We start from the raw sequence: 230,686 nt of genomic DNA on the forward strand, positions 1-230,686 counted from the left end.
ACCCACAGGTCAAGCTCGACGTGGTCTTGACCAACCAGCGACTCGACCTGCTCGACCACGGTTTCGACGTCGCCGTCCGCCTGGGTCCTGTCGATCCCAAGCTGATCGCCCGCTCCCTGGTGGACTACACCTTGACCATTTGCGCGTCCCCGGCTTACCTGGCACGGCGAGGCACGCCACGACAACCCGATGACCTGCAACAGCACGACTGCCTGTCGTTTGCCTATTCTGCCGCTGACGAATGGCGCTTCGCCCAGGACCTATGGCCTATCAACGGGCCAGAAGGCGAAATCAAGGTGCCGGTGACCGGGCCGATGCTGATCAACAGCTCCTCGGGCCTGCATCGCGCCGCCCTGGCCGGCATGGGTGTGGTGATGCTGCCGGACGCGCTGGTGGCGCAGGACCTGAAGGACGGGCACTTGGTGGCGCTGCTGCAGGATTATCAGCTGCCCCATCGGCCAATGAGCCTGGCGTACGCCCAGGATCGCTACCGTTTGCCGAAGCTGCGCAGTTTTGTCGAGTTTGCGCTGGAGAAGTGGGGCAAACCCTGATGGCCGCGCTCGATAAGTGTTAGATAAACCCCGTGGCGAGGGAGCTTGCTCCCGCTGGGGCGCGAAGCGGCCCTGCTTTGGGGCTGCTACGCCCGAAGCGTCGGACCGGCCCAGCGGGAGCAAGCTCCCTCGCCACAGTTCAGGCGTTCACCCGAAGCGCTACCCCGCTAGTGCCCCTCCGTCCCATCGGCTACTCTTCACCCTCGGAGAGCATTTTGATATCAGGGCTGATAGGGGAACAACGATGGACGACGCCTCGAAGATCGATTTGCTGCGGTTCGATTTGTCCGATCTGGACGAAAGCGTGCTCCACACCATCATGGAACTGGTGAGCGACGGCATCTGGGACTGGAACGCCAATACCGGGTTCGTTTATCGCAACCCCGGCTGGTACACCATGCTCGGCTACACGCCCCATTCACTGAGCAACACCGTGTTGACCTGGGAGAGCGTAATCCATCCGGACGATTATCCTCAGGTGATGGCGCTGTTCGATGACTACCTGGAACAACGGTCGCCAAAATACCAGGCCGAATACCGCTGTCGCACACATGACGGTTCCTATATCTGGATCGAAGACCGCGGCTACGTCATCGCCCGCAACCCAGACGGCAGCGTGGCCCGCATGATCGGCGCCCATCGCAGCATCGACGACAAGAAGCGTCTGTTCGAGCAACTGGAACAGCGCAACAAATCCCTCGAGGCAGTCATCGAAGAACGCACCCGCGAACTGTCGCGGGTCAACCATCAATTGCAAATCCAGCTCGACGAAAACCGTCGACTCGCCGAAACCGACGCCTTGACCCTGGTCGCCAACCGCTATCGCCTGGAGCAAGCCCTGCCATTGGCCTGCGAACGCGCCCAGCGCTTTCGCGAACCGTTGTCCCTGATCGCCATGGATGTCGATGATTTCAAGGACATCAATGATCGCTACGGCCATGCGTTCGGTGATGCGGCGCTGGTGCAGGTGGTGCAGGCGGTCAAACGTTGCGAACGCGACGGCGACCTGCTGGTGCGCTGGGGCGGCGATGAATTCATCATGATCTTGCCAAACACATCCTTGGCCGACGCGGTCCTGATGGCTGAAACCATTCGCCGAGGCCTGTCCGACCTGCTGCCGGTGGGCGACTTCCAGATCACCATGAGCTTTGGCGTGGTGCAGCGCCTCGAAGAAGAAACGCAGGAGTTGCTGATGGATCGGGCGGACCAGGCGCTGTATCGCTCCAAGATGGCCGGCAAGAACGTTATCTGCGACTGACTTGGGTTTGCAAAAAAGGAACCCTTGAGGCGTTTGTTGCGGTCATAACATTGTCCCCGCAATCAGGTCTCTCACGTTGGCGACTCGACTCCCCCACGCTTCGAACCTTTTCCTGGGCTGCGCCGGCTGGTCGTTGCCCAGGGCGCAATGGCCATCCTTTCCCGATGAAGGCACCCATCTGCAGCGCTACAGCGCACGCTTCACAGCGGTGGAGATCAACAGCTCGTTCTATCGCTCGCACCGTCCCGCCACCTACGCAAAATGGGCAGATAGCGTGGCACCAGAATTTCGCTTCTCGGTGAAGGTCCCCAAGCAGATCACCCACGAACGACGCTTGCTCGATTGCGAGGGGCTTGTGGATGAATTCCTCGGGCAGTGCTCGCAACTGGGGGAGAAACTCGGCTGCCTGTTGATTCAATTGCCGCCGTCGCTGGCCTTTGACAACGCGCAGGCCGAGGCTTTTTTCAGAGCATTGCGTGATCGTTACCCAGGCGATGCGGTGCTCGAACCTCGACACCCGAGCTGGCTCGCACCACACGCCATGGCGATGTTGCAGGCCGAGCGCATCGGCCGGGTTGCCGCCGATCCGTCGCCGCTGCCGGGCGGCGATCAACCGGCGGGTTGGCCCGGCATTCGTTATTACCGTTTGCACGGCTCGCCGAAGATTTACTACACGCCCTACGACGACGTCCGACTCAAGCAAATCGCCCAAGCCTTGCAAGCCGCCCCGGACACACCGACCTGGTGCATCTTCGACAACACGGCCAGCGGCGCCGCGACGCCGGACGCGTTGCGGTTGATGGAGCTGTTGCGCGACTCAAATGCGTACCGGCGACCGGTCCGACCGTGACAACACCGCCCGCGTCCAATAGATTAGGCGACCGGAAAAAAGCTCAATGCCTTTCTCGCCTTATCCCGCTAACAGAAGTAGTGAAATTTCAATGTCCGATTCCAATACCGCTGAATCCGTAGTCACCCTGTCGTCCAAAGCGGAATACGAAAACTCCATCAATCTTTCACAGCATCTGCCCCAGGCCAAAACCATCAGCGAGATGGTCCTCGATGCGTTCCAGTCGAACCGCGAAAGCGACCAGATCCGCGAACTGCGTACCGCTATTCGCCAGGCCCACGATGCGTTCGATGACGACAAGGCCTACGAACTGATGGGTCAGCTCAAGCAACTGAAGGATGCCGAAGCCGCAGACTTTGCCGCCCTGGAAGACCTGAGCAGCCGTTTCCCCATCAGCCGCATACTTTCCAGCTACAAGGATGATGCAGACTTCCAGGAGCTGGTCTATGGCCTGGCCCTGAAAGTGCTGAACCAGACCCACCAGGCCATCAGCAACCCAAGCGGCAGCAAGGGCAAGGCCTCGCGGCCCAAGAAGGAAGCCGAGGTCTTTGTGATCAGCAAGGACGGCATCAGCGTCACCCTGCCCCTGCGCACACCCCGCTCCAAGCCGAACGTCGACCGCGAAGCCTTCGAATTCCTGGGTTTCAACTTCATAGGCGAAGGCGACGACGCCGAACTGGAAAGCGAAACCTTCCTGGACAACGACGGCACCGAACAACCGGTCACCCGCAAAAGCATCGTCACCGCGCTGCAACAGCAGAAAGCGTTCGACGGCTACAGCATCGCCCAGCAATAAAGCCCGGGTTGAGCCTTCCTTTGTGGGAGCGGGCTTGAACGCGAATGCGCGCGGTCAGTCAACTTCAACTTAACCGACCCACCGCTTTCGCGAGCAAGCCCGCTCCCACAGGAACATCGTCAGCCGAAATAACGCCCAAGAAAAAGCCCCGCACTTCTCTCGAAGGCGGGGCTTTTTCATGGCTTTCGGCGGTTCAAACAGCACCAAGCCGCTCGACCATATCCGGAAACTTCTCAACCAATTTGATCAACAAAGCCGCCTGGGCGTTAGGCTTGGACTTTTCCTGCTCCCAGTTCCTCAGGGTGCCCGGACTGGTCCTGATGCTCTTGGCGAAAACGGCTTGGGACATATGGAGCCTGTCGCGCAGGGCCACGATTTCCTGGGCCGACACCTCGGGAACCGGCTTGTCTTCAATCGAAATCTGGCGAAGGGTAATCTTGCCCTCGCGGTGAGCGGCCATCTCCTCGACGCCTTGCATCATCTCGGCAAACAGATCACGCTTTTTCATAAGGTACCTCGTACTTTCAACTCAGCTTCTATGGCGCGCTTGAGCGTCTTCTCTTGCTCGGAGGTCAGGTTTTCCAGTTCGTCCTTGTCATAAATCGCAAACATCCAGAACTGACGATCATGCCTCAACCAATAATAAATGACCCGCAACCCACCTCGCTTCCCTTTGCCACGACGCTCATCGAACCAACGCAACTTGCGGAAACCACCGGTACGTGGCATGACGTCACCGACCTCTGGATGCTGCTGCATATAGAACTGAAGCAGGCGATATTCATCATCGGTCAGGTAATGGCCAACCGTGGCAGTGAACGTAGTCGTTTCAAAAAATAAGGTTCGCACGGCAGAAACTATAGGCAAATCGCGTATAGATCAACAAGCAACAATCTATTGCGATGAATGACAGCGGCTAGCCGTGGCCCATATCAAAAAAAGCCCCGCGCTTCTCTCGAAGGCGGGGCTTTTTTTGCAGCTCTGGCGCTTAAGGCGCGTAAGTCAGCAACAACTCACTCGGCACCTTGAAATCCAGGGACATCATGACGCTCAGGGCGGTGATGGTGAAGATCGAGAACACGAACAGCTTGCGTGCCCAGACCCTGTCATCCACTGCCTTGTAGCCGGTCCAGGCCATGTACAGCCAGTACATGCCCATGGCGGCGGCGACGGCGAGGTAGCTCATGCCGGCGTAGCCGCTGAAGGTCAGCATCAAGGTCGCGACGAGGAACGCCAGGATGTACAGCAGGATGTGCTTCTTGGCCACTTGGATACCGCGCTTGACCGGCAGCACCGGAATAGAGGCTGCCAGGTAGTCGTTGAAGCGGAAGATCGCGATGGCATAGGAATGCGGCATCTGCCACAGGCTGAACATCACCAGCAGCGTCAGCGCCGCCATGTCGAAGCTGTTGCTGACCGCGACATAACCGATCACCGGCGGCATCGCTCCCGACAGGCTGCCCACCAGCGTGCCATGGACCGACTTGCGCTTGAGGTACAGGCTGTATAGGCCGACGTAGATGACAAAACCGATCACCGCGAACAACGCCGCCAACGGATTGGCCACCCAGTACAGCAGCGCCACGCCGGCGACGCCCAGCACCGTGGCGAAGGCCAGGGCCAGTTGCACCGGAATCAGGCCTTGGACCAGCGCCCGGTTCCTGGTGCGTTCCATCTTGATGTCGATGTCGCGGTCGATGCAGTTGTTGAACACGCAACCGGACGCCACCACCAGGGAAGTGCCGATCATCGCCGCCAGGAAGATGGCCAGATCGACATGCCCTTTCGAGGCCAGGAAAAACCCGCCCGCCACAGAAAGCACGTTACCGAAAATGATCCCCGGCTTGGTGATTTGGATAAAGTGCTTCAGTGACATCCGGACTTTCCTCAGTGCGCCATCATGTTGGTGTGGATGCTGAACATGATCCACAACGACAGGCCGACCAGCAGGACAATCACGATCGCGGCAAACACAAACGCGACCACGTTGTTACGTTGGGCAGCGGAGCGGTCCAGGTGCAGGAAGTACACCAGGTGCACCAGTACCTGGACCACGGCGAAGATCAGGATGATCCACAGGGTCAGGGTCTTGGGCAGCGACGGGTACATCACCAGGCCGAACGGAATGACGGTCAGGATCACCGACAGGATGAAACCGATGGCGTAGGACTTGACGCTGCCGTGGCCGGCGTCATGGCCATCATGGGAATGTGCGTTAGCCATTTACAGGGTCCCCATCAGATAAACAACGGTGAATACGCAGATCCACACCACGTCCAGGAAGTGCCAGAACAGGCTCAGGCAGCTCAGGCGCGTCTTGTTGGTGGCAGTCAGGCCGTTTTTCTGGACCTGGTACATCATGATCGCCATCCAGATCAGGCCGCTGGTCACGTGCAGGCCGTGGGTGCCGACCAGGGTGAAGAACCCGGACAGGAAACCGCTGCGGTTAGGACCGAAGCCTTCGGAGATCAACATGTGGAACTCGTTGATTTCCATGCCGATGAAGCCGGCACCGAACAGGAAGGTCATGGCCAGCCAGCCCAGCACCTGGTTCTTCTTGCCCTTGAACAGCGCGAGCATGGCGAAGCCGTAGGTGATCGAGCTGAACAACAGCAGCGCGGTTTCACCCAGCACATACGGCAGTTCGAAGATGTCGTGGCCCGACGGGCCACCGGCGACGTTGTTGACCAGCACCGCGTAGGCCGCGAAGATCGACGCGAACAGAATGCAGTCGGTCATCAGGTAGAGCCAGAAACCGAATACGGTCATCTCGCCCGAGTCGTGGTGATGGTCATCATGCCCATGGTCATGACCATGGGCGTGTCCAACATTGGTCACTAAGTTCGACATGGTTTAAGCCTGTTCCAACGAGGTTTCAACACGGGTGGCGGTGGCAGGGACTTTCCCGGCCGCGACCAGGCGCTTGTGCTGCTCGGCTTCGATGCGTTCGATGACATCCACCGGCACCATGTAGCCCTGATCGTCACGGGCGGCATGGATGGCGAAATACACCACAGTGCCGACCAGGCTGGCGATGGCCAGCCACCAGATGTGCCAGATCATCGCGAAACCGAACACGGTCAACAGTCCGCCCATGACCACACCGGTCGCGGTGTTGTTGGGCATGTGGATCGGCGAATACTTGGCCGGAGTCTGGTACGCGGTACCGTTTTCCTTGGCTTCGGTGAACGGGTCGATCACGTCCGCTTTCGGCAGCACGGCGAAGTTGTAGAACGGTGGTGGCGAAGAAGTCGACCATTCCAGGGTATGGGCATTCCACGGGTCACCGTGTTCGCACATGTTTTCCGGCTTCTTGCGGTCACGCACGCTGACGTAAAGCTGGATTAGCTGGCAGGCGATACCGACAGCGATCATCACCGCACCGAACATGGCGACGTACAGGTACGGCACCCACTCAGGGTTGGTGGTGGTGTTCAGGCGACGAGTCATGCCCATGAAGCCCAGTACATAGAGCGGCATGAACGCGACGAAGAAGCCGGTGATCCAGAACCAGAACGCTGCCTTGCCCCAGCCTTCGTGCAGCTTGAAGCCGAACGCTTTCGGGAAGTAGAAGGCGAAGCCGGCGATGTAGCCGAACACCGCGCCGCCAATGATCACGTTGTGGAAGTGCGCAATCACGAACAGGCTGTTGTGCAGCACGAAGTCCGCGCCCGGAATGGCCAGCAGTACGCCGGTCATGCCGCCGATGGCGAAGGTCACCATGAAGCCCAGGGTCCACATCACGTGGCTGGTGAAGCGCAGGCGCCCCTGGTAGATGGTGAACAGCCAGTTGAACAGTTTCACCCCGGTCGGGATCGAAATCAGCATCGTCGCCAGGCCGAAGAAGGCGTTGACGCTGGCCCCCGAGCCCATGGTGAAGAAGTGGTGCAGCCAGACCATGAAGCCCAGTACCGAGATCGCGCCGGAAGCGTAGATCATCGAGTGGTGGCCAAACAGTTTCTTGCCGGAGAACGTCGAGATGACTTCGGAGAAAATACCGAACGCCGGCAGGATCAGGATGTACACCTCAGGGTGACCCCAGGCCCAGAACAGGTTCACGTACATCATCGGATTTCCACCCAGTTCATTGGTGAAGATGTGGAAATCCATGTAACGGTCAAGCGTCAGCAGTGCCAGGGTAGCGGTGAGGATCGGGAACGAAGCGACGATCAGCACGTTGGCCCAGGTGCAGGTCCAGGTGAAGATCGGCATGTCCATCAGCTTCATGCCAGGGGTACGCATCTTCAGCACGGTGGCCAGGAAGTTGACCCCCGTCAGCGTTGTCCCCAACCCGGATAGCTGTAGCGCCCAGATGTAGTAATCCACCCCCACGCCCGGACTGTATTGCAGCCCCGACAACGGCGGATAGGCAACCCAACCGGTCTTGGCGAATTCGCCGACACCCAGGGACAGGTTGATCAGCACCACGCCAGACACCAGCAGCCAGAAGCTCAGGGAGTTCAGGAACGGGAAGGCAACGTCACGGGCACCGATCTGCAGCGGCACTGCAAGGTTCATCAGGCCGGTGAAGAATGGCATCGCCATGAAGATGATCATGATCACACCGTGGGCGGTGAAGATCTGGTCATAGTGTTCAGGCGGCAGGTAGCCAGGCGAACCCTCGGTGGCCATGGCCAGCTGGGTACGCATCATGATCGCGTCGGCAAAACCGCGCAGCAGCATGACCATGGCGACGATGATGTACATCACGCCGATCTTCTTGTGATCGACCGAGGTCAGCCACTCAGTCCACAGATAGGTCCACTTCTTGAAATAAGTGATACCGGCGAACAACGCCAGACCACCGAGCGCGATGATGGCGAGGGTCACCATGACAATCGGCTCGTGGAACGGGATCGCTTCCCAACTTAATTTACCAAACATCGTTTACTCCTCTGCCCCGGCAGCTGAATGCGAGCTCATGTCCATCCCTTCCATGTTGTGAGCCACTTCCTTCTCGCCCTTCTCGTGATGCATCGGCTTGCCCGGATTCATCCCTTCATACTTGTCGATGATGGTCTGGAACAGGTTCGGCGTTACCGACGAGTAGAGTTCGACTGGGTTGTTCTGGCTCGGCTTGGAAAGGGCTTCGTATTCAGCTTTTTCAAGCTGTTTAGGTGCCTTCTTGACTTCGTTTACCCAGGCGTCGAATTCTTCCTGGGTGGTGGCGGTCGCCTTGAACTTCATGCCGGTAAAGCCCGCGCCGCTGTAGTTGGCGGAGATACCTTCGAGTTCGGTGTTCTGGTTGGCGATCAGGTGCAGCTTGGTCTGCATGCCGGCCATCGCGTAGATCTGGCCGCCCAGGCCCGGGATGAAGAACGAGTTCATCACGGTGTCAGAGGTGACCTTGAAGTTGATCGGCGTGTGGGCCGGGAACACGATCTTGTTGACCGTGGCGATGCCTTGTTCCGGATAGATGAACAGCCACTTCCAGTCCATCGACACCACTTCGATGGTGATCGGCTTGACGTCGGAATCCAGTGGACGATACGGGTCCAGGGCGTGGGTCGACTTGTAGGTGACATAACCCAAGGCAATGATGATCAGCACCGGGATGGTCCATACCGCCACTTCGATCTTGGTCGAATGCGACCATTTCGGCGTGTAGGTGGCCTGGGTGTTGGACGCGCGGTATTTCCAGGCGAACAGAAACGTCATGACGATAACCGGCACAACGACCAGCAACATCAGCAGCGTGGCGGTGATGATCAGGTTTCGTTCATCCAGGCCGACCTGGCCCTTGGGATCGAGCAGGGTCATGTTGCAGCCTCCCAGCAGCAACGTGCCGAGCAGCGGCAACAAGCCTAGTAATCGGGGGTACCTGTTTTTACTCATCTCACGACCTCTAAAGCAGCTTGCGCAATGCAGTTGGGTTTTGATCGCCAACACTTCACCCTGCCAAGGGTTGGCATTTTCTTGGATTGAATAAGGGCTGCCCGTCGAACGTCAGCGGCTGTTCGACACATCCTGGGCCAGCAGTGAGTTCTTATTCGTTGGTCAAAGGCCTAGTTCAAGCCCAATTCCATTTGGTGCGGATAGTTGGAGGCACCGACACCTGGGGTCGCATGGGGCGCTGGCGCCCTTCGACCACTCTCGTGCTCAAGCCTGAGCCGGGTCGGAAATTCGGTGCGGGCGATTGTAGTGAGGTGACGCGCTGTAGACCATGTCTCATCCCGAAATAATTTTTATCCGAACCGGCAACAATCTGTTGTCAATATCGCAACGGGCCAGCATCTTATCGAAATTCATTCTCAACAAGAACCCCAAAAAACGTAAGGCTACTACGCCCGATTTAGACAGCTCCAGGTCGCATGACTGAGCCTTGATAGCTTTCGGGCGCCCGTTTTTCGGGGCCTGGGCGGTGAAGCGCTTCGCTGTTAAAAATGCCTGCCCGAGATCACCTCTACGTACTCTGCAAAGTGCCAGCAGGCTGTTTTTTTATTACAGATCCAGGCGTCAATTCGCGTCTTGAAAGGAGCCCGGACGCAACATGTGTGACAACGTGTCGCACATTGCCGCAGGCTATTCTTGCCTCGGATCAAGGCTGATCCTTACCGGGCCTGAAACGAAAAACGCCCCGGTTCCTGGTAAGGAAACCGGGGCGTCGTCCTGCGTTGCCTCAGCGAATGGCCTTGCGGTTGCGCGACACCAGCAATGGCACCAACACGACGGTCAGTACGAACGCCACCAGCGCCCATTGCGCCAGCGACAATCCGAGGATCGGCGGATACGGGGTGGAGCAGAAACCATCGACCTGGAAGCCCAGCGGGAAGATTTTCGCCAGCGGCAGGTCATCGACAATCGGCTGCAGCACATCGATACCGCAGCTGACCGCCGGGAAGAACTGGGTGTATACGTGATGCCCTGCCACTCCCGCGCCGGCCAAGGCGCAAAGCACAACCAGGCCTTCAAAAATCGTCAGGCTGCGGCGGCTGCGCATCGCCGCGCCGATGAAGGCGAAGATCGCGATCAGCAACAACGCATAGCGTTGCAGGATGCACAGTGGGCAGGGAGCCTCACCGAGGACCACCTGCATATAGAGCGCGCCGCCGATCAGCGCCAGGCAGATAAGCCCCAGCAGCACGAGATAGCGCCGCTCACGGCCCAGCCGCATCATTTCCTCATTCATTGCGTTTCCCTTAAGTGCATGGATCGACGCGCAGCCTTGCGGCACGTGGCGCGTTATCGGATGGCCGAAGTCTACACGCAGAAGATGAACGAGCGGCAGTCGGCAGTATCGAGGGAATAAACAGGAAGGGGGTTAAGCGCGGATTAATTTCAGCGAGAGGGCAGCGCCGGTCATGCCGGCGCTTTCGCGAGCAAGCTCGCTCCCACAGGGATTGGGGGTACGCCAACAGAATGGCCCCCGAAAAACTGTGGGAGCGAGCTTGCTCGCGATGAAGGCAACCCGGTCTCCCAGGTCGCCCGCAGCCTTTATTCCAACGCAGCCGCCGGCCCGAAGAACTCGTAGCGACTTTGCTCCGCCGGCACGCCCAACGCCTTGAGATGCCGCTTGATCGCCGCCATGAAACCCTTCGGCCCAAGGAAATAGGCGTCCAGGTCGCGTTGCTCCGGCAACCACTGCGCCAGTTGGTCCTGGCTCAACAGCCCGACCTTGTCAGCCGCAGGGCCTGTGCCGTCATGCTCGTCGTAGCAATAGAAGCGCTTGAGTTGCGGATGCCGGCTGGCCAGGTCGTCGATCCAGTCGCGGAAGGCGTGTACTTGCCCATTGCGCGCGCAATGGATGAAGTGCACGGGACGCTCGGTCTGCAACGCCGCCTGCAACATCGCGAGGGTCGGAGTGATGCCGACGCCGCCACTGATCAGCACCAGCGGTTTGTCGCTGTCGGTGAGGTAGAAATCCCCGGATGGCGGGAACAATTGGATACTGCTGCCGACCTGGAACTCGTCGTGCAGGTAATTGGATACCCGGCCACCCGCCTCGCGCTTCACGCTGATGCGGTACTGCCCGTTGTCCGCCAGGGCCGACAGCGAATAATTGCGGCGCACTTCTTCACCGTCCAGGACCAACTTCATGCCGATGTATTGGCCAGGCTCGGCCTGCAAGATCGGGCCATTGTCGGCCGGTTCAAAGTAGAACGAAGTGATTTCCGCGCTCTCCGGCACCTTCGCGGTGAGGATGAATGCCCGCTCACCGCGCCAGCCACCCGGCGCCGCGGCCTTCTGGTCATACAGGCCGGTCTCGGCGCCGATCAGGATATCGGCCAGTTGGTTATAAGCCGCGCCCCATGCCTCGATCACTTCTGGCGTGGCGATTTCTTCGCCCAGCACTTCAGCGATTGCCCGCAGCAGGCAGGCACCAACGATCGGGTAATGTTCAGGCTGGATTTGCAAGGCCACGTGCTTGTTGACGATTTTCGCCACCAGGTCACCCAATTGGTCGAGCTGATCGATATGGCGCGCATACATCAGCACGCCATTGGCCAGCGCCCGGGGTTGGTCGCCGCTGGCCTGGTGAGCCTGGTTGAACAGCGGGCGCACTTGGGGATATTCGGACAACATCATGCGGTAGAAATGAGTGATCAGCGCTTCACCACCGCTCTCGAGCAATGGGACAGTGGAACGGATGATGGCGCGTTGTTCTCGACTCAGCATAGGTAACTCCTCGCGTGGAACAGATAACGGATACCCATGCTTATCAGTTTTCATGCCATAAAATTTATCGTTTAATTTCAATAGGTTAATAAATAGATAGTCATAAAGACACCGCAACCTTTATAGTCGTTATGACCAACTGGAGTCATTATGACCGCAACTTCCTTGCTCACCTCACTGCTGCCCCTGGTGGCGGATCTGTCCCGCGAACTGCCGGAAGGCGAGCGTTATCGGCGCTTGCTCGGCGCCTTGCGCGCCCTGCTGCCGTGCGACGCCGCCGCGCTGCTGCGCCTGGACGGGGATTGCCTCGTGCCGTTGGCCGTGGATGGCTTGAGCACCGACACATTGGGACGGCGATTTCGTATCAACGAACACCCGCGTTTCGAGGCGTTGCTGGCCAATTCGCAGCCAACCCGCTTCGCCACCGACAGTGACCTGCCCGATCCCTACGACGGGCTGGTCGAAGGCCTGGACGAACATCTGGAAGTCCACGACTGCATGGGTTGCCCGCTGTTCGTCGATGAGCGGCCCTGGGGGTTGCTGACCCTTGATTCATTGGATCCGGAACGCTTCGAACCGATCGACCTGAGCGCCTTGCAAGCCTTCGCCAGCCTCGCCGCCGCCACTGTCAGCGCCGCCGAACGGATCGAGCGGTTGGCTCTGAGGGCCGAGGATGAGCATCACCGCGCCGAGGTCTATCGCCAGGCGAGCGGCCAGCAGCATCGCGACATGGTTGGCCAGAGCAAGGCCCACAAACGCCTGGTGGAAGAAATCAAGTTGGTGGGCGGCAGCGACCTGACGGTGCTGATCACCGGCGAAACCGGCGTCGGCAAGGAACTGGTCGCCCAGGCGATACACGCAGCCTCCAACCGCGCCGACCAACCGCTGATCAGCCTCAACTGCGCCGCCCTGCCGGACACCCTGGTGGAAAGCGAGCTGTTCGGTCATGTGCGCGGCGCTTTCACCGGAGCCATGAACGACCGGCGCGGCAAATTCGAACTGGCCGATGGCGGAACCTTGTTCCTCGATGAGGTGGGCGAGCTGTCCCTGACCGTCCAGGCCAAGTTGCTGCGGGTCTTGCAGAGCGGTCAGTTGCAACGCCTGGGCTCGGACAAGGAACACCGCGTCGACGTACGCCTGATCGCGGCGACCAATCGCGACCTCGCCGACGAAGTGCGCAATGGCCGTTATCGGGCCGACTTCTACCATCGCTTGAGCGTGTACCCGCTGCAGGTGCCCGCACTGCGTGATCGCGGGCGTGATGTGTTGCTGCTCGCCGGTTTTTTCCTGGAACAGAACCGGTCGCGCATGGGCCTCGGGAGCCTGCGCTTGACCAGCGATGCCCAGGCCGCGCTGCTGGCCTACGATTGGCCGGGCAATGTGCGCGAACTGGAACATCTGATTGGCCGCAGCGCGTTGAAAGCGCTGGGCCATTGCAAGGTACGGCCGAAAATCCTCAGTTTGAGCGCCGAAGACCTGGACCTGCCCCGCGCAGCCTCGGACAACGCACCCATTGCTATCGCTGCACCAGCGCAGCCGGAAATCATGACCGGCGACCTGCGCCAGGCCATGGAAAACTATCAAAGGCAAATCATCAGCGCTTGCCTGGAACGTCACCAGCACAACTGGGCCAGCGCCGCCCGCGAGCTGGGCCTGGACCGGGCGAACCTGGGGCGGATGGCGAAACGGCTGGGCCTGAAATAGTGGCTTGTGGCAGCGATCCATGCGATCGACAAGCTTTCGCCCTAAAGCCTGCCCCCTACAAGTCGATAACCCGTTATCAAAAGCTGTCTTGGCGATCTACATCGCTCGCCCCACCTTTTTACACAGAAGGTTTTTATGTCTTCCAACAAAGCCCGCGCAGATTCACTTTCGCTTCTGCTGTTTACCTTGCGCAGCGGCAAGCTGATGGCAATCAACCTGCTCAAAGTCAGTGAAATCATTCCCTGCCCGCCGCTGACCAAACTGCCGGAGTCGCACCCGCACGTCAAAGGCATCGCCACGCTGCGCGGAACGTCACTGTCGGTGATCGACCTGAGCCGCGCCATTGGCGAGCGCCCGCTGGAAGATCCCGATGGCGGCTGCCTGATCGTCACCGACGTCAGCCGTTCCAAACAAGGCCTGCATGTCCAGGCCGTGAGCAAAATCGTCCATTGCCTGACCACCGACATCAAGCCACCGCCCTACGGCTCCGGCGGCGTGCGTGCGTTCATCACCGGTGTGACCTCGGTGGACGGCACGCTGGTGCAAGTGCTTGATATCGAAAAAGTCATCCATGGCATCGCCCCGGCACAGATCGAGACGGCGCCCACCGAGCTGAGCATGGAAGACGCCGAAGTGCTCGGCAACGCGCGGATCCTGGTGGTCGATGACAGCCAGGTCGCCCTGCAACAATCGGTGCATACCCTGCGCAACCTGGGCCTGCAATGCCACACGGCCCGCAGCGCCAAGGAAGCCATCGATTGCCTGCTGGAACTGCAAGGCACCGCGCAGGAGATCAACCTGATCGTCTCCGATATCGAGATGTCGGAGATGGACGGCTATGCACTTACCCGTACGCTGCGCGAGACGCCGGATTTCGCCCATCTCTACGTATTGCTGCACACCTCGCTCGACAGCGCCATGAACAGCGAAAAAGCACGATTGGCCGGCGCCAACGGCGTGCTGACCAAGTTCTCTTCGCCCGAACTGACCAAGTGCCTGATCACGGCGGCCAAGGCCGTGGCTGAACAAGGCCGCTGAGTTCGCTGAAAATCGATCGCAGCTTTCTTTGGCTCCAGCGCAACGAAAGCCGCGATCCATTCTCGTCACCCGCCCTTCGCCCTCGCCTCAGGCATACTCTTGTCCTGGTTTCCCAGAACAAGGACTTTCCTGATGAAAACCCCAGCCCTGATTCTCTTCACCCTGATCGCCCTGTCGTCGCAGGCCCACGCCTCCAGCTCCGACGCCTGGGCCACCTATGACAAGAAAGTACTCGCCAGTTGCGTCAAGGCCAGTGGCTTGAAAAACGCCGAACCGGTCGGCACCGCCGCGCAATTCGATGACCGCGTCGGCTACACCGCGCTGCTGCTGCAAGGCCAATACCCGCAAAAGCACATGAAAGGCGCGACCGGTACCGAACTGTGCCTCTACCGCAAGAAAACCAAGACCGCCTTCGTTACCGAATGGGACTCGATCCGTCCCGCCGGCACGTCCCAGTGAATGGCGCATAACTTGCTTCGCACTGATCATTACGGCGTTTTTCTGACGCCGCTTCCAGCCTATTTGCCTGCGGTCGATTAATGAATACAACGTTCTCCTGCGTAGGGTGCGGCAAGTGCTGCTCCGGTCATCACGTTCCCCTGACGCTCGACGAAGCCAGGATGTGGGCGAGTGACGGCGGTCAAGTGATCGTCCTGATCGAGGCCTTCCTGCCCAATGGCCTCGGCCTGCCCGTGGCGCAGCGCGAACATGCCGAACGGCGCTCTGCGGTGGTCCGCAGCGGCACGAGCGAAGCCTTGGTGGCAATCACTTTTGCCGCCTACAACGCCGGCCCCTGCCACAACCTGGATGCCGACAACCTGTGCAGCATCTATGAGCGCAGGCCTTTGGTGTGCCGCATCTATCCGATGGAAATCAATCCGCACATCCCGCTCAATACCGCCGCCAAGGACTGTCCACCGGAGTCGTGGGAAACGGGGCCGCAGTTGATCGTCGGCGGCAAGTTGGTGGATCAGGAACTGGCAGGATTGATCGAGCGCTCACGTCAGGCTGACCGTGAAGAAATCGGCATCAAGGAACGAATCTGCGCCTCCTTGGGCATTCATACCACGGCCCTGAAGGGCGACGGATTCACGGCGTACCTGCCGAACATGGAGGCGTTTGCCGCGGCCATCGACCTGGCCCGTTCGCAGCCACTGCAGCCGCAAGCCAGCGAATGGCAGTTCCATTTGTCGGGGGATGACATTGCCAGCCAGGTCATGGCCAGTGGCGCGCGGGTGGTCACGGAGGCCCCCGTCAATTACGCCTTTATTTCCCTGCGCGCGGCATGAATCTCTGAGAATCCCTGTGGGAGCGAGCTTGCTCGCGATAGCGATTCATGTGCCAGTCTGTCGTCGCCTGATACACCGCTATCGCGAGCAAGCTCGCTCCCACAAGAGACTGGTGGCCCTGCGATTACGCCGCCCCCTCTCGCCTAACTGCCGCCAAGAATGTTAGCGTGCTTGGTATTCCTTGCAGATGAGCCTTGCACGATGAAAAAAACCGTACTTGCCTTCAGCCGTATCACGCCACCGATGATCGAACGCCTGCAGCAGGACTTCGACGTGATCGTGCCCAACCCGTCGAAGGGCGACATCAACGCGCAGTTCAACGAAGCCTTGCCCCACGTCCATGGACTGATCGGCGTCGGCCGCAAGCTTGGCCGCGAGCAGCTGCAGCACGCCACCAAGCTTGAGGTGGTATCCAGTGTGTCGGTGGGCTATGACAACTACGACCTGGCGTACTTCAATGAACGCGGGATCATGCTCACCAACACCCCCGACGTGCTCACCGAAAGCACTGCCGACCTGGCGTTCGCCCTGCTGATGAGCAGCGCCCGTCGCGTCGCTGAGCTGGACGCCTGGACCAAGGCCGGAGAGTGGCAGGCAACCGTCGGGCCACAGTTGTTCGGCAGCGATGTGCATGGCAAGACCCTGGGCATCGTCGGCATGGGCAATATCGGAGCGGCGATTGCCCGACGCGGCCGGCTGGGGTTCAACATGCCCATCCTGTACAGCGGCAACAGTCGCAAGACAGCGCTGGAAAACGAGTTGGACGCGCAATTTCGCGAACTGGACCAGTTGCTGGCCGAAGCGGATTTCGTCTGCCTCGTGGTGCCCCTCAGCGAGAAGACCCGCCACCTGATCGGCCAGCGCGAACTGGGCCTGATGAAACCGAGCGCGATCCTCGTCAATATTTCCCGCGGTCCGGTGGTGGACGAGCCAGCACTGATCGAAGCCCTGCAGACCCAGCGCATCCGTGGCGCCGGGCTGGACGTCTACGAGAAAGAGCCGCTGGCCGAGTCGCCACTGTTCCAGTTGAAAAACGCCGTGACCTTGCCACACATCGGCTCGGCGACCCACGAAACCCGGGAAGCCATGGCCAATCTTGCCGTGGAAAACTTGCGCAGCGCATTGACCGGCGAACGACCGAAGAACCTGGTCAACCCGCAAGTCTGGAAATAAAACACACTGTGGCGAGGGAGCTTGCTCCCGCTGGGCCGGTCCGACGCCTCGGGCGCAGCAGCCCCTTGCGGTTATCTGATACACCGTGGCGACAGATACACCTTGGGGTCGCTTCGCAACCCAGCGGGAGCAAGCTCCCTCGCCACGGGATTATCGCCAGCCGTCATGCCTCAACGAGCCCCCAGTGCGACTTTCGCCTCCACTGGTCGTGGCTTGCGAAACACCAGCACGTTACCCAGCATTACCAACACCAGCCCTGCCAGCGCTGGCGCCGTCCATTGATAGCCTTCCGCGAACGCCGAAACGTTTAACGCCACCACCGGAAACAATACCGTGCAATACGCTGCGCGCTCCGGACCCATGCGGCCGACCAGCGTCAGGTAGGCAGTGAACCCGATCACCGAGCCTGGGATCACCAGGTACAGCAGCGAGCCGACGTAGCGAACGTTCCATTCCATGTCGAACGGGATGCCCTGGAACAGACACCACACCGACAACATCGCCGCCCCGTATGCCATGCCCCAGGCGTTGGTGGTCAGCGGCTTGAGGCCGGCTTTCTGTTGCAGGCTCGACAACATGTTGCCCGCCGAGAAACACAACGTCCCCAGCAACGCCAACGCCAACCCGAGCAAGGTTTGCGGGCTTGCGCGGTGACCAGCCAGTTCCGGCCAGAACAATAGCGCCAGCCCGAACAGTCCCAAGGCGCCGCCCAGCAACACGTTACGGGCGATGCGCTGGCCGAAGAACACCCGGGCGTTCATGGCATTCCAGAGGGTCGCGGTGGAGAACACCACCGCAACCAATCCGCTGGGAATCCACTGGCTTGCGGTGAGGAAACACATGAAGTTGATGCAGAACAGGCAAAGGCCCTGGGCGAGGCAGATCAAGTGGCCGCGCCGGTTCATCACTTGTAGACGCCGGCTGAGCACCAGCATCGCGAACAGGATCAGCGCGGCAAGACCGAAGCGATAGACAATCGACACGGGAATCGCGACGACGCCCAACTGCAGCTTCAAGGCGATCCAGGTGGTGCCCCAGATGAGTACGGTCAGCAGGTACAACGAGAGGTTCATGAGGGTGACTCCTGGCAATGGCCTCCAGTGTCACGTCGATGCATGTCCGGCGCTTGCGTAAACTTGCGGTTTTTATGCGGGTCAGGCTGGCACGGGGCGGATGACGGAGTAGGATGCAAGCGTTGGAGAAACGATCATGGCCAGTCTGCAAACCCTGCAAGTCTTCCAAGCCCTCAACAGCTCGCCCAATGCTCGCCTTGAGCACAGCGCCGAGCTCGGTGACGGCATGGCGGCCGCTTTGTGGAGCAATCATCACGACGCCCGCGACTACGAAGCGCCGACCCACCATACGCTGTCGTGCTATATCGCCGGCGGCACCGGTACGTTTCGCCGCGAGCGGCCTGATACCACCGGCGCGCCCGACAAACTCTGCGTCCTGCCGGCAGAGCATGAATCAGCATGGGTCATCAACGGCGACATCCGCCTGGCCCACCTGTATTTCAGCCCGGAGCAGTTTGCCGTTGGCTGTGTCACGCTACTCGACCGCGAACCCAGGCAAGTGCAGTTGCACGAAGCGACGTTTCTTGACGACCCGCAACAGGCGCAGCGCTTTCGCCAGTTGATCAACCTGAATTGGGACGAGCCCGCCGAGCGCCTGCTCACCACCAGCCTCGCCCATGACATGCTCAGCCACTTGCTGCTCAGCCAGGTCAGCCCACGCCAGGACCTTCGTCTCAAGGGCGGGCTCGCTCCTCACCAGCGGCGCATGCTGGTGGAGTACATCGACGCTCAACTGGCCGAGGCCATCAGTCTGGGACAACTGGCTGCGTTGTGCGCGCTCTCCGAATACCACTTTGCCCGGATGTTCCGTGAAAGCTTCGGATTGCCACCCCATCAGTATGTGCTGGCAAGACGCCTGTCCCAGGCGCGGCAGCTATTGCGCAGCACTTCGCAACCGCTGGGCGATGTAGCGCTGGCCTGTGGATTTGCCAGCGCCAGCCACTTCACCCACCGATTTCGCCAGGCCCTGGGCGCGACGCCTGGAGAGTATCGCCAGGCGTTCCTGCGCTAAACGCAAACGGGCCTGCATTAGCAGGCCCGTTTTCAGTCAGACTTAAGTTGGGACGGGGCGATCAACCGTTGAGCGCGGCCCGTTCGTTTTCCAGGAATTCTTCTTCCAGCATGGCATCGGCCAGCGCAATCGACTCGGTCGGCCCGTTGGTGGCAGCGCGCTTGCCGCGCAGTTTGCCGAACAGATGCTCCAACTTGTGTTCCAGTTTGCTGGCCGCGCCTTCGATGGCAAGCTCCAGCGATTCCGCCTTGTGCGTCACCGAAATTGGCTGGTGGCCTTTTGGCCGCGCCTCGAGCTGGCAACGCAAGTCATGGGGACCGGGCTTGTCGCCGTTCTCATCCCCCAAATGGACCTCGACCCGTGTCAGGTCTTCTTCGTAACGTTCGAGCGTGCTTTCAATGGTAGTACGTACCCACTCCTCCAGTCGGATGCTGCTTTGAATATGGTTATCGCTATTGACTTGGATTTGCATAGTTCATCCCTTATTTCGGCTAGCTCGCCAGGGGCCAATCGACGTTAGCGCAACGGCCCCTTGAGTACAGAGTCGGGCTGGCGGAAGAACAATTCAAGCCCTGGAAAAAGATAAATATTGATTTGCAAATAAAGCCGGACAACGGGCAAAAGCGCTGTTAATGTCGGGAGTTGCCTCACCCCACCCAAGCCCCTCCAAACACCTTCCCTTCTTGCACCGTCAGCGAACATCAACCGCTTCCTGCCCCGAAACGGGCTGCATGGAAAGCCGCATTCCAGAGCATTCGCTCGTCAGGCGCCGTGATCATTGTCCGACAGTTTTTCCGGCATGGCCCTTGCTAACTCCTCTATAGGAGCCTGCAGAAGCTACCGAACGCGGCGAGACGGCGATTCCTTGAGGCTGACGCCCTCCGCAACCTTTGGATGGACACGATCATGGAATGGCCGGTGGTCCGGTATTGCGAACTAATCCCGATCATGGCCGGTCAACAACTGCACGTTCAATCAGGCGGTGACGCATCATGGACAACCCTTTTCAGATCATTACGGACGCCTTCGCGCCGCAGTATCAAATCAACCTGAGCATTCAGGGCCTGGACGGAAGCATCATGCTGACCCTTTCCAAGGGCGGGCGCATCGTCGCCAAGCGCATGATCAGCGCCCAGCAACGCAACGATCCGGAACGGCTCAAACGCCTGGTGCAGAGCATCCAGTTCGGGATTGCCATCGAACAGGGCCACAGCGCCGTGGCCATCCTCGAAGCCATGACCGGCGGTGACAACATCAAGGTGCCGCCACCCCAAGCCCAAGGCCCGGCACCTTCTGCCGCCGGCCTCTAGATTTCGCCCTTCTCCACTTCGGTATGTTCACTGGAACCCGCACCGATCTTGCGGTGCGGATGTTCGATCTTCACCGAAGGGAACTGCGACGAGGCGTAGCGCACCACCAGGATCGCGAACGCCAATAGCAAGATGCCGCCGCACAGGTAGATGATCCCCAGATCAGGCGGGCTGTGGTGGGAGACGTTGGAAATCAGCAGCCGCGTCAGCGCCGTGATCGCCACGTAGATCAAAAACCGTACAGGCATGTGGTTGGTCTTGAAATAGATCCCGACCATCGCACCCAATTCGAGGTAGATGAACAGCAGCAGGATGTCATCGATCTTGATGTGTCCCGTTTCGATCATCTGCAGGAATTCCATTACCGCAGCCCATGCGGTCACCGCACCAATGGCGAACAGCGCCAGGTAGTGAAACGTCTCGACGAACAGGTTGCCCAGCGATTCGGCCAGTTGATGCACGTTCTGGCGCAGGTTCTCGGCCCAGTTGATTTTCACGATGTAGTTTCCTTAGGTCGACTCGACCGGATGATGCGGGTTGGACGTGACGGTTGTTCTGCATGCAGAAAAAAGGCCAGTGTCCTGGATGAGATGGCGATGGGCTGGTATTCGACACGTGTCACACGAAACGGCGGCGTCGCGAACAGGCACGGCTTACGCGACAAGACTCGAAACCGCCTACATTAAAAAGCCACTATCCAAAGGGAAGGGATTCGCTTATTCTTTCGCCTGTATATAAATACAGTAGTCGCACGATAACCAATGTGAAGGCATGTGAGGTGGTGAATGGCCGTCGAAGTGGTATACCGCAGCAGCCGAGATCTGGAGCGCTTGTTCATGGATAAAGCCGAAGCTGACCGTCATGACAAAATGCTGGAGCTCGCCGAATTGCTGGCCGAGGTGTTGCAAAAAGCCGTTCCATCGCTGAGCGAGCAACAGGTGGAAGAAGCCGGGATCTACATGGCGAAGAATCGCGATGTGTTCGCCAAGGCATTCAAGAGCCAGCCGGACGCCCTGTCCGAGTTGCTCAACCCGTCGGACGAATGACCAAAAGATCGCAGCCTTCGGCAGCACCTACACCGCGTAGGAGCTGCCGAAGGCTGCGATCTTTTTTTATCAATAGAAACGACGCGGGTCCGAATCGATCAGGCTGGCGAGCTTGGTCAGGGCGAAACGCAATTCGTCCTGGCTGGTGGGGGACATCAGCACCAGGCGCACGCACCGGCTGGCGGTGCCTGAACGTTCAGCCTGGAACTGGCTGCCGCTGAGTACCAATACGCCGTTGGCCCGGGCGAGCATGGTGAATTCATCGCTGGTCCATGGCTCGGGCAACGTCAACCAGACGTGATACGAGTAAGGCTGGGCCTTGAGCTCGAACCTGGCGAAGACTTCCTGGGCAATCGCTTGCCGTGCAGCCGCTTCGTTGCGCTGGATGCGAACCAGCTTCTTGTCCAGGCCCTCGGTGATTACGTTGCTGGCCAACTGCGCGGTCAACGGCGAGGGCATCCAGACACTGCTGCGCACCATTGAGGTCAGGCGCGACAGCAGTTTCGGCGGGCTATGGAGATAACCGATGCGAAGCGCCGGCATGATCGACTTGGACAGGCTGGTCAGGTACACCGAACGGTCCGGTGCAAAGGCGGCCAACGGCTTGGTCGAGGGATCGGTCGCGAGAAAACCGTAGATATCATCGTCCAGGATGATGAAATCGAACTCTTCGGCAAGCGCCGCAATCTGGGCCCGGCGTTGTTGCGACATGATTGCCGCCGTGGGGTTCTGGCACGTCGCCACGCAAATCAGCATGGCCGGTTTTTCCCGCAGGCACAGCTCGCGCAACGCCTCGGGAATGATGCCTTCGTCATCCATCGGCACGCCGCGCAGGCGACGTTCCAGGCCATGGGCAAGGGAAATGATGCCGGGATAGCAAAGCGCTTCGCACAGCACCAGGTCGCCAGCACGGGTCAAGGCGCTCATCGCTACCATCAAGCCATGCTGGGCACCCGACGTGATGACCACCTGTTGCCATTGAGCGTCGGGCAATGAATGGCGAAGCCATTGCGCCCCTGCCTCACGATGGGCCGGATGCCCACCGTCGGGGGCGTAATCCAGGGCGCGAGCGAAATCGGTGCTCCTGGCCATGCCCACCAGCGCACCGCGCAACCAATAATCCAACGTCTCGCTGTAGGGTTTGATGATCGACAGATCAAGTAATTCAGGCTGGCCAAGGTTGAGCGCCACGGCACTGTTGCTCGTCGGCAGTTCAAGTAACTGGCGGTTGAGCACATAAGTGCCGCGTCCCACTTCCCCGCGCACCAAATGACGCCGATGGGCTTCGCTGTATGCCCGGCTGATGGTGCCCGGCGTGACATCCAACGCACTGGCCAGCTCCCGCAGCGTCGGCAGCCGATCACCTTCATTCAACACTCCACTGTCGATATCGCGCGCCAGTGCATCGGCGATCGACAGGTACATCGGCTGGCTGGTGTCGCTTAGCTGGGGAACCCACATGAATGACGAATGCCCATCGTAGAAATGATCAGTGGCCGAGCATAGCACAAGGCGCCGTGCGGCTCATTCCGGCAAGCGGCGCAAATTGAGTTGATTGAATCGATTCACTGCTTTGCCAGAATGCCGAAGCACGAAAAGCCGTATAGCCAGATGCAATCGCCTACACAGCGATAAAACGTAGCGCCGTGAAAATATTTCAATGATTAATCACCGCGCCTATTGAATCGATTCAATCCGTTCAAATACACTCACGAAAATCGACTCAGTCAATTCCCCCAACCGCCAACATTCGGGTGCCCAGCGCGCCAAGCCGAGACCTCATGGACACAATCAGAAAGGATCTATCCCTCTCCGCGATCATCGCAGGCTTTATTGCCGTGATCATTTCCTACGCCGGCCCACTGATCATCGTGTTCCAGGCCGCCAAGGAAGCACAGCTGCCCAACGATGTGGTGTCGTCATGGATCTGGGCCATTTCCATTGGCAGTGGGGTGACAGGGCTGTTCCTGAGCTGGCGCCTGCGGGTTCCGGTGATCACGGCGTGGTCGACGCCGGGCGCGGCGTTGCTGGTGTCGATGCTGCCCACCGTTACCCTGCCCCAGGCCATCGGCGCCTACATTGTGGCTTCGGTAATCATCGCCGTGGTCGGCCTGTCCGGCGCGTTCGACAAACTGATGAGCCGCCTGCCCAAGGCCATTGCCGCCGCCATGCTCGCCGGCATCCTGTTCCGCTTCGGCGCCGGGCTGTTCACGTCCATTGAACTGCAACCGGTGTTGGTGTTGGCGATGATCGCGGCCTATCTGGCCTTCAAGCGCTTCTCGCCACGCTACGCGATCCTGTCGGTGCTGATCATCGGCTGCGCGGTGGCAGCTTCGTTCGGCGAACTCAACAGCGGCTCGATCGATGTTGCGGTGGCCCATCCGGTCTTCATCGCCCCGCAGTGGAGCTGGCACGCGATCATCAACATCGGCCTGCCGCTGGCGCTGGTCACCTTGACCGGTCAATACGTGCCGGGCATGGCCGTGCTGCGCACCGCCGGCTATGACACGCCGGCTCGCTCGATCATTTCCTTCACCGCCATCGGCTCGATCCTGATGGCTCCGTTCGGCTCCCATGGCTTGAACCTGGCCGCGATCACCGCAGCGATCTGCACCGGCCGCGAAGCCCATGAGGACCGCGACAAACGCTACATCGCCGGGATTGCCTGCGGGGTCTTCTACATCCTGATGGGCATTTTTGGCGCGACCTTGGCCTCGGTGTTTTCCGCGCTGCCGAAAGAATTGATCGCGTCCCTCGCCGGCCTGGCCTTGTTCGGCGCGATCAGTGCCGGGCTGACCGGTGCCATGGCCGACGACAAACAACGGGAAGCCGCGCTGATCACCTTCCTGGTGACAGCTTCGGGCATGAGCTTCCTCGGTTTGGCCGCCGCATTCTGGGGACTGATCTTTGGTCTCGTGGCGCATTTCGCATTGAACTACAGCCGCGAACGCCGGGCCGCCGTACTGGCCGAGGGCAGTCGCCCCTAGTACCTCGCGACGGCGTCATCGGTACAACAAACGCTCCGCCAACTCATCGGCCACCCGGGCTGGCGAGCGTTTTTCCGCCTGGGCGTGGGCGAAGACTTCCGTGAGCCGGGCGCCGATCTTCGACAGGTGCGCGGTGATGGTCGGCAACTCTTCGCCGCGATGCTTCAGGGCGACATAGATCAGGCCGCCGGAGTTGATCACGTAGTCCGGCGCATAGAGGATCCCGCGCCTCTCCAATTGATCAGCCACCTGCAAGTTGCTCAGTTGGTTATGAGCCGAGCCGGCGACCGCCGAGCAACGCAGTTGCGCCACGCTGTGGCTGTTGAGCACGCCGCCGAGCCCGCAAGGCGCCAGGATGTCACACGGTGTGCTGAGCAATGCATCGTTGGCGATGGGGTGGGCACCCAATTGCTCCATGGCCAACTGGACCTTGCCGGGGTCGATGTCGCTGACCAGCAGTTCCGCGCCCGCCGCGTGCAGTTGTTCGGCCAGGGCATAACCGACGTTGCCCAAGCCCTGGATCGCGACGCGCAGGCTCTCCAGGTTATCGCTGCCCAAACGGGCCATCGCCGTGGCGCGAATACCGGCGAAGACGCCCATCGCCGCGTGCGGCGCCGGGTCTCCCGAGGCGGTGGTGCTGGTGACGTGACGGGTCTGCTGGGCGATGCAGTCCATGTCCGCCACCGACGTCCCGCTGTCGATGGCGGTGATATAGCGACCATCCAGTTGCTCGATGCAACGGCCAAAGGCTTCGAACAGCGCGGCCCGGCTTTCGACATGCGCAGGGCGCATGATGACCGCCACTCCGCCCCCCACGGGCAAGCCGGCCAGGGCAGCCTTGTAGCTCATGCCCTGGGCCAGGCGCACGGCGTCGGCCACGGCACTTTCGTCGTCGGGGTAGGAAAGATAACGACAACCTCCCAGGGCAGGCCCCGGGCGGCTGCAATGAATGGCAATCACCGCCTTCAACCCGGTCACCGGGTCTACGCTTAAGTGCAGCGATTCAAGGCGGGAGCTTTGCATGAGAGCGAACATCGACAGGCTCCCGAATCACTTTTGTCTGTTTCGCCAGTATAGGCGTGCGCTCGAAAATTGCTGGAGTTCGCCGGAATAAGCATGAGTCGTTGCCTGTTATTTCGGCATAACCTGTTACTGCGTATTTGTGAGACTGGACGAAAACCCATGGCAGAGCTAAAACGAGGCATAGCCCGGAGATTGTGATGACGCCGCGCCAAGCCTTTTTTGATTGCCTGCACCGCTCCCCACCGGCGCTGTTCGAAGCAGCGCTATGGATCGCCGCTGAACATGATCGCGAGTTGGATGTACCGACGCTGTTGAAGGACTTCAAGGATCTGCAACGGCAGGTCAGCCACGGCCTGCCCATGTTGCCGGTCAGTGAATTGGGCCAGCCCTTGCTTCGACGCCTCAATGACCTGGGTTTCGCCCAGGATGATTCCACCCCGCTACGGCCCCGCGCGGCACTGCTGGACAAGGTCCTGGCGCACAAACGGGGTCAGCCCCTGGCCCTCGGCCTGATCGCCCTGGAGTTGGCCCGCGGCCTGGAAATCCCAATGGCCGGTGTCAATTTCCCCGGCCATTTCCTGCTACGCGTACCCGGTGCCGACCATCTGCTCGACCCGTGCGGCGGCCGACGGTTGTACCCCAATGATTGCCGGGAACTGCTGCAGCGTCAGTACGGCACGAACATGCCGCTCAAGGCCGAGCATATGTTCAATGCCGAGCCGATGCAGATGCTGCAACGGTTGTCGCGCAACCTGCGGCAATTGCACCTGGCGAACGATGACTACATCGCGGCGCTGATTGATGCCGAACGAGTGCTCGAAATGGGCAACGCCAACGCCGCCGACTACCTGGCGCGCGCCAGTCTTTACCAGCGCCTCGACTGCCCTAACGCTGAACGCTTCGACCTTGAGCACGCGCTGATGCTCAGTGAAGATCCGATCCAGCGGCTGCGCCTGACCGAGCGACTGGGGCATTTGCCGCCCAATTCGATTGTGCACTGAATGAGTACGGGCTTTGGATTTTTGTGGTGATTGCTGGATCGCCATCGCGAGCAAGCTCGCTCCCACAGAGAGCCTGGGTCTGGCGCCATCTGTGTGGGAGCGAGCTTGCTCGCGATGACGGTAAGCCGGCTTGCGCCAATTTCAAGCCGGGGTGTCAGGCTGATTCGCCGGATGCGCCTTCTGGAACGCCGCATGTCCGGTCGCCAACGCCGCAACCCGCCGGATTCGCGGATACGGTTGCAACGAGACATTGAACCGCTCGGCCGCGTACAGCTGCGGGATCAGGTACACATCCGCGATGCCTGGCAGCGCGCCGAAGCAATAGCCGTCATCGCCAATCAACTGCTCCACCGCCGTCAGCCCCTGGCTGATCCAACCCGCGATCCACTCCGCCACCTGCGCTTCGTCGTGTCCCCACTTGCGCAGCTTGTTGAGCACGCTGACGTTGTGCAGGGGATGAATATCGCAGCCAATCAACGCCGCGACACCCCGTTCGTGGGCGCGGGTCGCAAGGTCGTTGCTGAGCAGCGGCACCTGTGGATAACGCTCTTCCAGGTATTCGATGATCGCCGGCGATTGCACCAGCAGCGCGCCCTCATCAGTGCGCAGGGCCGGTACCCGCCCTTGCGGATTGATCGCCAGGTACGCCGGCTGGCGATGCTCGCCCCCCGGTGGGGCGATCAAGTTGACGGGCAGGGCCTGGTAATCCAGCCCCTTGAGCGCCAAGGCAATACGCACCCGATACGACGAAGTGGACCGGTAATAGGTATAGAGTTCCATGCCCCGCTCCTCACCGTGCCGGCAGGATCTTGCCGCGGCATTCGCCAAAGCCGATGGACGTCACGCCGTCACGACTGCAACGCGCGCGCAGGATGATTTCATCGCCATCCTCGAGGAATTTGCGAACTTCACCGGACGCCAATTCGATCGGCTTCTTGCCGCCCTCGGTGATTTCCAGCAGGCTGCCGAATTGACCGTTTTCCGGCCCCGACAACGTGCCCGAGCCAAACAGGTCACCTGCCTGTAACTGGCAGCCGTTGACGCTGTGGTGCGCCACCATCTGCGCCACGGTCCAATACATGTATCGGGTGTTGCTGAGGGTCAACCGATGGGCTGGCAGGTTTTGTTCGCGCATGGTTTCGGTCAGCAGCAGCACCTCCAACTCGATGTCGAATGCACCGCCGGCCTGGTCACGCTTGTCCAGCAGGTATGGCAGCGGCTGCGGATCGCCCTCGGGACGCGCCGGTTGGGAACGACGGAACGGTTCCAAGGCTTCAGCGGTGACCACCCAGGGCGAGACACTGGTCAGGAAACTTTTCGACAGGAACGGCCCCAGCGGCTGATATTCCCAGGCCTGGATATCCCGCGCCGACCAATCGTTGAGCAGACAGAAACCGGCAATGTGCTCGGCAGCATCGCCGATGGCGATGGGCTCGCCCAAGGCGTTGCCCTGGCCGATCCAGATGCCCAGTTCCAGCTCATAGTCCAGGCGCGCGCACGGGCCAAAGGTCGGCTCGGTCTGGCCAGCCGGCAAGGTCTGGCCCTTCGGGCGGCGCACATCGGTGCCGGAAGGGCGGACCGTCGAGGCGCGACCGTGGTAGCCGATGGGCACGTATTTGTAGTTGGGCAGCAGCGGATTGTCAGGCCGGAACAGCTTGCCGACATTTTGCGCGTGCTCGATGCCGACGTAGAAATCGGTGTAGTCGTTGATTTTTGCGGGCAGGTGCATCTGGCAATCCGCCGCACGGGGCAACAGGCTGTCACCCTGGGCTTCGATCTTGTCCCGCAGCGGACTGTCTTCGCGCAGCAGCTCCAGGAGCCGTTCACGCAGGGCGACCCGGGCGGTGCGGCCCAGGTCGAAGAAAGCGTTCAGTTGACCACCTTCCATGGCCGCGACCGCATCGCCTGCCGCGCCCTCGAACAGGCCTGCCTGCAACGCTGCCTGCAGATCGAAAATCCGCTCGCCAATGGCAACGCCGCTCCGCGGGGCGCCGCCAGCGATGCTGAAAATGCCCAGCGGCAGGTTCTGCAGCGGGAAGTCGGCATGACCGTTGGCGGAGGCGATCCAACTGCGGGTGGAGGAAACGTGTGTCATGGATTATCTCCGGGTCGGGTCGAACGTGACTGGCAACGAGGCCCAGCAGGCATCGTAGTCCGTTTGCAATTGAGGGCAATCCAGGGCGAAGCGGCTCGGGCGCAGCACTTGGCTGGTCTCGAACATGAACGCCATGGTGTTGTCGATTTTCGCCGGCTTGAGTTCGGCATTGATGGCCTTGGTGCACGTTTCGCCGTCGGGACCATGGGCACTCATGCAACTGTGCAACGATGCGCCTCCGGGCAGGAAACCTTCGGCCTTGGCATCGTACGCGCCCTGGATCAGGCCCATGAATTCATTCATCAGGTTGCGGTGGAACCACGGCGGACGGAAGGTGTTTTCCGCCACCATCCAGCGCGGCGGAAAGATCACGAAATCGAGGTTTGCCAAGCCGTGGACACTCGTGGGAGAAGTCAGCACGGTGAAGATCGACGGATCCGGGTGGTCGAAGCTGACCGTGCCGATGGTGTTGAATCGGCGCAGGTCATATTTGTACGGCACGTTATTGCCATGCCAGGCCACCACGTCGAACGGTGAATGATCCAGCTCGCACGCCCACAACTCACCCAGGAACTTCTGTACCAGCGTGGTCGGTTGCGCGAGGTTTTCGTAATGGGCGACGGGCGTCAGGAAATCCCGTGGATTGGCCAGGCCATTGCTGCCGATAGGCCCCAGGTCCGGCAATCTCAATGGCGCGCCATGGTTCTCGGCGATGTAGCCGCGGGCCTGCGGGTCGAGAAGCTCGACGCGCAACTTCAGCCCTCGCGGCAGCACGGCAATTTCCAGCGGCGCCAGCTCCAGCACACCCAATTCGGTGACGATCCGCAAGCGCCCGAGCTGCGGCACGACCAGCCATTCGCCATCGGCATTGAAGAACACCCGTTCCATGGAGCAGTTCGCGCGATAGTGATAGAGGCTGATGCCCGCCGGTTTGTCCGAACCGGCGTTGGCCGCCATACGCACCAGCCCGTCGATGAAATCGGTCGGCTGCGCAGGGATCTCCAGCGGGTTCCAGCGCAGGCGATTAGGCGTGACCTCACCCAGTGGACCACCCGCCAACTGACGATCAAGCCTGGCAAAGGCCGGATGATTGGCCGAGGGTCGGATGCGGTACATCCAGGTTCGCCGCGCTTCGCTGCGGGCCATGGTGAAAGCGGTGCCTGAAAACAGTTCGGCATACAGGCCGTACGCTGCTTTCTGCGGAGAATTCTGGCCAACCGGCAGGGCGCCAGGCAGCGCTTCGCTGGAAAACTCGTTACCGAAGCCAGACAGATAAGCCAGATCCGACGCCGTGGAATCGAGGTTCATGGAGCCTCCTGGGATGCGGCCCATCACATCGTGCAATGTTCGAGGCGCACCGGGTTATTTTTATCGTAATCCAATTACGCATAACGTAATTTGCTCGGCAGCGACCGTCAAGCTATAAAGACGCCCATTCGCCCTCCGGACCCGCACTTCCATGGAAAACCTGCCCAGCAACGGTAAACAGAAAGTCCGCTCGGCCGAGGTCGGCACCGACATCCTCAAGGCGCTGGCCGAACTCTCCCCCTCCACATCGTTGTCGCGCCTGGCCGAACACGTGCAGATGCCGGCGAGCAAGGTCCATCGCTATCTGCAGGCCTTGATCGCCAGCGGATTCGCCGAACAGAACACCGCCACCAACCACTACGGCCTGGGTCGCGAAGCCTTGCGCGTGGGGCTGGCGGCCTTGAACGGCATGGACGTGCTGCAAGTGGCCGCCCTGCCCTTGGCAGAGCTGCGCGACGACTTGAACGAAACCTGTTTCTTGGCAGTGTGGGGGAACCACGGCGCGACCGTGGTACGGATCGAACCGGCCGTGCGAGCCGTCACCGTGGTGACGCAACTGGGCTCGGTCTTGCCGTTGCTCAGTTCATCCACGGGCCTGGTTTTCAGCGCCTACTTGCCGGAGCGCGAAACCGTCGGACTGCGTGACGAGGAAGTCCGCGCCGCCCGCGCTCATCCGCTGGCAGATGACCAGGCCTACGCGGCGCTGTGCGAACAAATACGTCAACGCGGCCTGCATCATGTCCACGGTTTGCTGATGCCCGGGGTAGACGCGTTGTCCGCGCCGGTTTTCAACGCCATGGGCCACGTCACGGCGGTCATGACCATTGTCGGCCCGACGTCGCTGTTTCATGCCGATGAGAACGGCCCGGCGGCGCAACGCTTGTTGGCGGCGACCCGGGCCGTGAGCTGGCGGATGGGCTATGAGACCGATCCCGGATCAGATCAGGAAGCCCGGTAAGACTTTGATCAGCAGGTCGTTAAGGTATCCGGCGGTCAACTGTGGATGCCGATGCTCCTCCTTGCCACTGTAGGGGACCGAATAGACCGCGCCATCCCTTCCATGGCAGGGAATCTCATCATTGTCGAAGTACCCCAGCAGCTGATCTACCAGCTTTGCGGATGAGGTGATGATCCGATCGCCAAAGTCATCTGTGGCAAAATCGGTTACATAGATGCTATTCAGATCGACGCCAGGCAAATGAAACTTCAACGCCATCTCCACTTCCTCTACAGCCAGAGGCCTCAGGCGAGTGCGGGACAACGCCATCGACGGTTCGTCAGTCAGGCTCGAAACGATATCGGCGACGATCTTTTCAAAGGCAACAAGATTCAGCGCCTTGATCCGATCTTCATTGGCGAAGGAGTAGCGCTTGCTGAAAATCTCGCTGACGCCTTGCGTGTAGGTCGGGCTGGACTTTCTTTCGACACACGCCAGCGCTTCTTCAAACAAGGTGATCGAACGAGCAAACTCGGCGCTGGACGAGCTTTCCAAAATATTTAGATAGCTGTTGTGTGGATTGACGTTCAACCCATCCAACGCCTGCCCCAGCAAGATCTCCACGGCGAAATCGACGCGGGTTGCTTTCAAGGCAAGAAGCTTTTGCGAATATGAAGAAAATAATGGTGCGTACATAAACATCCTTGTTCGGTATTGGTTACGAACTTCATGTTCGTTCCGTTGATGGCGCCTGTTACGGCGACTTACTTTTTTATTGAAATCCGGGACTAACCAAACTCCCTTTTCAATGTAAGCCCGACACTTATACATCAAACGTTCTCCGTTACTTCCCAAACAAGTGTAAGTATGAGTAAAACGTCCCGAGCTTAATTCATGACGCCCATCACTTTCGCCTTGGCAACCGCTTGCGTACGCCGCTGTACACCCAACTTGCTGTGAATTCGACGCGAATGTGTTTTTACGGTGTGCAATGAAATGAACAACTGCTCGGCGATCTGTTGGTTTGAATAACCTTGCGCGATCAATTCCAGCACTTCCAACTCACGCTGGCTGAGCAGGGTCTCTTCGGTCTGCACGGTTGGCTGCTCGATGTGTCCGGCCGATTCAAACCAGCGCAACAGTTCAGGCTGACGCAAGCGCAGCTCGCGCAGGGCCTGTTGCGCTCGCCAACAGGCGACACGCTGCAGACCCTCCTGCAGAAGCGCGCGCGCCTGGGAGCGATCGCCGGTCAGCCAGGTCACCTCAGCCAGGGCGAGGTGCAACTCGGTTTCCAGACCGTGCATTTCACAGCGTTGCGCCTGGGTGATCATGTCCTTGAGCCGGGCCTGGGCATCCTGCGCCCGATGCAGATAGACCTCGGTCAGCACCAGCAGGTACTCAAGACGCGGGATCAGTTCCAGGGTGGCGGGCGGCGCCTGCTTGGCCTGCGGTCCGCAAAAATGCCGCAAGACGCGAGTCAGTACTTCATGGGCCAGTTCCGGGCGTCCCTGTTGCAGCCAGAACTGACAACTGGTTTGCAGCAATACGCCACGGTACACCGTGTCGGGAATGTGCCGCTGCTGCATGATGCGTTCGGCGTCGCGAAGCTGCATGAACGCCTCGCCATAATCGCCCTGGTTGGCGGCAAGGCAGGCCTTGCCAAGAAAGCCATAGAGCACCTGTTTGTCCTGGTTGCGCAGCCCCGTTTCCAGGCCCGCCTGAAAGTGCTCGTCGGCCTGCTCATCCAGGCCCATTCGCAAGGACAGTCGTCCACGACGCAGGGCGATTCTTCCCAGCAACGCGGAAAAATCCTGCCCAGGCTTATCAAGCAGTGCCTGGACTGCACCCAGCAGGTGATCGGCCCGGTGAGGAGCCCCCCGTTGCTCCAGGACCTGGGCATGATCCAGTTCGAGCAGGCCTTCAAATACCAGCGAGCCTTGCGCGCGCGCCAGGCACAGTGCCTGGCGATTGATCCATTGGGCGGACGCCAATTCACCTTTGAGCAACGCCTGCTGTGTCTGACCAATCAGGCACAACACCCGCAGCGCCCAGGCGTCGGGGCCCAGGCTGGCCTGGGCGTGGAGAAAATGCTCGCGGGCCTGTTCGCCGTCGCCTCGAAGGTGCAGCAACCATCCACGCAGGACCTGCCATCGGGCAATCAACTGTCGCTGTTGGCAAGCCAGGGGCTGGGGCATGAATTTGACCAACTGTTCGATGCAGGCCTCGGCCTGGTCGAAACGTCCGGCAAACATCAAGGCCGTGGTCACCAGGCCTACCGATTGCGCGGTCCCGAGCGACAGCGCTTCACCCTGCTGGTCGTGCAGGTTCAGCAAGAGCTGGACGTTGCTGCGTTGCAACACATGCTCGAAATTCAAATGCTGCAGGAAACTGACGGCGGCCTCGAACTCCCCGGCCTGCATGGCTTGCTCGAACGCCATGGGCCAATCCTGTTCGGCGGCGAACCATTGGCAGGCCCGTCGGTGCCAGGAACGCCCCTGGGGCCAAGGTTCATCGCGCACCAGCCGGGCCAGCGGCGGGAAAATCTGCAGCCAGTCCGAAGACGCCTCCCACGGTTCGATAAAACAGCCCAGGTCCCGCAACAGGGGAAGGCACTCAGCCCCCACGGTGTCACCGAACAGATGCTCACAGAGTCGGGCATTGAAGCGCGGCAGATGCGCCAGCACCCGCCAGGCCTGGGCCAGCTCGGGCGTGAGGGTGCCGAACAGTTCGTATTCCAGGTAATCGAGCAATGTACCGGGACGCCCCGGCGCGGCGTGACGACGCGCCCATTCACAACGTTCCAGCAATGAAATGCGTACCCCGGCGCACCAGCCACCGCTGCGCTGGATGACTTCGCGGGCGGTGCGGGCCGCCAGTGGGCCGGGCAGATGACGGAGGAATTGCTGGACATCCTCGACACCAAACGCCAGGGCTTTCGCGTCGAACTCGTACAGTTCGTCATCGAGCAACAGGCGCGGCCAGTTGCAGTGAGGGCGCCGGCGGCCATTGAGCCACAGGTGCAGCGCGGGACTGCTGGCGTTCAACAGACGGTCGAGCAATTGGTCCAGCTCAGGATTGGGCACCCGGCAATAATCGTCCAGGAACAGCCACGTGGGGGCCTGCAAACGGGCCAGATGGGCCGACAGGCTTGCCTCATCCGTGACGGGCAGGCCAAGGGCTTGCGCCAGGCATTCACACAGCTGCGCGGCATCGAGTGCCGCGCCTGCCAACGGCAGCCAGTGCAACCGGCATTCAGCCGGGGCCTGCAAGAAGCATTCGGCGAACAATGCGCTCTTGCCGCTGCCGGCCGGCGCGCAAAGCAGCTTGACTCGGGCCTCGGACGCCAGCAGGGGCTCGCTCAACGACCGGCGCGACACATGCGTCGAAGACAGGCGAGGCAACAGCCCAGGACGGTCCGGACACGGAGTCATGGCGGTCATTGTGCAAGGTCCCTTTTATTGTTGTTCCTTCACCCTAGACCTCTGTCGACCACCTTAGGAGAAGTATTCAGCGCGCTGATTGGCGGCCATAAAAAAAAAGACCGGCAGCTCGGCTGCCGGTCTTCGATTTGCGTATTTCTCCTAGGGGCGATTGGGGCCGCTGCGCGGCCCAGCGGGAGCAAGCTCCCTCGCCACAGTGCCAGCCGCTTTAGCGAACCCCACTCGACCGCAGCGCCGCCGGGGTGTAGTCGGCTGCACGAGCCTCGAAGCCATAGACGTACGCATGCTTCTCTTCGTTCTTCATCCCCAGGGCGATGTAGCGGCCAGCGATGATGTCGTAGAGCGCTTCAAGCGTGTAGCCCGGGTTCTGGTGGTCGTAGTAGAACTGGGCATGACCTTCGGCGACGCGCCACAACTGGCCGCGGCCGTCATAGTGGTCCACCAGCGCCGCCTGCCAGCTGTCCTCGTCGATGTACATGTGGCGCTTGGCGTAGATGTGCCGCTCGCTGGGCTTGACCGTACCGATCACTTCCCAGACACGGTGCAACTCATAGCGGGTCAGGTCCTGGTTGATGTGGCCGGCCTTGATCACGTCGTCATACTTGAGGCTCGGCGAATCGAGTTTGTAGCTGTTGTACGGGATGTACATTTCCTTCTTGCCAACCAGTTTCCAGTCGTAGCGATCCGGCGCACCGGAGAACAGGTCGAAGTTGTCCGACGTACGCAAGCCGTCGGCGGCGGTGCCCGGGCCGTCGTAGGCCACTTGCGGGGCGCGACGCACGCGGCGCTGGCCGGCGTTGTAGATCCACGCCAGGCGCGGTTCCTTCACTTGGTCCAGCGTTTCATGCACCAGCAGCACGTTGCCGGCCAGGCGCGCCGGGGCCGTGACCTCCTGCTTGAAATAGGTCAGCACGTTGCTGGCTTTTTCCGGGTCGGCGTCCTTGATCAGGAACGGCACGGCGATCTCTTCTTCAAAGCGGATCGGCGTGAAGCTGCCGTTGGTCTGCGGCGTGGCCTGGGTGATGACACGCCGCAGGTTGCCGCCGTGATAACGGGTGATGTGGTTCCACAGCACTTCAACGCCATTCTTCGGGATCGGGAACGCGTAGTAGCGGTTGCCGGTGAAATTGGCCAGGCCGTTGCCGTCGTTGATCGCGTTCACATTGAGCGCGCTGCGCTTGGCCGCCTCATAGACTTCCGGTGGCAGGCCGACGCTGCGATGGGTCGGGTAGACCGGGATCTTGTAGGTTTCCGGGTAGCGTTTGAACATCGCGACCTGGCCGTCGGACAGCTTGTCCTTGTACTTATCCACAGTCGCGGCGGTGATGGTGAACAGCGGTTTTTCATTGGCGAACGGGTCGGCCAGGAAGCCCTTGCTGTCCACGGCGCCGGCGTTCTTCGCAATGCCGCCGGTCCAGGCCGGGATCGAGCCATCGGCGTTACCGGCCTTCTCCGCCCCCAGTGGCGTCAGGCTGGTGCCCAGTTTGTTCGCTTCTTCCGGCGACACCGCCGCCATCACGTTCGCGGCCAGCAGGCTCAGGGCCAGGGCACCGCATTGCAGGATCATCTTGCGCATTGGGTTTTCCTTGTCAGCCAGATCAGAAGTTCACGCCGAAGCTAAGCGCGAGGAAGTCGCGGTCTTCGAGAACGTTGTAATCGCCGCCGAAGAAATCGGTGTAGCTCAGGCTGGCGGTATAGGTGTTGCGGTAATCGGCATCGACACCCACGCTGATGGCCTTGGCGCCTTCGTTGAACAGGCCGTTGGGGCCATAGCCGGCCACGTCATGGGACCAGGACACGTTGGGCTTGAAGTTCACCCCGCCGATGACGTTGGAATAGTCGAGGATCGCCCGGGCACGGTAGCCCCAGGACGTCGAGGTGACGAAACCGTCGGTGTCGCCGTTGAAGCCGTACTGGCCGTAGACCGAGTCGCGGCCATAACGCAGCTTGTCCTTCGATTCCAGGCCACCGACATGCACGACCGCCGCCTCGCCCACCACGGTCAGGCGATCGGCGCCCAGGACCTGGTCGAAGAAGTGCGTCAGGGTGCTCTGGACCTGGGTGACTTCCTTGCGGCGGTACCCGGTGTTGTCGGCTCCAGGCGAAGTGGCGATGGGGGATGCGGCGCCGCCGGCGATCGGGTTGAGGAGTGCCAGGGTCAGGTCGTTGGTATTGACCTGCACCGGTGCGTTGGGCCGATAGCTGATCTCGCCGGTCCACGCGGTACCGGTGGGCAGCGTGGTGGAGAAGCTTGCGCCGTACAGGCGAATGTCTTCAGGGTATTCGAGATAATAACCACCGCGACCAAGCATTACGCTTTGTGCCAGGGCACCACTGCTTCCTTGGGCAATAGTTTCTGCAATCGGAAGCATGCCCCCCGGAGTATTGTTCGCCAGCACAGCCAACGTAGAAAGGCCTGCCGTGGTGGTGCCCACGGTCGGCGTACGGCTGTGGTAGTTCATGAAGTACAAGCCGTACTCGGTGTCATCGCCGAGCCAACGCAACGCAGTGCCCCACTGGCCGGAATCCCGTGCATCGCGGTCACCGCCGCGAGGAATGACAACCCCTTCGCTGGTCACCTGGATGCCCTGCCCGAATGTCTCGGTCAACGGCACGAATGGCGCAATCAACGGGCTGGCAACCGTGTACCCACTGGTACACCCATCAGCCACCACATCGTTACCAAAGAACGTCCCGCAGTTGTCGACAACCGTCTGGTCCCATTCCAACTGGTAGAAACCTTCGATGGTGAGTTTGTCGGTCAGGCCCTGGGAGGCGAACAGCATGTTCACCGGGATCAAGCCTTCCTTGATCTCCGCGCCCGGGCGACGGAACGCGGAGACATCCACCGGGTTGATGCTGTTGATGGAGTTGCCGATGAAAGTACTTTCACCCCAACTGACCACCTGCTTGCCGGCGCGCACGGTGCCCGGCAAATCGGCGATGGAATAGTTGTGATAGACGAAGGCATCGAGAATCTGCGCGCCTGACGACTTGGCGCCCTCTTTGCGATTGCTGTCGCTGATGTCCTTGAACTCACGGTTTTCATCCTTGAGCTCGAAGTCGTACCAATACTTGCCACGCACGAACACACCGGTGTCGCCGTACTTGAGTTCCAGGTCGTGCAAGCCCTTGAAGATTTTCGAGAAGGTCTCGCCCTTCTTGAAGTTCAGTCGTCCATCGTCACCGGTGGAGGATTGCCCCGTCCCGCCGTTGACCGTACCGACCAGATCCTTGTCGGCATCGCGCATGCCCCAACTCGCGCCAACGGACAGCGAGGAGTCGAACTGGCCCTCGATTTCGCCAATGTTGAAAGAAACGGCCTGCGCCTGGGCACAGCAACCCAAGGCCACCGCGACGGCCAGCGCCTGCGGCTTGAAGATGGCGCGCATTGTTATTGTTGTCATGCGTCTTCCCCGGTGAGTGACAGAGCCTTCACCCTACTGCCGCACGTCATGGGCGATAAGCGCACCAAGGGGGTATTCGCGCTGTACCTAAAAAGGATTACAGCCTATGCGGGAGCGGCCTCTGAGCGGGACATGAACAGGCTGGATGATGGGTTATCAACGCCGCGCATGAGCAATGCCGACCGTCACGACTGTTGCGCGCACCGCAACAGTGCATGTCCGAAACCGGGCTGTTTCCCGCGGCGCCCGATCCCTATGCTGGCCGGGCTTGCAGGGCAACGGGCCTGCAAGCACAAGTCGTCCGGCGTCCCTCGCGCCTGGCGCACCGTCATTCGGATGGATTGCACATCGATCCATCATCCCCGTGTCCACTGACGTTGATTTGTAGCTCCTTTGCAACGTCACGTTTAGGCCGCTGCGTTTTTTGCAGCGGCCTTTTTTATTTAGGGTTATGTCGCGAGTTACCTGTTTCCTACAACTTCGTCGGAAATATCTATCCTCGTTGCCCTTATTCGAAACGTTGAGTTTGTCGTCACTTCCCACAACACAGCCAGAAAGCAACTACGCGCCCGGCAAAAATTCACTGTTACGCTGAAATCAATCGCAGTATTTCGCTTCGATTCATTAACGGTGAGTTATGGACATGTACATAAATAACCAAAGCTATCGTTCAAAAAAATCTTATAACAGCCGCATTCGCTTTCTGGTGTTTCATTACACGGCCGGCAACTTCGAGTCTTCGATCAACACGTTGACCGGCCCTTCCGTCAGCGCCCATTACCTCATACCCGACTTCGCCGATCCTGGTTATTTGAAAGCGGGCTTTGCCGCCCCCCAGGTTTTCAATCTGGTCGACGAAAACCAACGCGCCTGGCATGCCGGCGTGAGCAGCTGGGGTAATCGCAGCAACTTGAACGACACGTCGATCGGTGTGGAAGTCGTCAACCTGGCAACTGACAACCAAGGCCAATTTACCTTTCCGCCTTATAAGGCCCAGCAAATCGAGGCCATCGAATACCTGGCATCGGACATTCTCAAGCGATACCCGGACATCAGTCCGGTCAATGTGGTGGGACATTCGGACATCGCTGCGGGACGAAAGAGCGACCCCGGCCCGATGTTTCCGTGGCACGCGTTGTATCTCAAGGGCATCGGGGCCTGGTTCGATGACGCTACCCAGGATACGTTCATGCAGATGTACCAAGCCAATGGGATCCCCCTTCGGGAACAACTGGTCGGGCAGTTCAAGCGATATGGCTACGACACGTCGGCCGCCACCACGGTTGTAGGCTTCCAGCGACTGGTACGGGCTTTCCAACTGCACTTCCGTCCGGCGAAACATGACGGTGTAATGGACATCGAGACTGCCGCGAACCTGGCCGCCCTGGTGAAGAAGTACTTCCCCTGAACCGGTCGCCGCTGCCGACGACAACCGGCCCGGGCGACAAGCTTAAACGGCGTAGCGCTGCAGGTTAGCCATCATTTCTTTCAGGGCTTCGAGATTGTCGTTCGGGTGCACCGCGTCCTCGAAGTCGCAAATCTGTTGCCAATGGGCGGCGACATCCTCAGGTGAGAAACCTTTGCGCGGATCGAACCCGGCGCCGAGGCTGCGCTCCCAGCGCACCTTGCCCATCCAGCCGCCGCCCACTTCGAATAACCCGGAGGTTTCCTGGCAGGCTTCACTGGCCAGGTACACCACCAGCGGACTGACGAGTTCAGGCTTGAGTTGTTCGAACACCTGCGGCGGGATCAGGCCCTCAGTCATGCGAGTGCCACCGGTGGGAGCGATCGCATTGACGTGGATGTTGTTCTTGCGGCCTTCGATGGCCAGGGTGCGTGTCAGGCCGTAGAGACCGAGCTTGGCCATCCCGTAGTTGGACTGGCCGAAATTGCCGTAGATGCCAGACGTGGAGGCGGTGAAGATCACCCGGCCATAATTCTGCTCACGCATGTGCGGCCATGCGGCGCGAGTGACTTTATAAGCCCCTTCGACATGGACGCGGTAAACCAGGTCCCAGTCGGCGTCGTCCATTTTATGAAAGGTCTTGTCTCGCAGGATGCCAGCGTTATTGACGACGACGTCGACGCGACCAAACGCGTCGAGGGCATTTTGCACAAGCTTGTCGCCATCGGTGACTGAGTCATGATTGGCCTCGGCAATACCGCCGGCCTGGCGAATTTCGGCGACCACCCGGTCGGCCGCCGAAGCGTTGGCGCCCTCCCCTTGAGCCGAGCCACCCAGGTCGTTGACCAGCACTTTCGCACCTTGCCTTGCGAACAGCAGCGCATGGGCACGCCCCAGGCCACCACCGGCCCCTGTGACGATCACGACTTTATCTTCGAAGCGCACAGACTCATTCATGGGCAGAACTCCAGCAGGCCGTAGGACAATGAACGGAAGTGTCGGGTACAAGGCCGCTGGTCACAATCAACTGGGTTGAAAGTGAATGTTGGGCGATAAGGTGCGGGGATGATGCAGGCAACCCATCATGAACAGGCCATTCGCTTGTGGGGCGCGGCGATGGCCTCGCGAAATGCCAGGTAGTGATTGAGCACCTGCACCGGCGCTTCGGTGTGCGGGTAATGACCGATGTGAGGCAACGACACGGTGTCGGCATGGGGAATGAGCGCCTGGTAACGCGCCACCATATGCGCACCGGAAATCGGGTCGAATGCCCCGTCGATCAGCCGCAACGGCACCTCGCCGCTCTGCATCGCCCGGACCCAGCGATCACGCTGTACACGGCGCTCGGGAATATAGGCAATGAGCTTGTGCATGATTCGCGGTCCGCGGTGGGTCTCGACCAGGCTCCAGTAATCATCCAGCTCGCTTTCGGTGGGACCGGTCCAGGGACCGAAAATCTGCCGAAAGCTTTTCACCAGGCCGTCCCTGCAGAAAGCCCGGCCAACCAGCCAGCCCAAGGGGCTGAGCAGCAGTTTTTGCATCAACACCGGACGATGGGTTTCGGGAAACAGGCCACCGTTGAGGAAGACACAGCTGGCGAGGTCAATACGCGCCTCGCCATGCCGGGCAATCAGCTCCTGGGCCACACTGTCGCCGTAATCGTGGGCCAGTACGTGAACCCCTTGCGTCACGTTCAAATGAATCAGTAACGCCTGCTGCAGATCGGCCTGCTCCAGCAGGCTATAGACATGCTCCGTCGGCTTGGCGGAATCACCAAACCCGAGCATGTCGCAGGCGATGACTCGATAACGCTGTGCCAACGGCTGCCACAGGTAATGCCAGTCCCAACTGGCGGTCGGAAACCCATGAATCAGCAGCAACGGCTCGCCGTGCCCGGCCGTCCAATAGCGGATGGCGTGGCCGCGAAACATGAATGTCTGGCCGCGCTGACGCCAGATACGCAACGGGATTTGGACCATGGGCATCAACTTTTATAGCCTGGATCTTGCTGGTCGAGTTTGCGCAGCAGCGCTGGCCAGGCCAATGCGCCTCCCATGCCCTGGGCACTTTTGGTCACGCCGGCGACCATCGCCCGGGCGCCGGCCAATACCTGCGGCTCGATGGCAATCAATTCGGCTCCGCCCGTCTGGGCCATGACCTGGATGTCGCAGGCTCGCTGGAAAATGAACATCATCAGGAACGTATCGGCAATGGTCCCGCCACAAGTGAGCAGACCATGGTTGTGCAACATGAGGAAATTGCTCTCGCCCAGGTCGGCTTGCAGGCGGGCCTTTTCTTCCGGGTTCAGCGCGACCCCTTCATACGGGTGATAAGCCAGGCTCGACAGCACGAACAGCGATTGCTGGCTGATCGGCAACACGCCTTGCTTCTGCGCCGACACCGCGACGCCAGACGCAGTATGGGTATGCAGCACGCACGTCACATCGTGCCGCACCTCGTGCACCGCGCTGTGGATGGTGTAGCCGGCAGGGTTGATCTCGTAGGGACTGTCCATCAACTTGTTGCCGGCCTGATCGATCTTGACCAGGCTCGACGCGGTGATTTCGTGGAACATCAACCCGTATGGGTTGATCAGGAAATCTTCGGTGCCAGGGACCTTCGCGGAGATATGCGTGAAAATCAGGTCATCCCAGCCGTGCAGCGCGACCAACCGATAGCACGCAGCGAGATCGACTCGGGTTTGCCATTCGGCTGCGCTGACCTGATCCTTGATGCCGGGTGTCGATTGAATGGGCGCTACGCTCACGGCTATGACCTCTGGCTTTTTTTATGTATGAGGGAGACGGCCATGGTTTTCATGGACAAGAAACCAGTCTAGTCATCTCCCGCCAGGTCGGTAGTTGCGTTGGCAGCCAGCTTACTGGCCGAGCGAGTCAGCATCAGTGCTCGCCGCAGGTGGCTCAACCACGTAGCGCGACGATCAACTCGGCCAACCAGGGCTCGGCGTCGGTTTCCGGCGTGACGCTTTCGCTGGCATCCAGGCGCAACATGGGCAGCACTTCATTCACCCCCAGCTCGGCAAACAGTTCGCGCATCTGCTCGCCACCGCCGCAGAACGTGTCGCCGTAGCTGGCGTCCCCCAGGCCGATCACCGCGCCAGGCAGTCCACGAAATGAAGCGGGCAATTGATCACGGATCGTTGAATACAGCGGCATCAGGTTGTCCGGCAATTCGCCCATGCCGGTCGTCGACGTAACGGCGAGCAAGGCTTGCGGTCCGAACGCCTGGATGTCCGCCAGGGTTGCCCGTGGATTGAGGAATGTTTCGAAATCCGCGTCACCGAGCAATTGGGCGGCATGCCGGGCAACTTCTTCGGCCGTGCCGTAGACGGAGCCGGAAAGAATGGCGACTTTCATCGGTCTGATCCTGAAACTGAATAAATAGAGTGATCATGGTAACAGGCTGCGCGCTCAAGCTGCGATTGACTCTCAACAACCGATAACAGCCAGTGGACATCCCCTCGGGTTCTTCTAGAATGCAGCGCGTCAGGGAAGTCCAAGGCTGGAGCACTCATGATCAACGCCCATCTGATGCAATTGGTGATCAATGCATCGAACGACGGGATCGTCATTGCCGAAAAAGAAGGCGATGACAACATCCTGATTTATGTAAACCCGGCCTTCGAACGGCTGACCGGTTACAGCCGCGACGAAATCCTCTATCAGGATTGTCGCTTCCTGCAGTCAGGCGACCGGGACCAACCGTCCTTGGAGCCCATTCGCACCGCCTTGAAACAGGGCGGTGCGTGCCGACAAGTGCTGCGAAACTACCGCAAGGATGGCACCCCTTTCTGGAATGAATTGTCGCTGTCCACCGTAAAAAACGAGGCGGACGGCCATACTTATTTCGTGGGGGTGCAAAAAGACGTCACCGCTCAGGTGAAGGCCCAGCAGCGCGTTGCCCAGCTGGAGAAAGAATTGGCCGAAGCCCGGGAGATCATTGCTCGATTTAATTCGACGAGCGGTGAAAACAAAACGGCGAATTAATGGTCAGTCACTACAATCACCAGTGATAACGCAAATATTTTTCGAGCCATCTTTATGCAGCGCGACGCCCTCCTGACCCAGGATGAGCTTGATTTCATCCGGACCATGCAGCACAACCCGCAATTGAATGAGCGGGATGTCACGTCGAGCTTGCTGGTAAACGGTGGATCCCAGATCCGGGATTTGCTGACGCGCCTGGCGGCGAATGAGCAGGTCACGCTGCAGGCCAACTTTGAAAACCAGCAGATGACCTTCCCGTTGCATCTGGTCGAAGATGAATTCCATGCCATGCACCTTCGTCTGGGCGTGCCGAGCATCTACGAGGATGGGCCGAAGATTCGTCCATGGCGCCTGACCCTCGAAGAGCCCGTGGCGCTGGAAAACGTCAACGGCCAGCCGGGCCCGTTATGGGTGCATGAGGTTTCCTGCAAGGGCGTACTGCTGGAAATCCGCAACCGCACCAAACCACCGAAGCAGTTTTCCTTGTGGTTCAGCCCATCGGGCTATGAGCGGATATCACTGCGTGGCACGTTTGAAAGGGAAACTGCTCAAGGCCTGTACGCTTATCACCTGAGCCAGCACGACCAGGACGAAACCGAGCGGCTGCGCCAGTACATCCTTCAGCAGCACCGCCTGGCTCATCCGGCCATGCATTTGTAGCAAGCCCTTCAAGTGTCCAGGTTGCCCGCCAGAAACTGACGCAAACGCTGGCGAATCTCCGTTCCTTCGTTCCCCAGGCAACCAATCGACGAGCCGGCCAGGCTTTCCTGCGCCAGGTCTGAGGCGTCACCCGCCAGCATCACCGGGCAATCCAGGCTCATCGCCAATTTCTTCAAGCGCTTGGGTAGATCAACCGCCGGTGCGTGATTGGACACCAGAACCAATGCCAGGGGCTGGATCTTCTGGCAGACCAGGATCAGTTCGTCAAACGGTTGGCCGACAGTCATCAGCCTGACGCCCACGTCCGCCTTACACACGAACAGCGCCGTTACCAACAGCTCCAACTCTCGGCACTGGCCGCCAATGGCGCTGACCAACACTCGTTGGGATGAAACGTCGCGCTTGAGCAGTAGCCGCTGCATCACGCGCGAGCGCAGGAAAGCGTCGAAAAATAGCCACTCGCTGGTTTGCCCGAACTCATGCTGGCGTTGCAGCAACTCTCGCCAGAGCGGCATCAGGATGTCCTGGAATACCACCGGCACGGCATAACTGGAAAAAATCTGTCCGTAGACGCGGTCCAGTGCCAGGTCATCGAAATTACCAACCGCATCCGCCACTTGCTGCTGCCATCGGTTGTAATCGGCACGAACCAAGTCAGGGGAAATGAATTTGGAGACTGGCGGCACCGACTCGGTCCTCGCCAAAATCTTTCCCACCTTGCTCACGGCCACCCCGCGCTCGATCCAGGCGAGAATGCTCCTGACCTTTTCGATATCGCCCAGGGAATACAGGCGGTGCCCGCTTTCGGTGCGCGTGGGTTGGATCAAGCCATAGCGGCGCTCCCATGCACGCAAGGTCACCGGGTTAACTCCTGTCAACCGTGCCACTTCGCGAATGGGAAACAAATCTTCGCGCTTCAAGGCAGTTGATGCTGGAAACACGAAGTTATCTTCGGTGATTACGCTCATTCCGAGGGCTTTCCCGACACAAAATTGGATCCCATGGTACTCCCTCGCAACCCTGTCATGACAAGGACAAATTCGGTCAGCTTGCGGATTTGTTGTTTTTTGCTCGACAAGGAATAATCCTTGCTTTGCCTCTAGTGACCAGACGCAGCCCACTACCCTTGGGAGCGCCTCCCGCGAAGCTCCTATCCGGAGCGTTGCGCTCGTAACATGGAGATACAAAATGTCTACCTCACCCGTCACCTTGATGGTCGCGCGCCGCGTCGCCAACGGACGCTATCAGGACCTGATCGCCTGGTTGCGTGAAGGCGAACAACTGGCCACCGATTTTCCCGGCTACCTGGGCTCCGGTGTGCTCGCACCGCCACCCGAAGACGACGAATTCCAGATCATTTTCAGATTTGCCGACGAGCAGACCCTGCATGCGTGGGAGCATTCCGCCTCGCGCACGGCCTGGCTGGGACGCGGCAGCGATCTGTTTGCCGATCCCTCCGAACACCGGGTGCGAGGCATCGACGGCTGGTTCGGCGCGATCGGCCAACGCCCGCCACGCTGGAAACAGGCCGTGGCGATCTGGCTGGCGTTCTTCCCTGTTTCGTTATTGTTCAATTTCCTTTTGGGACCGTTACTCGGCGAACTGGGCCTGTTGAGCCGGGTTTTCATCAGTACGCTCATCCTGACGCCGCTGATGGTCTATCTGTTTATCCCGATGTCGACTCATTTATTGGCAAGTTGGCTGGCGGGAACGCCACAACGGCCCTTGCCGGCCGCGCAGAATCACTGACGCCATGGGAGCCAGCCAGGTCCGTGAGGGAAACCGAATCGGGCGCTGGATTTCCCTTGTCCATAGGACGTACCCGCCGTCGCTGTTATAGTTTTGCTTCCACCGCGAACCGAGCCGTCCCATGTCCAGCGCCACCGCTCCGATCCTGATCACCGGCGCAGCCCAACGCGTCGGCCTGCACTGTGCCCGACGCATGCTGGAGGACGGCCAACCGGTCATCGCCACGTACCGCACCGAACGCCCGGGCGTGCAAGCGCTACGGGACTTGGGGGCGAGGGTCCTGTTCGCCGATCTTTCCAGTGAGGCCGGGATCTTGGCCTTCATCGAACAGCTCAAGCAGCACACCGATCAACTGCGCGCCATCGTCCACAACGCCTCGGCCTGGCTCGCCGAAACCCCGGGCAACGAAGCCGCGGCCTTCAGCGCCATGTTCGGTGTCCATATGCTCGCGCCCTACCTGATCAACCTGCATTGCGCCGATTTGCTGCGGCGCTCGGTGCCGGCGGATATCGTGCACATCGGTGATGACGTGACGCGCAAGGGCAGCAGCAAGCACATCGCCTATTGCGCCACCAAGGCTGGCCTGGAAAGCCTCACGCTTTCTTTCGCGGCGAAATACGCACCGGCCATCAAGGTCAACGGCATCGCCCCGGCCCTGCTACTGTTCAATCCCGACGACGATGCGACCTACCGTGCCAAGGCCCTGGCCAAATCCGCGCTGGGCATCGAACCTGGCAGCGAAGTGATTTACCAGAGCCTGCGCTATCTGCTCGACAACCCTTATGTCACCGGCACGACCCTGACCCTCAACGGCGGGCGGCACATCAAATAGTCCTGTTCCGAGGAAACACCATGGCCCTATCGCCCCAGCATTACCGCGAGATCCTGATCGGCCTGGGCGAAGACCCGGAGCGCGAAGGCCTGCTGGACACGCCGGTGCGCGCCGCCAAGGCCATGGAGTACCTTTGCCATGGTTATGGGCAGAGCGTCGAGCAGATCGTCAACGGTGCCCTGTTTGCCTCCGACAGCGACGAAATGGTGATCGTTGCCAATATCGAGCTTTATTCGCTGTGCGAACATCACCTGCTGCCCTTCATCGGCAAGGCCCATGTGGCTTATATTCCTACGGGCAAGGTCCTGGGGCTGTCGAAGATCGCCCGGCTGGTGGACATGTTCGCCCGCCGCCTGCAAATCCAGGAAAACCTCACCCGGCAAATCGCCGACGCGGTGCAACAAGTCACCCAGGCCGCCGGCGTGGCGGTGGTGATCGAAGCCCAGCACATGTGCATGATGATGCGCGGTGTCGAGAAACAGAACTCGACCATGAATACTTCGGTGATGCTTGGCGCTTTTCGCGAGTCCAGCAACACCCGCCAGGAATTCCTGCAATTGATTCGACGGAGCCAATAAATGCCACAACTTCAGCCCGCCATGGCGCGCATCAAGGTCAAGGATCTGCGCCTGCGTACGTTCATCGGAATCAATGAAGACGAGATCCTCAACAAACAGGATGTGCTGATCAACCTGACCATCCTCTACGCGGCGCAAGAGGCCGTGCGCGACAACGACATCGACCATGCGCTGAACTACCGCACCATCACCAAGGCGATCATCGCCCATGTGGAAGGCAACCGCTTCGCCCTGCTCGAACGCCTGACCCAGGAGTTGCTGGACCTGGTCATGGCCAACGAGTCGGTGCTGTACGCCGAGGTCGAAGTCGACAAGCCGCACGCCTTGCGCTTCGCCGAGTCCGTGTCGATTACCCTCGCGGCAAGTCGGGCTACTTCGTAGCAGCTGCAAGCCTCAAGCTGTAAGCTTCAAGCCTGACCACCGCAAATCCACTCTTGCAGCTTGAAGCTTGCCCCTTGAAGCTGCCTCGCAGAGACTCCCATGAACGACCAACAACGCCTCGAACTCGAAGCCGCCGCTTTCCGTCGACTGGTGGCCCACCTGGACAGCCGCAAGGATGTGCAGAATATCGACCTGATGAACCTCGCCGGTTTCTGTCGCAACTGCCTGTCCAAGTGGTACAAGGCCGCCGCCGACGAGCGCCAGATCGAGGTCAGCCTCGACGATGCACGTGAAGTTGTCTACGGCATGCCCTATGCCGAATGGAAAGCCCAATACCAGAATGAGGCCAGCGCCGAACAGCAAGCGGCGTTCGCCAAAGGAAATCCCGATGCCTGACCTGAATACCTTTCGCGCCAGCCTCAAGAGCGGTGAACATGCTTTCGCTGACACCCTCGCTTTTATTGCCGAGGGCTACGAATACCAGCCCCAAGCCTTCCATAACGGTGGCGTCGAGAACGCGGCAGGGCAGAACGAAGGCTCCTGCAAGACGTTGGGCCTGGCCCTGCTTGAAGGCTTGAGCGACGAAGAGGCGCTCTTGGCATTCGGCGAACATTATCGCTCGGTGCTGAACACGCCCGAGGGGAGCGACCACGGCAATATCCGCGCGTTGATGGCCCACGGCTTGGCTGGCGTGAAGTTCGAAGCCCAGCCACTGCAACGCCGCTGACCCACCTGCTTTCGTGGCGAGGGAGCTTGCTCCCGCTTGAGTGCACAGCACTCACAAAAGTAGCTGCGCCGCAGCCCAATGCCAGCGCTTCGCACTGGAGCGGGAGCAAGCTCCCTCGCCACAAAAGCTTCGTCGTCACGCAAACAATCCTCGCAAGATCCGCACCTGTTCCACATCCCGACTTTTATGATTGACCCGGCAACTTTATTTCGTTTGCCGGGCGCTGCTGCTCGCGGCTTAGATAACGGACATTTTTTCTTCGTCCGAGCCGCCCCCCCATGAGCCGCGAAACCATCAGCCAATCGATTTCCTTCGTTCACCCTATCAGCCTCAGCCATGGAAAAAATGCCGAGGTCTGGGACACCGACGGCAAGCGCTACATCGACTTTGTCGGGGGCATCGGTGTGTTGAACCTCGGCCACTGTCATCCGCGCATCGTCGAGGCCATCCGCGAGCAAGCCACCCGATTGACTCATTACGCGTTCAACGCAGCCCCCCATACGCCTTATCTTGACTTGATGGAGCGCCTGGCAGCGTTTATCCCGGTGGATTACCCAGTGAGCGGCATGCTCACCAACAGCGGCGCCGAAGCGGCGGAAAATGCGCTCAAGATTGTGCGCGGCGCCACGGGTCGCACAGCCGTCATCGCCTTTGATGGCGGATTTCATGGTCGAACCCTGGCCACGCTCAATCTCAACGGCAAGGTCGCTCCCTACAAGCAGAAAGTCGGCGTACTGCCCGGGCCGGTCTACCACCTGCCCTACCCTAGCCAGGACAACGGCGTGACGTGCGCCGAGGCCTTGAAAGCCATGGACAGGTTGTTCAGCGTCGAGATCGATGTGAACGACGTGGCCTGCTTTATCGTCGAGCCGGTGCAGGGCGAAGCCGGTTTCCTGGCGATGGACGTGGATTTCGCCCAGGCGCTGCGACAGTTCTGCCACGACAAGGGCATCGTGCTGATCATCGATGAGATCCAGTCCGGTTTCGGTCGCACCGGCCAGCGCTTTGCATTTTCGCGACTGGGCATCGAGCCCGACCTGATCCTGCTGGGCAAAAGCATTGCTGGTGGTGTCCCGCTTGGGGCGGTGGTGGGACGCAAGTCGCTGATGGACAACCTGCCCAAGGGTGGTCTTGGCGGCACCTACTCCGGCAACCCCCTCGCCTGCACCGCCGCGCTGGCAACGCTGGACGAGATGACCGACGCCAACCTCCACGCGTGGGGCGCACAACAGGAAGAGGCGATCGTCAGCCGCTACGAATCCTGGCGCCGTCGCGGACTGAGCCATTACCTGGGCCGCCTGACCGGTGTCGGCGCCATGCGCGGGATCGAACTGGCCCACGCCGATGGCACTCCGGCCCCGGCGCAACTGACGCAATTACTGGCCTCGGCGCGGGAATCCGGTTTGCTGCTGATGCCCAGCGGGAAATCGCGGCATATCATCCGGCTGCTGGCGCCGTTGACGACCGAGCCGGCGGTGCTGGAAGAGGGGTTGGATATTTTGGAAGCGTGCTTGGCCGAACTGGCCTGACAACCGATCTTCGGACCAAACAGAGGACTTGTGGGAGCGGGCTTGCTCGCGAAGGCGGTGTGTCAGTAGCATCGATGTCGACTGGAACACCACCTTCGCGAGCAAGCCCGCTCCCACAGGGTTCACCGGCAGATGTCCGCGCACAAAAAAACCGGCCGAAGCCGGTTTTTTTTTATTGCCTGGTGAATCAGAACGAAGCGTTCTGCAAACCATCGAGGTAACGCTCGGTGTCCAAGGCCGCCATGCAACCGGCACCGGCCGAGGTGATCGCCTGGCGATAGACGTGGTCGGCCACGTCGCCGGCCGCGAAGATACCTTCGACGCTGGTGGCGGTGGCGTTGCCGTCACGGCCGCCCTTGACCACCAGGTAGCCGTCCTTGAGTTCCAACTGGCCCTCGAACAACGACGTGTTCGGCGTGTGGCCGATGGCGATGAACACGCCGTCAACCTTGATCTCGTCAAAGCTGCCGTCGTTGTTCTTCAGGCGAGCACCGGTCACGCCCATGTTGTCGCCCAATACTTCGTCCAGGGTGGCGTTGAGCTTGAGGATGATCTTGCCTTCAGCGACACGTGCATTGAGCTTGTCGATGAGGATCTTCTCGGCGCGGAAGGTTTCGCGACGGTGGATCAGGGTAACGGTACTGGCGATGTTGGCCAGGTACAGCGCCTCTTCGACCGCGGTATTGCCGCCACCGACCACAGCCACTGGCTTGTTGCGGTAGAAGAAACCGTCGCAAGTGGCGCAGGCGGAAACGCCTTTGCCCATGAACGTCTCTTCCGATGGCAAGCCCAGGTAGCGAGCGCTGGCGCCAGTGGCGATGATCAGGGCATCACAGGTGTAGGTCGCGCTGTCGCCGGTCAGGGTGTATGGCTTGGCGGCGAAATCCACGGCATTGATGTGGTCGAAGACGATCTCGGTCTCGAAGCGCTCGGCGTGTTCCTTCATGCGTTCCATCAAGGCCGGACCGGTCAGGCCGTGGACGTCGCCCGGCCAGTTGTCGACTTCGGTAGTGGTGGTCAATTGACCGCCGGCCTGCATGCCGGTGATCAGCAGCGGCTTGAGGTTGGCACGGGCTGCATAAACCGCAGCGCTGTAACCGGCAGGGCCGGAACCGAGAATAATCACACGCGAATGACGGACTTCAGACATGACCTGCTCCTGTTGACCGGACCTTGCGGGCCGGAACGCCGGGTGAGCGGCGCGAATAAAAAAGGACCGTTGACGCACTTGGGGAAGGCTTGGGTTCGACAGTCCTGAAAAAAGAATGGGTGCAGCGTATCGAGGGAGCGAAGATTAAGGAAATACGGTTTAACAATCCAGCTCATAGGTGAGCTCTATTCGCTGCGGCGTGCACGATAGCAACGAACCTTAAACCTTTGTTACACGCCGTGTCGTGGCTTTCCCGCATCGAGCAAAGCCGGTAAGGTCGGCGCGTCCACCTATCCTCGGAGCCACCTATGCCCGCCCCCGTCCTGTCCGGCCCGCAATACTTGCGAGAGGGCCTCAAACTGATCTTGAGCCCCGGCCTGCGGCTATTTGTGCTGCTGCCCCTGGCGATCAACCTGGTGCTGTTCGTCGGGTTGATCTACCTGGCTGGCCATCAGTTCAGCCTGTGGGTCGATACGTTGATGCCGTCGCTGCCGGATTGGCTGAGTTTCCTGAGCTATGTCCTATGGCCGTTGTTCGTCGTCCTTGTAGTGCTGATGGTGTTTTTCACCTTCACCATGCTCGCCAACATCATCGCTGCACCGTTCAACGGCTTTCTCGCCGAGAAAGTCGAAGTGGTGGTACGCGGTACGGATGATTTCCCGGCGTTCAGTTGGGGCGAACTGATCGCCATGATCCCCCGGACACTGGCCCGGGAAGCGCGCAAGCTCGGCTATTTCCTGCCACGGGCCCTGGGCCTGTTCGCACTGTCGTTCATTCCGGTGATCAATATCGTGGCCGCGCCGCTGTGGTTGCTGTTCGGCATCTGGATGATGGCGATCCAATACATCGACTACCCGGCGGACAACCACAAGTTGGGCTGGAACGAAATGCTCGCCTGGCTGCGGGAAAAACGCTGGCAGAGCCTGGGCTTTGGCGGCAGCGTGTACCTGGTGTTGCTGATCCCGGTGGTCAACGTCCTGATGATGCCGGCAGCGGTGGCCGGGGCGACGCTGTTCTGGGTGCGCGAACAGGGTGCCGAGACGGCATTGGCGCGACAGGGCTGAGCCGGTCACAAATCCATCATACGGGCGTCACAATGACGCAACGGCCCCGGTCGACACTGGGGTCATGACCACACACCTGCACGTTACCCTCGTTACCGAAACCTTTGCGCCGGAAATCAACGGCGTGGCCAACACCCTCGGCCGTCTCTACGAGGGCTTGCGTGCCCGCGGGCACCGGGTGGAGCTGATCCGCCCCCGTCAGGCCGGTGATCAAGGCCAGGTCAGCGACGACCAGTTATTGCTCTGTCGAGGTTGGCCGCTGCCGGGGTACCCGGGCTTGCAGTGGGGGCAAGCCTCGATGCACAAGCTGCTGCGCCGCTGGAAACGCCATCGCCCCGACGTGTTGTACATCGCGACCGAAGGACCACTGGGTTTGTCGGCCCTGCGGGCGGCGAGGCGCCTGGGCATTTCAGTGGTCAGCGGCTTCCACACCAACTTCCAGCAATACACCCAACAGTACGGGCTCGGATTGTTGAGCCGGGTGCTGACCCATTATTTGCGCTGGTTTCATAACCGCTCCCGCCTGACCCTCGTGCCGAGCCACAGTCAGCGCCTGGAGCTGGAGCGCCGGCATTTCGAGCGCGTGGCGATGTTGTCGCGCGGGGTCGACAGCCAGTTGTTTCATCCAGCCAAACGCTCGGCCACCCTGCGCGAAACCTGGGGGCTGGGCGATGACGACATTGCGGTCATCCACGTGGGACGCTTGGCGCCGGAGAAAAACCTGGGGCTGCTCAAGCGCAGTTTCGACACCCTGCGCAACGCTTTTCCGACGCGACGGATTCAATTGGTCGTCGTGGGCGACGGCCCGCAGCGGCTCGCCCTCGAACAGCAATTGCCCGAAGCCATTTTCTGTGGCGCGCAACGAGGCGAAGCGTTGGCGGCCCATTACGCATCGGGGGATATGTTCATTTTTCCGAGCCTGACCGAAACCTTCGGCAACGTCGTGCTGGAAGCCTTGGCCTCCGGGCTGGGCGTGGTGGCATACGATCAGGCGGCGGCGGCGCAACACATCCGCCATGGCTATAACGGCGTATTGGCAATGCCGGGGGATGAAGAAGCGTTCTGCGACGCCGCTCGTTGGCTGCTGGAAGAGCGCGAGGCCTTGCGATGCGTGCGGCTCAATGCACGGCAGCACGCCAGCCGCCAGGGCTGGGCGTCGGTGGTCGAGCAGTTCGAGGCGCAGTTGCGCGGCGTTTGCTTGGGCGAACATGGAATGCCTGCTGCGCCGACAGTGCTTTGATTATTCGGTGATGCTGAGGTCGCCATCGCGAGCAAGCTCGCTCCCACAATGAGTGCGCTGAAGATCAAATGTGGGAGCGAGCATGCTCGCGATAGCGGCGGATCAGGCGCCGCTTAAACCAAGGTCATCAACGCTTCGCGACTGAACGGCAAGATGTCCTGCTCACGCCCCTCACGTACTTTTTGCGCCCAGTCCGGATCCACCAGCAACGCACGCCCCACTGCGACCAGGTCGAATTCCTCCTTGTTCAGGCGCTCCAACAGTTTCTCCAGGCTGGCCGGTTGCGCAACCTTGTCGGTATTGACCATGAACTGCAGGAACTCGTCATCCAGGCCGACGCTGCCCACGGTGATCGTCGGCTTGCCGGTGAGTTTGCGGGTCCAGCCGGCCAGGTTCAGTTCGGAACCTTCGAATTCCGGTTCCCAGAAGCGACGTGTCGAGCAGTGGAAGATATCCACGCCAGCGTCGGCCAATGGCTTGAGGAATTCACCCAGCGCTTCTGGCGTCTGCACCAGGCGCGCGGTGTAGTCCTGCTGTTTCCATTGGGAGAAGCGGAAGATGATCGGGAAACCCTCGCCCACGGCCGCACGCACCGCACGGATCAATTCGATCGCGAAACGTGAGCGATTGGCGAGGCTGCCGCCGTAGCCATCCGTGCGCTGGTTGCTGCCTTCCCAGAAGAACTGGTCAACCAGATAACCGTGGGCGCCATGGATTTCCACGCCGTCCATGCCGATCTCCTGGGCGTCCTTGGCCGCTTGGGCGAAGGCGGCGATGACTTCGTCGATGTCCGCCTGGGTCATGCCGTGGACCACCACCTGGCCGTCCTTGAGTTTTTCACTCGGACCATAACCCGGCACGCTGGCGTCCGGTTCAGTCCCGATGCGACGCACGCTGCCCACATGCCACAACTGCGGGACGATCTTGCCACCTTCGGCGTGCACGGCATCGACCACGTCTTTCCAGCCCGCCAGCGCGGCATCGCCGTAGAAGTGCGGCACGTTCGGATAGCCGTTGGAAGCCTTGTGGCCGACCGTCGTGCCTTCAGTGATGATCAGCCCGACCCCGGCCGCTGCGCGACGACGGTAATACTCGATCACCTTGGCGTTCGGTACGCCACCCGGCGAAAAGGAACGGGTCATCGGCGCCATCACCACCCGGGTCGGCAGCTCGAGGGCGCCGAGGTGAAAGGGTTTGAACAGGGCTTGTACAGGCATCAGGCTCTCCAAGGAACGCGTCGCAGTTCAGATATGACGAGGATAATATGGAGCGTGCCCAGCGCTGGATAGCACTATTGATTGGAGTGATTAAGGGTTAGAAGGGAGTCGAGAGAACGCATCTGTTTTGAGGTGCGCAATCCGTGGCGAGGGGATTTATCCCCGCTGGGCTGCGAAGCAGCCCTAAAATCTGATGCCTCGGTGTGTCAGCCTGATTATGTCGCTTTTTCTTGGGGCTGCTACGCAGCCCAGCGGGGATAAATCCCCTCGCCACAACGGTTCAGCGTACGGATCAGGCCAGCGCTTTCTCGATCGCCTGGATCACGGCAGGATCATCCGGCGTAGTACGCGGCGAGAACCGTGCCAGCACCCGGCCGTCCTTGCCGAGCAGGAATTTTTCGAAATTCCAGGTGATGTCTCCTGGGAACTCGGCCCCTTCGCCCGCCAGCAGGCGGTACAGCTGATGACGGTCAGGACCGTTCACTTCCAGCTTGCTGGCCAACGGAAATGTCACGCCATAGTTGAGGCTGCAGAATTCCTGGATTTCCTGCTCGGTTCCCGGCTCCTGTCCGGCGAACTGATTGCAGGGCAGGCCCAGCACACTGAAGCCCCGGGCCTTATATTGCTGATAGAGATTTTCCAGTGCCGCGTACTGAGGCGTCAGGCCACATTTGGAGGCGACGTTGACCACCAGCACGACTTGTCCCTTGAACGGCGCCAGAGCAAGCTCCTGACCATCCAGGGTTTTCAATTTCAGGTCGTGGAAAGCACTCATGACGAACTCCAATTCGCAGATCTTTTCGAAACAGCCGTGGTTGATGCTAACAGCAAGTGACTAAAAAGGCGCCGTACGGCGCCTTTCCAGTTCACTGGTTACCTGAGCGTAGCGCAGAAATCAGTGGTGATGGCCGCCTTCGCCATGGACGTGACCATGGGCGATTTCTTCCTGGCTGGCATCACGGATGTCGACGATCTTGACCTGGAAGTTCAAGCGCTGGCCGGCCAGCGGGTGGTTGCCGTCAACGGTCACGTCGTCGCCGTCCAGGTCGCGGATGGTCACGATCTGCATCTGGCCATCGGGGGCGGAAGCGTGGAACTGCATGCCCACTTCCAGCTCATCCACACCTTCGAACATGCTGCGGCTCAAGGTGCTGACCAGTTCAGCGGAGTACTCGCCATAGGCGTCTTCCGGCTCGACAGCCACAGTCAGCTCGTCACCGGTGGTTTTGCCTTCCAGGGCTTTTTCCAGGCCCTGGATGATGTTGCCTGCACCATGCAGGTAGACCAGCGGAGCGCCGCCGGCAGAGCTGTCGATGACCTCACCAGCGTCGTTGGTCAGGGTATAGTCGATGGAGACAGCCTTATTGGCGGCGATCAGCATGGGGCGAGACCTTTTGCATAAGAATGAAGAACGGACAAGTCTAAACAAGGATTTGCCCGAAAGCGAACGGAACCCGGACAAACGGGCTAGCGCGAACAGACCGACGGTCACGGGCTTCCATCAGGATGAAGAGGGGCACTGGGTAGCCGAGCTGTCCTGCGGCCACACCCAGCATCTGCGCCACCAGCCACCGTGGCAGTCCCGGGCCTGGGTGCTGGACCCTGCGCAACGTATTGAAAAATTAGGCCAGCCCTTTGATTGCGGCTGGTGCGCTCAGGGCCCGGTTAGCGATAACCTTGGCGACTGAATTGTGGGTAGACGACCAGCCATAGGTCGCGCCCTGGTGTCCTGTTGCACAAATACAGGACACTCGTCATGCACCCTTAGAGAATCCGCATGCAAACTTTTTTTATCGCGCCCACCGATTTTGGTGTGGGTCTGACCTCCATCAGCCTCGGGCTGGTGCGTACCCTTGAACGGGCCGGGCTGAAAGTCGGCTTCTTCAAACCCATCGCCCAGCCTCACCCTGGCGATACCGGCCCGGAACGTTCCACCGAACTGGTGGCCCGCACCCATGGCCTCAAACCGCCACAGCCGCTGGGCCTGGCCCACGTGGAGCGCATGCTCGGCGATGGCCAGCTCGACGAACTGCTGGAAGAAATCATCACCCTGTACCAGCAGGCCGCCATCGGCAAGGACGTGCTGGTCGTCGAAGGCATGGTCCCGACCCGCAGCGCCAGCTATGCCGCACGGGTCAACCTGCACTTGGCCAAGAGCCTGGACGCCGAAGTCATCCTGGTGTCGGCGCCGGAAAACGAAGTGCTGACGGAGCTGTCCGGTCGCGTCGAGTTGCAGGCGCAGCTGTTTGGCGGGCCAAAGGACCCGAAAGTCCTCGGCGTGATCCTGAACAAGGTTCGCACCGACGAGAGCATGGAGGCGTTCACCGCCCGGCTCAAGGAGCACTCGCCGTTGCTGCGCAGCGGCGACTTCCGCCTGCTCGGCTGCATCCCCTTCCGCCCCGAACTCAACGCCCCGCGCACCCGCGACGTCGCGGACCTGATGGGCGCGCAGGTGCTTAACGCCGGCGACTACGAAACCCGACGCATGAGCAACGTCATCATTTGTGCCCGCACCATGCGCAACACGGTAGAACTGCTCAAGCCCGGCGTGCTGGTGGTAACCCCCGGGGATCGCGACGACATCATCCTGGCCGTGAGCCTGGCGGCGATCAATGGCGTGCCGCTGGCCGGCCTGTTGTTGACCAGCGACACCCTGCCCGATCCGCGCATCATGGAGCTGTGCCGTGGCGCCTTGCAGGCGGGCTTGCCTGTACTGTCGGTGAGTACCGGCTCCTATGACACCGCCAACCTGCTCCACGGCCTGAACAAGGAAATCCCGATCGATGACCGCGAGCGCGCGGAGATCATCACCGATTTCGTCGCCAGTCACCTGGACGCCAAATGGCTGCACCAGCGTTGCGGCACGCCACGGGAGATGCGCCTGTCACCTGCGGTGTTCCGCTATCAATTGATCCAGCGTGCCCAGTCCGCCAACAAACGGATCGTGTTGCCCGAAGGCAGCGAACCGCTGACCGTCCAGGCCGCTGCCATTTGCCAGGCCCGAGGCATCGCCCGCTGCGTATTGCTGGCGAAACCGGCCGACGTCGAGGCGGTGGCCCGCGCCCAAGGCATCGAACTGCCGCCGGGGTTGGAGATTCTCGACCCGGACGCGATTCGCGAACGTTACGTCGAGCCCATGGTGCGCCTGCGCAAGAGCAAGAGCCTGAACGCCCCCATGGCCGAGCAACAATTGGAAGACACCGTGGTCATCGGCACCATGATGCTGGCGCTGGATGAAGTGGACGGGCTGGTTTCGGGCGTCATTCATTCCACCGCCAACACCATCCGCCCGGCACTGCAACTGATCAAGACCGCGCCGGGCTGTTCGCTGGTGTCGTCGGTGTTTTTCATGCTGTTTCCCGAAGAAGTCCTGGTCTACGGCGACTGTGTGATGAACCCACACCCGAGCGCGGCGGAGCTGGCGGAAATCGCCTTGCAAAGCGCCGACTCGGCGGCGGCGTTCGGCATTACGCCGCGGGTGGCGATGCTCAGCTATTCCAGCGGCGAGTCGGCCAGTGGCGAAGAAGTGGAAAAAGTCCGCGAAGCCACCCTGCTCGCCCACGAGGCCCAACACGGTTTGTTGATCGACGGCCCGTTGCAATACGACGCCGCCGCCAACGAAACCGTGGCACGGCAACTGGCGCCCAACAGCCAGGTGGCGGGCCGGGCTACGGTGTTCATCTTCCCGGACCTGAACACCGGCAACACCACCCACAAAGCCGTACAACGCAGCGCCGATTGCGTCAGCCTCGGGCCAATGCTGCAAGGCCTGCGCAAACCGGTGAACGACTTGCCGCGCGGCGCCCAGGTCGACGACATCGTGTACACCATCGCCCTGACCGCGATCCAGGCCGCCAACCGACCCATGGATATTTGATCAATGCTGGATTTCCTGCCTGTCCCCTTGCGCGGCGTCATTGCCTCGCTGCTGTTGGCGCTCAATACCATCGCCTGCTGCACACCGCTGTTCATCGTGGCGATTTTCAAACTGCTGCTGCCCTTCCCCGCCGCCCAGCGCTTCACCGACTGGCTGATGAGCCATATCCACGAAGCCTGGATCAGCAACAACAAGGCGTGGATGAACCTGGTGCGCCCTACCCGCTGGCATCTAAGCGGCTTGGACGGCCTCGATTACCAGCATTCGTATCTGGTCACCAGCAATCACCAGAGCTGGGTCGACATCATGGTGTTGCAGTACGTGCTGAACCGACGCATCCGCCCGTTGAAATTTTTCCTCAAGCAAGAGTTGATCTGGGTGCCGGTGATCGGCCTGGCCTGGTGGGCGCTGGGCTTCCCGTTCATGAAGCGCTACTCCAAGGCTTACCTGGAAAAGCATCCGGAGAAGAAAGGCAAGGACCTGGAAACCACCCGCAAGACCTGTGCGAAGTTCCGCAACAACCCGGTGGGCATTTTCAATTTCGTCGAGGGCACGCGCTTTACCGAAGGCAAGCATGCCCAGCAACAGTCACCGTTTCGCTACCTGCTCAAGCCCAAGGCTGGCGGCATCGCGTTCGTGCTTGATGCGATGGGTGAACAACTGGAGTCGATCATCAACGTGACCATCCATTATCCGGGCGGTCGCCCGGGGTACTGGGATTTGCTCTGCGGCAACGTTGGCGAGGTGGTGGTGCATTTCCAGGAGTTGAAAATACCGCCGCAGTTCATCGGCAAAAGCTACGACCAGGACGGGGACTATCGCCTGGAGTTCCAGGGCTGGATCAACCAGTTGTGGCAGGACAAGGATGCGTTGCTGGAGCAGATGCATCGGGAGTACCCCGCCAAGTCCTGAGGGGGCTGCACTGGCCTCATCGTCGGATCGCCGCCCGGAGCAAGCTCGCTCCCACAATAGATCGTGGTGTTCATACATACCCTGTGGGAGCGAGCTTGCTCGCGATGGCGTCCTTCCAGATAACAAAAAGCCCGCCGATGATCACTCACCTGCGGGCTTTTACTTGCCGCTTGAAGCTAGAAGCTTGCAGCTGTTTCCCTTAGATCGCCCCACGCTTGCGCAGCAGATCCAGCACCTGCTTGACACTTTCTTCCAACGTCAGCGACTGCGTGTCGATCACCAGGTCGGCATCCAACGGCACGTCATACGGGAAGGACTCGCCCGGGATGTTATCCCCGGCAGCCGCGTACAGCCCTTGCGGATCACGCTGGGCGCATACCGCTGGCGAGGCCTGGACGTAGACCGTCAACAGCCGCTCGCGGCCGATCAGGTCCTTGGCCTGTTCACGCCCTTCGGCGCTTGGTGCAACGAACGCGGCCAGGGTCAGCAGGCCGGCTTCGTTGAACTGGCGGGCGACGTGGGCCGCACGGCGCCAATTTTCGGTACGCCCGCTGCGATCCTGCGGCAGGCCTTTGTTCAGGTCGTGACGCAGGTTCTGCCCGTCGAGCACGAACACTGCGCGGCCCATGTCGAACAGCTTGCGTTCCACCGCGTAGGCCAGCGTGCTCTTGCCCGCGCCCGACAGGCCGCTGAACAGCACCGTGGCCGGCTGTTGGCCGAAGCGTTGGGTACGTTCTTCCACCGACACATGGGCCAGCTTGCCGTGGTGGGTGCTGCTGCCATGGGCCAGCGGCTGGGCCACGATCATGCCCGCGCCGACGGTACCGTTGGTCAGGCGGTCGATGACGATGAACGCGCCGGTGGTGCGATTGCTCTCGTAACCGTCCAGGGCGATCGGCGCATCCAGGGCGATCTTCACCTTGCCGATTTCGTTGAGTTGCAACGCGCTGGCCGGACCTTCTTCCAAGGTATTCACATCGACCTTGTTGACGATGCTGGCGATCGAACCGGGTACGTAGCTGGTGGCGCGCTTGATGTCGTATTTCTTGCCTGGCAGCATCGGCTCTTCGGCCATCCACACCAGCATCGCTTCGAAGCTGTCGGTGACCGGCGGCACGTTGTCGGCATGCACCAACAGGTCGCCACGGGAGATGTCGATCTCGTCTTCCATGGTCAGCGTGACGGCTTGGCCCGGACCGGCATGTTCCAGCTCACCCTCGAAGGTGACGATGGATTTCACGCGGCTGCTCTTGCCCGACGGCAACACCACCACTTCGTCGCCCTTGTGCACGATGCCGCTGGCAAGGGTGCCGGCGAAACCGCGGAAGTTCAGGTTCGGACGGTTGACGTATTGCACCGGGAAACGCAGGTCGGTGAAGTTGCGGTCGCCCGCCACTTCCACGGTCTCGAGGATTTCCATCAGCGACTGGCCGGTGTACCACGGCGAACGCTCGGACTTGTTCACCACGTTGTCACCCTTGAGGGCCGACATCGGCACGAAGTGCATGCTGGTGGGCTTCATCTTCAAGCCTTCGGCGAACTTCAGGTAGTCGGCCTTGATCGACTCGAACACGCCCTGGTCGAAGTTCTTGAGGTCCATCTTGTTGATGGCCACGACAATGTGCTTGATGCCCAGCAACGAGGCGATGAAGCTGTGGCGACGGGTCTGGGTCTGCACGCCGTAGCGCGCGTCGACCAGGATGATCGCCAGGTCACAGGTAGAGGCACCGGTGGCCATGTTGCGGGTGTACTGCTCATGGCCGGGGGTGTCGGCGATGATGAATTTGCGCTTGGCGGTGGAGAAATAGCGGTACGCGACATCGATGGTGATGCCTTGCTCGCGCTCGGCCTGCAGGCCATCGACCAGCAGCGCCAGGTCGATATCGTCCCCGGTGGTGCCGACTTTCTTCGAATCGCGGGTAATGGCTTCCAGGTGATCTTCGTAGATCATCTTGGAGTCGTGCAGCAGGCGCCCGATCAGGGTGCTCTTGCCGTCGTCGACGTTACCGCAGGTCAGAAAGCGCAGCAGCTCTTTACGCTCGTGCTGGCCCAGGTAGGCGAGGATGTCCTCGCTGATCAAATCAGATTGATGGCTCATTGTGTTCAAGCTCCGAGCTGTAAGCTTCAAGCGGCAAGCTTGTCGGCGTACAGCTAGTCAGAAATTTTGTTGATCAAGCCGCAGAGCATTTTTGAGAGCTCGCGAGTTTCTGCAATCCAGTTATCAGCCAGCGGTTGGGCGATGTAAGCAATGTCGCTGCCTATGAGGATCTGTGTTCGTAACTCTCCACAAGAAGCCTTCGCGATCCAAAGAAAACGTACCTTTTCTTTGGCGCTGCGACGCTCCATCCCCTCAGCAATATTGGAGGGCACCGAAAGTGCTGAGCGGGTGACTTGATCCTTGAAACCAAGGTCCCTGCATGGGGCAAACTCCCGGTAGATTTCCACCGCCAGACACTTGCTTCTCTGCCAAACAACCAACTTTTCGAAATCCATTTACGAGTCACTCATTCGCGGCTCGCAACAACCGGCTGCAAGCACAAGCTGCAAATTACGCATACCGCCTTTAACTTGCAGCTTGCAGCTTGTAACTCGAAGCTTAAAAGTACCCCTGCCGTTTTTTATCTTCCATCGAGCCTGCGCCATCGTGGTCGATGACCCGGCCCTGGCGCTCGGAAGTTCGCGTCAGGAGCATTTCCTGGATGATGTCCGTCAGGCTCTCGGCCTCGGACTCCACCGCGCCCGTCAACGGGTAGCAGCCAAGGGTACGGAAACGCACTTTCTTCTTGACGATACGGGCCTTGTCTTCGTCGGACAGGTGCTCGAGGATGCGCTCGTCGTCGATCATGATCAGCGTGCCGTTCTTCTCGATCACTTCACGCTCGGCGGCGAAGTACAGCGGCACGATCGGGATGCCTTCGAGGTAGATGTACTGCCAGATGTCCAATTCGGTCCAGTTCGACAGCGGGAATACGCGGATCGACTCGCCTTTGTTGACCTTGCCGTTGTAGACGTTCCACAACTCTGGGCGCTGGTTCTTCGGGTCCCAGCGGTGCTTGCTGTCACGGAACGAGTAGACGCGCTCCTTGGCGCGGGATTTCTCTTCATCGCGACGGGCGCCACCGAAGGCTGCGTCGAAACCATGCTTGTCGAGCGCCTGTTTCAGGCCCTCGGTCTTCATGATGTCGGTGTGCTTGGCACTGCCGTGGGTGAACGGGTTGATGTTCTGCGCCACGCCGTCCGGGTTGATATGGGTGATCAAGTCCAGGCCAAGCTCTTCGACCATGCGGTCGCGGAACTTGTACATCTCCTGGAATTTCCAGCGGGTATCGACGTGCATCACCGGAAACGGCAGCTTGCCGGGGAAGAACGCCTTGCGTGCCAGGTGCAGCATCACGGCGGAGTCTTTACCGATGGAGTACAGCATCACCGGGTTATCGAACTCGGCGGCCACCTCGCGGATGATGTGGATGCTTTCCGCCTCCAGCTGTTTCAGATGCGTCAGTTTGTCGACCATGGCTACTCACGAAAGCTTTCTTATGAACGGCCAGCGGGCCGTGTTCGAGCGGGGAATCCTAGCACAGCGACCTCTTCTAATCAGGGCGCCAACTAGATCGAAACAGCATATGGATATGCCCGGCGGTTCGGGCGTTGCACACGCTTTTCTGTGGGAGCGAGCTTGCTCGCGATGACGGTGTGTCAGCCACATTAATGTCGACTGGTCCGCCGCTATCGCGAGCAAGCTCGCTCCCACAGGGGATATAACTCCCCACAGGGGTTATAAGCAGTCAGATCGGATTCGGGCAATCGATGAAGATGTGCTCCAGGGCAAAACGCCGCGCCAGGTAATCTCCCAGCGCTTGGACGCCGTAGCGCTCGGTCGCATGGTGCCCGGCGGCGATGAAGCTGATACCGTTTTCCCGCGCGCTGTGGAACGTCTGCTCCGATGCCTCGCCACTGAGATACAGATCAACCCCCGCCAGCACCGCCTGGTCGATGTAACCCTGGCCGCCACCCGTGCACCAGCCAACCCGGCGGATCATCTGCTCGCCTTCGATCAGCAACGGCTCGCGGCCCATGGCTTCCTGGACCCGGCGGGCAAAGTCCCGAGGCGTCATCGGTTCGGACAGGGAACCGACCAGGCCGACAACCTTGGGGTTATCCGGATCCAGCGGCCCTTCGACAGTGATGTCCAGCTGACGGGCCAACTGCACGTTGTTGCCGACCTCGGCGTGCAAGTCCAACGGCAAGTGATAGGCCAACAGGCTGATGTCGTGCTTGAGCAACGTCTTGAGCCGGCGCTGCTTCATCCCGGTGATACAGGGGTTTTCACCTTTCCAGAAATAACCGTGATGCACCAGTATCAGGTCGGCGTCGGCTTCGACGGCTGCATCGAGCAAGGCCTGGCTGGCCGTCACACCGCTGACGATACGCATGACTTGCGGGGCGCCTTCGACTTGCAGGCCGTTGGGGCAATAATCGGCAATCCGGCTGCTTGCCAGGTAACGGTCCGCTTCTTCGACCAGGGTGCTCAGGGCGACAGCCATGAAAAGAACTCCTAAATATCCCGTTCAGAGGCGCGCGCGGCCTCGTATAATGCGCGACATTATGGGCGGTCTCATACCGCCTGCAACCTTTGTAGGACGTGCTTAATGCTCAAGGCGCTGCGTTTTTCCGGCTGGCCGCTGTTGGCCGGCGTGCTTGTCGCTCTCCTGATTATCCAGCGCTACCCCGAATGGGTCGGGTTGCCAAGCCTTGACGTCAACCTGCAGCAAGCGCCGCAAACCAAAGCCGTGCAGCAGGGACCGGTGTCCTACGCCGACGCCGTGACCACCGCCGCACCGGCCGTGGTGAACCTGTACACCACCAAGGTCATCAACAAACCCAACCATCCGCTGTTCGAAGACCCGCAGTTCCGGCGTTTCTTCGGTGACAACTCGCCCAAGCAGAAGCGCATGGAGTCGAGCCTGGGTTCGGGTGTGATCATGAGTCCGGAAGGCTATATCCTGACCAACAACCACGTCACCAGCGGTGCCGACCAGATTGTCGTGGCGCTCAAGGATGGCCGTGAAACCCTGGCCAGGGTGATTGGCAGCGATCCGGAAACCGACCTCGCGGTGCTGAAGATCGATTTGAAGAACCTGCCGGCCATTACCATCGGCCGCTCCGACAGCATTCGCATCGGCGACGTGGCCCTGGCGATCGGCAACCCGTTTGGCGTCGGCCAGACCGTGACCATGGGCATCATCAGTGCCACCGGTCGCAACCAGCTGGGCCTGAACAACTACGAAGACTTCATCCAGACCGACGCCGCGATCAACCCCGGCAATTCCGGCGGCGCGCTGGTGGATGCCAATGGCAACCTCACCGGGATCAACACGGCGATCTTCTCCAAGTCCGGCGGCAGCCAGGGCATTGGCTTCGCCATTCCGGTGAAGCTGGCAATGGAGGTGATGAAATCCATCATTGAACACGGCCAGGTGATTCGTGGCTGGCTGGGCATTGAAGTACAACCGCTGACCCAGGAACTGGCGGAGTCATTCGGCTTGTCCGGGCGGCCCGGCATCGTGGTAGCCGGAATCTTCCGCGACGGCCCGGCACAGAAGGCCGGTCTGCAACTGGGCGACGTGATCCTGAGCATCGACGGAGAACCGGCGGGGGATGGCCGTCGCTCGATGAACCAGGTGGCCCGGATCAAACCCACCGACAAGGTGACGATCCAAGTCATGCGCAACGGCAAGGAGCTCAAGCTCACGGCTGAGATTGGTTTGCGACCGCCGCCAGCGCCGGTGGTGCTCAAGGAAGAACAGTAAAACTCCATCCCCTGTGGCGAGGGAGCTTGCTCCCGCTGGGTCGCGCAGCGGCCCTAAAACCTGTCACCTCAAAATATCAGACCGACCGCATCCGATCCTGTTGGGGCTGCTACGCCCGAAGCGTCGGACCGACCCAGCGGGAGCAAGCTCCCTCGCCACAAAAACGGCGTTCGACTCAATTTTTTCCTGAAAAATAGGAATAGCATAAATTCTCATTAGTAGTGTTATATTGTTTCAATTCTAGCAATTGGAACAACATAACATGTCATCCCTGAAACGGATTTCCGCTGCCAGTCTCGCGCTGGGGTTGCTCGGCGACCCCGCCTACGCCGAAGAAATCCAACCGCTGGAACTGGACGCCATCAACGTGACGTCCGACTACGAATCCCCCACCGGCCCCGTCTCGGGCTACCGGGCGACCCGTTCCGCCAGCGCCACCAAGACCGACACCGCTTTGCGCGACGTCCCGCAATCGATCAGCGTCATTCCCGCCAGCGTGCTCAAGGACCTCGGCACCACCCATGTCGAACGAGCGCTGGAATACGCCGGCGGCGTATCGAAGCAGAACAACTTCGGCGGCCTGACCCTCTACGAATACAGCGTGCGCGGCTTCACGACATCGGAATTCTACAAGGACGGTTTCAGCGCCAACCGCGGTTATCCGAGCACCCCGGATGCGGCCAACATCGAGCGCATCGAAGTACTAAAAGGCCCGGCGGCCAGCCTCTATGGCCGCGGTGATCCGGGCGGTACGGTAAACATCGTCACCAAGAAACCCCAACCGGAAGCCTTTACCACATTGCAAACCAGCGCCGGCAGTTGGGATCGCTACCGAACCGCCCTGGACGTCAATACGCCGCTGGACGCCGAAGGTAACGTGTTGTCACGGGTCAACCTGGCAGTGGAGGACAACAACAGTTTTCGCGACCATGTCGACAGCCAGCGCGTCTTCGTCGCGCCTTCCCTCAGTTGGCAACTGAACCCGGACACACGCTTGCTGGTGGAAAGCGAAATCGTTCGCCACAGTTCGACATTCGACCGAGGCGTTGTCGCCCCGAACAATCGCTGGAGCGGCGTGTCCCGCTCGACTTTTTTGGGCGAACCCAACGACGGCGACATCGACAACCACAACAACATGCTCCAGGCCGCTCTTGAACATCAGCTCAACGACGCCTGGCAATTGCGCCTGGCCAGCCATTACAAGCAGGGTGAACTCTGGGGATTCGCTTCGGAAGCGCGCCCGCTGAACGCTGACGGCCACACGGTGAACCGCCGCTACCGTGAGCGCGACAACAATTGGCACGACAGCATCACCCAACTTGAATTGCGCGGCCTCTTCGACCTCGGTCCCTGGCAGCACGAATTGTTGATCGGCACGGAATACGAGGATTACCGCAAGAACGAGCGCGTGACGACCATCGCTGGCGGCGCCTATCCGATCGACATCTACGACCCGATCTACGGCCAGCCCAAACCGAACGGCACGCGCTCCGGCACGGACTTCTTCGAGCATGTCGAAAGCAGGGCCGTAAACCTGCAGGACCAGATCGTCTTCACCGACGAACTGCGCGGCCTGCTCGGCGTGCGCTACGAACATTTCGAGCAAAGCATCGACAACCACGTCAACGACGTGACCAGCCGCCAACGCCATGACGCCCTGACGCAGCGGGCCGGCCTGTTGTATCAACTGACGCCAGAGGTCGGGCTGTTTACCAACATTTCCACTTCGTTCAAACCCAACAATGGCCTGGATGCCGATGGCAAGACTTTCAATCCGGAGGAAGGCGTTGGCTACGAAGCCGGAATCAAGAGCGAACTGTTCGGCAACCGCCTGAGCACCACGCTGGCGGCATTCCACATCGAGAAGGAAAACGTCCTGACGCAAGTCGCCGGGACCGACTTCAGTCGCGCCGTGGGCAAGGCCCGTAGCCAGGGCATCGACCTGCAGATGACCGGCCAGCTCACTGACGCGGTGCGAGTGATCGGCGCCTTCGCCTACATCGATGCAGAAGTCACCAAGGGCGACGAGGTCATCCCCTCGGGCAGCCGGATCCTCGGCGTCGCCAAGCGCAGCGGTAGCCTGCTCGGCGTCTACGAATTCCAGGATGGGCAGCTGCGCGGCTCGGATCTCGGCGCGGCGTTCACTTACGTCGGCGATCGCTCGGGTGAGGCCGGCAAGGACTTCGAACTGCCCGCCTACCACACCGTGGACCTGCTGGCCCACTACAAGGCCAGCGACACCGTCACCGTGGGCCTGAACCTGAACAACGTCTTCGACGAAAAATACTACGAACGCTCCTACAGCAATTATTGGGTCACTCCCGGCGATCCGCGCAACTTCACTGTCAGCCTCACCCTCGATCTATAAAGGAAGTCAGCATGAAATACCCCAAGACCTTCGCCCTGCTCGGCCTGTTCCTGGCTACCCAGGCTTCGGCCCACGGCCTGTGGACAGAGCAACGACGCGGCAACGTCGAAGTGATCTACGGTCATGGCGCCGAGGACAACGCCTTCAAAGCGCAGAAAATCAGTGGCGCCTGGGCCTACGACCTGGCAGGCAAGATGATTCCGGTCACGGTGGAACGCTTGCCAGACCACGCTCGCCTGCAGCCTCTCAAGCCGCCGGCCGTGCTGGCCGTCGCATTGGACAATGGCATGTGGTCGCAGACCGCTGACAAAAAATGGATCAACGAAGGCCGCAGCAAGGTGCCCGGGGCGATCGAGTCGACCCAAACCTTCAAGTACAGCCTGGCGATCTATGAACCGGGGGCGAAGCTGCCGAAGCTGGATCAGATCAAATTCGTCATCGTGCCGGAAATCGACCCGCTCACCGTCGGCCCCGGCCAGTCGTTACCGGTGCGGGTGCTGCTTGATGGCAAACCGGCGGCAGGGGTGAAATTGGTGGGGGACTACCGTAGCGCGCCGGGCACTGTGAGCACCGAAACCGATGCCGAAGGCCGAGCCAAGGTACTCGTGCGCAATGAGGGGCTGAACGTGATCGCCGCGCAGATGGAAATCCCGCTCAAGGACAACAAGGATGTCGCGACGCGCGGGGTGTTTACCTCGCTGACATTCCTTGGCGAGCCGCATCACGAGTAAGCGCTGAAATTGTGGGAGCTGATCTGGCCACTATCGCGAGCAAGCTCGCTCCCACAAAGGACTTCAGTGTCGCTGATCGTTAGGACGCCCTGAAATCAATGTGGGAGCGAGCTTGCTCGCGATGGCGTTGGGTCAGTCATCCTGGCGTTAACTGACACACAGCCTTCGCGAGCAAGCCCGCTCCCACAGGATCCATGCAGGGCTTTAGAGCTCGCCTAGGGCGTCGATCAGCGCCTGGTTCTGCTCCGGCGTGCCAATGCTGATCCGCAGGAACTGCGCGATGCGCTCCTGCTTGAAGTGCCGCACAATCACGCCTTGCTCACGCAGCTTCGCCGCCAGTCCCGCCGCGTCGTGCTTGGGATGGCGAGCAAAGATGAAGTTGGCCGCCGACGGCAGCACTTCAAAGCCCTTGGCTTGCAACTGGGCCACCACCCATTCGCGGTGCTCGATGACCAACCGGCAGGTGCGGTCGAAATACTCACGATCGTCGAATGCCGCCGCGCCGCCGACATTCGCCAGCCGATCCAACGGGTAGGAGTTGAAGCTGTTCTTGATCCGCTCCAGCGCTTCGATCAGGTCCGGATGGCCCACCGCCAAGCCCACGCGCAAGCCCGCCAGCGAGCGAGACTTGGACAGGGTTTGCGTGACCAGCAGGTTTGGATAGCGGTCCACCAGGCTGATGGCTGTCTCGCCACCAAAATCGATATAAGCCTCGTCCACCACGACCACTGAATCCGGGCTCGCCTTGAGGATCTGCTCGACCGCTTCCAGCGCCAGCAGGCAACCGGTCGGCGCGTTCGGGTTGGGGAAAATGATCCCGCCATTCGGCTTGGCATAGTCCGCCGGGGCAATGCGGAATTGCTCGTCCAGCGCAACCGCGTCGAACTGGATACCGTACAGCCCGCAATAGACCGGGTAAAAACTGTAGCTGATGTCCGGGAACAGCACCGGCTGGTCGTGCTGCAGCAGGCCGTGAAAGATGTGCGCCAACACTTCGTCCGAACCATTGCCCAGGAATACCTGGTTGGTTTGCACACCGTAATAACGGGCGACGGCGCCTTTCAGCAGGTCGCTGTTGGGGTCCGGATACAGGCGCAGATTGTCATTGAGTTCGGTCTGCATCGCCGCGAGGGCCTTGGGCGACGGGCCGTAGGGATTCTCGTTGGTGTTGAGCTTGACCAGGCGGGTCAGCTTCGGCTGTTCGCCGGGCACATACGGCACCAGGTCCTTGACGAACGGGCTCCAGAATTTACTCATTTCAGTTCCCTTCCTGTTCGTCTTTGATGCGGTACTCGGCGCTGCGGGCGTGGGCGCTCAGCGATTCGCCACGGGCCAGCACCGAGGCAGTCTTGCCCAGTTCGGACGCGCCCTGCTCCGAGCAGAAAATGATCGATGAGCGCTTCTGGAAGTCATACACCCCCAGCGGCGACGAGAAGCGCGCGGTGCCGGAAGTGGGCAGTACGTGGTTCGGACCGGCGCAATAGTCGCCCAGCGCCTCGGAGGTGTGGCGGCCCATGAAGATCGCACCGGCATGGCGAATCTTCGGCAGCCAGGCTTGGGGATCGGCAACCGACAACTCCAGGTGTTCCGGCGCGATGCGGTTGGCGACTTCGATGGCCTGCTCCATGTCATCGACCTTGATCAGCGCACCACGGCCATTGATCGAGGTGTTGATGATTTCGGCGCGGTCCATGGTCGGCAGCAGCTTGTCGATGCTGGCGGCGACCTTGTCGAGGAACTCGGCGTCCGGGCTGACCAGGATCGCCTGGGCGTCCTCGTCGTGCTCGGCCTGGGAAAACAGGTCCATGGCGATCCAGTCCGGATCGGTCTGGCCGTCACACACCACGAGGATTTCCGAAGGGCCGGCGATCATGTCGATACCGACCTGGCCAAACACGTGGCGCTTGGCGGTGGCGACATAAATGTTGCCCGGGCCGACCACCTTGTCCACCCGCGGCACGCTTTCAGTGCCGTAGGCCAAGGCGGCCACGGCCTGGGCGCCGCCGATGGTGAACACTCGGTCCACACCGGCGATACACGCGGCAGCCAGCACCAGTTCGTTGATTTCGCCACGTGGGGTCGGGACGACCATGACCACTTCGGTCACGCCGGCGACCTTGGCCGGAATCGCGTTCATCAGCACCGAGGACGGATAGGACGCCTTGCCGCCCGGCACATACAGGCCGGCACGGTCCAGCGGCGTGACCTTCTGGCCAAGTACAGTGCCGTCGGCCTCGGTGTAGCTCCACGAATCCTGCTTTTGCCGTTCGTGATAACTGCGCACCCGGGACGCGGCTTTTTCCAACGCTTCACGCTGGGGCACGGTGATTCGGGTCAAGGCCAGTTCCAGGCGCTCGCGCGGCAGGATCAGGTCGGCCATCGAGGCAACTTGCAGGCCGTCGAACTTCTGGGTGAATTCCACCAGGGCCGCATCGCCACGCTCGCGCACGGCCTTGATGATGTCCAGCACGCGCTGATTGACCGAATCGTCGGACACACTCTCCCAGCTCAGCAGATGATCCAGATGATGTGCGAAATCCGGGTCGGCAGCGTTGAGTCGGCGAATCGAGGTGGGAGCGGTCATAGCGAGGGCCTCATTAATGGCAAATGCTCAGGCGCCCTAAGCTACCAGTCCATTCGCGTGGGCACCTGAGAAAATTGGCTATGACGCGGATAGACGGGCGCGACTCAAGGTCGCGCAGGTGAATCAGCCGCGGTGTCGCGATTCCACTGCCTTGCGCAGGGTATCGATCAGAGCCTGGATACGGGCGTGCTGCATTTTCATCGAAGCCTTGTTGACGATCAGCCGGGAGGTGATGTCGGCGATGAAATCCTGGGGCTCCAGGCCGTTGGCTCGCAAGGTGTTGCCGGTGTCGACCACGTCGATGATCTTGTCCGCCAGGCCGATCAGCGGCGCCAGCTCCATCGAGCCGTAGAGCTTGATGATATCGACCTGGCGGCCTTGTTCGGCGTAGTAGCGCTTGGCGACGTTGACGAACTTGGTCGCTACCCGCAGGCGCCCCTTGGGTTCGGCTGCGCCAACCTTGCCAGCGGTCATCAGCTTGCAGCGGGCGATGCGCAGGTCCAGCGGCTCGTACAAGCCCTGGCCGCCGTATTCCATCAAGACGTCCTTGCCGGCAACGCCCAGGTCGGCGGCACCGTGTTCCACGTAAGTCGGCACATCGGTGGCGCGCACGATCAACAAGCGTACGTCGGCCTGGGTCGTGGGGATGATCAGCTTGCGGCTCTTGTCCGGATTCTCGGTCGGCACGATGCCTGCTTCAGCCAGAAGCGGCAGGGTGTCGTCAAGGATGCGGCCCTTGGACAGTGCGATGGTCAACATGGGAAACGTCAGTCCTTATCAAGGTACTCATGCCCGGTCGCAAGCGGCGCCGGACACACATCGAGGGTGAAACCACCCTCGATCTGAAACGAAATCAAAGGCGCGTCCTTGCGCCCATGCAGCCTGGACTAGCCCGGTACGCGACGGATCTTGGCGCCGAGCATCTGCAGCTTCTCTTCGATGCACTCGTAGCCACGGTCGATGTGGTAGATGCGGTCGATCAGGGTGTCGCCTTCGGCGATCAAGGCCGAGATCACCAGGCTGGCCGAGGCACGCAGGTCGGTGGCCATGACTGGCGCGCCCTTGAGTTTCTCGGTGCCGGTGACGATGGCGGTGTTGCCTTCGACTTGGATCTTGGCGCCCATGCGGTGCAGCTCATAGACGTGCATGAAGCGGTTTTCGAAGATCGTCTCGATCACCGCGCCCGTGCCTTCGGCAATGGCGTTGAGGGAGATGAACTGCGCCTGCATGTCGGTTGGGAACGCCGGATACGGAGCCGTACGCACGTTGACGGCTTTTGGCCGCTTGCCGTGCATATTCACTTCGATCCAGTCTTCGCCACAGGTGACTTCGGCGCCGGCTTCCTTGAGTTTTTCCAGGACCGCTTCAAGGATCGTCGGATCGGTGTCCTTGACCTTGACGCGGCCACCGGTGACGGCGGCGGCAACCAGGTAGGTACCGGTTTCAATACGGTCCGGCATCACTTTGTAAGTGGCCGAGTGCAGGCGCTCGACGCCATCGATGGTGATAGTGTCGGTGCCGGCACCGCTGATCTTGGCGCCCATGGCAATCAGGAAGTTCGCCAGGTCGACGACTTCGGGTTCGCGAGCGGCGTTCTGCAGGACGCTGCGGCCCTTGGCCAGTGCCGCGGCCATCATGATGTTCTCGGTACCGGTCACGCTGACGGTATCGAAGAAGAAATGCGCGCCGCGCAAGCCGCCTTCCGGCGCCTTGGCCTTGATGTAGCCGCCTTCGACGTCGATCACCGCGCCCATGGCTTCCAGGCCACGGATGTGCAGGTCCACCGGACGCGAACCGATGGCGCAACCGCCAGGCAGCGCCACTTCGGCCTCACCGAAACGGGCGACCATCGGCCCCAATACCAGGATCGAGGCACGCATGGTCTTCACCAACTCGTACGGTGCGATCAGGGTCTTGATGGTGCGTGGGTCGATTTCGACGGCGAGCTTCTCGTCGATCACAGGCTCGATGCCCATGCGACCGAACAGCTCGATCATCGTGGTGATGTCGTGCAGGTGCGGCAGGTTGGCCACGGTCACCGGGCCATCGCACAGCAGGGTCGCGGCCAGGATCGGCAGCGCGGAGTTCTTTGCCCCGGAGATACGGATTTCGCCATCAAGGCGAACGCCGCCGGTAATAATCAATTTATCCATAAGAATCTCGACGCCCTTGGGCTCAGGTGCGCTCGGCCCAGGCCGCGCGGCTGAAAAATTTCATAGTGACCGCGTGGATGCTGCCATCGGCGATCCATGGGTTCAAATGGGCATAGATGCTCTGCTGACGCTTCACCGGGCTCAACGCCGCCAGTTCATCGCTGATCACATTCAGCTGGAAATTGCAGCCTTCGCCCTCAACTTCCACCTGCGTACCAGGCAGCTTTCCTTCAAGGAAGCTCTTCACTTCTACAGCCTGCATGCTCAACCTCAATCGGCGCCCTGTGCGCACGGGTCGCACATCATACAAAAAAGCCCCTCGCCTGCGAACCCCGCGAAGCAGGACTCTGACGGGGGGCTTTTCAACGATGTGGATCAGGGGTGCGCCAACAGCTCGGTCAATTCGCTGACCTGGGCTATCTCGCGCATGTCTTCGGGCATCCCTCGGATGCTCCATGTCTTGCCGGCGGCCTGGGCATCGCGCATGAAGCACAGCAAAAGCGACAGTCCGACGCTGCTGGACTTCTGCACGGCTGAGCAATCAATCACCAGCTCGGCTGCTTTTGCCGACTTGATCAACGCCTGGCCCTGCTTGCGCAGACCCGGGCCGGTGCGGTAGTCCAGCACGCCGCTGAGCAGCAGCTCGCCGGCCTCGCCCAGGCGAATGTCGGACGCGCTCACCGACTCGTTCATTGTTCCTGCTTCTCTTTGGCTTCTTCGGTCACTTCCTTGGCCTTGGCGACTTCACCGGCCCAGCCGTCGATGGTCTTGTCCAGGTCATTGCCATTGCGCTGCATGGCGTCGGCGAACTGGTCACGGAACAGCTTGCCGATGTTGATGCCGTTGATGATCACGTTGCGTACTTTCCACTCGCCATTGATTTTCTCGAGTGTGTAGGACACAGGATAAACGGCGCCATTGTTGCCCTTGACCTGCATGTCAACGCTGGTGCGGGTGCCGCTTTCATCCTTGGCCGGCGAAACGGTGATGCCCTGGTTGTTGTATTCCAGCAATGCGTTGCCATAGAACTGCATCAGGCTGCGCTTGAAGTTTTCCTGGAAGCGGGTCATCTGCGCCGGGGTTGCCTTGCGCGAGTACTTGACGGTCATGATGCTCTTGGAGATGCCATCGGCGTCTACCACGGGGCCGACGATGCCATTCAGCGCGTCGTAGAACGCGCTTGGGTCCTGCTTGTATTTCTCTTTATTGGCGGCAAGGTCCGCCAGCAATCGAGTAGTGGTGTCCTGGATGATGTCGTGCGCCGAAGGCGCCGCCACGGCATTGCCCATCAGCGGCAGGGCCGCCAGCAGGACCAGCAGGCTGCGTCGCAGGATAGAGATCATTCAAAAGCTCCTCATTTGGCGTCTTTGCTAACGGTATTGAGCAGGAATTTACCGATCAGGTCCTCGAGCACCAGCGACGACTGCGTATCGTGGATGGTCCCGCCGTCCTTGAGCAGGGTGTCTTCCCCGCCCACGCTGATCCCGATGTATTTCTCACCCAACAGCCCAGCGGTGAGGATAGATGCAGTGGAGTCAGTCGGCAGGTTATCCACGCGCTTTTCCAACTGCAGCGTCACCCGCCCAGTAAAACTGTCACGGTCCAGATCGATTGCCGTGACCTTGCCGATCGTCACACCGGCCATGGTCACCTTGGCTCTGACCGTCAAACCGGCGATATTGTCAAAATAAGCATAAAGTTTATAAGTATCGGTGCTCGCGGTTGGCGCCAGTCCACTGACCCGCAAGGCCAGCAGCAGCAAAGCCAGGATGCCAGCCAGCAAGAAAAGGCCGACACCGATTTCCAGGGTGCGGTTTTGCATCAGAAATCTCCAAACATCAAGGCGGTCAGAATAAAGTCAAGGCCCAGTACGGCCAACGAGGCGTAGACCACGGTCTTGGTTGTGGCACGGCTGATCCCCTCTGACGTGGGCTCACAGTCATAACCTTGAAACACGGCGATCCAGGTGACCACGAAAGCGAATACGGCACTCTTGATCACACCGTTGAGCACATCGTCGAGGAAGTCGACGCTGTTCTGCATGTTGGACCAGTAGGAGCCTTCATAGACCCCCAGCCAATCGACGGCGACCCACGAGCCTCCCCAGATCCCCACGACGCTGAAGATCATCGCCAGCACCGGCAGGGAAATGAAGCCGGCCCACAGGCGCGGGGCGATGATGTACTTGAGTGGATCGACACCGATCATTTCCAGGCTGGACAACTGCTCGGTGGATTTCATGTTGCCGATTTCGGCGGTCAGCGCCGATCCGGCACGCCCGGCGAACAGCAGTGCGGTCACCACCGGGCCAAGCTCGCGCAACAGTGTCAGCGCAACCATCTGCCCGACCGCCTGCTCCGATCCATAGCTGGACAGGATACTGAAGCCCTGGAGCGCCAATACCATGCCGATGAAAATCCCCGAGACGACAATGATGACGAGGGACATCACCCCGACCGAATGCAGTTGCTTGACCAGCAGGCCGAAACCTCCGCCGGTCGAATTGCGGCCGAGCAAGGCGTGCATCAGGAACAGCGAGGAACGCCCAAGCACCGCCACCACGTCGATGCCGGAGCGACCGAACAGGCGAATTCTTTCGATTAACGATTTCTTGCGCATCAGCGCTTCCCCAGCAAGTCGGTACGGTAATCCGTGGCCGGAAAATGGAACGCCACCGGACCGTCCGGGTCCCCCTTCATGAATTGGCGAATGCGCGGGTTGTCCGAATCCTTCAATTCCTGCGGTGTGCCCTGTCCCAGCACCTGGCCATCACCGACGACATAGATGTAGTCGGCGATACTGGCGGTTTCGGCCAAATCATGGGAAACCACAATGCTGGTGATGCCCAGCGCATCGTTCAGCAAGCGAATCAGGCGTACGAGCACGCCCATGGCAATGGGGTCCTGCCCAACGAAGGGCTCGTCATACATGAGGATTTTCGGGTCGAGGGCAATCGCCCGCGCCAAGGCCACCCGACGCTTCATGCCGCCCGACAGCTCGTCCGGCATCAGTTCCAGGGCGCCGCGCAGCCCGACTGCCTGCAATTTGAGCAGAACGATGTCGCGGATCATTTCCTCCGGCAGCTCGGTATGGACACGCAGGGGAAACGCCACGTTCTCGAACACATCGAGGTCGGTAAACAGGGCACCGCTCTGGAACAGCACCCCCATGTCCTTGCGCGCATCGAACAGATCGCTGCGCGACAATTTCGGAAGGTTCTGGCCATTGACCCAGACTTCGCCGGCACTGGGACGCAGTTGCGCGCCCATCAGTCGCAGCAGCGTTGTCTTTCCGCACCCGGAAGGTCCCATGATGCCGGTCACCTTACCGCGCGGGATGCGAATATCGATGTCATTGAAAATGCTGCGCGTCCCTCGCTTGAAGGACAGTCCCTTCAGCTCGACCGCGTAAGCGTTGTCGGCACTCATCTAAACTCCTTGCGATGCAGCCTCATATTCGAGTGCTCCGGCCTGCCGACAAAAACGCCGGTACCGCCGGGCACACGAACCGGCGGCGAACTATATCACTGCAACCATCAGGCGCCCAAGGCCAACCCCCGGCCCGTTAAGCCCGGCTTAAGGTAAAACGCCACATTTTATGTCCGGCCTCGCGCCGCTCGAGCAAACGCATGACGAACTAACGTGAGGGAATCGCTCATTACCGCTATAATCGCCGCCTTTTCATTGGGCTATACGATCTGACATGAACCAATCCAGCGACCTGATTCAATCGGCACAACGTACTGTCCGCCTCGAACTTGAAGCCGTACAAGGCTTGTTGCCCCGTATCGACGCTGATTTCGTACGCGCCTGCGAGATGATTCTGGCCAGCAAGGGCCGTGTGGTCGTGGTCGGCATGGGCAAGTCCGGCCACATTGGCAACAAGATTGCCGCCACGCTGGCCAGCACCGGCACCACGGCTTTTTTTGTTCACCCCGCCGAGGCCAGCCACGGCGACATGGGCATGATCACCCGGGACGATGTCATCCTGGCACTGTCCAACTCGGGCTCGACCAATGAAATCCTCACATTGCTGCCATTGATCAAGCGACTGGGCATCCAGATGATCAGCGTCACCGGCAATCCAGATTCTCCACTGGCCAAGGCAGCCGAGGTGAACCTCAATGTTCATGTCGAGCACGAAGCCTGCCCCTTGAACCTGGCGCCGACCTCGTCCACCACTGCAGCCCTGGTCATGGGCGACGCCCTGGCCGTGGCCCTGCTGGAGGCCCGCGGGTTCACCGCCGAGGATTTCGCCTTCTCCCATCCTGGTGGCGCCCTGGGCCGTCGCCTGTTGCTCAAAGTCGAGAACGTGATGCACAGCGCAAACGAGCTGCCGCAGGTTCAACGCGGCACGCTGCTCAAGGATGCGCTCATGGAAATGACCCGCAAGGGCCTGGGCATGACCGTTATCCTCGAAGCCGACGGCAAGCTCGCCGGGATCTTTACCGACGGTGACCTGCGCCGTACGCTCGACCGCGCTATTGATATACGTAACGCAACCATCGATGAAGTCATGACCCTTCACGGCAAGACTGCGCGCCCCGACATGCTGGCCGCAGAAGCCCTGAAAATCATGGAAGACCATAGGATCAATGCACTGGTGGTAGTGGATGAAGAGGATCGCGCGATCGGCGCTTTCAACTTGTCCGACCTCCTTCGCGCTGGAGTAATGTGATGACGACCGACCTGCTGCAACGGGGCAAGAACATCAAGCTCGCCGTTTTCGACGTCGACGGTGTACTCACCGATGGCCGCCTGTATTTCCTCGAAGACGGCAGCGAGTTCAAGACCTTCAACACCCTCGACGGCCAGGGCATCAAGATGCTGATGGCCGCGGGCGTCCAGACCGCCATTATCAGTGGTCGCAAGACCCCGGTGGTCGAGCGGCGAGCGAAGAATCTCGGCATCCCGCACCTTTACCAGGGTCGGGAAGACAAGTTGGTGGTGCTGGACGAACTGCTGGGCCAACTCAATCTAAGCTATGAGCAGGTTGCCTACCTCGGCGACGATTTGCCGGACCTGCCGGTGATTCGCCGGGTCGGCCTGGGCATGGCGGTCGCCAACGCAGCCGCCTTCGTACGCGAACACGCCCACGGCGTCACCACCGCGAAGGGCGGCGAAGGCGCGGCCCGCGAATTCTGTGAATTGATCCTGAACGCCCAGGGCCACCTCGAAGCGGCCAACGCCGCGTACTTGTGAGCCATTTATGTTAAGCAAGAAGATTCGCACCCTACTGGTGTTCGGCTGCATCGCCGCGATTTTTGCGGCGGTGGGCTACTGGAACATCAGCCCGGAACGCTTCCTTGACCCATCCGTGACCAAGGTCGAGGAAAACGATATCGATTGGTATGCGACCAATACGCATACCCTGCAATACCTGCCAGACGGCAAAGTGCAGTACGAAATGACGTCTGACAAAGTCGACCATGTAAAGGCCAGTGATATAACACTGGTCACCAAACCGGACCTGAACATGTTCCGCGGCACTGAATTCCCGTGGCACGTGCAGAGCGAGCGCGCCGAGGTCAATCCCGGCGGTACCGAAGTCGAACTGATCGACTCGGTACGCATCGCCCGGACCGATGAGAAAAACCGTACGACCATCATCACCAGCAGTCGCATGACGGTCTTTCCGCAACGAGAATATGCGCAGACCGAGCAACCCGTTAGAATCGACGGCGCTGGCGGCGTGTCGACCGGCGTAGGAATGAAGGCGTATTTGAAGGAAAGCAGGATACACCTGCTATCGAAAGTAAGAGGACAGTATGAAGCTCGCTAAAACCCTCCCTATTTTGCTCAGTCTGGGCGCAGCACTGGGAAGCGCGAGCGCCTGGGCCCTCCCCAACGACCGCGACCAGCCTATCCGTATCCAGGCCGACGATGCACAACTGGACGACAAGAACGGTGTCGCCACCTATAAAGGTGACGTGATCATCACCCAGGGTTCGATGAAAGTGACCGGCAACACCGTGACCATCACCCGCACCCAGTCCGGCGACATCGACGTGGTGACTTCGGTGGGCAACCTGGCCTACTTCGAACAACTGCAAACCGCGGGCGACACCAAGCCTGTACAGGGTTATGGGGTTACCATCCAGTATCACGCCGCCCAGGACCGCGTTGTCCTGATCGACCGCGCCAAGGTTGTCGACAAAGACAACAACGTGACCCAAGGCGAGAAAATCGTCTATGACACGGTCAAGAAACTGGCCAGCGCGGGTCGTGCCACTGGCAGCAAGGTCACCGAGGCGCGTCCGCGTATCGACATGGTGATCCAGCCGAAAAAGAAAACCGACGAGCAAAAGGCCCAGTAATGGCAACTCTGAAAGCCCAACACCTGGCCAAGAGCTACAAGAGCCGCCAGGTTGTGCGCGATGTCAGCCTGTCCATCGAGAGCGGCCAGATCGTTGGCCTGCTCGGCCCCAACGGCGCGGGCAAGACGACCTGCTTCTATATGATCGTCGGCCTGGTCCAGGCCGATCAGGGCCGCGTCCTGATCGACGACCTGGACGTCAGCCACCAGCCGATGCACGGCCGGGCGAAGGCCGGGATCGGCTATCTACCGCAAGAAGCCTCGATCTTCCGCAAACTGTCGGTTGCCGACAACATCATGGCCATCCTCGAGACCCGCAAGGAACTCGACAAGGCCGGCCGTCGACAGGAACTGGAAAGCCTGCTGCAGGAATTCCACATCAGCCACATTCGCGACAACCTGGGCATGAGCCTGTCCGGTGGCGAACGTCGCCGCGTGGAAATCGCCCGTGCCCTGGCCACCGCGCCGAAATTCATCCTCCTCGACGAACCGTTCGCCGGCGTGGACCCGATTTCGGTCGGTGACATCAAGCAGATCATCCATCACCTCAAGGCCAAGGGGATCGGCGTGCTGATCACCGACCACAACGTGCGCGAGACGCTGGATATCTGCGAGACCGCCTACATTGTCAATGACGGCCAGTTGATTGCCGAAGGCGACTCCGCGACTATCCTGGCCAATGAACTGGTCAAGGAAGTGTATCTGGGTCACGAGTTTCGCCTGTAAGCACAGATGTCTGGTGCATCGCCGGGCGTCGCCAATTTTATTGTGGCGACGCTCTAGGCAAACACCTCAGTTTCAGGCATATAATTTGCTTAAGTTTGGCGCTCCGGCGCCCTTGTAGTGGATGGCGCATGTGCGCCGGCGAATAAGGTGTTAAGCCCCTGCCATGAAACCATCGCTAGTCTTGAGAATGGGCCAGCAGCTGACGATGACGCCGCAGCTGCAACAGGCCATCCGCCTGCTCCAATTGTCGACCCTGGACCTGCAACAGGAAATCCAGGAGGCCCTGGAGTCCAATCCGATGCTCGAACGCCAGGAAGAAGGCGACGACTTCGACAACTCCGATCCGCTGGCCGACAACGTCGAACAGAAAACCCCTGCCGAAATCCCGGAACCGTCCTATCAGGAAGCCGCCCCGACGGTGGATAACATCGAGGACGGCGAGTGGAACGAACGCATTCCCAACGACCTGCCCGTGGATACGGCATGGGAAGACGTCTACCAGACCAGCGCCAGCAGCCTGCCAAGCGGCGATGACGACGAGTGGGACTTCACCACCCGCACCTCCGCCGGCGAAAGCCTGCAAAGCCACTTGCTGTGGCAACTGAACCTGGCGCCGATGTCCGACACCGATCGCCTGATCGCCGTGACCCTGATCGATTGCATCAACAACCAGGGCTACCTGGACGAGACACTCGAAGAAATTCTCGAAGCTTTCGACCCCGAGCTCGACATCGAGCTGGATGAGGTCGAGGCGGTCCTGCACCGCATCCAGCAGTTCGAACCCGCCGGCATCGGCGCCCGCAGCCTGGGCGAATGCCTCTTGCTGCAACTGCGCCAGTTGCCCGCCAAGACACCGTGGCTGGCCGAAGCCAAGCGACTGGTCACCGACTACATCGACTTGCTGGGCGGCCGCGACTACAGCCAACTGATGCGGCGCATGAAACTCAAGGAAGACGAGCTGCGCCAAGTCATCGAGCTGGTGCAAAGCCTCAATCCACGGCCCGGCTCGCAGATCGAATCCACCGAGCCTGAATACGTTGTCCCCGACGTGATCGTGCGCAAGCACAATGATCGCTGGCTGGTGGAGCTCAACCAGGAATCGGTGCCGAAACTTCGGGTCAACGCCCAATACGCCGGTTTCGTGAAACGCGCCGACACCAGCGCCGACAACACGTTCATGCGCAACCAGTTGCAGGAAGCGCGCTGGTTCATCAAGAGCCTGCAGAGCCGCAACGAAACCCTGATGAAAGTGGCGACCCAGATCGTCGAGCATCAGCGCGGCTTCCTGGAATACGGTGATGAAGCGATGAAACCGTTGGTCCTGCATGACATTGCCGAGGCAGTGGGCATGCACGAGTCGACGATTTCACGGGTGACCACCCAGAAATTCATGCATACCCCGCGGGGAATCTATGAATTGAAATATTTTTTCTCCAGCCATGTCAGCACCTCGGAAGGCGGCGAATGCTCGTCCACGGCCATCCGCGCGATCATCAAGAAACTGGTCGCCGCGGAAAATCAGAAAAAGCCGTTGAGTGACAGCAAGATCGCTGGTTTACTGGAGGCACAAGGCATTCAGGTGGCCCGCCGTACCGTCGCCAAATACCGCGAATCCCTCGGGATCGCACCTTCGAGCGAACGCAAGCGGTTGATGTAACAGGCCACGCCACAGCGTTCCAGTGGCAGGCAACCCAGCCTGCCGCTTTATGCACTGGCAACGAAGGAGAAGCTGTATGCAAGTCAACATCAGTGGACACCAACTGGAAGTGACCGAACCCCTGCGCACCTACATCGGCGAAAAACTCGACCGATTGGAAAGGCATTTCGACAAGATCACCAACGTGCAAGTCACGATGTGCGTCGAAAAACTGCTGCAGAAAATCGAAGCCACGCTGCATATTCCCGGCGGAGAAGTGGTTGCCAACGCAGAGCACACAGACATGTATGCCGCGATTGACCTGCTGACCGACAAGCTGGATCGCCAACTCAAAAAGCATAAGGAAAAGACCCAGAGCCTCCTCCAGGGCGCAACCGGTCGTTAACCCCCCCAATCCATGATCCGACTAGAAACCATCCTGACCCCCGGCCGTTCCCAAGTGAACGCGCCGGGCGGCAGTAAAAAGAAAGCCCTCGAACAAATCGCCAACCTGATCCACCGCGAAGTGCCGGATCTGGAAATGCAGGATGTCTTCGAGGCACTGGTTGCCCGTGAAAAACTCGGTTCCACCGGTTTTGGCAACGGCATTGCCATCCCCCATTGCCGCCTCAAGGGCTGCGCCTCGCCTATCAGCGCGCTGCTGCACCTTGAAGCCCCCATAGATTTCGACGCCATCGATGGCGCCCCGGTCGACCTGCTGTTCGTCTTGCTGGTCCCGGAAGCCGCAACCGATGCGCACCTGGAGCTGCTGCGCCAGATCGCCAGCATGCTGGATCGCAAGGAAGTACGCGAAAAACTGCGCAGCGCCCCGAGCAACGAAGCCTTGTATCAGGTAGTCCTGGACGAGCAGAACGGCCATTAAACATGCGCATGATCATCGTCAGTGGCCGCTCCGGCTCAGGTAAAAGCACGGCCCTCAATGTGCTTGAGGACAGCGGCTACTATTGCATCGACAACCTGCCGGCTGGCCTGCTTCCGGAATTGGCCGAGCGCGCCCTGATCCACACCGAACTCGCGCAACCGCTGGTCGCCGTGTCCATCGATGCCCGTAACCTGCCCAGCCATCTGTCGCGATTTCCGGAATTGCTCGAAGAAGTTCGCAACCGGCATATCCAATGCGATGTGCTGTACCTGGATGCCGACGAAGAAACACTGCTCAAGCGCTTTTCAGAAACCCGTCGACGCCACCCGCTGAGCAACGCCAGCCGCTCCCTGGCTGAAGCGATCCATGACGAGAGCCAACTGCTCGGCCCCATCGCCGACCTGGCCGACCTCAAGGTCAACACCACGCACCTGAACTTGTACCAGCTGCGCGACACCATCAAGTTGCGCCTGCTGAACCAGCCTGAACCGGGAACGGCGTTTCTCGTCGAATCGTTCGGTTTCAAGCGCGGCATGCCGGTCGATGCCGACCTGGTGTTCGATGTTCGCTGCCTGCCCAACCCGTATTGGAAACCGGAGCTGCGCGAGCAGTCCGGACTGGACCAGCCAGTGGTCGACTACCTCGCTGCCCAACCGGACGTAGAGGAAATGTTCCAGGACATCTCCAGCTACCTCCTCAAATGGCTGCCCCGCTTCGCAGCGAGCAACCGGGCCTATGTCACGATCGCCATTGGCTGCACCGGTGGTCATCACCGTTCCGTCTACCTGACCGAGCGTCTGGGTCAGCTCCTGCAACAATCCCTGAAGAACGTCCAGGTTCGCCACCGCGACCTCAGCTAAAGGATTCACATCGCGATGCCTGCTCGGGAAATTGAAATCATCAACAAGCTGGGTTTGCATGCCCGGGCATCGGCGAAATTCGTGGGTGTGGCGGGTAAATTCCCTGACACCACGATCCGCGTCGGGCGCACGCCTGAAACAGCAGTCGACGGAAAAAGCATCATGGCGATGATGATGCTCGCTGCGGGCAAGGGCACCAGGATTCACTTGAGCACCGAGGGCGAACAGGCACAGGAAGCGATGGATGCCTTGGTCGCGCTGATCAACAATTATTTCGACGAAGGGGAATAACTGTGGCGAGGGGATCAAATCCCCTCGCCACACAGGAAATTCTGAGAACAAAAAAGGCGCGTCACCCAAATGGATGACGCGCCTTTTTTTCGGCCCTGAATATCAGCTACCCGCCACCGTCATACGCTCGATCAACACCGAACCGGTGCGGATGTTGCTGCGCAGCTCCAGGTCGTTCCCCACCGCCACGATCTGCTTGAACATGTCACGCATGTTCCCCGCGATAGTGACTTCCTGGACCGGGAATTGGATCTCGCCATTCTCGACCCAGAAACCCGCCGCGCCACGGGAGTAATCCCCGGTGACCATGTTCAGGCCATGGCCCATCAATTCGGTGACCAGCAGGCCACGCCCCATGCGCCGCAACAATGCCGCCTGGTCTTCTTCACCGTGAGTGACGAACAGGTTGTGCACGCCACCCGCATTAGCGGTGCTCGGCATGCCAAGTTTACGGCCCGAATACGTACCAAGGATGTATGAAACCAGTTCACCGTTTTCCACGAACGGCTTGGCGTAGGTCGCCAGCCCATCGCCGTCGAACGCCGAACTGCCCATGGCTTGCATCAGGTGTGGGCGCTCGTCGATGGTCATCCATTCAGGGAAAAGTTTCTGGCCCAACGCGCCTTCGAGGAACGACGACTTGCGATATAGATTGCCGCCGGACACCGCCGACAGGAAGCTGCCGAACAGGCCACCGGCCAATTCGGCGGAAAACAGCACTGGCACCTCGCAGGTCGGTACCGGCCGAGCGCCCAGGCGACTGGCTGCCCGTTGTGCGGCTTTCTGGCCGATGCTGACCGGGTCCGCCAGCAACGTGCCCTGGCGATTCACGTCATACCAGTAATCGCGCTGCATCTGGCCGTCGGCCTCGGCGATCATCACGCAGCTGAGGCTGTGGCGGGTCGATGCGTAACCGCCGATAAACCCATGGCTGTTGCCATAGACCCGGCAGCCCTGGTGGGTGTTGAGCGTCGTGCCGTCGGCATTCTTGATCCGGCTGTCGGCGTCGAATGCCGCGGCTTCGCAGCGCAGCGCTTGTTCGATGGCTTGCTCAGGCGTGATATCCCAGGCATGGAACAGATCGAAGTCCTTCAGATCCTTGCACATCAGCGCAGCATCGGCCAAACCCGAGGCCTCGTCTTCGGACGTGTGCTTGGCAATCGCCAATGCCGCGGCGACTGTTTCGCGAATAGCGTCAGGACCGCTGGCCGAGGTGCTGGCCGAGCCCTTGCGCTGGCCTACGTACAAGGTAATGCCGAAACCCTGGTCACGGTTGAATTCGACGGTTTCCACTTCGCGCTGGCGCACCGAAGTCGACAGCCCCTGCTCCAGCGATACCGCCACTTCACAGGCGCTGGCGCCCTGTCGCTTGGCCTCGGCGAGAATCTGCTCGACTTGTTCCTGCAGTGCCGGCAATGCCTGGGGGCCGACGCTTTGAACTGCACTCATGGTGTTCTCCACTCAAACTCTGCTTTCGGTAACGGTTTTGTACGCAAAGCGCCTGGACGTTTTTTCGTACAAACCCTTGGCCTTCGAGCGACCGGGCCGGACAACCGGCCCCCGACTGGTTATCATGGCGGCGTTTCTTTGCGGACTGCCACCATGGTTGATTCTTACGACGACTCCCTCTACGAGGGTGAAAAAAGCAAATCCCAGGTCAAACGCGAGCTGCATGCTCTGGTTGACCTCGGCGAGCGACTGACAACACTCAAGCCTGACTTGCTGGCCAAGCTGCCCCTGACCGACGCCTTGCGCCGGGCTTTGGCCGATGCGCCCAAGCACACCGCGAATATCGCGCGTAAACGGCACCTGCAATTCATCGGCAAACTGATGCGCGATCAGGACACTGACGCCATCCTCGTTCTGCTCGACCAGCTCGATGCCTCCACCCGGCAGTACAACGAACGCTTCCACAACCTGGAACGCTGGCGCGATCGCTTGATCGCAGGCGACGACGGCACCTTGGAAAAATTCGTCATCGACTACCCGGAGGCCGATCGCCAGCAATTGCGCTCCCTGATTCGTCAGGCCCAGCACGAACTGGCGCAGAACAAGCCACCGGCCTCGAGCCGTAAAATCTTCAAGTACATCCGTGAGCTGGACGAGACTCAACGCGGCCTGCGTTGAGTTTCATCCGACCCTGTAGGAGCTGCCGTAGGCTGCGATCTTTTGATCTTTTGATCCTTTGATCTTTCGCTTGGGACTCAAGCGTCATGGGAAAGATCGCAGCCTCGTTGCACTCGGCAGCTCCTACGCAGCTCCTACACAGCTGCTTCCACAGCTGCTTCCACAGCTTTTATTTGGATCTTGTGCATCGTCATGCCCCCGTGCCACCCACGGTAATCGCATCGATCTTCAGGGTCGGCTGGCCGACGCCCACCGGCACCGACTGCCCGTCCTTTCCGCATGTGCCCACGCCGCTGTCCAGCGCCAGGTCGTTACCGACCATCGACACCTTGCTCATCGCCTCCGGCCCGTTGCCGATCAAGGTCGCGCCCTTGACTGGCGCGGTGATCTTGCCATCTTCGATCAGGTAGGCCTCGCTGGTGGAAAACACGAACTTGCCACTGGTGATGTCCACCTGGCCGCCGCCGAGGTTGGCGCAATAGATGCCCTTCTTCACCGACGCGATGATTTCCGCCGGATCGCTCTGGCCGCCCAGCATGTAGGTATTGGTCATGCGCGGCATCGGCAGGTGTGCGTAGGACTCACGACGACCATTGCCGGTGCGGGCCACGCCCATGAGGCGGGCATTGAGCTTGTCTTGCATGTAGCCTTTGAGCACGCCGTTCTCGATCAAGGTGGTGCACTCGGTCGGGGTGCCCTCGTCATCGACGCTCAGGGAGCCACGACGGCCGGCCAGGGTTCCGTCATCGACAATGGTGCAGAGTTTCGAGGCAACCATTTCGCCCATGCGTCCGCTGTAGGCCGAGCTGCCCTTGCGATTGAAGTCACCTTCCAGGCCGTGGCCGACGGCTTCGTGCAACAACACGCCGGACCAGCCGGAGCCGAGCACCACGGGCAAGGTGCCGGCCGGGGCCGGGATCGCTTCCAGGTTGACCAGCGCCTGGCGCAGCGCCTCGCGGGCGTAGCCCATGGCGCGGTCTTCGCTGAGGAAATAACGGTAGTCGGTACGCCCGCCGCCGCCATGACCGCCGCGCTCGCGCCGGCCGTTCTGCTCGACGATCACGCTGACGTTGAAGCGCACCAGCGGTCGCACGTCCGCCGCCAGGCCACCGTCGGTCGACGCCACCAGGATCCGCTCCCAGACCCCAGCCATGCTCACCGAAACCTGCTGGATACGCGGGTCAAGGGCGCGGGTCGCCACGTCGATACGCTTGAGCAGTTCGACTTTCTCGGCACGGCTCATGACTTCCAACGGATTGTCCGGTGCATATAGTTGGGCCACGTCCTGGCTGCTGAACGCCTGGACCGTGCCATTCTGCCCGGCCCGGGAGATCGAACGAGCGGCACGGGCCGCGGCGCCGAGTGCTTCGAGGGTGATCGCATTGCTGTAGGCGAAACCGGTCTTTTCCCCGGACTGGGCCCGCACGCCCACGCCTTGGTCGAGGTTGAAACTGCCTTCCTTGACGATGCCGTCTTCCAGCGACCATGACTCGGAGATCTGGCCTTGGAAATACAGGTCGGCGGCATCGATGCCCGGACCGGCCAGGTCGCCCAGCACGCCTTGCAGACTTTCCAGGGTCACGCCGCCGGGGGCCAAAAGGTGTTCACTGACTGAGGACAACAACCCGCTCATATGTTTTACGCCTTGAATTCGTCGTCTTGGACAGGTCGCTGTCGGGCGCCCTGCGAGAAAAAGCGCCGGTGGTTCGCCACCGGCATGCGCGCCCGGATGGACGCCTGTTCGCTGCTGTCGCGCTCGGCCAGCAGCACGGCCTCGCCTTGATCCTGTTGTGCCAGCACGCGGCCCCACGGGTCGACAATCGCCGCGTGACCAAAAGTCTCCCTTGGCCCTGGATGCACGCCGCCCTGGGCCGCCGCCAGCACATAACACTGGGTTTCGATGGCCCGGGCGCGGATCAGCACGTCCCAATGGGCCGCGCCGGTCACCGCGGTAAACGCCGAAGGCGCGGTGATCAACTCGGCACCGGCTGCCCGCAACTCGCTATAGAGCTCAGGGAAACGCAGGTCATAACACACCGTCAGGCCCACCCGGCCCACGGGAGTATCGGCAACGACCACGTTGCCGCCATAAGCATAGTCATCGGATTCGCGATAACGCCCGCGATTGTCCGCCACGTCCACGTCGAACAGGTGCAACTTGTCATAGCGCGCCACGATCTGGCCTTGGTCGTCTACCAGCAACGAACAGGCATGGGCCTTGGCCTCGGGCTGGTCCACGGGCGGCAACGGCAATGTACCGGCGACAATCCATAACCTGAGGTCGCGGGCGACCTGTTTCAACCAGGGCAGGATCGGCCCCTGACCAAAGGCTTCGTCGCGACCGATCTGCGCCACGTCCCGCCGCCCCATGGCGGCGAAATTTTCAGGCAGCACCGCCAGCCTTGCGCCACCCGCCGCAGCCTGCTCCAGCAGCACGCGGGCACGAGCCAGGTTGGCGAGCACGTCGCTTTGGCTGACCATCTGAATCACGGCGACTGGCATGGTGCTTCCCTCACTTTTTACATCACTGCCCCTGTGGGAGCGAGCTTGCTCGCGATAGCGGTGTATCAGTCACATTTTCCTTTGCTGACCCACCGCTATCGCGAGCAAGCTCGCTCCCACAGGGACTAGCGTTAACTCGTCAAAACGGTTTGTCGAAGCTGATCTTCGGTTCTTTCCACGGCCCCTTGACGTCATATCTTACGCTGGCAAAACGCGCCACGCGGTCACCGATCAGCTTGTCGATCAAAAACAGCGCCCCGCCCACCGCCGGTGCGCCGACGATCAGCGCGGCGATCGGCAGGTTGTTCGTCACCGGCAAGGTCACCAACAGCTTGGCGTCTACCCGGTCGGTGACCATGTCCAGCGTACCGTTGAGCTCAAGGTTACTCGACGGCCCCGCCAGGGTGATGGGCTCGCGCGTGACGTACACGCCGTCGCTCGCCACCAGCAGCCCCTTGACCCGGTCGTAGCTCAGTCCTTTGCCGAACAGGTCGGAAAAATCCAGGCGCAAGCGCCGACCGATGGAATTGAAGTTCAACAGGCCAAATACCCGCAAAGCCTGGGCGCTGCCTTCAACCTCAACGAACTGGCCCTTGCTCAATGACGCATCGAGACTGCCGGAGAAACGTTTGGTGGCAACCCAGGCGGGCGAGCCGGGCCAACGACCGTCCACATCCAGGCGGAATTCCTGGCTGGTCACACTCGGCGCGAACCCCCACCCTTTGAGGACATCAGCCAGGTTCTTGCCCTTGATACGGCCCTTGTACCAACTGCTGGTGGAACCGGGTACGCCTTCCCAGGCGCCATTGCCGTTCAACACCATGCCTTTGAGGCCCATGTCCAACTCGTTCAACGCGATACCCTTGCCGGTAGGGCGCACCTTCAATGACCAGGCGCCAATCAGATCAGGGCCTTGGAACAACTGGTCGATGGCAATATCCATCGCTGGAATTTTGCTGGGATCGACCGTGGCCAGAGGATCCGGGGCGTTTTCATCGGCCTGGACCGTCGGGTCCACAGCCGGCAGGCGCACATAATCCAGCTTGATGCCGATCGGGGCGGCTTTCGCATCCGGCAGGCTGACGCTGCCCTTGGCCTGCTGGCTGTCAAGCCGCAGGGCCCAGGCATCCGGTTTGCGGTCCAACTGCACCGAAGCCTGGTCCAGCGTCGTACCCATGGCCGTGAGCTTGCCCACTTTCAGGTCGGCGCTGCTGAGCACTTGTCGGGCACTGCCGCCCGGATCCTGGCCTGCGTATTTGCCCAGCAGATCCTGCCAGGGGCTCACGTCCAGTTCCGACAGCGTGCCACGCAGTCGCAATCCCCTGCCGCCAGGCAATACTGCATCACCGGAACCCAGCAGCAATTCACCACGACCGTCGGCGACCTTCCCACTCGGCGCGGCATAAGTGAAACTGGCCAGGTCGCCGTAATTGACCCAATAACGCCGCTCCGGCCCCTGCAGCGTCATGCGGAACACCGTGTCGCGCCCGACATCGGCGGCCATCCCGAAGGGTGCCGGCAAGTCCACCGCCACACCCTTGAGGTTGGAGCTGACCGACAGCTGGCTGTCGGCGCCGTCGAGGATCACTTGCAGTTGATACGGAACCACCCCGGAGACGGGCAATGGCTGGGTCACGCTCAGCCAATCGGTGAGTTTCTTCACCTCGACCCGCCCCGACGCCGTCACTCGCGTATTGAGCGCACCGGCGCGGCCCTCGGCAAAAATCTGTGCAGTCACAGGTCGATCGAATGCCCTGGCCGCGATGTTCTTGCCGCTCAATCCCTTGCTGCTGTCGAAGCGGAAATCACCCTTGAGTTCGGTCAACTCGAGCGCCGGCTCGCTTAGCTTGAGCCGGGCCTTGTCAGTGGCAAAATCCACCAGGATTTTCGGTTGCTCGCCTTTGACCAGCGGGATATCGAGCTTCACGCTGCCTTGCAGCGCACCGTCGCCTTCCCAACCGGCGAACGTCTCGGCCGTACCGATAGGCGCGGTCTGGAGGATCTTCAGCCCATCGCCCAATCCACCGGCAAACCCGCCATCCAGCAGCAGATGAGAGCTCTGCCCGGTGGGCACGTGGGGAATGTTCACCGAAACATCTTTCACCTGGGTATCGAGCAGTTGCCCCTGGCTGGCAAAAATGCGCACGCCACTGTCTTCGACAAACACATCGCCGCTGACCTTGCTGACGGAAGGCCAGCCCGGCTGGAAGGCCAGTTCGGCGTCATGCACCTTGAAAAACAGGCTGATGCTGCGGGCTGCGTCCTCGGCACCTTTGTTCAGCGAACCCTGGTACTGGAAAAAACCTTCGTCCACCGCGCCCTTGACGATTGCCGTGCGCAGCCACTCGTCCAGCGCCGGGCTGAGGACGGCCGGCAGGTACTTGCCGGTATAGCGTCCGTCGCCATCCACCAGGCCGACCCGCAGGTCCATGTAGTCTTCCTGGCTGTGGTCGAAATGCAGACGAATCAGGAAATCGCCGGCAATCCGGCCTTCCTCCCCCAGCACCTTCAGGTAGGGCGCAATCAGGGTAAATCCCTGCTTGTCGAGCTTCCAGGTCAGTCGGGCGTTGGCTTGCAGGTATTGCCAGGGCTTGGCGAAGATCGGCGCCAGATGCAGGGAGAAATCCTTGCTGTCCATGCGCAGTTCGCCACCGCCGAGGTCACCGCTGAGGCTGCCGGAAACGTTGCGCGCCGCCGGAGCACCGTGATAGGCGTCAAAGCCCACCGTATCCAGGTTGGTGGCAAAGCTGACTTTCTGGTCGCCGGTGTTCTGTGGACGAAAGTCCACCAGCACGTTACGCAGGCCACCGGTCACCTTGAGCCGATCGATCGCCGTGGCGAGGCCCTCGGGCAACGGCGCCAAGGCATTGAGCAACGGCGTCAGCGGTGTCAGGTCGAGACGATCGGCCTCCAGGTGCCAGCGCTCCTCGGCCTTATCGGTGGCTTCGCTTTGTTGTAGCTGCAAGCGCGATTCCCAACGGGTCTCGCCCAGGCTCATCGCCAGGGTGTCGAGCGTCGCATTGAACCCTTCGCTGCCGCGTTGAAAGTAGCCGTTGAGGGCCAGATTCTGGATCTGTACCGGTTTGCGGTCGGCGTAGGCGCCCTGCAACTGCGGCGCGTTCAGTCGTACCGCCGCGCTTTGCACGGTGCCCGCCCCCCAACTGAGCCAGAACTCACCACCGGCCTTGATCTCGGAAAAATTCCATTGTTGGGTCAGGCGTTTCGGCAGCCATTTGGACCAATCGCTTTGCGGCAGGCTCAGGTAGGCATCAGCCTCGCCATTCTTCCAGTCGCTGGCTCGGATCCGGGCACGCACATTCATCGCCACGGGTTGGCCGTCAGGCAGGGTCAGGCGGGCATCCAATCGTTGGCGCGTGGGGCCGGTGCGCAGGCTCAGGCCAACGTAGGTCAGGCTCAGCGGTGGCTGATCCAAAGGTTGCAAGGTAACTTGGCTGTCGAGCACCGACAGCTTCGAGACGATCTGCATCCGGTTCAGCAACTGCTGCGGATCAAGGGGCTGATCGTCCCGCACTGGCAGGCCTTCCAAGGCCCACTTGCCGTCGGCGCCTTCCTTGAGGCTGATCTTCAGCCCACTCACTTCCAGATGAGCGATGCGCACCTGACGCGTCAGCAGGCTGTCCCATAGATCGGGCACGACGCGCACTTGATCCAGGTGCAAGGCATTGGCCCCATCGCCAACCACGACGTCACGCGCCGCCAATATAGGCGCCAGGGCGCTCCAGCTCCCGTCGAGGCTGCCAACGTGCACGGGCATGCCCAAGGCTTCGCTGGCCCGGGTCTCCAGCTCACCGCGGTATTCGGCCACCAGCGGGACCAGTTCCCGACCGAGGCTGACGTACAACGCCAGCAGCACCAGCAACAGTGCACACAAGCCCAGCCCCCAGCGCGTCAGCGTAGCCAAAAGACGTGTCAGGCGCTCCATGTCAGCAGCCTCCCCTGGCCAAGACATTCAAATGGGCGGCCTCGCCACTCCACACGCCGCTTCAGAGCAACACCACGTCGTATTGTTCCTGGGAGTACATGGTTTCCACCTGGAAACGAATCGTGCGTCCGATAAAAGCCTCCAGCTCCGCCACGTTGCCTGACTCCTCATCGAGCAGGCGGTCCACCACTTTCTGGTTCGCCAACACTCTATAGCCAGTGGCCTGGTAGGCGCGCGCCTCCCGGAGAATTTCCCGGAAGATTTCGTAACACACGGTTTCCGGGGTCTTGAGCTTGCCCCGCCCCTGGCAACTGCTGCACGGTTCGCACAGCACCTGCTCCAGGCTTTCGCGGGTGCGCTTGCGGGTCATCTGCACCAGGCCCAGTTCGGTGATGCCGATGATGTTGGTCTTGGCGTGATCGCGCTCCAACTGTTTTTCCAACGTGCGCAGTACCTGGCGCTGGTGCTCTTCATCTTCCATGTCGATGAAATCGATGATGATGATCCCGCCAAGGTTACGCAGGCGCAGTTGCCGGGCAATGGCGGTCGCCGCTTCAAGATTGGTCTTGAAGATGGTCTCCTCGAGATTGCGATGACCGACAAAAGCACCGGTGTTGACGTCGATGGTGCTCATCGCCTCGGCCGGATCGACCACCAGGTAACCGCCAGACTTGAGCGGCACCTTGCGCTCCAGTGCACGCTGGATTTCATCTTCGACACCGTAGAGGTCGAAAATCGGCCGTTCGCCTGGGTAGTGCTCCAGGCGATCGGCAATTTCCGGCATCAGTTCGGCGACGAATTGGGTGGTTCGCTGGAAGGTTTCCCGGGAATCGATGCGAATCTTCTCGATCTTCGGGCTGACCAAGTCGCGCAGGGTCCGCAGCGCCAGGCCGAGGTCTTCGTAGATCACGCTGGGGGTGGCGATGGTCTTGATCTGCGCGGCGATCTGGTCCCAGAGCCTGCGCAGGTAGCGGATATCCATGAGGATCTCATCGGCGCCGGCGCCTTCGGCTGCGGTGCGCAGGATGAAGCCGCCCGCCTCCTTGATCCCTTCTTTCTCCACGCAGTCGCTGACGACTTTCTTGAGACGCTCGCGCTCGGCTTCGTCCTCGATCTTCAGGGAAATGCCGACATGGGCCGTGCGCGGCATATACACGAGGTAGCGCGATGGAATCGACAGTTGGGTGGTCAGACGCGCGCCCTTGGAGCCGATGGGGTCCTTGGTGACTTGCACGACGAGGCTCTGCCCCTCATGGACCAGCGCACTGATGCTCTCCACGGCCGGCCCTTCGCGCATGGAAATTTCCGACGCATGAATGAATGCCGCTCGATCCAGCCCGATGTCGACGAAGGCCGCCTGCATGCCCGGCAGCACACGCACCACCTTGCCCTTGTAGATATTCCCGACAATGCCACGTTTCTGCGTACGCTCGACATGGACCTCTTGCAGGACACCGTTTTCAACCACCGCCACGCGCGATTCCATCGGCGTGATGTTGATCAGGATCTCTTCACTCATGGCAGGGTCTCGTTCAGGCATATTCACGATTATGGCCGCATCAAGTCAGTCAGCGCTCAGCGCGCGCTCAAGTTTTGCCAACAGGGTATGCCGAAATGGCCCAGCAGTTCCGCGGTTTCGCACAACGGCAGGCCGACCACCGCCGAATAACTGCCTTCGAGCCCGGCGACGAACACCGCACCCAACCCCTGGATACCATAGCTTCCGGCCTTGTCCCGGGGTTCGCCGCTGGCCCAATAGGCCAGCGCCTCTTGTTCGGTGATCGAGCGAAAACTCACCCGACTGCGAACCACACGGGATTCGCAACGCTGTCCATCCAGCACGGCAATAGCCGTCAATACTTCATGATCGCGACCGGACAGGCCCAGGAGCATCGACACGGCGTCGGCCTGATCCTGGGGCTTGCCGAGAACTCGTCCGTCCAGCACGACAGCGGTATCGGCGCCCAACACGCAGCCATCGATGTCGGTTGCCAGGGCACGTCGTCCAGCCTCGGCCTTGCCGCGCGCCAGGCGCTCTACATAGGCCGATGGGGTTTCGTGGTCCAGGGGAGTTTCGTCGATATCCGCACCGATGGCGGTAAAGGGCACGCCGATCTGTGTGAGCAATTCACGTCGTCGCGGCGAGCCTGAGGCGAGGTAAAGCGGTTTCATCAAGACATCTCCCTTCCAAGGTACGGGCCAATGCCTGACCGAATCAGTTGATTTTGAAACGCAGGCGCAAGCCGCGTAAACCGAAGCTTATCCATGGCCAGAGCAAGGCGCTGACCAGGGCCGGCAAGACCAGGGCCAGGGTCGGCTGGCGATTGCCGGTCAGCGCACTGAGCCACAGTTGCACCAGCTGCGCCAGGCCAAAGATCACCAGGATCACCAGGCTCTGCTGCCACATCGGGAACATCCGCAGGCGCTGCTGCAACGACAGCACCAGGAAGGTAATCAGCGTCAGGATCAATGCGTTCTGGCCCAACAACGTGCCATAAAGCACGTCTTCGGCCAGCCCCAGGCACCAGGCCGTGACCATGCCGACCTTGTGCGGCAGGGCCAGGGCCCAGAAGGCCAGCAACAAGGCCAGCCACAGCGGGCGCAGGATTTCCATGAACTGCGGCAGAGGTGAAACGCTGAGCAACAGGCCGATGGCGAAGGTCAGCCAGACCATCCAGCCGTTACCGGATCGAGTACTGCTCATTCTTCTCGTGCTCCCCTGGTGGCAGGCGTAGCGGCGGGCGTCGAGGCCGGTGGCTTGGTCGCGGGCTTCGCAGGTTGACTCGCCGGCTGGCGGGCAGCCGGCTGGTGAGCGGCCGGTTTGGCAGGTGTCGCGGCGGGTGCCGCCGCGGGCGTGGTGGCCGGCGGCGTCGCGGCAGGCGTTGTCACCTGAGGCTTGGGCACGGTAGCCGGGACAGGTGCAGGGGCGGGTGACGTCGGGGTGGCCAAATCGCCGCCCTGCCGATCCTGGGCTTCCTGGGCCACGGCAGCATCATTGGCTCGTTCTTCAGGCGTGCGGTTGTCGCTGAACACCAGCAGCAGGTAACGGCTGCGATTCAGCGCGGCGGTCGGCACCGCGCGCACGATGGCAAACGGCTGGCCGGAATCGTGGATCACTTCCTTGACCGTCGCCACCGGATAACCGGCAGGGAATCGCTGGCCGAGGCCGGAGCTGACCAGCAGGTCGCCTTCCTTGATGTCGGCGGTGTCGGCCACATGCCGCAGCTCCAGGCGTTCCGGGTTGCCGGTACCGCTGGCAATCGCCCGCAAGCCGTTGCGATTGACCTGCACGGGAATGCTGTGGGTGGTGTCGGTCAACAGCAGGACACGAGAGGTATAGGGCATCAACTCAACCACCTGCCCCATCAGGCCACGGGCATCGAGGACCGGCTGGCCGAGGACCACGCCGTCGCGCTCGCCCTTGTTGATGATGATGCGGTGGGTGAACGGGTTGGGGTCCATGCCGATCAACTCGGCCACTTCGACCTTCTCGTTGACCAGCGCGGAGGAGTTGAGCAATTCGCGCAGCCGAACGTTCTGCTCGGTGAGGGCCGCCAGCTTCTGCATGCGCCCCTGCAACAGCAGGTTTTCGGTCTTGAGTTTTTCGTTTTCGGCGACCAGTTCGGTCCGGCTGCCAAATTGACTGGCCACACCCTGCCACAACCGTTGCGGCAGGTCGGTGATCCAGTAGGACTCCATCAACACCAGCGACATCTGGCTGCGCACTGGCTTGAGCAGCGTGAAACGGGCATCCACCACCATCAGCGCAACCGATAGCACGGCCAACACCAGCAGGCGCACACCCAATGAGGGGCCTTTGGCAAAAAGCGGTTTAATAGGCCGCTCCTCCCAGGCAAATGTTTTCTTTATTCATACGGCATCAAACCGGCCTGGATACGAATGACAGAAGATAAACGCCAACGGGCAGCACTGCAAAGTGCTGCCCGGGAGCGAACAACATAGACCATCCAGCCGCGCTTATTCGCTGGAGAGCAGGTCCATGGTGTGCTTGTCCATCATTTCCAAAGCACGGCCACCGCCACGGGCAACGCACGTCAGCGGGTCTTCGGCAACGATCACCGGCAGGCCGGTTTCCTGGGCCAGCAGCTTGTCGAGGTCACGCAGCAGCGCGCCACCACCGGTCAGCACCAGGCCGCGCTCGGCGATGTCCGAGGCCAGCTCCGGCGGCGACTGCTCCAAGGCGCTCTTGACCGCCTGGACGATGGTCGCCAGCGACTCTTGCAGCGCTTCGAGCACTTCGTTGGAGTTGAGGGTGAACGCGCGTGGAACGCCTTCAGCCAGGTTGCGACCGCGAACGTCGACTTCGCGCACTTCGCCGCCCGGGTAGGCCGTGCCGATTTCCTGCTTGATACGCTCGGCGGTGGATTCGCCAATCAGGCTGCCGTAGTTGCGACGCACGTAGGTGATGATCGCTTCGTCGAAACGGTCGCCGCCCACACGCACGGACTCGGCGTAGACCACACCGTTGAGGGAGATCAACGCGATTTCAGTGGTACCGCCACCGATGTCGACAACCATCGAACCGCGGGCTTCTTCCACCGGCAGGCCGGCACCGATGGCCGCAGCCATTGGCTCTTCGATCAGGAACACTTCGCGGGCACCGGCACCGAGGGCCGATTCACGGATGGCGCGACGCTCCACCTGGGTGGATTTGCAAGGCACGCAGATCAGCACGCGAGGGCTGGGCTGCAGGAAGCTGTTCTCGTGAACCTTGTTGATGAAGTACTGCAGCATCTTTTCGCAGACGCTGAAGTCGGCGATCACGCCGTCTTTCATGGGGCGAATGGCTGCAATGTTGCCCGGTGTACGGCCCAGCATGCGCTTGGCTTCCGTACCGACAGCCACGACACTTTTCTGGTTACCGTGGGTGCGGATGGCCACGACCGAGGGTTCATTCAGGACGATACCGCGCTCGCGCACGTAAATAAGGGTGTTGGCAGTGCCCAGGTCGATGGAAAGATCGCTGGAAAACATGCCACGCAGTTTCTTGAACATGGGAAAGGGACCCTAGGCAACGCGTGGGTAAAAAAGTGCGGCAAACTCTAACAACGACAGGGATTTTGGGCAAGGCGCCAATATGTTAAATTGGCCGCTTTTCTGTGCACCAAACACCGAGATCGCGGCCGTAGGGCCGTAGAAATGCGGTAGTGTTCCGACAATCTAACACACGGACGGACTGCGTCCGTTTTGTTTTCCACTGGAGAATCCCATGGCGCTTGAACGCTCCGACGTGGAAAAAATCGCTCATCTGGCCTGTCTGGGCCTCAATGAAGCCGATCTTCCACACATCACTTCTGCCCTGAACAGCATTCTCGGGCTGGTCGACGAGATGCAGGCGGTCGATACCGACGGTATCGAGCCGCTGGCCCACCCACTGGAAGCCAGCCAGCGCCTGCGCGCCGACGTCGTGACCGAGTCCAATCACCGCGAGGCCTACCAGTCCATCGCGCCAGCGGTCGAAAACGGCCTGTACCTGGTTCCGAAAGTCATCGACTAAAGGGAAAGAGCCTCTCATGCATCACATGACACTGGCCGAGATCGCCCGCGGACTCGCCGACAAAAAGTTTTCCTCCGAAGAGCTGACCAAGGCCCTGCTGGCGCGCATCGCCCAGCTCGACCCGCAGCTCAACAGCTTCATCAGCCTCACCGAGGAACTGGCCTTGAGCCAGGCCAAGGCCGCCGACGCCCGTCGCGCCAATGGTGAGAGCGGCGCCCTGCTCGGCGCGCCGATTGCCCACAAGGACCTGTTCTGCACCCAGGGCATCCGCACCAGCTGCGGCTCGAAGATGCTCGACAACTTCAAGGCCCCGTACGACGCCACCGTGGTCGCCAAGCTGGCCGCTGCCGGCACCGTGACCCTGGGCAAGACCAACATGGACGAATTCGCCATGGGTTCGGCCAACGAGTCGAGCCACTACGGCCCGGTGAAGAACCCGTGGAACCTGGAACACGTGCCGGGTGGCTCGTCCGGTGGTTCCGCCGCCGCCGTGGCCGCGCGCCTGTTGCCGGCCGCCACCGCCACCGACACCGGCGGCTCGATTCGCCAGCCGGCGGCGTTCACCAACCTCACCGGCCTGAAGCCCACCTACGGCCGCGTCTCGCGCTGGGGCATGATCGCCTACGCCTCCAGCCTCGACCAGGGCGGCCCCTTGGCCCGTACCGCCGAAGACTGCGCAATCCTGCTGCAAGGCATGGCCGGCTTCGACCCGAACGACTCCACCAGCATCGATGAACCGGTTCCGGACTACAGCGCCAGCCTCAACGGTTCGCTGCAAGGCCTGCGCATCGGTGTGCCGAAGGAGTATTTCAGCGCCGGCCTCGACCCGCGCATCGCCGAGCTGGTCCACAACAGCGTCAAGGCGCTGGAGAAGCTCGGCGCGGTCATCAAGGAAATCAGCCTGCCGAACATGCAGCACGCGATTCCGGCGTACTACGTGATCGCCCCGGCGGAAGCGTCTTCGAACCTGTCGCGCTTCGACGGCGTGCGCTTCGGCTATCGCTGCGAAAACCCGGAAAACCTGGTCGACCTGTACAAGCGCTCCCGTGGCGAAGGCTTCGGTGCCGAAGTGCAGCGCCGGATCATGGTCGGCGCCTACGCGCTGTCCGCCGGCTACTACGATGCCTACTACCTCAAGGCGCAGAAGATCCGCCGCCTGGTGAAGAACGACTTCATGGCCGCCTTCAACGAGGTCGACATCATCCTCGGCCCGACCACGCCGAACCCGGCCTGGAAGCTCGGCGCCAAGAACAGCGACCCGGTCGCCGAGTACCTGGAAGACGTCTACACCATCACCGCCAACCTCGCCGGCTTGCCGGGCCTGTCCATGCCGGCCGGTTTTGTCGATGGCCTGCCGGTGGGCGTGCAGTTGCTCGCGCCGTATTTCCAGGAAGGCCGCCTGCTCAACGTGGCGCACCAGTACCAGCTCAATACCGACTGGCACACCCGCACCCCAACCGGCTTCTGAGGAGAAACACATGCAATGGGAAGTCGTGATCGGGCTGGAGATTCATACCCAGCTCACCACCCGGTCGAAAATCTTTTCCGGTAGCTCGACCACATTCGGTTCCGAGCCCAACACCCAGGCCAGCCTGGTGGACCTGGGCATGCCCGGCGTGCTGCCGGTGCTCAACGCCGAAGCGGTGCGCATGGCGGTGATGTTCGGCCTGGCGATTGATGCCGAGATCGGCCAGCACAACGTGTTCGCCCGCAAGAACTACTTTTACCCGGACCTGCCCAAGGGCTACCAGATCAGCCAGATGGAACTGCCGATCGTCGGCAAGGGCCACTTGGACATCGCCCTGGAAGACGGCACGGTCAAGCGCGTTGGCATCACCCGTGCGCACCTGGAAGAAGACGCCGGCAAGAGCCTGCATGAGGAATTCAACGGTGCCACCGGCATCGACCTGAACCGTGCCGGCACCCCGCTGCTGGAAATCGTCTCCGAGCCGGACATGCGCAGCGCCAAGGAAGCCGTGGCCTACGTCAAGGCGATCCATGCGCTGGTGCGCTACCTGGGCATCTGCGACGGCAACATGGCCGAAGGCTCGCTGCGCTGCGACTGCAACGTGTCGATCCGGCCCAAGGGCCAGGTCGAGTTCGGCACACGCTGCGAGATCAAGAACGTCAACTCGTTCCGCTTCATCGAGAAGGCGATCAACAGCGAGATCCAGCGCCAGATCGAACTGATCGAGGACGGCGGCAAGGTCATCCAGCAGACCCGTCTGTACGACCCGAACAAGGACGAGACCCGTCCGATGCGCAGCAAGGAAGAAGCCAACGACTACCGTTACTTCCCCGATCCGGACCTGCTGCCGGTGGTCATCGAGAACTCGTTCCTCGATGACGTGCGCGCCACCCTGCCGGAACTGCCGCCGCAGAAACGCGAGCGCTTCCAGGCGCAGTTCGGGCTGTCGAGCTATGACGCCAACGTCCTGGCCACCAGCCGCGAACAGGCCGATTACTTCGAGAAAGTCGTGAGCATCGGCGGCGACGCCAAGCTGGCGGCCAACTGGGTGATGGTCGAGTTGGGCAGCCTGTTGAACAAGCAGGGCCTGGAAATCGACGAGTCGCCGGTCTCGGCCGAGCAACTGGGCGGCATGCTGGTGCGGATCAAGGACAACACCATTTCCGGCAAGATCGCCAAGATGGTCTTCGAAGCCATGGCCAATGGCGAAGGTAGCGCCGACGAGATCATCGAGAAGCGCGGCTTGAAGCAGGTCACCGACACCGGTGCGATCAGCGCGGTGCTCGATGAAATGCTCGCGGCCAACGCCGAGCAGGTCGAACAGTACCGTGCGGCAGACGAAGCCAAGCGCGGCAAGATGTTCGGCTTCTTCGTCGGCCAGGCCATGAAAGCCTCCAAGGGCAAGGCCAACCCGCAACAGGTCAACGAATTGCTGAAAAGCAAGCTCGAAGGCTGATGGCCATGGAGCCAGTCCTCAAATCTGGCTCACCCCCCTGTGGGAGCGAGCTTGCTCGCGATAGCGGTATGACAGTCAACCTAGATGTTGAATGTGATGGCCCCATCGCGAGCAAGCTCGCTCCCACATTTGTATTTGGAACCTCTCAGATGAAGCGTCTCCTCGGCGCCTGCGCCCTGCTGTCCCTGCTGGCCGGCTGTGCCAGCCAGAGTGGAACGGTCGATCCACACGGCTACGACCAGACCGGCGTCGCCTCCTATTACGGCTCCAGGCACCACGGCAAGCGCACCGCCAGCGGCGAGCGTTTCGACCAGCACGGCCTGACCGCCGCACATCGCCAGTTGCCATTCGGCACTCGGGTGAAAATCACCAACCTTGGCAACGACAAGAGCGTCGTGGTCCGCATCAATGATCGTGGGCCGTATACACGCGGTCGCCTGATCGACGTATCGCGCGCCGCTGCCGAACAATTGGGCATGTTGCGCGCTGGCACCGCGCGGGTACGCGTGCAAGCCCTCGACGATTGATAGACGGAGCCCGGCCATTTCCCTGATCAACGCCCTACCGCTGCTCAGCCTGCTCGAACTGTTCGGCGCGCTGCTGTTGCTGATCGCCGGCGCCGAACTGCTGGTGCGCGCCGCCGTCGGCCTGGCGGCACGCTTGCTGGTGCGACCTTTGATCATCGGCCTGACCGTCGTCGCCTTCGGCAGCAGCGCGCCGCAAATGGCCGTCAGCCTGCAGGCGACCCTGGCGCAGAACGCCGACATCGCCGTGGGCAGTGTGATTGGCAGCAGCATCTTCAATATCCTCGTCACCCTCGGGCTGTCGGCGCTGATCATCCCGCTGCGCGTCTCGCGCCAACTGGTGCGCCTCGACATCCCGCTGATGATCGGCGCCAGCCTGCTGGTGTTCGTGCTGGCCTGGAATGAGGAACTGACCCGACTCGACGGCGTCTTGCTGCTGGCGGCCCTGGCGGTGTACCTGGGCTTGTTGCTGCGCCAGTCACGACACTCCGCTCGACCGCACCCGCTGGGTGGCGAGGTGGCCCATACATCCTGGCCCAAGAGTCTGGTGATGATCGTGTCGGGCCTGGCGATGCTGGTGTTCGCCGGGCACCTGTTGCTGGGCGCTGCGGTGGAAGTGGCCACGGACCTGGGTTTGTCGGAGCGCATCATCGGCCTGACCATCGTCGCCGTCAGCACGTCGCTGCCGGAGCTCGCCACTTCGCTGATCGCCGCCCTGCGTGGCCAACGGGACATCGCGGTGGGCAACGTGATCGGCAGCAACCTGTTCAACTTGCTGGGCGTGCTGGGTATAACCGCCCTCGCCGCGCCCTCGCCGCTCTCGGTCTCGCCCAACGCCCTGGATTTCGACCTGCCGGTAATGCTCGGCGTCGCGGTGCTGTGCCTGCCGGTGTTCTATTCCGGCTACCGCGTCACCCGCGCCGAAGGCTTGCTGTTGCTGGGCTTGTACGCGGTCTACGGGCTGCACGTGGTGTCGTTCACCACGGGCATGCCGCTGGCCGGCCAGCTTGAACGCTTGATGTTGTTCTACGTGCTGCCGACCCTGCTCGCGTTTTTGCTGTTCACCTCGGTGCACGCCTGGCGCCGCCAACACCACAAGAGGGATTTGCCATGACCGACACTCCAAAGACCGGCCTCGACATGCGGCGCCAGGTGATGGGCGACGCGTTCGTCGACCGCGCCCTGGGCAACGCCACCGAATTCACCCGGCCGCTGCAGGATTTCGTCAACGAACACGCCTGGGGCAGCGTCTGGAGCCGCGAAGGCCTGCCACTGAAGACCCGCAGCCTGATCACCCTCGCCGCCCTTACCGCGCTCAAGTGCCCGCAGGAACTCAAAGGCCACGTGCGCGGCGCGTTGAACAATGGTTGCACGGTGGAAGAAATTCGCGAGGCGCTGCTGCATTGCGCGGTGTATGCCGGCGTGCCGGCGGCGATCGATGCGTTTCGTGCGGCACAGGAAGTGATCGATAGCTACCAGAAACCTGAGTGAAGGCCCAAGCCTTGCGGTGACAGGCCAGGCCTCTTCGCGAGCAAGCCCGCTCCCACATTGACTGCGTTCTTCCATGGAAATGCGATCGAATGTGGGAGCGGGCTTGCTCGCGAATGGATCGAAAGAGCGCTGCAAACCTGAAGCTAGATCCACCCACCCCACTGCAACACAAAGATCCCCAGGTTGGTGGTAATCGCCGCCATCAGCGTGGTGATGACGATGATCGCCGCCGCCAGCTCATGGTTGCCATCGGCTGCCCGGGCCATGACATAGCTGGCGGCGGCGGTAGGGCTGCCGAAGTACAGGAACAGGATCCCCAGCTCCGCCCCGCGAAAGCCCCACAGCCACGCGCCCAATGTGGTCACCAGCGGCAAACCGACCATCTTCACCAGGCTGGAGCTCAGGGCCATCTTGCCGCTCTTGCGCAAGGCCGCCAGCGACAGCGTGCCGCCAATGCAGATCAGCGCCAGGGGCAAGGTCATTTGTGACAGATACTTCGCCGAAGTCTCGAACCAGTTCGGCAGGCCGATCTGCCAATAGGCGAACGGCGCGGCAACGATCACGCTGATGATCAGCGGATTGCTGATCACGCTTTTGCAGATGCTCCACGGATCGGACTTGATCACCGGGCTGTAGACCGCCAGCACGATGGTCGACAAGGTGTTGTAGAACAGGATCACCAGCGCCGCGAGAATCGCCCCCAGGGAAATCCCGTAGTCGCCGTACATGCTCGCGGCCAGTGCGAGGCCGATCACACCGTTGTTGCCGCGAAACGCGCCCTGGGTGTAGATGCCGCGATCTTCCCGCGGGCAACGCCAGATCGCCCAGCCCCAGGCCATCGCAAAACTCACCAGGGTGGCAATCGAGAAATAGATCAACAGGTCGGGTTGCAACGCCGCGTGCAGGTCGGCGTGCAGGATGCCGAGAAACAACAACGCCGGCATGGTGACGTTGAACACCAGCGACGAGGCGATGTGGATGAAGTTGTCGTTGATCCAGTAGATACGCTTGAGCAATGTCCCCAGGAACAGCATGGCAAACACCGGTGCGGTGATGTTCAGGGTTTCGAGGAAAATTGCCAGCATGCCGGGGACCTTGAGAGGGTGTCGTTAGGTGGCTAATGATAGCCACTAACGACGTTGGCGTCTGGTGAAGCGCTTTCGCGAGCAGGCTCGCTCCGACATTTGTTCGGGTGAACACAGAGCCAACATTCACCGTTGCCCCTTGTGGGAGCGAGCCTGCTCGCGAAGACGGCGACACATCCACCATCAATGCCAACTGAACCACCGCATTCGCGAGCAGGCTCGCTCCCACACTGGATCTCCAGTGATCAGAAAATCCATATCCACCCCGCATCCCTGCTCGCGATGGCACCGGATCAGGTAATCGGCGCCGGGTTGAACAAGGTGATGTCGTTGAACAGCTTGTGCCGTTCGGCCCAGGTCTGCTTCTTGCCGCTGGCCACGTCCAGGTAGTAATGGAACAGCTCCCAACCCAACTCTTCGATGGTCGCGCGCCCGGTGGCGATCCGGCCGGCGTCGATGTCGATCAGGTCCGGCCAGCGCTGGGCCAGTTCGGTGCGGGTCGAGACCTTCACCACCGGTGCCATGGCCAAGCCGTACGGCGTGCCCCGGCCGGTGGTGAACACGTGCAGGTTCATCCCCGCCGCCAGTTGCAGCGTGCCGCAGACAAAATCACTGGCCGGCGTGGCACAGAAGATCAGGCCCTTTTGCTTGAAGCGCTCGCCCGGGCCAAGCACGCCGTTGATTGCGCTGCTGCCGGACTTGACGATCGAGCCCAAAGACTTCTCGACGATGTTCGACAACCCACCCTTCTTGTTGCCCGGCGTGGTGTTGGCGCTGCGATCGGCCTCGCCTTTGGCCAGGTAACGGTCGTACCAGTCCATTTCGCGCACCAGCTCCTGGGCGACTTCCTGGGTTTGCGCCCGGGAGGTCAGCAGGTAGATCGCATCGCGCACTTCGGTGACTTCGGAAAACATCACCGTCGCGCCGGCCCGCAACAGCAAGTCCGAGGCGTAGCCCAGGGCCGGGTTGGCGGTGATGCCGGAAAACGCATCGCTGCCGCCGCACTGCATGCCCAGGATCAGCTCCGAGGCCGGCACGGTTTCGCGACGGCGCTGATCGAGTTTCTTCAGGCGCGTCTCGGCCAGTTCCATGATCTGCTCGATCATTTCCGTGAAGCCGTGACTGGAATCCTGCAAGCGATACAACCACGGCTCGCTGAGGTCCACCGAGCTATCGCCTTCGTGCATCACCTGCCCGGCCTGCAATTTCTCGCAGCCCAGGCTGATCACCAGCGCCTCGCCTCCCAGGTTCGGGTTGCGCGCCAGGTTGCGCACGGTACGGATCGGGATGTAGGCGTCGGTAGCAGTGATCGCCACCCCGCAGCCATAGCTGTGGGTCAGCGCGACCACGTCATCGACGTTCGGGTACTTGGGCAGCAGCTCGTCCTTGATGCGCTTGACCGCATGGTCGAGCACGCCGGTGACGCACTGCACCGTGGTGGTAATACCCAGGATGTTGCGCGTGCCGACGGTGCCGTCGGCGTTGCGATAACCTTCGAAGGTGTAGCCCTCCAGCGGCGCATCCGCCGCTGGCACGTCGGTGGACAGCGGCAAGCTGTCCAGCGGCGGCGCGGTGGGCATGCGCAACTGGTCTTCCTTGACCCAACTGCCGCGAGGAATCGGCTGCAGCGCGTAGCCAATGACCTGGCCGTAGCGAATCACCTCGCCGCCCTCGGGAATGTCCACGAGGGTGACTTTGTGGCTCTGCGGGACGAAGTCCACGGTGACCAGGCCGTCCGGGAACTCGGTCCCGGCCGGTACGCCCTGGTCATTGACGACGATCACCACGTTGTCCCGCTCATGCAGGCGGATGTAACGGGGCGAATCGGCATGTTCAATCAGTTGCATTGATGCCGCTCCTTCAGGACTTGGCTTCAGACAGGCTGGCGATGTCGGCATCCTTGGCCGTTGGTTCCTTGAGCACCACACGTTTGATCGGCCCCACGATGACCAGGTAGCTGAACACCGCCATCAGCGCGTTGCAGCCCACGAACACCAGCGCCCATTTGAACGAACCGGTGGAGCTGATGATGTAGCCGATGACGATTGGCGTGGTGATCGATGCCAGGTTGCCGAAGGTGTTGAACAGGCCACCGCTCAAACCGGCGATCTGTTTTGGCGACGTGTCGGAGACCACGGCCCAGCCCAGTGCGCCGACGCCTTTACCGAAGAAGGCCAGGGCCATGAAGCCCACCACCATCCATTCGACGTCGACGTAGTTACACGCCACGATGCTGCTGGACACCAGCAGGCCGGCGATGATCGGCGTCTTGCGAGCGAAGGTCAGCGAGTGCCCCTTGCGCAGCAGGTAGTCGGAAATCACCCCGCCCAGCACGCCGCCGATGAAACCGCAGATCGCCGGCAAGGACGCGATGAAACCGGCCTTGAGGATGGTCATGCCGCGTTCCTGCACCAGGTACACCGGGAACCAGGTCAGGAAGAAGTACGTGATGCCGTTGATGCAGTACTGGCCCAGGTACACGCCGAGCATCATGCGGTTGGTCAGCAGTTGACGGATGTAATCCCACTTCGGACCGTCGGCTTTCTTTTCCTTGCCCTTGTCCTGGTCCATATCGACCATCGCGCCGTTGGCGGCGATGTGATTGAACTCGGCCTCGTTGATCATCGGGTGCTGACGCGGACCGTAGATCACTTTCAACCAGATCAGCGAGAACACGATGCCGATCACGCCCATCACGATGAACACGTGCTGCCAGCCGAAGCGGTAGACGATCCAGCCCATCAGCGGTGCGAACAACACGGTGGCGAAATACTGCGCCGAGTTGAAGATCGCCGAGGCGGTGCCGCGCTCCGCGGTCGGAAACCAGGCGGCGACGATCCGTGCGTTGCCCGGGAAGGACGGCGCTTCGGCCAGCCCGACCAGAAAGCGCAGCATGAACAGCGCAACCACGGCCGTGGACATGCCGAACTCACCGACATAGCCCTGCAGCACGGTGAACAGCGACCAGGTGAAAATGCTCAAGGCATAGATTTTTTTCGACCCGAAACGGTCGAGCAGCCAGCCGCCGGGAATCTGCCCGGCCACGTAGGCCCAGCCGAAGGCGGAGAAGATATAACCGAGGGTGACGGCATCGATGCCGAGGTCTTTTTGCAGGCTGGAGCCTGCGATGGCAATGGTGGCTCGGTCGGCATAGTTGATCGTTGTCACCAGGAACAGCATGAGCAGGATCAAATAGCGGACGTGAGTCGGCTTGGTCGCTTGCATGTAGAGGTACTCCCACTATTTATTTTTATGCGGGTCAGCAGATTGTACGGCCGGGCTGGAAATCCAACCCGGCCGGTGTTGCGTTTACGAGCCGATGTAAGCGGTCTTCACCACGGTATAGAACTCTTGCGCGTAGCGACCCTGCTCGCGCGAACCGTAGGACGAACCTTTGCGCCCACCGAACGGCACGTGGTAATCCACGCCGGCGGTCGGCAGGTTGACCATCACCATGCCCGCCTGGGAATGGCGCTTGAAGTGGTTGGCATACTTCAGCGAGGTGGTGGCGATACCGGCCGACAAGCCGAACTCAGTGTCGTTGGCCATCGCCAGCGCCGCCTCGTAGTCGGCCACGCGCACGACGTTGGCCACCGGGCCGAAGATCTCTTCGCGACTGATGCGCATCGAGGCTTCGCTGTCGGCGAACAAGGTCGGCGCCAGGAAGTAACCTTCGGTGTCGCACGTCACCAGGCCACCACCGCTGACCAGCCGCGCACCTTCGCTCTGGCCGATGTCGATGTACTTCAAGTCCTGGCTGAGCTGGGCTTCGGAAACCACCGGGCCGATGTCGGTGCCGGCCTTCAATGCATGGCCGACCTTGATCGACTGCATGCGCTCGGCCATGGCCTCGACGAACTTGTCGTGGATGCCGGCGGTGACGATCAGGCGGCTAGAGGCCGTGCAACGCTGGCCGGTGGAGTAGAACGCGCTCTGTACCGCCAGTTCGACGGCCTGCTTGAGGTCGGCGTCGTCGAGGATGATCTGCGGGTTCTTGCCGCCCATCTCCAACTGCACCTTGGCCTGGCGCGACACGCAGTTGACCGCGATCTGCCGGCCCACACCCACCGAACCGGTGAAGCTGATGCCGTCGACTTTCGGGCTGTTGACCAGCACTTCGCCGACCACACGGCCGCTGCCCATCACCAGGTTGAACGCACCGGCCGGGAAACCGGCGCGGGAGATGATCTCGGCCAGGGCCCAGGCGCAGCCCGGCACCAGTTCGGCGGGTTTGATCACCACACAGTTGCCGTAGGCCAGGGCCGGGGCGATTTTCCACGCGGGAATGGCGATCGGGAAGTTCCACGGGGTGATCAGGCCGACCACACCGAGGGCTTCGCGGGTGACTTCGACGTTGACGCCTGGACGCACCGACGGCACGTAATCGCCCGACAGGCGCAGGCATTCACCGGCGAAGAATTTGAAAATGTTACCGGCGCGGGTCACTTCGCCGATGGCTTCGGGCAGGGTCTTGCCCTCTTCCCGGGCCAGCAGTTGGCCGAGTTCTTCGCGGCGGGCGAGGATCTCGCTGCCGACTTTGTCCAGCGCATCATGACGGGCCTGGATGCCCGAGGTCGACCAGGCCGGAAAGGCGGCGCGGGCGGCTTCAATGGCGGCGTTGACTTGCGCTGCGTCAGCCTTGGCGTATTCACCGATGACATCGGACAAGTCAGACGGGTTGATGTTGGTGCAATAGTCGGCACCGGCCACCCACTGACCGTTGATGTAGTTATCGAAACGCTTTGCATCTGCCACGGAGCTTCTCCTCTCACAAAAGCTGTCTAGGAACGCAGGGCGTCCCTGGCTGCGTCCCCACGCGTGCGCGGGAACGATCGAGCCTTACGCAAAAAGCCGCTGATTGCTCAGCGGCCTTGTCGGGTCTGTTACTGCTTGCCTTGCTTGTCGATCAGCGCGGCCAGGGCTTCGTATTCTTCTGGCAGCAGATCGGTCAACGGCGTGCGCACAGGACCTGCGTCATAGCCAACGATCTTCGCGCCAGCCTTGACGATGCTCACTGCGTAACCGGCCTTGCGGTTGCGGATGTCCAGGTATGGCAGGAAGAAGTCGTCGATGATCTTGCCAACGGTCTCGTGATCGTCGCGGGCAATGGCGTGGTAGAAGTCCATCGCGGTTTTCGGGATGAAGTTGAACACCGCCGAGGAGTAGACCGGCACGCCCAGGGCCTTGTAGGCCGCGGCGTAGACTTCAGCGGTCGGCAGACCGCCCAGGTAGCTGAAACGATCGCCGAGGCGACGACGGATCGACACCATCAGTTCGATATCGCCCAGGCCGTCCTTGTAGCCGATCAGGTTCGGGCAGCGCTCGGCCAGTTGCTCCAGCTGAGTGGCGTTCAGGCGGCAGACGTTGCGGTTGTACACCACCACGCCGATCTTCACCGATTTGCACACGGCTTCAACGTGGGCGGCAACGCCGTCCTGGCTGGCTTCGGTCAGGTAGTGCGGCAGCAGCAACAGGCCCTTGGCGCCCAAGCGCTCGGCTTCCTGAGCGTATTCGATGGCCTGGCGGGTCGCACCGCCAACACCGGCGAGGATTGGCACGCTGGTGGCGCAGGTATCGACTGCCGTCTTGATGACTTGCGAATACTCGCTGGCGGCCAGGGAGAAGAATTCACCGGTGCCGCCCGCTGCGAACAATGCAGAGGCGCCATACGGGGCCAGCCACTCGAGACGCTTGATGTAGCTGTCGCGATTGAAATCGCCATTGGCAGTGAAATCGGTGACCGGGAACGACAGCAGGCCAGACGAGAGGATGGACTTCAGTTCTTGTGGATTCATTATTCGAACACCCTGGACGCAAATGTTGTGTTGTAGGAAACGGTTCAGCTTCATGTGAAGTTGTAGGTCATCGTACAACTTAAAATGTGAACGTCAACTGCATTTCGTCTTTTGTTGGGGAGGCGGGCCAGGGTTGTTGGCGTGAAGCCTTCTAAATCGGGACTTAGGACGAGATTGGAAGACGAATGGAAATTGCCGCCGGGGCTCCAGGACGGCTCGTCGACCCTGTTAACTCTGCCAATAGGCACCGTTGCAGCGTGGGGACACAGCCCCAGGCACGGCGGTGCTGCGCACGGCTGTAGTTCCTTCACAATCTTTATTGAGTCGCCTTACGCGGCGATCAGCGCGGCCTCACAGGGAGGGACATTCTGTGGCGAGGGGATTTATCCCCGCTGGGTTGCGCAGCAACCCCCTAAGGCGGTAACTCAATCCGATCCCACACACAAAGGCGTCTGTGTGGGGGCTGCTTCGCAGCCCAACGGGGATAAATCCCCTCGCCACAGAAGCAATGACTCGCCTCATTTCAACCGAAAGACGCTAGCCCTGCGCCTGCGCCTCTTCATGGGCCTGGCGCAACCGCTCGCGGCTGTTGGTCAGGTGCAGACGCATGGCCGCACGGGCGGCGTCGGAGTCCTGGCGAGCGATGGCCTCGTAGATTTCCTCGTGTTCGCGGCTCAGGCGATCCATGTAGTGCTGATGGTCGTCATGGGCCAGGCGCGCCGAGTTCAGCCGGGTACGCGGGATGATGCTGGTGCCCAGGTGGGTCATGATGTCGGTGAAGTAGCGGTTGCCGGTGGACAGGGCGATTTCCAGGTGGAAGGCGAAGTCCGAGGCCACCGCGTCGCTGGCGTGGGCCGCGCTTTCGTTCAAGGCATCAAGGGCCGCCCGCATCGCCGCCAGTTGCTCATCGCTGCGGCGCTGCGCCGCCAGCCCGGCGGATTCCACTTCCAGGCTGATGCGCAATTCCAGGATCGCCAGCACATCGCGCAAGGTCACTACCGTGGCCGGGTCGATGCGAAAACCGCTTGGGCTGGGCGTGTCCAGCACGAAGGTGCCAATGCCGTGGCGGGTTTCCACCTGGCCGGCCGCCTGCAACCGGGAAATTGCCTCGCGCACGACTGTGCGGCTGACGCCATGGGCTTCCATGATCGCCGACTCGGTGGGCAATTTATCGCCACGCTTGAGCAGGCCGTCGCGAATCTGCTCGGTCAGGACCGTCACCAGCTCCTGCGCCAGGCTGCGGCGCTTGCGGGGAAGGCGTGGGACGTTGATCGGGTTTTCCATGGTGTGTCTCTATATTTGGCAAGCGGCTAAGTGTGCATCATAGCGCAACGTGGTTGTACGATCACCGTGCTCACCGGTGGGCCTTGTCAAAGGTTACCGCCATGCATCGTTGTGGCGAGGGGATTTATCCCCGCTGGGCTGCGTAGCAGCCCCCTTGATCTATTGGCAGACTCAATATCGAGGACCGTTGATTTGAAAGGGGCGCTTCGCGCCCAGCGGGGATAAATCCCCTCGCCACAACAGCGTTCGACAATGACAATCAGGCGGTCACCGCCTGCTCCACCAGTTGGCCATTTTCGATACGCACGTGTCGCGGATGGAAACGTTTCAAACTGCTTCGATGGCCGACGCTGACAATGCTCAGGCCCGGCAACTGGTCGATCAAGGCCTGGTACAGCGTCGCCTCGTCCTCTTCATCCATGGCCGACGTGGCTTCGTCCATGTACAACCATAACGGCGCGTAAAGCAATGCGCGGGCAAAGGCCAGGCGTTGCTGCTCGCCGGGCGAGAGCATGCGCTGCCAATGATTGCTTTCGTCCAACCGCGAAACCAAGTGCGGCAGGCGACAGGTTTCCAGGACCTGTGCATAACGCTCGTTGGGGTAGACGTCGCCGGCTTGTGGATAACTCAGCACTTCGCGCAGGCTGCCAATCGGCAAGTAAGGCTTTTGCGGCAGGAACAGATAACGGGCCGACGGCAGCCGAATGCTGCCATGCCCGGTGGGCCACAAATGCCCCATCGCCCGCAACAACGTGGACTTGCCGCTGCCGGAACGACCGCTGAGCATAACCCGCTCGCCCGGTTCGACATTCAGTTCGGCGTGGGTCAGCAAATGGCGACCATCGCTCAGGTCCAGCCCGAGGTTGCGTACGTTCAGCTCATTACCCTGGTTCTGCACATCGATGGCCGGCACGCGGTCTTCGTTGTCACTCATTGCCTGACGGAAACTCAACAAGCGATCACAGGTGGCCCGCCACGCGGCGAGGTTGGCGTAGGCGGTGATGAACCAACTGAAATTCTCCTGCACGTTACCGAACGCCGAACTTATCTGCATGAGTTCGCCCAGTTGGATCTTGCCGGAAAAATAGCGCGGCGCGGCGACCATGAACGGAAAAATGATCGCGATCTGGCCGTAGCCGGACGTGAAGAACGTCAGGCGCTTGGACACCCGCATGATGTCCCAGAAGTTATGCCAGACCAGGCCGAAGCGCCCGCTCAAGCGACGATTCTCGTTGGGCTCGCCGTTATACAGCGCAATGCTCTCGGCATTCTCGCGCACCCGAACCATGGAGAAACGCAGGTCAGCCTCGAAGCGCTGCTGGTTGTTGTTCAAGCCGATCAAGCGACGACCGATCAGGTGCGTCAACCAGCTGCCCACCGCCGCATAAATCAGAGCGCACCAGAACATATAGCCCGGGATGGTGTAGCCGAACACTTCAATGCTGCCCGAAATGCCCCACAAGATAATCGAGAACGATACCAGGCTGACCACGGTGCGCAGCAGGCCCAGGCCCAGTTCCAGCGTGTTGGTGGTGAAACTGTTGAGGTCTTCGGATATCCGCTGGTCGGGGTTATCGGTATAGCCGCCCTGCTCCAGCCGGTAGTAATTCTTGTTGTTGAGCCAGCGGGCAAAATGCTGCTCGGTGAGCCAGGCCCGCCAGCGAATGGTGAGCATCTGCGTGAGATACAAACGGTACACCGCGCCGAGGATCGCCACCGCAGCGATACCGCAGAAGTACAGGATCAACCGCCAGAATGCCGCGCTGTCCTTCTCTTGCAGGGCATTGTAGAAATCCCTGTTCCAATTGTTGAACCACACCGAAATCGCCACGCTGAACAACGACAGCGCTATCACGGCGATCAAAAGCATCCAGGCCTTGCCCTTCTCCTCACTGCGCCAGTATGGCGTGGTCATTTGCCAGACACGGCGGAAAAACTGGCCGCGCACCGCGTCATTGACCGCGGAATATTCAGCGTTCTGATTCATGGTTAAGGCTCTATAAAGAAAAGAACAGACTCGGGCCGATCATATAGAGCAACGGCCCGATGTGTCGCGGGGGTGGACAACATCTGTTCAGCGCAGGTTCAGCGACGTACCGGACGCTTTTGCAATTTGCGCTGCAAGGTCCGCCGGTGCATGCCCAAGGCGCGGGCCGTGGCGGAGATGTTGCCTTCGTGCTCGGTCAGCACGCGCTGGATGTGCTCCCATTGCAGGCGATCAACCGACATGGGGTTTTCCGGCACCAGGGTGTCGAGGTCGGCGTGTTCGGACAGCAGCGCCGCCAGCACGTCATCGGCGTCGGCCGGTTTGCACAGGTAATTGCAGGCACCGCGCTTGATGGCTTCGACCGCCGTGGCGATGCTCGAATAACCGGTGAGGATCACCACGCGCATTTCCGGGTCCAGCTCGAGCAGCTTGGGCAGCAGCACCAGGCCCGAATCGCCATCCATCTTCAGGTCGAGGGCGGCGTAGTCCGGCAGGTCGGCCTGGGCGATGGTCAGGCCCTCTTCGGCGGAGCCGGCGGTGCTGACCCGAAAACCGCGGCGGGACATGGCGCGGGCCATGACGCGGGTGAAGGTGGCGTCGTCATCCACCAGCAGCAGGTGCGGCAGTTCTTCGCCGTCGACTTGGATCTCGTCACTCATATTCGTCTCCTCGGTCGGCATGGGGCAGGCGCAGCTCGGTGAGCGTGCCGCCTTCCTCATGGGGGTAGAGTTTCACCGAGCCGCCAGCGCGTGTCACGCTGGCCTTGCTCAAAAACAGGCCCAGGCCGAAACCTTTGCCCTTGGTGGTGAAAAACGGTTTGCCGATCTGCTCGGCAATCGCCAGCGGCACACCGGCGCCGTGGTCGCGGATACAGATCGTCAATTCATAGGCATCCCAATCCAATACCACTTCCAAGCCTTCGGGGCAGGCGTCGGCGGCATTGTTCAACAGGTTCAGCAGCGCCTGGGTCAGGTCCGGCGGCGGCGCCATGCGCGGCACCGTGCCCTTGCCCAGGCACTGGAAGCGGTAGCTGGCCTCCGGACGCATCAAATGCCAGCGATTCAGGGCATCGTCGAGCCAGAACGTGACCGCCTGCATGTCGATGTCCAACCGGCGATTGGCCTCGGCGGCGCGTACCAGGTATTGCAGGGTCTCCTTGCAGAGCTTGACCTGGTCCTGCAGCACGCTGAGGTCTTCCTGCAACGCCGGGTCTTTGTGATCCTGGCGCATTTCCTTGAGCAGCACGCTCATGGTCGCCAGCGGTGTGCCCAACTCGTGGGCGGCGCCGGCGGCCTGGGTCGCCACGGCCAGCAGTTGCTCGTCCCGCAGGCCTTCTTCGCGGCGAATGGCGCGCAACTCTTCCTGGCGGCGCAGCTCCTCGGCCATGCGCGCGGCAAAGAAGGTGATGACCGCGGCGGCCAGGGCGAAGCTCAACCACATGCCGTAGATCTGCAGGTTTTCCCGGGCGATGGGGAAGGTTTCCAGCGGATAGAACCGCGCCAGCAACAAGGTGTACAGCGCCAGGGCGATGCCAGACAGGATCAGCGAAAACCGCCACGGCAACGTCACGGCGGCGATGGTCAGCGGCACCAGGTAATAAGAGACGAAGGGGTTGGTGGAGCCACCGGAGAAATACAGCAGCGCGCTGTGGATAAACAGGTCGCAGGCCAGTTGCACGGCGTATTCAAGTTCGGTCACTGGCCATGAGGTGCGCAGGCGAATCGCCGTCAACGCGCAGAGTACGCTGGAGAAAACCAGGGTAATCGCCAATTGCAGCCAGGGCAGCGGCAGCAGGTCGAACCAATAGGCAAGCCCCACGGAGCCGGCCTGGGCCGCGAGGACCAGAATGCGGATAAACGTCAGGCGCCAGAGGTTCTGGCGAGAAGCGGAAGTCATTTGCAAAGGGGCGAGCATGAGCTCTCCTGATGAGCGCTCCAGGCGGATCGCACGGAGTATAACCAACGCACGGCGGGCAGAGGCAGATATGCGGCAAAGCGCCACAGCCGTGAAACGACAGAGCAACCATTGTGGCGAGGGGATTTATCCCCGCTGGGGCGCGAAGCGGCCCCCAAAAAGGTCAGGCACCACGCCGAGCTGGGGCATGGCAATTCTGGGACTGCTACGCAGTCCAGCGGGGATAAATCCCCTCGCCACAGAAAGCCCTTCACCGAGCTGATCTGTATAGAAGTTGTAACTGTGCGAACCGCACCATAAACGCTAGAGTCTTATCGTTCACGCAGGCCCGGAACCTACACCCCTGCGCATCATCCCAAGGAGCTTTCATGCACACGTTCAGTCGCCCCGCCGCCCTGCTCGCCCTCAGCCTCGGCACCGTCGCCAGCCTGCCGGCCCTGGCCGCCGACGAGCTTCATTACAACCAGATCTCCCTGCGCGCCGAAGCCAGCCAGGAAGTGGCCCGCGACCTGATGATCGTCACCCTCTACACCGAGGAACAGAACACCGACCCGGCCAAGCTCGCCGCCGCCGTCAGCACCACCCTGAATAAAGCCATAGGCCAGGCCAAACAGGTCAAGGGCATCAACCTGAGCCAGGGCAGCCGCAACAGCTACCCGATCTACGACAACAAAGGCGGGAAAATCACCGGCTGGCGCGAACGCGCCGAACTGCGCCTGGAAAGCGCCGACTTCGCCGCCCTGTCCAAACTCACCGGCGAATTGCTCAGCGACATGAAAATGGGCGGCATGGACTTCGCCATCGCCACCGCCACTCGCCAGACCAGCGAAGACGCCCTGCTCAAGGACGCGGTCAACGCCTTCAAGGCCCGCGCCCAACTGGCCACCGAAGCCTTGGGTGGCAAGGGTTATAAAATCGTCAACCTGAACTTCAACACCAACGGCTATCCACAACCGTACATGCGCCCGCAAATGATGATGAAAGCGGCGTCGATGGATGCCGAGTCGGTCACGCCTGAGGTGGAAGCGGGTACCAGTAAGGTAACGATGACGGCGGATGGGGTGGTTGAGGTGTTGATGCAGTGATCGATGGACTAACTGTGCCGTCGGCCCAGTTAAGCCCTTGTGGCGAGGGGATTTATCCCCGCTGGGCTGCACAGCAGCCCCAAAGGCAGCGACTCAATCTACCTGACACACCAAGGTGTCAGGGTTGGGTTGATGGGTCGGACGCATCTTCCCTCCCGCTATACTTCGGCTGGGCTGGCCGGCGCTTCAAGCTGATCCAACGCCTTGTCCACCAGCAACTGGCACAACTCCACCAACTGATGAATTCCCAACGCCACACTGCGCCGCGTGCCCTCCACTTCAAACGCCAGGTCCTCGGCCATGGTCTTGATCGAGGCTAGGGTTTCGGAAGTGCTGGTCAACAGCGTATCGGTGTCGGCCTTGGCGGTAACGGAGAACAGGCTATCGATGCGTGGATCGGTACTGGGCTTTGAAGGCTTCGGATTGAGGTAATGATCGAGGGCCCGATCGGCGGCGGCTCGGTCTTTTAGCAGGTCTTCGATGGCGTCGAATTCTGCTAGGGGGTTTGTTCTGTTGAAGGGGGGATCGGGGACTGACTTATCCATATTCAATGCTCCTGCTTAAAAAGTTGGAGCCATCCCTGTGTCGTTTCCACGCGACAATAGGTGGCAGCGGTACGCGGGGTGGAAATACCGGTAAGCAGGACCCGGCCAGACCGAAGTCTGCCCACGCACAGCCGCCAGGACGCAGTTTGCAGACGAAACGAGACGTCGGCAACACGATGTTCAGCCATGCCCTACTAATTCAGGTTTCCACACCCGATCGCTGCTTTGGCAGCGACGTTCAAAGGTTAGAGCCCCCACTTCCGACCGGCAACCCTAAAAAGCTGTGGGATGTTTCGTTTCAGGACCGATGATCCTTCCGACAAAAATGAATGACTCATCACACCTCCTGGCGCAGCAACCCCGTGGCGAGGGAGCTTGCTCCCGCTGGGCTGCGCAGCAGCCCCAAACCTGACACCTCGGTACGTCAGATGAATGCAGTCGCTGCTGTTGGGGCCGCTTCGCGCCCCAGCGGGAGCAAGCTCCCTCGCCACGGGTTTGGTGGTCGGCGGGACATAGACATATTGCTTCGACCTCTGCTGGGGTCTTCTCAGAACGGAGTCGCACAATAGTTTTGACATCTCCAAAAACAGCACGAGAGAACTGTCCACGTTTTATGGAATGTGGACAGCGAAAGATTCGGCCGCCTTGAAAAGTCAAAATATTTTTCTTAGGCATGAAATGACCAGCCTTCATACCTGGGCTTTCAGGCCACCTTCGCGAACAAACCCACACACAACTGATCGGGTACATTCGTGAGAGATAGGCCGGCTACTAAGCCGCCTTCGCGAGCAGGCTCGCTCCCACAATGGATTGGGATATGACCGGGAGAGCCAGGTCGGCTACCAGGCCGCCTCGCGAGCAAGCTTTGCTCCCACAGATTTGAAGGGTGCACGACCGCAAGAGCCAGGTCGGCTATAAGGCCGCCTCGGCCCGGCTTTTGATCTGAGGGCCCCGTTAACCACGATGGCCGAACGCAGGCATTGTGGAGTGGGCATCCCGGCATGGATGCCGGGATAGCCGCGCAGGGCCATGGATGGCCCATCGCGGCGGGCCCACGGAGCAATGCCGGAGTGAGGGCACACCGAGCTAAGCGAGGTGCCGAGTGGTGGGGCAAAGCGCTTTTGGTTACTTTTGGCGCTCCTCCAAAAGTGACCCGCCGTAAGGGCGGAACCCTAAGTAGCCGTTACCGCAGCAATGGATATGTACCCGACTGGAAGGCCGCCATCGCGAGCAAGCTCCCCACAGTTTGATCGGAGTACAGCAGGAAGAACCAGGCCGGCTATCAGGCCGCCTCACCCAAGAAGCTATACCCAAACCCCACGGTCCCCCTCACTTTTCGATATTTCCAACACCCCCTCCCGCAACGCTACTCTTCTGAAAACCTCACCGCCCCCAAGGGATTTCATGGACAGAACCACCTTCAAGCCCCTCCTGCTGGCCCTAACCTTGATCAGCAGCGCCCCACTGGCCCAGGCCGCCACCACCCTGGTCTACTGCTCCGAAGCCAGCCCCGCCGGGTTCGACCCCAGTCAATACACCAGCGGCACCGACTTCGACGCCTCGGCCGAAACCGTCTTCAACCGCCTCACCCAGTTCAAGCGCGGCGGCACCGAGGTCGAGCCTGGGTTGGCGACAAGTTGGGACGTGTCCGCCGATGGCCTGACCTACACGTTTCACCTGCGCGACGGCGTGAAATTCCATACCACCGACTATTTCACCCCCACCCGCGACTTCAACGCCGACGACGTGCTGTTCACCTTCCAACGCCTGCTCGACCCACAACACCCGTTTCGCCAGGCCTACCCCACCGAATCGCCGTACTTCACCGACATGGGCCTGAACACCACGATCAAAAACGTCGAGAAAGTCGACGAGCACACCGTCCGCTTCAGCCTGAACAACGTCGATGCGGCTTTCGTACAGAACCTGGCAATGAGTTTTGCCTCGGTGCAATCCGCCGAATACGCCGCGCAGCTATTGAAGGAAGGCAAGGCCGGCGACCTCAACCAGAAACCCGTCGGCACCGGGCCGTTCGTGTTCAAGCGTTACCAGAAGGATTCGCAGATCCGCTACGCCGCCAACACCGCGTACTGGAAACCCGAGGACGTGAAGCTCGATAACCTGATTTTTTCCATCACCCCGGACGCCGCCGTGCGCCTGCAAAAGCTCAAGCGCGGCGAGTGCCAGGTCAGCGGTTATCCGCGCCCGGCCGACATCGAGGTGATGGAGCAAGACCCGAACCTGCGGGTGCTCAAGCAGCCCGGTTTCAATCTCGGTTTCCTGGCCTACAACGTGACGCACCCGCCGCTGGACCAGCTCAAGGTCCGCCAGGCGCTGGACATGGCCATCGATAAACCGGCGATCATCAAGGCCGTTTACCAAGGCGCCGGGCAGCTGGCGCAGAACGCCTTGCCGCCGGCCCAGTGGTCGTTCGACCCGACGATCCAGGACGCGCCCCATGACGTGACCAAGGCCAAGGCGCTCCTCAAGGAAGCCGGGGTTGCGCCCGGTACAACCATTGATTTGTGGGCGATGACGGTGCAGCGCGCGTCCAACCCCAACGCACGCATGTCGGCGCAGATGATCCAGCAGGATTGGACCAGGATTGGCATCAAGGCCAACATCGTCAGCTACGAATGGGGCGAGTACATCAAGCGCGCCAAGAACGGCGAACACGACGCGATGATCTACGGCTGGACCGGCGACAACGGCGACCCGGACAACTGGCTCGGCGTGCTTTATAGCTGCGCAGCGGTCAAGGGCAGCAACTACGCCAAGTGGTGCGACCCGGCCTACGACCGGTTGGTCCAGCAAGCCAAGGTCGCGACCGACCGGCAAAAACGGATCGAGCTGTACCAGCAGGCGCAGAAAATCCTCAAGCAGCAGGTGCCCATCACGCCCATTGCCAACTCAACGGTGTTCCAGCCGATACGCAAGGAAGTGGTGGATTTCAAACTCAGCCCATTTGGCCTCACACCCTTCTACGGCGTGGGTTTGAACAAGTAAAACCCGCCCCATGGCGGTGCGTCGCGGCCTCGCGTCGCACCGCCAAGGAGCGCGTTTCGCCCCAAAAAAGCCTGCGCAAACGGTCAAATGCGTCAGAAGTTACAAAGATGCGACATTAAGGTACGTTCGTGCCACTGTTTCAGACTTGTAACCGCTCTGGATCTTGCATTGGGTATGGGGCCTGCATAAGTATCCGCAGGACGACTCACGAGGTCGCCCTCAAATCCAAAAATGACAACAAATCATGAGGCCAACATGCTTAAACACGCGGTCATTCCGTTTTTAGTCGGCGCAGGCTTGTTAGCCAGCGCTCCTTTCGCTTCCGCCGCGACTAACCTGGTGTTCTGCTCCGAAGGCAGCCCGGCCGGTTTCGACCCTGGTCAGTACACCACCGGAACCGACTTCGACGCCTCTGCAGAAACCATGTTCAACCGCCTGACCCAGTTTGAGCGCGGCGGCACCGCCGTGATTCCTGGCCTGGCCACCAAGTGGGACATTTCCGAAGACGGCCTCACCTACACTTTCCACCTGCGTGAAGGCGTCAAGTTCCACACTACCTCGTACTTCAAGCCGACCCGTGAATTCAATGCCGACGACGTGCTGTTCACGTTCAACCGCATGATCAACAAGGACGACCCTTTCCGTAAGGCGTACCCAACCGAATTCCCGTACTTCACCGACATGGGGATGGACACCAACATCACCAAGATCGATAAAGTCGACGACCACACCGTCAAGTTCACCCTCAAGGATGTAGACGCCGCGTTCATCCAGAACATGGCGATGAGCTTCGCCTCGATCCAGTCCGCCGAATACGGCGCCCAACTGCTCAAGGAAGGCAAGGCCCCGGACATCAACCAGAAGCCGGTCGGCACTGGCCCGTTCGTGTTCAAGAGCTATCAGAAAGACTCCAACATCCGCTACACCGGGAACAAGGACTACTGGAAGCCTGACGACGTGAAGATCGACAACCTGATCTTCGCCATCACCACCGACCCGTCGGTGCGCATGCAGAAGCTCAAGAAAAACGAATGCCAGATCACCCTCTTCCCACGCCCGGCCGACCTCAAGGCCCTGAAGGAAGACAAAGCGTTGAAGATGCCTGACCAGGCGGGTTTCAACCTGGGCTATATCGCCTACAACGTGATGGACAAGATCAAGGGCAGCAACGAGCCGAACGTGCTGGCCAACCTGAAGGTCCGCCAGGCGCTGGACATGGCGGTCAACAAGCCACAGATCATCGACTCGGTGTACCAGGGCGCCGGCCAACTGGCGGTCAACGCCATGCCGCCGACCCAGTGGTCCTACGACACCACCATCAAGGACGCCAAGTACGATCCTGAGAAAGCCAAGGAGCTGCTCAAGGAAGCCGGCGTCAAGGAAGGCACCAACATCACCCTGTGGGCGATGCCGGTGCAGCGTCCGTACAACCCGAACGCCAAGTTGATGGCCGAGATGCTGCAGTCCGATTGGAAGAAAATCGGCCTGAACGTCAACATCGTCAGCTACGAATGGGGCGAGTACATCAAGCGTTCCAAGGGCGGCGAGAACCAGGCCATGATCATTGGCTGGAGCGGTGACAACGGTGACCCGGACAACTGGCTCAACGTGCTGTTCGGCTGCGACTCGCTGGCCGGCAACAACTTCTCCAAATGGTGTGACAAGAAGTTCGATGGCCTCGTGAAAGAAGCCAAGCGCACCACCGACCAGGCCAAGCGCACCGAACTGTACAAGCAGGCGCAACACGTCCTCAAGGATGCTGTGCCAATGACACCTATCGCTCACTCGACGGTGTATCAACCCATGCGCGCCAACGTGCAGGACTTCAAGATCAGCCCCTTTGGCTTGAACTCCTTCTACGGCGTCAGCGTCAGCAAGTAAGGTGACCTGTGGCGAGGGAGCTTGCTCCCGCTGGGCCGGTCCGACGCTTCGGGCGTAGCGGCCTCTTTTTTAAGCGCGATGGCGGACTATCAACGACGCCATCGCGAGCAGGACTCGCTCCCACGCCATGCCGTCGCCCTGTCTGCCGAGACCAAGACCTAGGAAATTGCCTACATCCAAAAGCACTGCGTCCCACAGCAGTTGGTTTAGGACGTGTCGCCTTTTCCCACAAGTCTTTCAGGCGTTTCCGCATTTACCGCCTGGCCCACGACCCATAACGTCGGGGCTGCCGGTTTGCTGGCCCTGTGGCATCGCTGTTTACGCAATGGAATGAGCCCAGTGCTCCGGACCTGTCCCCGGAAGGACACCGGATCACTGATCAACACCCCGAAACGAGAGAGGGAGCGTCATGCGCCATACCTTGGTTTTATCCGCATTGCTGGGCACCGGCCTGTTGGCCGCCACCTCCGCAGCCCAGGCCGCCGGTGGCAGCCTGGTGTTTTGTTCCGAAGGCAGCCCCGCCGGTTTCGACACCGCGCAATACACCACGGCCACCGACAACGATGCCGCCGAACCGCTGTACAACCGCCTGGCCGAGTTTGAAAAAGGCGCGACCAATGTAGTCCCAGGCCTGGCGACGAGCTGGGACATTTCCGAAGATGGCTTGAAGTACACCTTCCACCTGCGCGAAGGGGTGAAATTTCATACCACCGATTACTTCACGCCGACCCGGGATTTCAACGCCGACGACGTGCTGTTCACGTTCAACCGCATGCTTGACCCGCAGCATCCGTTCCGCAAGGCCTACCCCACCGAGTTCCCGTACTTCAACGGCATGAGCCTGAACAAGAACATTGCCAAGGTCGAAGCAACCGGGCCGCTGACGGTGGTAATGACGCTCAACAGCGTCGACGCCGCGTTTATCCAGAACATTGCCATGAGCTTCGCCGCGATCCTCTCGGCCGAATACGCCGACCAACTGCTCAAGGGCGGCAAGCCGAGCGACATCAACCAGAAGCCGATCGGCACCGGGCCGTTCGAGTTCAAGAGCTATCAGAAAGACTCCAATATTCGTTATGTCGCCAACGACAAGTACTGGGCGCCGGAACGGGTGAAACTGAAAAACCTGATCTTCTCCATCAACACCGACGCCTCGGTGCGGGTGCAGAAGCTCAAGGCCAACGAATGCCAGGTCACCCTGCATCCACGTCCCGCCGACGTGCCGGCCTTGAAGAACGATCCCAAGCTGCAACTGATCGAAAAACCGGGTTTCAACCTCGGCTACATCGCCTATAACACCCGCCACAAGCCGTTCGACCAGGTCGAAGTGCGCCAGGCGCTGGACATGGCGGTGAACAAGCAAGGCATTCTCAACGCCGTTTACCAAGGTGCGGGGCAACTGGCGCAGAACGCCATGCCGCCGACGCAATGGTCCTACGACGACACCATCAAGGACACGCCCTACAACCCGGAAAAAGCCAAGGAGTTGCTCAAGGCCGCCGGGGTCAAGGAAGGCACCGAAATCACCCTCTGGGCCATGCCCGTGCAACGCCCGTACAACCCCAACGCCAAGCTGATGGCCGAGATGCTCCAAGCAGACTGGGCGAAGATCGGCCTGAAGGTGAAGATCGTCAGCTACGAATGGGGCGAATACATCAAGCGCACCAAGAACGGCGAGCACGACATCAGCCTGATCGGTTGGACCGGCGACAACGGGGACCCGGACAACTGGCTGGGCACGCTCTATAGCTGCGACGCCATTGGCGGCAACAACTACTCCATGTGGTGTGACCAGGATTACGACAAACTGATCAAGCAGGCCAAGGTCGTCACCGACCGTGACCAGCGCACCGTGCTCTACAAACAGGCCCAGCAGTTGCTCAAGCAGCAAGTGCCGATCACCCCTGTTGCCCACTCGACGGTCAACCAGCCGCTGAGTGCCAAAGTCGAAGGGTTCAAGGTCAGCCCCTTCGGTCGCAACGTCTTCTCGGGCGTCAGCCTGAACCCATAACCGCTTAGCCGCACAGCGAGGGCTTCCCTGGAAGCCCTCACGCAGAAGTCTTGCCTTAATTCGCCGATCAGGCGCCAAGCAAACGTTTGCAAGCTGGAAATGAGTTCCAAACCGATAGCCGTATCACCAAAAAAGAACGGCATGAAAAAGAAAGAAAAGGAGCGTTACCGATGAAACTGAGCAGCACCGCGATACTGGCCTTGGCCATCAGCAGCGTTACGGCCACGGCTTACGCTGAATCCCAGAGCCAGGCAGTCACCCCAGTGACCCTCAAGACCACCAGCGAGCAAAGCGAAGCCAAGGGCTTCATCGACGGCCAATCCGTCACGGGTAGCACGCGCAACTGGTACGCCAACGAGCAATTCAAGCGCGGCACGAAACTCACCTATCGCAAGAACGGCGAAGCACGCGAGACCGATCGCCGTATCAACTGGCTGCAAGGCACCATCATCAAGTACAACTCGGGCTTCACCGAAGGCACCGTAGGCTTCAGCACCGAAGTGGCGGCCTACAATGCCATCGCCCTCGACCGGGATCGCAAGGACCTGGCGTCCAACAATGGCGGTGCACCGACCACCCGTCCTGGGGCCGGCAACAACCGTACCCTGACCCATGAAGGCGGCGACGCTGTGGGCCAGTGGAGCAAACTGGGCCTGGCCAACGTCAAGGCCCGCGTGTCCAACACCACCCTGACCGCCGGCCGCCAGAACTTCAGCAGCCCGATGGTCGACGTCATCGGCAACCGTGCCCTGCCTTCCAGCTTCCAAGGTGTGAGCCTGCACAGCGAAGAGTTCGAAAACCTGGGCTTCGACATCGCCACCTTCGACCGCAACTCGCCACGTACCGAAGAGAGCCAGCGCAAGTTCCGCTCCGAATACGGTGACAGCAGCGTCGAGACCGATCACGTCAACACCGCCGGTATCACTTACCAGCCACTGGCCAGCCTGAAGACCAGCCTCTGGGCGACCCAGGCCGAGGACATGTGGAACCAGTACTACTTCGGCGCCACCCACGAGCTGGGCGACAGCTCGGTACTGAGCCTGACCACCGGCCTGAACTACTACAAGACCGTGGATTCGGGCAAAAGCAAGCTGGGTGAAATCGACAACGACACCTATTCCCTGTCGTTCGGTCTGACGCACCAGGCCCACAGCCTGACCTTCTCATACCAGGAAGTGAACGGTAACGAGTACTTCGACTACCTGCACGAAACCAACGGCATCTACCTGGCCAACTCCCTGCTGTCGGACTTCAACGGCCCGAACGAGAAATCCTTCCAGATCGCCTATGGCCTGAACATGGCCGAATACGGCGTACCAGGCCTGAAGTTCAACATCTACCAGGCGCGCGGCTGGGGCATCGACGGCACGCACTACAACAGCACCGGTTATAGCGACGTGCGGGCCATGGACGGTGAGCACCACTATGAATACGGCGTCGGCGCGTCCTATGCCGTACAGAGCGGCCCTCTGAAAGCCACCGCGATCCGTGCGACCTACACCGCACACCGCGCCAGCGAAAACCAGGCCGACGGCAGCCTCAACGAGTTCCGCCTGGTCACCACCATCCCGTTCAACATTCTCTAAACTGCCACCGGGCGGTCGACTCACAAGGTCGCCCGCCCGGTCTTTTGCCAATTACCCGATTGCAGAGGATTGACGATGAACATGATCCCCCTACGCGCCGCCATCGCCGCCGCGCTGCTGAGTGTCGCCGTTGGCGCCACCGCCAAGCCCCTGGTGGTTTGCACAGAAGCCAGCCCGGAAGGCTTCGACATGGTCCAGTACACGACTGCAGTCACCGCCGATGCCGTGGCGGAAACCATTTTCAATCGCCTGGCCGACTTCAAGCCCGGCACCACCGAAGTGATTCCGGCCCTGGCCGAATCCTGGGACATCAGTGACGACGGCCTGACCTACACCTTCCACCTGCGCAAGGGCGTCAAGTTCCACACCACCGAATACTTCAAGCCGACCCGCGACATGAACGCCGACGATGTGGTCTGGAGTTTCCAGCGCCAACTGGACCCGAACCACCCGTGGCACAAACTGTCGAGCGTGGGCTTCCCGTACTTTGAAAGCATGGGCTTCAAGGAACTGCTGAAAAACGTCGAGAAAGTCGACGAGCACACGGTCAAGTTCACCCTGACCCGCCGCGAAGCGCCGTTCCTGGCCGACATCGCCATGGCCTTCTCCTCGATCTACCCGGCCGAATATGCCGACCAGTTGCTCAAGGCAGGCAAAACCGGCGACCTCAACAGCAAGCCGATCGGCACCGGCCCGTTCGTGTTCCAGCGCTACAACAAGGACGCCCAGGTTCGCTTCAAGGCCAACCCGGACTACTTCCGTGGCAAGCCGCCAGCCGATGCGCTGGTATTGGCCATCGCCACCGACAACAACGTGCGCATGCAGAAACTCAAGACCAACGAGTGCCAGATCGCGCTGTACCCCAAGCCCGATGACATCCCCAGCATCAAGAAAGACCCGAACCTGAAGGTCACCGAGCTGGACGCGATGACCGTCTCCTACACCGCCATGAATACCAGCCACAAATACATGAGCGACGTGCGGGTGCGCAAAGCCATCGACCTGGCCTTCGACAAGGAAGCCTACGTCAACGCGCTGTTCGGCAAGGGCAACGCCACCGCGGCGGTCAACCCCTACCCGCCGACCCTGCTGGGCTACAACCACAATCTGAAGAACCCGGCCCGCGACCTCGACAAGGCCCGCCAATTGCTCAAGGAAGCCGGCGTGCCGGAAGGCACCGTGTTCACCCTGTTTACCCGCAACGGCGGCGGCCCGACCAACCCCAACCCGATGCTCGGCGCGCAGATGATGCAGTCCGACCTGGCGAAAGTCGGGATCAAGGTCGACATTCGCGTGATGGAATGGGGCGAAATGCTCAAGCGCGCGAAAAACGGCGAGCACGACATGGTGTCCGCCGGATGGGCGGGCGACAACGGCGACCCGGATAACTTCCTGACGCCTATGCTCAGTTGCGAGGCCGCCAAGAACGGCGAAAACTACGCGCGCTGGTGCAACGAGAAATTCCAGGCGCTGCTCGACCAGGCACGCGCCACAGTGAACCCCGAGGAGCGCGCCAAACTCTATGAGCAGGCCCAGGTGATTTTCAACCAGGACCAGCCATGGATCAGCATGGCCCACACTCGGATGTTCACGGCAATGCGCAACAACGTAGAGGGCTACGTGATTAGCCCGCTCACCACCAACAACTTCGCCACCACCCAGGTGAAGTAGATAAGAAAACGCCCGGCAACCTTCACCAAAGGATTGCCGGGCACGCCTAACCGGCTGATGAGGTACACCTGAAGATGTTTAGTTTTATTGCCCGCCGACTGGGATTATTGATCCCCACGTTCTTCGGCATCACCTTGCTGACCTTCGCGTTGATTCGCATGATCCCCGGCGACCCCGTGGAAGTGATGATGGGCGAACGTCGGGTCGATCCCGAAATGCATGCACAGGCAATGGAACGCCTTGGCCTCAACAAACCGCTGTATGCCCAGTACCTGGACTACATCGGCAAACTGGCCCACGGCGACCTCGGCGAATCGCTGCGCACCCGTGAAAGCGTATGGACCGAGTTCAGCTCACTGTTTCCCGCGACCCTGGAACTGTCCATGGCCGCGCTGTTGTTCGCCGGTATCCTGGGCCTGCTGGCCGGGGTGATCGCGGCACTCAAGCGAGGATCCCTGTTCGACCATGGGGTGATGGGCATCTCCCTGGCGGGGTATTCGATGCCGATCTTCTGGTGGGGCCTGATCCTGATCATGTTCTTCTCGGTGTCCCTGGGCTGGACGCCGGTGTCGGGACGGATCGACCTGCTCTACGACATCGAGCCGAAAACCGGCTTCATGCTGATCGACACGCTGCTGGCCGACGAGCCGGGCGCGTTCCTCGATGCCCTGCATCACCTGATCCTGCCGGCCATCGTGCTGGGCACCATTCCGCTGGCGGTGATCGCCCGCATGACCCGCTCTTCGATGCTCGAAGTACTGCGCGAAGACTACATCCGCACCGCCAAGGCCAAGGGCCTGTCGCCGTCGCGCGTGGTGTTCGTCCACGGCCTGCGCAACGCGCTGATCCCGGTGCTGACCGTGGTCGGCCTGCAAGTCGGCACGCTGCTGGCCGGCGCGGTCCTGACCGAAACGATCTTCTCCTGGCCGGGCATCGGCAAGTGGCTGATCGAAGCCATCGGCGCCCGGGACTATCCCGTGGTGCAGAACGGCATCCTGTTAATCGCCTGCCTGGTGATTCTGGTCAACTTCGTCGTGGACATCCTCTACGGCTTTGCCAACCCACGCATCCGTCACCAGCGCTGAGATCAAGACCATGAGTACTCCAACTACCGCGGTAGCAGTCGATCAAAGCCTGCTGTACCCGTCCCCGTACAAAGAATTCTGGCACGCGTTTTCCCGCAACAAGGGCGCTGTCGCCGGGCTGCTGTTCATGATCCTGATCGTGTTCTGCGCGATTTTCGCCCCGTGGGTCGCGCCGCACGACCCGAGCGAGCAATACCGCGACTTCCTGCTGACGCCGCCGGCCTGGCTGGAAGGTGGGCAGATGCAATTCCTGCTGGGCACCGACGAACTGGGCCGCGACCTGCTCTCGCGCCTGATCCAAGGCTCGCGGCTGTCGTTGCTGATCGGCTTGTCATCGGTGGTGATGTCGCTGATCCCGGGCATCCTGCTGGGGCTGTTCGCCGGGTTCTTCCCGCGCATCCTCGGCCCGACCATCATGCGCCTGATGGACATCATGCTGGCCCTGCCATCCTTGCTGCTGGCCGTGGCGATCGTCGCCATCCTCGGCCCAGGCCTGATCAACACCGTGATCGCCATCGCCATCGTCTCGCTGCCATCCTACGTGCGCCTGACCCGCGCCGCCGTGATGGGCGAACTGAACCGCGACTACGTGACCGCCGCCCGCCTGGCCGGTGCCGGCCTGCCGCGCCTGATGTTCATCACCGTGCTGCCCAACTGCATGGCACCGCTGATCGTCCAGGCGACCTTGAGCTTCTCCTCGGCGATCCTCGACGCCGCCGCCCTGGGTTTCCTCGGCCTCGGCGTGCAGCCGCCTACCCCGGAGTGGGGCACCATGCTGGCCTCGGCCCGCGACTACATCGAACGCGCCTGGTGGGTCGTGAGCCTGCCTGGCTTGACCATTTTGCTCAGCGTGCTGGCAATCAACCTGATGGGCGACGGGCTGCGCGATGCGCTGGACCCGAAACTCAAGAATGCCGCCTGAGGAGATTCCCATGTCACTGCTAGAAATCAAGAATCTCAACGTCCGCTTCGGCGACGCCACCGCCGTGCCGGTGGTCGACGGCCTGGACCTGAGTGTGGAAAAAGGCGAAGTCCTGGCGATCGTCGGCGAATCGGGCTCGGGTAAATCCGTGACCATGATGGCGCTGATGGGCCTGATCGAGCACCCCGGCATCGTCACCGCCGATGCGCTGAACTTCGACGGCAAGAACATGCTCAAGCTGAGCAACCGCCAGCGCCGGCAGATCGTCGGCAAGGACCTGGCGATGGTCTTCCAGGATCCGATGACCGCGCTCAACCCCAGCTACACCGTGGGTTTCCAGATCGAAGAAGTGCTGCGCCTGCACCTGAAGATGTCCGGCAAGGCCGCCCGCAAGCGCGCCATCGAACTGCTGGAAAAAGTCGAGATTCCCGGCGCGGCCAGCCGCATGGACGCCTATCCGCATCAACTGTCCGGCGGCATGAGCCAGCGCGTGGCGATTGCCATGGCGATTGCCGGTGAGCCGAAGCTGCTGATCGCCGACGAACCGACCACCGCCCTCGACGTGACCATCCAGGCGCAGATCATGGACCTGCTGCTGGCCCTGCAAAAAGAGCAGGACATGGGCCTGGTGCTGATCACCCACGACCTCGCCGTCGTCGCTGAAACCGCCCAACGCGTGTGCGTGATGTACGCCGGCCAAGCCGTGGAAGTCGGCCAGGTGCCGCAGCTGTTCGACATTCCGGCCCACCCCTACAGCGAAGCGCTGCTGGCGGCGATCCCGGAACACAGCATGGGCGCCGAGCGCCTGGCGACATTGCCCGGCATCGTCCCCGGTCGCTATGACCGCCCACAAGGCTGCCTGCTGTCGCCGCGCTGCCCGTACGTGCAGGACAACTGCCGTCAACAACGCCCGGCCCTCGATCCGAAATCCAACAGCCTCGCCCGCTGCTTCTACCCGCTGAACCAGGAGGTGGCGTGATGGCCGTCGTACTTACCGCCCGTGACCTGACCCGTCATTACGAAGTGTCCCGTGGCATGTTCAAGGGCCATGCGACCGTGCGCGCCCTCAACGGTGTGTCGTTCGAACTGGAAGCCGGCAAGACCCTGGCCGTGGTGGGCGAATCCGGTTGCGGCAAATCCACCCTCGCCCGGGCCCTGACGCTGATTGAAGAACCGTCCGCCGGCTCCTTGAAAATCGCCGGCCAGGAAGTGGCCGGCGCCAACAAGGCCGAACGCAAGCAACTGCGCAAAGACGTGCAGATGGTCTTCCAGAGCCCTTACGCGTCCCTCAACCCGCGGCAGAAAATCGGTGATCAGCTGGCCGAGCCATTGCTGATCAACACCAACCTGTCGGCCACCGAACGTCGCGAGAAAGTCCAGGCGATGATGAAGCAGGTGGGCTTGCGCCCCGAGCATTACCAGCGCTACCCGCACATGTTCTCCGGCGGCCAGCGCCAGCGCATCGCCCTGGCCCGCGCCATGATGCTGCAACCCAAGGTGCTGGTGGCGGACGAACCGACGTCGGCGCTGGACGTGTCGATCCAGGCCCAGGTGCTGAACCTGTTCATGGACCTGCAGCAGGAATTCAACACCGCCTACGTGTTCATTTCCCACAACCTGGCGGTGGTGCAGCACGTCGCCGACGACGTGATGGTGATGTACCTCGGCCGCCCGGTGGAAATGGGCCCCAACGAGTCCATCTACAGCCGCCCGCTGCACCCGTACACCCAGGCGCTGCTGTCGGCCACCCCGACCATCCACCCGGACCCGAACAAGCCGAAGATCAAGATCGTCGGCGAACTGCCCAACCCGCTCAACCCGCCGTCCGGCTGCGCTTTCCACAAGCGCTGCCCGTATGCGACCGAGCGTTGCAAGACTGAGGAACCGGCGTTGCGCCCGTTGGATAACCGGCTGGTGGCGTGTCACTACGCCGAGCGGTTTCTCGACGGCGCTGCATAAAGCAGAAGGTAGATAAGCTCTTGTGGCGAGGGGATTTATCCCCGTTGGGCTGCGCAGCAGCCCTAAAGCAATGAACTCAATCTTCCTGGCGCACCGAGTTGCCTGGTTTGGGGCCGCTGCGCAGCCCAGCGGGGATAAATCCCCTCGCCACAGAGGTAAAATTTCACCTTGGGTCATGCGCCGGGCATAAAAAACCCCTCCAGCCCCGACTGAATATCAGTTGGGGCTGGAGGGGTTTTCTTTAGGCTATAGCCCTACGTCTGGCTATCGCCCTCTTCATCCTCATCACCATCCGGCGGATCAACCGGCGAACCATCGTCATCCTCGCCATCGTCTGGATCGCCTGCGTCCGCATCGGTCGCGGCAAGCATCAACTCACCCTGCGCAACCTGCCCACTCGATGCGTGCTGATCATGCTGATCACATTCCGCCCACGCGATGGTGGAGCCCAGGGACAACATCACCAAAACCTTCAATAGCAACATCATGCGTAGAAGCTTATTCATAGCCAATTCCTTCTTTCCGGATAAAGCCGGGGCCCGACGGCGCTCAACAAAATCTAGTTCTGAACCGCCCGGTTCACCAGATAAGACGCCCCCGTACAGCCAGAAATGCCGTCGCTGTACAGAATGGTTTCGAATAAGCCTTATCCCCAAATCTACTAACGCAACAAACCTCCCTTGTGGGAGCGGGCTTGCTCGCGAAGAGGCCGCCACATCCAGTATCCAGGCAGGCTGCCCCACCGCTTTCGCGAGCAAGCCCGCTCCCACAATTTGAATGGGTGTGGTCACAAAGCAGTGCCAAACCAAAACCCTTTTGGGGCCGCCGGGCATTGAGCCCTACAGACAAATACCCGGTAACACGGAACGCTCGTTCCGAGGCTACGTTGCCTTGCGCCTTTGCCTACAACTAAGCCAGAATCCGCCCGCTTGTGCGCTTTGAGGTGGGTCTTTATGGTTACCGGGTCGCTGAAATTCAGCGGTCGGGTTTAGCGACCTGAACCATAGGCACGTAAGCAGCCATCCTTATTGCGGGATCTCACCGCAATCGTTATGGCGGCTGTATGTGGGAGACCTTCGGGTCTACCGGGTGCCTATGTCCGGTTCGCTAACCTGCGTACAGTCGCCACCATTCTGTTTAGCGACAGGTCTTGGCGGCTTCTATTCCCATAGGAGCATCACCATGTTCAAAGCCACACCGAACCCACCCGAATCAGACCCCACCTCTGCCTATTCCAGCCTAGACCCGGAAAAATTCCACGAAGCCACTGAGCGGGCGCTCGATTATTACTTGAAGCCGGAACAGGCCAAGGCCAAGAAAGAACCGCCAGCGCGCCAGCTCTTCACTGTGGTGGAAGGGGTCGATAGCGAAAGCCTGCTCGCCAACCTCAGCGAAAACCTCGCCTCCGCCAACGCCATGATCAGCGACCTGGCATTCGACCTTGAAGGCTCTCGCCGACAGGTTGCGATGGGTATTCTTCAGGTGATCGAGATGAGTGAATTGCTGGCGAATCGGGCGCTGGATATCGTCGATCCGCGTTAGCGACTGGCCCTAAAGAGAGGGCTGACGAGCCGTGCGCCAGCCCGCTTTCATGCAAGCCGACCCACCGCTTTCGCGAGCAAGCTCGCTCCCACAGGAAATTGTGGCTGACCGGGAGATTGAGGATCTGACACAAAACCAATGTGGGAGCGAGCCTGCTCGCGAAGACGGCGGCACATTCAACATAAATGCTGACTGGTCCAGCGCTATCGCGAGCAGGCTCGCTCCCACAATGGGTCACACTTACTGCTTAGTGATGCTCCCGCGTCGCGCGGAATTTCACGTCTGGCCAGCGCTCTTCCATCAGCGCCAGGTTCACCCGCGTAGGCGCCAGGTAGGTCAAATGTCCACCACCATCCAGCGCAAGGTTTTCCACAGCCTTGTTGGAGAATTCCTCGAGCTTCTTCTTGTCACCGCATTCGACCCAACGCGCCGAGTACACGGTGATCGGCTCGTAGGAGCACTCGACCTTGTATTCCTCTTTCAAGCGACTGGCGACGACGTCGAACTGCAGCACACCGACCGCGCCCAAGATGATGTCGTTGCTGCGCTCCGGGAAGAACACCTGGGTGGCGCCCTCTTCGGCCAGTTGCTGCAAACCTTGGCGCAGTTGCTTGGACTTGAGCGGGTCCTTCAGGCGCACGCGGCGGAACAGTTCCGGGGCGAAGTGCGGGATGCCAGTGAAGCCCAAGGCCTCGCCTTCGGTGAAGGTGTCGCCGATCTGGATGGTGCCGTGGTTGTGCAGGCCGATGATGTCACCGGCGAAGGCCTCTTCCAGTTGCTCGCGCTCCGAGGAGAAGAAGGTCAAGGCGTCGCCGATGCGCACGTCCTTGCCGGTGCGCACATGGCGCATCTTCATGCCTTTTTCGTACTTGCCGGAGCAGATGCGCATGAAGGCGATGCGGTCGCGGTGCTTGGGGTCCATGTTCGCCTGGATCTTGAACACGAAGCCCGAGAACTTCTCTTCCACCGGCTCCACGGTGCGCTCGTTGGCAACACGCGGCAGCGGGCGCGGGGCCCAATCGACCACGGCGTCGAGCACATGGTCGACGCCGAAGTTGCCCAGGGCGGTGCCGAAGAACACCGGGGTCAGCTGGCCGTCGATGAATTCCTGCTGGTTGAATTCATGGCAGGCGCCCTGCACCAGCTCCAGTTGCTCGACAAAACGATCGTACTCGTCGCCCAGGTGGGCGCGGGCTTCGTCGGAGTCGAGCTTCTCGATGATCTTGACCTCGGTGCGCTCGTGCCCGTGACCGGCGGTGTAGACGATGATGTAGTCGTCGGCCAGGTGGTACACGCCCTTGAAGTCGCGGTAGCAACCGATCGGCCAGGTGATCGGCGCGGCCTTGATCTTCAGGACCGCTTCGATCTCGTCGAGCAGCTCGATCGGGTCGCGGATGTCGCGGTCGAGTTTGTTGATGAAGCTGACGATCGGCGTATCACGCAGACGGCAGACGTCCATCAGCGCGATGGTCCGTGGCTCGACGCCCTTACCGCCATCGAGGACCATCAGGGCCGAGTCCACCGCGGTCAGGGTGCGGTAGGTGTCTTCGGAGAAGTCTTCGTGGCCCGGGGTGTCGAGCAGGTTGATCATGTGATCGCGATACGGGAACTGCATGACCGACGTGGTAATGGAGATACCCCGCTGCTTTTCCATTTCCATCCAGTCGGAAGTGGCATGGCGGTCGGACTTGCGGGATTTCACCGTGCCGGCCACCGCAATCGCCTTGCCCATCAGCAAGAGCTTCTCGGTGATGGTGGTCTTACCGGCATCGGGGTGGGAAATAATGGCAAACGTGCGTCTGGCATTGACTTCATTGACAATTTTGCTGTCGGACATCGTTCAAAATCTCGATTGTGCATGCTGTTATGCACACACTGAAAAATTTGCTTTTGGCCGATTGCACAGGCCAGTACAGGGAACCGCGCATTGTAACAAAGGGCGGACGGGAGTGCTCGGTACGATGCCCGATAGCGCTTGGCTGGAACTGCGCCCTCGCCGAAAGAGGTTGACTGAAAAACCAAAAGGCCATCCGTCTGGATGGCCTTTTTTCTTACTTGAAGTCCGCGTTCAGGTCACGAAGACCTTCCAGCTTCACGGGGCCACGACCTGGAAGCCGGGCAACCAATTCCAGCGTTCCCCCCATAGCCTCAACATATTCACGCAGCGTAGAGAGCAGCATGTCGGTACGCTTCTCCACTTTAGAGACGTTGCCTTGCTTCATGTGGAGAAGACCGGCCATAGTCTCCTGCGTGAGATTCAGCTCCTTGCGCAGTTCCTGCAGGGTCATCTGTTCTGCAATGAGCTCTGCGCCGCGCTGTTCGATCTTCTGTCGACGGGCCGCGGGAAGCCCTTTCATAATCTCGTCGATTGACTTAGCCATTGCCTTACCCTTTCTTCAGTGTGCTTAGGTGCCGGTCAAAGCGGACATCTGCTGTCTTGATCAAGTCCTTATAGAATTTTTTCTGGCTGCCGCCTGACTTGTCATCACCCACCAGCAGGACTGCTTTCCTTTCCGGATCGAACGCGAAAGCCACACGCCAGACCCCGTTATCAGCCTTGAAACGCCAATCCTGCCCGATCCCGGCCAGTTCCATACGGCCTGTTTGGTCATGGGAAATCGCTTGGCGAGTGAGTCAAAAAAAGGACAGAAACTATAGCCCAACGTGTACCAGGCACCGAACCGTTGAGCACATCCGGGGTGGCCAAATGCTGCTCAGGATGGGAACCTTTTGCCCCGTGGAGGCGTCCACCCCCTGATACGAGCAACCGTCAGGGCCTTGAAAATCAGCAAGTTAGCCTGACGAGGCTGCGCTCATGGCTCGCTTCGACGTCGTTTTACCGGCCTCGAAAAGAGCTGCTTCTCGCGAACGTTTTCCCGGCAACCCACGAGGGTCTGCCGCCCGGGAAAGCGTGCGCCGACTGAAAGACAAAGGAGTCCGCCTGTGGCTATCCGCTATGGCAAAGGGCTTATGGGGGGTGCGGTCGTCGTCGCCCTTCTTGCCCTGTTGGTCCACTGGATCGGCATCGATACGATCCAACGTTACCGCGACGATCTGCTGTTCTACCTGCAAGCGCACCTGATGCTTGTCCTGGCCTCCATGTTGGCGGCCCTGATTGTCGGCATCCCCGCTGGCATCTTCCTCAGCCGCCCCGGCATGGTCGGGCGCGCCGAACGCTTCATGCAAGTGTTCAACATCGGCAATACCGTGCCGCCCCTGGCCGTATTGGCCATCGCCCTCGGCGTCCTGGGCATTGGCAGCGGTCCCGCCATCTTCGCGCTGTTCCTCGCCTCGCTGCTGCCCATCGTGCGCAACACCTATGAAGGCCTGAAAAACGTCCAGGGCTCCCTCAAGGAAGCCGCCGTCGGCATCGGCATGACCCCGCGCCAAGTGCTGTGGAAAGTCGAATTGCCCAACGCCGTGCCGATCATCATCGGCGGCGTGCGCGTGGCCCTGGCGATCAACGTCGGCACAGCCCCGCTGGCATTTTTGATCGGCGCCAACAGCCTCGGCAGCCTGATCTTTCCTGGCATTGCCTTGAACAACCAGCCGCAATTGCTGCTCGGCGCCGCTTGCACCGCCCTGCTCGCGTTGCTGCTCGACGGCCTGGTGACACTGGCCAGCCGCCTCTGGCTGGAACGCGGTCTGCGACCGTCCTGAGCCTGGCTGGATAAAGGAATCGTTATGAAGAAGTTGAGCTTGATCCTGGGCTGCCTGCTGCTGTTCGCAGGGGTTGCCCAAGCCGCAGAAAAACCGCTGATCCGCCTCGGCGCCCGGGTGTTCACCGAGCAGACCTTGCTGGCGGAAATCACCGCGCAATACCTGCGCAATAAAGGCTATGACGCGCAAATCACTGGCGGACTGGGCAGTAACCTGGCCCGTAGCGCCCATGAAACCGGGCAACTGGATTTGCTTTGGGAATACACAGGCGTGTCATTGGTGGCCTACAACCATGTCACCGAGAAACTCGACAGCGCCCAGTCCTATGCCCGAGTAAAAGAACTCGACGCGAAAAAAGGCCTGGTCTGGCTGACGCCGTCGAAATTCAGCAACACCTACGCCTTGGCCTTGCCGGAAAAAGTCGCGAAGAAATACCCGCAGATCAGTTCCATCAGCCAGTTGAACACGGTGTTGCAGGCCGAGGCCGACGAGAACCATCTGGTGGCCCTGGACACCGAGTTCGCCAATCGCTCCGACGGTCTGGCCGGCATGGTCGAGCAGTACGGCATGAACCTGACCCGCAAGAACATCCGCCAGATGGACGCGGGCCTGGTCTACACCGCGCTGCGCAACAGCCAGGTATTCGCCGGCTTGGTCTACACCACCGATGGGCGCTTGAACGCTTTCAAGCTGAAGCTGCTGGAAGATGACAAGCATTACTTCCCCGACTACACCGCCGCGCCCGTGGTGCGCCAGGCGTTCCTCGACGCGCACCCGCAACTGGCCGCGCAGCTCAAGCCGCTGGCCGAGCTGTTCGACGACGAAACCATGCGCCAGCTCAACGCTCGCGTGGACGTCGATCATGAAAGCCCTTCCGCCGTTGCCGCCGATTTCCTGCGCCAGCATTCACTGCTCTCAACCCAATGACCTGGAGGAAAAGCCATGGATTTTCTTGACGCCTTTTCCCATCTGGACTGGCCGCTGGTGCTGCACCTGACCTGGCAGCACATCACCCTGGTGGGCATCGCCGTGACCCTGGCAATTGTCATCGGTGTGCCGCTGGGCATTTTCATGACCCGCTTCCCGGCCCTCGCCGGCCCGTTGCAGGCCAGCGCCACGGTGCTGCTGACGATTCCGTCGATCGCCCTGTTCGGCCTGCTGTTGCCGTTCTACTCCAAATTCGGCCAGGGCCTGGGGCCGATGCCAGCGATTACCGCGGTGTTTCTCTATTCGTTGTTGCCAATCATGCGCAACACCTACCTGGCCCTGACCGGCGTCGAACCGGGCATTCGTGAAGCCGCCCGCGGCATCGGCATGACCTTCGGCCAGCGCCTGCGCATGGTCGAACTGCCCATCGCCGTGCCGGTGATCCTGGCCGGCGTGCGCACCGCCGTGGTCATGAACATCGGTGTCATGACCATCGCCGCCACCATCGGCGCCGGTGGCCTGGGTGTGCTCATCCTCGCTTCCATCAGCCGCAGCGACATGTCGATGCTGATCGTCGGCGCCGTGCTGGTCAGCCTCCTGGCCATCTTCGCCGACCTGCTTCTGCAATGGCTGCAACGCTCGCTGACTCCTAAAGGACTCCTCAAATGATCGAACTTCAAAACCTCAGCAAAACCTTCAAGAGCAACGGCAAGGATGTGAAAGCCGTGGACTCGGTGAACCTGACCGTCAACGAAGGCGAGATCTGCGTGTTCCTCGGGCCGTCGGGCTGTGGCAAGAGCACCACGCTGAAGATGATCAACCGGCTGATCCCGCCGACTTCGGGCAAGGTCTTGATCAACGGCGAAGACACCACCGGCCTCGACGAAGTGACCCTGCGCCGCAACATCGGCTACGTGATCCAGCAGATCGGTCTGTTCCCGAACATGACCATCGAGGAAAACATCACCGTCGTCCCGCGCCTGCTCGGCTGGGATAAACAGAAGTGCCACGACCGCGCCCGCGAATTGATGAGCATGATCAAGCTCGAACCCAAGCAATACCTGCACCGCTACCCGCGTGAATTATCGGGTGGCCAGCAGCAACGGATCGGTGTGATCCGCGCCTTGGCGGCCGATGCGCCGCTGTTGCTGATGGACGAACCGTTCGGCGCGGTCGACCCGATCAACCGCGAGATGATCCAGAACGAGTTCTTCGAGATGCAACGGGCGCTGAACAAGACCGTGATCATGGTCAGCCACGACATCGACGAGGCCATCAAGCTGGGGGACAAGATCGCGATCTTCCGCGCCGGCAAGCTGGTCCAGTGCGATCACCCGGACACGTTGCTGGCGCACCCGGCCGACGAGTTCGTCAGCAACTTCGTCGGCCAGGACAGCACGCTCAAGCGCCTGCTGCTGGTCAAGGCCGAAGACGCGGCGGACAACGCCCCGTCGGTCAGCCCCGAAACGCCGGTGAGCGAGGCGCTGGAGTTGATGGACGAACATGACCGGCGCTACGTGGTGGTCACCTGTGCCGAGAACAAGGCCCTGGGGTATGTGCGTCGTCGCGACCTGCACCGTCAGACCGGTACCTGCGGACAATTCCTGCGGGAATTCAACGCCACCGCAGCCTACGACGAGCACCTGCGGATCCTGCTGTCGCGCATGTACGAGTTCAATCGCTCGTGGCTGCCGGTGCTGGACGCCGAGCGGGTGTTCCTGGGCGAAGTGACCCAGGAATCGATTGCCGAGTACTTGAGCTCCGGCAAGTCCCGTGGGGGCAAGACCAGTATTGTTTCGCCGGCTGAGACTGCCTCAGTCTGACCAAGCACGGCTGCTTTTTGTGGCGAGGGAGCTTGCTTGTGGCGAGGGGATTTATCCCCGTTGGACTGCGAAGCAGTCCTGAGACCCGCCACTGCGGTGTGTCAGGTTTAGAGCATTTCAGCCTTTGGGGCTGCTGCGCAGCCCAGCGGGGATAAATCCCCTCGCCACAAAAGCAACGCACATTGCGCCAACTCGAAAACCGATCCAAGGGAACATCAACCTGTCACACCGGTCGGTTACATCATGGGCTGTCGCGCGCCGCACGACGGAGACGTGCAAAAACGCGACATTTTTAGTTGATCTCAGGCCCCTCACGCCCTAAAGTTCGCGCCGAACGTCCATGCTGGAAACGATCCATCCGGCTCAAGTACTGACGACGAGACAGCAAGGCCAAGGGCATCATGCATCCCGTGGCCTTTTTGCTTTCGGCGACATGCCTTGGGAAGTAGGCGAACCAAAGTGGGGATACGGAGGACGTTCGCGGGGGCAGCTTGCCCTCAAACCCATTGATCCTGATGTTTGCCAGTAGGAGTCCCAAGTATGTCGATCCAGGTCGAAGATTATTTCGCGCGCGAAACTTTCCAGAAAATGAAAGCGTTCGCCGACAAGCAGGAAACCCCGTTCGTGGTGATCGACACCGCGATGATCGCCCAGGCCTATGACGACCTGCGTGCCGGTTTCGAATTCGCCAAGGTCTACTACGCCGTCAAGGCCAACCCGGCGGTGGAAATCATCGACCTGCTCAAGGAAAAAGGTTCGAACTTCGACATTGCCTCGATCTACGAGCTGGACAAGGTCATGAGCCGTGGCGTCGGCCCGGAGCAGATCAGCTACGGCAACACCATCAAGAAATCCAAGGACATCCGTTACTTCTACGAGAAGGGCGTGCGCCTGTACGCCACCGACTCCGAAGCCGACCTGCGCAACATCGCCAAGGCCGCGCCGGGTTCGAAAGTCTATGTGCGGATCCTTACCGAAGGCTCGACCACCGCTGACTGGCCGTTGTCGCGCAAGTTTGGCTGCCAGACCGACATGGCCATGGACCTGCTGATCCTGGCCCGCGACCTGGGCCTGGTGCCGTACGGCATCTCGTTCCACGTCGGCTCGCAACAGCGCGACATCAGCGTCTGGGACGCTGCCATCGCCAAGGTCAAGGTGATCTTCGAGCGTTTGAAAGAAGAAGACGGCATCGTCTTGAAGCTGATCAACATGGGCGGCGGCTTCCCGGCCAACTACATCACCCGCACCAACAGCCTGGAAACCTATGCCGAGGAAATCATCCGTTTCCTCAAGGAAGACTTCGGCGACGACTTGCCGGAAATCATCCTGGAGCCGGGCCGTTCGTTGATCGCCAACGCTGGGATCCTGGTCAGCGAAGTGGTGCTGGTGGCGCGCAAGTCCCGCACCGCCGTCGAGCGTTGGGTGTACACGGACGTGGGCAAGTTCTCCGGCCTGATCGAAACCATGGACGAAGCCATCAAGTTCCCGATCTGGACCGAGAAGAAAGGCGAGATGGAAGAAGTGGTCATCGCCGGCCCGACCTGCGACAGCGCCGACATCATGTACGAAAACTACAAGTACGGTTTGCCGTTGAACCTGGCCATTGGTGATCGCCTGTACTGGCTGTCGACCGGTGCCTACACCACCAGCTACAGCGCCGTGGAATTCAATGGGTTTCCGCCGTTGAAGTCGTACTACGTGTAAATACCGTAAAACAAAAAAGGCCCGATTCCACGGGCCTTTTTTTATGCCTGTCACAAACACCCGCACAGGTAGTTGACACTTCAAACGCGGCGTTAATGCTCAATCCCCATCGACGCGCCACTACGTTACAGGTCGCAAACCTTTTTTACTTAACTTCACCGGAAGTCCCCACTAACCTCCCACCCACGGCATGATGCCGCGACGCAATAAAAAAGGAATTTTATATGTCAACCCTTGACGACACCCCTATCGCTTCCAGGGCGTTCAATACGTTAACAACACAATTCATGGGTGCTGTTTCCGGGACGCTTCCCGGGGTCGAACGAGAAAAAGGCCTATTGGTCACTCACGACGACATCAGAAATATTAAACGCTACATAATGCGAGGCTTGGCGTTGCCGACGAACGCAGCAGAAATAGAGCAGATCTATAAATACGACCAACTCAATGTCAATGGTCTTCGCTCTGCCGATATGCAAGTCCTGTACACGTCAATAAAAGACCATTCCGAAACCTGGTCGAAAATTGAAGCAGGCATGAAAACAGTCGGCTCGGACCTCCACGTATTCGCTGACAATCTGATCTTTATCAGCAACGAAATTATTCAATATCTTAATACGATACCCAGCTTTATTTCCGGCGCCGGAAAAATCGGCCACCTGTCGCCCGAGGAGATAGAAAACCTTCCGGAAATACAGCTGACGCCCGAGGAGCTGCCAAGATCCTATAACTTGCCGGGGCTGACCGACCAACTTAAAGAGTTGATCGAGGAACGCAGCAAGAGCACTCATACTGTAAAGGCTCAAATCACCCGGTTCAAAGACGCTATTAACCACTCGATAAAACCTGCCCTGGATCTGAAACTGGCGTTGATCAATAGTCAGGATTTCGGCGAGGATACAATAAGACAAAACGAGCGGCTCCTGGTGCTAAGCGAGCGAATAAAGGGCCGGCAGGCTGAGATCGAGAGTTATTCCAAGAAAAAATGGTGGGGCTGGTCGGAGGCCTGCCTGGCCTGGTCGTTACCACCACGGTCTTCGGCAAAAAGCCCAGAGGGCCCGCCGGTACCAGCAAGAGTTAATAGATGAACGGCGAACTATCGAGGAAACGCTCCGAACCAATCATAAGCTCTTGGCGTATTTAAACTCACTCGAAACAGATATGCATGAGCTGAAAGCTCGCGTGGAAAGCGCCGCCGGCAGTTCCTCGAACCTCGAAAGCCTGTGGGAACTTATCCAGACTTATATCGATACTTCCTGCAGCCGGGTGAACGGCGTGACAAATGCAATGTACCTGGTCTCCTTTGCCGCTCGGCTCAGCACCATGGCGTATAACTGGACGCGCATCAAAGAACAAGCGCATGATTTATTGACGGCTTTCAACAACGCCACCAATGAAACTTTATCCCTCGGCCCCTTTAAACCCACGCCCCTGCAAACTCTCTCTCTCAGTTCAGCGCTCCTGCCCCTCACTTTCGAGAATTACGCAATGTCCCGCACTCACTCCATTGAGACCGAAACCGGTTATACCTTACCGGATATTAAAGAGATCCAGGCTTACCGCGCCCAACTCAATCACAAGATCAGTATGTTGAGCAATCTATACATTCCGGCCCTCGCTGAGGAATTCACTGCACTTCGCAAAGCGCTCAGCAACACCGACGACCAAGCGAAACGCGCCGCTACTCAGATTCCCGTTGCGTTGCAAGCGAACCAAATAGTGCGGTTACACGGCGTGATTGAAAAGCTTCGGGAAAACCCCACACCCGAAGAGCAAGAAGCTATTGAAAGTTTCAGCCAGGAAATCAAGCAACTCATCGACGACGCCTTGTCTGAAACAGATAAACACGTGGTCGCACTCGATAAAAGCCTGACGAGCCTGAACGCTGTCACGCTCAGCGACAATGAGCACCGGACCCGAGAACTGGACGACACTATCAACAAGACCGAGTTACGGGCGGGCAATGAACAAACGACGATACGACGCCTGGTTGTACAAGAAACGAAACTGAACGAGAGCATCAAGCTGCTCGAATCGACCAATGGCTTTTCGCTAATCAAGCATCTGCTGCTTACGGCCGGTACCCTTGGCTTAATGAGTCTATCCCCGCCACAACTCAAGCTCATTCGACAGGGTGTAGACGTGGCAGGCAAACTGCTTGGCCTCGTCGTCGGCAGCGTCAAATATGACAACCTGATCGAAGCCAGGCACCAACTACAAATACAGTTGGATCGGCATCGCGAGACGTCGGCGCTCACCCAGAAAGAGCTCGGTGTGCTCAGGAATCGCCACCAACTGCTGGTCGAAGCACAATCGGTTCAACCGTTAAGAGAAGCTTATAGCAACGAAATCAGCCAACTGTCCGGCTCCATCGGCCACTTTCTGAACCTCAACAACCATGGCACCTCCGCAGAGCTCGAGACCGTTATCCTGACATTCCTGAGGGAATCAGCGGTCCTTGCCGATCATTTGAATAGCTTTCGCCAGGAATGGCGCCGTTAAATAAACGCTTAAAAAAGCGAGCGGAAACAACTGTACTTCGCTGTCCAATCCGGCCCCGAACGATCCTTGGAACGGCGCGATTTCCCGCAACTACGCTAGCACTGACACCACCAGCGTCACGCGTGCGCTCTTCCCTCGCCACAAAGGAACGCTGCAGGCCAAAAAAGCCCCGCTCATGCAAATGATCGGGGCTTTTAGGTGTGTTTATGAATGGTTCTCGATAACACACGGCATAATGCACGCCGTGACGAACAATCTTGAATGAACAAGGCGAGCAACGTGTTTAAAAAAACCCTGTTCCAGTTGCATTGGTTTTTCGGCGTCAGCGCCGGGCTGGTCCTGGCGTTGATGGGCATTACCGGTGCGGTGGTGTCGTTTCAGGACGAGATTCTGCGGGCGCTGAACCCGCAGGTGCTGACGGTTGAAAAGCAACCGGCGGGCGTCCTGCCGCCCGCTGAACTGGTGGAACAGATCGAAGCCGCGTCCGGCGAGACCGTCAACATGCTCTGGGTCGACACTGATAGCGGCAATGCCGCACGGGTGATCTTCACGGCTCCGCCCGGAGAGAAACGCGGGCCGATGCGTTATTTCAATCCCTACAACGCACAGTTCATGGGCGATGTGGTGGGCCAGGACTTCTTTGGCCTGGTGCTGCGCCTGCACCGCGTCCTGACCCTGGACGACGTGGGCCGGCAGATCACCGGTGCCTGCACGCTGATCCTGATTTTTTTCTGCCTGTCCGGGCTGTACCTGCGTTGGCCGCGACAATGGAAAAACTGGCGCGCCTGGCTGACCCTCGATTGGGCCAAGAAAGGTCGCAGTTTCAACTGGGACTTGCACTCGGTGGCGGGCACCTGGTGCCTGGTGTTCTACCTCCTGGCCGCCCTGACCGGGCTGACCTGGTCCTACGACTGGTACAACAAGGGCGTGACTCGCCTGCTCTCCGATTCGCCCAAGGATGAGCGCGTGCGCAACCGCGACCCCGTGCCAAACGGCCCGGCGCCGATCGCCGATTATCGGGCGATGTGGAGCAGCATCTACAGCGCCGCCGGTCCCGACCTGTCGGCCTATAACGTGCGCATGCCGCCGGTAGCCGGGCAACCGGCGACCGTCTTCTATCTGTTGAAAAACTCGCCCCATGACCGCGCACTGAATCAACTCATCCTCGACCCGGCCACTGGCGCTATCAGCCGTCACAGCCGCTACAGCGACAAGAGTCTCAAGGCCCAATTGCTGACGAGCATCTACGCGCTGCATGTCGGCAGTTATTTCGGGTTGGTCGGCCGGATCCTCATGACGGTTGCCGCGCTGGCCATGCCGTTGTTTTTCATCACCGGCTGGCTGCTGTACCTGGACCGCCGACGCAAGAAGCGCCAGGTCCGCCAGGCTCGCCAGGCATTGGCCGAACGCCCTGGTGATGCCCCGGCATGGTTGATCGGCTTCGCCAGCCAAAGCGGATTCGCTGAGCAATTGGCCTGGCAGACTGCCGGCCAACTCCAGGCCGCCGGGCTGCCGGTAAAGGTCCAGCCACTGGCTGGCGTCAGTGAGCAGGATTTGAACAGCGCCACCCGCGCGCTCTTTGTCGTCAGTACGTTTGGCGACGGTGAAGGCCCCGACAGCGTTCGTGGTTTCGAACGCAAGGTGCTGGGCCAGGCCCTGAGCCTGGAGCGGCTGCAATATTCGGTACTGGGCCTGGGCGACCGCCAATACGAGAACTTCTGCGGCTTCGCCCGGCGCCTGCATGCCTGGCTGGCGGAGCACGGCGGCAAGACGCTGTTTGCGCCGGTGGAAGTGGACAGCGGCGACCCCTATGCCTTGCGGCACTGGCAGCAACAACTGGCCGAACTGACCGGCCACGCCCCGGCGGACGCCTGGCAGCCGCCAAGTTTCCAGAACTGGACGCTCGGCCAACGCACCCTGCTCAACCCCGACAGCAGCGGCTCGGGGGTGTATTTGCTGGGCCTCACCGCCCCCGGCCCGAGCAGTTGGCTGGCCGGCGACCTGGTGGAAATCCTGCCGCGCAATGATGCGTGGGCTATCGAACACTTCCTTGATGGCCTCGGCCTCTCCGGCCACGCTCGCGTGCAAATCGATGGTTTGTCCCAGAGCCTTGATCAAGCCCTGGCGACCCGCCAACTGCCAGAAAGCCGCGCCCATTTGGTAGGCCTGCATGCCCAGGCACTGGTGGAAGCACTGGCGCCGCTGGGGACGCGCGAATATTCCATCGCGTCGATCCCGGCCGACGGCGTACTGGAGTTGATCGTGCGCCAGGAACGTCATGCCGATGGCCGCCTGGGCGTCGGTTCCGGCTGGCTCACCGAACACGCGCCGCTGGACAGCGCCATCAGCCTGCGAGTGCGCCGCAACAGCAGCTTCCATTTGCCGCCCCAGGGCGTGCCAATGATCCTGCTGGGCAACGGCACCGGCCTGGCCGGCCTGCGCAGCTTGCTCAAGGCCCGCGTTGCCGAGGGCATGCAGCGCAATTGGCTGCTGTTTGGCGAGCGCAACCGCGAGCATGATTTCCACTGCCGCGATGAGCTGCAGGAATGGGTGACCTCCGGCGACCTGGAGCGCCTGGACCTGGCCTTTTCACGGGATCAGGAAGCGAAAATCTACGTCCAGGATCGCCTGCTGGAATCCGCGGCACTGCTCAAGCAGTGGCTGGCCGATGGCGCGGCGATCTATGTGTGCGGCAGCCTGCAAGGGATGGCGTCAGGGGTGGATCATGTGCTCAATCTGGTGCTGGGCCGCGAGGAAGTGGAAAAGCTGGTCGAGCAAGGGCGATATCGGCGGGATGTGTACTGACGTAGCGCTTATCCAGAATTCAATGAAATCCCTGTGGGAGCGAGCTTGCTCGCGATAGCGAATGGTCAGTCAACACTTCCTTGACTGACACACCGCTATCGCGAGCAAGCTCGCTCCCACATGGGTTCTGTAGTGGCCTCTGATTCAAACCGGCTGCAACTTCTTCTCGAACACCGCCACGCCTTCCAGGTCCCGCAGCACTACGCTCATTTCGCCACTCTGCCCGTCGATGTTCACCTCGCCAAAGAACTGATAGCCGGCAAACGGCGAGGTGTTCTGGGCCGGAGGGGCTTTCTGGAACACCACCTCGGGGCCGAAGGTCTTGTCCAGGGCATTAGGCCCGAAGCTGCCGGCGTTCAATGGCCCGGCGACGAATTCCCAGAACGGTTCGAAATCCTGGAACGCGGCCTGTTCGGGGTGGTAGTGATGGGCGGCGCAATAGTGGACATCGGCGGTCAGCCAGACGTAGTTGCGCACCTGATGCTTGCGCAGGTAACCGAGCAGTTCGGCGATCTCCACTTCACGGCCCTGGGCCTCGCCCGGGTCACCGTTGGCGACCGCTTCCCAACGCGGCACGCCGGGGCTGACCTCGTCATCCGGCACACCCAGGCCGATGGGCATGTCGGCGGCGATGACTTTCCACTGGGCGCGGGATTGCTTCAGCTCGCGCTTGAGCCAATCCAACTGTTCACGGCCAAGAAACGGTTTCGCCGCGCCGAGGTTGGCGTCGTTGGCTTCGCGGTAGCTGCGCATGTCCAGCACGAACACATCCAGCATCGGCCCGTAACCGAGCTTGCGGTAGATGCGTCCGCCGCCATCGGCCTTCTGCAGGCGCATGGGCGCGTATTCCAACCAGGCTTGCCGTGCACGACCGACCAGGCTGTGGATGTCCTTGGTCTGGTAGCGCTCGTCCAGTTGCTTGCCCGGCGACCAGTTGTTGACCACTTCGTGGTCGTCCCACTGCCAGATCTGCGGCACTTCGGCATTGAAGCGACGCACGTTTTCATCCATCAGGTTGTAGCGGTAGTTACCGCGATATTCGTCCAGCGTCTCGGCGACCTTGCTCTTGGCTTCGGTGGTGAGGTTGCGCCAGATGCGCCCGCCCTCGGTGGTGAGCTGCGCCGGCACCGGCCCGTCGGCGTAGATCGTATCGCCGCTGTGGATAAAAAAATCCGGCAGGCGCAGGCGCATGGCTTCGTAGATGCGCATGCCGCCGATGTCCGGATTGATGCCGAAGCCCTGGCCGACGGTGTCGCCGCTCCAGACAAAACGGATGTTGCGCTTGAACTGCGGCACGCTGCGCAAATGCCCGAGCCAGGGCTCGCTGGCCACACCGCTCTGGGCGTCCTCGAAATGCACGCGGTAGAAAATCGCCTGGTCGGGCGGCAGGCCGGTGAGCTCGACCCGGGCGGTGAAATCGCTGCGGCTGTCGGCCAGCGCCGAGACAAAGCGCCGGGGGTTGGAAAACTGGCTGCGGGTGTCCCACTCCACCACCATCCGCGCCGGACGGTCGCTGCGACTCCAGATCATCGCGCGATCGCCCTGCAAGTCGCCCGACTGCACACCTTCGGTCAGCACGGGCCGGTCCTTGACCGAGGCGATCACCGCCGGGGCCAGCCCGGGCAGCAATAAACCGGCGCCTACGGCTTGCATCACACGGCGACGGCCCAGGTCGAATTCGCTCATGGTGTTCTCCCTTGAAATGGGAAAACTTAAGCATGGCCGTGTGAAGTGGGTGTGACAGGGATTTTAGGCCGGCCCCAAAACCAACTGTGGGAGCGGGCTTGCTCGCGAAGACGGTGTGTCAGTCAACGAAAATGTTGTCTGACACACCGTCTTCGCGAGCAAGCCCGCTCCCACAGGTAGGGTATGACTTAAATCAGGCCTTCGCCGGCTCCAACGCCATTTCCACCACTTCCGGCCGCTTGAGCAGCGCATACGCCACGCCCGTCAACAGCGCGCCCGCCACGATCGCCAGCAAGTACAACAGCGCATGGTTGATGGCGTTGGGGATCAGCATCACGAACAACCCGCCGTGCGGTGCCATGAGCTTGCAGCCGAAGTACATCGACAGCGCCCCGGTCAGCGCGCCGCCGGCAATGCTGGCCGGGATCACCCGCAACGGGTCCTTGGCCGCGAATGGGATCGCGCCTTCGGAGATGAAGCACAGCCCCAGCACCAACGCCGCCTTACCGGCCTCGCGCTCGGTCTGGGCGAATTTGCGCCGGGCCAGGAAGGTGGCGATGCCCAAGCCAATGGGCGGTACCATCCCGGCGGCCATCGTCGCGGCCATTGGCGCGTAACTCTGGGAAGCCAGCAGCCCCACCGAGAACGCATAGGCTGCCTTGTTGATCGGCCCGCCGAGGTCGACGCACATCATTGCCCCCAACAGCACACCCAGCAGGATCGCGTTGGTGGTGCCCATGCTATCGAGGAAGTGGGTCAGCCCTTCGAGCATGCCCGCCACCGGCTTGCCGACGATGTAGATCATCACCAGGCCAGTGAACAGACTCGCCAGCAACGGAATGATCAGGATCGGCTTGAGCGCCTCCAGGCTCTGGGGCAGCCGCGCGTAACGGTTGATCGCCTTGGCGGCGTAGCCAGCGAGGAAGCCGGCGATGATCCCGCCAATGAACCCGGCGCCCAGGGTGCTGGCGAGCAGTCCGCCGATCATGCCGGGGGCCAGGCCCGGCCGGTCGGCGATGGAATAGGCGATGTAGCCGGCCAGCAGCGGCACCATCAACTTGAACGCGGTGTCGCCGCCGATCTGCATCAGCGCCGCCGCCAGGGTGCCGGGCTCCTTGAAGGCGGTGATGCCGAACACGAACGACAAGGCAATCATCAGGCCGCCCGCCACCACCATCGGCAGCATGAACGACACGCCCGTCAGCAAGTGTTTGTAGACGCCGCTTTTTTCCGCCTTCGCCGGCCCCGTGGAGGCGCCGCTCGCGGCACTTTCCTGCCGGCCTTCGGCCAAGGCTTTTTTCAGCGTGGCTTCGGCCTGCTTCAACGCAATACCGGTGCCGCAGCGGTAGATTTTCTTGCCGGCGAAACGCTCGGTGGCGACTTCAATGTCAGTCGCCAGCAAGACCACGTCGGCCTCGGCAATTGCCTCGGGGCTCAACGGATTTCGGGCACCCACCGAACCCTGGGTTTCGATCTTCAGGTCATAACCCAGGCGTGCCGCGGCCTGTTGCAAGGCTTCGGCGGCCATGAAGGTGTGGGCGACGCCGGTCGGGCACGCGGTAATGGCAACCAGGCGCGGAGCACGTTCGGTCGATGGCGCAGGCTCTTCGGCGAGCACGTCGGCCTCGCCCAGCACCTCGGCCTCTTCGGCACCGCGACGCAGTACGGCGTCAACGTCCTGTAGGGCCAGGGCCGGGGTGCTGCGGAACACCCGCTTGCCGACGAACCGCGACAGGTCCACCGGGCCGCTGGTGACCAGCAACACCCACTCGGCCGACTCCAGAGTCGCGGCTGACAATTGGCGTTCAGGATGGGCCGCGTCATGGACTTCGACACTGGTGCTCCAACCCTGGCGCTGCGCTGCCGCGTCCAGCAGGCGGGCACACAACACACTGGTGACCATGCCGTTCGGGCAGGCCGTCACAATGGCTAGTTTCATTCTTGCGAACCCTCTTATTGTTCTGTCAGGGGGCGCACGCGCACGCCCTGTTCAAGCGACGCCAGCAACGCGGTGTCGTGGATACCAAAACCGATCTGGGTGACCGCCATGGCGGCGATGGCCGTCGCGGTGCGCAGGGTTTGCTCCGGCGCGTGGGCACCGAGCAATCCGTGCAGCATGCCGGCCAGCAGCGAATCACCCGCGCCCACGGTACTGGCGACAGTCACCTTGGGCGGCGAGGCATGCAGCGCCGAACCGACGCTGAACCAATTCACACCGTCGGCGCCGTGGGAAATCACCACGTGTTCGACGCCTTGGGCATGCAGGCGCTGCGCCGCCTGGGCTTGGGCCAATTCCGTGACCACATCGCACCCCAGCGCATCGGCCAGTTCCTCGGTATTGGGCTTGATCAGCCATGGCCCCGCCGCCAGCGCAACGCGCAAGGCTTCGCCGCTGGTGTCGAGGGCAACGTTCAGGCCAAGCTTTTTCAACCGTGTGATCAGCGCCTGCAGCCATTGCGGACTGACGCCCCGGGGCAAGCTGCCGGCGACGACCACGGCGTCATGGCCAGGGGCGATTTGTTCGAGGCGCGCCAGCAACGCTTGTTGTGCGGCTTCATCGACCATCGGGCCAGGGCCGTTGAGGTCAGTAATGCGCCCGTCCTGTTCGGCCAGCTTGATGTTGCTGCGGGTTTCACCGGGAACGCGGATAAACGCGTCGACAAAGCCACGCTGGGCGAACAATGTCTCGAACACCTGGGCGTTGTCTTCGCCGAGAAAACCGCTGACGGTCAGCGTATGGCCGAGATCCGCCAACACCTGCGCCACGTTCACGCCCTTGCCGGCGGCATGGGCGTGCATGCCGTCGCTGCGGTTGACCTGGCCCGGTTCCAGGCGCGCCAATTCCACCGTGAGGTCGAGCGCCGGGTTGAGGGTCAGGGTAAGAATCTTCGCCATTACAGCGCCTCCACTAATGCGCGCACATCATCGGCGCTGCCCACGGCCAAGGCCTCTTGAGCCAGGGTTCGTACGTGCGCCAGGCTCAATTCGCGGACCCGCGCCTTGACCTCGGCAATGCTGCGGGCCGAGACACTCAACTCGTCCACGCCCAGGCCCACCAGCACCGGCACGGCCAGCGGATCGGCCGCCAGCTCGCCGCACACGCCGACCCATTTGCCATGGGCATGGGCGGCGCGCACGGTGATGTCGATCAGTTGCAGCACCGCTGGGTGCAAGCCATCGGCCTGGGCCGACAGGGTCGGGTGACCACGGTCGATCGCCAGGGTGTATTGGGTCAGGTCGTTGGTGCCGACGCTGAAGAAATCGACTTCCTTGGCGAGCACCGGCGCCAGCAGCGCGGCGGACGGCACTTCGATCATGATCCCCAGTTGCAGGTCCGCCACGGGGATTTCCCGGCGCAGGCGCTCGGTCATGTCCCGGGCCTGGCGCCACTCGTCGACGCTGCCGACCATGGGAAACATGATCCGCAGCGGACGGTTGTCGGCAGAGCGCAACAAGGCCCGCAGTTGCGCTTCCATGATATGCGGGCGCTGCAAGGTCAGGCGGATGCCGCGCACGCCGAGGAACGGGTTTTCTTCCTTGGCGATTGGCCAATAGGGCAGCGGCTTGTCGCCGCCGACGTCAAGGGTACGCACCACCAGCGGCCGACCGGCCAGGCCATCGAGCACCTTGCGGTATTCGGCTTCCTGGGTCGCTTCGTCCGGGGCCTCGGTGTGGGCCATGAAGATCAGCTCGGTGCGCAACAGGCCGATGCCTTCGGCGCCCTGCTCCACCGCGCTGGTGACGCCGGCGCTTTCGCCGATGTTGGCGAATACTTCAACGGCGTGACCGTCACGGGTCAGCGCCGGTTGGTGCCGTTGCTCGGCGGCGACCTTGAGGCGCTGCTCGCGGGTGTCGCGTTCCTCTTTGGCGCGCTGCAACGTGGCGGCGTCCGGGTCGACATGCAGGCGACCGCGTTGGCCATCCAGCAGCAATGACGTGCCCGGCGCCAACAGCAACACCGCAGCGCCTGCACCCACCAAGGCCGGAATGCCCAAGGCGCGGGCGACGATGGCACTGTGGGCGGTGGCGCCGCCGCGTGCGGTGAGAATCCCCGCCACGCGCGCCGGATCGAGGCGGGCGACGTCGGACGGGCCGACTTCGTCCATCACCAGAATGTAGGGTTGTTCGGGTTCAGCCGGGGTTTCGATGCCGCACAGCTGCGCCAGCACCCGGCGGCCGACGTCCCGCAGATCGGCGGCACGCTCGGCGAGCAAGGCATCTTGCAGGGCTTCCTGTTCTTTCGCGGCGGCCTCGATCACGCCCATCCACGCCGCTTGTGCGCTCTCGCCCAGCTTCAGGCGGGTGTCGACTTCGTCGGTCAGTTCCGGGTCGTCGAGCATTTCCTGGTGGGTGATGAAAATCTCGCGGATGGCCTTGGCCTTGGCACGCTCGATCAGGCCTTCGATGTCCCGACGCACCTGGCTCAAGGCTTTTTGCAGGCGCTCGCGCTCGATCGCCGGGGACTCGCCACGCAGTGGATACTCGATGTCTTGCAGCACTTGGATATGCGCCGGGCCGATGGCAATGCCCGGCGCGGCGGCGACGGCCTGGATCAGGCTGCCGGATTCCGGCGCGAGCAGCACGGTGGCAACTTCGGCAATGGTGGTTTCCCGTGGCGCGCTCGGTGGCGGCAGCGGTTCGACTTCTTCGCCGAGACCCTCTTCGACGGCTGCGAGCAACGCCGGCAACGCGTCGGCGGCAATGCTAGGTTCGGCAATGAATTCCAGGACCTGACCACGACGGGCGCCCAGGCTCAGCAGCTTGCTCAGGCTCTTCACCGACACGGCGCTGTCCTGGCCATCGACGATGCGCACGCGGATCTCGCCTTCGAAGCTTTTTGCCAACTGGGCGAGAATCTTCGCCGGGCGCGCATGCAACCCGTGGGCATTTGCCAGGCCGATGCGCGCGCTAGGCCAATCGGCAGGCAACTCGCCCCCCAGCACTTCCAGGACCTTGCGGCTGCTGGTGGCGCGGCCCAATTCATGGCCGCGACCTTCGATCAGCAACGCGCAGAGTCTTTCCAGCAAGGCTTGGTGAGCCTCGCCGAGGCTGGCCAGGCAGAACAATCCGCTCAAGGGTTGGCCGAGGTAACGAATGGGTTTGTCCGGCGTGACGAAGGCCAGGCCCGGACGCTTGACGGTCTGCTCGCTGTGCAGCCACCAGAGCCCGTCGCCGAGGGGCAACGCGTCGACCTGCTGCAACACGCCGGCAAAGCCGTTGCTCACGCAATCGGCCTGGCGCAACAGACGGGCGCCGCGCCAGACCAATTCTTCGAAATCGTCGGCCGACACACCGAGGCCGATCATCTGCGCATCCAGCGCCAGCTCCTGCGGCGCGCCCTGCAGCAATTTCAGCAGCGCTTCGGCGGAACCGGCGCGACGCAGGGCCTGGCCCAGGTCGGTCTCGCCGAGGGCGCGGGTCAGCAGTTGCAGCAGGCGCAAGTGTTCGTCGGACTTGGCCGCGATGCCGATCGCCAGGTAAACGATCTGGCCATCGCCCCAGTCCACGCCTTCAGGAAACTGCAGCAAGCGCACGCCGGTGGAATACACCAGGTCGCGGGTCTGCGGAGTACCGTGGGGGATGGCAATACCTTGGCCAAGAAAGGTCGAGCCCTGGGCCTCGCGGGCCTGCAACCCGGCAAGGTAGCCCTCGGCTACCAGCCCATCGGCCACCAGTTTGTCAGCGAGCAGTTGCAGCGCGGCGTCTTTATCCACAGCCACTTGGGCCATGGATATCTGCTCTAAAGTGAGCTCGAGCATGCTTTCTCCTTTTTGGCGTCCGGTTGGCGCCAGGTATTGTTTTGAATGAATCAGCTTAGCGTTGCAAAACGGCTTCCGGCGGTATCGCGGCAGCACCGACCAAAAACCTGAGAGCCTTGAAAATACGCCTGCTGAAACGTTTAATCTAGAAAGATTGGCACGTTACTCGATAATCTCTCATCCTTGAAGTGCAACTTGTCGAAAGCGTCCGGAGGGTGACCATCGATCCGAATCGGGTAGGATGAGCCTTCATTGTCGGGGCAAACTCGAAAAAACAAGGAAAACCGGGTTGAAACTCAGTGATATCGCCCAGCTCGCCGGTGTGTCCGTGACCACCGCCAGCTACGTCATCAACGGCAAGGCCGAACAGCAACGCATCAGCAACGCGACCGTCGAACGGGTGCGGGCGGTGGTCGAAGAGCATGGCTTCACGCCCAACCCCCAGGCTGCCGGATTGCGCAGCCGGCATACCCGCACTTTGGGTTTCATCTTGCCGGACCTGGAAAACCCCAGCTATGCGCGTATCGCCAAATTGCTCGAACAAGGGGCGCGCGCCCGAGGCTACCAACTGCTGATCGCCAGCTCCGACGATGCGCCCGACAGCGAGCGGCAACTGTTGCAACTGTTCCGCGCCCGGCGCTGCGATGCGCTGATCGTCGCCAGTTGCCTGCCCGCCGAGGACGACAGCTACCGTCAATTGCAGGCCAAGGGTATTCCGATCATCGCCATCGACCGGGTGATGGAGCCCACGCATTTCTGCTCGGTGATCAGCGATGACCGCCAGGCCAGCCTGCAACTGACCCGCAGCCTGCTGGAAACGAACCCACGGCAGATCGCGCTGATCAGCGCCCGCCCCGAACTGAGCATAAGCCAGGAGCGGACCGCCGGTTTCCGCGAGGCGCTGGAAGGTTTCGAAGGCCAGGTCCTGATCGAACATGGCGAGTCGTTCAGCCGTGAATGCGGTCGCCAGATGATGGACGAAATGCTCGCCCGCCTGGGCCATTTACCCGATGCGTTGATCACCACCTCCTACGTGCTGCTGCAAGGTGTGTTCGATGCCCTGCATGATTTTCCACTCAAGGCGCGGCCGCTGCGCCTGGGTACGTTTGGTGACACACAACTATTGGATTTCCTGCCACTGCCGGTCAATGCCATGTCCCAGCAGCATCAACTGATCGCCGAAAAAGCCTTGGAGCTGGCGCTGGCGGCCATCGAGAACGATGATTACCAACCCGGTGTACAGGCGATTGCGCGCACGTTCAAACAGCGCATTCACCAAGGCTGAAGCGTCGGAATTCCACATGGAACTGATCGACACCCACACCCACCTGGACTTTCCCGATTTCGACGTGGACCGGCCGGCGCTGCTGGCCGAAAGCCGCGCCCTGGGCGTCCGAGAAATGGTGGTACTCGGGGTGTACCGAGACAACTGGCAACGCGTCTGGGATCTGGTGCAAAGCGACCCGCACCTGCATGCCGCGCTGGGCTTGCATCCGGTGTATCTCGATCAGCATCACGACGATGATCTTGCGCAGTTGCGTGAATGGCTGACCCGCCTGGCGGGGCATCGGCAGCTGTGCGCAGTGGGTGAAATCGGCCTGGACTATTACGTCGACACCCTCGATCGCGACCGCCAGCAAGCGCTGTTCGAAGCGCAGCTGGAACTTGCCGTGGAGTTCGAGTTGCCTGCGCTGATCCATGTGCGCCGCAGCCACGCCGCCGTGATCGCGACACTCAAACGCATCTGCCCGGCGCGGGCCGGCATCATCCACGCCTTTGCCGGCAGCTTCGAAGAGGCTCGCGAGTACATCAAGCTCGGCTTCAAGCTCGGCCTCGGCGGCGCGGCCACATGGCCGCAGGCCCTGCGCATGCACCGGGTGCTGCCGAAATTGCCGTTGGATGCGGTGGTGCTGGAGACCGACTCGCCGGACATGGCTCCGGCGATGTTCCCTGGCCAACGCAACAGCCCGGCGCATTTGCCGGCGATTTGTGAGGCGCTGGCGGGGATCATGGCGGTGACGCCTGAGCGACTGGCCGAGGCCAGCACCGCCAACGCCCGCCAATTATTCAATTGGTAACAAACCTGTGGGAGCGAGCCTGCTCGCGAAGGCGGTCCGTCAGGTAAATATCTGTCGACTGATACACCGCTTTCGCGAGCAGGCTCGCTCCCACATTGGTTTTGTGGCGGGACTGAAATCACACCCGAAACGCATTGATCAGTTGCTTGAGCTGCACCACCTGGGCGGACAATTCGCGGCTGGCGTCTTCGGTCTGGTGGGCGCCTTCGGCGGTGCGTTCGCCGGCGCGGTTGATCTCGACGATGTTCTGGTCGATGTCATGGGCCACGGCAGTCTGCTGTTCCACCGCAGCGGCGATCTGCTGGTTCTGGTCGACGATCATGCCGACCGCGCCAAGAATGTTTTCCAGCGCCTGCTGGACTTTCTCCGATTGCCCCACCGTGCCGCTGGCCATTTCATGACTGGTGCCCATCGCCTTGACGGCGGCACCCACGCCGCCGTGCAGGCGGCTGATCATTGCTTCGATTTCTTCGGTCGACTGCTGCGTCCGCTTGGCCAGGGTCCGCACCTCATCGGCCACCACGGCGAACCCGCGCCCTTGCTCACCGGCCCGGGCGGCTTCGATAGCGGCGTTGAGGGCCAGCAGGTTGGTTTGCTCGGCGATGCTCTTGATCACATCCAGGACGCGGCTGATGGATTGGCTGTCAGTCGCCAATTGATTGATCACCTGCACTGACTGGTCGATTTCACTGGCCAGCCGCGCAATGCTGCCCTGCTGGGACTCCACCAAGCCCCGCCCGCTGAGGGTTTCGTCGTTCACGCTGTGGGCGCTGCTGACCGCCGCCGCGGCGCTGCGGGCGACTTCCTGGGCCGTGGCGGACATCTGGTTCATCGCCGTGGCGACCAGCTCGATCTGGCTTCGCTGGCCAGCGACGGCCAGGTTGCTCTGGGCCGATACCGTTTCCACCTGCCCCGCCTGGCGCTCGACCTCGGCGACGGTGCGGCCGACTTGCTCGATCAAGTCATGGATCTTCGCCACCGTGCCGTTGAATACCTCGCCCAACTCGCCCAACTCATCCTTGCTGCGGGCGACGAAATTGACCGTCATGTCACCCGCCGCGACCTTGTCCATCATCGCGCCCAAATGTTTGAGCGTAGTGCGCGTCGAAGCGTAGAAACCGGCGTACAGGTAAAAGATCAGCAGGAACACCGCAGCCAGCGCCACGGCTTGCAGCACCATGTGGCTGCGGTTCTGCTCCAGGCGGTGCTGCAGTTGCACATCGAGAAAAGCCAGCGTTTGCTCGTTCAGCCGATAGGTCTGCTCCATCAGCCCGCTGACTTGTTCGAAGAATGCAGGCCATGGCGCGTCAAGGGTATCTGCCATGACGATCTGGTTTTCAATCAGCTCGGCGGCCTGCTTGAGGGTGCTCTTACTGCCTGCGGCCTGATCGGCAAGTACTTGCCCGGCCGCCTTGCTCGAGCCCAGGGCATCCTGCAGTTTCAGATCATATTCGCCCTGGAGCTTCTCGATCTGCACCAGCAACTCGTCGAACCGAGTACTCGACGCGGAATTGAGAAAGCCCAGCCCCAGCGACGAAGCGCCCAGCGCGCGACCGTCGCCCAGGGTCTGGGTGACGTTGGGTGTCACGGCAATGACGAGGTCGCTGAGCTGACGGATGTCGCCCTGGTTATCCCGGCTCAGGCCCGCCTGGCTGGCGATGATCTGGCCGAATATCTGCGCCTTGTTGAGCAGGCTGCCAATCAAGGCGCTTTTGCTTTGCAGGGAGTTTTCGGCCTGTTGGGCCTTGAAGGCCGCGATCATCTCGTCGCGCTTGGCATCGAAGGCACTGACCTGCTCGGGCTCCATGGCCATGGCCGTCATGCCTTGCAACCGCGCGAGAACCTTTTGCTCAAGCGCCGTTATCTTCGCCTCCACGTCGCCGGCCTTGCCGGACTGGCCGAGGCTGGCATTGATCTGCACCAGATTGTTCAACGTCTCCAGGTCCCGGCGCAGCGTCAGGCTACTGCCCAGCAGGTCAAGGCTTTGCAGCTCCACTTGCGTGCCCTGGAATTCCCGGTAGGCATCGCGCACCAGAAAGAAGTTGGTCACCAGCATCGGCAGCAGGAACAGGACACTGATCAGGCTGAACTTCATGCCGAAGCTCAGGCGGTTCATCAGGGCGACGGCGGGCCAGAGCAAACTCTTCACAAGGAAGCCTCCCGGTAGTTTTTTATTTTTATGGGACTGGCACGCGAAAGCAGCAGAAAGCCACTATGCGGGCGCTGCCACTGTATAGCCTAAAACGACGGGGAGATTTGTAACTTAAGGTTAACGAGGGCAGACGGTCCTGTGGCGAGGGAGCTTGCTCCCGCTGGCCTGCGAAGCAGGCCTTGGGGCTTCCTTCAGGGGGATCGCTTTTGTCCTGGTTGACGACTGCTGCGCAGCCGAGCGGGAGCAAGCTCCCTCGCCACATCAGCGCCTCGCCACCGCTTGACTGGTTTGATCAGGCCAACACCGTCCACAACGCAAACCCGGCATACCAGAGCACCGCCGCGCGCAGCAGCAATTCCCAGAGCCGATCCAGGCTGTTGATACCATCCGGCCCGGCGACGGGCGTGGGAATCTCGCCGGCCACCAGGCCAACTTTGTCGATGAGGTCGGCGGCGCTGATGTTCCAGTTCAGCAGCTCATGCAGCATGACTCGGCTGACCGCCACGAAGTTGCCCACCAAGGCAAAGCTCGCTGCCAGCAACCGCACTGGCACCCAGTCGAAGGCATGACGCAGCTGCGCTGCACGCTCCGCCACGCCAGGGTTCTGGCTGTGTTCAGCGGCCAGCGCCAGCAACCGATAACTCAGGGCAGCCACAGGGCCCAGCAGGAAGTACCAGAAGATCACCGCGAAAAAGCTCTGGTAGGCCTGCCACAGCAAGTGTCTCTGTACCCGCTCCAGCAATTGCTCGCTGCCGTCGGCGTCGATATTCAAGTCGCGCTTGGCCACGTGAGCCGCCGCTTGCAGGTCCTCACGCCGCCACGCATCGCGGAACGGCCCGAGAGCAGCCAATAGATCACCGCGGCCCAGGCTATAGATCACCACCAACAGGTGCACCGGCAGCGCCAGCAACCCATAGGCCACCGGATCCAGCACCCAAAGCAGCAACGCCAGCGCCGCCACCGGCAGCAGGACCATCGCCACCAACACCAGCCAAGGTCGATTGCCCCAGCGCGGGCTCGCCTCGAGCCTGTTCAGCTCGCCCAGCCAGCCGCCGTCACGCTGGACCCGCTGGCGCAAGGCCGAGAACTTCTCGATCCAGACCGCCAGCAGCAACACCAGAAAACTCATTGTCCTTCCCCTCCTGTCAGGGCCGCGCGGTAGCGCGCCCAGTCGAATGCCGGTCCCGGATCGGTCTTGCGCCCCGGGGCGATGTCGCTGTGCCCGCAAATACGCTGCACCGTGATCGCCGGAAACGCTGCCTGCAACTGCCGGGTCAGTTCCACCAGGGAGGAATATTGTGCATCGGTGAAAGGAAGATCATCGGTACCTTCCAGCTCGATGCCCACGGAAAAGTCATTACAGGTCTCCCGCCCCTCGAAGCACGAGACGCCCGCGTGCCACGCACGATCCAGACAAGAGACAAATTGGGTCACGGCGCCGTCACGTTCGATCAGGAAATGCGCAGAGACGCGCAGGTCGGCAATACCGGCAAAGTAGGGATGTTCCGTGACATCCAGGCGATTCTGGAAAAATTCCTGCACTTTGCCGGTAGCGAACTGTGCCGGCGGCAAGCTGATGTTGTGGATGACCAGCAGGGAAATTTCGCCCTCGGGGCGCGCATTGAAATTGGGCGAAGGGCAATGACGCGCGCCATCGCACCAACCGCTCGCGGAGTCCAGCTGCATACAGGTTCCTTCGATGACGACGGAGAATCCCGTCAGTATGCCGCGATCGGGCGGGGCTGCGCGATCACTTGCCGCGATTGAGTTGGCGCAGGTTACCCAGCACGGACTCGAGCGCCCGGTCGAACAGCAAGGTATCGTCCAGCAACCGCGCCGCTCCCCGGCGGAACTCCAGGGCCAGGCTGGTGCGGCTGTGCTCCAGGACCTTGAGGCCGGTGCGATTGACGAAGACGTATTTGCCGGTAGCCTGGATGATTGCCGCCAGCTTGCAGCGAAGGCTGTTGTCTTCGTCTTCCTGGAACTCCACCCAACTTCCCAGGCGCAATTGGTCGACTTGCAGCAGGCCCACGTCATCGGCTGGCAGGCGCACGGTCGGCTCTTCCGTTGGCGTCTTCGGCGCCGTACGCAGGACGATGGGCTCCGCCACTTCGACCATGACCGGCAAATCGGTGGGTTCGTCCTGCTCCGTCACCTGGCCCAACCTTTGTAGGGCCTGGACATGGAGCACTTCCAGCTCGCTGAAAAACTCGCTGGTGGCGAACGGATCGAACGCCGAACGACTCAGCCCTTCGCGCAAGGCCTTGAGCAATTCCGGCACCATCGCCAACAAGCGCAGGCCCGCATCAGGCTCTTCGTGGTGCTGGACGCTCCAGACCAGTTGTTCGAGGGTCAATACGTCGGCCTGCCATTCGGCAGACTGCTCGCCATGCTTGAACCCCGTCAGCAACAACACCTGGCTCCAGGCCTGTTGCACGAAATCCACCACGGCCTGGGGCAGGAGCTTGCCCAGCATGATCTGGTTCAGCGCCCCTTCGACCCGCTGGCGAGCCAGTTCAGCCTTGGCCCGTCCTTCTTCGGCGTCCCTGATGCGTTGTTCAAGCAACTCGCTGCGACGGCGCTCATCGCTGGTAAATGCCAGGAAATCGGCCAGCACTTCGGAAAATATTGCCGGATCGTCGACATAGTCGTTCAGCAAGCGTTGCACCACCTGCTCGATGCGCTGGTAGAGGCTGTCGCGCTGGTGATCGTCACAGTCGCCCCAGCCCATCGCCGCGGCGGCGATTTCATTGAGCAGCCGGCGGGCCGGGTGATTGCCGCGACTGAAAAAGCTTTTGTCCTGCACGGCGACCTTGAGCATGGGAATCTGCAGGCGTCCGATCAGGGCCTTGAGGACGTCCGGCAGGTTATGGTCGTCGAGAATGAATTCGAACATCATCGCGATGAGGTTGATCACATCTTCATCGGCACCATCGACGACACGGGACCTGCCGCTCTTGACGCTGACACGGGTCAACAACTGCTCGAGCTGGCTACGCAGGTCGAAATCGTCCTGGACCGCTGGCGCCGGCACGTATTGCTGCAAATGAGACAGCAAGCGAAGCAGGTCGCGTGTCGAGATCGGCTGGGCCGGCGCGCTCGGTTCCAGGGTCGGCGCGACGCTGCCTCGCACCTGGACCAACAGCTTCTGCAATGCGGCAAACACTTCGTGCACGCTGTCATCGACGTCCTCCGCCCGTGGCCGGACGGCGCCGTCGCCCCTGGGCCGAGGGGCTTCTTCGGCGCGATCCGAAGCCCGGCGTGATGGAGCAGCCTTCAGGTCCGACAGGATACCCGTGGCGGCCAGCAACTGATTGGCTTCGGCGTAGAACTGGTCGCATTCGCTGAGTACATAACGCTCGAAGAGCTTGAGCAGGATCAGCTTGACCTTGATGCCCACGCCGAGATTGCGTCCGGCCTGGAGAAAATGCTCGCACAGCAATGCCGGGCTCAACGGGTTCTGCTGGTTCGCCAACGGCCGGTCCAGCAATACACTGAGCCGCGCCGTGAGTTGATCGAGCGACACGCCATCGCGGCTGAGCACCCGGGCCACCATGGTTTCCACCGCCAGGCGGCGCTCCAGCTCGTCATGGTTCGGCTGGGGCGCCATGGCACCCAGCACCGGCGCCAGGGTCGCCTGGGTAAGGTCATACTGGGCCAGGCTGACAAACGCCTCGAAAAACTGCTCGAGGAATTCCCGTTCGATGCTTTTGCGTTTGAGGCGCAGGTCACGCATGGCTTCGAAATAGAGGTTCTGCTCGACATCGTTGCGCGCCCGATCGGCCATTTCGAACAGCGTGTCATCGGCGTTATCGAACAGGCCTTGCAAACCAACGCGCAACTGCTGCGCCGCCTTGTCGCGAACCTGAAGGAGAATCACAGGCAGGCGGGCGAGCGGCGAACGATTCGCCTGGTCGGTAGGCACCTTGTGCAAAGGCACTACATTCCCGTCGTTGTGCATCCTGGCCTCCTGAAACGGCATTCTTCGGTTCGCGACGTCAAAGTCATGACGTCAATCGAAAGGCGGATTATCAGGTAAAAAGAGCCCGTCGCACCAGAGGACTCTGTGAACCGGCTCAAAGAGATCGCAATAAATGACCGGCATTTCGGGTAAATGTTGCGAGCAGGCGACCAAATGCAAGCCAACAAGCCCCAAGCGGATATAATCCGGCCACTTTGTTTGTGGAGCCCGTTATGCCGAATCTACGTCTCGCCGACCTGACCGCCGAAATCGAAGCCAACGTGCGCCGCGCGCTGCTGGAAGACATCGGCAGCGGCGACATCACTGCGCAACTGATTCCCGCCGAGCGCCTGGCGAAGGCCACCATCATCACCCGTGAAGCCGCCGTCATCAGTGGGACGGCCTGGGTGGACGCGGTTTTCCGGCAATTGGACCCGCGTGTTGCGGTGCATTGGCAAGTACGTGACGGTGACCGGGCGGCCCCTGACCAGGCGCTGTTCCACCTCGAAGGCCCGGCCCGCTCACTGCTGACGGGTGAGCGCAGCGCGCTGAATTTCCTGCAGTTGCTTTCCGGCGTCGCCACCCGGGCTCGCTACCTGGCGGACTTCGTCGCTGCCACCCAGGTCAAGCTGCTGGACACCCGCAAGACCCTTCCGGGGCTGCGCCTGGCACAAAAATACGCGGTCACCTGCGGCGGCTGTCATAACCACCGCATCGGCTTGTACGACGCGTTCCTGATCAAGGAAAACCACATTGCCGCTTGCGGTGGGATTGCCCAGGCCATCAGCGCCGCCCATCAGATCGCACCGGGCAAACCGGTGGAAGTCGAAGTGGAAAGCCTGGCGGAATTGAAAGAAGCACTGGCGGCCGGCGCCGACATCATCATGCTCGACGAACTGAGCCTGGACGACATGCGCGAAGCGGTGCGCCTGAACGGCGGCAAGGCGAAACTGGAGGCCAGCGGCGGCATCAACGAAAGCACGTTGCGCCCGATCGCCGAGACTGGCGTGGACTATATTTCCATCGGGGCGATGACCAAGGATGTGAAGGCCATCGACTTGTCGATGCGGCTCAGTCTCTGAGCAACTTCAAGCCTCAAGCTGCAAGCTTCAAGCCGCTCCGTGCTTGTCTTGCAGCTTGTAGCTTGTAGCTTGTAGCTGCTTTTAAACTACAAGATTGTTCATCTCGCAATATTCATCCCATTCCACACCCAACACCTCGGCCGCCTCCTTGTGCAAGGCAAGGCGCTGCGCCTCGAATTCCTCAGGAGTGCTGGTGTACTTGAGCGTCAACTCCCAAGGTTGCAGCCCCTGGGCTTCGGCCTCGTCTTCGAACGCCCATTTGATCTGGTCTTTCTGATCGTCGGCGGACAGGTCCTTGATCTCATCCCGCAGTTGCGGCGTTTCTTTCAAGTACTTTTCCAGGGCTTCTTCGTGCCTGGCTTCTTGACTCAATTCTTTAACGGTCATGGCGTTCTCGCTGATCTGGGAATGGAAGATGGATCTGGATCATCAAGGATCTCTCTGACGCAGGAAGCCGTTGGAAGCCCGGTTTACCTGGCCTTCAGAACCATTCGTGGATCATCTGAAAACTGCTGGGCGATGCTCATGCAGGTAACGAATATAGGACGTTTCGCCGACGATTTACACGGCTCTTTACATCTGTCCCACAAAAAAAGCCATGCAGAAGAAGCTCGGTAGGCCTTGGAACATCTGTCGAAACAATCAGTCATAGCTATGTGCCATATCGGTACTTCACAAGGAACCCAGTGATGCGCAGCTTTTCGAAACGTTCGTCGACTCAACTTGCTACCGCGACCTTGCTGCTCGGCAGCCTGACTTTGGCCGGTGCTGCCCAAGCTGCTGTTGAAGTCTCCTCCGATGGGTTGTCCTACGTCGACGTCATCCCTGCCCTTCGTTATGACCAATCTGACAAGTACGTACTGGTCAAGACCCACATCAACGCCAGCGCGCTGGAAGACCTGCCAAAAACCGTGAAGGACAACGCCGCCGAACTGGAAAACCAGAAGCGCACGCTCAGCGAACAGGCTCGACAAATCGAAGAACTCAAGCACAACAGTGGATCCAGCTCCACCTCCAGCAGCCGGGAGATCGACGAGCTCAAGCGCACCATCAAGGAACAGGAAAGCGATCTGAAGGATCTTGGCAAGCAGGTGGAAGAACTCAAGCGCAATAGCGGCTCCAGTTCGAGTTCGAGCAATAGCGAGATTTCGTCCCTGAAACGGGAACTCAGTGATCAGGACAGCGAGATGAGCCAGCTTAAACGCACGGTCGAGGAACTGAGCAGGAAGGTGAAATAACGAGGGGGGATGGTGCCCGAGACAGGAATCGAACCTGCGACCTTCGCGTTACGAGTGCGCTGCTCTACCGACTGAGCTACACGGGCGGTGGCTAAAACTAGCACCGTCCCCTGTAGCCAGGCAACCTGCCTGGCAGTGATTTTCGCCACACAGCAAAACGCCCCGAACCAGTCGGGGCGTTTGCTTGTTCAGTGGCTAAGCGAGGGGCTGATTAAACGCCCGATGCCTTGGCTGCCGCGACGTCCTTGATGGACAGCTTGATACGGCCGCGGTTGTCCACGTCCAGTACCAGCACTTCCACTTCCTGGCCTTCTTTCAGGATGTCGGTCACTTTCTCGACGCGAGCATCGCTCAGCATGGAGATGTGGACCAGGCCGTCCTTGCCCGGCAGGATGTTGACGAACGCGCCGAAGTCGACGATGCGCTCGACCTTGCCGACGTAGATCTTGCCGATCTCGGCTTCCGCGGTGATGCCCAGGACGCGCTGGCGTGCTGCTTCTGCCGCTTCCTTGGTTTCGCCGAAGATCTTGATCGAACCGTCGTCTTCGATGTCGATCGAAGCCTTGGTTTCTTCGCAGATCGCACGGATGGTCGCGCCGCCTTTACCGATGACATCACGGATCTTGTCGGTGTCGATTTTCATCGCGATCATGGTCGGAGCGTTTTCCGACAGTTCGGTACGGGACTGACCGATGATCTGGTTCATCTGGCCGAGGATGTTCAGGCGCGCTTCCAGGGCTTGGCCCAGGGCGATTTCCATGATCTCTTCGGTGATGCCCTTGATCTTGATGTCCATCTGCAGTGCGGTAACGCCCTTGGCGGTACCGGCCACTTTGAAGTCCATGTCGCCCAGGTGGTCTTCGTCACCCAGGATGTCGGTCAGGACAGCGAACTTCTCGCCTTCCTTGACCAGACCCATCGCGATACCGGCAACCGGCGCCTTCATCGGTACGCCAGCGTCCATCAGGGCCAGGGAAGCGCCGCAGACCGAAGCCATCGAGCTCGAACCGTTGGATTCGGTAATTTCCGAGACCACACGGATGGTGTACGGGAATACGTCAGCGGCTGGCAGCATGGCCTGGACCGAACGACGGGCCAGACGGCCGTGGCCGATTTCGCGGCGACCGGCGCCACCCATGCGACCACACTCGCCCACCGAGAACGGCGGGAAGTTGTAGTGCAGCATGAACGGGTCTTTCTTTTCGCCTTCCAGGGTGTCGAGCAGTTGCGCGTCACGGGCGGTGCCCAATGTTGCAACGACCAGGGCCTGGGTTTCGCCACGGGTGAACAGTGCCGAACCGTGAGTCTTCGGCAGGACGCCGACTTCGATGTTCAGCGGACGTACGGTGCGGGTGTCGCGACCGTCGATACGTGGCTTGCCGTTGACGATATTTTCGCGAACGGTGCGGTATTCGATTTCACCGAAAGCAGCCTTGACGTCGCTGGCCGATGGCTGACCTTCTTCGCCGGAGAACTTGGCAACGACCTGGTCTTTCAGCTCACCCAGGCGCGCATAGCGCTCGGCCTTGATGGTGATGGTGTAGGCCTGGGAGATCGCGTCGCCGAACTCGGCACGGATCGCGCCCAGCAGCTCAGTGGCTTCTGGCTGTGGAGCCCAGGTCCAGGTTGGCTTGGCGGCTTCGGCGGCGAGTTCCTTGACGGCGTTGATCACCACCTGGAACTCGTCGTGGGCAAACAGCACGGCGCCCAGCATCTGGTCTTCGGTCAGCTCTTTGGCTTCGGATTCAACCATCAGCACGGCTTCGGAAGTACCGGCCACGACCATGTCCAGGCTGGAAGCCTTCAACTGCTCGTAGGTCGGGTTCAGCAGGTAGCCGGTGCTCTCGTGGAACGCAACGCGGGCAGCGCCGATCGGACCATCGAAAGGAATGCCGGAGATGGCCAGGGCAGCCGAGGTACCGATCATCGCAGCGATGTCCGGATCGGTCTTCTTGCTGGTGGACACGACGGTGCAGACAACCTGCACTTCGTTCATGAAACCTTCGGGGAACAGCGGACGGATCGGACGGTCGATCAGTCGGGAAGTCAGGGTTTCTTTCTCGGAAGGACGGCCTTCGCGCTTGAAGAAACCGCCAGGGATCTTACCGGCAGCGTAAGTCTTTTCCTGGTAGTGGACGGACAGAGGGAAAAAGCCCTTGCCCGGATCGGCTTGCTTGGCACCGACAACGGTCACCAATACGCTGACGTCGTCGTCAACGGTGACCAGCACTGCGCCGGAGGCCTGACGGGCGATACGGCCAGTCTCGAGGGTAACGGTCGACTGACCGAACTGGAATTTTTTGATTACCGGGTTCACGGTGTCCTACCTTCTTTGTGGCTCTTGGGGAACTTGTCTTCTTGCGAAATTCTTGGGCAATGGCGGGAGTCGGCCCGACGTTTGTCCAGGGTAAAACGTGTATCCAGATAAAACTTGAGGCTGGGAGCCTGCCATGCACCAGCGGAAACCCACTGACGCACGACAGACCACCAACCTCTAGCGCAATCGCTATTAGCGACGCAGACCCAGGCGAGCGATCAGAGCGCTGTAACGGCTCACGTCCTTGCCTTTCAGGTAGTCCAGCAGCTTGCGACGCTGGTTTACCATGCGGATCAGACCACGACGGGAGTGGTGATCTTTACCGTTGGCCTTGAAGTGACCTTGCAGTTTGTTGATGTTGGCGGTCAGCAGTGCAACTTGCACTTCTGGCGAACCAGTGTCACCAACAGCTTGCTGGTAGTCAGCTACGATTTGAGCTTTTTCTTGAACGTCGAGAGCCATGAGGCAATCCTTTTAGTCAGGAAACTGTTCCGAGGAACAGCTTCAACAGGCCAGGGACAAATCCCTGTATCTATAAATGAGTAGTGACCGTGCCTGTTAACAGCCACACTCGCCAACCTGCTGTTACACAGGCTGGTTCCGGTCATTCCGACCGAATCAGTCGACGCGGCGCAATGCGCCCGTCTTCGCTCACTTCACCGATACCAATGAAGCGACCGTTGTGATCCTGTACCCGGACCATGCCGAACTTCGGCGCATCCGGGGCACGTACCGGCTGGCCGTTGAGCCAGTAGAACGCACTGTGTTCCGAGAACTGCAAGAGCGGCCAATCCAGCAGGCCGCTGTCCGATGGCATCAGGAAGCGGTCGACCGCTTCGTTGCCGCCTTCGGCATGCACCGCTTCGAGCTCTTCCAGCGTGACCGTCTGGGCCAACGTGAAAGGCCCGGCCTGGGTCCGTCGCAATTCTGCCACGTACGCACCACAACCGAGCTGCTCGCCAATATCCTCCACCAGGGTTCGGATATAGGTGCCTTTGCTGCAATCCACTGCCAGCCGCGCAGTATTACCGTCAAAGGCCAGCAATTCCAAGCGCGCAATAGTAACAGAACGCGGTTCACGCTCCACTACTTCGCCTGCACGGGCCAGTTTGTACAACGGCTGGCCATCACGCTTGAGGGCGGAGTACATCGGCGGTATCTGACTGATTTGTCCGCGAAATTTCGGCAGCACCGCCTCGACATCCGCCTGACCAACGGTCACCGGGCGCTCCAGCAAAACCTCACCTTCGGCGTCCGCCGTGGTGGTGGTCTTGCCCAACTGCGCCAGGGTTTCATAACCCTTGTCGGAATCGAGCAGGTACTGGGAGAACTTGGTTGCCTCGCCAAAGCACAGCGGCAGCACGCCAGTAGCCAGCGGATCGAGGCTGCCGGTGTGACCGGCCTTCTCGGCGTTGAGCAACCAGCGCACTTTTTGCAAGGCTGCGTTGGAAGTGAATCCCAGCGGCTTGTCGAGCAGGATGATGCCGCTGACGTTACGACGGATACGTTTGACCTGAGCCACCGATTACTCCTTGGTGTCTTCGGGTTCAGCGGTCGCCGGGTGCTGGCTGTCTTCGGCCACGGCACGCTCGATCAGCGCCGACAGATGCGCGCCACGCACGACGCTCTCGTCGTAGTGGAAGTGCAACTGCGGAACGCTGCGCAGCTTCATTTCCCGGGCCAACTGCATACGCAGGAAACCGGCAGCCGAATTGAGCACCTTGATGCTCTGGGCGATTTCTTCGGCGCTGTCCTGACCCATCACGGTGATGAAAATCTTCGCGTGACCGACGTCACGGCTGACTTCCACTGCGGTAATGGTGACCAGGCCGACGCGCGGGTCCTTGACTTCGCGACGGATCAGCTGGGCCAGCTCGCGCTGCATCTGATCGCCGATTCGTTGGGTACGGCTGTATTCTTTTGCCATGTCTTGTTACCTGTAACTGCCCCACGGTCAAACCCGCGAGGTCTGAAAGCGGCAAACGCCCGGCCTGGCAAAAGCCAGACCGGGCGTTGCGTTTAGAGTCCGCCAGCCAGGCAGCGCATGTTCATGCGGCTGCCCGACGCGGCTCTTGAAGTACGCGAGTCAGAGGCTGCGAGCAACCTGGACCTTCTCGAAGACTTCGATCTTGTCGCCGACCTTGACGTCGTTGTAGCTCTTGACGCCAATACCGCATTCCATGCCGGCACGCACTTCGGAAGCGTCATCCTTGAAGCGACGCAGGGATTCCAGCTCGCCTTCGAAGATCACGATGTCTTCACGCAGCACGCGGATCGGACGGTTACGGTGAACGACACCTTCGATCACCATGCAACCGGCGATGGCACCGAACTTCGGCGAACGGAACACGTCGCGAACTTCGGCCACGCCCAGGATGTTCTCCCGAACGTCGCTGCCCAACATACCGGTCAACGCTTTCTTGACGTCTTCGATGATGTCGTAGATCACGTTGTAGTAACGCATGTCCAGGCCTTCCTGCTCGACGATCTTGCGAGCGCCAGCATCGGCACGCACGTTGAAGCCGAACAGTACAGCGTTGGAAGCCAGTGCCAGGTTGGCGTCGGATTCGGTGATACCACCGACACCGCCACCGACCACGCGCACTTGCACTTCATCGTTACCCAGGCCGTTCAAGGCGCCCTGCAAGGCTTCCAGCGAACCACGGACGTCGGATTTGAGGACGATGTTGAGCGTCTTCTTCTCTTCCTGGCCCATGTTCTCGAAGATGTTTTCCAGCTTGCCGGCGTGAGCACGGGCCAGCTTGACTTCGCGGAACTTGCCTTGACGGAACAGCGCGACTTCACGGGCTTTCTTCTCGTCAGCCACAACGCTCATTTCGTCGCCAGCGTCCGGGGTACCGTCCAGGCCGAGGATCTCGACCGGGATAGCCGGACCGGCTTCCTTGATTGGCTTGCCGTTCTCGTCGAGCATGGCGCGCACGCGGCCATAGTTCGAGCCGACCAGCACCATGTCGCCTTGGCGCAGGGTACCGTCTTGAACCAGTACGGTAGCCACCGGGCCGCGGCCCTTGTCGAGGCGCGATTCAACAACCACACCACGGCCAGGAGCCGAAGGCGTAGCGGTCAATTCCAGAACCTCGGCCTGCAACAGGACAGCTTCGAGCAGTTCGTCGACGCCAGTACCCATCTTCGCGGAAACCGGAACGAATGGAGTGTCGCCACCCCACTCTTCGGAGGTCACGCCGTGGACCGACAGTTCGCTGCGGATGCGATCGAGATCAGCGCCCGGCTTGTCGATCTTGTTCACCGCGACCACCAGCGGCACGCCAGCAGCCTGGGCATGCTGGACGGCTTCGATAGTCTGCGGCATGACGCCGTCGTCCGCCGCAACCACCAGGATCACGATGTCGGTTGCCTTGGCACCACGAGCACGCATCGCGGTAAACGCGGCGTGACCCGGGGTGTCGAGGAACGTCACCATGCCGCGGTCGGTTTCAACGTGATAGGCACCGATGTGCTGGGTGATACCACCCGCTTCGCCAGCCGCAACCTTGGCACGACGAATATAGTCGAGCAGGGACGTTTTACCGTGGTCGACGTGGCCCATGACGGTCACGACCGGAGCACGGGAAACCGCCTCACCTTCGAACTTCAGGGACTCGGCCAAGGAATCTTCCAGGGCGGTGTCGCTGACCAGGGTCACTTTGTGGCCCAGCTCTTCAGCGACCAGCTGGGCAGTTTCCTGGTCCAGAACCTGGTTGATGGTGGCCGGGGTCCCCAGCTTGAACATGAACTTGATGATTTCAGCAGCCTTGACCGACATCTGCTGGGCCAGGTCGCCCACAGTGATGGTCTCGCCGATCTTCACTTCGCGCACGACAGGGCCGGTTGGGCTCTGGAAACCGTGAGCGTTGCGTTTCTTCAGCTTGGCCTTGCCACGACCGCCGCGACGGAAGCCATCGCTCTCTTCGTCGGTAGTACGAGGCGCAACGCGTGGTGCCGGCGCCTTTTCCTTGACCGAAGCACGATGAGGCGCGTTCTTGCGCTCGCCATCGCCACTACCACGACGGTTGTCGTCGGCACGTGGTTTGTCGGGACGACGCTGTTCGTCGCGCTTGCGGGTATCGGCCGGAGCCGGCGCCGGCGCTACGACTGGAGCGGCTTCGCGCACAGGTTCGGCAACCGAGGCAACAGCCTCGACAGCTTCGGCCGGAGCGGGTTGCGCAGCAGCAGGCTGGCGACGCGCTTCTTCTTCAGCGCGACGCTTGGCTTCTTCTTCAGCCTTCTGACGAGCAGCATTTTCTACTGCGCGACGTTCTTCCAGTTCGCGTTTGCGCTCGGCTTCGATTTCTTCCGGGCTACGTTGTACGAAGACTTTCTTCTTGCGTACTTCAACGCTGATGCTTTTGCTACCGGCAACACGCAGGGTGCTGGTGGTTTTACGCTGCAGAGTGATCTTGCGCGGTTCTTCCACTTTCGCCTTGTGACTGCTCTTCAAGTGAGTCAGCAGGGACTGCTTCTCACTGTCGGTCACATGTTCCTCGGCGGCGGTGTGCGGCAGACCTGCCTCACGCATCTGCTGCAACAGGCGCTCTACCGGTGTTTTGACCTCATCGGCCAGTTGTTTCACCGTGACTTGCGTCATGCACTTCTCTCCTCAGGCCGCGCCTAATTACTCGAACCAGTGGGCTCGGGCGGCCATGATCAACTTGCCGGCACGATCATCGTCAATGCCGTCGATGTCGAGCAGGTCGTCAATAGACTGCTCGGCCAGGTCTTCGCGGGTAATTACGCCGCGCACCGCCAGTTCCATCGCCAAATCCTTGTCCATGCCCTCAAGCGAGAGCAGGTCTTCGGCCGGATGGGCGTCTGCCAGCTTTTCCTCAGTAGCGATGGCTTTGGTCAACAAGCGATCCTTGGCCCGAGCGCGAAGCTCGTTGACGATTTCCTCGTCAAAGCCGTCGATGTTGAGCATTTCCTCCACCGGTACGTAGGCAATCTCTTCCAGGCTGGTAAAGCCTTCATCCACCAGCACCTGCGCCAGTTCTTCATCGACTTCAAGCTCTTCGATGAAGTTGCGCAGGATGTCGCCGGTTTCAGCTTGCTGCTTAGCCTGGATGTCCGATTCGGTCATCACGTTCAGGGTCCAGCCAGTCAATTGGCTCGCCAGACGCACGTTCTGACCACCGCGACCGATGGCCTGAGCCAGATTGTCTGCGCCAACGGCGATGTCCATGGCATGGGCATCTTCGTCGACGATAATTGCCGCCACTTCAGCAGGCGACATGGCATTGATCACGAACTGAGCCGGGTTGTCGTCCCACAGGACGATGTCCACACGCTCGCCGCCCAACTCGCCGGATACGGCCTGGACACGCGAACCACGCATGCCGATGCAGGCACCTTGCGGGTCGATACGCTTGTCCTTGGAGCGGACCGCGATCTTGGCGCGCGAACCCGGATCACGGGAAGCGGCCATGACTTCGATCAGGCCTTCAGCAATTTCCGGCACTTCGATGCGGAACAACTCGATCAGCATTTCCGGCGCGGTACGCGACAGGATCAGCTGCGGGCCCCGGTTCTCGGTGCGGATTTCCTTGAGCAGCGCACGCAAACGCACACCAACCCGGAAAGTTTCGCGAGAAATGATGTCTTCGCGAGCCAGCAACGCTTCGGCGTTGTTGCCCAGGTCGACGATCACATTGTCGCGGGTGACTTTTTTCACGGTGCCGGAGATGATTTCTCCCAGGCGCTCGCGGTAAGCGTCGACGACTTGCGCGCGCTCGGCTTCGCGAACTTTCTGCACAATGACCTGCTTGGCAGTCTGTGCAGCGATGCGACCGAATTCAATGGACTCGATTTTTTCTTCGACGACATCACCGACCTTGGCGCCCGGATGCGTTTCCGCAACCTTGCTCGGCCAGGTTTCGATAGCCGGGTCGTCCAGGTCGGCTTCCTCGACAACCGTCCAGCGACGGAAAGTCTCGTAGGAACCGGTGTGGCGATTGATTTCCACACGCAAATCAACTTCGTCTTCAAACCGCTTCTTGGTAGCAGTGGCCAGGGCCAGCTCCAGCGCTTCAAAAATAACGTTAGCCGGTACGCCCTTTTCATTGGATACCGACTCAACAACCAGCAGTACTTCTTTGCTCATCGTACGCCTCGCCTTTCGCAAGCCATTGGATCCGCGGGATCCGCAGTATCTGGCACGTATCAGTCAAAACTGGGAATAATGTTGGCCTTGTCGATCATGTCGATCGGCAACAGGAACTCGTGCTCGTCTACTTGCACCACGACGTCCTGCTCTTCTACACCGCGTAGAAGGCCTTGGAAGTTGCGTCGACCTTCGAAAGGCGAGCGCAGCCTGATCTTCACTTGTTCACCGGCAAACGAAGCAAACTGCTCAAGAGTGAACAGCGGGCGCTCCATGCCAGGCGAGGAAACTTCAAGGGTGTATTCGGAGGCGATTGGATCTTCAACATCCAGCACCCCACTGATCTGACGGCTGACAATGGCGCAATCGTCCACCAGCACTCCGCCTTCTTTATCAATATAAACGCGCAACATTGAGTGGCGACCTTGAGCCGAAAACTCAATACCCCAGCATTCATAGCCTAGGGCCACGACCACCGGGGCCAACAAGGCCTGCAACTCTTCTAGCTTGCTCGACACCTGAACCCCCTCGTGCATGTAGTGCATGCTTTGCAAAATAAAAAATGGGCGCAACGCCCATCCTTGAAACGCCGTTGAACAGCGGCGTTATAAAGTGTCCAGCTAACAAAAAGCCCCTTGGAAGGGGCCCTGAAACTGGTTGCGGGAGCCGGATTTGAACCGACGACCTTCGGGTTATGAGCCCGACGAGCTACCAGGCTGCTCCATCCCGCGACAAAGCTGGGGCGGAAGTATACGACCGATCCCTTATAGGGTCAATGTAACCCTTCCACCTACAAGAAAGCCCGCAATAGCGGGCTCTCCTGATAATTGGTACCGAGAAGGGGACTCGAACCCCTACACCCTATGGGCACAACCACCTCAAGGTTGCGTGTCTACCAATTCCACCACCTCGGCAATACAGCGTTTGAAACCTTCTTACTTCTGCTCTTGAGCTGGAGGTACGTCAGTCGCCGAATTGGCCGACTTTTGCTCTTGAAGCACCGGGACATCATCAGAAGCCGGTTGTTGCTTTGGCGCTTCCAACACCGCTGGGTTTGGCAGACCTACTTGAGTCAGCTCTTGAGCCTTCTCTTTAGCAAAGTAACCTAACCCCAAGCTGGTTATGAAGAAACCGGCGGCGAGTATAGCAGTAAACTTACTAAGAAAGGTAGAGGAACCTTGGCTTCCGAATACAGTATTTGAAGCACCTGCACCGAACGACGCACCAGCATCCGCACCTTTACCCTGCTGCAGCAATACGAGAGCGACTACACCCAGCGCGCCCAGCAGATGAAAAACGACTACGACTGTTTCCAGCATTTTTTCAGTTTCCCGCGGCGCGACAGATCGCACCGAACTCATCTGCATTCAGGGACGCTCCACCAATGAGCCCCCCATCGATATCCGGCATGCCGAACAGTTCGGCCGCATTGGCCGCCTTCACGCTGCCGCCGTATAGAAGTCGCACACCTCGTGCTACTTCAGAATTTTCTGCCGCCAACTGCGCGCGAATGGCTGCATGCACATCCTGCGCCTGTTGCGGCGAAGCCGTCAGCCCAGTGCCAATGGCCCAGACCGGCTCATAGGCAATGACTGCCTTTGCAAAAGCACCGACACCCAAGTCTTCGATGATGCTGCCCAGCTGACGCCCGACAACCTCAAGCGTCTTGCCGGCTTCACGCTGCTCGAGGGTCTCCCCTACGCACAGCACCGGAATCAGACCACAAGCCTGGGCCGCAGCAAATTTGCGGATCAGCATCTTGTCCTGCTCGCCCATGATCTGGCGACGTTCGGAATGTCCGATCAGGACCAGGGAACACCCTGCATCCACCAATTGACTCGGCGCAATCTCACCGGTCAACGCACCTTGCATGGATTCCACCGCAGAGTTCTGCGCGCCGACCGAAATCGACTTACCCTTCAAGCCATCAACCACTTGGTTGATATACAAGCAAGGCGGGAATACCGCGACATCAACACCGCTTGGCAAGGCCAGATTACGAAGGCCTTTGATCAGCTCAGCGACGCTGGCGCGGGTACCGTGCATCTTCCAGTTACCAGCTACCATAGGGCGACGCATGCTGTACCTCGTCGGTCAAAGTGGGCGCAGATGTTACCCAACCGATTCATGACTGGCAAGCCGAATTCAGGCAGAAACTTCAGTTACAAGTTTCGCCAGCTCTTCGGCGTAACCGCGGACCTGTGCTTCATCCTCACCTTCGACCATGACACGCACCAAAGGCTCGGTACCCGACTTGCGCAGCAGTACCCGCCCACGCCCCGCCATTGCCTGGGTTACGCGCTCGCTGGCCTGCTTGACCATCGCATGCTCGAGCGGGCTCGCACCCCCACCGAAACGCACGTTGATCAGCACCTGCGGACACTTGCGCAACGCCTGGCGTGATTGCGCGAGACTTTCATTGCGCGCCTTGAGCGCCATCAGTACCTGCAGCGCCGCGATGATCGCATCCCCGGTAGTGGTGTGATCGAAACAGACGATATGCCCCGAGTTTTCGCCACCAATCACCCAGTTGCGCTCCAGCAGCTCCGAGATGACATAACGGTCACCCACATTGGCTCGCACAAAGGGTATGTCCAGGTCCGCAAGGGCCAGCTCAAGCCCAAGATTACTCATCAACGTCCCAACGACGCCGCCTTGCAGCTTGCCGCGACCGTGCAGGTCTCGAGCAATGATGAACAGCAATTCGTCACCATCGACCACCGTACCTGTGTGATCGACCATCAGCACCCGGTCACCGTCGCCGTCAAAGGCGATCCCGAGATCAGCGTGCTCAGCCAGCACCGCCGCCTGCAACGCCTCGGTGTGCGTCGAGCCGCAGTTATGGTTGATGTTCAGCCCGTTAGGCTGGGCGGACAGCACCACCACCTCGGCGCCCAACTCACGAAAAACGCTAGGGGCGACCTTATAGGTTGCACCATGGGCGCAGTCGACGACAATCTTGAGGCCGGAAAAGCTGGTACCCGTCGGAACACTGCCTTTACAGAACTCGATGTAGCGACCCGACGCATCGTTGATCCGCGACACTTTACCGATCTTGCTCGACTCAACCACCGTCATCGGTGCATCCAGCAGCTCTTCGATCATCAACTCGATTTCATCCGGCAGTTTCGTGCCCTTGCCGGAAAAGAACTTGATACCGTTGTCATCATGGGGATTATGCGAGGCGCTGATCACGATACCGGCTTGCGCCTGGAAGGTTCGCGTCAGGTAGGCGATGGCAGGCGTAGGCATCGGCCCCAGCAACATGACGTCGGCGCCCGCCGACGTCAGGCCAGCTTCAAGCGCCGATTCAAACATATAGCCAGAGATCCGCGTGTCCTTGCCAACCAGCACTTTGCAGGCGCCCATTTTTCGGAACGCCATGCCCGCAGCCCAGCCGAGCTTGAGCATGAAATCGGGGGTAATAGGATATTCACCGACCCGACCACGGATACCGTCGGTGCCAAAATATTTCTTGCTCATAAGTGCTCCATCATTCTTATTCGGCTGAATCCACTGCTGCGATCATCCGCACGACGTCCATCGTTTCGACTACATCGTGTACCCGCAATATGCGCGCACCTTTCGTAATAGCCAATGCCGCGAGCGCAAGACCGCCATACAAGCGCTCACCCACCGGACGCCCCAAGGCATTTCCGATCATGCTCTTTCGCGAGACGCCAACCAACAAGGGGCGGCGCAGGGCATGCAGGGCTTCCATATGCTTGAACAGGCTGAGATTGTGCGCCAATGTCTTTGCAAAGCCGAACCCCGGATCAAGAATGATCCGCTCGGCAGGAATGCCCACGGCGGCACATTCATTCATTCGCGCCACCAGGAAATCACCGACTTCCCTGGTGACGTCCTCATAGCTCGGATCGTTCTGCATGGTTCCGGGCTCGCCAAGCATGTGCATCAGGCACACCGGTAAACCCGTGGACGCCGCGGCATCCAACGCGCCGTCACGCTGCAAAGAGCGAACGTCGTTGATCAATCCCGCCCCCAGGCGCGCCGCTTCGCGCATGACCGCAGGCGTGGACGTATCCACCGAAATGATGACATCAAGCTCGCGATGGATGCGCTCGACAATGGGCGCCACCCGCTCCAGCTCTTCGGTCGGAGAAACCGGCCGTGCACCGGGGCGGGTCGACTCACCACCGACGTCGATCAGGGTTGCACCTGCAGCCGCCATGGCCTCGGCATGTCGCAACGCCGCGTCAAGCTGGCTGAATCGGCCGCCGTCGGAAAAGGAATCGGGGGTGACATTGAGAATGCCCATGACGTGCGCATGGGATAAATCAAGAACCCGGCTGCCGCATGGCAACCGGGTCGAGGACTGGGCAGAAGTCATTTCAAGCCTTAAACGTCGGCAGCCGGACCGCCGATCGGTGCTTCCGGACGCTCGCCCTGTACCGCTGGCGGCGTACCGGAAGAACCCGTGCCACCCGACCAATCACGTGGCTCACGAGGTGGGCGCCCTGCCATGATGTCGTCGATCTGCTCGGCATCGATGGTTTCATACTTCATCAGGGCATCAGCCATCGCGTCCAGCTTGTCACGGTTATCCGTGAGGATCTGCTTGGCGGTACCGTAACACTGGTCGATGATGCTGCGCACCTCGGAGTCGATCAGCTTGGCGGTCTCACCCGAGAAGCTCGCATGCTGGCCACCACCACCGCGACCGAGGAATACTTCACCTTCCTCCTCCGCGTACATCAATGGCCCCAGCTTCTCGGAAAGCCCCCACTTGGTCACCATGTTCCGGGCGATCTGGCTAGCGCGCATGATGTCATTCGACGCGCCGGTCGTTACACCATCGAAGCCCAGGGTCATTTCCTCGGCGATACGACCGCCGTACAGCGAACAGATCTGGCTGATCAATGCACGCTTGGACAGGCTATAGCGATCTTCTTCCGGCAGGAACATGGTCACACCCAGCGCACGACCACGCGGAATGATCGAAACCTTGTACACCGGATCATGTTCAGGCACCACACGCCCGACGATGGCGTGACCCGCCTCGTGGTAAGCGGTGTTCTGTTTTTCTTTCTCCGACATGACCATGGATTTGCGCTCGGCGCCCATCATGATCTTGTCCTTGGCCAATTCGAATTCTTTCATTTCCACGATGCGCTTGCCGGAACGGGCGGCAAACAGCGACGCTTCGTTCACCAGGTTGGCCAGGTCGGCACCGGAGAAGCCTGGCGTACCACGAGCGATCACGCCTGGGGCGACGTCATCGCCCATCGGCACCTTGCGCATGTGGACCTTCAGGATCTGCTCGCGACCACGGATATCCGGCAGCCCCACCACGACCTGACGGTCGAAACGCCCAGGACGCAACAGCGCAGGGTCGAGCACGTCAGGACGGTTGGTAGCCGCGATCACAATGATCCCGTCGTTCATTTCAAAACCGTCCATCTCGACCAGCAACTGGTTGAGAGTCTGTTCGCGCTCATCGTGACCGCCGCCCATGCCGGCACCACGATGGCGACCGACGGCGTCGATTTCGTCAATGAAGATAATGCAGGGTGCGTGCTTCTTGGCCTGTTCGAACATGTCGCGAACGCGGCTGGCGCCCACACCGACGAACATTTCAACGAAGTCGGAACCGGAAATCGTGAAGAATGGTACTTTCGCTTCACCGGCGATCGCCTTGGCCAGCAAGGTCTTACCGGTGCCAGGAGGCCCCACCATCAACACGCCACGCGGAATACGACCACCCAGGCGCTGGAACTTGCCTGGATCGCGGAGGAATTCAACCAGCTCACCAACCTCCTCCTTGGCCTCGTCGCAACCAGCGACATCGGCAAGGGTAGTCTTGACCTGGTCTTCAGACAGCAATCGCGCCTTGCTCTTGCCAAAGCTCATCGGCCCGCCTTTACCGCCCGCACCGCCCTGCATCTGGCGCATGAAGAACATGAACACCGCGATGATCACCAGGATCGGGAAACTCGCGACCAGGAGCTGGGTCCAGATACTTTGCTGTTCCGGCTGCTTGCCTTCGACCACGACATGGTTGTCCACGAGGTCGCCGATCAGCCCATTGTCCTGAATAGCCGGACGAATAGTCTTGAAGCTGTCGCCATCGGTGCGCTTGCCGGTAATCACATAACCATCAACGGCTACGCGCTCGACCTTGCCATCCTTGACCTGCTGGATGAAGTCGGAATAGTTGAGGGTCTGCGGCTCGTTAGGGCTGGAGAAGTTGTTCATCACGGTCACAAGGACAGCGGCGATGATCAACCACAGGATCAGATTCTTTGCCATATCGTTCAATTAACTACCCTCTGAAGCAAGCTCCGCTAATGGCGCGCGCTTCGCATGATATTCACCGGCCTAACTTACTACATTACCTACGACTCTGGCAGGCGCCGTCTGTAACCCTTTGTGAAACACTTTCTACACAATATTCGTTAATGCTCGCGGGACGAAATACGAAAAACCTATCGCCCCGGTCGAAAAACCTCTTATTCCTCACTGCGACCACGGAACCCACGACCCAGCAGGTACTGCTCACGGGAGCGATCACGCGATGATTTCGGCTTGCGCGTCGTGACTTTCTCGAACTGCTTGCGCACGCTCTTGTGGTATTCGTCGAAGCCTTCACCCTGGAAGACCTTGATCAAAAAATCACCACCTGGCTTCAACACCCGAGTCGCAAGGTCCAGCGCCAACTCGCACAGGAACATCGATCGCGGCATATCAACAGATGCCAGTCCACTCATATTGGGGGCCATATCGGAAATCACAAGGTCCACCTCGTTTTTTCCAACCGCTTCGAGGATCTGCGCCAGTACGGCGTCCTCGGTAAAGTCGCCCTGAATGAAGGTCACATCCGGGATGCTGTCCATTTCCAGGATATCGGAAGCGATCAGAGTGCCTTGCCCACCAATCAGACGACTGGTCACTTGGGACCAGCCACCCGGGGCGGCACCCAAGTCGATCACGCTCATGCCTGGACGGATCAAACGGTCTCTTTCCTGAATCTCCAGCAGCTTGTAGCTGGCACGGGAACGATACCCGTCTTTTTGCGCCATTTTCACGAATGGATCGTTGAAATGCTCTTGCAGCCATTTAAGACTTGTCTTGGAACGGGCCACGGGCCACCTCAAAAATAAAACGGGTCGTGATTAAGTGGGCGGTCCCGGACTCGCTCGGGTAAACTGGCCGCCGCTTTTTTACAAGATCAGACGCAGGGGTCAGATTATGCCGCTCACTCAAGAGCAGAAGAAACAATACAAATCCATCGGCCACCATCTGAAACCGGTTTTGACTGTGGCTGACAACGGTTTGACTGAAGGTGTGCTCGCCGAATTGGAACGCGCCTTGGGCGATCACGAGCTGATCAAGATCAAGCTCAACATCCTCGATCGCGAAGCCCGCCTGGCTGCCGTTGCCGAACTGTGCAAGACCGGCAAGGCAGACCTGGTGCAGGTCATCGGCAAGATGGCGCTGATTTATCGCAAGAATTTCAGCGTCAACAAGCAACTGTCGAACGTTCACCGCTTCAAGTGATGTCAAAGGGTCAAGGGTGTGCCTCGCACACCCTGCCACTCCAGCCAGGAACCGGCTGCAATACAAGCACCAATCCGGAAAACCCCAGCACCAGGTAACTGAATACCTGCCACTGGCTCGCATCCGGCCAGCCGAGATGCACCGCAAAGAACATTCCGCACGCGTACAACGACATGAGCAACAACTGCCCACGAATGTCGCGCCATAGACTGGCAAGGCCCTCGGCCTGAACCAGCACCAAAGCCTGAAACATCACACACGCCGCGGAAAACCCCACCAGCAGCGCCGTCAGCATGCCTGCGATTTCGTCGATGAGCAGCGGTGCCAGGCCAACTCGACCCAGCACCGGCAGCAAACCGATGTGCAACAACCAGATGCCGCCCACCCATAACATCTGGGTGAGCTGCCAGATCATGGCGCCGGCTCGCAGCGGGCGCCTTCGTTCAGATGTGACGGACTTCGACAATCTCATACTCGATGACACCACCCGGCGTCTTCACCGCCACCACATCGCCCTCTTCCTTGGCAATCAAGGCGCGAGCAATAGGTGAACCGACGGAAATCTTGCCGAGCTTGATGTCTGCCTCGTCCTCGCCAACGATCTGGTAGGTCACGCTCTCATCGGTCTCGACGTTGGCGATTTCCACCGTAGTGCCGAAAATGACCTTGCCTGTATGCGGAATCGTCGTGACATCGATGATCACCGCATTCTGCATGCGGCCTTCGATGTCACGGACACGCGCCTCGACCATGCCTTGCTCTTCACGAGCTGCATGGTATTCGGCGTTTTCCTTGAGATCTCCCAACTCGCGGGCCTCACCAATTGCCTGGCTCAAGCGCGGACGCTCGACCTTGGTCAGGAAAGCGTGTTCTTCTTCCAGGGCCTTCGCGCCCTGAACAGTCATCGGGTACTTGGTTATGCTCATGCCTTCAATCCTGCATGTAGATCCTGCAAGCGACGTACGGTCTTCTCGGGACCGAACTTGAGTGCTTCGCAGATCGCTTCGCCCGCAGCAATGGTCGTGGTGCAGTAGATCTTGTGCTGCAGCGCGTTGCGACGAATGGAGTAGGAATCGGCGATCGACTGGCGACCTTCCGTGGTGTTGATGATCAGCGTGACTTCGTCATTCTTGATCATGTCGACCACGTGCGGACGACCCTCGGTCACTTTGTTCACGCGGCGCACTTTCAGCCCCGCCGCCTCGATCAGCTTGGCGGTGCCGGCAGTGGCAACCACTTCGAAGCCCAAGTTGATCAGATCACGGGCCACACCTGCAACCAGTGGCTTGTCGTCATCACGCACGCTGATGAACGCGGTGCCGCCAGTCGGCAATACTTCGCTGGCGCCCATTTGTGCCTTGGCGAAGGCTTCACCGAACGTATCGCCCACGCCCATGACTTCACCGGTCGACTTCATTTCCGGGCCGAGGATCGGGTCCACGCCAGGGAACTTGGCGAACGGGAACACCGCCTCTTTCACACTGTAGAAGTTCGGAATGATTTCCTTGGTGAAACCCAGCTCTTTCAAGGTTTTGCCAGCCATGACCCGGGCAGCGATCATTGCCAGGGAAACACCGATGCACTTGGAAACGAACGGCACGGTACGGGAAGCACGAGGGTTGACTTCGATGACGTAGATGTCTTCGCCCTGCAGCGCCAACTGCACGTTCATCAGGCCGATAACGCCCAGTTCCAGGGCCATTTTCTTGACCTGCTCGCGCATCTCGTCCTGGATGTGCGCCGGCAGCGAGTATGGCGGCAGCGAGCACGCGGAGTCACCGGAGTGAACACCGGCCTGCTCGATGTGCTGCATGATCGCGCCGATCACCACGTCCTTGCCATCGCTGACCGCATCCACGTCCATTTCGATGGCGCAGTTGAGGAAGTGGTCCAGCAGCACCGGGCTGTCGTTGGAGACCTGGACCGCTTCACGCAGGTAACGCTTGAGCTCGTCTTCCTGGTAGACGATCTCCATCGCGCGGCCACCCAGTACATAGGACGGACGCACCACCAGTGGATAACCGATCTTGGCGGCGGCACGAATCGCTTCGTCTTCGCTGCGCACGGTGGCGTTTGGCGGCTGGCGCAGGTTCAGGCGCTCGACCATCTGCTGGAAGCGCTCACGGTCTTCGGCGCGGTCGATGGCATCCGGGCTGGTGCCGATGATCGGCACGCCGGCGGCTTCAAGGGCGCGAGCCAGTTTCAACGGGGTCTGGCCGCCGTACTGGACGATCACGCCTTTTGGCTTCTCGACACGGACGATTTCCAGCACGTCTTCCAGGGTCACTGGCTCGAAGTACAGGCGATCGGAGGTGTCGTAGTCGGTGGACACGGTTTCCGGGTTGCAGTTGACCATGATGGTCTCGTAACCGTCGTCGCGCAGGGCCAGTGCCGCGTGTACGCAGCAGTAGTCGAACTCGATACCCTGGCCGATCCGGTTAGGACCGCCACCCAGGATCATGATCTTGTCCCGGGTCGATGGCGCGGCTTCGCACTCTTCTTCGTACGTGGAATACAGATAGGCGGTGTCGGTGGCGAACTCGGCCGCGCAGGTGTCGACGCGCTTGTAGACCGGGAACACGTCCAGCTTGTGACGATGGGCGCGCAGGCTCTTCTCGGTCACACCCAGCAGCTTGGCCAGGCGCATGTCGGAGAAACCTTTGCGCTTGAGGCGGAACATCATGTCGTGGTCGATGCTGGACATGCCCAGGGTCTTGACCTTCTCTTCTTCCTTGATCAGATCTTCGATCTGTACCAGGAACCAAGGGTCGATCATGTTCATGCCGAATATCTGCTCGACGCTCATGCCCGCGCGGAAAGCATCGGCCACGTACCAGATGCGCTCGGCGCCCGGTACGGTCAGCTCGCGCTTGAGCTCGCTCATGCTTTCCGGATTGCTCAGGTCCAGCTTCGGATCCAGACCGCAGACGCCGACTTCCAGACCGCGAAGGGCTTTCTGCAGGGATTCCTGGAAGGTCCGGCCGATGGCCATGACTTCACCGACCGACTTCATTTGAGTGGTCAGGCGGGCATCGGCCTTGGCGAATTTCTCGAAGGCGAAGCGTGGCAGCTTGGTCACAACGTAGTCGATGGACGGCTCGAAGGACGCCGGGGTCTTGCCGCCGGTGATGTCGTTCGACAGCTCGTCCAGGGTGTAGCCCACAGCCAGCTTGGCAGCAACCTTGGCGATCGGGAAACCAGTGGCTTTCGACGCCAGGGCCGAAGAACGGGACACCCGCGGGTTCATCTCGATGACCACCATGCGACCGGTATTCGGACAGATGCCGAACTGGACGTTGGAGCCGCCGGTTTCCACGCCGATCTCGCGCAGCACCGCCAGGGAGGCGTTACGCAAGATCTGGTATTCCTTGTCGGTCAGGGTCTGGGCCGGTGCGACGGTGATCGAGTCACCGGTGTGCACGCCCATCGGGTCGAAGTTCTCGATGGAGCAGACGATGATGCAGTTGTCCTTTTTGTCGCGGACAACTTCCATTTCATATTCTTTCCAGCCGATCAGGGATTCGTCGATCAGCAGCTCCTTGGTCGGCGACAAGTCGAGACCACGGGCGCAGATTTCTTCGAACTCTTCACGGTTGTAGGCGATGCCGCCACCGGTGCCGCCCATGGTGAAGGACGGACGGATGATGCACGGGAAGCCGAGGCGTTCCAGGACGGCGTTGGCCTCTTCCATGCTGTGAGCGATGCCCGAGCGTGGGCAGTCCAGGCCGATGGATTTCATCGCCTTGTCGAAACGCGAACGATCTTCGGCCTTGTCGATGGTGTCGGCGTTGGCACCGATCATTTCTACACCGAACTTCTCCAGGACGCCTTCGCGCTCCAGGTCCAGGGCGCAGTTCAGCGCAGTCTGGCCACCCATGGTCGGCAGCAGCGCGTCCGGGCGCTCTTTCTCGATGATCTTGGCGACGGTCTGCCACTTGATCGGTTCGATGTAGGTGGCGTCGGCCATGGCCGGGTCGGTCATGATGGTGGCCGGGTTGGAGTTCACCAGGATGACGCGGTAGCCCTCTTCGCGCAGGGCTTTACAGGCCTGGGCGCCGGAGTAGTCGAATTCGCAGGCCTGGCCGATCACGATCGGGCCAGCGCCAAGAATCAGGATGCTTTTTATGTCTGTACGTTTTGGCATGGGTTTGTCACTCAAATCCGCAGGTCAGTCGGCTAGGCCGTCGAACAATCTTTGAAGCGCCCGTGGGGGCCACCGCGTTCGGGGCCGCCCTCGGGCTTCGCGCGGTCAGCGTCGCTTGGCCATCTCATTGATGAAGCGATCGAACAGCGGCGCCACATCGTTCGGGCCCGGGCTCGCTTCAGGGTGGCCCTGGAAGCTGAACGCGCTCTTGTCGGTACGCTCGATACCTTGCAGCGTGCCGTCGAACAGCGACTTGTGGATCGCGCGAACGTTGGCCGGCAGGGTCGCTTCATCCACGGCAAAACCGTGGTTCTGGCTGGTGATCATCACCACGCCGGTGTCCAGGTCTTGGACCGGGTGGTTCGCACCGTGGTGGCCGTGGCCCATTTTCAGGGTCTTGGCGCCCGAAGCGAGGGCCAGCAACTGGTGACCGAGGCAGATACCGAATACCGGGATCTCGGTTTCCAGCACGTCCTTGATCGCCTGGATCGCGTAGTCGCAAGGCTCCGGGTCACCCGGGCCGTTGGACAGGAACACGCCGTCGGGCTTGAGGGCCAGGACGTCGGCGGCCGGGGTTTGCGCCGGAACCACGGTGACGCGGCAGCCACGCTCGACCAGCATGCGCAGGATGTTCAGCTTGACGCCGTAGTCGTACGCCACCACGTGGTACGGCAGTTCGGAAGCCTCGATCGTCGCGTGACTGTCGGTCTTCAGGTCCCAGACCGTGGAGCGCCACTCGTACTGCGTCTTGGTGCTGACGACTTTCGCCAGGTCCATGCCCTTGAGGCCAGGAAAACCCTGGGCAGCGGCGATGGCGGCTTCTTCGGAAATGTTGTCGCCGGCCATGATGCAGCCGTTCTGCGCGCCTTTTTCCCGAAGGATGCGGGTCAGGCGACGGGTGTCGATACCGGCGATCGCCACGACGTTGTTGGCTTTCAGGTAATCGGACAGGGACATCGTGTTACGCCAGTTGCTCGCTACCAGCGGCAAGTCACGAATGACCAGGCCGGCGGACCAGACACGATCGGACTCGGCGTCTTCCGGCGTGGTGCCGGTATTGCCGATGTGCGGATAGGTCAGGGTAACGATTTGTTGGGCGTAGGAAGGATCGGTAAGAATTTCCTGATAGCCGGTCATTGCGGTGTTAAACACCACCTCACCAACGGTCTGACCGTCGGCTCCAATGGCTTCGCCGCGAAAAATGCTGCCATCAGCAAGGGCGAGTATGGCTGGCTTAGTCAAGAAGACCTCCCGTAAATAAAGCCTGAAAGGGCGATCGCAGGTTGTAAAAAAGCGGAGTGACGTATGGACACGTCACCCCGCTTGTTCACTGAATTATTCTGCGCGCTTTTAGTGGACACACTAAAGCTGTAGCTTACAGAAAAAGGCTTTTTTGGTCCACCGCTAATGAGCCTTAAAGGCAGGGGAATGCGACAGGCCGTCGCGAAGCGGTGTAAAACGGGGCTCAGTATAACCTGAACCCCACCTCCAGGGACATCAACGCAGGTCGAGAACGTCCTGCATGTCGTACAAACCAGGCTCGCGCCCATCCAGCCACAACGCGGCACGCACGGCGCCCTTGGCGAAGGTCATCCGGCTCGACGCCTTGTGGGTGATCTCCAGGCGCTCGCCTTCGGTGGCGAACAACACGGTATGGTCACCCACCACGTCACCACCACGCACGGTCGCGAAGCCGATGGTGTCGCGCTCGCGAGCACCGGTATGCCCCTCGCGCCCATACACGGCGACCTGTCGCAGATCCCGCCCCAGCGCATCGGCAATTACTTCACCCATGCGCAGGGCCGTTCCCGAAGGCGCATCGATCTTGTGCCGGTGATGGGCCTCGATGATTTCGATATCCGCATCGTCACCCAGGACCCGCGCCGTCAAGTCCAGCAATTTGAGCGACAGGTTCACGCCCACGCTGAAATTCGCCGCGAACACGATTGGAATGTCCTTGCCAGCTTCGGCCAGCAGCTGCTTCTGCGCAGCATCCAGACCGGTCGTACCGATAACCATGGCCTTGCCTGCCTTGCGGCAGACGGCAAGGTTTTTCAGCATGACTTCCGGCAAGGTGAAATCAATGAGGACGTCAAATTCGTCGATCACCTTTTCCAGTCCACCGGACATCGGCACGCCGATACGCCCAATCGAGGCCAATTCGCCAGCGTCGGCGCCGACCAGGGTGCTGTCAGGCCGGACGATGGCAGCCGTCAGCCCCGACAGCGGCGAACGCTGCTGCACCGCCTCGACCAACGCCTTGCCCATGCGCCCGGCGGCGCCCATCACTGCTATACGTCGCATGCGGACTCCTTAGAGATCGCCGAAGAAGCGCTTCACGCCTTCGAACCAGCCAGTGGTTTTTGGCGAGTGGCTGTTGTCATCCGCAAGGGAACTGCGGAACTCTTCAAGCAACTCACGCTGGCGCCGGCTCAGGTTGACCGGGGTTTCCACCGCCACACGGCACATCAGGTCGCCCGCACCACCGCCACGCACTGGCGCGACGCCCTTGCCGCGAATCCGGAACTGTTTGCCGGTCTGCGTGCCTTCAGGGATCTTCAGCTTGACGCGACCGTCGAGGGTCGGGATCTCAAGCTCGCCACCCAAGGCTGCATCGACAAAGCTGATCGGCACTTCACAGAACAGGTGCTTGCCGTCGCGCTGGAAGATCGCGTGCTCGCGCACATTGATCACGACGTACAAATCGCCCGTCGGGCCGCCCTGGGCCCCCGCCTCGCCTTCGCCAGACAAGCGGATGCGGTCACCGGTGTCGACACCGGCCGGCACCTTGACCGACAGCGTCTTGTATTCTTCGACGCGCCCTTCGCCGTGGCAGGAGTCGCACGGGTCGGAAATGATCTTGCCTTGACCGTGACACCGCGGGCAGGTCTGCTGGACCGAGAAGAAGCCCTGCTGCATGCGAACCTGGCCGATACCGCCACAGGTCGGGCAGGTCACGGGCGAGGAACCCTTCTTGGCCCCCGAACCATCGCACGGCTTGCAGTTGACCAGCGTCGGGACACGGATATTGACCGTCGTACCGCGCACCGCTTCTTCCAGGTTCAGCTCCAGCGTGTAGCGCAGGTCACTGCCACGCTGGGCGCCACCACGGGCACCGCCGCGACCACCGCCGAAGAAATCGCTGAAAACATCGCCGAAGATGTCGGAGAAGTTCTGCCCGCCGAAACCGGCGCCACCGCCGCCCATGCTTGGGTCGACACCGGCATGACCGTACTGGTCGTAGGCCGCGCGTTTACTGGAGTCGGACAGGACTTCGTAAGCCTCGTTGGCTTCCTTGAACATCTCTTCCGACGCTTTGTCGCCGGGATTACGGTCCGGGTGATGCTTCATCGCCAGGCGACGATAAGCCTTTTTCAGCTCTGCCTCGCTGGCACCGCGCTCGACACCCAATACTTCGTAAAAATCACGCTTTGCCATTAGTCTTTGCACTCTTATAGGACGTTCGGCAAACCTCTCCTGAGCCTTGCCAAACTCGTTGAGCCCCAATACAGGCCCGGACCCAACTCACGTCAATTCAACGATCCTGGTCGTAGGCTTTGTAGGAAAAGTGCCTGCGCGACGTCTCCTACAATCCAAAATCTTTCAGCCAGGGCCCCGGCCAAAATGCGGTGCTCATCGCCCGAAAAGCAGGAGCATTCCCGAACACACCGCCAACACCCGAACACTGTCGCATGTTGTAAAAATTCGCTGGCTCCAGACACGCCAACGCGGGAGCAAGCTCCCGCGCGGCGACATCCTACCAGCCACCGCACAAATGCAGTCAACCGGCCGACCAACAAGCGATTACTTGTTGTCTTTCACTTCTTCGAACTCAGCGTCGACGACGTCGTCGGCTTTTTCAGCCGATTCGCCTTGCTGCGCGGCGCCTTCAGCTGGCTGGGCCTGTTCGGCGTACATCTTCTGAGCCACTGGAGCGGAGACTTTCGACAATTCTTCGATCTTCGCCTCGATGGCCGCCTTGTCGTCACCTTTGACAGCCGCTTCAAGGGCAACCACCGCTGCCTCGATAGCGGTTTTCTCTTCAGCGGTCACTTTCTCGCCAGCATCGGCAACCATCTTGCGAGTCGAGTGCACCAGAGCGTCACCCTGGTTGCGAGCGCTTGCCAGCTCTTCGAACTTGCGGTCTTCCTCGGCGTTGACTTCAGCATCGCGGACCATCTGCTGAATTTCTTCCTCGGACAGACCGGAGTTGGCCTTGATCACGATCGACTGGGTCTTGCCGGTCGCCTTGTCTTTCGCACCGACGTGCAGGATGCCGTTGGCGTCGATGTCGAAGGTCACTTCGATCTGTGGCACGCCACGTGGTGCCGGTGGAATCTCGGCCAGGTCGAACTTGCCCAGGGACTTGTTCTGGGCAGCTTGCTTGCGCTCGCCTTGCAGAACGTGGATGGTCACGGCGCTCTGGTTGTCATCGGCAGTCGAGAACACCTGGGATTTCTTGGTAGGAATCGTGGTGTTTTTCTCGATCAGCGCGGTCATCACGCCACCCATGGTTTCGATACCCAGGGTCAGCGGGCTGACGTCCAGCAGCAGAACGTCTTTCACGTCACCGGCGAGAACGGCGCCCTGGATAGCTGCACCCATGGCAACGGCTTCGTCAGGGTTCACGTCCTTGCGAGCTTCTTTACCGAAGAAATCGGTAACCAGCTTCTGCACCAGTGGCATACGGGTCTGACCGCCGACCAGGATCACGTCGTTGATCGAACCCACGTCGATACCGGCATCCTTCATCGCAATGCGGCAAGGTTCGATGGTGCGCTGAACCAGGTCTTCCACCAGCGCTTCGAGCTTGGCGCGGGAGATTTTTACGTTCAGGTGCTTAGGACCGGTAGCGTCTGCGGTGATGTACGGCAGGTTCACGTCGGTCGACTGGCTCGAGGACAGTTCGATCTTGGCTTTTTCAGCGGCCTCTTTCAGGCGCTGCATGGCCAGCGGGTCACCCTTGAGGTTCATGCCGCTTTCTTTCTTGAACTCGTCGACGAGGTAGTCGATCAGGCGGATGTCGAAGTCTTCACCACCGAGGAAGGTGTCACCGTTGGTGGCCAACACTTCGAACTGGTGCTCACCGTCGACTTCCGCAATTTCGATCACGGAAACGTCGAAAGTACCGCCACCCAGGTCATAAACGATCACGGTGTGATCGCCCTTGGCCTTGTCCATGCCGTAGGCCAGAGCCGCCGCGGTAGGTTCGTTGATGATACGTTTTACGTCCAGGCCTGCGATGCGGCCGGCGTCTTTGGTCGCCTGGCGCTGGCTATCGTTGAAATAGGCAGGGACAGTGATGACCGCTTCAGTCACCGCTTCGCCGAGATAGTCTTCGGCGGTCTTCTTCATCTTCTTCAGAATTTCTGCCGAGATCTGTGGCGGGGCCATTTTCTGGCCGTTCACTTCAACCCAGGCGTCGCCATTGTCAGCCTTGGCGATTTTGTAAGGCACCATCTTGATGTCTTTCTGAACAACTTCTTCGTCGAACTTGCGACCGATCAGACGCTTGACCGCGTACAGGGTGTTATGCGGATTGGTCACAGCCTGACGCTTGGCGGACTGGCCCACCAGGATCTCGCCGTCGTTGGCGTATGCGATGATCGACGGCGTGGTGCGCGCGCCTTCAGCGTTTTCAATAACCTTGGCCTTGCCGTTTTCCAGCACGGAGACGCACGAGTTGGTGGTCCCCAGGTCAATGCCGATAATCTTGCCCATGTTAACTCTCCCGGAACTTGAATTTTGTTGCCGCAGCAGTGGTGGCTAACTGCGGTAGTACTTAAACGCTTGACTTCTTAATGGGGCCGTTGCGCCCGATTTCAAGCCTGCTCATCAATAGAAGGCGAAACCGGAGCTGGCGCCTTGCTGACCACAACCATGGCCGGGCGCAGCAAACGGCCGTTGAGCAGGTAGCCCTTCTGGAAAACCTTCAGCACGCTGTTTGGCTCGACATCCGCACTTTCCTGCATCGCCATCGCCTGGTGATGTTCGGCGTTGAAGGGTTCGCCGTGTGGATCGATCGCTTCAAGCTGATAGCGCTTGAGGGTGTCCTGGAACATTTTCAGGGTCAGCTCGATGCCTTCACGCATCGGACGGATGTTCTCGTCGTCCGGGTTGGACAGTTCCAGACCGCGCTCCAGGCTGTCGATGATCGGCAGCAGGTCGCCGGCGAAACGCTCCAGGGCAAACTTGTGGGCCTTCTCCACGTCTTGCTCGGCGCGACGGCGAACGTTCTGCAGATCGGCGGCTACACGCAACGCCTGATCCTGCGCACCGGCCAGTTGCTCCTCGAGCACTTGTACACGTGCCGACAGGTCGTCGCCCGAGTCCTGGGGAGCCTGATTGGCGTCTAGATTTTGCGTGTCCTGCGTCTGTTCGTCAGCCATAGATTTCTCCTTTCAACTTCGTCCGCGAGCTCGACTCGCGCTTCTGCCCCGGTATATGGGGCCGGGTTTTCAAGCTTCAAGGGTCACCTGACGAATTAACCCTACAAAAGGCAGCAGCATGGTCATTCCTCGAAGCACTAAGAATTTCGCCGTCCCAAGCAAATCGAGCTAAGCGCAGGCATTGTCAGCCCGAAACAAAACACTGTATAAATAACCAGACCTAAAGCCTGGGAGCGGCCTTATGCTGGTGCACCTGTCCGTACACAACTACGCCATCGTCGAACATCTCGACCTCGAACTCGATCGGGGCATGAGCGTGATTACCGGTGAAACCGGCGCGGGCAAGTCGATCATGCTCGACGCCCTGGGCCTGACGCTGGGCGACCGTGCCGACAGCGGCGTGGTGCGTCCCGGAGCGGACAAGGCCGACATCCTGGCAACCTTCGATCTGGTCGATATTCCCGAAGCCAGCACGTGGCTGGCCGAGCGCGACCTGGACACCGATGGCCTGTGCATCCTGCGCCGGGTCATCACCGCCGAGGGCCGCTCCCGAGGCTATATCAATGGCACGCCCTGCCCGTTGGGCGACCTCAAGGCCCTGGGTGAGCTGCTGATTGATATTCACAGCCAGCATGAACATCAATCCCTGCTCAAGACCGATACCCATCGCCGACTGCTCGACGAATACGCAGGCGCCACAGACCTGGCGCGCCAGGTTCAACTGGCCGCCCAGCGCTGGCGGCAAACCCGGCAGGAACTGGATCGCCTCTCCAACTCTGGCGACGAACAGCGCGCTCGTCACCAGTTGTTGAGCTACCAGCTGGAAGAGCTGGAGAACCTGGCCCTGGGTGAAAACGAGCTGGAGGAATTGGAACAGGAACACAAGAACCTGACCAACGCCGAGGCGCTGCTGGGTATTTGCCGCCAGGTCGTTGAACAGTGCAGCGAAAGCGATTCAGGCAATGTGCTCAACGCCCTGACAGCGAGCCTGAACCGGCTATCCAGCGTCAGCAACTCCGTAGGCGCCCTGAACGAAGCAACGAACCTGCTGACCAGCGCACAGATACAGGTCGAGGAAGCCGTCGGCGAGCTGAACCGGTTCCTCGATCATTTCGACGCCGACCCGGCACGCCTGCAATACCTCGAAGAACGCCTGGATACCATTTACACGCTCGCCCGCAAGCACCGCGTCCAGCCGACCGATGTCGTCGAGCTGCAGCAACGCCTGTTGGAAGAACTTGAAACCCTGAACGCCAATGATGAATCCATCGAGCGCCTCGGCGACGAACTGGCGTCCTACGCGCGTCATTATCAGGAAAAAGCCACTGAGCTCAGCCAACTGCGCCGCCAGGCCGCGACAGGGCTGGCCAATGCCGTGGAGCAGGAAATCCAGCGGCTGGGCATGCCAGGCGGGCGTTTTACCATCGAGCTGCACCCCAACGCCGGCGACGAACTCCTGCCCAACGGACTGGAACAGGTCGAGCTGCTAGTCAGCGCCAACCCCGGACAGCCGCTCAAGGCGCTGGCCAAAGTGGCGTCCGGGGGCGAGCTGTCACGCATCAGCCTGGCTATCCAGGTCATCACCGCACAAACCTCACGAGTACCTACATTGGTATTTGACGAAGTGGACGTAGGGATCGGCGGTCCGACAGCGGAAATTGTCGGCCAATTGCTCCGCAGGCTGGGCGAACGCGGCCAGGTCCTGACCGTTACCCACCTGCCCCAGGTCGCAGCCCAGGGACACCAGCACCTGTTTGTGCACAAGGTGCGCGGTGAAGACGCTACTCGCACCGCCGTGTCCAAGCTCAACAAGCATGAACGCGTGGAAGAAGTGGCGCGGATGCTGGGGGGCATCGACCTGACCAAGGAGTCCTTGGCGCACGCCAAGAAAATGGTGATCGCGGCAAAAATCTAAAGGACACCGCAAAGCAAGAAGGCGACCCGAGGGTCGCCTTCTTTCGTTTTGGGAGTATTTAAATCCCGCGACGAGCTTATTTGCGCTTGCGCACGTGCAAGACGAGATGGTGATCGATCAGCTCGAAACCATACTCCTCAGCAATCGCTTTTTGCAGCTTCTCGATTTCAGGACTGACGAACTCGATAACTTCACGGGTTTCCACATCCACCATATGGTCATGGTGTTCACCGTCAGCCAATTCAAAGACAGCATGACCGCCATCAAAATTATGACGAGCCACCAGCCCCGCAGCTTCGAACTGAGTCAGAACACGGTAAACCGTGGCCAGACCGACGTCCTCGCCAGCTTCCATGAGCGCCTTGTAGACGTCTTCGGCACTCATGTGGCGTTGCTCTGCGGAATCGAGCATTTGCAGAATCTTGACCCTTGGCAGGGTCACTTTGAGGCCGGCTTTGCGTAGTTCGCTATTTTCAACCATGGTCAGCTTTCTCGCGATGCTGCTTCGCAGCTTCTCTTATTGCGGGTATGATCGGCGTTTACGTTGTCCCAGCCAAGATAGTGGAAGTCGCCCACCGATGCAAAACACCAAGCTCTTGCTAACCAGTTTCACCTTCGTGGGACTGCTCGCACTCGCCGGTTGTTCATTCCCCGGGGTTTACAAAATCGACATCCAGCAGGGCAATGTCGTCACGCAGGACATGATAGACCAGTTACGCCCGGGAATGACCCGTCGGCAAGTACGGTTTATCATGGGCAACCCCCTGCTGACCGACACGTTCCATGCCGATCGCTGGGATTACCTGTACAGCTTGCAGCCAGGTGGCGGTGAGCGGCAACAAGAACGCATCAGCGTTATCTTCAATGCCAATGATCAGCTTGTCAGCCTGTCGGGTGATTTCATGCCGGGCGTAAGCCGCGATGAAGCCATCATGGGCAAGGACAGCGGCACGACGGTGACCGACCCGACCCAGAACGCCGAACAGCCAAAACCGGAAAAACCGGCCAAGCCAGGTTCGCTGCTGGATCAGATCCAGAAAGACGTGGACAAAGTCGAGACCGTGCCTGTGCCGACTCCGGAGCCACTGGATACGTCACCGCAATAAATCGCGACAAGAAAAAACCCGGCATGCCGGGTTTTTTCATGCCTGCAATTCAGTCCGGCTATTGATCCGCCTGACGCGCCTGGGCGGCCTTGGCCGCACGCAGGCGACGAATTTCCTTCGGATCAGCCAGCAAAGGTCGATAAATCTCAAGCCGATCCGCCGGCTGGACCACCTGCTGGTCCGGATCGGCAACCACTTTGCCAAAAATCCCGACAGGGCAAGTGGTCAGGTCCAGCTCCGGAAACTCCTCGGCAACGCCCGACACGATCAATGCGGCGCGAACAGACGTTCCTTCGTCGACCTTGAATGAGCGCAAGACCTGGCGATCGGTAGCGGCATACACCACTTCTATCTCGATCAACGCTTGAGCTCGGCGTTTTGCTTGGCCCGCTGGCAAAACGCGTCAACCAAGGTATTGGCCGCCTGATTGAACAGCGGGCCCAGCGTCGCACGTACCAGTGGCCCGGCATAATCAAATGACAGGTCCAGGCTGATCTTGCAGGCCTTCTCGCCAAGCGGCTTGAACACCCATACGCCATGAAGCTGATTGAAAGGGCCTTCTTCGAGGTTCATCTCGATGGATTGTCCCGGCACCAAGGTATTGCGAGTGACGAAATGCTGGCTCAATCCACCCTTGGCGACATTGAGACTGGCGCGCATATGGGTTTCGGAGCTTTCGAGCACCTCGGCGGACGAGCACCACGGCAGGAACTGCGGATAACTCGCCACGTCGTTGACCAGGTCATAGAGCGCCTGCGCCGGATAAGGCAGCAAGGCCGAGCGTTGAATATGTGTCGTCATGCAAGCGTCACTTCCACAGCTGGGCGGCAAACACTACAAGAATGCCGATGGGCGCCACATAGCGCATCAAGAACAGGCTCAGGGCGAACAGCACCGGACTGCGCAGCGACAACTCGTCACGTACGGCTTCGCGCCCCATGACCCACCCTGCAAACACCACGAAACACAAACCTCCCAAGGGCAGCATGATCCGCGATGTAAAGAAATCAATCACTCCGAAGAAATCCAGTCCCCCGGCAGCTCCCCACTGGTAGAGGTGGAACAGGCCGTCTTCGTTCACGAAAAACTTTGCCTGCTTCCATATATTGAAGGAAAAAACCGTGCCCAGCCCCACGAACCAGCAAGTAAAGGCCAGCCAGAAGGTGACCCAGGCGCGGCTCAGGCGGGTTCGTTCCACAAGATAAGCCACCATCGGCTCAAGCAGGGAAATGGCTGAACTCCAGGCTGCGATAGCCACCAGGACAAAAAACACCACCCCCATGACTTGGCCGAACGCCATGCTGCCGAAGGCAAAAGGCAGGCTGACGAACATCAATCCCGGCCCTTCGCTGGGGTTCAGGCCGGCGGCAAACACAATCGGGAACAATGCCACCCCAGCCAACAACGATACAAAGGTGTCCAGCAACGCGACCCCGACAACGGTCTTGGTCAGAGACGCATTCTTCGGCATGTAGGCGCCATAGATCATGATCGAGCCGACTCCCACGCTGAGGGAAAAAAATGCGTGGCCCATGGCCGGCAACAAGCCATCCATGACTTTCTCCGGCTTGAAGTCGAACATGAAATGCACGCCTTCCATGAAGTGGCCCGTGGTCATGCTGTAGCCCAGCAACACCAGGATCATCACGAACAGGAGTGGCATCATGATCCGCAGGCTGCGCTCAAGCCCGGCGACCACGCCTCGGGCAATCACCACGGCAGAGAGCACCAGGAAAAGTGTGTGCCAAAGCGTCAGCCTCCACGGATCGGCGATCACATTGCCGAAGTAGGCCCCCACCTCATCGGGCGTCGCACCGTGGAAATCCCCACGCCCCATGTCGATGATGTAGTCCAGCGACCAGCCACCCACCACGCTGTAGAAGGACAGGATCAGCAACGCCGTGATCATCCCGGCGAACGCGCCCCATGACCACTTCGGCGAGTGCCCAGCCTCTACCGCCAACACCTTCAAGGCGTTGGCCGGGCTCTGTCGGGCGCGACGACCAATCAACGTTTCCGCCAGCATCACCGGCGCGCCGATGAGGACGATGCACGCCAGGAACATCAATACGAAAGCTCCGCCGCCATAGACGCCGACCATGTACGGAAACTTCCAGATACTACCCAGGCCCACGGCCGAACCGGTCGCGGCGAGTATGAAGACCCAGCGGCTAGCCCAACTGCCGTGGACAGAAACCTTGTCTGTCGACATCGTGATCACGCCCAAGCGTTCAAAAAAGAGGCCGCATTGTCCGGGATTCACGCAACCTGCTCAAGCACACCGCTTCACCGTAGCCGACACGCACGCAACTGCCTATAATGCCGCCCCTATGGCTAAACAGAAGAAACACCCCACAGGGACCATCGCGCAAAACAAAAAGGCGCGACACGATTACTTCATCGAACAACGTTTCGAGGCTGGCATGGTCCTGGCCGGCTGGGAAGTAAAGAGTTTGCGTGCCGGCAAGGCGCAACTGGTCGACAGTTATGTCTTGCTCAAGGACGGCGAAGCGTGGCTGCTCGGCAGTCATATCACGCCGCTGACCACCGCCAGCACCCATGTCATTGCCGACCCAGTGCGGTCGCGCAAGCTGCTGCTGAACAAGCGCGAGCTGGAGAAGCTCTTTGCTTCCGTGCAGCAGAAGGGTTATGCGTGCGTCTGCACGTCGCTGTACTGGAGCAAGCACTTGATCAAGTGTGAAATTGCCCTGGGCAAGGGCAAGAAGGAATACGACAAGCGCGATACCGAACGCGAACGCGACGCCGGTCGCGAGTTGCAGCGCGCGGTGCGCAACAAGGGCAAGGAAGACTAAGCCCTCGATCTTTGTGGGAGCGAGCTTGCTCGCGATGGCGTCGTCACATCCGCTGTAGATGGGTCTGACAGACCGTCTTCGCGAGCAGGCTCGCTCCCACAGATTCAACAATCATGATCAGATCCCCTTGCGCCGCTCCGCCCGCGCCATCCGCTGCACTTCCTGCCGCACCTCTTCCAGGACTTCCTGCACATACAGGATATGTCGGCTGGAGACTTCCCGCGCCAGCTCGGCGTGCCCGTCCATGATGGCTTGATACAGCTCGCGATGCTGACTGATCAGCATGTCGCGCGTCTCGCTGCGCTGCTTGTACATGCCACCGATATTGGTCACCACGTTGCGCTTGAGCAGGTCGAACAGTCCGCGAATGGTGTGCAGCAAGACAGCGTTATGGCTGGCCTCGGCGATCGCCAGGTGGAAACGTGCATCCGCCGCACCCTCCTCCGCCCGACTCACTTCTTCGTGGCGCGAATAACAATCCTGCAACGCTTCGAACGCGGTCGTCAGTCGCTCGCGGTCGACTTCCGTAGCGCGCAGTGCTGCGTAATAAGCGCAGGATGCTTCCAAGGTATGACGAAACTCCAATAAGTCGCGCTGTGCTTCGGGATTGCTTTCCAAGAGCTGCAGCAGCGGATCACTGAAGGTCGAGCCCAGCGACTCCACCACATAGTTGCCGCCGCCCTGGCGACTGATCAGCAAGCCTTTGGCCGTCAGCTTCTGGATCGCTTCACGCAGCGAAGGGCGTGATACGCCGAACTGCTCGGCCAGGGTCCGCTCGGCCGGCAGGCGCTCACCTGACTTCAGCGTGCCCTCGAGGATCATGCCTTCAAGCCGCTCGACAATATCGTCAGACAAACGGCGCTGACGAATCTGATCAAACCCCATAACTCAATTCTCCACGATCCCGACGGCTCGCCGGGCTCTCTATTCTGGCCCATCCGGGCCTTGTCCACACCCACCAAAAACCGCCAATGCCTGCAGATCAGATGTGATCTGCACCGCTTATTCGACGAAAGTTTCAGGGCGGCAAATTGACACACGACAACCAAGGCTTTTACCCTAGCCGACAGCGCTTGTAAATTGGTATTACCAATTAACCAGAAACGCTGACCAGTGCCTGACCAACAACAATTAGGGGCTCACCCAATATGCAAACCTGGCAACAGCTTTACAGCCCGCTCGGCAGCCTAGGCTTGTCCGCACTCGCGGCCGTCATTCCCATCGTGTTTTTCTTCCTGGCCCTGGCGGTGTTTCGCCTGAAGGGACACGTGGCCGGCAGTATCACCCTGGCCCTGGCGATTGCCGTGGCGATCTTCGCGTTCAATATGCCTGCAGATATGGCTTTCGCCGCCGCCGGCTATGGTTTTGCCTACGGTTTGTGGCCCATCGCCTGGATCATCGTCGCCGCAGTGTTCCTCTACAAACTCACGGTCAAGAGCGGCCAGTTCGAGGTCATCCGCAGCTCGGTGCTGTCGATTACCGATGACCAACGCCTGCAAGTGCTATTGATCGGCTTTTGCTTCGGCGCATTCCTCGAAGGTGCCGCCGGTTTCGGCGCACCCGTGGCAATCACCGCGGCCCTGCTGGTCGGCCTGGGCTTCAACCCCTTGTATGCCGCTGGCCTGTGCCTGATCGCCAACACGGCACCGGTCGCCTTTGGCGCGCTGGGTATCCCGATCATCGTGGCCGGGCAGGTCACCGGGATCGACGCGTTCAAGATCGGCGCCATGACCGGTCGCCAACTGCCGTTGTTGTCGCTATTCGTGCCGTTCTGGCTGGTGTTCATGATGGACGGCCTGCGTGGCGTGCGGGAAACCTGGCCGGCGGCGCTGGTGGCAGGCTTGAGCTTCGCCATCACCCAGTATTTCACGTCGAACTTCATCGGCCCGGAACTGCCGGACATCACGTCCGCCCTCGCCAGCCTGATTTCCTTGACGCTGTTCCTGAAAGTCTGGCAGCCCAAGCGCACCGCAGGCGCCCAGATTGCGGGCGCCACCTCCAGCGCAACAGTCACCGCCAGCGCCGGTGGTTTCGGCCAGCCGCGCAGCACCGTGGCGTCGCCCTACAGCCTGGGGGAAATCATCAAGGCCTGGTCGCCTTTCCTGATTCTCACCGTGCTGGTCACGATCTGGACCTTGAAACCCTTCAAGGCGATGTTCGCCGCGGGTGGCTCGATGTACGCCTGGGTGTTCAACTTCGCTATCCCGCACCTGGATCAATTGGTCATCAAGTCCGCACCTATCGTGGTCAACCCGACCGCCATCCCGGCCGTGTTCAAGCTTGATCCGATTTCCGCCACCGGTACGGCGATTTTCTTCTCAGCGCTGATCTCGATGCTGGTATTGAAAATCAACGTCAAAACTGGTCTTACCACTTTCAAAGAGACCCTTTTCGAGTTGCGCTGGCCCATCCTGTCCATCGGCATGGTGCTGGCGTTCGCGTTCGTCACCAACTACTCCGGCATGTCCTCGACCATGGCCCTGGTATTGGCCGGCACTGGCGCGGCGTTCCCATTCTTCTCGCCGTTCCTGGGTTGGCTGGGCGTGTTCCTGACCGGCTCCGACACGTCGTCCAACGCGCTGTTCAGCTCGCTGCAAGCCACCACCGCGCACCAGATCGGCGTCAACGACACCTTGCTGGTGGCGGCCAATACCAGCGGCGGCGTGACCGGCAAGATGATCTCGCCACAATCGATCGCCGTGGCCTGCGCGGCGACCGGGCTGGTAGGCAAGGAATCGGATCTGTTCCGTTTCACCCTGAAACACAGCCTATTCTTTGCAACGATCGTTGGCCTGATCACGCTGGCCCAGGCCTACTGGTTCACCGGCATGCTGGTTCACTAAGTACTACACGAAACACTGAAAAAACCGACGCCGAACCGTGATTCGGCGTCTGCTATTCACAACCGGGTCTGCAAGGCTGCTGAAAGATTTCCTCACTATATTCAGCAGCCTCAGCGGACGGATAACCGGGACCACCCGGAGACACGCCTGATGAGCGAGCTTTTTTACAACGCCGTACCGAACGCGACCCGTGTCGCCCCGCCCCTGCCCGAACCTCGGCAGTACCCCAGCGAGAAACCTCCTCGGGTCTACCTGTTCGGGACATGCGTGGTGGACCTGTTCTATCCCGAGGCCGGGATGGATGCGATTCATCTGCTCGAACGCGAAGGGATCCGAGTGGAGTATCCGCAAGGGCAAACGTGCTGCGGGCAGCCGGCGTACACGTCCGGATACACCGAGCAGGCGCGGACGGTGGCGCGGGCGCAACTGGCGTTGTTTGCCGGGGATTATCCGGTGGTCGTGCCGTCGGGCTCGTGCGCCGGCATGCTGCGTGAACATTACGCCGACTTGTTCAAGGACGAGCCGCAAACGCTCAAGCAGGTCCAGGCGCTGGCTGCCAGGACCTATGAGCTGGCCGAGTTCCTGTTGTTCGTCTGCAAGGTGCAATTGAACGACGGCGGCACGCCGGTGAAGGTTGCGCTGCATACGTCCTGCTCGGCACGCCGGGAAATGAATACCCACCTGCATGGCCGTGCGTTGTTGGCGCAGTTGCGCAATGTGGAACGCGTCGAACACAGTCATGAAAGTGAGTGCTGTGGTTTTGGTGGGACGTTCAGCGTTCGCATGCCGGACATTTCCGGCGCGATGGTGGCCGACAAGACCCGGGCACTGAAGGAATCCGGCGCGCATCAGGTGGTCAGCGCCGATTGTGGGTGCTTGATGAATATCAATGGCGCCCTGGAAAAACAGCAGGAAGCGTTGCGCGGCCAACACCTGGCGAGCTTCCTCTGGCAGCGAACCGGAGGTGCCGCATGAGCACGCCGACGCTGATCCCGACCGTTGAAGTGGGGAATGATTTTCGCGCCCGCGCCCACAAGGCGCTGGACGACACGCAACTGCGAAACAACTTTCGCAGCGCGATGGATTCACTGATGACCAAACGGGCAACGTCTTTCAGCGATGCCCACGAAAGAGAACATTTGCGAGTGCTGGGCAACGCTGTCCGCGCCCGTGCGTTATCCAAGCTGCCCGATCTGCTCGAGCAACTTGAAAGCAACCTGACCCGCAACGGTGTGAAAGTACACTGGGCGGAAACGGTGGACGAAGCCAATGGCATCGTCCTTTCGATCATCCGCGCTCACGAGGCGCGGCAAGTGATCAAGGGCAAATCGATGGTCAGCGAAGAGATGGAGATGAACCATTTCCTCGAGGCTCGTGACATTGAATGTCTCGAATCCGACATGGGGGAATACATCGTCCAGCTCGACCACGAGAAGCCTTCACACATCATTATGCCGGCGATCCACAAGAATGCCGGTCAGGTCGCGTCCTTGTTCCACGACAAACTCGGCGTGGAGTACACCAAGGACGTTGACCAACTCATTCAGATCGGTCGCAAGGTCTTGCGGCAGAAATTCTTCGAAGCCGACATCGGCGTTTCCGGCGTCAACTTCGCCGTCGCCGAAACCGGCACGCTGCTGTTGGTGGAAAACGAAGGCAACGGGCGAATGTCCACCACGGTGCCGCCGGTGCACATTGCCGTGACTGGCATCGAAAAAGTCGTCGAGAATCTACGCGATGTCGTTCCGCTGCTCTCGCTGCTGACCCGCTCGGCCCTCGGCCAGCCGATCACCACCTACGTCAACATGATCTCCGGGCCGCGCAAGCCTCATGAACTGGACGGTCCCCAGGAAGTCCATCTGGTCTTGCTCGATAACGGTCGCAGCCAGGCGTTTGCCGACAGCGAACTGCGCCAGACCCTGAACTGCATTCGCTGCGGCGCCTGTATGAATCATTGCCCGGTCTATACCCGAATCGGCGGCCATGCCTACGGTGAGGTCTACCCAGGGCCTATCGGAAAAATCATCACACCGCACATGGTCGGCCTGGCGAAAGTGCCGGATCACCCGAGCGCCTCTTCGCTGTGCGGAGCCTGCGGCGAAGTGTGCCCGGTGAAGATTCCGATCCCCGCCCTGCTGCGGCGGTTGCGGGAGGAAAACGTCAAGGCGCCGGACAGTCCCCATCAGGTGATGCGCGGCCAGGGCAGTAAATACTCGGCCAAGGAACGCTTCATCTGGAATGCCTGGGCCCAGCTAAACAGCTCGCCGAGGCTGTACCGGATGTTCGCCTTCCTTGCCACCCGCTTGCGTGCCCTGGCGCCGAAAGATGTTGGGCCTTGGACGCAAAACCACAGCGCCCCGAAACCCGCCGCCCGCTCACTGCATGATCTGGCCCGCGACCACCTGAACCCGCAGGGAGACCGCTGATGAGCGCCAAGGAAAATATCCTCGCCAAGCTGCGTAAAAGCCTGACCGGCACCACGCCGGTTGCCGACACCTATGACGTTGAACTGGTGACGCAGACCTACCGCTATGCGCCTGAAGAACGCATCCCGCAATTGCGCAAGCAAATGGAAGCGGTCCACACCGAGATCCACCTGACCTCAGGCGAAGCCTGGCCGGCACTGTTGGCGCAACTACTGCGGGACCGACAACTGCCGAGCCTGCTGATCGCGCCGACAACGCCTCACGGACAAAAAATCGTACAGTTCTGGTCGAATAATCCGGACCTGCCTGCTCTAAAGGCCTACGACCGGCCTGTAGAAGAATGGAAAGCCGAACTGTTCAACCACACCCCGGCCAGCCTGACCGGCACCCTCGGCGCCATCGCCGCCACCGGCAGCCTGATTCTCTGGCCGACGCGGGAAGAACCGCGGCTGATGAGCCTCGTCCCACCGGTGCATTTCGCCCTGCTCAAGGCCAGCGAGATCCGCGACAACTTCTATGAAGTGCAACAGGAATTCGCGTGGGCCCAGGGCATGCCGACCAATGCCCTGCTGGTGTCCGGCCCATCGAAAACCGCCGATATCGAGCAAGTCCTGGCTTACGGCGCCCATGGTCCGAAGGACCTGGTGGTACTGATTCTGGAGGACCAATGACGCTTCCGGCCCCTTTCCTGCGCGACGCATACCAACTGATCCCGCAAAAACGACGCTTTGACGATCCCCTGTCCACCCTGGCCTTCGGCACCGACGCCAGTTTCTATCGGCTGATTCCGAAACTGGTGGTGCGCGTCGAATCTGAAGATGAAGTCATCGCCCTGCTGAAACTGGCCCAACGCGACCAGGTTCCGGTCACGTTCCGCGCCGCCGGTACCAGCTTGTCAGGCCAAGCCATCAGCGATTCGGTGCTGATCGTGCTTGGAGATAACTGGAACGGCCGGGAAATTCGCGAGCAAGGCCACCAGATTCGCTTGCAACCCGGCGTCATCGGCGCCCAGGCCAACGCCTGGCTAGCCCCATTCGGACGCAAGATCGGCCCGGACCCGGCGTCGATCAATGCCTGCAAGATAGGCGGTATCGTCGCCAACAACGCCAGCGGCATGTGCTGCGGCACGGCGCAGAATACTTATCACACCCTCGCCGGCATCCGCCTGGTCCTGGCTGACGGCACGCGCCTGGACACTGAAGACGCCGCCAGCGTGGCGGCTTTTCGCACAAGCCATGGTGAACTGTTGGAGCAACTGGCGATCCTGGGTCGCGAAACCCGCGCCAACACGGAGCTGGCCGCCCGAATTCGCCACAAATACCGTCTGAAAAATACCACCGGCCTGTCACTCAACGCCCTGGTGGACTTCGAAGAGCCTGTGGATATCTTGAGCCACTTGCTGGTGGGCTCCGAAGGAACCCTCGGTTTCATCAGCGCGGTGACCTACAACACGGTCATCGATCACCCGAACAAGGCGTCGGCGCTGATCGTCTTCCCTGACGTCGAAACCTGCTGCAACGCCGTCACCGTGCTGAAAAGCCAGCCGGTCTCCGCGGTCGAGCTGCTGGACCGTCGCAGCCTGCGCTCGGTGCAGGACAAGCCGGGCATGCCGGATTTCGTACAGCATCTGTCGAACAATGCCTGCGCCTTGCTGATCGAATCCCGCGCGGCTTCGTCATCGTTATTGCAAGAGCAACTGGCCCTGATCATGGCCTCGCTGGCAGGTTTCCCGGTGGAAAAGCAGGTCGATTTCACTGAAGACCCACGGGAAAACGCCCGGCTCTGGGCGATCCGCAAGGACACCTTCCCCGCCGTGGGCGCGGTCCGCAAGACCGGGACCACCGTGATCATCGAAGACGTGACCTTCCCGGTCGAGCAACTGGCGATCGGTGTGAACCGCCTGATCGCGCTCTTCGACAAGCATCACTACGACGAAGCAATCCTTTTCGGACATGCGCTGGAAGGCAATCTGCACTTCGTCTTCACCCAAGGCTTCAACAGCGCCGACGAAGTCGCACGCTACCAAGCGTTCATGGATGACGTGGCGCAACTGGTGGCGGTGGAATTCGGCGGGTCGCTCAAAGCCGAGCACGGCACCGGCCGCAACATGGCGCCGTTCGTCGAGCTGGAATGGGGCAGCGACGCCTATCAATTGATGTGGCAGCTCAAGCGCCTGCTCGATCCCAATGGCATTCTCAACCCGGACGTGGTGCTCAGCGAGGATCCGCAGATTCACCTCAAGCACCTCAAACCCTTGCCGGCCGCCGATGAGATTGTGGACAAGTGCATCGAGTGCGGCTTCTGCGAGCCGGTCTGTCCGTCCAAGGACCTGACGCTGAGCCCGCGTCAGCGCATTGTGATCTGGCGAGATATCCAGGCGAAAAAACGCGACGGAACCGATACCTCGGAGCTGGAAACGGCTTATCAATACCAGGGCATCGACACCTGCGCCGCCACCGGGCTTTGCGCCCAACGTTGCCCTGTAGGAATCAACACCGGCGAACTGGTGAAAAAGCTCCGTGGCCGCAGTGCAACGCGTACGAAAACCGCTGATTGGCTTGCCGGCAATTTCGCTACCGCACTGCAAGGGGCGCGCTTTACGCTGCATGTCACCAACGGTGCGCGAATGCTCTTGGGGGCACCGCGCCTGGCACGTTTGTCGGCAGGCCTGACGCGGCTATCCAAAGGGCAAGTTCCACAGTGGACCAACGCCATGCCGCAGCCGGAAAGGGCCATTCGCTTCAGTCCCGCCGTGTCGGATGAACGACCCAGGGTGGTTTATCTGGCGGCCTGTGTGTCGCGGGTCATGGGCCCTGCCGCGGGCGACAGGGAACAGATATCGCTGCATGACAAAACCCGAGGCCTGCTGGAAAAGGCCGGCTATCAAGTCGTTTTACCGGACAACGTAGACAGTCTTTGCTGCGGCCAACCTTTCGCGTCCAAGGGCTACGCCGAGCAAGCCGAGCATAAGCGCCAGGAACTGATCGGCGCGCTGCTGCACGCCAGTCGCGGCGGACTCGATCCGATTTACTGCGACACAAGCCCTTGCACACTGCGATTGGTCCAGGACCTCGGCGACGTGCGCCTGGACCTGTATGACCCGGTGCGCTTCATCCGCACGCACCTGATGGATCGCCTCGACTTCACGCCTCAGGAAGCGCCCATCGCAGTTCATGTCACCTGCAGCACGCAACACCTAGGAGAAAGCCAGGCGCTGATCGATCTGGTGCGCAAGTGCAGCAATAACGTGGTCATCCCGGAAGGCATTCATTGCTGTGGTTTTGCCGGTGACAAAGGCTTCACCACGCCGGAGCTGAACGCCCATTCGTTGCGCTCGCTGAAAGGGGCGGTACAGCATTGCAGCGAAGGAATTTCCACCAGCCGCACATGCGAGATCGGTCTGACACGTCATGGGGAAATCGACTACCACGGGTTGGTGTATCTGGTCGACCGCGTCACCCGGCCCAAACCCAACAAGGGCGAGGACTCTGCGACGGGATTCGAAGAAAAATCGAATTCCTGCACTTCGCTGTAGTCACTTGAATAGGCCCGGCTCCGCTGGGCCCTACCCCAACTCGGCCTGTCCGTGACATCCGACAGCACCGAGACCATACGTTCAAGGAGATACACATGAAGCGCACCGCACTTGCTGGCTTGTTCATTTCCGCTGCGATGTTGGCCTCTCCGGTGTTTGCAAATAGCCAGGCAGACCTTTGCCAAGTCAACCTGCAAAAAATCAAGGACGCCAAGGTCAGCACCGAGGAAATGAGTGAAAGCATGAAATCTGACATCGATGCCACTATCCAGCAGGCCTCCGCTGCCCAGGCCAAAGGTACCGAGCAGGGCACGAAGGAATGCATCTCGCTGACCACTCAAGCCATTCAGAAATTGCAGAACAACACCAAAGGCGATCAGCAGTAATGTCGCGCCCGGCCAACCTTCGGGTTGGCCTCAGACGCGGATTGGCGTACACTGCACATGCCTGCCGCTCCAACAGATTCACGGAACGCCAGGTTCGGGGCCGTTTAGGATTCGACGCCGGTTGCGAAACTTTAGGTGCATGCCGAGTTGGTAACAGAACTCGTAAATCCACTGTTGCAACTTCCTATAGTTGCCAATGACGAAACCTACGGGGAATACGCTCTCGCTGCGTAAGCAGCCTTAGCCCTTCCCTTCTGGTACCTTCGGGTCCAGCAATCACCAGGGGATGTCCGTAAACCCAAAGTGATTGTCATATAGAACGGAATCGCCGTGCAGTACGTTGTGGACGAAGCGGCTAAAACTTACACAACTCGCCCAAAGCACCCTGCCCGTCGGGTCGCTGAGGGTTAACTTAATAGACACGGCTACGCATGTAGTACCGACAGCGGAGTACTGGCGGACGGGGGTTCAAATCCCCCCGGCTCCACCACTTCATCATCTAAAGACGTCCACGGACGTCTTTTTTTGTGTCTGAAATCCAGTGAATACGGGGGTTTCAGGGCTTTTGCGGTCTTCTGAGATTTTTTGAGTTCCAGCCATTCGGGTATTCCAAACGGTATTCCAGGCCATCCGGTGCTAATCTTTGGAATACCAAATCAGAGCCTGAGGAAAATCTCATGCCTGCTCAAACCCTCCGCCTCTCCGATCGGCAGCTCAAGGGAGTCAAACCCGCGTCCAAGGATTATGTCCTCACCGACGGTGACGGTTTACAGCTCCGTGTACGCAGCAATGGCTCTCTGCTGTGGAATTTCAATTACCGTGAACCGGTGACCAAGAACCGTATCAACATGGGCTTGGGCACCTACCCCGAACTGTCACTGGCGAACGCCCGAAAGATGGCGGTCGAAGCACGCGAGCTGCTCGCCCAAGGCATCGATCCGAAGGTGCAGCGCGATACGCTGAGTGAGGCCAAGCGCGCAGAAACGGAACACACCTTCGAGAACGTGGCCACCGCCTGGTTCGAGCTTAAGAAAGACTCGGTCACCCCAGCCTACTCCGAGGACATCTGGCGGTCGCTCACACTGCACGTGTTCCCCGATTTGAAGACGACACCACTCGCGAAGATCACTGCGCCGATGGTGATCGCCTTGCTTCGTCCAATCGAAGCGAAAGGCAGCCTAGAGACGGTCAAGCGTCTCAGCCAGCGACTAAACGAGATCATGACCTACGGCGTGAACTCCGGCCTGATCTTCGCCAACCCGCTCAGCGGGATTAGGGCAGTCTTCAAGAAGCCCAAGAAAGAGAATATGGCTGCGCTTCCCCCCGAAGAACTCCCAGAGCTCATGCTGGAGATCGCGAACGCCAGCATCAAACGCACCACCCGCTGCCTGATCGAATGGCAGTTACACACGATGACTCGCCCCGCCGAAGCGGCAAGTACTCGCTGGGCAGACATCGACTTTGAAAGGCGTGTCTGGACCATCCCAGCAGAGCGGATGAAAAAGCGCCGCCCACACAGCATTCCGTTGAGTGATCACGCTGTCGCACTGCTGGAGTCACTGAAGACTCACAGCGGCCATCGCGAATACGTCTTTCCGGCCGATAGAAATCCACGCACTCACGCCAATAGCCAGACCGCCAACATGGCGTTGAAACGCATGGGTTTTCAGGATCGATTGGTCAGCCACGGCATGCGTTCAATGGCCAGCACCATCTTGAATGAACATGGGTGGGACCCCGAACTCATTGAGGTCGCACTGGCGCATGTCGACAAGGATGAGGTGCGCAGCGCTTACAACCGCGCCGACTACATCGAGCGCCGGCGCCCGATGATGGCTTGGTGGAGTGAGTACATACAGAAGGCTGCCACCGGCAGTCTGCTTGCTTCAGCATACGGCCAAGTCAGAGACAAGAACGTAGTGCCGATACGCTAGTGCTGTACAGGCGCAATGAAGGCAGCAACAACTGAGCGTTCAAGATTCAGGGCGAGCAGCCTCGCTTGTCCGCTTCTCAGTGCGGGTCCATCCAAACAGGGCTGCAAAGCCGCCCTGTTTGGATGGACCTTACTTTGAAGAGCTAAAAGCAACCACGCTGTCCGGGGTTTGCCACGGAGTTCCACCGGTGGACAATCGTTCTTCAAGTCCAATGTGGCCCTGAATTTCGAACCTTGACCCGGTTTATCCACAGGCGTAGAACTGGCCGTGCCAGCGCTGTCGATGACAGCAACCCAGGTGACCCGAACCTTGAAGGTCACGCCGCTCTCGCGGTGGTTCCCCCCAAAAGGCGATTAGCGTCCGGCAGCTCGCCCGGTCACCTCCCCGGTGATGGATGCCTACTTCAGATCATGGCCCTCGTGCGCCAGACGACACTTCCTACTTCGCTGCCCTGCAGCAACCTATCCGCTTGGCCGTTTCATTGCGCCAACCTGCGCCCGTCTCTTTCTTCTGGAAAGAGACGGGCGCTCCTATCGCTGCTGCAGCCCACCTCGTACAAGGCTTTGCGGCATTTCCTCTCGTGACAATCGGCGTGACAAACACCGAAGTCACCATCAACAGCGATGCAGATGATGGTGCCGCAGCCCACGGAATGGACTGCATCTGACTGACAGTCAGGCATGCCCCGGTCATCGCATAGCTGCCTCATCCAATTCAGGATCTCGCGGCGTCGGTCTCGTCAGCCAATGCAGCCTCCACCCGCCCACTTCCTCGGAAGTGTTCAGGAGGCCAGATCATGAGAAGCCCAAGCTCTTGGCCGTAAGGAGCCGCCAGTCCCGCGTAAGTGGACATCCCCACAGGCCGCAGGGGCCTTGATCCCTGACAACACTCAGCATTCTTGGCGGGATGACGTGGGGCGAAGACCTGGTGAATTAGGCGAGGTAACCGAAATGGTATTAGTAGGCAGGCGAGAAGGCCGCAATTTTGGCTACGGCAGGCAATTGAGCTACGCAGGGCCGCAGGCGCTGAAAGACATGTTCGGCGGAGGCCACTACGGCACGGTCAAGGCGCACTCTGATCGGTGGTTGGCATTCGTGAAGTGGTGTCGGTCTGAAGCGGGGCCCGGGGTCAATGATGCGCGGCAGATTGATCGGAAAGTGTTGGCCGACTATGCGGCGTATCTACGCGACATGGTTAGGCGCGGTGATCTCGCCGTCAGCACCGCACAAAATCGGCTATCCAGCGTTAACAGGACCATGGCAGCGCTTCGCGGTGATCAGTACGTGAAATTGCCCAGTCCGAGCAAGGCATTGGGTATGCAGCGCACCGGGGTTCGACACTCGGTGCCTCAGGGCCAAGAACGCGAACAGGTTAAGCAGATTGTCGATGTGCTTTGCAGCCATCATCAGCTGCGGGCCGCCGCGATAGTCCTATTGGCACGAGCCACCGGCATGCGCTTGCGTGAGGCTATCTTGGCGGACCTGCCACGGTTGAGCCGTGAGGCTAACGACTTAGGTAGGATCAACATTCAGGATGGCACCAAAGGAGGCCGCGCCGGAGCCTCGGCGCCGCGCTGGATTGCGGTGGACGACCATGTTCGAGATGCCCTTGGGTTTGCACGGCAGGTGTCGCCTGCGGGTAGCCGCAATCTGATTGCACCATACGAAAGCTACCTCAATCTCCTACAACAAATCATCCGCCCTGCGCGGGATATCCTGCATGCACACAACCTCAAAGGCTTCCATGAGCTACGAGCGGCGTACGCATGTGAGCGCTACGAGCAGATCACCCAATGCCCCGCGCCAATCAATGGTGGCAAATGTTACCAGGTAGATAGGAACCTTGATGGCGAGGCCCGGAGGCGAATCAGCTACGAGCTCGGGCACGGTCGGATCGACGTGGTCGCTGCCTACATTGGCGGACGGACATGAGTAAGCCATTCGATATGGAGCTGTTCTTGGCTAGCGTTCTGACCGGTTCGCACGCAACCCGGCAACGCCACGTGCGACAGGCAAAAATCATCCAGGCCGAAATTGCAGGGCGCTGGCAGCGAGAATCACCTTGGGCTTGGCAAAAAAAGCATGTGGTTTGGTTTCTTGAGCATCGCTTAAATTTACTCGGTGAAGCGACACGGTATTACTATTTGCTAACGGTGCGGTTGCTCGCTCGTCGTTTACAAAAAAAATGGGTTTTCGATCTCTGAGTGAGACCGGCTGCTATCGCGCCACATGGGTGACGTCGACACCGTCAGCGGCGTATCAGACTTTCAGCACAGGATCACAGCGAGCGTTGAGAGCCTTATCCTCTTCCTTATGTGGAAATGGGACAATAAGGTCAACTTTTGCAGTTTTTATTCAGTCGTTGATCGGAGCTTTCGCGTACCAGTACTAGCGTCAGGATTTCAGCCTAGGCCAAGCCTCGTGCTTGCAGAGAAAGCACCTCAAAATCTGGGGCCAGCGCAGGTCGGAGTTTTAGTTGTCACCAATTCGCGGGCACATAATTGGTGATCACTACGATAGTGAGCCATTCGCACGAATGCGCGTCACCCGCGCCATCATTAAGCCATCCAGTTTATAATCCTCCCCCTAAGCAGCGCCCTGCAATGGGCAATTCAAGGAGGATTCTGATGGTTGTGCTCCCACCAGTGGTTTACGAGCAACGCTGCTCTGTAGGAAAGATCCGGCATCAGCTACAGCCAGCCATCACGACCCGAGTCATCAATGAGACCTTGGTGAACGTGTCGCCCCGCATCAGAGAACGCTTGTGGCTGCTTGAATGTGGTAGCCGCGTCCTAATCACCAACCGGCCCAATGTCACTTTGCCCGACGGAGTGGATGGAATCATTCATCTGCGGGAGGACAAAGTCGTCTGGAGGACTCATCGCCTCCTTATCGATCTCAAAGCCCGAGTCCTCGAATCTGGGTGGGCCGATGTAGCCCGCGATGCGGCGCGGAGCTGGCACAATCAACTGTCATATCGAGCGGAACAACGTGACGCCAATGGGCAAGTCCCAACAGGACAGGAGGGATTGCGACCGCCCCAGTTAGGCGCTCTCTTTGCCATCGGGGCTCACTGGAGCCTCAATACACAGCCTGCAACGATTGTGATGCCCACCGGCACCGGCAAGACTGAAACGATGCTGGCTACGCTGACGGCGTACGGCCATTCGACCACACTTGTGGTCGTTCCTTGGGATCTTCTACGCCAGCAGACTGCGAACAAGTTTCAGAGCCTGGGACTGTTGCGCGCGCTGGGGGTGCTGCCAAACGAAGTGGCAAATCCAGTAGTCGGGCTGATCACATCCAAACCCAAGACGCTGGCAGATTTGGACATCTTCACCCAATGCAATGTGGTGGTTTCCACCATTAGTTCACTGGCATTCGAAGCTGGTAGCCCGCTCGCTGCTGAGATGGCTCAACGGTGCAAATCACTGATACTGGATGAAGCCCATCATGTTCCCGCCAAAACCTGGAGCGGGCTAAGATCAGCGTTTCACTCGCTGCCCATTTTGCAGTTTACTGCGACGCCTTTTCGCAGAGATGGTGAACTCGTCGACGGGAAAGTGATTTTCAACTACTCACTTGCCGCCGCGCAGCGGGACGGGTATTTCAAGCCAATACATTTCGAGCCTGTTCACCAGCCGTGCGGTGGCACCCAAGCCGACCAAGCTATCGCCGCGACAGCCCTAACTAAGCTACGACGTGACTTGAACGCGGGGTTTAATCACCTGCTCTTAGCCCGATGCAGCAGTATCGTCCGTGCAACCTACGTAGAACGTCTTTACCGACACCTCGCGCCTGAGTTTCAACCAATCCTGATTCATTCAAAGATCAACGATACTGAAGCTAAGCTGGCCGATCTGCGCTCAGGGGTGTCCCGGGTCGTGATCTGCGTCGACATGTTGGGCGAAGGGTTTGATCTGCCCGAGCTGAAAGTGGCTGCGCTCCATGACAGTCATCGGAGTTTGGCTATCACGCTCCAGTTTATCGGGCGGTTCACACGCGTGGCAGGAAGGAGCATCGGCGAGGCGACGGTGGTGGCCAACATTGGCGATCAAGATGTCGCCCAGTCACTGGAGCGCCTATACAGCGAAGACGCCGACTGGAATCAGGTACTGAGCGAGCTGAGTTCTAATGCTGTCCGGGAGCACAGGGAGTTGATTGAGTTCCTGCAAGCGTCCGAACGTCTGGATGAGGAAGGCGACTCGAAAATTTCTCTGTCACCTCAATTACTCCGCCCAGTTTTCAGCACTGCCGCTTACAGGGCTCAACAGTTTTTTCCCGAGCGGTTCCACCACGGGCTTTCCCAACAACTTCACATTGAGGGGGTCTGGCTCAACCGAGAAATGCGTACGCTTTACTTCGTCACCCGCGCCGAAGGCAGGGTTCGCTGGACTAATACCAAAGGCGTTCTCGACCGTGAGTGGACACTCTTCGTCCTCCACCACAATCCGGAGCTTGAACTGCTATTCCTGTCTTCAACTGATCATAGTTCTTTATTCCCAGAGCTAGCGGAAGAAGTCACCGGGCAAGCAGACCTTATCCATGGCGAACAGATGTTTCGAATACTCGGCCATGTAAACCGCTTGGTGTTTCAGAACATGGGCGTCAAGAAACACGGTCGACGTAATCTGAGCTACGCCATGTACACAGGCGCCGACGTTGCGGTAGCACTCGGTGTGGCCGAGCGTAGCGGCTCCGTTAAGAACAATGTCAGTGGTACCGGATGGGAAAATGGAGAGCGCGTTTCTGTGGGCTGCTCGTACAAAGGGAGGGTCTGGTCGCGAGAGCAAGGCTCCATACCGGAGTTCGTTCACTGGTGCGCTGCGGCTGGCGCCAAACTTCTCGATGACAGTATCGTTGTCGATGACATCATTGCAAACGTCCTCATTCCTAAGGAAGTGACAGCGTTTCCAAGCGACAGGAATGTGCTTGCTGTCGAGTGGCCGGTTGAAATCATGAGTATTGCAGAAGACAGGGTCGTGCTAACCACTCGGGCGTTTCCAAACGGCCTTCCTATCACGTTCGTCGATCTGAAATACCTTGATGTGCGAGATAACAGCATGAGGTTTGCCCTGAACTGTGACGAGACCGGCCAGTTCGCAGATTTCACCTTAACGGTAGGCGGAGAGAACGGCTTCGTCGTCGCACAGACAAGCGGTGAGGCAGTCGAACTTACCATCGGGAAAGCGTCAAGGGCGCTCAGCCAATATCTGAGTTCATACCCACCGCTGGTACGGTTCGTCGACCTGAGTGAGCTGGACGGAAACATGCTGATCGAGCCTAAAGACCCCAGGCATCTTGAAATCGGAGAAGAGCGCTTCGAGGCTTGGGACTGGGCAGGGGTCGACATCACAAAAGAATCCTACTGGAAAGACGGCATTACACGTGCTGACTCTATTCAGTGGAAAGCCGCCCAGCACTTCATCCAGGGTGATTTTGACATCGTTTTCGACGACGACGGCGCCGGTGAAGCCGCGGATCTTGTCTGTCTCAAGGAGGAAGATAATCGTATACGACTTGCGCTGATCCACTGCAAATATGCCGGAGGAGACACCCCTGGCGAACGAGTGAAGGATGTCGTGGAGGTCTGCTCCCAAGCGGTCAGGTCGGCCAAATGGAAATGGCGCTTTTCTGAACTCGGTAAGCACATACAAAGACGTGAGGATCGGCTGCGCTCCCTGCACCGTCCAACGCGCTACCTTGCTGGAAATGGGTTGAGGCTCAATGACTTGATCAAGACAGCACGCTTCAAACCCATTGAAGCCGAAATACTGATTGTTCAGCCGGGTCTATCTGCTGGTAATCGTACCGCTGATCAAAACCTCGTGCTGGCCGCCGCTGTGGCATATCTCAAGGAAACGATTGGGTGTGATATGGACATCGTTTGCAGTGGGTAGGCCGCGGTGGTGGTACCCAAGGTCTCCCTCACATCAAGATAGTGCCAGGTTTTAGCAAATAGGTTCCCTTGAACACTGGAACCTATTTAACTGCGAACCACTAGTGGCGCTCAACGAAACTCAGATGACCGAGCATTCTCTTGATCTCGGCCGGATTTGCGTCAGCTGGGCAATTGTCGAGGAAGCGCGAAAACTCCGCAACCATTGCCGAATCAAATGAATCCCAACCGGCATATTTATAGTCAAACCTACTCAAATTGCACAGCGTATATGTAGCTTTTCCTTTGCCGTTATTGAGAACCCTGTAAATACGCCTTCCATCCACCACAGCAATCTCAATATGATCTTCATAAACATCAAAATGAGGATGAATGATTTTATAGCGTCCAACACCCCGCGGATAAGAGACTGACCTCACCCCAACTAAAATATCGTGATCATCTTTAGGATTATTGCACTCCTTACAAGCGATCGCGAGATTCTCAGGATAAAATAGAAACTCAGGATAAATAGACTTGGCTAGTATATGCTCGATATCCCATGTATAACCATGCTCTTCTTTTTTCTCAATCTTGCAATATGCACACCGATAGCCTTGCTGTATCAAGTAGTGATCACGAATGTACTTCCGAACTGCCAAAATTGGCCCAGCAGTGCCATTCCAGAGATCATGATCAACTTTGTCATATGCATCAACAAAGTCTTTGATCGCGCCTTCATAATTCACCTTGATCATGTTAACCAGCCATAACTTTTACTTGATCAAGAAGATGAAGCACTGGATCCGATTCATCTAGACGGCCTCTCACATATTCCAACTCCCTAAGCTTTGACCTATCCAACCTTGAAAGAGGCTGCCCCTTATTAATTTTGGACAGGATAACGAGGAGAGTCCTGATGAGATATTCGTTTTTATAGCCGGGCTCATGAAAAACTTCGCTCAGCTGATAGTCAGCTGATTTTTTTGCATAATCCTCTGGGCGCAAAAGATTACTGGTTTCTAAATCTGCGACGAACCCGTTCTCCGATGTCAAGCCCGAAACTAGTTGAGGAGAGTGTGTCGCAATAATGAAATGACACCCTCGATAGTTTGAAAACGCCCCTTGAAGGATCTCAATAAACTCAGACTGCCATTTGGGATGCAAACTTATCTCTGGTTCATCTATACAAATCAGTGAGCCATCCTTTATCAAAGAGGACATTCCCAAGAACATTAAAAACATACATTGCTGGCCTGAGCTAGCATGATCCAGCTGCACTCTATCTTTAGTTTTCTTGTCATAGAGATGTATTCGGAAAACCTTGAGCAGCCCGCTCTCAATTAGCACAGGCAAAATATGCATGTACTCGCCCACACCATCTTGACCCCACATACCTGTATCGAAATCGTACCTAACAGTCGAAGCTCGACTTGTTTTGAATCCATTAGAAAAAAACGAAATCGCTGGCAAAATTTCCTTTTCAAAATCGTATTTAGAGCCACTCTCTGTACGACGGATTGCATCTTCCAAGTACGCTTGCGAGTTCCCGTTTCTTTGTGACGAAAGCGCTGAATTGATTCTCAGCTCTAGAATAACGCGCGGAAGGAATCCAATGTAATCTAAAATATAGTCAAACCTAACAGACCGGTCCCTTTCGATTTCAAATCTTGAAATCAAATTCGCTATCGATTTTGATATCACTGAGCCAGGTGATGATCGAAAGCCTGAGAGGCCAAGATAATGATATCCCTTCAGCTCACGCTCTCTAGTAAAATATGGATTCGGCTTTGGGAATCGGTCAAACCTGCTATTCGATACAGCAATCACTTGTGATGGCTGCGAAACAGACCTAGGCGACTCGGCCACATCATGAGCTGAGTTTTCTCGTCTATCTGAAAAAATATATGCGTTTGCGATTTTACTCAACGCCCTGGTCTTACCTACCGCATTTCGACCAACCAATAAGGTGTATACATTTTGATAATTATATGTTTCAGAGCTAATCTGAACAAATTCTCCACCGACATTAACTGCCTCAACCTGGAACTTCATACTTCATCCCTTTAAATCAATGTGCTCCTGCGAGCAGAACGATCACAATTTTCTTAATTTAGTGCTGGGTTATGGGGACAGCTCGTCAGCGGAATTTTTGGTTAGCGCGACCTCGATGTCAACATGACATCACCGATTGATCATCGGCCCCTTGGATAGCGCCCAAGATTCCTCTCCTCGGCGCGCGAGGTATCTGCTCGAAACCAGGAGCAATGCAGAGCCAACCAGGACTTTGATGGGTGAGAAGCGACCGTCAGGCCAGCCAAGCGCTAACGTGGATTCACGCGCGGTTTGTGACCACGGTACCTGTACTGCACCGACAAAGAGACTGCGCAGTACTTCGAGAGTCGGCTTAGCCAACACAGCAATCACTGACGGTATCGTTTGCTAGGCCCCCCTGTACCTGCGAGTGGGGACATCGTACGCGCAGGGGCAACAATCAACAGCGCGACCATTTGCTTGATAGACTCGATCCCGATTCGTTTTTTGGGCGGAGCTCAAAAAGCACCGTCTATCGGAATCCAGACCACGCAGCGTTCCAACTGGTATTCCAGGCAAGTTGACCAATAAATTATTAATCAGAAAAAACAGATAGATACCGACTTGTTTCAAATTACCCCGGCCCACCAATCCAACAAAAAAAGACGTCCTCGGACGTCTTTTTTTGTGCCTGGAATCCAGCCAAACCAAGCTCCCTAAACCACCAAGCAAGCAATACCAATCACTTCTGCGCAGCAAACACCCTACGCGCCGCCTTCTCATTTTTCATCGCCGCAATCTCCCGCTCACACGCTTCCACATCGAAAGAATTGTCCCACTTGGCAATGGCGATCGTGCCGATACCGTTCCCGATCAAATTCGTCACGGCTCGTGCTTCGTTGAGGAACCGATCGATGCCCAGGAGCAGGACAAGGCCTACCAGCGGAATGGAGTGGATGGTGGTGAGCGTTGCCGCAAGGGTGATGAATCCGGCCCCCGCCACGCCAGCCGAACCTTTCGACGTGAGCAGGAAAACGCCCAACAGGATCATCTGGTCCATAAACGTCAGTGGCGTATTGGTTGCCTGGGCAATGAAGATCGCGGCCATGGTCAGGTAGATGCAGGTGCCATCCGCATTGAAGGTGTATCCCGTCGGCAGCACCATTCCCACCACCGATTTCTTGCAGCCCAGCTTTTCAAGCTTGACCATCATTCGCGGCAGCACGGCCTCGGTTGAGCACGTCCCGAGCGTGATCAGGATCTCGTCCTTGAAGTAACGGAGAAACTGCAACAGGGGCATGCCTGACCATCGAGCCACCGTGCCCAGCACGATCACGATGAAGACCAGGGTGGTGACGTAGAGCGCGATCAACAATTGGCCGAGGGACAGCAGCGTACCGATACCATATTTGCCGATCGTGAACGCCATCCCCGCGCCAGCGCCAATCGGAGCCAGGCGCATGACCATGGCAACAACTTTGAACAGCCCTTGCAGGAACAGATCGATGGTATTGATCAGCGGTTTGCTGGTTTCCCCCATTTGAACCAGGGCCACGCCCATCAAGACAGAAAGCAGGATGACTTGCAGCATGACGCCATTGGAGAACGCCCCGATGAAAGTTTGCGGAATGATGTTCATGAAGAAATCAATGGTGCCGCCCTGCTCCGTGGCGGCTTGGCTGTACTTGGCGATAGCACTGCCATCGAGCGTATCGACATTGATGTTCATCCCAACGCCAGGCTTTACAACATTGACCACGACAAGGCCGATGACCAGGGCGATGGTTGAAAGAATCTCGAAATAGACCAGCGCCTTGACGCCAATCCGGCCGACCTCCTTGATGCTGCCCATCTTGGCGATACCGACCACCACGGTGCCAAAAATAATGGGGGCCAAGAGCATTTTGATCAGTTTGATAAAACCATCTGCGAACGGTTGGAGCTTGGCGCCGAACTGCGGTTCGAAGTGACCGATTGCGGCACCGACCGCGATGCCGATCAGCACTTGGATGTAGAGCTGGCTGTACCAGCGGGACTTGGAGATTTCCACGGGAGCACCTCATTTTATTGTTGTGATGGGCGTGTGGTGTGGCGCCAACGGTTGACGCCGGATAACGGCGGCCTCAGGCGAAGAGGCCGCGTTCGGGGCTGTCAGCCCTCGCCCAATTCGCGCATGACGGCGTACAGGGCGGACTTGGCTTCGAAGCCGACACCCGGGATGTCCGGCAGCCCCACGTAGCCGTTTTCCACGCGAATCCCGTCGGCAAACCCGCCGAACGGCTGGAACACGTCGGGATAGGATTCGTTACCGCCCAGATGCAGGCCTGCGGCGATATTCAGCGACATCTGATGGCCCCCGTGCGGAACGACGCGACGCGAAGACCAGCCCATCTCCTCCATCACTTTCAGGGTGCGCATGTACTCAACCAAGCCGTAGGACAGCGCGCAGTCGAACTGCAGGTAATCGCGATCAGGGCGCATACCACCGTGACGCAGAAGATTACGGGCGTCCTGATGGGAGAACAGGTTTTCCCCGGTGGCCATGGGCAGTTCATAGTGATTTGCAAGCTCAGCCTGGAGTGCGTAGTCCAGCGGATCGCCCACTTCTTCGTACCAGAAGAGGTTGTATTTCTTGATGGCCTCCGCGTATGCAATACCGGTCTTCAGATCGAAACGACCGTTGGCATCGACCGCCAGTCGACGACCATCACCTACCACTTCAAGTACCGCTTCGATGCGACGGATATCTTCGTCCAGAGGAACCGCACCGATCTTCATTTTGACAACGTCGTAGCCACGATCCAGATAGCTCTGCATTTCCGCTTTGAGCTTGGTCTGGTCTTTGCCAGGGTAGTAATAACCACCTGCTGCATAGACCCATACCTTGTCATCTGCCACACCGTCGCGATAACGGTCGGCCAGCAGGCGATACAGAGGTTTGCCTTCAATCTTGGCAACGGCATCCCACACCGCCATATCAATGGTGCCAACTGCGACGGAGCGCTCACCATGGCCACCGGGTTTTTCGTTGGTCATCAGGGCTTTCCAGATGGCGAACGGATCAAGGTTATTGTTTTCTTTATCGATCAGCGACTCAGGGTCGGCTTCGGTGATGCGCGCCAGGAAACGGTCACGCATCAAAGCACCTTGACCATAACGACCGTTGGAGTTGAAACCGTAGCCGATGACCGGTTTACCCTCGCGAATCACATCCGTGACGACAGCGACGACCGAGCAGGTCATCTTGGAAAAGTCGATGTAGGCGTTGGCAATTGGCGAGGCAATGGAAACGGTTTTTTCACGGATGTCGACGATGCGCATGGCGGGTTCCTCTTGTTGTTGATGGCCCCACGTTATGCTTTGCGATGACACCCGCCCAATGCTAATAATGCCGCGCCCCATGCACAGGAGGCATTGCCCTTGGAACTCGTTTGGCTAGAAGATTTTTCAGCATTGGCGGAGTACGGCAGCTTTGTTCGCGCCGCTGAAGCGCGCCACGTGACTCAACCGGCATTCAGCCGCAGAGTCCGTGCACTGGAAAACTGGATGGGTGTGGAACTGTTCGTTCGCACGCCACAAGGTGCCACGCTGACCGAGGCTGGGAAGCAGATTTTGCCCAGTGCCCAAGAGACGGCTAGACGCTTGTATCGCATGCGCAGCGAAGCCCAGGAAGTGGCAGGCATGGCGATCAAGACGCTGCAATTCGCGGCCACCCATTCGCTGTCGTTCACGTTTTTTCCGAAGTGGCTGAGAAGCACGGAGAACGGTGCCCCCATCGAGGCGGTGCGACTGCATTCCGATAGCATGGCGGCCTGTGAGCAGATGCTGATCCAGGGCCAGGTGCAGTTCCTGCTTTGCCATCGCCATCCGGATGTCCCGCCGCTGTTGGCCCCGGATCAGTTCATGGGCAAGAAGGTCGGCGAGGATGTACTCGTCCCACTGGCGAGCGCTTCCGCAAACTTTGGCAATGCGCCCGCATCGCTGCCATACCTGGCGTATACCCAGGAGTCCGGGCTGGGGCGCATCGTCGCTCATCGACTCCAGGGCAAGGAAGAGTTCCTGCACCTCAAGCCGCTGTTCAGCAGCCACCTCGCCGCGGTGCTCATGTCCATGGCGCTGGAAAACAAAGGGGTGGCCTGGCTGCCAAGCAGCCTGACCGAGCAAGAGGTCGCCGACGGACGCCTGGTACGAGCCCTCGACGAAAGCTGGGATATCCCGCTGGATATTCACCTCACTCGTCCAACGGGTGCCATTAGCCCATCGGCGGAGGAGTTCTGGGCGAAGCTAAAGGATTGCTGAAGTTGCTTCGCCCGCGTCGGGCCATTGCGCCTCGACAGTCATCTCAGGTGTGATCGCGCCTCATCTCTGCCCATTCGATCAACGCCTGGATAGACGGCCCGAGTGCATGCCCCATGGGCGTGAGCCTGTATTCCACCTTCGGTGGCACTTGCGGATACACCGTCCGCTGCACAATGCCGTCCTTTTCCAACTGTTTTAGCTGTTGGATCAGCATTTTCTGGTTGATCCCTTCTATCAGCTTCTCCAGATCCGAGAAACGCAGCGCGCCCTTCGCCGCGAAAAGCTGGCACAAGATAATGATCTTCCACTTCCCTTCCAGCACGCGAAGCGTTTCGGTCGTTGCCTCGGCCCATTTCCGACGATTTTGCGGATCGCCGCAATCCCACTCCCGTTCCATTTCTTCCTCGATGGTGAGTTACACACCTTTTGGTAGGTACTTACCATTATCACATCAGCCTCCTAGAATCGGTGCAAGACAAATGACCCAGGAGGCTCAGCCATGAAAATCGGCATCATCGGAACCGGTAATATCGGGGGCACCCTCGCTCGCAAATTCAAGGCAGCGGGTCACGACATACGTGTTGCGAACTCTCGAGGCATCAACGGCGTTCGCGCATTCGCCGAAGAGATTGGAGCCGAACCGGTGGACATTCGCGGCGCAGTCGAGGGTGCGGATGTGATCGTGCTCTCCATACCGCTACCGGCGTTGAGCGCACTGCCTGCTGATCTGTTTGCCGCTGTACCGGGCAGCGTCCCGGTGGTGGACACGAGTAATTACTACCCTGGCCTACGTGACCCCAACATTGCTGAAATTGATCAAGGGATGACGGAAAGCGTTTGGGTTTCGAAGCAGATTGGGCGCCCCGTCATCAAGGCTTTCAACAATATCCTGGCTTATACCTTGGCAGAGTTGGGCAGTGCCGAAGGCACCCCGGGTCGCTTGGCAGCGGCAGTGGCTGGCGACGATCCCAAGGCGAAGGAAACGGTGATGTCCCTGGTCAACCAAGCGGGCTTCGATCCGGTGGACGGAGGTTCCCTGGAAGAGTCCTGGAGACAGCAACCGTGTACGCCAGGCTATTGCTGCGACTACGACGCCGAGACTCTGCGCAAGGCGCTTTTGACCGCCTCCAAAGAGCAAGCCGCTGCGAAACGAGACGAGTTTCCTAAACACTTCGAGCGGCTCGGCCCCAACCCAAGCCATGCCGATATTGTCGCCATGAACCGCTCCTTGAACGCACCTGATTGACGCGTACTAACCGGCGCGACTTCCCCCCCGTTCTAATGCGACGAAACATAAACAGACGGCTCAGCAGGCGCCGGCAACGCATAAGTCGCCTTCATCCATTCAATCTCCGCCTGAGGCGTTCGCCCGAACATCCGCTTGAACTCGCGGCTGAATTGCGAGGCGCTTTCGTAGCCGACGTTGAACGCGGCCGTCGAGGCGCTCATGGTGTTGCGCAGCATCAATAAGCGCGCCTGGTGCAGGCGTGTCGATTTCAAGTACTGCATGGGCGTGGAGTCCGTCACGCTGCGAAAGTGCAGGTGAAAGTTGGGGATGCTCATGTTGGCTTCGTGGGCGAGCGTTTCGACGTCCAGGTGCTCGTGGTAGCAGCTGTGGATCTTGCGGATCGCCCGGGTGATCTTGCCGAAGTGCCCCTGGCGACTGAGCGCGGCGCGCATCGAGCCGCCCTGCTCGCCGGTCAGGATCCGGTAGTAGATTTCCCGTACCAGTGACGGCCCGAGTATTTGCGCTTCGCCCGGGCGACTCATGGCTTCCAGCAAACGCAGCGTCGAGCTGCGCAGCAAATCGTCCATGGGCGAGGCGTACATGCCTTTGGGTTGGGCATCGCTGGGGCCGAGGGTCTCGTCCACTTGCAGCATCAACTCGCTGGCCAGCTGCAAGTCGAGACGCATGTAGACCGCCAGCATGGGCTCAGCTTCGGTGGCGTCGGTCTCCATGGTGAACGGAACCGGGACAGACACCACCAGATAGTGCTGGGCGTCATACACGTAGACGTCCTCACCCAGATAACCGCGCTTGCGCCCCTGGCACAGGATCACGATACCGGGCTCATACAACACCGGCGTGCGCGTCAGCGGCCGGTTCGAACGCAGAAAACGGATGTCCTCCAGCGCGCTGAGGTTGTAGCCCTCGACCGGCGCAAGCTGTTCCATCAACTGCACCATGCGCGAAGTGTTTGAGGCCTGAGTCATTGATGCCCCCTTGCTGGCCGCTCAACCGTCGGTCGAACGGGTCAGCGCTTCCCATTGATCGATCTCACTGGCCGCACGACTGAGTTTGTCGCGCACCAGGTTCAGTGCATCGCTGCCCAACAACACATGCGCAGGAGGCGTCGGGCTGGCAATGATCTGCAACATCGCTTGCGCCGCTTTCCGTGGATCGCCCAGTTGCTTGCCGCTTTTCTCCACGCGCGCTTTACGTATCGGATCGAAACTGGCGTCGTAGTCGGCAATGCTCCGCGCCGTACGCTGCATCGAACGCCCCGCCCAGTCGGTGCGAAACGAACCCGGCGCCACCGCGGTCACGAAGATGTTGAACGGTAGCAGTTCCTTGCTCAGCGTATCGGAGAGGCCTTCGAGGGCAAACTTGCTCGCGCAGTAATAGGAAATGCCCGGCATGGTAATCGTGCCGCCCATGGAAGTGATATTGAGGATATGACCGGCACGGCGCTGGCGAAAATACGGCACAAAGGCCTTGGTCACCGCCACCGCGCCAAACACGTTGACGTCGAACTGGCGACGCATCTCCTCCAGCGGCGATTCTTCGAAAATGCCTTCATGGCCGTAGCCGGCATTGTTGACCAGGACATCGACCGGGCCGTAAGTGGTTTCTATCTCCGCCACCGCGCTATCGACTCGATCGAACTCGGTGACATCCAGGATCACGCCATGGGCACGCTCCGTGGAGAGCGCTTCGAAGGCCTGCAACGCCGCCTCACTGCGCACGGTGCCGATGACACGATGGCCTGCTGCGAGCGCTTCTTGCGCCAGGGCGTTGCCCAAGCCACTGCTCACGCCGGTGATGAAGAGGGTTTTTCTGTCGTGCATGGTGAACTCCAATGGATAAACAGGAGGCCATGGTAACGATCGAAAAATGGCCCACCTATGCCGGTTTGCCTTGGGGCATTGCCTATTCCTATCAGCGCATCAGATTCCCGGACCGCTCACGTAGGCTGGCAACCTGGCCAAGCGATCCCAACCGTGTGCATCGATCCCGGCGCAGTTGGGCAACCACAGTGTTTGCAGCGGCAGTTGCTCCAACACGGGCACCACGGCCGACGTGATCCGCGATTCCCCTGGATCGGCCCCAAGCGTCAGCTCCCGCAGCGGCATGCCTGCGAGATGGGCCACCCCGGCGTCAGTCAGCCAAGGGCTGTCATACAGACCCAGGCGCTGCAGGGGCAGGTCTCGCAAACAAACCAGGTCGGCATCGCGCAGGTTCAGGCCGCTTATTTCAAGCTCCTCCAATGGCAATCCCAACTCGACGAGCTTGCGCAAAACCTTACCGTCGACGCCCTGGCAAAAGCTCAGGTTGAGCCGCTTCAGCGGCAGGCCAGCCAGTTGTTTCAGCTCCTTCCAAGTGATGTCGTTCAAGGACAGGTCCAGGGACTCCAACGCCAACCCGCGCAGATCACTCAACGTACTGGCGCAGACACCCTGCACATCGGAGAGTCCCAATCGCTTGAGCGGAAAGCCGTGCAGCACATCGAGCCGCTCGATCATTTGGCGTAGGCACTTGAGGTCCAGGTCCGCGAGCGGCATTCCCTCCAGTACTTCAAGATCGTCTTCACAGATGAACGCAGAGTGCAGCGAGAGACTTTCCAGGGGCAGAGCCCGAATCGCCTGCAACACGCTCTCGCTTGCATAACAGTCATCCAGACTCAACCCGCGCAACCCCGTCAGGTCGCCAAGCCAGGACGGATCGTCGAGGATCGCGCCGCTGCCACTGAGCGACAACTGTTCAAGGGGATGACTTGCCAAGTGCGCCATGCCACGGGACGTGAGCTCGCCCACACGTTGCAAGGTCAGGGAGCGCAGCTTGAGGCGCGACAGTGCAGGAAGGCCGTCGTCGGTCATCTCATCGCAACGGTTCAACGACAATTCCTGCAACGGGCTGTCGCTCAGTTGACGGAGGAAGCTGTCGTCGAAATCCTCGCCATAGGTTTGCAACTTCAGCCGACGCAAGCGTGCGAGCGACGGGAGGCAATTGGCGTTATCGTCGCGGGAAAAATTACTAACCTCCAAGGTTTCGAGGGCATTGGCGGGCAAACGCTGCCACGTTTCCGGGCCGCAGATAAACCTCGGGCTGTTGAGCACGAGCGTGCGCAAGGGCAGCCCGGCCAGGGCGTCACACCAATCCGGCTCGGCGTTGTTCAACTCCAGATGGTCGACCGGCAGGCCGCGCAGTTGTGGCAACAAAGGGCCGGGGCGATTTGTATGGGCCGTGGTGTTCAGTTGAGTCATTACCACGTTAGCCGCCGGATCGCCCAGGCCCGCCGCGACGCGTAAACCTTCCAGTGATGCGTCCCCGGTATCGAGCAGATCGCGATAGAGCGAAGCGCGCGTGGTGGTGTCATCGGGGTTGGCGGCGAGTTGGGTGATCAGAGCGTTGCGGTTGGGGGTTGGCACGGTTTACTAATCCAAATTGAGCGAGCGCTGGGTGTGCTGCGAAACGGGGTTCATCTGCCTGTTGTTTGTGGGTGCACAGCGCCCTGAGATATCAATCCAGGATCAGGCTCCAGATCACCAGCAACGGCAATCTCAACATTCTCATATAGCTGCGCCGCACTCTTCGTCCGAGCATCCCACCAGTCGGGCCGAGTGGTAACCGATTGGCCGGTGACATCTCTAATGAGACGGACGATATCGAAAGAGCGAAGGCCATCTACGTGCTCGCTTAAGCTCCCAGTCGTATTGGCCCACATCGGATCAAGTACGAAATCGATTCCCTTCATCCTCGCCAGTTTCGCAGCCGGCACAAAATCTGAATCACCAGCGACCAAAACGATGACATCAGTGAGCTTTTCAAGGGCGAGAGTCGTGATGTCCATGCCTAACTTGGTATCGACAGTCTTCTGTTCGACTTTGTAATGGAAATCGTCATTCGTGAGCTCTGCCCAGACCTTCTCACCACGCAACAGGGCCTTAAGGGAATGAGAATTGAGTTGCCAGTCACCGCTTTTGGCCAGTTCGCCCAGTCGAAGCGCCGTTTTTCGGCTCGATCGAAGCTGATCGTGAAGGTCTCTTCGCAATCTATAGGGAGGATGAGCCTTGAAATCCATATGCCCTGCAGATTTATGACCGTCAGGGATTATGGGTAATCGAACCTGATTGGAGGGGGGCGGGCAGTCGTAGTAGTAGATTCGATAAAGCTCGCGACTCGCTGAGCGTTCGTCTTCGATGTGAAGCTTCACGAGCTTTTTTATGATTTGGGATATCTGGTCGGCGGATAACAGCAGTTCCTTGCTGAAATATTTGCGGCCGAAAAACATAACCCTCTGGAAGAAAAATCCTCCATCAATGAGAACGGCGGTTCGCTTCACTGGCTTTTCCTTGGGCAAAAAAAAGCCCAGGACTGCTGGGCAGGTTCTAACAATTGCCTGCGCGCTGTACTGAGCTGCTGGGCGAAAATCTATTCGCCTATGCGGCCTATGTCAAGGTCGAAAGTGACGCAGAAAAATACAACCACTGATGGGCCAAAAGTCCTACATGAAGCTCGGAAAGTGACGTCTTGTAGCGCTCGGACGGAGGGGGCTATAGTCCCTCGTCGCTCCAATGGCGACTCGGGTTTGGCGACTCGACAACGAGGTGCGAGAGCGATCTGCTTGTTTGCAGGCGTCCCCGCATCAGTGATACTGCCACCACAATGGCAGTTGTACGCGGGAGATCTCCGGGTCTGCCGGTACCTCGTTCCGGTTCGCCAACCTGCGTACGGCTGCCACCATTCGTTTGGCGACGATTAGTTGGTAGCTCTCACTTAATAACGAGGTTACAACTCATGAATCGATACATGCCCATCACCGGCGTCGACTGCGTCCCCGCTACCCTGCTGATCGACACCGAAGCTCCCCTCGACGTCCTCTTCGAAACCGCCGACTACCGTATCCGCACGGTGACTCAACTGCTGGAAAATATCGCGTTCCGTTCAGAAATCAGTTCCGACACGCTGGTGCTTTCCGACTTTTGCAAAATGCTGACGATCGCGCTGCGCGATGGGTGTGATGTGATGGATGTGATTGGCAGGCGATTGCGGGCGCAGGCGGCGGAGTAAGTGAAGACGGGCGACTATGGCCATAACGTAGCCCCCACCGTCGGGAGCAACTACATCTATCTACTCCGATGAGCTGTGGCGCAGTTCGTCAAGAACTGCGCCACATTTTCAACCAAAAATGGCGCGATTCTGAGAACTGCGCCATAATCGCGCCAAATCTTCTCTAACAGCGCCAACATAACCATGCCTTCGACCACCGACATACTGAACAGTATCCTGGCATCCAGGAGCGGGGCGAGCCTCTCAGAGCTTTTGACCAAGAACCCGGAAATCGCCCGGCGAACGGCGCAGCGCATCCTTGCAAACCTGGTCGAAAGCAGCCAAATCACTGCACAGGGAGAAGGCAGGGCACGGCGTTATTTCGCAATAGAACACCAGGCCGAAACCCACGCCCTGAATACTGACACCGATGCCTTCCCTGCCTTCATTCCATTATCTGCAGACAGCCGGGACATACTCGCCTATATCAACCAGCCCACAGAAGCGCGCAAGCCGGTGGGCTACCAACGTGACTTTCTGGACGCCTATCGTCCTAACGAGACAGGGTACTTACCTGAGTCGTTGCGGCGCCAATTGCACAGGATGGGCAAAACCGCAGATGCGACGGAGCCAGCAGGCACTTACAGCCGGGCGGTCCTGAATCGCTTGTTGATTGATCTGTCGTGGGCATCAAGCCATCTGGAAGGAAACACCTACTCACGGCTCGACACGCGACAACTCATCGAGCAAGGTAAGGCAGCACAGGGCAAGGCCGCTATAGAAACGCAGATGATCTTGAACCATAAGACAGCTATCGAGCTTTTGGTCGAGAACATCGAGAGTGCCGAGTTCAACCGTTACACATTAATGAACCTGCATAGCGCCTTGGCCGAAAACCTGCTGCCCAACCCAGCAGACGAAGGCCGAATTCGCCAGCACGCCGTCGACATCGGGAAAAGTACCTATCGCCCGCTCTCAACGCCACAGCAAATTGAAGATGCACTGGACGTCCTGCTTGGCAAAGCCAATCAGATCGCTGATCCGTTCGAGCAGTCTTTCTTCATGATGGTGCATCTGCCCTATTTGCAGCCTTTTGCCGACATCAATAAACGCACCTCCCGACTGGCAGCGAATCTCCCCTTGTTCCGTGCCAATCTTTGTCCGCTGACCTTTCTGGATGTACCGGAGCAGGCCTACAGCCGAGCCACATTGGGCGTGTACGAAATGACTCGGGTAGAGCTGCTTCGCGACCTGTATATCTGGGCCTACGAACGCTCAACACAGGAATATCTGGCAAACAAGCAAGACCTTGCGGAGCCGGACCCTTTACGCCTGGCATGGCGAGACGTCATCAAGAAGACCATTCGGGAAATCATCACTCACCCAGAACTTGACCCGTTGTCATGTATTCAACGCTCGGTAGCGGAATATGTTTCGGTAAGAGAGCAGCCGGAGGTGCAAGCATTGATCGTCGAAGAACTCCGTCGACTGCACGAAGGGGTTCTCGCACGCTATGGGTTACGACCATCAGAGTTCATGTCCTGGAAGTCGCGCCATGGCCACTGATAGGTGAGTAAAAAAGTGGACAGATAACGTGGTCTTTTCCCGCCCCCATTACGGACCGTTTCAACCATGATTTAAATTCTTAGCCGCCTGATTCAAACAAAGAAAGGAAGAAAGGGGACGAAGAAAGGGGACAGATCTATTTATAAACCGAGCAAAACCAACAAATCTGCCCCTCTGCGTTTGTCCTTAAATAAATCGCTCCCTTTTCTTCCTCACTCAATAACCCCCAACACTATCATCAGCAAAAGATAGCCAAGACGCAGCAACACAACCGAAAACCTCATCACTGGTGCGAGCTTGCAGTTCTATAATCGCCCGTCTTGCATCAGCAATTAACCAGCCCGTCGAGTTCAATGTCAGCCAGGCATAGTCCAAACGACCCGCCGACATAAAATTTTCGAATAGCGTCGTTTTCACTTGAGCAGGATCAAACCAGCCAGGCAAACTCGCGCTCTCTGATATCCGCATATTCTTACTGAGAACTTCAAAGGAACAGCTAGTTTCCCACCAGTTCCCTCTGGCAAACTCACTGGGAAAGTCTCCCATATATGGATTGCCGTCATAGGAAATACATTCGAGAGGGGTTAATGTTCTAAACAGCTCTGCCTTGGGAAACCCCTTTGAATCGTCACCTGTTTTCAGAGAGACTGCATCAAGCTCCGATAAGTTTTCAAGTCCTACCCTCGCCGCGAACTGCTCAAGATCTAACGTCACCCCATCATCCAAACTGATCGCCATCATCGCGATTACTCCAAACAATTGGGAAGGAGTTCTCGCGATCTCAGTTGTCATGCGATCGGAGCTTACAAACATCTTTACAAAACAAGGCTCCCGCTCCACGAACCAGTGCATCCAATATCCAATATAGGTAGGACGAGAGCCATCACTCCAGATTGGGACCAGCGCAGGTGGAAAACCAAACCATTGAGCAGGCGCCTCTAGAGTGCAAATTGGTGACTTGATTCTTCCGGCCGCACACGCTACCACTGCATCCGACAGACTGAGAGCTTTAAGCGCGTTTTCAAAGTTCGTGTTCTTACCGTTTTGGCGCCAGCAAAGAAAGGGGACAGATTTATTTAACCATCAGAGCGATGACTTCCACTCGCCCTTTAAATAAACCTGCCCCCTTTCCACGACTACTAGAATTTTAAAAAAGGAGACAGTTTTACTTAACACAAAGCAATGGACTTTACTCTCTGCCGCACTTTTATCCCCACTACCGTTCTTCCTTCGGCCAACTCTCACCCGTGTTCCGCTCCCATTTCTTTCTGAGTTTCGGCAGTTTTCTTTCAAAATCAACTCGGTTTAACTCGACATCTTCTTTGGCGAGACGCGAGTAAGCGTTTCCCCGAAGATCTGCTTTCAAAATTTCGAGTTATTGGGGAGTGAACTGCCTACCTCTCAAATCTTGAATATCTGTAAGTTACGACTTGGTATCCTTAGCTAATTGCGTACTCAGAAGGCCCGTAGCGGAGTCACCGTCCTGAAAAACGCCTCCTCAACACCTGCCCCTCCTTTTGCTCCCCCTTTTGCACCATCAACTTATCCAGGAAATGTGATCCCCATCTAAATAATATAGCCCCTCAAGCTTTCCTGAAATTTTAGGCAGGTCGAGAACAGAATCTGAAACATACAAAAAAGGGAGTCTGCTCCTCAGCGCTTGAGCATTTGCAGAGTAGTCTGCCCAAGAAGGCTCAACCATCCCATTCCAAAATGTAACAAACGAGCCATCCTCAAGAAGAATTACAGGTTTTAAATACTCAACCTCTCCACTACCATCCCAGTACAGATAGCCTAAATAACTAGAACCATCCAGCCCAACAAAACTAGCGCGAACGATTATTTGAGCGTCACTACAAATCTCCTTGTCAAGGAGAGGTCGGACTGTCAGCTCATCTTCCGCAGACTCATCCATAGGGAAGTACCAAACGCCAGAGCAAGCAAGATCATCAATGGTTAATTCATATATTTGTTTATCAGTCATGCTTGCATACCTATTTAATCAAATGCTTGATTGAGTCAAACAATTCGGGCCGCCCTATATCGCCATAGGCTTTCTGCAACCCGGAGCTTATCTGCCCAGAAGTATACGTAGCCGGCTTACCACCCACCATGGGAGGTAAATATTTACTGATAGCTTTATGCATTGCATCAGGATTCACCTTTCCCGTATGAGAGTACTGGGTAATTAAAGTCGCTGGGTGATCCAGCATGTCATTTTTCGTATACCCAAGCATCTTTCCCAAATATTGAGGCAAGGTGTGATGCGCTTGGAATCCTTTGTTTAACCCCTGAAGCTCTCGATAAGTGGGACTAATTACGTCAGGTACAATCGGACCTGTTGCTTTAACCCCCGAAACCAGTACCGACGCCCCACTCCCATCAAGGTACTTCCCAGCCCCCTTGAGCAGCGCGATTTCCATCGCCGCCTTAGCGGCCTCGGTTCCATAGTCGCGGAGGGGGTTTACGTCGCCAGGATAAGTCGCGCTGTCGAACGATGCGAGTACCTTGCTTCCTTGCGTGTAATCGTAAGGAGCGAACAACTGCCCTGTGGCCTGCCACCCATCGACAAACGACGCGGCGCCGCCCAGACCGGAGAACGCAGGTATAGCGCAACCGGCTCCGGTGATACAAGCGGGCGTGGAGAGGATCGCGCCGCCGAACCCTGCCGCTGCCCCTATCGCGCCGAGTACCGCGCGGCTTGCCTGGGACGACTGTCTGAGCTCCTTGTCGTTTAGCAGCAAGTCATCGTTGGCTTGGTCCCATTTCGAATATTCGTCATAGGCACCGGTCGCAATCAGCGCGCTTTGCGCACCTGAGAATCCCTTGCCATCCGCCTCAAGCGCTTTGACCGCCTGGTAGTTTGGATCGTCCACCGGAACCGAGGCGGAGCAATGAACCAGAGCACACGCAGCCGCTTTCAGTTCATAGGATTTTTCAGGTGTTTCCTTTTGTAGTTTCTCAAGTGCAACGGTCTCTTTCTGGTGAAGCTGGCGATTGTATTCGTCAGCCATCAATGCGACCCAAGAGGCTTTCTCGACATCGCCGCCAGCAAGACCGGCTGCCGTCAAACCGACGATCTGAGAAACCGCTTGTCGCAAATCAGGCTGTGTATCGAAAATGGCATTGAGTTCTCCAGCCATGGCCTGGCTGGCACCCGCCGCGATGGCCCCGGTCTTGAAGTCGCCGCCGGTAGCGCTGGAAATCGCTCCTCCCGCCAATGCATGCATGGCAGTACGAGCGACGCCCCCTTCGGCCCACATGGCCATGCCTGTGGTATCGCCTGCATTCTTCGCGGTTTGCCAATGGTCCTGTGCATAACCACCGACAAAATTGAACGTTGTCGCCGCTGCGACGGTACTTGCCTGATAGACCAGCCCATCACGGAGGTTCTGACCGAGGCTACCTCCATTGATAGCGGTTTTGATGATGCCTCCCGCAACACCCTGAGCCCCGGCGTGCAGCGCAAAACCACCCACTCCTTGAAGCGTATTTAAATCAAAACCCTTGGTGAGGTTGTTGAACGGCACTGTATTGCCGCCGAGTGCGGGGTCGATGACGCCCTTGGCAAAACCGGCCGTGATCCCGGCGATTACGTAGTTTTTCAGGTTATCTGACGAAAAGACGTCCTTGAAGGTCGCCCCCAGGTCACCCTTGTTGTTGATCGTACTGACCGCCGTTTGCGCAACTGCTGCCGAAAAACTCGCCGTGGCGGCGGCCGATGCAGCAGCGCCTACGGTCGCAGCCGTGGCAGCTGAAGCACCTGCGGCAGTTGCCGCCCCAGCAGCGGCGCTGCCAGCACTGGCGCCGACTGTAGCGGCAGTTGCAGTACCCG

204 protein-coding genes, 3 tRNA genes, 1 other RNA gene and 2 pseudogenes (2 of these 210 only partly in view) are annotated in these 230,686 nt (G+C 59.9%); 92 read left to right on the forward strand and 118 right to left on the reverse strand.

The window, feature by feature from the left end:
• The 4 genes from Q7C33_RS02455 to Q7C33_RS02470 form a co-directional block, all read left to right on the forward strand.
• Positions 1-551, forward strand: the 3' portion of a protein-coding gene (locus tag Q7C33_RS02455) for a LysR family transcriptional regulator (RefSeq protein ID WP_407682784.1). The gene continues 352 nt to the left of window position 1, outside the view; the window shows 551 of its 903 coding nt (coding positions 353-903); its start codon lies off the left edge, out of view; its stop codon occupies positions 549-551.
• 244 nt (positions 552-795) lie between these two features.
• The gene (locus Q7C33_RS02460; protein WP_030139931.1) at positions 796-1,809 is read left to right on the forward strand and encodes a sensor domain-containing diguanylate cyclase; all 1,014 of its coding nucleotides are present in this window, start codon (positions 796-798) and stop codon (positions 1,807-1,809) included.
• Positions 1,810-1,885: 76 nt separating this feature from the next.
• Positions 1,886-2,659, forward strand: coding sequence for a DUF72 domain-containing protein (locus Q7C33_RS02465; RefSeq protein WP_407682785.1), 774 nt, complete (start codon positions 1,886-1,888; stop codon positions 2,657-2,659).
• Between the two features lie 91 nt (positions 2,660-2,750).
• Complete coding sequence (locus tag Q7C33_RS02470; RefSeq protein WP_258648937.1) at positions 2,751-3,455, forward strand: hypothetical protein; 705 nt, start codon at positions 2,751-2,753, stop codon at positions 3,453-3,455.
• A gap of 193 nt (positions 3,456-3,648) precedes the next feature.
• Here the strand turns inward: Q7C33_RS02470 and Q7C33_RS02475 are convergent, their stop codons facing one another.
• The 9 genes from Q7C33_RS02475 to hmpA all read right to left on the reverse strand — a co-directional run bounded on the left by Q7C33_RS02475 (position 3,649) and on the right by hmpA (position 12,071).
• Positions 3,649-3,963 (reverse strand): helix-turn-helix domain-containing protein, encoded by a 315-nt coding sequence (locus tag Q7C33_RS02475; protein WP_030139928.1) that lies wholly within the window; start codon positions 3,961-3,963, stop codon positions 3,649-3,651.
• The gene (locus Q7C33_RS02480) at positions 3,960-4,304 is read right to left on the reverse strand and encodes a toxin (protein ID WP_407682786.1); all 345 of its coding nucleotides are present in this window, start codon (positions 4,302-4,304) and stop codon (positions 3,960-3,962) included. Before Q7C33_RS02480 ends, Q7C33_RS02475 begins: the two co-directional genes overlap by 4 nt.
• Positions 4,305-4,443: 139 nt before the next feature.
• Positions 4,444-5,331 carry a heme o synthase gene (gene cyoE, locus Q7C33_RS02485; RefSeq protein WP_334596854.1) on the reverse strand — a complete coding sequence of 296 codons (888 nt, stop codon included), beginning with the start codon at positions 5,329-5,331 and terminating at the stop codon, positions 4,444-4,446.
• Between the two features lie 11 nt (positions 5,332-5,342).
• A complete protein-coding gene (gene cyoD, locus Q7C33_RS02490) occupies positions 5,343-5,678 on the reverse strand; it encodes a cytochrome o ubiquinol oxidase subunit IV (RefSeq protein ID WP_186705092.1) in 336 nt (111 codons plus the stop codon).
• Entirely contained in the window at positions 5,679-6,305 is a 627-nt protein-coding gene (locus tag Q7C33_RS02495; protein ID WP_407682787.1) for a cytochrome o ubiquinol oxidase subunit III, read from the reverse strand.
• Positions 6,306-6,308: 3 nt separating this feature from the next.
• The gene (gene cyoB, locus Q7C33_RS02500; RefSeq protein ID WP_407682788.1) at positions 6,309-8,339 is read right to left on the reverse strand and encodes a cytochrome o ubiquinol oxidase subunit I; all 2,031 of its coding nucleotides are present in this window, start codon (positions 8,337-8,339) and stop codon (positions 6,309-6,311) included.
• 3 nt (positions 8,340-8,342) lie between these two features.
• A complete protein-coding gene (cyoA, locus tag Q7C33_RS02505; protein WP_407682789.1) occupies positions 8,343-9,290 on the reverse strand; it encodes a ubiquinol oxidase subunit II in 948 nt (315 codons plus the stop codon).
• 784 nt (positions 9,291-10,074) lie between these two features.
• Complete coding sequence (locus Q7C33_RS02510) at positions 10,075-10,584, reverse strand: disulfide bond formation protein B (RefSeq protein WP_030139920.1); 510 nt, start codon at positions 10,582-10,584, stop codon at positions 10,075-10,077.
• Positions 10,585-10,889: 305 nt separating this feature from the next.
• Positions 10,890-12,071, reverse strand: a complete 1,182-nt coding sequence (hmpA, locus tag Q7C33_RS02515) for an NO-inducible flavohemoprotein (protein ID WP_407682790.1) — start codon at positions 12,069-12,071, stop codon at positions 10,890-10,892.
• A 150-nt stretch (positions 12,072-12,221) separates the two neighbouring features.
• On the opposite strand from hmpA, the gene norR reads away from it, so the two are divergent.
• From norR to Q7C33_RS02540, 5 genes are all read left to right on the forward strand, one after another.
• Entirely contained in the window at positions 12,222-13,775 is a 1,554-nt protein-coding gene (gene norR, locus Q7C33_RS02520) for a nitric oxide reductase transcriptional regulator NorR (protein ID WP_198796629.1), read from the forward strand.
• Between the two features lie 135 nt (positions 13,776-13,910).
• The gene (locus Q7C33_RS02525; RefSeq protein WP_030139917.1) at positions 13,911-14,813 is read left to right on the forward strand and encodes a chemotaxis protein CheV; all 903 of its coding nucleotides are present in this window, start codon (positions 13,911-13,913) and stop codon (positions 14,811-14,813) included.
• 132 nt (positions 14,814-14,945) lie between these two features.
• Positions 14,946-15,272 carry a hypothetical protein gene (locus Q7C33_RS02530; protein WP_030139916.1) on the forward strand — a complete coding sequence of 109 codons (327 nt, stop codon included), beginning with the start codon at positions 14,946-14,948 and terminating at the stop codon, positions 15,270-15,272.
• A gap of 80 nt (positions 15,273-15,352) precedes the next feature.
• Positions 15,353-16,102: a YkgJ family cysteine cluster protein gene (locus Q7C33_RS02535; protein WP_198796630.1), complete on the forward strand. Its 750-nt coding sequence runs from the start codon at positions 15,353-15,355 to the stop codon at positions 16,100-16,102.
• 201 nt (positions 16,103-16,303) lie between these two features.
• Complete coding sequence (locus tag Q7C33_RS02540) at positions 16,304-17,275, forward strand: 2-hydroxyacid dehydrogenase (RefSeq protein ID WP_407682791.1); 972 nt, start codon at positions 16,304-16,306, stop codon at positions 17,273-17,275.
• Positions 17,276-17,445: 170 nt separating this feature from the next.
• Here the strand turns inward: Q7C33_RS02540 and Q7C33_RS02545 are convergent, their stop codons facing one another.
• A complete protein-coding gene (locus Q7C33_RS02545) occupies positions 17,446-18,348 on the reverse strand; it encodes a DMT family transporter (protein ID WP_407682792.1) in 903 nt (300 codons plus the stop codon).
• A 136-nt stretch (positions 18,349-18,484) separates the two neighbouring features.
• On the opposite strand from Q7C33_RS02545, the gene Q7C33_RS02550 reads away from it, so the two are divergent.
• Positions 18,485-19,360 (forward strand): helix-turn-helix domain-containing protein, encoded by an 876-nt coding sequence (locus Q7C33_RS02550; protein WP_198796631.1) that lies wholly within the window; start codon positions 18,485-18,487, stop codon positions 19,358-19,360.
• Positions 19,361-19,421: 61 nt separating this feature from the next.
• On the opposite strand, the gene Q7C33_RS02555 is transcribed toward Q7C33_RS02550, so the two are convergent.
• Positions 19,422-19,832 carry an HPF/RaiA family ribosome-associated protein gene (locus Q7C33_RS02555; RefSeq protein WP_030139911.1) on the reverse strand — a complete coding sequence of 137 codons (411 nt, stop codon included), beginning with the start codon at positions 19,830-19,832 and terminating at the stop codon, positions 19,422-19,424.
• A gap of 520 nt (positions 19,833-20,352) precedes the next feature.
• Here Q7C33_RS02555 and Q7C33_RS02560 point away from each other — a divergent pair.
• Positions 20,353-20,670 (forward strand): DUF3509 domain-containing protein, encoded by a 318-nt coding sequence (locus Q7C33_RS02560; protein WP_030139910.1) that lies wholly within the window; start codon positions 20,353-20,355, stop codon positions 20,668-20,670.
• On the opposite strand, the gene Q7C33_RS02565 is transcribed toward Q7C33_RS02560, so the two are convergent.
• Entirely contained in the window at positions 20,667-21,167 is a 501-nt protein-coding gene (locus Q7C33_RS02565; protein WP_030139909.1) for a phosphate-starvation-inducible protein PsiE, read from the reverse strand. The genes Q7C33_RS02560 and Q7C33_RS02565 overlap by 4 nt on opposite strands.
• A 288-nt stretch (positions 21,168-21,455) precedes the next feature.
• On the opposite strand from Q7C33_RS02565, the gene Q7C33_RS02570 reads away from it, so the two are divergent.
• A complete protein-coding gene (locus tag Q7C33_RS02570) occupies positions 21,456-21,716 on the forward strand; it encodes a YebG family protein (protein ID WP_003205410.1) in 261 nt (86 codons plus the stop codon).
• A gap of 69 nt (positions 21,717-21,785) precedes the next feature.
• On the opposite strand, the gene Q7C33_RS02575 is transcribed toward Q7C33_RS02570, so the two are convergent.
• Positions 21,786-23,177, reverse strand: coding sequence for an aminotransferase-like domain-containing protein (locus Q7C33_RS02575; protein ID WP_030139908.1), 1,392 nt, complete (start codon positions 23,175-23,177; stop codon positions 21,786-21,788).
• A gap of 320 nt (positions 23,178-23,497) precedes the next feature.
• Between Q7C33_RS02575 and Q7C33_RS02580 the strand changes: the two genes are divergently transcribed.
• On the forward strand, positions 23,498-24,703 hold the full coding sequence (locus Q7C33_RS02580; RefSeq protein ID WP_030139907.1) for a benzoate/H(+) symporter BenE family transporter: 1,206 nt from the start codon (positions 23,498-23,500) through the stop codon (positions 24,701-24,703).
• A gap of 15 nt (positions 24,704-24,718) precedes the next feature.
• On the opposite strand, the gene Q7C33_RS02585 is transcribed toward Q7C33_RS02580, so the two are convergent.
• On the reverse strand, positions 24,719-25,738 hold the full coding sequence (locus tag Q7C33_RS02585; RefSeq protein ID WP_030139906.1) for a Glu/Leu/Phe/Val dehydrogenase family protein: 1,020 nt from the start codon (positions 25,736-25,738) through the stop codon (positions 24,719-24,721).
• A gap of 185 nt (positions 25,739-25,923) precedes the next feature.
• Between Q7C33_RS02585 and Q7C33_RS02590 the strand changes: the two genes are divergently transcribed.
• Positions 25,924-26,727, forward strand: a complete 804-nt coding sequence (locus Q7C33_RS02590) for a SirB1 family protein (RefSeq protein WP_198796633.1) — start codon at positions 25,924-25,926, stop codon at positions 26,725-26,727.
• 141 nt (positions 26,728-26,868) lie between these two features.
• Here the strand turns inward: Q7C33_RS02590 and maiA are convergent, their stop codons facing one another.
• From maiA to hmgA, 3 genes are read right to left on the reverse strand one after another with little or no spacing between them, the layout of a single operon-like run.
• Entirely contained in the window at positions 26,869-27,507 is a 639-nt protein-coding gene (maiA, locus tag Q7C33_RS02595; protein WP_030139904.1) for a maleylacetoacetate isomerase, read from the reverse strand.
• A gap of 10 nt (positions 27,508-27,517) precedes the next feature.
• Positions 27,518-28,822, reverse strand: a complete 1,305-nt coding sequence (gene fahA / locus Q7C33_RS02600) for a fumarylacetoacetase (protein ID WP_407682793.1) — start codon at positions 28,820-28,822, stop codon at positions 27,518-27,520.
• Between the two features lie 3 nt (positions 28,823-28,825).
• The gene (gene hmgA, locus Q7C33_RS02605; RefSeq protein ID WP_407682794.1) at positions 28,826-30,130 is read right to left on the reverse strand and encodes a homogentisate 1,2-dioxygenase; all 1,305 of its coding nucleotides are present in this window, start codon (positions 30,128-30,130) and stop codon (positions 28,826-28,828) included.
• Between the two features lie 151 nt (positions 30,131-30,281).
• Between hmgA and Q7C33_RS02610 the strand changes: the two genes are divergently transcribed.
• Complete coding sequence (locus Q7C33_RS02610; protein WP_030139901.1) at positions 30,282-31,088, forward strand: IclR family transcriptional regulator; 807 nt, start codon at positions 30,282-30,284, stop codon at positions 31,086-31,088.
• Here the strand turns inward: Q7C33_RS02610 and Q7C33_RS02615 are convergent.
• From Q7C33_RS02615 to Q7C33_RS02630, 4 genes are all read right to left on the reverse strand, one after another.
• Positions 31,068-31,763 carry a hypothetical protein gene (locus Q7C33_RS02615; protein WP_030139900.1) on the reverse strand — a complete coding sequence of 232 codons (696 nt, stop codon included), beginning with the start codon at positions 31,761-31,763 and terminating at the stop codon, positions 31,068-31,070. The two genes, Q7C33_RS02610 and Q7C33_RS02615, sit on opposite strands and share 21 nt — an antisense overlap.
• 191 nt (positions 31,764-31,954) lie before the next feature.
• Positions 31,955-34,507, reverse strand: a complete 2,553-nt coding sequence (locus Q7C33_RS02620) for a LuxR C-terminal-related transcriptional regulator (RefSeq protein WP_407682795.1) — start codon at positions 34,505-34,507, stop codon at positions 31,955-31,957.
• Between the two features lie 208 nt (positions 34,508-34,715).
• Entirely contained in the window at positions 34,716-36,083 is a 1,368-nt protein-coding gene (locus Q7C33_RS02625; protein WP_181287636.1) for a DUF1329 domain-containing protein, read from the reverse strand.
• A gap of 22 nt (positions 36,084-36,105) precedes the next feature.
• Positions 36,106-37,914 carry a DUF1302 domain-containing protein gene (locus tag Q7C33_RS02630; RefSeq protein WP_407682796.1) on the reverse strand — a complete coding sequence of 603 codons (1,809 nt, stop codon included), beginning with the start codon at positions 37,912-37,914 and terminating at the stop codon, positions 36,106-36,108.
• A gap of 643 nt (positions 37,915-38,557) precedes the next feature.
• Here Q7C33_RS02630 and Q7C33_RS02635 point away from each other — a divergent pair.
• Entirely contained in the window at positions 38,558-39,322 is a 765-nt protein-coding gene (locus Q7C33_RS02635) for an N-acetylmuramoyl-L-alanine amidase (protein WP_407682797.1), read from the forward strand.
• 42 nt (positions 39,323-39,364) lie between these two features.
• Here Q7C33_RS02635 and Q7C33_RS02640 read toward each other — a convergent pair whose 3' ends face one another.
• The 4 genes from Q7C33_RS02640 to Q7C33_RS02655 form a co-directional block, all read right to left on the reverse strand.
• Positions 39,365-40,276, reverse strand: coding sequence for an SDR family oxidoreductase (locus tag Q7C33_RS02640; RefSeq protein ID WP_181287629.1), 912 nt, complete (start codon positions 40,274-40,276; stop codon positions 39,365-39,367).
• Positions 40,277-40,401: 125 nt separating this feature from the next.
• Positions 40,402-41,304, reverse strand: a complete 903-nt coding sequence (locus Q7C33_RS02645; protein ID WP_407682798.1) for an alpha/beta fold hydrolase — start codon at positions 41,302-41,304, stop codon at positions 40,402-40,404.
• Positions 41,304-42,086 carry a class II aldolase/adducin family protein gene (locus tag Q7C33_RS02650; RefSeq protein WP_030139893.1) on the reverse strand — a complete coding sequence of 261 codons (783 nt, stop codon included), beginning with the start codon at positions 42,084-42,086 and terminating at the stop codon, positions 41,304-41,306. The genes Q7C33_RS02645 and Q7C33_RS02650 overlap by 1 nt, the downstream gene beginning before the upstream one ends.
• Positions 42,087-42,240: 154 nt before the next feature.
• A complete protein-coding gene (locus Q7C33_RS02655; protein WP_030139892.1) occupies positions 42,241-42,696 on the reverse strand; it encodes a flavodoxin in 456 nt (151 codons plus the stop codon).
• A 156-nt stretch (positions 42,697-42,852) separates the two neighbouring features.
• On the opposite strand from Q7C33_RS02655, the gene Q7C33_RS02660 reads away from it, so the two are divergent.
• Both Q7C33_RS02660 and Q7C33_RS02665 read left to right on the forward strand, forming a co-directional pair.
• On the forward strand, positions 42,853-43,326 hold the full coding sequence (locus tag Q7C33_RS02660) for a PAS domain-containing protein (protein WP_030139891.1): 474 nt from the start codon (positions 42,853-42,855) through the stop codon (positions 43,324-43,326).
• 54 nt (positions 43,327-43,380) lie between these two features.
• The gene (locus Q7C33_RS02665; protein ID WP_030139890.1) at positions 43,381-43,986 is read left to right on the forward strand and encodes a hypothetical protein; all 606 of its coding nucleotides are present in this window, start codon (positions 43,381-43,383) and stop codon (positions 43,984-43,986) included.
• Positions 43,987-43,994: 8 nt separating this feature from the next.
• Here the strand turns inward: Q7C33_RS02665 and Q7C33_RS02670 are convergent, their stop codons facing one another.
• Positions 43,995-44,954, reverse strand: coding sequence for a MerR family transcriptional regulator (locus Q7C33_RS02670; RefSeq protein WP_407682799.1), 960 nt, complete (start codon positions 44,952-44,954; stop codon positions 43,995-43,997).
• A 220-nt stretch (positions 44,955-45,174) separates the two neighbouring features.
• Between Q7C33_RS02670 and Q7C33_RS02675 the strand changes: the two genes are divergently transcribed.
• From Q7C33_RS02675 to Q7C33_RS02705, 7 genes are all read left to right on the forward strand, one after another.
• Positions 45,175-45,735 (forward strand): antibiotic biosynthesis monooxygenase, encoded by a 561-nt coding sequence (locus tag Q7C33_RS02675; RefSeq protein WP_030139888.1) that lies wholly within the window; start codon positions 45,175-45,177, stop codon positions 45,733-45,735.
• A gap of 121 nt (positions 45,736-45,856) precedes the next feature.
• Positions 45,857-46,567 carry a dihydromonapterin reductase gene (gene folM, locus Q7C33_RS02680; protein WP_198796642.1) on the forward strand — a complete coding sequence of 237 codons (711 nt, stop codon included), beginning with the start codon at positions 45,857-45,859 and terminating at the stop codon, positions 46,565-46,567.
• Positions 46,568-46,587: 20 nt separating this feature from the next.
• A complete protein-coding gene (gene folE, locus Q7C33_RS02685) occupies positions 46,588-47,145 on the forward strand; it encodes a GTP cyclohydrolase I FolE (RefSeq protein ID WP_030139886.1) in 558 nt (185 codons plus the stop codon).
• Positions 47,146-47,526: a dihydroneopterin triphosphate 2'-epimerase gene (gene folX / locus Q7C33_RS02690; RefSeq protein ID WP_025211888.1), complete on the forward strand. Its 381-nt coding sequence runs from the start codon at positions 47,146-47,148 to the stop codon at positions 47,524-47,526.
• Positions 47,527-47,625: 99 nt separating this feature from the next.
• The gene (locus Q7C33_RS02695) at positions 47,626-47,922 is read left to right on the forward strand and encodes a DUF1244 domain-containing protein (protein ID WP_407682800.1); all 297 of its coding nucleotides are present in this window, start codon (positions 47,626-47,628) and stop codon (positions 47,920-47,922) included.
• Positions 47,915-48,253: a HopJ type III effector protein gene (locus tag Q7C33_RS02700; protein WP_198796643.1), complete on the forward strand. Its 339-nt coding sequence runs from the start codon at positions 47,915-47,917 to the stop codon at positions 48,251-48,253. Before Q7C33_RS02695 ends, Q7C33_RS02700 begins: the two co-directional genes overlap by 8 nt.
• A gap of 278 nt (positions 48,254-48,531) precedes the next feature.
• Positions 48,532-49,782 (forward strand): 2-aminoadipate transaminase, encoded by a 1,251-nt coding sequence (locus Q7C33_RS02705; RefSeq protein WP_407682801.1) that lies wholly within the window; start codon positions 48,532-48,534, stop codon positions 49,780-49,782.
• A 187-nt stretch (positions 49,783-49,969) separates the two neighbouring features.
• Here Q7C33_RS02705 and trxB read toward each other — a convergent pair whose 3' ends face one another.
• Positions 49,970-50,932, reverse strand: coding sequence for a thioredoxin-disulfide reductase (gene trxB / locus Q7C33_RS02710; RefSeq protein ID WP_030139882.1), 963 nt, complete (start codon positions 50,930-50,932; stop codon positions 49,970-49,972).
• 308 nt (positions 50,933-51,240) lie between these two features.
• On the opposite strand from trxB, the gene cysZ reads away from it, so the two are divergent.
• Both cysZ and Q7C33_RS02720 read left to right on the forward strand, forming a co-directional pair.
• Positions 51,241-51,996 carry a sulfate transporter CysZ gene (gene cysZ, locus Q7C33_RS02715; protein WP_030139881.1) on the forward strand — a complete coding sequence of 252 codons (756 nt, stop codon included), beginning with the start codon at positions 51,241-51,243 and terminating at the stop codon, positions 51,994-51,996.
• Positions 51,997-52,060: 64 nt separating this feature from the next.
• Entirely contained in the window at positions 52,061-53,236 is a 1,176-nt protein-coding gene (locus Q7C33_RS02720; RefSeq protein ID WP_198797761.1) for a glycosyltransferase family 4 protein, read from the forward strand.
• 113 nt (positions 53,237-53,349) lie between these two features.
• Here the strand turns inward: Q7C33_RS02720 and Q7C33_RS02725 are convergent, their stop codons facing one another.
• The 3 genes from Q7C33_RS02725 to Q7C33_RS02735 form a co-directional block, all read right to left on the reverse strand.
• Positions 53,350-54,453, reverse strand: coding sequence for an NADH:flavin oxidoreductase (locus tag Q7C33_RS02725; RefSeq protein ID WP_407682802.1), 1,104 nt, complete (start codon positions 54,451-54,453; stop codon positions 53,350-53,352).
• A 292-nt stretch (positions 54,454-54,745) separates the two neighbouring features.
• Positions 54,746-55,228 (reverse strand): glutathione peroxidase, encoded by a 483-nt coding sequence (locus tag Q7C33_RS02730; protein ID WP_407682803.1) that lies wholly within the window; start codon positions 55,226-55,228, stop codon positions 54,746-54,748.
• A gap of 120 nt (positions 55,229-55,348) precedes the next feature.
• Positions 55,349-55,834, reverse strand: coding sequence for an FKBP-type peptidyl-prolyl cis-trans isomerase (locus Q7C33_RS02735; RefSeq protein WP_181287611.1), 486 nt, complete (start codon positions 55,832-55,834; stop codon positions 55,349-55,351).
• On the opposite strand from Q7C33_RS02735, the gene Q7C33_RS02740 reads away from it, so the two are divergent.
• The 3 genes from Q7C33_RS02740 (at position 55,803) to Q7C33_RS02750 (ending at position 59,242) form a co-directional block, all read left to right on the forward strand.
• Positions 55,803-56,141 (forward strand): DUF3565 domain-containing protein, encoded by a 339-nt coding sequence (locus Q7C33_RS02740; protein WP_080628553.1) that lies wholly within the window; start codon positions 55,803-55,805, stop codon positions 56,139-56,141. The two genes, Q7C33_RS02735 and Q7C33_RS02740, sit on opposite strands and share 32 nt — an antisense overlap.
• 89 nt (positions 56,142-56,230) lie before the next feature.
• Positions 56,231-58,330 (forward strand): phosphate acetyltransferase, encoded by a 2,100-nt coding sequence (gene pta, locus Q7C33_RS02745; RefSeq protein WP_030139875.1) that lies wholly within the window; start codon positions 56,231-56,233, stop codon positions 58,328-58,330.
• Between the two features lie 3 nt (positions 58,331-58,333).
• Entirely contained in the window at positions 58,334-59,242 is a 909-nt protein-coding gene (locus tag Q7C33_RS02750) for an acyltransferase (RefSeq protein ID WP_258648907.1), read from the forward strand.
• A 199-nt stretch (positions 59,243-59,441) separates the two neighbouring features.
• Here Q7C33_RS02750 and cysN read toward each other — a convergent pair whose 3' ends face one another.
• The 4 genes from cysN to Q7C33_RS02770 all read right to left on the reverse strand — a co-directional run bounded on the left by cysN (position 59,442) and on the right by Q7C33_RS02770 (position 63,786).
• Positions 59,442-61,340, reverse strand: a complete 1,899-nt coding sequence (gene cysN, locus Q7C33_RS02755) for a sulfate adenylyltransferase subunit CysN (protein ID WP_217861263.1) — start codon at positions 61,338-61,340, stop codon at positions 59,442-59,444.
• A 53-nt stretch (positions 61,341-61,393) separates the two neighbouring features.
• Positions 61,394-61,735 carry a four helix bundle protein gene (locus tag Q7C33_RS02760; protein ID WP_030139872.1) on the reverse strand — a complete coding sequence of 114 codons (342 nt, stop codon included), beginning with the start codon at positions 61,733-61,735 and terminating at the stop codon, positions 61,394-61,396.
• A 103-nt stretch (positions 61,736-61,838) separates the two neighbouring features.
• Positions 61,839-62,756: a sulfate adenylyltransferase subunit CysD gene (cysD, locus tag Q7C33_RS02765; RefSeq protein ID WP_030139871.1), complete on the reverse strand. Its 918-nt coding sequence runs from the start codon at positions 62,754-62,756 to the stop codon at positions 61,839-61,841.
• A gap of 271 nt (positions 62,757-63,027) precedes the next feature.
• A complete protein-coding gene (locus Q7C33_RS02770; protein WP_030139870.1) occupies positions 63,028-63,786 on the reverse strand; it encodes a Nif3-like dinuclear metal center hexameric protein in 759 nt (252 codons plus the stop codon).
• 105 nt (positions 63,787-63,891) lie between these two features.
• Here Q7C33_RS02770 and algW point away from each other — a divergent pair, with 105 nt between their 5' ends.
• The 3 genes from algW to Q7C33_RS02785 all read left to right on the forward strand — a co-directional run bounded on the left by algW (position 63,892) and on the right by Q7C33_RS02785 (position 68,151).
• Positions 63,892-65,052: a Do family serine endopeptidase AlgW gene (gene algW, locus Q7C33_RS02775; RefSeq protein WP_198797764.1), complete on the forward strand. Its 1,161-nt coding sequence runs from the start codon at positions 63,892-63,894 to the stop codon at positions 65,050-65,052.
• 262 nt (positions 65,053-65,314) lie between these two features.
• A complete protein-coding gene (locus tag Q7C33_RS02780; protein ID WP_323154473.1) occupies positions 65,315-67,420 on the forward strand; it encodes a TonB-dependent siderophore receptor in 2,106 nt (701 codons plus the stop codon).
• 11 nt (positions 67,421-67,431) lie between these two features.
• Positions 67,432-68,151, forward strand: coding sequence for a DUF4198 domain-containing protein (locus Q7C33_RS02785; protein ID WP_217861261.1), 720 nt, complete (start codon positions 67,432-67,434; stop codon positions 68,149-68,151).
• A 204-nt stretch (positions 68,152-68,355) separates the two neighbouring features.
• On the opposite strand, the gene hisC is transcribed toward Q7C33_RS02785, so the two are convergent.
• The 10 genes from hisC to Q7C33_RS02835 all read right to left on the reverse strand — a co-directional run bounded on the left by hisC (position 68,356) and on the right by Q7C33_RS02835 (position 76,316).
• Positions 68,356-69,408: a histidinol-phosphate transaminase gene (gene hisC, locus Q7C33_RS02790; RefSeq protein WP_198797767.1), complete on the reverse strand. Its 1,053-nt coding sequence runs from the start codon at positions 69,406-69,408 to the stop codon at positions 68,356-68,358.
• Position 69,409: 1 nt separating this feature from the next.
• Positions 69,410-70,735 (reverse strand): histidinol dehydrogenase, encoded by a 1,326-nt coding sequence (gene hisD / locus Q7C33_RS02795; RefSeq protein ID WP_030139866.1) that lies wholly within the window; start codon positions 70,733-70,735, stop codon positions 69,410-69,412.
• Positions 70,736-70,858: 123 nt separating this feature from the next.
• The gene (gene hisG, locus Q7C33_RS02800; protein ID WP_030139865.1) at positions 70,859-71,494 is read right to left on the reverse strand and encodes an ATP phosphoribosyltransferase; all 636 of its coding nucleotides are present in this window, start codon (positions 71,492-71,494) and stop codon (positions 70,859-70,861) included.
• Positions 71,495-71,622: 128 nt separating this feature from the next.
• Entirely contained in the window at positions 71,623-72,888 is a 1,266-nt protein-coding gene (gene murA, locus Q7C33_RS02805; RefSeq protein ID WP_030139864.1) for a UDP-N-acetylglucosamine 1-carboxyvinyltransferase, read from the reverse strand.
• A 22-nt stretch (positions 72,889-72,910) separates the two neighbouring features.
• Positions 72,911-73,150, reverse strand: coding sequence for a BolA family protein (locus Q7C33_RS02810; protein WP_003221710.1), 240 nt, complete (start codon positions 73,148-73,150; stop codon positions 72,911-72,913).
• Positions 73,151-73,263: 113 nt separating this feature from the next.
• Positions 73,264-73,581, reverse strand: coding sequence for an STAS domain-containing protein (locus Q7C33_RS02815; RefSeq protein WP_407682804.1), 318 nt, complete (start codon positions 73,579-73,581; stop codon positions 73,264-73,266).
• Positions 73,578-74,231 (reverse strand): MlaC/ttg2D family ABC transporter substrate-binding protein, encoded by a 654-nt coding sequence (locus Q7C33_RS02820; protein WP_030139862.1) that lies wholly within the window; start codon positions 74,229-74,231, stop codon positions 73,578-73,580. Before Q7C33_RS02820 ends, Q7C33_RS02815 begins: the two co-directional genes overlap by 4 nt.
• Positions 74,232-74,242: 11 nt before the next feature.
• The gene (mlaD, locus tag Q7C33_RS02825; protein ID WP_030139861.1) at positions 74,243-74,710 is read right to left on the reverse strand and encodes an outer membrane lipid asymmetry maintenance protein MlaD; all 468 of its coding nucleotides are present in this window, start codon (positions 74,708-74,710) and stop codon (positions 74,243-74,245) included.
• Positions 74,710-75,507 carry a lipid asymmetry maintenance ABC transporter permease subunit MlaE gene (mlaE, locus tag Q7C33_RS02830; RefSeq protein WP_030139860.1) on the reverse strand — a complete coding sequence of 266 codons (798 nt, stop codon included), beginning with the start codon at positions 75,505-75,507 and terminating at the stop codon, positions 74,710-74,712. The genes mlaD and mlaE overlap by 1 nt, the downstream gene beginning before the upstream one ends.
• The gene (locus Q7C33_RS02835; RefSeq protein ID WP_030139859.1) at positions 75,507-76,316 is read right to left on the reverse strand and encodes an ATP-binding cassette domain-containing protein; all 810 of its coding nucleotides are present in this window, start codon (positions 76,314-76,316) and stop codon (positions 75,507-75,509) included. Before Q7C33_RS02835 ends, mlaE begins: the two co-directional genes overlap by 1 nt.
• A gap of 274 nt (positions 76,317-76,590) precedes the next feature.
• On the opposite strand from Q7C33_RS02835, the gene Q7C33_RS02840 reads away from it, so the two are divergent.
• From Q7C33_RS02840 to Q7C33_RS02885, 10 genes are all read left to right on the forward strand, one after another.
• Positions 76,591-77,565: a KpsF/GutQ family sugar-phosphate isomerase gene (locus Q7C33_RS02840; protein ID WP_030139858.1), complete on the forward strand. Its 975-nt coding sequence runs from the start codon at positions 76,591-76,593 to the stop codon at positions 77,563-77,565.
• Entirely contained in the window at positions 77,565-78,089 is a 525-nt protein-coding gene (locus tag Q7C33_RS02845; RefSeq protein WP_030139857.1) for a KdsC family phosphatase, read from the forward strand. The genes Q7C33_RS02840 and Q7C33_RS02845 overlap by 1 nt, the downstream gene beginning before the upstream one ends.
• Positions 78,090-78,096: 7 nt before the next feature.
• Positions 78,097-78,669, forward strand: a complete 573-nt coding sequence (gene lptC / locus Q7C33_RS02850; RefSeq protein ID WP_030139856.1) for an LPS export ABC transporter periplasmic protein LptC — start codon at positions 78,097-78,099, stop codon at positions 78,667-78,669.
• Positions 78,656-79,204, forward strand: coding sequence for a lipopolysaccharide transport periplasmic protein LptA (lptA, locus tag Q7C33_RS02855; protein ID WP_030139855.1), 549 nt, complete (start codon positions 78,656-78,658; stop codon positions 79,202-79,204). The genes lptC and lptA overlap by 14 nt, the downstream gene beginning before the upstream one ends.
• Positions 79,204-79,929, forward strand: coding sequence for an LPS export ABC transporter ATP-binding protein (lptB, locus tag Q7C33_RS02860; RefSeq protein WP_030139854.1), 726 nt, complete (start codon positions 79,204-79,206; stop codon positions 79,927-79,929). Before lptA ends, lptB begins: the two co-directional genes overlap by 1 nt.
• Positions 79,930-80,092: 163 nt before the next feature.
• Complete coding sequence (locus Q7C33_RS02865) at positions 80,093-81,586, forward strand: RNA polymerase factor sigma-54 (protein WP_030139853.1); 1,494 nt, start codon at positions 80,093-80,095, stop codon at positions 81,584-81,586.
• A 76-nt stretch (positions 81,587-81,662) separates the two neighbouring features.
• On the forward strand, positions 81,663-81,971 hold the full coding sequence (gene hpf / locus Q7C33_RS02870) for a ribosome hibernation-promoting factor, HPF/YfiA family (protein WP_030139852.1): 309 nt from the start codon (positions 81,663-81,665) through the stop codon (positions 81,969-81,971).
• Positions 81,972-81,983: 12 nt separating this feature from the next.
• A complete protein-coding gene (gene ptsN / locus Q7C33_RS02875; protein WP_030139851.1) occupies positions 81,984-82,448 on the forward strand; it encodes a PTS IIA-like nitrogen regulatory protein PtsN in 465 nt (154 codons plus the stop codon).
• A 2-nt stretch (positions 82,449-82,450) separates the two neighbouring features.
• On the forward strand, positions 82,451-83,308 hold the full coding sequence (gene rapZ, locus Q7C33_RS02880; RefSeq protein WP_030139850.1) for an RNase adapter RapZ: 858 nt from the start codon (positions 82,451-82,453) through the stop codon (positions 83,306-83,308).
• A 15-nt stretch (positions 83,309-83,323) separates the two neighbouring features.
• Entirely contained in the window at positions 83,324-83,599 is a 276-nt protein-coding gene (locus Q7C33_RS02885; RefSeq protein WP_030139849.1) for an HPr family phosphocarrier protein, read from the forward strand.
• 102 nt (positions 83,600-83,701) lie between these two features.
• Here Q7C33_RS02885 and pmbA read toward each other — a convergent pair whose 3' ends face one another.
• A complete protein-coding gene (pmbA, locus tag Q7C33_RS02890) occupies positions 83,702-85,048 on the reverse strand; it encodes a metalloprotease PmbA (RefSeq protein WP_030139848.1) in 1,347 nt (448 codons plus the stop codon).
• Between the two features lie 153 nt (positions 85,049-85,201).
• Between pmbA and yjgA the strand changes: the two genes are divergently transcribed.
• On the forward strand, positions 85,202-85,726 hold the full coding sequence (gene yjgA / locus Q7C33_RS02895; RefSeq protein WP_014336624.1) for a ribosome biogenesis factor YjgA: 525 nt from the start codon (positions 85,202-85,204) through the stop codon (positions 85,724-85,726).
• Positions 85,727-85,916: 190 nt separating this feature from the next.
• Here the strand turns inward: yjgA and tldD are convergent, their stop codons facing one another.
• From tldD to mreB, 8 genes are all read right to left on the reverse strand, one after another.
• Positions 85,917-87,359, reverse strand: coding sequence for a metalloprotease TldD (gene tldD / locus Q7C33_RS02900; protein WP_003197828.1), 1,443 nt, complete (start codon positions 87,357-87,359; stop codon positions 85,917-85,919).
• A 5-nt stretch (positions 87,360-87,364) separates the two neighbouring features.
• On the reverse strand, positions 87,365-88,228 hold the full coding sequence (locus tag Q7C33_RS02905) for a carbon-nitrogen hydrolase family protein (RefSeq protein WP_030139846.1): 864 nt from the start codon (positions 88,226-88,228) through the stop codon (positions 87,365-87,367).
• Positions 88,229-88,367: 139 nt separating this feature from the next.
• Positions 88,368-92,171, reverse strand: coding sequence for a YhdP family protein (locus Q7C33_RS02910; protein ID WP_407682805.1), 3,804 nt, complete (start codon positions 92,169-92,171; stop codon positions 88,368-88,370).
• Between the two features lie 61 nt (positions 92,172-92,232).
• Positions 92,233-93,690 carry a ribonuclease G gene (gene rng / locus Q7C33_RS02915; RefSeq protein WP_030139844.1) on the reverse strand — a complete coding sequence of 486 codons (1,458 nt, stop codon included), beginning with the start codon at positions 93,688-93,690 and terminating at the stop codon, positions 92,233-92,235.
• 56 nt (positions 93,691-93,746) lie between these two features.
• Entirely contained in the window at positions 93,747-94,343 is a 597-nt protein-coding gene (locus Q7C33_RS02920) for a Maf family protein (protein WP_407682806.1), read from the reverse strand.
• Positions 94,344-94,386: 43 nt separating this feature from the next.
• Entirely contained in the window at positions 94,387-94,875 is a 489-nt protein-coding gene (gene mreD, locus Q7C33_RS02925) for a rod shape-determining protein MreD (RefSeq protein ID WP_030139842.1), read from the reverse strand.
• On the reverse strand, positions 94,872-95,960 hold the full coding sequence (mreC, locus tag Q7C33_RS02930) for a rod shape-determining protein MreC (RefSeq protein ID WP_407682854.1): 1,089 nt from the start codon (positions 95,958-95,960) through the stop codon (positions 94,872-94,874). Before mreC ends, mreD begins: the two co-directional genes overlap by 4 nt.
• A gap of 189 nt (positions 95,961-96,149) precedes the next feature.
• Positions 96,150-97,187: a rod shape-determining protein MreB gene (gene mreB, locus Q7C33_RS02935; protein ID WP_002555108.1), complete on the reverse strand. Its 1,038-nt coding sequence runs from the start codon at positions 97,185-97,187 to the stop codon at positions 96,150-96,152.
• A 214-nt stretch (positions 97,188-97,401) separates the two neighbouring features.
• Here mreB and gatC point away from each other — a divergent pair, with 214 nt between their 5' ends.
• The 6 genes from gatC (at position 97,402) to Q7C33_RS02965 (ending at position 102,628) form a co-directional block, all read left to right on the forward strand.
• A complete protein-coding gene (gene gatC / locus Q7C33_RS02940; protein ID WP_020297123.1) occupies positions 97,402-97,689 on the forward strand; it encodes an Asp-tRNA(Asn)/Glu-tRNA(Gln) amidotransferase subunit GatC in 288 nt (95 codons plus the stop codon).
• A 16-nt stretch (positions 97,690-97,705) separates the two neighbouring features.
• A complete protein-coding gene (gatA, locus tag Q7C33_RS02945) occupies positions 97,706-99,157 on the forward strand; it encodes an Asp-tRNA(Asn)/Glu-tRNA(Gln) amidotransferase subunit GatA (protein ID WP_217861253.1) in 1,452 nt (483 codons plus the stop codon).
• 10 nt (positions 99,158-99,167) lie between these two features.
• The gene (gene gatB / locus Q7C33_RS02950) at positions 99,168-100,613 is read left to right on the forward strand and encodes an Asp-tRNA(Asn)/Glu-tRNA(Gln) amidotransferase subunit GatB (RefSeq protein ID WP_030139839.1); all 1,446 of its coding nucleotides are present in this window, start codon (positions 99,168-99,170) and stop codon (positions 100,611-100,613) included.
• Positions 100,614-100,762: 149 nt separating this feature from the next.
• Positions 100,763-101,140, forward strand: a complete 378-nt coding sequence (locus Q7C33_RS02955; RefSeq protein ID WP_217861252.1) for a septal ring lytic transglycosylase RlpA family protein — start codon at positions 100,763-100,765, stop codon at positions 101,138-101,140.
• Positions 101,141-101,189: 49 nt separating this feature from the next.
• A complete protein-coding gene (locus Q7C33_RS02960; RefSeq protein ID WP_407682855.1) occupies positions 101,190-102,251 on the forward strand; it encodes a calcium/sodium antiporter in 1,062 nt (353 codons plus the stop codon).
• On the forward strand, positions 102,248-102,628 hold the full coding sequence (locus Q7C33_RS02965) for a carboxymuconolactone decarboxylase family protein (protein WP_258648895.1): 381 nt from the start codon (positions 102,248-102,250) through the stop codon (positions 102,626-102,628). The genes Q7C33_RS02960 and Q7C33_RS02965 overlap by 4 nt, the downstream gene beginning before the upstream one ends.
• Positions 102,629-102,771: 143 nt before the next feature.
• Here Q7C33_RS02965 and Q7C33_RS02970 read toward each other — a convergent pair whose 3' ends face one another.
• From Q7C33_RS02970 to Q7C33_RS03010, 9 genes are all read right to left on the reverse strand, one after another.
• On the reverse strand, positions 102,772-103,713 hold the full coding sequence (locus Q7C33_RS02970; protein WP_030139836.1) for an AEC family transporter: 942 nt from the start codon (positions 103,711-103,713) through the stop codon (positions 102,772-102,774).
• A gap of 293 nt (positions 103,714-104,006) precedes the next feature.
• Positions 104,007-105,560: a galactarate dehydratase gene (garD, locus tag Q7C33_RS02975; RefSeq protein WP_030139835.1), complete on the reverse strand. Its 1,554-nt coding sequence runs from the start codon at positions 105,558-105,560 to the stop codon at positions 104,007-104,009.
• Between the two features lie 13 nt (positions 105,561-105,573).
• Positions 105,574-106,938, reverse strand: coding sequence for an MFS transporter (locus Q7C33_RS02980; protein WP_053178197.1), 1,365 nt, complete (start codon positions 106,936-106,938; stop codon positions 105,574-105,576).
• Positions 106,939-107,022: 84 nt separating this feature from the next.
• Positions 107,023-108,468, reverse strand: a complete 1,446-nt coding sequence (locus Q7C33_RS02985) for an aldehyde dehydrogenase family protein (RefSeq protein WP_407682807.1) — start codon at positions 108,466-108,468, stop codon at positions 107,023-107,025.
• A 128-nt stretch (positions 108,469-108,596) separates the two neighbouring features.
• Entirely contained in the window at positions 108,597-109,508 is a 912-nt protein-coding gene (kdgD, locus tag Q7C33_RS02990) for a 5-dehydro-4-deoxyglucarate dehydratase (RefSeq protein ID WP_030139832.1), read from the reverse strand.
• Between the two features lie 537 nt (positions 109,509-110,045).
• Positions 110,046-110,792 (reverse strand): FadR/GntR family transcriptional regulator, encoded by a 747-nt coding sequence (locus tag Q7C33_RS02995; protein ID WP_030139831.1) that lies wholly within the window; start codon positions 110,790-110,792, stop codon positions 110,046-110,048.
• A 259-nt stretch (positions 110,793-111,051) separates the two neighbouring features.
• Positions 111,052-112,779: an ABC transporter ATP-binding protein/permease gene (locus Q7C33_RS03000; RefSeq protein ID WP_407682808.1), complete on the reverse strand. Its 1,728-nt coding sequence runs from the start codon at positions 112,777-112,779 to the stop codon at positions 111,052-111,054.
• Positions 112,780-112,877: 98 nt separating this feature from the next.
• Positions 112,878-113,438, reverse strand: a complete 561-nt coding sequence (locus Q7C33_RS03005; protein WP_003177957.1) for a response regulator transcription factor — start codon at positions 113,436-113,438, stop codon at positions 112,878-112,880.
• A complete protein-coding gene (locus tag Q7C33_RS03010; protein ID WP_030139829.1) occupies positions 113,431-114,693 on the reverse strand; it encodes an ATP-binding protein in 1,263 nt (420 codons plus the stop codon). The genes Q7C33_RS03005 and Q7C33_RS03010 overlap by 8 nt, the downstream gene beginning before the upstream one ends.
• A gap of 368 nt (positions 114,694-115,061) precedes the next feature.
• On the opposite strand from Q7C33_RS03010, the gene Q7C33_RS03015 reads away from it, so the two are divergent.
• The gene (locus Q7C33_RS03015; RefSeq protein ID WP_030139828.1) at positions 115,062-115,778 is read left to right on the forward strand and encodes an SIMPL domain-containing protein; all 717 of its coding nucleotides are present in this window, start codon (positions 115,062-115,064) and stop codon (positions 115,776-115,778) included.
• Positions 115,779-115,936: 158 nt separating this feature from the next.
• On the opposite strand, the gene Q7C33_RS03020 is transcribed toward Q7C33_RS03015, so the two are convergent.
• Positions 115,937-116,323: a DUF6124 family protein gene (locus Q7C33_RS03020; RefSeq protein ID WP_407682809.1), complete on the reverse strand. Its 387-nt coding sequence runs from the start codon at positions 116,321-116,323 to the stop codon at positions 115,937-115,939.
• Between the two features lie 1,404 nt (positions 116,324-117,727).
• Here Q7C33_RS03020 and Q7C33_RS03025 point away from each other — a divergent pair.
• From Q7C33_RS03025 to Q7C33_RS03065, 9 genes are all read left to right on the forward strand, one after another.
• Positions 117,728-119,329 carry an ABC transporter substrate-binding protein gene (locus Q7C33_RS03025; protein WP_407682810.1) on the forward strand — a complete coding sequence of 534 codons (1,602 nt, stop codon included), beginning with the start codon at positions 117,728-117,730 and terminating at the stop codon, positions 119,327-119,329.
• 255 nt (positions 119,330-119,584) lie between these two features.
• Positions 119,585-121,210, forward strand: a complete 1,626-nt coding sequence (locus Q7C33_RS03030) for an ABC transporter substrate-binding protein (protein ID WP_030139826.1) — start codon at positions 119,585-119,587, stop codon at positions 121,208-121,210.
• A 409-nt stretch (positions 121,211-121,619) separates the two neighbouring features.
• Positions 121,620-123,221 carry an ABC transporter substrate-binding protein gene (locus Q7C33_RS03035; RefSeq protein WP_030139825.1) on the forward strand — a complete coding sequence of 534 codons (1,602 nt, stop codon included), beginning with the start codon at positions 121,620-121,622 and terminating at the stop codon, positions 123,219-123,221.
• A gap of 170 nt (positions 123,222-123,391) precedes the next feature.
• The gene (locus Q7C33_RS03040; RefSeq protein ID WP_198797775.1) at positions 123,392-124,807 is read left to right on the forward strand and encodes an OprD family porin; all 1,416 of its coding nucleotides are present in this window, start codon (positions 123,392-123,394) and stop codon (positions 124,805-124,807) included.
• 75 nt (positions 124,808-124,882) lie between these two features.
• On the forward strand, positions 124,883-126,478 hold the full coding sequence (locus tag Q7C33_RS03045; RefSeq protein ID WP_407682811.1) for an ABC transporter substrate-binding protein: 1,596 nt from the start codon (positions 124,883-124,885) through the stop codon (positions 126,476-126,478).
• Positions 126,479-126,552: 74 nt separating this feature from the next.
• Positions 126,553-127,563 carry an ABC transporter permease subunit gene (locus Q7C33_RS03050; protein ID WP_030139822.1) on the forward strand — a complete coding sequence of 337 codons (1,011 nt, stop codon included), beginning with the start codon at positions 126,553-126,555 and terminating at the stop codon, positions 127,561-127,563.
• 10 nt (positions 127,564-127,573) lie between these two features.
• Complete coding sequence (locus Q7C33_RS03055; RefSeq protein ID WP_030139821.1) at positions 127,574-128,485, forward strand: ABC transporter permease subunit; 912 nt, start codon at positions 127,574-127,576, stop codon at positions 128,483-128,485.
• A gap of 10 nt (positions 128,486-128,495) precedes the next feature.
• Entirely contained in the window at positions 128,496-129,464 is a 969-nt protein-coding gene (locus Q7C33_RS03060) for an ABC transporter ATP-binding protein (protein WP_014336599.1), read from the forward strand.
• On the forward strand, positions 129,464-130,444 hold the full coding sequence (locus Q7C33_RS03065; protein WP_030139820.1) for a peptide ABC transporter ATP-binding protein: 981 nt from the start codon (positions 129,464-129,466) through the stop codon (positions 130,442-130,444). The genes Q7C33_RS03060 and Q7C33_RS03065 overlap by 1 nt, the downstream gene beginning before the upstream one ends.
• A 254-nt stretch (positions 130,445-130,698) precedes the next feature.
• Here the strand turns inward: Q7C33_RS03065 and Q7C33_RS03070 are convergent, their stop codons facing one another.
• Complete coding sequence (locus Q7C33_RS03070; RefSeq protein ID WP_030139819.1) at positions 130,699-130,950, reverse strand: hypothetical protein; 252 nt, start codon at positions 130,948-130,950, stop codon at positions 130,699-130,701.
• A 676-nt stretch (positions 130,951-131,626) separates the two neighbouring features.
• On the opposite strand from Q7C33_RS03070, the gene Q7C33_RS03075 reads away from it, so the two are divergent.
• Positions 131,627-131,986 carry a DUF6124 family protein gene (locus Q7C33_RS03075; protein ID WP_217861246.1) on the forward strand — a complete coding sequence of 120 codons (360 nt, stop codon included), beginning with the start codon at positions 131,627-131,629 and terminating at the stop codon, positions 131,984-131,986.
• Positions 131,987-132,233: 247 nt separating this feature from the next.
• Here the strand turns inward: Q7C33_RS03075 and Q7C33_RS03080 are convergent, their stop codons facing one another.
• The 3 genes from Q7C33_RS03080 to Q7C33_RS03090 form a co-directional block, all read right to left on the reverse strand.
• Positions 132,234-133,823, reverse strand: a complete 1,590-nt coding sequence (locus Q7C33_RS03080) for a peptide chain release factor 3 (RefSeq protein WP_030139817.1) — start codon at positions 133,821-133,823, stop codon at positions 132,234-132,236.
• A 214-nt stretch (positions 133,824-134,037) separates the two neighbouring features.
• Positions 134,038-134,367: an XRE family transcriptional regulator gene (locus tag Q7C33_RS03085; protein ID WP_030139816.1), complete on the reverse strand. Its 330-nt coding sequence runs from the start codon at positions 134,365-134,367 to the stop codon at positions 134,038-134,040.
• Between the two features lie 4 nt (positions 134,368-134,371).
• Entirely contained in the window at positions 134,372-134,581 is a 210-nt protein-coding gene (locus Q7C33_RS03090; RefSeq protein ID WP_080628550.1) for a type II toxin-antitoxin system RelE/ParE family toxin, read from the reverse strand.
• Between the two features lie 375 nt (positions 134,582-134,956).
• On the opposite strand from Q7C33_RS03090, the gene Q7C33_RS03095 reads away from it, so the two are divergent.
• The 8 genes from Q7C33_RS03095 (at position 134,957) to Q7C33_RS03130 (ending at position 145,407) form a co-directional block, all read left to right on the forward strand.
• Positions 134,957-135,646, forward strand: coding sequence for an ABC transporter permease (locus Q7C33_RS03095; RefSeq protein WP_407682856.1), 690 nt, complete (start codon positions 134,957-134,959; stop codon positions 135,644-135,646).
• 24 nt (positions 135,647-135,670) lie between these two features.
• On the forward strand, positions 135,671-136,573 hold the full coding sequence (locus Q7C33_RS03100) for a glycine betaine ABC transporter substrate-binding protein (protein WP_030139813.1): 903 nt from the start codon (positions 135,671-135,673) through the stop codon (positions 136,571-136,573).
• 15 nt (positions 136,574-136,588) lie between these two features.
• Complete coding sequence (locus tag Q7C33_RS03105; protein WP_030139812.1) at positions 136,589-137,242, forward strand: ABC transporter permease; 654 nt, start codon at positions 136,589-136,591, stop codon at positions 137,240-137,242.
• Positions 137,239-138,396: an osmoprotectant ABC transporter ATP-binding protein OsmV gene (locus Q7C33_RS03110; RefSeq protein WP_198797779.1), complete on the forward strand. Its 1,158-nt coding sequence runs from the start codon at positions 137,239-137,241 to the stop codon at positions 138,394-138,396. The genes Q7C33_RS03105 and Q7C33_RS03110 overlap by 4 nt, the downstream gene beginning before the upstream one ends.
• Before the next feature lie 540 nt (positions 138,397-138,936).
• Entirely contained in the window at positions 138,937-140,100 is a 1,164-nt protein-coding gene (locus Q7C33_RS03115; protein ID WP_030139810.1) for a type III PLP-dependent enzyme, read from the forward strand.
• A gap of 224 nt (positions 140,101-140,324) precedes the next feature.
• Positions 140,325-141,188 carry a hypothetical protein gene (locus Q7C33_RS03120; RefSeq protein ID WP_407682812.1) on the forward strand — a complete coding sequence of 288 codons (864 nt, stop codon included), beginning with the start codon at positions 140,325-140,327 and terminating at the stop codon, positions 141,186-141,188.
• A gap of 73 nt (positions 141,189-141,261) precedes the next feature.
• Positions 141,262-142,602: an alpha-xenorhabdolysin family binary toxin subunit B gene (locus Q7C33_RS03125; protein WP_407682813.1), complete on the forward strand. Its 1,341-nt coding sequence runs from the start codon at positions 141,262-141,264 to the stop codon at positions 142,600-142,602.
• 279 nt (positions 142,603-142,881) lie between these two features.
• On the forward strand, positions 142,882-145,407 hold the full coding sequence (locus Q7C33_RS03130) for a PepSY domain-containing protein (protein WP_407682814.1): 2,526 nt from the start codon (positions 142,882-142,884) through the stop codon (positions 145,405-145,407).
• 144 nt (positions 145,408-145,551) lie between these two features.
• Here Q7C33_RS03130 and Q7C33_RS03135 read toward each other — a convergent pair whose 3' ends face one another.
• The 4 genes from Q7C33_RS03135 to ptsP all read right to left on the reverse strand — a co-directional run bounded on the left by Q7C33_RS03135 (position 145,552) and on the right by ptsP (position 152,852).
• The gene (locus Q7C33_RS03135) at positions 145,552-147,093 is read right to left on the reverse strand and encodes an alkaline phosphatase D family protein (RefSeq protein ID WP_407682815.1); all 1,542 of its coding nucleotides are present in this window, start codon (positions 147,091-147,093) and stop codon (positions 145,552-145,554) included.
• A 193-nt stretch (positions 147,094-147,286) separates the two neighbouring features.
• The gene (locus Q7C33_RS03140) at positions 147,287-149,032 is read right to left on the reverse strand and encodes a PTS fructose-like transporter subunit IIB (RefSeq protein WP_030139806.1); all 1,746 of its coding nucleotides are present in this window, start codon (positions 149,030-149,032) and stop codon (positions 147,287-147,289) included.
• A 14-nt stretch (positions 149,033-149,046) separates the two neighbouring features.
• Positions 149,047-149,988, reverse strand: coding sequence for a 1-phosphofructokinase (gene pfkB / locus Q7C33_RS03145; RefSeq protein ID WP_217861240.1), 942 nt, complete (start codon positions 149,986-149,988; stop codon positions 149,047-149,049).
• Entirely contained in the window at positions 149,988-152,852 is a 2,865-nt protein-coding gene (gene ptsP / locus Q7C33_RS03150; protein WP_407682816.1) for a phosphoenolpyruvate--protein phosphotransferase, read from the reverse strand. Before ptsP ends, pfkB begins: the two co-directional genes overlap by 1 nt.
• 289 nt (positions 152,853-153,141) lie before the next feature.
• On the opposite strand from ptsP, the gene cra reads away from it, so the two are divergent.
• Complete coding sequence (gene cra, locus Q7C33_RS03155) at positions 153,142-154,137, forward strand: catabolite repressor/activator (RefSeq protein ID WP_030139803.1); 996 nt, start codon at positions 153,142-153,144, stop codon at positions 154,135-154,137.
• A gap of 16 nt (positions 154,138-154,153) precedes the next feature.
• Positions 154,154-154,930 carry a TatD family hydrolase gene (locus tag Q7C33_RS03160; protein ID WP_407682817.1) on the forward strand — a complete coding sequence of 259 codons (777 nt, stop codon included), beginning with the start codon at positions 154,154-154,156 and terminating at the stop codon, positions 154,928-154,930.
• Positions 154,931-155,048: 118 nt separating this feature from the next.
• Here Q7C33_RS03160 and Q7C33_RS03165 read toward each other — a convergent pair.
• The 5 genes and pseudogenes from Q7C33_RS03165 to Q7C33_RS03185 form a co-directional block, all read right to left on the reverse strand.
• Positions 155,049-155,621, reverse strand: a pseudogene (locus tag Q7C33_RS03165) (methyl-accepting chemotaxis protein); the annotation flags it as partial.
• 285 nt (positions 155,622-155,906) lie between these two features.
• A pseudogene (locus Q7C33_RS03170) lies at positions 155,907-157,046 on the reverse strand (HAMP domain-containing protein); the annotation flags it as partial.
• 328 nt (positions 157,047-157,374) lie between these two features.
• A complete protein-coding gene (gene ampE / locus Q7C33_RS03175) occupies positions 157,375-158,211 on the reverse strand; it encodes a regulatory signaling modulator protein AmpE (protein WP_030139800.1) in 837 nt (278 codons plus the stop codon).
• Entirely contained in the window at positions 158,208-158,768 is a 561-nt protein-coding gene (gene ampD, locus Q7C33_RS03180) for a 1,6-anhydro-N-acetylmuramyl-L-alanine amidase AmpD (RefSeq protein WP_407682818.1), read from the reverse strand. Before ampD ends, ampE begins: the two co-directional genes overlap by 4 nt.
• A gap of 64 nt (positions 158,769-158,832) precedes the next feature.
• Positions 158,833-161,043, reverse strand: coding sequence for a DUF1631 domain-containing protein (locus Q7C33_RS03185; protein WP_030139798.1), 2,211 nt, complete (start codon positions 161,041-161,043; stop codon positions 158,833-158,835).
• 233 nt (positions 161,044-161,276) lie between these two features.
• Between Q7C33_RS03185 and nadC the strand changes: the two genes are divergently transcribed.
• Complete coding sequence (gene nadC, locus Q7C33_RS03190; RefSeq protein WP_407682819.1) at positions 161,277-162,125, forward strand: carboxylating nicotinate-nucleotide diphosphorylase; 849 nt, start codon at positions 161,277-161,279, stop codon at positions 162,123-162,125.
• Between the two features lie 81 nt (positions 162,126-162,206).
• Here nadC and Q7C33_RS03195 read toward each other — a convergent pair whose 3' ends face one another.
• Positions 162,207-162,512: a DUF6388 family protein gene (locus tag Q7C33_RS03195; protein ID WP_198797615.1), complete on the reverse strand. Its 306-nt coding sequence runs from the start codon at positions 162,510-162,512 to the stop codon at positions 162,207-162,209.
• A gap of 302 nt (positions 162,513-162,814) precedes the next feature.
• Between Q7C33_RS03195 and Q7C33_RS03200 the strand changes: the two genes are divergently transcribed.
• A complete protein-coding gene (locus Q7C33_RS03200; protein WP_030139795.1) occupies positions 162,815-163,363 on the forward strand; it encodes a hypothetical protein in 549 nt (182 codons plus the stop codon).
• A gap of 10 nt (positions 163,364-163,373) precedes the next feature.
• On the opposite strand, the gene Q7C33_RS03205 is transcribed toward Q7C33_RS03200, so the two are convergent.
• The 16 genes from Q7C33_RS03205 to rlmE all read right to left on the reverse strand — a co-directional run bounded on the left by Q7C33_RS03205 (position 163,374) and on the right by rlmE (position 178,898).
• A tRNA-Thr gene (locus Q7C33_RS03205) sits at positions 163,374-163,449 on the reverse strand.
• Positions 163,450-163,574: 125 nt separating this feature from the next.
• Complete coding sequence (pnp, locus tag Q7C33_RS03210; RefSeq protein ID WP_334596035.1) at positions 163,575-165,680, reverse strand: polyribonucleotide nucleotidyltransferase; 2,106 nt, start codon at positions 165,678-165,680, stop codon at positions 163,575-163,577.
• 192 nt (positions 165,681-165,872) lie between these two features.
• Positions 165,873-166,142, reverse strand: coding sequence for a 30S ribosomal protein S15 (gene rpsO / locus Q7C33_RS03215; protein ID WP_011332409.1), 270 nt, complete (start codon positions 166,140-166,142; stop codon positions 165,873-165,875).
• Between the two features lie 142 nt (positions 166,143-166,284).
• Positions 166,285-167,202 carry a tRNA pseudouridine(55) synthase TruB gene (gene truB / locus Q7C33_RS03220; RefSeq protein WP_030139793.1) on the reverse strand — a complete coding sequence of 306 codons (918 nt, stop codon included), beginning with the start codon at positions 167,200-167,202 and terminating at the stop codon, positions 166,285-166,287.
• 3 nt (positions 167,203-167,205) lie between these two features.
• Positions 167,206-167,607 carry a 30S ribosome-binding factor RbfA gene (gene rbfA / locus Q7C33_RS03225; protein ID WP_198797616.1) on the reverse strand — a complete coding sequence of 134 codons (402 nt, stop codon included), beginning with the start codon at positions 167,605-167,607 and terminating at the stop codon, positions 167,206-167,208.
• Between the two features lie 159 nt (positions 167,608-167,766).
• Positions 167,767-170,286 carry a translation initiation factor IF-2 gene (gene infB, locus Q7C33_RS03230; protein ID WP_030139791.1) on the reverse strand — a complete coding sequence of 840 codons (2,520 nt, stop codon included), beginning with the start codon at positions 170,284-170,286 and terminating at the stop codon, positions 167,767-167,769.
• A gap of 27 nt (positions 170,287-170,313) precedes the next feature.
• Positions 170,314-171,795, reverse strand: coding sequence for a transcription termination factor NusA (gene nusA, locus Q7C33_RS03235; protein WP_181287550.1), 1,482 nt, complete (start codon positions 171,793-171,795; stop codon positions 170,314-170,316).
• Between the two features lie 59 nt (positions 171,796-171,854).
• Positions 171,855-172,313: a ribosome maturation factor RimP gene (gene rimP, locus Q7C33_RS03240; protein WP_033864484.1), complete on the reverse strand. Its 459-nt coding sequence runs from the start codon at positions 172,311-172,313 to the stop codon at positions 171,855-171,857.
• 136 nt (positions 172,314-172,449) lie between these two features.
• Positions 172,450-172,526 (reverse strand) — tRNA-Met (locus Q7C33_RS03245).
• Between the two features lie 97 nt (positions 172,527-172,623).
• Positions 172,624-172,709 (reverse strand) — tRNA-Leu (locus Q7C33_RS03250).
• Between the two features lie 21 nt (positions 172,710-172,730).
• Positions 172,731-173,114: a preprotein translocase subunit SecG gene (gene secG, locus Q7C33_RS03255; protein WP_030139789.1), complete on the reverse strand. Its 384-nt coding sequence runs from the start codon at positions 173,112-173,114 to the stop codon at positions 172,731-172,733.
• 4 nt (positions 173,115-173,118) lie between these two features.
• On the reverse strand, positions 173,119-173,874 hold the full coding sequence (gene tpiA, locus Q7C33_RS03260) for a triose-phosphate isomerase (protein WP_030139788.1): 756 nt from the start codon (positions 173,872-173,874) through the stop codon (positions 173,119-173,121).
• Positions 173,875-173,940: 66 nt separating this feature from the next.
• The gene (gene glmM / locus Q7C33_RS03265) at positions 173,941-175,278 is read right to left on the reverse strand and encodes a phosphoglucosamine mutase (protein ID WP_030139787.1); all 1,338 of its coding nucleotides are present in this window, start codon (positions 175,276-175,278) and stop codon (positions 173,941-173,943) included.
• Positions 175,279-175,294: 16 nt separating this feature from the next.
• Entirely contained in the window at positions 175,295-176,146 is an 852-nt protein-coding gene (gene folP, locus Q7C33_RS03270; RefSeq protein ID WP_407682820.1) for a dihydropteroate synthase, read from the reverse strand.
• A gap of 8 nt (positions 176,147-176,154) precedes the next feature.
• Positions 176,155-178,065, reverse strand: coding sequence for an ATP-dependent zinc metalloprotease FtsH (ftsH, locus tag Q7C33_RS03275; protein ID WP_030139785.1), 1,911 nt, complete (start codon positions 178,063-178,065; stop codon positions 176,155-176,157).
• A gap of 200 nt (positions 178,066-178,265) precedes the next feature.
• Positions 178,266-178,898 carry a 23S rRNA (uridine(2552)-2'-O)-methyltransferase RlmE gene (rlmE, locus tag Q7C33_RS03280; protein WP_003177853.1) on the reverse strand — a complete coding sequence of 211 codons (633 nt, stop codon included), beginning with the start codon at positions 178,896-178,898 and terminating at the stop codon, positions 178,266-178,268.
• Positions 178,899-179,004: 106 nt separating this feature from the next.
• Here rlmE and Q7C33_RS03285 point away from each other — a divergent pair, with 106 nt between their 5' ends.
• The gene (locus Q7C33_RS03285; protein WP_003177852.1) at positions 179,005-179,313 is read left to right on the forward strand and encodes a YhbY family RNA-binding protein; all 309 of its coding nucleotides are present in this window, start codon (positions 179,005-179,007) and stop codon (positions 179,311-179,313) included.
• 10 nt (positions 179,314-179,323) lie between these two features.
• Here Q7C33_RS03285 and Q7C33_RS03290 read toward each other — a convergent pair whose 3' ends face one another.
• The 8 genes from Q7C33_RS03290 to grpE all read right to left on the reverse strand — a co-directional run bounded on the left by Q7C33_RS03290 (position 179,324) and on the right by grpE (position 189,846).
• A complete protein-coding gene (locus Q7C33_RS03290) occupies positions 179,324-179,728 on the reverse strand; it encodes a hypothetical protein (RefSeq protein ID WP_030139784.1) in 405 nt (134 codons plus the stop codon).
• A 28-nt stretch (positions 179,729-179,756) separates the two neighbouring features.
• Positions 179,757-180,233, reverse strand: a complete 477-nt coding sequence (gene greA / locus Q7C33_RS03295; protein WP_030139783.1) for a transcription elongation factor GreA — start codon at positions 180,231-180,233, stop codon at positions 179,757-179,759.
• Between the two features lie 2 nt (positions 180,234-180,235).
• Positions 180,236-183,457 (reverse strand): carbamoyl-phosphate synthase large subunit, encoded by a 3,222-nt coding sequence (gene carB / locus Q7C33_RS03300; protein ID WP_217861235.1) that lies wholly within the window; start codon positions 183,455-183,457, stop codon positions 180,236-180,238.
• 105 nt (positions 183,458-183,562) lie between these two features.
• A complete protein-coding gene (carA, locus tag Q7C33_RS03305; RefSeq protein ID WP_030139781.1) occupies positions 183,563-184,699 on the reverse strand; it encodes a glutamine-hydrolyzing carbamoyl-phosphate synthase small subunit in 1,137 nt (378 codons plus the stop codon).
• Positions 184,700-184,954: 255 nt separating this feature from the next.
• Positions 184,955-185,761: a 4-hydroxy-tetrahydrodipicolinate reductase gene (dapB, locus tag Q7C33_RS03310; RefSeq protein WP_198797620.1), complete on the reverse strand. Its 807-nt coding sequence runs from the start codon at positions 185,759-185,761 to the stop codon at positions 184,955-184,957.
• Positions 185,762-185,770: 9 nt separating this feature from the next.
• Positions 185,771-186,895, reverse strand: a complete 1,125-nt coding sequence (gene dnaJ / locus Q7C33_RS03315; protein ID WP_030139779.1) for a molecular chaperone DnaJ — start codon at positions 186,893-186,895, stop codon at positions 185,771-185,773.
• 366 nt (positions 186,896-187,261) lie between these two features.
• Positions 187,262-189,178 (reverse strand): molecular chaperone DnaK, encoded by a 1,917-nt coding sequence (gene dnaK, locus Q7C33_RS03320; RefSeq protein ID WP_030139778.1) that lies wholly within the window; start codon positions 189,176-189,178, stop codon positions 187,262-187,264.
• A 101-nt stretch (positions 189,179-189,279) separates the two neighbouring features.
• The gene (gene grpE, locus Q7C33_RS03325; protein WP_030139777.1) at positions 189,280-189,846 is read right to left on the reverse strand and encodes a nucleotide exchange factor GrpE; all 567 of its coding nucleotides are present in this window, start codon (positions 189,844-189,846) and stop codon (positions 189,280-189,282) included.
• Positions 189,847-190,087: 241 nt separating this feature from the next.
• Here grpE and recN point away from each other — a divergent pair, with 241 nt between their 5' ends.
• On the forward strand, positions 190,088-191,761 hold the full coding sequence (gene recN, locus Q7C33_RS03330; protein ID WP_030139776.1) for a DNA repair protein RecN: 1,674 nt from the start codon (positions 190,088-190,090) through the stop codon (positions 191,759-191,761).
• 76 nt (positions 191,762-191,837) lie between these two features.
• Here recN and fur read toward each other — a convergent pair whose 3' ends face one another.
• Entirely contained in the window at positions 191,838-192,242 is a 405-nt protein-coding gene (gene fur, locus Q7C33_RS03335) for a ferric iron uptake transcriptional regulator (protein WP_030139775.1), read from the reverse strand.
• A gap of 97 nt (positions 192,243-192,339) precedes the next feature.
• Here fur and Q7C33_RS03340 point away from each other — a divergent pair, with 97 nt between their 5' ends.
• Positions 192,340-192,867: an outer membrane protein assembly factor BamE gene (locus Q7C33_RS03340; protein WP_030139774.1), complete on the forward strand. Its 528-nt coding sequence runs from the start codon at positions 192,340-192,342 to the stop codon at positions 192,865-192,867.
• A gap of 58 nt (positions 192,868-192,925) precedes the next feature.
• Here the strand turns inward: Q7C33_RS03340 and Q7C33_RS03345 are convergent, their stop codons facing one another.
• From Q7C33_RS03345 to Q7C33_RS03355, 3 genes are read right to left on the reverse strand one after another with little or no spacing between them, the layout of a single operon-like run.
• Positions 192,926-193,228 carry an RnfH family protein gene (locus Q7C33_RS03345; protein WP_030139773.1) on the reverse strand — a complete coding sequence of 101 codons (303 nt, stop codon included), beginning with the start codon at positions 193,226-193,228 and terminating at the stop codon, positions 192,926-192,928.
• Entirely contained in the window at positions 193,225-193,668 is a 444-nt protein-coding gene (locus tag Q7C33_RS03350) for a type II toxin-antitoxin system RatA family toxin (protein ID WP_030139772.1), read from the reverse strand. Before Q7C33_RS03350 ends, Q7C33_RS03345 begins: the two co-directional genes overlap by 4 nt.
• 7 nt (positions 193,669-193,675) lie before the next feature.
• Positions 193,676-195,079, reverse strand: a complete 1,404-nt coding sequence (locus Q7C33_RS03355) for a sodium-dependent transporter (protein WP_407682821.1) — start codon at positions 195,077-195,079, stop codon at positions 193,676-193,678.
• A gap of 118 nt (positions 195,080-195,197) precedes the next feature.
• On the opposite strand from Q7C33_RS03355, the gene smpB reads away from it, so the two are divergent.
• Positions 195,198-195,680 carry an SsrA-binding protein SmpB gene (smpB, locus tag Q7C33_RS03360; RefSeq protein WP_030139770.1) on the forward strand — a complete coding sequence of 161 codons (483 nt, stop codon included), beginning with the start codon at positions 195,198-195,200 and terminating at the stop codon, positions 195,678-195,680.
• Between the two features lie 117 nt (positions 195,681-195,797).
• Here the strand turns inward: smpB and Q7C33_RS03365 are convergent, their stop codons facing one another.
• Positions 195,798-196,565, reverse strand: coding sequence for a GntR family transcriptional regulator (locus tag Q7C33_RS03365; protein ID WP_030139769.1), 768 nt, complete (start codon positions 196,563-196,565; stop codon positions 195,798-195,800).
• A gap of 263 nt (positions 196,566-196,828) precedes the next feature.
• On the opposite strand from Q7C33_RS03365, the gene Q7C33_RS03370 reads away from it, so the two are divergent.
• The 11 genes from Q7C33_RS03370 (at position 196,829) to Q7C33_RS03420 (ending at position 212,703) form a co-directional block, all read left to right on the forward strand.
• Entirely contained in the window at positions 196,829-198,523 is a 1,695-nt protein-coding gene (locus Q7C33_RS03370; RefSeq protein ID WP_030139768.1) for a lactate permease LctP family transporter, read from the forward strand.
• Between the two features lie 150 nt (positions 198,524-198,673).
• The gene (locus tag Q7C33_RS03375; RefSeq protein WP_030139767.1) at positions 198,674-199,498 is read left to right on the forward strand and encodes a (Fe-S)-binding protein; all 825 of its coding nucleotides are present in this window, start codon (positions 198,674-198,676) and stop codon (positions 199,496-199,498) included.
• The gene (locus tag Q7C33_RS03380; protein WP_407682822.1) at positions 199,495-200,949 is read left to right on the forward strand and encodes a LutB/LldF family L-lactate oxidation iron-sulfur protein; all 1,455 of its coding nucleotides are present in this window, start codon (positions 199,495-199,497) and stop codon (positions 200,947-200,949) included. Before Q7C33_RS03375 ends, Q7C33_RS03380 begins: the two co-directional genes overlap by 4 nt.
• On the forward strand, positions 200,949-201,620 hold the full coding sequence (locus tag Q7C33_RS03385; protein WP_407682823.1) for a LutC/YkgG family protein: 672 nt from the start codon (positions 200,949-200,951) through the stop codon (positions 201,618-201,620). Before Q7C33_RS03380 ends, Q7C33_RS03385 begins: the two co-directional genes overlap by 1 nt.
• On the forward strand, positions 201,617-204,484 hold the full coding sequence (locus tag Q7C33_RS03390) for an FAD-binding and (Fe-S)-binding domain-containing protein (protein ID WP_407682824.1): 2,868 nt from the start codon (positions 201,617-201,619) through the stop codon (positions 204,482-204,484). The genes Q7C33_RS03385 and Q7C33_RS03390 overlap by 4 nt, the downstream gene beginning before the upstream one ends.
• Positions 204,485-204,579: 95 nt before the next feature.
• The gene (locus Q7C33_RS03395; protein WP_030139763.1) at positions 204,580-204,870 is read left to right on the forward strand and encodes a hypothetical protein; all 291 of its coding nucleotides are present in this window, start codon (positions 204,580-204,582) and stop codon (positions 204,868-204,870) included.
• A 96-nt stretch (positions 204,871-204,966) separates the two neighbouring features.
• Positions 204,967-205,360: a transfer-messenger RNA gene (ssrA, locus tag Q7C33_RS03400) on the forward strand.
• Between the two features lie 187 nt (positions 205,361-205,547).
• Positions 205,548-206,804, forward strand: coding sequence for an integrase domain-containing protein (locus Q7C33_RS03405; RefSeq protein WP_407682825.1), 1,257 nt, complete (start codon positions 205,548-205,550; stop codon positions 206,802-206,804).
• Between the two features lie 950 nt (positions 206,805-207,754).
• Positions 207,755-208,735 (forward strand): integrase domain-containing protein, encoded by a 981-nt coding sequence (locus Q7C33_RS03410; RefSeq protein ID WP_302098689.1) that lies wholly within the window; start codon positions 207,755-207,757, stop codon positions 208,733-208,735.
• On the forward strand, positions 208,732-209,007 hold the full coding sequence (locus Q7C33_RS03415; protein WP_302098690.1) for a hypothetical protein: 276 nt from the start codon (positions 208,732-208,734) through the stop codon (positions 209,005-209,007). The genes Q7C33_RS03410 and Q7C33_RS03415 overlap by 4 nt, the downstream gene beginning before the upstream one ends.
• Before the next feature lie 423 nt (positions 209,008-209,430).
• Entirely contained in the window at positions 209,431-212,703 is a 3,273-nt protein-coding gene (locus Q7C33_RS03420; RefSeq protein ID WP_407682826.1) for a DEAD/DEAH box helicase, read from the forward strand.
• 100 nt (positions 212,704-212,803) lie between these two features.
• On the opposite strand, the gene Q7C33_RS03425 is transcribed toward Q7C33_RS03420, so the two are convergent.
• The 4 genes from Q7C33_RS03425 to Q7C33_RS03440 form a co-directional block, all read right to left on the reverse strand.
• A complete protein-coding gene (locus Q7C33_RS03425) occupies positions 212,804-213,439 on the reverse strand; it encodes an HNH endonuclease (RefSeq protein WP_004416135.1) in 636 nt (211 codons plus the stop codon).
• A gap of 1 nt (position 213,440) precedes the next feature.
• Complete coding sequence (locus Q7C33_RS03430; protein WP_302098692.1) at positions 213,441-214,736, reverse strand: ATP-binding protein; 1,296 nt, start codon at positions 214,734-214,736, stop codon at positions 213,441-213,443.
• 721 nt (positions 214,737-215,457) lie between these two features.
• On the reverse strand, positions 215,458-216,765 hold the full coding sequence (dctA, locus tag Q7C33_RS03435; RefSeq protein WP_407682827.1) for a C4-dicarboxylate transporter DctA: 1,308 nt from the start codon (positions 216,763-216,765) through the stop codon (positions 215,458-215,460).
• Between the two features lie 101 nt (positions 216,766-216,866).
• A complete protein-coding gene (locus Q7C33_RS03440; RefSeq protein ID WP_407682828.1) occupies positions 216,867-218,036 on the reverse strand; it encodes a mandelate racemase/muconate lactonizing enzyme family protein in 1,170 nt (389 codons plus the stop codon).
• A 99-nt stretch (positions 218,037-218,135) separates the two neighbouring features.
• On the opposite strand from Q7C33_RS03440, the gene Q7C33_RS03445 reads away from it, so the two are divergent.
• A complete protein-coding gene (locus tag Q7C33_RS03445) occupies positions 218,136-219,014 on the forward strand; it encodes a LysR family transcriptional regulator (protein WP_258648847.1) in 879 nt (292 codons plus the stop codon).
• 43 nt (positions 219,015-219,057) lie between these two features.
• On the opposite strand, the gene Q7C33_RS03450 is transcribed toward Q7C33_RS03445, so the two are convergent.
• Positions 219,058-219,411 carry a winged helix-turn-helix transcriptional regulator gene (locus Q7C33_RS03450; protein WP_249876225.1) on the reverse strand — a complete coding sequence of 118 codons (354 nt, stop codon included), beginning with the start codon at positions 219,409-219,411 and terminating at the stop codon, positions 219,058-219,060.
• 102 nt (positions 219,412-219,513) lie between these two features.
• Here Q7C33_RS03450 and Q7C33_RS03455 point away from each other — a divergent pair, with 102 nt between their 5' ends.
• Positions 219,514-220,260, forward strand: coding sequence for an NADPH-dependent F420 reductase (locus Q7C33_RS03455; RefSeq protein WP_258648846.1), 747 nt, complete (start codon positions 219,514-219,516; stop codon positions 220,258-220,260).
• A gap of 32 nt (positions 220,261-220,292) precedes the next feature.
• On the opposite strand, the gene Q7C33_RS03460 is transcribed toward Q7C33_RS03455, so the two are convergent.
• The 4 genes from Q7C33_RS03460 to Q7C33_RS03475 all read right to left on the reverse strand — a co-directional run bounded on the left by Q7C33_RS03460 (position 220,293) and on the right by Q7C33_RS03475 (position 224,578).
• On the reverse strand, positions 220,293-221,228 hold the full coding sequence (locus Q7C33_RS03460) for an AraC family transcriptional regulator (RefSeq protein WP_060613279.1): 936 nt from the start codon (positions 221,226-221,228) through the stop codon (positions 220,293-220,295).
• A 21-nt stretch (positions 221,229-221,249) separates the two neighbouring features.
• Positions 221,250-222,083, reverse strand: a complete 834-nt coding sequence (locus tag Q7C33_RS03465; protein WP_024617773.1) for an oxidoreductase — start codon at positions 222,081-222,083, stop codon at positions 221,250-221,252.
• Positions 222,084-222,182: 99 nt separating this feature from the next.
• Positions 222,183-223,664: a leucine-rich repeat domain-containing protein gene (locus tag Q7C33_RS03470; RefSeq protein ID WP_407682829.1), complete on the reverse strand. Its 1,482-nt coding sequence runs from the start codon at positions 223,662-223,664 to the stop codon at positions 222,183-222,185.
• A gap of 50 nt (positions 223,665-223,714) precedes the next feature.
• Positions 223,715-224,578: an NYN domain-containing protein gene (locus tag Q7C33_RS03475; RefSeq protein ID WP_003197615.1), complete on the reverse strand. Its 864-nt coding sequence runs from the start codon at positions 224,576-224,578 to the stop codon at positions 223,715-223,717.
• A gap of 455 nt (positions 224,579-225,033) precedes the next feature.
• On the opposite strand from Q7C33_RS03475, the gene Q7C33_RS03480 reads away from it, so the two are divergent.
• Positions 225,034-225,306, forward strand: a complete 273-nt coding sequence (locus Q7C33_RS03480) for a hypothetical protein (protein ID WP_024617777.1) — start codon at positions 225,034-225,036, stop codon at positions 225,304-225,306.
• Between the two features lie 183 nt (positions 225,307-225,489).
• The gene (locus Q7C33_RS03485; protein ID WP_407682830.1) at positions 225,490-226,851 is read left to right on the forward strand and encodes a Fic family protein; all 1,362 of its coding nucleotides are present in this window, start codon (positions 225,490-225,492) and stop codon (positions 226,849-226,851) included.
• 216 nt (positions 226,852-227,067) lie between these two features.
• Here Q7C33_RS03485 and Q7C33_RS03490 read toward each other — a convergent pair whose 3' ends face one another.
• From Q7C33_RS03490 to Q7C33_RS03500, 3 genes are all read right to left on the reverse strand, one after another.
• Entirely contained in the window at positions 227,068-227,703 is a 636-nt protein-coding gene (locus Q7C33_RS03490) for a hypothetical protein (RefSeq protein ID WP_030139736.1), read from the reverse strand.
• Between the two features lie 685 nt (positions 227,704-228,388).
• Entirely contained in the window at positions 228,389-228,835 is a 447-nt protein-coding gene (locus Q7C33_RS03495) for a hypothetical protein (RefSeq protein WP_080628548.1), read from the reverse strand.
• 10 nt (positions 228,836-228,845) lie between these two features.
• On the reverse strand, positions 228,846-230,686 hold the 3' portion of the coding sequence (locus Q7C33_RS03500) for a two-partner secretion domain-containing protein (RefSeq protein ID WP_407682831.1). 5,842 nt of this gene lie beyond the right edge of the window; the window shows 1,841 of its 7,683 coding nt (coding positions 5,843-7,683); the start codon falls outside the window, past its right edge — the gene reads right to left on this strand; the stop codon is at positions 228,846-228,848.

The sequence above is a fragment of the Pseudomonas sp. BP11-1-1 genome (assembly GCF_052112105.1).
In the GTDB taxonomy this organism is placed as follows: Bacteria; Pseudomonadota; Gammaproteobacteria; order Pseudomonadales; family Pseudomonadaceae; genus Aquipseudomonas; species Aquipseudomonas alvandae.

What these genes read in the sequence shown, in the direction of transcription:
- Q7C33_RS02630 (WP_407682796.1), bottom strand. Translation starts at nt 37,914, where the DNA reads ATGACAACAATAACAATGCGCGCCATCTTCAAGCCGCAGGCGCTGGCC.
- folP (WP_407682820.1), bottom strand. Translation starts at nt 176,146, where the DNA reads ATGACTTCTGCCCAGTCCTCGACCCGGTTGCCATGCGGCAGCCGGGTT.
- tpiA (WP_030139788.1), bottom strand. Translation starts at nt 173,874, where the DNA reads ATGCGTCGCCCTATGGTAGCTGGTAACTGGAAGATGCACGGTACCCGC.
- cyoE (WP_334596854.1), bottom strand. Translation starts at nt 5,331, where the DNA reads ATGTCACTGAAGCACTTTATCCAAATCACCAAGCCGGGGATCATTTTC.
- Q7C33_RS02885 (WP_030139849.1), top strand. Translation starts at nt 83,324, where the DNA reads ATGCCTGCTCGGGAAATTGAAATCATCAACAAGCTGGGTTTGCATGCC.
- hisD (WP_030139866.1), bottom strand. Translation starts at nt 70,735, where the DNA reads ATGACCGCTCCCACCTCGATTCGCCGACTCAACGCTGCCGACCCGGAT.
- secG (WP_030139789.1), bottom strand. Translation starts at nt 173,114, where the DNA reads ATGCTGGAAACAGTCGTAGTCGTTTTTCATCTGCTGGGCGCGCTGGGT.
- Q7C33_RS02555 (WP_030139911.1), bottom strand. Translation starts at nt 19,832, where the DNA reads ATGCAAATCCAAGTCAATAGCGATAACCATATTCAAAGCAGCATCCGA.
- Q7C33_RS02535 (WP_198796630.1), top strand. Translation starts at nt 15,353, where the DNA reads ATGAATACAACGTTCTCCTGCGTAGGGTGCGGCAAGTGCTGCTCCGGT.
- Q7C33_RS02740 (WP_080628553.1), top strand. Translation starts at nt 55,803, where the DNA reads ATGGAGACAGCCTTATTGGCGGCGATCAGCATGGGGCGAGACCTTTTG.
- Q7C33_RS02530 (WP_030139916.1), top strand. Translation starts at nt 14,946, where the DNA reads ATGAAAACCCCAGCCCTGATTCTCTTCACCCTGATCGCCCTGTCGTCG.
- cysZ (WP_030139881.1), top strand. Translation starts at nt 51,241, where the DNA reads ATGCCCGCCCCCGTCCTGTCCGGCCCGCAATACTTGCGAGAGGGCCTC.
- rbfA (WP_198797616.1), bottom strand. Translation starts at nt 167,607, where the DNA reads ATGGCAAAAGAATACAGCCGTACCCAACGAATCGGCGATCAGATGCAG.
- Q7C33_RS02585 (WP_030139906.1), bottom strand. Translation starts at nt 25,738, where the DNA reads ATGTTCGCTCTCATGCAAAGCTCCCGCCTTGAATCGCTGCACTTAAGC.
- Q7C33_RS03480 (WP_024617777.1), top strand. Translation starts at nt 225,034, where the DNA reads ATGAATCGATACATGCCCATCACCGGCGTCGACTGCGTCCCCGCTACC.
- Q7C33_RS03460 (WP_060613279.1), bottom strand. Translation starts at nt 221,228, where the DNA reads ATGACTCAGGCCTCAAACACTTCGCGCATGGTGCAGTTGATGGAACAG.
- Q7C33_RS02700 (WP_198796643.1), top strand. Translation starts at nt 47,915, where the DNA reads ATGCCTGACCTGAATACCTTTCGCGCCAGCCTCAAGAGCGGTGAACAT.
- tldD (WP_003197828.1), bottom strand. Translation starts at nt 87,359, where the DNA reads ATGAGCGGGTTGTTGTCCTCAGTCAGTGAACACCTTTTGGCCCCCGGC.
- Q7C33_RS03195 (WP_198797615.1), bottom strand. Translation starts at nt 162,512, where the DNA reads ATGACCGTTAAAGAATTGAGTCAAGAAGCCAGGCACGAAGAAGCCCTG.
- Q7C33_RS02560 (WP_030139910.1), top strand. Translation starts at nt 20,353, where the DNA reads ATGGACAACCCTTTTCAGATCATTACGGACGCCTTCGCGCCGCAGTAT.
- Q7C33_RS03430 (WP_302098692.1), bottom strand. Translation starts at nt 214,736, where the DNA reads ATGAAGTTCCAGGTTGAGGCAGTTAATGTCGGTGGAGAATTTGTTCAG.
- Q7C33_RS03095 (WP_407682856.1), top strand. Translation starts at nt 134,957, where the DNA reads ATGGGGGGTGCGGTCGTCGTCGCCCTTCTTGCCCTGTTGGTCCACTGG.
- Q7C33_RS02665 (WP_030139890.1), top strand. Translation starts at nt 43,381, where the DNA reads ATGCAGCGCGACGCCCTCCTGACCCAGGATGAGCTTGATTTCATCCGG.
- gatA (WP_217861253.1), top strand. Translation starts at nt 97,706, where the DNA reads ATGCATCACATGACACTGGCCGAGATCGCCCGCGGACTCGCCGACAAA.
- Q7C33_RS02920 (WP_407682806.1), bottom strand. Translation starts at nt 94,343, where the DNA reads ATGAAACCGCTTTACCTCGCCTCAGGCTCGCCGCGACGACGTGAATTG.
- lptB (WP_030139854.1), top strand. Translation starts at nt 79,204, where the DNA reads ATGGCAACTCTGAAAGCCCAACACCTGGCCAAGAGCTACAAGAGCCGC.
- mlaD (WP_030139861.1), bottom strand. Translation starts at nt 74,710, where the DNA reads ATGCAAAACCGCACCCTGGAAATCGGTGTCGGCCTTTTCTTGCTGGCT.
- lptA (WP_030139855.1), top strand. Translation starts at nt 78,656, where the DNA reads ATGAAGCTCGCTAAAACCCTCCCTATTTTGCTCAGTCTGGGCGCAGCA.
- Q7C33_RS02720 (WP_198797761.1), top strand. Translation starts at nt 52,061, where the DNA reads ATGACCACACACCTGCACGTTACCCTCGTTACCGAAACCTTTGCGCCG.
- Q7C33_RS03070 (WP_030139819.1), bottom strand. Translation starts at nt 130,950, where the DNA reads ATGAATAAGCTTCTACGCATGATGTTGCTATTGAAGGTTTTGGTGATG.
- Q7C33_RS02610 (WP_030139901.1), top strand. Translation starts at nt 30,282, where the DNA reads ATGGAAAACCTGCCCAGCAACGGTAAACAGAAAGTCCGCTCGGCCGAG.
- Q7C33_RS02750 (WP_258648907.1), top strand. Translation starts at nt 58,334, where the DNA reads ATGCTGGATTTCCTGCCTGTCCCCTTGCGCGGCGTCATTGCCTCGCTG.
- Q7C33_RS03370 (WP_030139768.1), top strand. Translation starts at nt 196,829, where the DNA reads ATGCAAACCTGGCAACAGCTTTACAGCCCGCTCGGCAGCCTAGGCTTG.
- Q7C33_RS02770 (WP_030139870.1), bottom strand. Translation starts at nt 63,786, where the DNA reads ATGGCTGTCGCCCTGAGCACCCTGGTCGAAGAAGCGGACCGTTACCTG.
- Q7C33_RS03495 (WP_080628548.1), bottom strand. Translation starts at nt 228,835, where the DNA reads ATGACTGATAAACAAATATATGAATTAACCATTGATGATCTTGCTTGC.
- fur (WP_030139775.1), bottom strand. Translation starts at nt 192,242, where the DNA reads ATGGTTGAAAATAGCGAACTACGCAAAGCCGGCCTCAAAGTGACCCTG.
- Q7C33_RS03080 (WP_030139817.1), bottom strand. Translation starts at nt 133,823, where the DNA reads ATGTCCGACAGCAAAATTGTCAATGAAGTCAATGCCAGACGCACGTTT.
- Q7C33_RS02470 (WP_258648937.1), top strand. Translation starts at nt 2,751, where the DNA reads ATGTCCGATTCCAATACCGCTGAATCCGTAGTCACCCTGTCGTCCAAA.
- Q7C33_RS02640 (WP_181287629.1), bottom strand. Translation starts at nt 40,276, where the DNA reads ATGAATGAGTCTGTGCGCTTCGAAGATAAAGTCGTGATCGTCACAGGG.
- Q7C33_RS02835 (WP_030139859.1), bottom strand. Translation starts at nt 76,316, where the DNA reads ATGAGTGCCGACAACGCTTACGCGGTCGAGCTGAAGGGACTGTCCTTC.
- Q7C33_RS02815 (WP_407682804.1), bottom strand. Translation starts at nt 73,581, where the DNA reads ATGAACGAGTCGGTGAGCGCGTCCGACATTCGCCTGGGCGAGGCCGGC.
- algW (WP_198797764.1), top strand. Translation starts at nt 63,892, where the DNA reads ATGCTCAAGGCGCTGCGTTTTTCCGGCTGGCCGCTGTTGGCCGGCGTG.
- Q7C33_RS03025 (WP_407682810.1), top strand. Translation starts at nt 117,728, where the DNA reads ATGGACAGAACCACCTTCAAGCCCCTCCTGCTGGCCCTAACCTTGATC.
- cysD (WP_030139871.1), bottom strand. Translation starts at nt 62,756, where the DNA reads ATGGTCGACAAACTGACGCATCTGAAACAGCTGGAGGCGGAAAGCATC.
- Q7C33_RS02675 (WP_030139888.1), top strand. Translation starts at nt 45,175, where the DNA reads ATGTCTACCTCACCCGTCACCTTGATGGTCGCGCGCCGCGTCGCCAAC.
- Q7C33_RS03085 (WP_030139816.1), bottom strand. Translation starts at nt 134,367, where the DNA reads ATGGCTAAGTCAATCGACGAGATTATGAAAGGGCTTCCCGCGGCCCGT.
- murA (WP_030139864.1), bottom strand. Translation starts at nt 72,888, where the DNA reads ATGGATAAATTGATTATTACCGGCGGCGTTCGCCTTGATGGCGAAATC.
- ptsN (WP_030139851.1), top strand. Translation starts at nt 81,984, where the DNA reads ATGATCCGACTAGAAACCATCCTGACCCCCGGCCGTTCCCAAGTGAAC.
- Q7C33_RS02590 (WP_198796633.1), top strand. Translation starts at nt 25,924, where the DNA reads ATGACGCCGCGCCAAGCCTTTTTTGATTGCCTGCACCGCTCCCCACCG.
- dnaJ (WP_030139779.1), bottom strand. Translation starts at nt 186,895, where the DNA reads ATGGCAAAGCGTGATTTTTACGAAGTATTGGGTGTCGAGCGCGGTGCC.
- Q7C33_RS02730 (WP_407682803.1), bottom strand. Translation starts at nt 55,228, where the DNA reads ATGAGTGCTTTCCACGACCTGAAATTGAAAACCCTGGATGGTCAGGAG.
- Q7C33_RS03395 (WP_030139763.1), top strand. Translation starts at nt 204,580, where the DNA reads ATGAAGCGCACCGCACTTGCTGGCTTGTTCATTTCCGCTGCGATGTTG.
- Q7C33_RS02550 (WP_198796631.1), top strand. Translation starts at nt 18,485, where the DNA reads ATGGCCAGTCTGCAAACCCTGCAAGTCTTCCAAGCCCTCAACAGCTCG.
- Q7C33_RS02845 (WP_030139857.1), top strand. Translation starts at nt 77,565, where the DNA reads ATGACGACCGACCTGCTGCAACGGGGCAAGAACATCAAGCTCGCCGTT.
- Q7C33_RS03490 (WP_030139736.1), bottom strand. Translation starts at nt 227,703, where the DNA reads ATGCACTGGTTCGTGGAGCGGGAGCCTTGTTTTGTAAAGATGTTTGTA.
- mreB (WP_002555108.1), bottom strand. Translation starts at nt 97,187, where the DNA reads ATGTTCAAGAAACTGCGTGGCATGTTTTCCAGCGATCTTTCCATCGAC.
- Q7C33_RS03485 (WP_407682830.1), top strand. Translation starts at nt 225,490, where the DNA reads ATGCCTTCGACCACCGACATACTGAACAGTATCCTGGCATCCAGGAGC.
- Q7C33_RS03050 (WP_030139822.1), top strand. Translation starts at nt 126,553, where the DNA reads ATGTTTAGTTTTATTGCCCGCCGACTGGGATTATTGATCCCCACGTTC.
- fahA (WP_407682793.1), bottom strand. Translation starts at nt 28,822, where the DNA reads ATGACACACGTTTCCTCCACCCGCAGTTGGATCGCCTCCGCCAACGGT.
- Q7C33_RS02570 (WP_003205410.1), top strand. Translation starts at nt 21,456, where the DNA reads ATGGCCGTCGAAGTGGTATACCGCAGCAGCCGAGATCTGGAGCGCTTG.
- Q7C33_RS02525 (WP_030139917.1), top strand. Translation starts at nt 13,911, where the DNA reads ATGTCTTCCAACAAAGCCCGCGCAGATTCACTTTCGCTTCTGCTGTTT.
- Q7C33_RS03065 (WP_030139820.1), top strand. Translation starts at nt 129,464, where the DNA reads ATGGCCGTCGTACTTACCGCCCGTGACCTGACCCGTCATTACGAAGTG.
- Q7C33_RS03035 (WP_030139825.1), top strand. Translation starts at nt 121,620, where the DNA reads ATGCGCCATACCTTGGTTTTATCCGCATTGCTGGGCACCGGCCTGTTG.
- Q7C33_RS03340 (WP_030139774.1), top strand. Translation starts at nt 192,340, where the DNA reads ATGCAAAACACCAAGCTCTTGCTAACCAGTTTCACCTTCGTGGGACTG.
- cysN (WP_217861263.1), bottom strand. Translation starts at nt 61,340, where the DNA reads ATGAGCCATCAATCTGATTTGATCAGCGAGGACATCCTCGCCTACCTG.
- hmpA (WP_407682790.1), bottom strand. Translation starts at nt 12,071, where the DNA reads ATGCTGAGTCGAGAACAACGCGCCATCATCCGTTCCACTGTCCCATTG.
- lptC (WP_030139856.1), top strand. Translation starts at nt 78,097, where the DNA reads ATGTTAAGCAAGAAGATTCGCACCCTACTGGTGTTCGGCTGCATCGCC.
- mlaE (WP_030139860.1), bottom strand. Translation starts at nt 75,507, where the DNA reads ATGCGCAAGAAATCGTTAATCGAAAGAATTCGCCTGTTCGGTCGCTCC.
- Q7C33_RS03100 (WP_030139813.1), top strand. Translation starts at nt 135,671, where the DNA reads ATGAAGAAGTTGAGCTTGATCCTGGGCTGCCTGCTGCTGTTCGCAGGG.
- Q7C33_RS03045 (WP_407682811.1), top strand. Translation starts at nt 124,883, where the DNA reads ATGAACATGATCCCCCTACGCGCCGCCATCGCCGCCGCGCTGCTGAGT.
- Q7C33_RS02460 (WP_030139931.1), top strand. Translation starts at nt 796, where the DNA reads ATGGACGACGCCTCGAAGATCGATTTGCTGCGGTTCGATTTGTCCGAT.
- Q7C33_RS02760 (WP_030139872.1), bottom strand. Translation starts at nt 61,735, where the DNA reads ATGGATTTCGAAAAGTTGGTTGTTTGGCAGAGAAGCAAGTGTCTGGCG.
- Q7C33_RS02995 (WP_030139831.1), bottom strand. Translation starts at nt 110,792, where the DNA reads ATGGAAAACCCGATCAACGTCCCACGCCTTCCCCGCAAGCGCCGCAGC.
- Q7C33_RS03410 (WP_302098689.1), top strand. Translation starts at nt 207,755, where the DNA reads ATGGTATTAGTAGGCAGGCGAGAAGGCCGCAATTTTGGCTACGGCAGG.
- folE (WP_030139886.1), top strand. Translation starts at nt 46,588, where the DNA reads ATGGCCCTATCGCCCCAGCATTACCGCGAGATCCTGATCGGCCTGGGC.
- Q7C33_RS02780 (WP_323154473.1), top strand. Translation starts at nt 65,315, where the DNA reads ATGTCATCCCTGAAACGGATTTCCGCTGCCAGTCTCGCGCTGGGGTTG.
- hisG (WP_030139865.1), bottom strand. Translation starts at nt 71,494, where the DNA reads ATGTTGACCATCGCACTGTCCAAGGGCCGCATCCTTGACGACACCCTG.
- Q7C33_RS02970 (WP_030139836.1), bottom strand. Translation starts at nt 103,713, where the DNA reads ATGCTGGCAATTTTCCTCGAAACCCTGAACATCACCGCACCGGTGTTT.
- Q7C33_RS03425 (WP_004416135.1), bottom strand. Translation starts at nt 213,439, where the DNA reads ATGATCAAGGTGAATTATGAAGGCGCGATCAAAGACTTTGTTGATGCA.
- Q7C33_RS02645 (WP_407682798.1), bottom strand. Translation starts at nt 41,304, where the DNA reads ATGCCCATGGTCCAAATCCCGTTGCGTATCTGGCGTCAGCGCGGCCAG.
- gatB (WP_030139839.1), top strand. Translation starts at nt 99,168, where the DNA reads ATGCAATGGGAAGTCGTGATCGGGCTGGAGATTCATACCCAGCTCACC.
- Q7C33_RS03380 (WP_407682822.1), top strand. Translation starts at nt 199,495, where the DNA reads ATGAGCACGCCGACGCTGATCCCGACCGTTGAAGTGGGGAATGATTTT.
- Q7C33_RS02840 (WP_030139858.1), top strand. Translation starts at nt 76,591, where the DNA reads ATGAACCAATCCAGCGACCTGATTCAATCGGCACAACGTACTGTCCGC.
- Q7C33_RS03040 (WP_198797775.1), top strand. Translation starts at nt 123,392, where the DNA reads ATGAAACTGAGCAGCACCGCGATACTGGCCTTGGCCATCAGCAGCGTT.
- Q7C33_RS03420 (WP_407682826.1), top strand. Translation starts at nt 209,431, where the DNA reads ATGGTTGTGCTCCCACCAGTGGTTTACGAGCAACGCTGCTCTGTAGGA.
- Q7C33_RS02670 (WP_407682799.1), bottom strand. Translation starts at nt 44,954, where the DNA reads ATGAGCGTAATCACCGAAGATAACTTCGTGTTTCCAGCATCAACTGCC.
- Q7C33_RS03390 (WP_407682824.1), top strand. Translation starts at nt 201,617, where the DNA reads ATGACGCTTCCGGCCCCTTTCCTGCGCGACGCATACCAACTGATCCCG.
- Q7C33_RS02725 (WP_407682802.1), bottom strand. Translation starts at nt 54,453, where the DNA reads ATGCCTGTACAAGCCCTGTTCAAACCCTTTCACCTCGGCGCCCTCGAG.
- yjgA (WP_014336624.1), top strand. Translation starts at nt 85,202, where the DNA reads ATGGTTGATTCTTACGACGACTCCCTCTACGAGGGTGAAAAAAGCAAA.
- dapB (WP_198797620.1), bottom strand. Translation starts at nt 185,761, where the DNA reads ATGCGACGTATAGCAGTGATGGGCGCCGCCGGGCGCATGGGCAAGGCG.
- smpB (WP_030139770.1), top strand. Translation starts at nt 195,198, where the DNA reads ATGGCTAAACAGAAGAAACACCCCACAGGGACCATCGCGCAAAACAAA.
- Q7C33_RS02575 (WP_030139908.1), bottom strand. Translation starts at nt 23,177, where the DNA reads ATGTGGGTTCCCCAGCTAAGCGACACCAGCCAGCCGATGTACCTGTCG.
- Q7C33_RS02910 (WP_407682805.1), bottom strand. Translation starts at nt 92,171, where the DNA reads ATGGAGCGCCTGACACGTCTTTTGGCTACGCTGACGCGCTGGGGGCTG.
- Q7C33_RS03200 (WP_030139795.1), top strand. Translation starts at nt 162,815, where the DNA reads ATGCGCAGCTTTTCGAAACGTTCGTCGACTCAACTTGCTACCGCGACC.
- Q7C33_RS03355 (WP_407682821.1), bottom strand. Translation starts at nt 195,079, where the DNA reads ATGTCGACAGACAAGGTTTCTGTCCACGGCAGTTGGGCTAGCCGCTGG.
- cyoA (WP_407682789.1), bottom strand. Translation starts at nt 9,290, where the DNA reads ATGAGTAAAAACAGGTACCCCCGATTACTAGGCTTGTTGCCGCTGCTC.
- Q7C33_RS02820 (WP_030139862.1), bottom strand. Translation starts at nt 74,231, where the DNA reads ATGATCTCTATCCTGCGACGCAGCCTGCTGGTCCTGCTGGCGGCCCTG.
- Q7C33_RS02655 (WP_030139892.1), bottom strand. Translation starts at nt 42,696, where the DNA reads ATGAAAGTCGCCATTCTTTCCGGCTCCGTCTACGGCACGGCCGAAGAA.
- hpf (WP_030139852.1), top strand. Translation starts at nt 81,663, where the DNA reads ATGCAAGTCAACATCAGTGGACACCAACTGGAAGTGACCGAACCCCTG.
- Q7C33_RS03405 (WP_407682825.1), top strand. Translation starts at nt 205,548, where the DNA reads ATGCCTGCTCAAACCCTCCGCCTCTCCGATCGGCAGCTCAAGGGAGTC.
- Q7C33_RS02980 (WP_053178197.1), bottom strand. Translation starts at nt 106,938, where the DNA reads ATGCAAGCGACCAAGCCGACTCACGTCCGCTATTTGATCCTGCTCATG.
- garD (WP_030139835.1), bottom strand. Translation starts at nt 105,560, where the DNA reads ATGCAACTGATTGAACATGCCGATTCGCCCCGTTACATCCGCCTGCAT.
- rpsO (WP_011332409.1), bottom strand. Translation starts at nt 166,142, where the DNA reads ATGGCTCTCGACGTTCAAGAAAAAGCTCAAATCGTAGCTGACTACCAG.
- Q7C33_RS02785 (WP_217861261.1), top strand. Translation starts at nt 67,432, where the DNA reads ATGAAATACCCCAAGACCTTCGCCCTGCTCGGCCTGTTCCTGGCTACC.
- Q7C33_RS02660 (WP_030139891.1), top strand. Translation starts at nt 42,853, where the DNA reads ATGATCAACGCCCATCTGATGCAATTGGTGATCAATGCATCGAACGAC.
- Q7C33_RS02510 (WP_030139920.1), bottom strand. Translation starts at nt 10,584, where the DNA reads ATGAATGAGGAAATGATGCGGCTGGGCCGTGAGCGGCGCTATCTCGTG.
- Q7C33_RS02905 (WP_030139846.1), bottom strand. Translation starts at nt 88,228, where the DNA reads ATGCCAGTCGCCGTGATTCAGATGGTCAGCCAAAGCGACGTGCTCGCC.
- pmbA (WP_030139848.1), bottom strand. Translation starts at nt 85,048, where the DNA reads ATGAGTGCAGTTCAAAGCGTCGGCCCCCAGGCATTGCCGGCACTGCAG.
- folX (WP_025211888.1), top strand. Translation starts at nt 47,146, where the DNA reads ATGCCACAACTTCAGCCCGCCATGGCGCGCATCAAGGTCAAGGATCTG.
- Q7C33_RS02635 (WP_407682797.1), top strand. Translation starts at nt 38,558, where the DNA reads ATGTACATAAATAACCAAAGCTATCGTTCAAAAAAATCTTATAACAGC.
- Q7C33_RS03450 (WP_249876225.1), bottom strand. Translation starts at nt 219,411, where the DNA reads ATGGAACGGGAGTGGGATTGCGGCGATCCGCAAAATCGTCGGAAATGG.
- carB (WP_217861235.1), bottom strand. Translation starts at nt 183,457, where the DNA reads ATGCCAAAACGTACAGACATAAAAAGCATCCTGATTCTTGGCGCTGGC.
- Q7C33_RS02705 (WP_407682801.1), top strand. Translation starts at nt 48,532, where the DNA reads ATGAGCCGCGAAACCATCAGCCAATCGATTTCCTTCGTTCACCCTATC.
- nusA (WP_181287550.1), bottom strand. Translation starts at nt 171,795, where the DNA reads ATGAGCAAAGAAGTACTGCTGGTTGTTGAGTCGGTATCCAATGAAAAG.
- Q7C33_RS02810 (WP_003221710.1), bottom strand. Translation starts at nt 73,150, where the DNA reads ATGCAGGCTGTAGAAGTGAAGAGCTTCCTTGAAGGAAAGCTGCCTGGT.
- Q7C33_RS03030 (WP_030139826.1), top strand. Translation starts at nt 119,585, where the DNA reads ATGCTTAAACACGCGGTCATTCCGTTTTTAGTCGGCGCAGGCTTGTTA.
- ptsP (WP_407682816.1), bottom strand. Translation starts at nt 152,852, where the DNA reads ATGCTCGAGCTCACTTTAGAGCAGATATCCATGGCCCAAGTGGCTGTG.
- Q7C33_RS02965 (WP_258648895.1), top strand. Translation starts at nt 102,248, where the DNA reads ATGACCGACACTCCAAAGACCGGCCTCGACATGCGGCGCCAGGTGATG.
- mreD (WP_030139842.1), bottom strand. Translation starts at nt 94,875, where the DNA reads ATGAGCAGTACTCGATCCGGTAACGGCTGGATGGTCTGGCTGACCTTC.
- Q7C33_RS02620 (WP_407682795.1), bottom strand. Translation starts at nt 34,507, where the DNA reads ATGACCGCCATGACTCCGTGTCCGGACCGTCCTGGGCTGTTGCCTCGC.
- hisC (WP_198797767.1), bottom strand. Translation starts at nt 69,408, where the DNA reads ATGAGTAAATTCTGGAGCCCGTTCGTCAAGGACCTGGTGCCGTATGTG.
- Q7C33_RS02865 (WP_030139853.1), top strand. Translation starts at nt 80,093, where the DNA reads ATGAAACCATCGCTAGTCTTGAGAATGGGCCAGCAGCTGACGATGACG.
- Q7C33_RS02625 (WP_181287636.1), bottom strand. Translation starts at nt 36,083, where the DNA reads ATGCGCAAGATGATCCTGCAATGCGGTGCCCTGGCCCTGAGCCTGCTG.
- maiA (WP_030139904.1), bottom strand. Translation starts at nt 27,507, where the DNA reads ATGGAACTCTATACCTATTACCGGTCCACTTCGTCGTATCGGGTGCGT.
- Q7C33_RS03440 (WP_407682828.1), bottom strand. Translation starts at nt 218,036, where the DNA reads ATGCGCATCGTCGACATCCGTGAAAAAACCGTTTCCATTGCCTCGCCA.
- Q7C33_RS03010 (WP_030139829.1), bottom strand. Translation starts at nt 114,693, where the DNA reads ATGCTCGCCCCTTTGCAAATGACTTCCGCTTCTCGCCAGAACCTCTGG.
- Q7C33_RS03465 (WP_024617773.1), bottom strand. Translation starts at nt 222,083, where the DNA reads ATGCACGACAGAAAAACCCTCTTCATCACCGGCGTGAGCAGTGGCTTG.
- Q7C33_RS03115 (WP_030139810.1), top strand. Translation starts at nt 138,937, where the DNA reads ATGTCGATCCAGGTCGAAGATTATTTCGCGCGCGAAACTTTCCAGAAA.
- Q7C33_RS03375 (WP_030139767.1), top strand. Translation starts at nt 198,674, where the DNA reads ATGAGCGAGCTTTTTTACAACGCCGTACCGAACGCGACCCGTGTCGCC.
- pfkB (WP_217861240.1), bottom strand. Translation starts at nt 149,988, where the DNA reads ATGGCGAAGATTCTTACCCTGACCCTCAACCCGGCGCTCGACCTCACG.
- Q7C33_RS02495 (WP_407682787.1), bottom strand. Translation starts at nt 6,305, where the DNA reads ATGTCGAACTTAGTGACCAATGTTGGACACGCCCATGGTCATGACCAT.
- ampE (WP_030139800.1), bottom strand. Translation starts at nt 158,211, where the DNA reads ATGAGTTTTCTGGTGTTGCTGCTGGCGGTCTGGATCGAGAAGTTCTCG.
- Q7C33_RS03060 (WP_014336599.1), top strand. Translation starts at nt 128,496, where the DNA reads ATGTCACTGCTAGAAATCAAGAATCTCAACGTCCGCTTCGGCGACGCC.
- Q7C33_RS03185 (WP_030139798.1), bottom strand. Translation starts at nt 161,043, where the DNA reads ATGCACAACGACGGGAATGTAGTGCCTTTGCACAAGGTGCCTACCGAC.
- ftsH (WP_030139785.1), bottom strand. Translation starts at nt 178,065, where the DNA reads ATGGCAAAGAATCTGATCCTGTGGTTGATCATCGCCGCTGTCCTTGTG.
- glmM (WP_030139787.1), bottom strand. Translation starts at nt 175,278, where the DNA reads ATGAGCAAGAAATATTTTGGCACCGACGGTATCCGTGGTCGGGTCGGT.
- gatC (WP_020297123.1), top strand. Translation starts at nt 97,402, where the DNA reads ATGGCGCTTGAACGCTCCGACGTGGAAAAAATCGCTCATCTGGCCTGT.
- Q7C33_RS03015 (WP_030139828.1), top strand. Translation starts at nt 115,062, where the DNA reads ATGCACACGTTCAGTCGCCCCGCCGCCCTGCTCGCCCTCAGCCTCGGC.
- Q7C33_RS03350 (WP_030139772.1), bottom strand. Translation starts at nt 193,668, where the DNA reads ATGACGACACATATTCAACGCTCGGCCTTGCTGCCTTATCCGGCGCAG.
- Q7C33_RS03020 (WP_407682809.1), bottom strand. Translation starts at nt 116,323, where the DNA reads ATGGATAAGTCAGTCCCCGATCCCCCCTTCAACAGAACAAACCCCCTA.
- Q7C33_RS03135 (WP_407682815.1), bottom strand. Translation starts at nt 147,093, where the DNA reads ATGAGCGAATTCGACCTGGGCCGTCGCCGTGTGATGCAAGCCGTAGGC.
- cyoD (WP_186705092.1), bottom strand. Translation starts at nt 5,678, where the DNA reads ATGGCTAACGCACATTCCCATGATGGCCATGACGCCGGCCACGGCAGC.
- Q7C33_RS02615 (WP_030139900.1), bottom strand. Translation starts at nt 31,763, where the DNA reads ATGTACGCACCATTATTTTCTTCATATTCGCAAAAGCTTCTTGCCTTG.
- rng (WP_030139844.1), bottom strand. Translation starts at nt 93,690, where the DNA reads ATGAGTGAAGAGATCCTGATCAACATCACGCCGATGGAATCGCGCGTG.
- Q7C33_RS03120 (WP_407682812.1), top strand. Translation starts at nt 140,325, where the DNA reads ATGTCAACCCTTGACGACACCCCTATCGCTTCCAGGGCGTTCAATACG.
- Q7C33_RS03285 (WP_003177852.1), top strand. Translation starts at nt 179,005, where the DNA reads ATGCCGCTCACTCAAGAGCAGAAGAAACAATACAAATCCATCGGCCAC.
- Q7C33_RS03000 (WP_407682808.1), bottom strand. Translation starts at nt 112,779, where the DNA reads ATGAATCAGAACGCTGAATATTCCGCGGTCAATGACGCGGTGCGCGGC.
- Q7C33_RS03290 (WP_030139784.1), bottom strand. Translation starts at nt 179,728, where the DNA reads ATGATCTGGCAGCTCACCCAGATGTTATGGGTGGGCGGCATCTGGTTG.
- Q7C33_RS03415 (WP_302098690.1), top strand. Translation starts at nt 208,732, where the DNA reads ATGAGTAAGCCATTCGATATGGAGCTGTTCTTGGCTAGCGTTCTGACC.
- hmgA (WP_407682794.1), bottom strand. Translation starts at nt 30,130, where the DNA reads ATGAACCTCGATTCCACGGCGTCGGATCTGGCTTATCTGTCTGGCTTC.
- cyoB (WP_407682788.1), bottom strand. Translation starts at nt 8,339, where the DNA reads ATGTTTGGTAAATTAAGTTGGGAAGCGATCCCGTTCCACGAGCCGATT.
- Q7C33_RS02580 (WP_030139907.1), top strand. Translation starts at nt 23,498, where the DNA reads ATGGACACAATCAGAAAGGATCTATCCCTCTCCGCGATCATCGCAGGC.
- Q7C33_RS03385 (WP_407682823.1), top strand. Translation starts at nt 200,949, where the DNA reads ATGAGCGCCAAGGAAAATATCCTCGCCAAGCTGCGTAAAAGCCTGACC.
- Q7C33_RS03105 (WP_030139812.1), top strand. Translation starts at nt 136,589, where the DNA reads ATGGATTTTCTTGACGCCTTTTCCCATCTGGACTGGCCGCTGGTGCTG.
- Q7C33_RS03140 (WP_030139806.1), bottom strand. Translation starts at nt 149,032, where the DNA reads ATGAAACTAGCCATTGTGACGGCCTGCCCGAACGGCATGGTCACCAGT.
- trxB (WP_030139882.1), bottom strand. Translation starts at nt 50,932, where the DNA reads ATGTCTGAAGTCCGTCATTCGCGTGTGATTATTCTCGGTTCCGGCCCT.
- Q7C33_RS03005 (WP_003177957.1), bottom strand. Translation starts at nt 113,438, where the DNA reads ATGAGTGACGAGATCCAAGTCGACGGCGAAGAACTGCCGCACCTGCTG.
- Q7C33_RS02545 (WP_407682792.1), bottom strand. Translation starts at nt 18,348, where the DNA reads ATGAACCTCTCGTTGTACCTGCTGACCGTACTCATCTGGGGCACCACC.
- infB (WP_030139791.1), bottom strand. Translation starts at nt 170,286, where the DNA reads ATGACGCAAGTCACGGTGAAACAACTGGCCGATGAGGTCAAAACACCG.
- Q7C33_RS03110 (WP_198797779.1), top strand. Translation starts at nt 137,239, where the DNA reads ATGATCGAACTTCAAAACCTCAGCAAAACCTTCAAGAGCAACGGCAAG.
- norR (WP_198796629.1), top strand. Translation starts at nt 12,222, where the DNA reads ATGACCGCAACTTCCTTGCTCACCTCACTGCTGCCCCTGGTGGCGGAT.
- Q7C33_RS02735 (WP_181287611.1), bottom strand. Translation starts at nt 55,834, where the DNA reads ATGCTGATCGCCGCCAATAAGGCTGTCTCCATCGACTATACCCTGACC.
- rapZ (WP_030139850.1), top strand. Translation starts at nt 82,451, where the DNA reads ATGCGCATGATCATCGTCAGTGGCCGCTCCGGCTCAGGTAAAAGCACG.
- Q7C33_RS03075 (WP_217861246.1), top strand. Translation starts at nt 131,627, where the DNA reads ATGTTCAAAGCCACACCGAACCCACCCGAATCAGACCCCACCTCTGCC.
- Q7C33_RS02955 (WP_217861252.1), top strand. Translation starts at nt 100,763, where the DNA reads ATGAAGCGTCTCCTCGGCGCCTGCGCCCTGCTGTCCCTGCTGGCCGGC.
- dnaK (WP_030139778.1), bottom strand. Translation starts at nt 189,178, where the DNA reads ATGGGCAAGATTATCGGCATTGACCTGGGGACCACCAACTCGTGCGTC.
- nadC (WP_407682819.1), top strand. Translation starts at nt 161,277, where the DNA reads ATGCCGAATCTACGTCTCGCCGACCTGACCGCCGAAATCGAAGCCAAC.
- grpE (WP_030139777.1), bottom strand. Translation starts at nt 189,846, where the DNA reads ATGGCTGACGAACAGACGCAGGACACGCAAAATCTAGACGCCAATCAG.
- kdgD (WP_030139832.1), bottom strand. Translation starts at nt 109,508, where the DNA reads ATGAATCCACAAGAACTGAAGTCCATCCTCTCGTCTGGCCTGCTGTCG.
- Q7C33_RS02695 (WP_407682800.1), top strand. Translation starts at nt 47,626, where the DNA reads ATGAACGACCAACAACGCCTCGAACTCGAAGCCGCCGCTTTCCGTCGA.
- Q7C33_RS03160 (WP_407682817.1), top strand. Translation starts at nt 154,154, where the DNA reads ATGGAACTGATCGACACCCACACCCACCTGGACTTTCCCGATTTCGAC.
- Q7C33_RS03055 (WP_030139821.1), top strand. Translation starts at nt 127,574, where the DNA reads ATGAGTACTCCAACTACCGCGGTAGCAGTCGATCAAAGCCTGCTGTAC.
- folM (WP_198796642.1), top strand. Translation starts at nt 45,857, where the DNA reads ATGTCCAGCGCCACCGCTCCGATCCTGATCACCGGCGCAGCCCAACGC.
- Q7C33_RS03125 (WP_407682813.1), top strand. Translation starts at nt 141,262, where the DNA reads ATGCATGAGCTGAAAGCTCGCGTGGAAAGCGCCGCCGGCAGTTCCTCG.
- Q7C33_RS03365 (WP_030139769.1), bottom strand. Translation starts at nt 196,565, where the DNA reads ATGGGGTTTGATCAGATTCGTCAGCGCCGTTTGTCTGACGATATTGTC.
- recN (WP_030139776.1), top strand. Translation starts at nt 190,088, where the DNA reads ATGCTGGTGCACCTGTCCGTACACAACTACGCCATCGTCGAACATCTC.
- Q7C33_RS03455 (WP_258648846.1), top strand. Translation starts at nt 219,514, where the DNA reads ATGAAAATCGGCATCATCGGAACCGGTAATATCGGGGGCACCCTCGCT.
- Q7C33_RS03090 (WP_080628550.1), bottom strand. Translation starts at nt 134,581, where the DNA reads ATGGAACTGGCCGGGATCGGGCAGGATTGGCGTTTCAAGGCTGATAAC.
- pta (WP_030139875.1), top strand. Translation starts at nt 56,231, where the DNA reads ATGCAAACTTTTTTTATCGCGCCCACCGATTTTGGTGTGGGTCTGACC.
- ampD (WP_407682818.1), bottom strand. Translation starts at nt 158,768, where the DNA reads ATGCAGCTGGACTCCGCGAGCGGTTGGTGCGATGGCGCGCGTCATTGC.
- Q7C33_RS02475 (WP_030139928.1), bottom strand. Translation starts at nt 3,963, where the DNA reads ATGAAAAAGCGTGATCTGTTTGCCGAGATGATGCAAGGCGTCGAGGAG.
- Q7C33_RS02540 (WP_407682791.1), top strand. Translation starts at nt 16,304, where the DNA reads ATGAAAAAAACCGTACTTGCCTTCAGCCGTATCACGCCACCGATGATC.